The organism is Pseudarthrobacter oxydans (genome assembly GCF_034258515.1).
In the GTDB taxonomy this organism is placed as follows: Bacteria; Actinomycetota; Actinomycetes; order Actinomycetales; family Micrococcaceae; genus Arthrobacter.
Map to the genome: position 1 here is coordinate 3194165 of NZ_CP139438.1, position 228028 is coordinate 3422192.

At 66.6% G+C, this 228028-nt stretch carries 211 protein-coding genes, 4 tRNA genes and 2 pseudogenes (2 of these 217 cut by a window edge); 84 read left to right on the plus strand and 133 right to left on the minus strand.

The features are described from left to right. The 5 genes from fusA to rpoB all read right to left on the minus strand — a co-directional run. Positions 1–1386, minus strand: the 5' portion of a protein-coding gene (fusA, locus tag SMD14_RS14550; RefSeq protein ID WP_321214080.1) for an elongation factor G. Its footprint begins 729 nt before the window's first position; the window shows 1386 of its 2115 coding nt (coding positions 1–1386); its start codon is at positions 1384–1386; its stop codon lies off the left edge, out of view. A gap of 68 nt (positions 1387–1454) precedes the next feature. After that, positions 1455–1925 (minus strand): 30S ribosomal protein S7, encoded by a 471-nt coding sequence (rpsG, locus tag SMD14_RS14555; protein ID WP_026531948.1) that lies wholly within the window; start codon positions 1923–1925, stop codon positions 1455–1457. A gap of 1 nt (position 1926) precedes the next feature. Beyond that, positions 1927–2301: a 30S ribosomal protein S12 gene (rpsL, locus tag SMD14_RS14560; protein WP_009358312.1), complete on the minus strand. Its 375-nt coding sequence runs from the start codon at positions 2299–2301 to the stop codon at positions 1927–1929. 394 nt (positions 2302–2695) lie between these two features. Further along, positions 2696–6595, minus strand: a complete 3900-nt coding sequence (locus tag SMD14_RS14565) for a DNA-directed RNA polymerase subunit beta' (protein WP_157241603.1) — start codon at positions 6593–6595, stop codon at positions 2696–2698. Positions 6596–6713: 118 nt separating this feature from the next. After that, positions 6714–10223 (minus strand): DNA-directed RNA polymerase subunit beta, encoded by a 3510-nt coding sequence (gene rpoB, locus SMD14_RS14570; protein WP_157241602.1) that lies wholly within the window; start codon positions 10221–10223, stop codon positions 6714–6716. Positions 10224–10685: 462 nt separating this feature from the next. Between rpoB and SMD14_RS14575 the strand changes: the two genes are divergently transcribed. Further along, the gene (locus SMD14_RS14575; RefSeq protein ID WP_157243022.1) at positions 10686–11885 is read left to right on the plus strand and encodes an acetyl-CoA C-acetyltransferase; all 1200 of its coding nucleotides are present in this window, start codon (positions 10686–10688) and stop codon (positions 11883–11885) included. Then, entirely contained in the window at positions 11885–12382 is a 498-nt protein-coding gene (locus SMD14_RS14580; RefSeq protein ID WP_157241601.1) for an aminoacyl-tRNA deacylase, read from the plus strand. The genes SMD14_RS14575 and SMD14_RS14580 overlap by 1 nt, the downstream gene beginning before the upstream one ends. Positions 12383–12449: 67 nt before the next feature. Here SMD14_RS14580 and rplL read toward each other — a convergent pair whose 3' ends face one another. From rplL to SMD14_RS14625, 9 genes are all read right to left on the minus strand, one after another. After that, positions 12450–12827 carry a 50S ribosomal protein L7/L12 gene (gene rplL / locus SMD14_RS14585; protein ID WP_013601842.1) on the minus strand — a complete coding sequence of 126 codons (378 nt, stop codon included), beginning with the start codon at positions 12825–12827 and terminating at the stop codon, positions 12450–12452. A gap of 77 nt (positions 12828–12904) precedes the next feature. Next, positions 12905–13486 (minus strand): 50S ribosomal protein L10, encoded by a 582-nt coding sequence (gene rplJ / locus SMD14_RS14590; protein WP_104998642.1) that lies wholly within the window; start codon positions 13484–13486, stop codon positions 12905–12907. Positions 13487–13783: 297 nt separating this feature from the next. After that, positions 13784–14902, minus strand: coding sequence for a GNAT family N-acetyltransferase (locus SMD14_RS14595; protein WP_157241600.1), 1119 nt, complete (start codon positions 14900–14902; stop codon positions 13784–13786). An 8-nt stretch (positions 14903–14910) separates the two neighbouring features. After that, positions 14911–16050, minus strand: coding sequence for a GNAT family N-acetyltransferase (locus SMD14_RS14600; RefSeq protein ID WP_321214081.1), 1140 nt, complete (start codon positions 16048–16050; stop codon positions 14911–14913). Between the two features lie 122 nt (positions 16051–16172). Continuing rightward, complete coding sequence (rplA, locus tag SMD14_RS14605) at positions 16173–16880, minus strand: 50S ribosomal protein L1 (RefSeq protein ID WP_157241598.1); 708 nt, start codon at positions 16878–16880, stop codon at positions 16173–16175. A 186-nt stretch (positions 16881–17066) separates the two neighbouring features. Next, a complete protein-coding gene (gene rplK, locus SMD14_RS14610; protein ID WP_003803853.1) occupies positions 17067–17498 on the minus strand; it encodes a 50S ribosomal protein L11 in 432 nt (143 codons plus the stop codon). 129 nt (positions 17499–17627) lie between these two features. Continuing rightward, positions 17628–18440, minus strand: a complete 813-nt coding sequence (gene nusG / locus SMD14_RS14615; RefSeq protein WP_321214082.1) for a transcription termination/antitermination protein NusG — start codon at positions 18438–18440, stop codon at positions 17628–17630. A 114-nt stretch (positions 18441–18554) separates the two neighbouring features. After that, positions 18555–18839, minus strand: coding sequence for a preprotein translocase subunit SecE (secE, locus tag SMD14_RS14620; RefSeq protein WP_104998647.1), 285 nt, complete (start codon positions 18837–18839; stop codon positions 18555–18557). Between the two features lie 82 nt (positions 18840–18921). Further along, a tRNA-Trp gene (locus tag SMD14_RS14625) sits at positions 18922–18994 on the minus strand. A 274-nt stretch (positions 18995–19268) separates the two neighbouring features. On the opposite strand from SMD14_RS14625, the gene SMD14_RS14630 reads away from it, so the two are divergent. Then, positions 19269–20486: a pyridoxal phosphate-dependent aminotransferase gene (locus SMD14_RS14630; RefSeq protein ID WP_321214083.1), complete on the plus strand. Its 1218-nt coding sequence runs from the start codon at positions 19269–19271 to the stop codon at positions 20484–20486. A 140-nt stretch (positions 20487–20626) separates the two neighbouring features. Here SMD14_RS14630 and SMD14_RS14635 read toward each other — a convergent pair whose 3' ends face one another. Together SMD14_RS14635 and SMD14_RS14640 are read right to left on the minus strand one after the other, a co-directional pair. Continuing rightward, positions 20627–21316, minus strand: a complete 690-nt coding sequence (locus tag SMD14_RS14635) for a response regulator transcription factor (protein WP_157241594.1) — start codon at positions 21314–21316, stop codon at positions 20627–20629. Next, positions 21313–22662, minus strand: coding sequence for a PspC domain-containing protein (locus tag SMD14_RS14640; protein ID WP_321214084.1), 1350 nt, complete (start codon positions 22660–22662; stop codon positions 21313–21315). The genes SMD14_RS14635 and SMD14_RS14640 overlap by 4 nt, the downstream gene beginning before the upstream one ends. 124 nt (positions 22663–22786) lie before the next feature. Between SMD14_RS14640 and SMD14_RS14645 the strand changes: the two genes are divergently transcribed. The 5 genes from SMD14_RS14645 to SMD14_RS14665 all read left to right on the plus strand — a co-directional run bounded on the left by SMD14_RS14645 (position 22787) and on the right by SMD14_RS14665 (position 26840). Beyond that, positions 22787–24292, plus strand: a complete 1506-nt coding sequence (locus tag SMD14_RS14645; protein WP_321214085.1) for a PspC domain-containing protein — start codon at positions 22787–22789, stop codon at positions 24290–24292. A gap of 1 nt (position 24293) precedes the next feature. Next, complete coding sequence (locus SMD14_RS14650; RefSeq protein WP_157241591.1) at positions 24294–24593, plus strand: hypothetical protein; 300 nt, start codon at positions 24294–24296, stop codon at positions 24591–24593. Between the two features lie 3 nt (positions 24594–24596). Beyond that, positions 24597–24854, plus strand: coding sequence for a PspC domain-containing protein (locus SMD14_RS14655; protein WP_104998652.1), 258 nt, complete (start codon positions 24597–24599; stop codon positions 24852–24854). Between the two features lie 161 nt (positions 24855–25015). Then, positions 25016–26041 carry an ATP-dependent 6-phosphofructokinase gene (locus SMD14_RS14660; RefSeq protein ID WP_104998653.1) on the plus strand — a complete coding sequence of 342 codons (1026 nt, stop codon included), beginning with the start codon at positions 25016–25018 and terminating at the stop codon, positions 26039–26041. A gap of 82 nt (positions 26042–26123) precedes the next feature. Then, entirely contained in the window at positions 26124–26840 is a 717-nt protein-coding gene (locus SMD14_RS14665) for a GNAT family N-acetyltransferase (protein ID WP_321214086.1), read from the plus strand. On the opposite strand, the gene SMD14_RS14670 is transcribed toward SMD14_RS14665, so the two are convergent. The 5 genes from SMD14_RS14670 to SMD14_RS14690 all read right to left on the minus strand — a co-directional run bounded on the left by SMD14_RS14670 (position 26802) and on the right by SMD14_RS14690 (position 31540). Further along, positions 26802–28325: a DHA2 family efflux MFS transporter permease subunit gene (locus SMD14_RS14670; protein WP_321214087.1), complete on the minus strand. Its 1524-nt coding sequence runs from the start codon at positions 28323–28325 to the stop codon at positions 26802–26804. The genes SMD14_RS14665 and SMD14_RS14670 overlap by 39 nt on opposite strands. A gap of 49 nt (positions 28326–28374) precedes the next feature. Next, positions 28375–28809: an ankyrin repeat domain-containing protein gene (locus tag SMD14_RS14675; protein WP_321214088.1), complete on the minus strand. Its 435-nt coding sequence runs from the start codon at positions 28807–28809 to the stop codon at positions 28375–28377. Further along, positions 28806–29891, minus strand: coding sequence for a glycine cleavage T C-terminal barrel domain-containing protein (locus SMD14_RS14680; RefSeq protein WP_321214089.1), 1086 nt, complete (start codon positions 29889–29891; stop codon positions 28806–28808). Before SMD14_RS14680 ends, SMD14_RS14675 begins: the two co-directional genes overlap by 4 nt. A gap of 100 nt (positions 29892–29991) precedes the next feature. Beyond that, complete coding sequence (locus SMD14_RS14685) at positions 29992–30600, minus strand: FABP family protein (RefSeq protein WP_321214090.1); 609 nt, start codon at positions 30598–30600, stop codon at positions 29992–29994. Between the two features lie 172 nt (positions 30601–30772). After that, the gene (locus SMD14_RS14690; RefSeq protein WP_370460630.1) at positions 30773–31540 is read right to left on the minus strand and encodes a permease; all 768 of its coding nucleotides are present in this window, start codon (positions 31538–31540) and stop codon (positions 30773–30775) included. Positions 31541–31879: 339 nt separating this feature from the next. Here SMD14_RS14690 and SMD14_RS14695 point away from each other — a divergent pair, with 339 nt between their 5' ends. From SMD14_RS14695 to asd, 11 genes are all read left to right on the plus strand, one after another. Next, positions 31880–32578, plus strand: coding sequence for a response regulator transcription factor (locus tag SMD14_RS14695; protein WP_157241588.1), 699 nt, complete (start codon positions 31880–31882; stop codon positions 32576–32578). 33 nt (positions 32579–32611) lie between these two features. Further along, a complete protein-coding gene (gene mshD / locus SMD14_RS14700; protein ID WP_321214091.1) occupies positions 32612–33583 on the plus strand; it encodes a mycothiol synthase in 972 nt (323 codons plus the stop codon). Between the two features lie 128 nt (positions 33584–33711). Further along, entirely contained in the window at positions 33712–35961 is a 2250-nt protein-coding gene (locus SMD14_RS14705) for an RNA degradosome polyphosphate kinase (protein ID WP_321214092.1), read from the plus strand. An 11-nt stretch (positions 35962–35972) separates the two neighbouring features. Next, complete coding sequence (locus SMD14_RS14710; protein ID WP_321214093.1) at positions 35973–36941, plus strand: NUDIX hydrolase; 969 nt, start codon at positions 35973–35975, stop codon at positions 36939–36941. 44 nt (positions 36942–36985) lie between these two features. Continuing rightward, complete coding sequence (locus SMD14_RS14715) at positions 36986–37789, plus strand: thymidylate synthase (RefSeq protein ID WP_321214094.1); 804 nt, start codon at positions 36986–36988, stop codon at positions 37787–37789. Then, positions 37786–38370: a dihydrofolate reductase gene (locus SMD14_RS14720; RefSeq protein ID WP_157241584.1), complete on the plus strand. Its 585-nt coding sequence runs from the start codon at positions 37786–37788 to the stop codon at positions 38368–38370. Before SMD14_RS14715 ends, SMD14_RS14720 begins: the two co-directional genes overlap by 4 nt. 3 nt (positions 38371–38373) lie before the next feature. Continuing rightward, positions 38374–38592 (plus strand): NF038396 family protein, encoded by a 219-nt coding sequence (locus tag SMD14_RS14725; RefSeq protein WP_104998664.1) that lies wholly within the window; start codon positions 38374–38376, stop codon positions 38590–38592. Positions 38593–38705: 113 nt separating this feature from the next. After that, the gene (locus tag SMD14_RS14730; protein ID WP_321214095.1) at positions 38706–39677 is read left to right on the plus strand and encodes a hypothetical protein; all 972 of its coding nucleotides are present in this window, start codon (positions 38706–38708) and stop codon (positions 39675–39677) included. A 19-nt stretch (positions 39678–39696) separates the two neighbouring features. Further along, positions 39697–40359 carry a hypothetical protein gene (locus SMD14_RS14735; RefSeq protein ID WP_321214096.1) on the plus strand — a complete coding sequence of 221 codons (663 nt, stop codon included), beginning with the start codon at positions 39697–39699 and terminating at the stop codon, positions 40357–40359. A 1-nt stretch (position 40360) separates the two neighbouring features. Continuing rightward, positions 40361–40798 carry a hypothetical protein gene (locus tag SMD14_RS14740; RefSeq protein ID WP_321214097.1) on the plus strand — a complete coding sequence of 146 codons (438 nt, stop codon included), beginning with the start codon at positions 40361–40363 and terminating at the stop codon, positions 40796–40798. Between the two features lie 81 nt (positions 40799–40879). Further along, positions 40880–42022: an aspartate-semialdehyde dehydrogenase gene (asd, locus tag SMD14_RS14745; protein WP_104998668.1), complete on the plus strand. Its 1143-nt coding sequence runs from the start codon at positions 40880–40882 to the stop codon at positions 42020–42022. 84 nt (positions 42023–42106) lie between these two features. Here asd and SMD14_RS14750 read toward each other — a convergent pair whose 3' ends face one another. The 5 genes from SMD14_RS14750 to SMD14_RS14770 form a co-directional block, all read right to left on the minus strand. Then, complete coding sequence (locus tag SMD14_RS14750; protein ID WP_321214098.1) at positions 42107–43069, minus strand: hypothetical protein; 963 nt, start codon at positions 43067–43069, stop codon at positions 42107–42109. Positions 43070–43233: 164 nt separating this feature from the next. Then, positions 43234–44343, minus strand: a complete 1110-nt coding sequence (locus tag SMD14_RS14755) for a winged helix DNA-binding domain-containing protein (protein ID WP_321214099.1) — start codon at positions 44341–44343, stop codon at positions 43234–43236. A gap of 80 nt (positions 44344–44423) precedes the next feature. Next, positions 44424–45491, minus strand: coding sequence for a UDP-N-acetylmuramate dehydrogenase (locus SMD14_RS14760; RefSeq protein ID WP_321214100.1), 1068 nt, complete (start codon positions 45489–45491; stop codon positions 44424–44426). 39 nt (positions 45492–45530) lie between these two features. Continuing rightward, the gene (locus tag SMD14_RS14765) at positions 45531–45968 is read right to left on the minus strand and encodes a MaoC family dehydratase (protein WP_321214101.1); all 438 of its coding nucleotides are present in this window, start codon (positions 45966–45968) and stop codon (positions 45531–45533) included. Positions 45969–45970: 2 nt separating this feature from the next. Then, positions 45971–46432, minus strand: a complete 462-nt coding sequence (locus tag SMD14_RS14770; RefSeq protein ID WP_321214102.1) for a MaoC family dehydratase N-terminal domain-containing protein — start codon at positions 46430–46432, stop codon at positions 45971–45973. A gap of 120 nt (positions 46433–46552) precedes the next feature. On the opposite strand from SMD14_RS14770, the gene SMD14_RS14775 reads away from it, so the two are divergent. Both SMD14_RS14775 and SMD14_RS14780 read left to right on the plus strand, forming a co-directional pair. Beyond that, on the plus strand, positions 46553–46933 hold the full coding sequence (locus SMD14_RS14775) for a metalloregulator ArsR/SmtB family transcription factor (protein ID WP_321214103.1): 381 nt from the start codon (positions 46553–46555) through the stop codon (positions 46931–46933). Further along, a complete protein-coding gene (locus tag SMD14_RS14780; RefSeq protein ID WP_321214104.1) occupies positions 46930–48603 on the plus strand; it encodes a SulP family inorganic anion transporter in 1674 nt (557 codons plus the stop codon). The genes SMD14_RS14775 and SMD14_RS14780 overlap by 4 nt, the downstream gene beginning before the upstream one ends. Here SMD14_RS14780 and SMD14_RS14785 read toward each other — a convergent pair. The 5 genes from SMD14_RS14785 to SMD14_RS14805 form a co-directional block, all read right to left on the minus strand. Then, a complete protein-coding gene (locus SMD14_RS14785; protein ID WP_321214105.1) occupies positions 48591–48815 on the minus strand; it encodes a DUF3188 domain-containing protein in 225 nt (74 codons plus the stop codon). The two genes, SMD14_RS14780 and SMD14_RS14785, sit on opposite strands and share 13 nt — an antisense overlap. A gap of 22 nt (positions 48816–48837) precedes the next feature. Beyond that, complete coding sequence (locus SMD14_RS14790) at positions 48838–49770, minus strand: DUF2797 domain-containing protein (RefSeq protein WP_321214106.1); 933 nt, start codon at positions 49768–49770, stop codon at positions 48838–48840. Between the two features lie 29 nt (positions 49771–49799). Further along, a complete protein-coding gene (locus tag SMD14_RS14795; RefSeq protein ID WP_157241578.1) occupies positions 49800–50663 on the minus strand; it encodes a CoA ester lyase in 864 nt (287 codons plus the stop codon). A gap of 167 nt (positions 50664–50830) precedes the next feature. After that, positions 50831–51772 carry an aldo/keto reductase gene (locus tag SMD14_RS14800; protein WP_321214107.1) on the minus strand — a complete coding sequence of 314 codons (942 nt, stop codon included), beginning with the start codon at positions 51770–51772 and terminating at the stop codon, positions 50831–50833. Next, positions 51772–53484 carry a glycoside hydrolase family 13 protein gene (locus SMD14_RS14805; RefSeq protein ID WP_157241576.1) on the minus strand — a complete coding sequence of 571 codons (1713 nt, stop codon included), beginning with the start codon at positions 53482–53484 and terminating at the stop codon, positions 51772–51774. The genes SMD14_RS14800 and SMD14_RS14805 overlap by 1 nt, the downstream gene beginning before the upstream one ends. Before the next feature lie 96 nt (positions 53485–53580). Between SMD14_RS14805 and SMD14_RS14810 the strand changes: the two genes are divergently transcribed. Beyond that, complete coding sequence (locus SMD14_RS14810) at positions 53581–54786, plus strand: ROK family protein (RefSeq protein WP_321214108.1); 1206 nt, start codon at positions 53581–53583, stop codon at positions 54784–54786. Between the two features lie 6 nt (positions 54787–54792). Here the strand turns inward: SMD14_RS14810 and SMD14_RS14815 are convergent, their stop codons facing one another. The 7 genes from SMD14_RS14815 to SMD14_RS14845 form a co-directional block, all read right to left on the minus strand. After that, a complete protein-coding gene (locus tag SMD14_RS14815; protein ID WP_321214109.1) occupies positions 54793–55443 on the minus strand; it encodes an NAD(P)H-binding protein in 651 nt (216 codons plus the stop codon). A 16-nt stretch (positions 55444–55459) separates the two neighbouring features. Then, positions 55460–56017 carry a dihydrofolate reductase family protein gene (locus SMD14_RS14820; RefSeq protein WP_321214110.1) on the minus strand — a complete coding sequence of 186 codons (558 nt, stop codon included), beginning with the start codon at positions 56015–56017 and terminating at the stop codon, positions 55460–55462. Positions 56018–56087: 70 nt separating this feature from the next. Next, the gene (locus SMD14_RS14825) at positions 56088–57284 is read right to left on the minus strand and encodes an acyltransferase family protein (protein ID WP_321214111.1); all 1197 of its coding nucleotides are present in this window, start codon (positions 57282–57284) and stop codon (positions 56088–56090) included. A gap of 152 nt (positions 57285–57436) precedes the next feature. After that, positions 57437–57510 (minus strand) — tRNA-Met (locus SMD14_RS14830). A 61-nt stretch (positions 57511–57571) separates the two neighbouring features. Beyond that, positions 57572–57643: transfer RNA gene (locus SMD14_RS14835), tRNA-Thr, on the minus strand. 248 nt (positions 57644–57891) lie between these two features. After that, positions 57892–60036, minus strand: a complete 2145-nt coding sequence (locus SMD14_RS14840; protein WP_321214112.1) for a DEAD/DEAH box helicase — start codon at positions 60034–60036, stop codon at positions 57892–57894. A gap of 405 nt (positions 60037–60441) precedes the next feature. Next, on the minus strand, positions 60442–61098 hold the full coding sequence (locus SMD14_RS14845) for an MOSC domain-containing protein (RefSeq protein ID WP_157241570.1): 657 nt from the start codon (positions 61096–61098) through the stop codon (positions 60442–60444). A gap of 195 nt (positions 61099–61293) precedes the next feature. Between SMD14_RS14845 and SMD14_RS14850 the strand changes: the two genes are divergently transcribed. From SMD14_RS14850 to SMD14_RS14860, 3 genes are read left to right on the plus strand one after another with little or no spacing between them, the layout of a single operon-like run. Continuing rightward, a complete protein-coding gene (locus SMD14_RS14850) occupies positions 61294–61914 on the plus strand; it encodes a Tat pathway signal protein (RefSeq protein WP_321214113.1) in 621 nt (206 codons plus the stop codon). Positions 61915–61916: 2 nt separating this feature from the next. After that, positions 61917–63128: a glutathionylspermidine synthase family protein gene (locus SMD14_RS14855; protein ID WP_321214114.1), complete on the plus strand. Its 1212-nt coding sequence runs from the start codon at positions 61917–61919 to the stop codon at positions 63126–63128. Between the two features lie 13 nt (positions 63129–63141). Further along, positions 63142–64680 carry an APC family permease gene (locus tag SMD14_RS14860; protein ID WP_321214115.1) on the plus strand — a complete coding sequence of 513 codons (1539 nt, stop codon included), beginning with the start codon at positions 63142–63144 and terminating at the stop codon, positions 64678–64680. Between the two features lie 74 nt (positions 64681–64754). Here SMD14_RS14860 and SMD14_RS14865 read toward each other — a convergent pair. The 6 genes and pseudogenes from SMD14_RS14865 to SMD14_RS14890 form a co-directional block, all read right to left on the minus strand. After that, positions 64755–65524, minus strand: a pseudogene (locus SMD14_RS14865) (SDR family oxidoreductase). A gap of 34 nt (positions 65525–65558) precedes the next feature. Then, positions 65559–66866 (minus strand): MFS transporter, encoded by a 1308-nt coding sequence (locus SMD14_RS14870; RefSeq protein WP_321214116.1) that lies wholly within the window; start codon positions 66864–66866, stop codon positions 65559–65561. Beyond that, positions 66863–67354 (minus strand): helix-turn-helix domain-containing protein, encoded by a 492-nt coding sequence (locus tag SMD14_RS14875; RefSeq protein WP_157241566.1) that lies wholly within the window; start codon positions 67352–67354, stop codon positions 66863–66865. Before SMD14_RS14875 ends, SMD14_RS14870 begins: the two co-directional genes overlap by 4 nt. 49 nt (positions 67355–67403) lie before the next feature. Further along, positions 67404–68567: a cystathionine gamma-synthase gene (locus SMD14_RS14880; RefSeq protein ID WP_321214117.1), complete on the minus strand. Its 1164-nt coding sequence runs from the start codon at positions 68565–68567 to the stop codon at positions 67404–67406. A 39-nt stretch (positions 68568–68606) separates the two neighbouring features. Then, a complete protein-coding gene (locus SMD14_RS14885; RefSeq protein WP_321214118.1) occupies positions 68607–69992 on the minus strand; it encodes a cystathionine beta-synthase in 1386 nt (461 codons plus the stop codon). A 36-nt stretch (positions 69993–70028) separates the two neighbouring features. Beyond that, a complete protein-coding gene (locus tag SMD14_RS14890) occupies positions 70029–70436 on the minus strand; it encodes a VOC family protein (RefSeq protein ID WP_157243009.1) in 408 nt (135 codons plus the stop codon). Between the two features lie 163 nt (positions 70437–70599). Between SMD14_RS14890 and SMD14_RS14895 the strand changes: the two genes are divergently transcribed. Further along, a complete protein-coding gene (locus tag SMD14_RS14895) occupies positions 70600–71583 on the plus strand; it encodes a 3-methyladenine DNA glycosylase (RefSeq protein ID WP_321214119.1) in 984 nt (327 codons plus the stop codon). On the opposite strand, the gene SMD14_RS14900 is transcribed toward SMD14_RS14895, so the two are convergent. Further along, a complete protein-coding gene (locus SMD14_RS14900; protein ID WP_321214120.1) occupies positions 71580–72275 on the minus strand; it encodes a response regulator transcription factor in 696 nt (231 codons plus the stop codon). The genes SMD14_RS14895 and SMD14_RS14900 overlap by 4 nt on opposite strands. Further along, positions 72268–74319: a GAF domain-containing sensor histidine kinase gene (locus tag SMD14_RS14905; protein ID WP_321214121.1), complete on the minus strand. Its 2052-nt coding sequence runs from the start codon at positions 74317–74319 to the stop codon at positions 72268–72270. The genes SMD14_RS14900 and SMD14_RS14905 overlap by 8 nt, the downstream gene beginning before the upstream one ends. A 175-nt stretch (positions 74320–74494) precedes the next feature. Here SMD14_RS14905 and SMD14_RS14910 point away from each other — a divergent pair, with 175 nt between their 5' ends. Both SMD14_RS14910 and SMD14_RS14915 read left to right on the plus strand, forming a co-directional pair. Continuing rightward, complete coding sequence (locus SMD14_RS14910; RefSeq protein ID WP_321214122.1) at positions 74495–74965, plus strand: hypothetical protein; 471 nt, start codon at positions 74495–74497, stop codon at positions 74963–74965. After that, complete coding sequence (locus tag SMD14_RS14915; protein WP_321214123.1) at positions 74949–76466, plus strand: multicopper oxidase family protein; 1518 nt, start codon at positions 74949–74951, stop codon at positions 76464–76466. Before SMD14_RS14910 ends, SMD14_RS14915 begins: the two co-directional genes overlap by 17 nt. Before the next feature lie 65 nt (positions 76467–76531). Here the strand turns inward: SMD14_RS14915 and SMD14_RS14920 are convergent, their stop codons facing one another. Next, on the minus strand, positions 76532–78226 hold the full coding sequence (locus SMD14_RS14920; RefSeq protein ID WP_321214124.1) for a LuxR C-terminal-related transcriptional regulator: 1695 nt from the start codon (positions 78224–78226) through the stop codon (positions 76532–76534). A 192-nt stretch (positions 78227–78418) separates the two neighbouring features. On the opposite strand from SMD14_RS14920, the gene SMD14_RS14925 reads away from it, so the two are divergent. Beyond that, entirely contained in the window at positions 78419–78841 is a 423-nt protein-coding gene (locus SMD14_RS14925; RefSeq protein WP_321214125.1) for an ester cyclase, read from the plus strand. Between the two features lie 30 nt (positions 78842–78871). Here the strand turns inward: SMD14_RS14925 and SMD14_RS14930 are convergent, their stop codons facing one another. After that, positions 78872–80563 carry an AMP-binding protein gene (locus SMD14_RS14930; RefSeq protein ID WP_321214126.1) on the minus strand — a complete coding sequence of 564 codons (1692 nt, stop codon included), beginning with the start codon at positions 80561–80563 and terminating at the stop codon, positions 78872–78874. A gap of 113 nt (positions 80564–80676) precedes the next feature. Between SMD14_RS14930 and SMD14_RS14935 the strand changes: the two genes are divergently transcribed. Continuing rightward, positions 80677–80955 (plus strand): putative quinol monooxygenase, encoded by a 279-nt coding sequence (locus tag SMD14_RS14935; RefSeq protein ID WP_104999812.1) that lies wholly within the window; start codon positions 80677–80679, stop codon positions 80953–80955. A gap of 76 nt (positions 80956–81031) precedes the next feature. Here the strand turns inward: SMD14_RS14935 and SMD14_RS14940 are convergent, their stop codons facing one another. Then, positions 81032–81457, minus strand: a complete 426-nt coding sequence (locus SMD14_RS14940; RefSeq protein WP_157241560.1) for a co-chaperone YbbN — start codon at positions 81455–81457, stop codon at positions 81032–81034. 159 nt (positions 81458–81616) lie between these two features. Here SMD14_RS14940 and SMD14_RS14945 point away from each other — a divergent pair, with 159 nt between their 5' ends. After that, on the plus strand, positions 81617–82540 hold the full coding sequence (locus SMD14_RS14945) for an ABC transporter ATP-binding protein (RefSeq protein ID WP_321214127.1): 924 nt from the start codon (positions 81617–81619) through the stop codon (positions 82538–82540). Continuing rightward, entirely contained in the window at positions 82537–83334 is a 798-nt protein-coding gene (locus SMD14_RS14950) for an ABC transporter permease subunit (protein ID WP_321214128.1), read from the plus strand. The genes SMD14_RS14945 and SMD14_RS14950 overlap by 4 nt, the downstream gene beginning before the upstream one ends. A gap of 3 nt (positions 83335–83337) precedes the next feature. On the opposite strand, the gene SMD14_RS14955 is transcribed toward SMD14_RS14950, so the two are convergent. Continuing rightward, positions 83338–83886 (minus strand): thioesterase family protein, encoded by a 549-nt coding sequence (locus SMD14_RS14955; RefSeq protein WP_157241558.1) that lies wholly within the window; start codon positions 83884–83886, stop codon positions 83338–83340. 70 nt (positions 83887–83956) lie between these two features. Between SMD14_RS14955 and SMD14_RS14960 the strand changes: the two genes are divergently transcribed. Both SMD14_RS14960 and SMD14_RS14965 read left to right on the plus strand, forming a co-directional pair. Continuing rightward, positions 83957–84688, plus strand: coding sequence for a potassium channel family protein (locus SMD14_RS14960; RefSeq protein WP_321214129.1), 732 nt, complete (start codon positions 83957–83959; stop codon positions 84686–84688). A gap of 358 nt (positions 84689–85046) precedes the next feature. Then, positions 85047–86015, plus strand: coding sequence for a LysM domain-containing protein (locus tag SMD14_RS14965; protein WP_321214130.1), 969 nt, complete (start codon positions 85047–85049; stop codon positions 86013–86015). 96 nt (positions 86016–86111) lie between these two features. Here SMD14_RS14965 and SMD14_RS14970 read toward each other — a convergent pair whose 3' ends face one another. From SMD14_RS14970 to SMD14_RS14990, 5 genes are all read right to left on the minus strand, one after another. Continuing rightward, entirely contained in the window at positions 86112–86543 is a 432-nt protein-coding gene (locus SMD14_RS14970) for a CBS domain-containing protein (protein WP_157241555.1), read from the minus strand. Between the two features lie 139 nt (positions 86544–86682). Next, positions 86683–88041: a CoF synthetase gene (locus SMD14_RS14975; RefSeq protein WP_321214131.1), complete on the minus strand. Its 1359-nt coding sequence runs from the start codon at positions 88039–88041 to the stop codon at positions 86683–86685. 232 nt (positions 88042–88273) lie between these two features. Next, entirely contained in the window at positions 88274–89410 is a 1137-nt protein-coding gene (locus tag SMD14_RS14980) for a hypothetical protein (protein ID WP_321214132.1), read from the minus strand. Between the two features lie 151 nt (positions 89411–89561). Continuing rightward, a tRNA-Tyr gene (locus SMD14_RS14985) sits at positions 89562–89643 on the minus strand. Between the two features lie 168 nt (positions 89644–89811). Then, a complete protein-coding gene (locus tag SMD14_RS14990; protein WP_157241554.1) occupies positions 89812–90066 on the minus strand; it encodes a hypothetical protein in 255 nt (84 codons plus the stop codon). 185 nt (positions 90067–90251) lie between these two features. Between SMD14_RS14990 and SMD14_RS14995 the strand changes: the two genes are divergently transcribed. Next, entirely contained in the window at positions 90252–90743 is a 492-nt protein-coding gene (locus SMD14_RS14995; RefSeq protein WP_104998705.1) for a YajQ family cyclic di-GMP-binding protein, read from the plus strand. A gap of 112 nt (positions 90744–90855) precedes the next feature. On the opposite strand, the gene htpX is transcribed toward SMD14_RS14995, so the two are convergent. Both htpX and SMD14_RS15005 read right to left on the minus strand, forming a co-directional pair. Then, positions 90856–91725: a zinc metalloprotease HtpX gene (htpX, locus tag SMD14_RS15000; RefSeq protein ID WP_321214133.1), complete on the minus strand. Its 870-nt coding sequence runs from the start codon at positions 91723–91725 to the stop codon at positions 90856–90858. A gap of 32 nt (positions 91726–91757) precedes the next feature. Then, entirely contained in the window at positions 91758–93029 is a 1272-nt protein-coding gene (locus tag SMD14_RS15005; RefSeq protein WP_321214134.1) for an MFS transporter, read from the minus strand. 93 nt (positions 93030–93122) lie between these two features. Here SMD14_RS15005 and SMD14_RS15010 point away from each other — a divergent pair, with 93 nt between their 5' ends. From SMD14_RS15010 to SMD14_RS15020, 3 genes are all read left to right on the plus strand, one after another. Next, positions 93123–93608, plus strand: coding sequence for a Fur family transcriptional regulator (locus SMD14_RS15010; RefSeq protein WP_157241553.1), 486 nt, complete (start codon positions 93123–93125; stop codon positions 93606–93608). 7 nt (positions 93609–93615) lie between these two features. Further along, positions 93616–95112, plus strand: a complete 1497-nt coding sequence (locus SMD14_RS15015; RefSeq protein ID WP_157241552.1) for a catalase — start codon at positions 93616–93618, stop codon at positions 95110–95112. 125 nt (positions 95113–95237) lie between these two features. Continuing rightward, positions 95238–95873: a DUF2461 domain-containing protein gene (locus tag SMD14_RS15020; protein ID WP_321214135.1), complete on the plus strand. Its 636-nt coding sequence runs from the start codon at positions 95238–95240 to the stop codon at positions 95871–95873. On the opposite strand, the gene SMD14_RS15025 is transcribed toward SMD14_RS15020, so the two are convergent. From SMD14_RS15025 to SMD14_RS15090, 14 genes are all read right to left on the minus strand, one after another. Next, a complete protein-coding gene (locus SMD14_RS15025) occupies positions 95851–96714 on the minus strand; it encodes an ABC transporter ATP-binding protein (protein ID WP_321214136.1) in 864 nt (287 codons plus the stop codon). The genes SMD14_RS15020 and SMD14_RS15025 overlap by 23 nt on opposite strands. Further along, on the minus strand, positions 96704–97477 hold the full coding sequence (locus SMD14_RS15030) for an ABC transporter permease (RefSeq protein ID WP_321214137.1): 774 nt from the start codon (positions 97475–97477) through the stop codon (positions 96704–96706). Before SMD14_RS15030 ends, SMD14_RS15025 begins: the two co-directional genes overlap by 11 nt. Next, positions 97474–98316, minus strand: a complete 843-nt coding sequence (locus SMD14_RS15035) for an ABC transporter permease (protein ID WP_321214138.1) — start codon at positions 98314–98316, stop codon at positions 97474–97476. Before SMD14_RS15035 ends, SMD14_RS15030 begins: the two co-directional genes overlap by 4 nt. Next, positions 98313–99299 carry an ABC transporter substrate-binding protein gene (locus SMD14_RS15040; protein WP_321214139.1) on the minus strand — a complete coding sequence of 329 codons (987 nt, stop codon included), beginning with the start codon at positions 99297–99299 and terminating at the stop codon, positions 98313–98315. Before SMD14_RS15040 ends, SMD14_RS15035 begins: the two co-directional genes overlap by 4 nt. A gap of 228 nt (positions 99300–99527) precedes the next feature. Then, positions 99528–100133, minus strand: coding sequence for a TetR/AcrR family transcriptional regulator (locus SMD14_RS15045; protein ID WP_157241547.1), 606 nt, complete (start codon positions 100131–100133; stop codon positions 99528–99530). A 72-nt stretch (positions 100134–100205) separates the two neighbouring features. Then, a complete protein-coding gene (locus tag SMD14_RS15050; RefSeq protein WP_321214140.1) occupies positions 100206–101753 on the minus strand; it encodes an amino acid permease in 1548 nt (515 codons plus the stop codon). Between the two features lie 176 nt (positions 101754–101929). After that, the gene (locus SMD14_RS15055; protein ID WP_321214141.1) at positions 101930–102337 is read right to left on the minus strand and encodes a DUF779 domain-containing protein; all 408 of its coding nucleotides are present in this window, start codon (positions 102335–102337) and stop codon (positions 101930–101932) included. Next, positions 102337–103359, minus strand: coding sequence for an alcohol dehydrogenase AdhP (adhP, locus tag SMD14_RS15060; RefSeq protein WP_197432478.1), 1023 nt, complete (start codon positions 103357–103359; stop codon positions 102337–102339). Before adhP ends, SMD14_RS15055 begins: the two co-directional genes overlap by 1 nt. A gap of 56 nt (positions 103360–103415) precedes the next feature. Next, the gene (locus tag SMD14_RS15065; RefSeq protein ID WP_321214142.1) at positions 103416–104939 is read right to left on the minus strand and encodes an aldehyde dehydrogenase family protein; all 1524 of its coding nucleotides are present in this window, start codon (positions 104937–104939) and stop codon (positions 103416–103418) included. A 125-nt stretch (positions 104940–105064) separates the two neighbouring features. After that, positions 105065–106414 (minus strand): GAF domain-containing protein, encoded by a 1350-nt coding sequence (locus tag SMD14_RS15070; RefSeq protein ID WP_321214143.1) that lies wholly within the window; start codon positions 106412–106414, stop codon positions 105065–105067. Positions 106415–106591: 177 nt separating this feature from the next. Continuing rightward, complete coding sequence (locus SMD14_RS15075) at positions 106592–107869, minus strand: nucleotide disphospho-sugar-binding domain-containing protein (RefSeq protein WP_321214144.1); 1278 nt, start codon at positions 107867–107869, stop codon at positions 106592–106594. Continuing rightward, entirely contained in the window at positions 107869–108480 is a 612-nt protein-coding gene (locus SMD14_RS15080) for a TetR/AcrR family transcriptional regulator (RefSeq protein ID WP_321214145.1), read from the minus strand. Before SMD14_RS15080 ends, SMD14_RS15075 begins: the two co-directional genes overlap by 1 nt. 62 nt (positions 108481–108542) lie before the next feature. Further along, positions 108543–109973: an FAD-dependent oxidoreductase gene (locus SMD14_RS15085; RefSeq protein ID WP_321214146.1), complete on the minus strand. Its 1431-nt coding sequence runs from the start codon at positions 109971–109973 to the stop codon at positions 108543–108545. 74 nt (positions 109974–110047) lie between these two features. After that, on the minus strand, positions 110048–111046 hold the full coding sequence (locus SMD14_RS15090) for a DNA topoisomerase IB (protein WP_321214147.1): 999 nt from the start codon (positions 111044–111046) through the stop codon (positions 110048–110050). A gap of 105 nt (positions 111047–111151) precedes the next feature. On the opposite strand from SMD14_RS15090, the gene rarD reads away from it, so the two are divergent. Next, entirely contained in the window at positions 111152–112192 is a 1041-nt protein-coding gene (gene rarD / locus SMD14_RS15095) for an EamA family transporter RarD (RefSeq protein ID WP_157241538.1), read from the plus strand. 40 nt (positions 112193–112232) lie between these two features. Continuing rightward, a complete protein-coding gene (locus tag SMD14_RS15100; protein ID WP_321214148.1) occupies positions 112233–113486 on the plus strand; it encodes an NAD(P)/FAD-dependent oxidoreductase in 1254 nt (417 codons plus the stop codon). A gap of 92 nt (positions 113487–113578) precedes the next feature. On the opposite strand, the gene gabT is transcribed toward SMD14_RS15100, so the two are convergent. Together gabT and SMD14_RS15110 are read right to left on the minus strand one after the other, a co-directional pair. Then, positions 113579–114949 (minus strand): 4-aminobutyrate--2-oxoglutarate transaminase, encoded by a 1371-nt coding sequence (gene gabT, locus SMD14_RS15105; RefSeq protein ID WP_321214149.1) that lies wholly within the window; start codon positions 114947–114949, stop codon positions 113579–113581. 52 nt (positions 114950–115001) lie between these two features. Continuing rightward, positions 115002–116432, minus strand: coding sequence for a gamma-aminobutyraldehyde dehydrogenase (locus SMD14_RS15110; protein ID WP_321214150.1), 1431 nt, complete (start codon positions 116430–116432; stop codon positions 115002–115004). A 168-nt stretch (positions 116433–116600) separates the two neighbouring features. Between SMD14_RS15110 and SMD14_RS15115 the strand changes: the two genes are divergently transcribed. Beyond that, positions 116601–118037 (plus strand): PucR family transcriptional regulator, encoded by a 1437-nt coding sequence (locus tag SMD14_RS15115; protein WP_157241534.1) that lies wholly within the window; start codon positions 116601–116603, stop codon positions 118035–118037. 79 nt (positions 118038–118116) lie between these two features. Here SMD14_RS15115 and SMD14_RS15120 read toward each other — a convergent pair whose 3' ends face one another. Continuing rightward, the gene (locus SMD14_RS15120; RefSeq protein ID WP_321214151.1) at positions 118117–119703 is read right to left on the minus strand and encodes a CYTH and CHAD domain-containing protein; all 1587 of its coding nucleotides are present in this window, start codon (positions 119701–119703) and stop codon (positions 118117–118119) included. Between the two features lie 152 nt (positions 119704–119855). Here SMD14_RS15120 and SMD14_RS15125 point away from each other — a divergent pair, with 152 nt between their 5' ends. From SMD14_RS15125 to SMD14_RS15135, 3 genes are all read left to right on the plus strand, one after another. Next, entirely contained in the window at positions 119856–121133 is a 1278-nt protein-coding gene (locus SMD14_RS15125) for an MFS transporter (RefSeq protein WP_321214152.1), read from the plus strand. Positions 121134–121139: 6 nt separating this feature from the next. Next, positions 121140–121820, plus strand: coding sequence for a FadR/GntR family transcriptional regulator (locus tag SMD14_RS15130; RefSeq protein WP_321214153.1), 681 nt, complete (start codon positions 121140–121142; stop codon positions 121818–121820). Positions 121821–121933: 113 nt separating this feature from the next. Next, a complete protein-coding gene (locus tag SMD14_RS15135) occupies positions 121934–123190 on the plus strand; it encodes an AI-2E family transporter (RefSeq protein WP_321214154.1) in 1257 nt (418 codons plus the stop codon). Between the two features lie 117 nt (positions 123191–123307). Here SMD14_RS15135 and SMD14_RS15140 read toward each other — a convergent pair whose 3' ends face one another. Then, entirely contained in the window at positions 123308–123844 is a 537-nt protein-coding gene (locus tag SMD14_RS15140; protein WP_321214155.1) for a hypothetical protein, read from the minus strand. Between the two features lie 155 nt (positions 123845–123999). Here SMD14_RS15140 and SMD14_RS15145 point away from each other — a divergent pair, with 155 nt between their 5' ends. The 3 genes from SMD14_RS15145 to SMD14_RS15155 are packed head-to-tail and all read left to right on the plus strand — an operon-like array spanning position 124000 to position 126424. Then, positions 124000–124290, plus strand: coding sequence for a hypothetical protein (locus SMD14_RS15145; protein WP_157241530.1), 291 nt, complete (start codon positions 124000–124002; stop codon positions 124288–124290). Positions 124291–124293: 3 nt separating this feature from the next. Beyond that, on the plus strand, positions 124294–125121 hold the full coding sequence (locus tag SMD14_RS15150; protein ID WP_157241529.1) for a DUF1206 domain-containing protein: 828 nt from the start codon (positions 124294–124296) through the stop codon (positions 125119–125121). Positions 125122–125149: 28 nt separating this feature from the next. Beyond that, complete coding sequence (locus SMD14_RS15155) at positions 125150–126424, plus strand: SRPBCC family protein (protein WP_321214156.1); 1275 nt, start codon at positions 125150–125152, stop codon at positions 126422–126424. 89 nt (positions 126425–126513) lie between these two features. Here SMD14_RS15155 and SMD14_RS15160 read toward each other — a convergent pair whose 3' ends face one another. The 12 genes from SMD14_RS15160 to SMD14_RS15215 all read right to left on the minus strand — a co-directional run bounded on the left by SMD14_RS15160 (position 126514) and on the right by SMD14_RS15215 (position 140201). Then, positions 126514–127980, minus strand: a complete 1467-nt coding sequence (locus tag SMD14_RS15160) for an FAD-dependent oxidoreductase (protein ID WP_321214157.1) — start codon at positions 127978–127980, stop codon at positions 126514–126516. 101 nt (positions 127981–128081) lie between these two features. Further along, positions 128082–129347: a uroporphyrinogen-III C-methyltransferase gene (gene cobA / locus SMD14_RS15165; RefSeq protein WP_321214158.1), complete on the minus strand. Its 1266-nt coding sequence runs from the start codon at positions 129345–129347 to the stop codon at positions 128082–128084. Positions 129348–129527: 180 nt separating this feature from the next. Next, positions 129528–129977, minus strand: coding sequence for an SRPBCC family protein (locus SMD14_RS15170; protein WP_321214159.1), 450 nt, complete (start codon positions 129975–129977; stop codon positions 129528–129530). Between the two features lie 218 nt (positions 129978–130195). Continuing rightward, a complete protein-coding gene (locus SMD14_RS15175) occupies positions 130196–131143 on the minus strand; it encodes an ABC transporter permease (protein WP_157241526.1) in 948 nt (315 codons plus the stop codon). After that, a complete protein-coding gene (locus tag SMD14_RS15180) occupies positions 131133–131858 on the minus strand; it encodes an ABC transporter ATP-binding protein (RefSeq protein WP_157241525.1) in 726 nt (241 codons plus the stop codon). The genes SMD14_RS15175 and SMD14_RS15180 overlap by 11 nt, the downstream gene beginning before the upstream one ends. Positions 131859–131886: 28 nt before the next feature. Next, positions 131887–133035 carry an ABC transporter substrate-binding protein gene (locus tag SMD14_RS15185; RefSeq protein WP_321216281.1) on the minus strand — a complete coding sequence of 383 codons (1149 nt, stop codon included), beginning with the start codon at positions 133033–133035 and terminating at the stop codon, positions 131887–131889. 130 nt (positions 133036–133165) lie between these two features. Next, complete coding sequence (locus tag SMD14_RS15190) at positions 133166–134332, minus strand: RtcB family protein (RefSeq protein ID WP_321214160.1); 1167 nt, start codon at positions 134330–134332, stop codon at positions 133166–133168. A 111-nt stretch (positions 134333–134443) separates the two neighbouring features. Further along, positions 134444–135859: a sulfate adenylyltransferase subunit 1 gene (locus SMD14_RS15195; RefSeq protein WP_157241523.1), complete on the minus strand. Its 1416-nt coding sequence runs from the start codon at positions 135857–135859 to the stop codon at positions 134444–134446. Next, positions 135860–136807: a sulfate adenylyltransferase subunit CysD gene (cysD, locus tag SMD14_RS15200; protein ID WP_157241522.1), complete on the minus strand. Its 948-nt coding sequence runs from the start codon at positions 136805–136807 to the stop codon at positions 135860–135862. After that, the gene (locus tag SMD14_RS15205; RefSeq protein ID WP_321214161.1) at positions 136804–137532 is read right to left on the minus strand and encodes a phosphoadenylyl-sulfate reductase; all 729 of its coding nucleotides are present in this window, start codon (positions 137530–137532) and stop codon (positions 136804–136806) included. The genes cysD and SMD14_RS15205 overlap by 4 nt, the downstream gene beginning before the upstream one ends. After that, a complete protein-coding gene (locus SMD14_RS15210) occupies positions 137532–139277 on the minus strand; it encodes a nitrite/sulfite reductase (RefSeq protein WP_321214162.1) in 1746 nt (581 codons plus the stop codon). Before SMD14_RS15210 ends, SMD14_RS15205 begins: the two co-directional genes overlap by 1 nt. Positions 139278–139331: 54 nt before the next feature. Beyond that, positions 139332–140201 carry a CbiX/SirB N-terminal domain-containing protein gene (locus SMD14_RS15215; protein ID WP_321214163.1) on the minus strand — a complete coding sequence of 290 codons (870 nt, stop codon included), beginning with the start codon at positions 140199–140201 and terminating at the stop codon, positions 139332–139334. A 60-nt stretch (positions 140202–140261) separates the two neighbouring features. Between SMD14_RS15215 and SMD14_RS15220 the strand changes: the two genes are divergently transcribed. Further along, a complete protein-coding gene (locus SMD14_RS15220; RefSeq protein ID WP_321214164.1) occupies positions 140262–140930 on the plus strand; it encodes a TRIC cation channel family protein in 669 nt (222 codons plus the stop codon). 13 nt (positions 140931–140943) lie between these two features. Next, positions 140944–141369 carry an SMI1/KNR4 family protein gene (locus tag SMD14_RS15225; RefSeq protein ID WP_157241517.1) on the plus strand — a complete coding sequence of 142 codons (426 nt, stop codon included), beginning with the start codon at positions 140944–140946 and terminating at the stop codon, positions 141367–141369. 122 nt (positions 141370–141491) lie between these two features. Here the strand turns inward: SMD14_RS15225 and SMD14_RS15230 are convergent, their stop codons facing one another. From SMD14_RS15230 to SMD14_RS15255, 6 genes and pseudogenes are all read right to left on the minus strand, one after another. Continuing rightward, entirely contained in the window at positions 141492–141953 is a 462-nt protein-coding gene (locus tag SMD14_RS15230; protein ID WP_321216282.1) for a DUF559 domain-containing protein, read from the minus strand. Positions 141954–142268: 315 nt separating this feature from the next. Further along, a pseudogene (locus tag SMD14_RS15235) lies at positions 142269–142358 on the minus strand (hypothetical protein); the annotation flags it as partial. Between the two features lie 463 nt (positions 142359–142821). Next, positions 142822–143922, minus strand: a complete 1101-nt coding sequence (locus SMD14_RS15240; RefSeq protein WP_321214165.1) for a polyprenyl synthetase family protein — start codon at positions 143920–143922, stop codon at positions 142822–142824. Continuing rightward, positions 143919–145259 (minus strand): geranylgeranyl reductase family protein, encoded by a 1341-nt coding sequence (locus SMD14_RS15245; protein WP_321214166.1) that lies wholly within the window; start codon positions 145257–145259, stop codon positions 143919–143921. Before SMD14_RS15245 ends, SMD14_RS15240 begins: the two co-directional genes overlap by 4 nt. Before the next feature lie 3 nt (positions 145260–145262). Continuing rightward, on the minus strand, positions 145263–146039 hold the full coding sequence (locus SMD14_RS15250) for a demethylmenaquinone methyltransferase (protein ID WP_321216283.1): 777 nt from the start codon (positions 146037–146039) through the stop codon (positions 145263–145265). Between the two features lie 51 nt (positions 146040–146090). Continuing rightward, positions 146091–146882 (minus strand): alpha/beta fold hydrolase, encoded by a 792-nt coding sequence (locus tag SMD14_RS15255; RefSeq protein ID WP_321214167.1) that lies wholly within the window; start codon positions 146880–146882, stop codon positions 146091–146093. An 89-nt stretch (positions 146883–146971) separates the two neighbouring features. Between SMD14_RS15255 and SMD14_RS15260 the strand changes: the two genes are divergently transcribed. The 4 genes from SMD14_RS15260 to SMD14_RS15275 all read left to right on the plus strand — a co-directional run bounded on the left by SMD14_RS15260 (position 146972) and on the right by SMD14_RS15275 (position 151125). Next, positions 146972–148381, plus strand: coding sequence for an isochorismate synthase MenF (locus tag SMD14_RS15260; RefSeq protein ID WP_157241514.1), 1410 nt, complete (start codon positions 146972–146974; stop codon positions 148379–148381). A 180-nt stretch (positions 148382–148561) separates the two neighbouring features. Then, positions 148562–149365 carry an ABC transporter substrate-binding protein gene (locus SMD14_RS15265; protein WP_157241513.1) on the plus strand — a complete coding sequence of 268 codons (804 nt, stop codon included), beginning with the start codon at positions 148562–148564 and terminating at the stop codon, positions 149363–149365. Positions 149366–149517: 152 nt separating this feature from the next. After that, entirely contained in the window at positions 149518–150309 is a 792-nt protein-coding gene (locus SMD14_RS15270; RefSeq protein WP_157241512.1) for an amino acid ABC transporter permease, read from the plus strand. 12 nt (positions 150310–150321) lie between these two features. Continuing rightward, the gene (locus SMD14_RS15275; protein WP_157241511.1) at positions 150322–151125 is read left to right on the plus strand and encodes an amino acid ABC transporter ATP-binding protein; all 804 of its coding nucleotides are present in this window, start codon (positions 150322–150324) and stop codon (positions 151123–151125) included. 28 nt (positions 151126–151153) lie between these two features. On the opposite strand, the gene SMD14_RS15280 is transcribed toward SMD14_RS15275, so the two are convergent. Continuing rightward, the gene (locus SMD14_RS15280; RefSeq protein ID WP_321214168.1) at positions 151154–152149 is read right to left on the minus strand and encodes a hypothetical protein; all 996 of its coding nucleotides are present in this window, start codon (positions 152147–152149) and stop codon (positions 151154–151156) included. 146 nt (positions 152150–152295) lie between these two features. Further along, positions 152296–154050 carry a 2-succinyl-5-enolpyruvyl-6-hydroxy-3-cyclohexene-1-carboxylic-acid synthase gene (gene menD / locus SMD14_RS15285; protein WP_321214169.1) on the minus strand — a complete coding sequence of 585 codons (1755 nt, stop codon included), beginning with the start codon at positions 154048–154050 and terminating at the stop codon, positions 152296–152298. 93 nt (positions 154051–154143) lie between these two features. On the opposite strand from menD, the gene SMD14_RS15290 reads away from it, so the two are divergent. The 6 genes from SMD14_RS15290 to SMD14_RS15315 all read left to right on the plus strand — a co-directional run bounded on the left by SMD14_RS15290 (position 154144) and on the right by SMD14_RS15315 (position 162216). After that, the gene (locus SMD14_RS15290) at positions 154144–155235 is read left to right on the plus strand and encodes a LacI family DNA-binding transcriptional regulator (RefSeq protein ID WP_321214170.1); all 1092 of its coding nucleotides are present in this window, start codon (positions 154144–154146) and stop codon (positions 155233–155235) included. A 215-nt stretch (positions 155236–155450) separates the two neighbouring features. Beyond that, entirely contained in the window at positions 155451–156725 is a 1275-nt protein-coding gene (locus SMD14_RS15295) for a sugar ABC transporter substrate-binding protein (RefSeq protein ID WP_321216284.1), read from the plus strand. A gap of 2 nt (positions 156726–156727) precedes the next feature. Beyond that, positions 156728–157678 (plus strand): sugar ABC transporter permease, encoded by a 951-nt coding sequence (locus SMD14_RS15300; protein ID WP_321214171.1) that lies wholly within the window; start codon positions 156728–156730, stop codon positions 157676–157678. A gap of 44 nt (positions 157679–157722) precedes the next feature. After that, on the plus strand, positions 157723–158637 hold the full coding sequence (locus SMD14_RS15305; RefSeq protein WP_157242995.1) for a carbohydrate ABC transporter permease: 915 nt from the start codon (positions 157723–157725) through the stop codon (positions 158635–158637). Between the two features lie 34 nt (positions 158638–158671). Next, the gene (locus SMD14_RS15310; protein ID WP_321214172.1) at positions 158672–160579 is read left to right on the plus strand and encodes a glycoside hydrolase family 3 N-terminal domain-containing protein; all 1908 of its coding nucleotides are present in this window, start codon (positions 158672–158674) and stop codon (positions 160577–160579) included. Beyond that, a complete protein-coding gene (locus SMD14_RS15315; protein ID WP_321214173.1) occupies positions 160576–162216 on the plus strand; it encodes a glucoamylase family protein in 1641 nt (546 codons plus the stop codon). The genes SMD14_RS15310 and SMD14_RS15315 overlap by 4 nt, the downstream gene beginning before the upstream one ends. Before the next feature lie 131 nt (positions 162217–162347). Here the strand turns inward: SMD14_RS15315 and SMD14_RS15320 are convergent, their stop codons facing one another. The 5 genes from SMD14_RS15320 to SMD14_RS15340 form a co-directional block, all read right to left on the minus strand. Continuing rightward, complete coding sequence (locus SMD14_RS15320) at positions 162348–164420, minus strand: PhoX family phosphatase (protein WP_321214174.1); 2073 nt, start codon at positions 164418–164420, stop codon at positions 162348–162350. A 202-nt stretch (positions 164421–164622) separates the two neighbouring features. Continuing rightward, complete coding sequence (locus SMD14_RS15325; RefSeq protein ID WP_321214175.1) at positions 164623–165627, minus strand: o-succinylbenzoate synthase; 1005 nt, start codon at positions 165625–165627, stop codon at positions 164623–164625. 22 nt (positions 165628–165649) lie between these two features. After that, a complete protein-coding gene (locus SMD14_RS15330; RefSeq protein ID WP_321214176.1) occupies positions 165650–166666 on the minus strand; it encodes a magnesium and cobalt transport protein CorA in 1017 nt (338 codons plus the stop codon). Positions 166667–166738: 72 nt separating this feature from the next. Continuing rightward, entirely contained in the window at positions 166739–168370 is a 1632-nt protein-coding gene (locus tag SMD14_RS15335; RefSeq protein ID WP_321214177.1) for an ABC transporter permease subunit, read from the minus strand. Continuing rightward, positions 168363–169352 carry an ABC transporter ATP-binding protein gene (locus tag SMD14_RS15340; RefSeq protein WP_321214178.1) on the minus strand — a complete coding sequence of 330 codons (990 nt, stop codon included), beginning with the start codon at positions 169350–169352 and terminating at the stop codon, positions 168363–168365. The genes SMD14_RS15335 and SMD14_RS15340 overlap by 8 nt, the downstream gene beginning before the upstream one ends. 138 nt (positions 169353–169490) lie before the next feature. Between SMD14_RS15340 and SMD14_RS15345 the strand changes: the two genes are divergently transcribed. From SMD14_RS15345 to SMD14_RS15370, 6 genes are all read left to right on the plus strand, one after another. Beyond that, positions 169491–169832, plus strand: a complete 342-nt coding sequence (locus tag SMD14_RS15345) for a helix-turn-helix transcriptional regulator (RefSeq protein WP_157241502.1) — start codon at positions 169491–169493, stop codon at positions 169830–169832. Between the two features lie 12 nt (positions 169833–169844). After that, positions 169845–170345: an SRPBCC family protein gene (locus SMD14_RS15350; protein ID WP_321214179.1), complete on the plus strand. Its 501-nt coding sequence runs from the start codon at positions 169845–169847 to the stop codon at positions 170343–170345. Positions 170346–170474: 129 nt separating this feature from the next. Beyond that, complete coding sequence (locus SMD14_RS15355; protein ID WP_321214180.1) at positions 170475–171017, plus strand: Chromate resistance protein ChrB; 543 nt, start codon at positions 170475–170477, stop codon at positions 171015–171017. After that, positions 171014–172198, plus strand: coding sequence for an MFS transporter (locus tag SMD14_RS15360; RefSeq protein ID WP_321214181.1), 1185 nt, complete (start codon positions 171014–171016; stop codon positions 172196–172198). Before SMD14_RS15355 ends, SMD14_RS15360 begins: the two co-directional genes overlap by 4 nt. Positions 172199–172251: 53 nt before the next feature. Then, positions 172252–173157, plus strand: coding sequence for a phosphatase PAP2 family protein (locus SMD14_RS15365; protein WP_321214182.1), 906 nt, complete (start codon positions 172252–172254; stop codon positions 173155–173157). 306 nt (positions 173158–173463) lie between these two features. Continuing rightward, on the plus strand, positions 173464–174174 hold the full coding sequence (locus tag SMD14_RS15370; RefSeq protein WP_157241499.1) for a response regulator transcription factor: 711 nt from the start codon (positions 173464–173466) through the stop codon (positions 174172–174174). Here SMD14_RS15370 and SMD14_RS15375 read toward each other — a convergent pair. Next, positions 174122–175612: an ATP-binding protein gene (locus SMD14_RS15375; RefSeq protein WP_321214183.1), complete on the minus strand. Its 1491-nt coding sequence runs from the start codon at positions 175610–175612 to the stop codon at positions 174122–174124. The genes SMD14_RS15370 and SMD14_RS15375 overlap by 53 nt on opposite strands. A 203-nt stretch (positions 175613–175815) precedes the next feature. On the opposite strand from SMD14_RS15375, the gene SMD14_RS15380 reads away from it, so the two are divergent. Further along, positions 175816–176328 (plus strand): PepSY domain-containing protein, encoded by a 513-nt coding sequence (locus tag SMD14_RS15380; protein ID WP_157241497.1) that lies wholly within the window; start codon positions 175816–175818, stop codon positions 176326–176328. Positions 176329–176529: 201 nt separating this feature from the next. Here the strand turns inward: SMD14_RS15380 and SMD14_RS15385 are convergent, their stop codons facing one another. The 4 genes from SMD14_RS15385 to SMD14_RS15400 all read right to left on the minus strand — a co-directional run bounded on the left by SMD14_RS15385 (position 176530) and on the right by SMD14_RS15400 (position 180022). After that, a complete protein-coding gene (locus tag SMD14_RS15385) occupies positions 176530–177474 on the minus strand; it encodes an LssY C-terminal domain-containing protein (protein ID WP_321214184.1) in 945 nt (314 codons plus the stop codon). Continuing rightward, on the minus strand, positions 177471–178175 hold the full coding sequence (locus SMD14_RS15390; protein ID WP_321214185.1) for an alpha/beta hydrolase: 705 nt from the start codon (positions 178173–178175) through the stop codon (positions 177471–177473). The genes SMD14_RS15385 and SMD14_RS15390 overlap by 4 nt, the downstream gene beginning before the upstream one ends. 29 nt (positions 178176–178204) lie before the next feature. Further along, positions 178205–179422: an MFS transporter gene (locus tag SMD14_RS15395; protein WP_157241494.1), complete on the minus strand. Its 1218-nt coding sequence runs from the start codon at positions 179420–179422 to the stop codon at positions 178205–178207. A 165-nt stretch (positions 179423–179587) separates the two neighbouring features. Further along, the gene (locus SMD14_RS15400) at positions 179588–180022 is read right to left on the minus strand and encodes a hypothetical protein (RefSeq protein ID WP_321214186.1); all 435 of its coding nucleotides are present in this window, start codon (positions 180020–180022) and stop codon (positions 179588–179590) included. A 197-nt stretch (positions 180023–180219) separates the two neighbouring features. Between SMD14_RS15400 and SMD14_RS15405 the strand changes: the two genes are divergently transcribed. Beyond that, positions 180220–180564, plus strand: a complete 345-nt coding sequence (locus SMD14_RS15405) for a hypothetical protein (RefSeq protein ID WP_104998767.1) — start codon at positions 180220–180222, stop codon at positions 180562–180564. On the opposite strand, the gene SMD14_RS15410 is transcribed toward SMD14_RS15405, so the two are convergent. The 5 genes from SMD14_RS15410 to SMD14_RS15430 form a co-directional block, all read right to left on the minus strand. Beyond that, positions 180486–182432, minus strand: a complete 1947-nt coding sequence (locus SMD14_RS15410; protein ID WP_321214187.1) for a hypothetical protein — start codon at positions 182430–182432, stop codon at positions 180486–180488. The genes SMD14_RS15405 and SMD14_RS15410 overlap by 79 nt on opposite strands. Before the next feature lie 106 nt (positions 182433–182538). After that, the gene (locus SMD14_RS15415; protein ID WP_321214188.1) at positions 182539–183282 is read right to left on the minus strand and encodes a cation transporter; all 744 of its coding nucleotides are present in this window, start codon (positions 183280–183282) and stop codon (positions 182539–182541) included. Next, positions 183279–183605 (minus strand): metalloregulator ArsR/SmtB family transcription factor, encoded by a 327-nt coding sequence (locus SMD14_RS15420; protein ID WP_321214189.1) that lies wholly within the window; start codon positions 183603–183605, stop codon positions 183279–183281. The genes SMD14_RS15415 and SMD14_RS15420 overlap by 4 nt, the downstream gene beginning before the upstream one ends. A gap of 67 nt (positions 183606–183672) precedes the next feature. Beyond that, positions 183673–184110 carry a hypothetical protein gene (locus tag SMD14_RS15425; RefSeq protein ID WP_321214190.1) on the minus strand — a complete coding sequence of 146 codons (438 nt, stop codon included), beginning with the start codon at positions 184108–184110 and terminating at the stop codon, positions 183673–183675. Further along, positions 184107–185432 (minus strand): protein kinase domain-containing protein, encoded by a 1326-nt coding sequence (locus SMD14_RS15430; RefSeq protein WP_321214191.1) that lies wholly within the window; start codon positions 185430–185432, stop codon positions 184107–184109. Before SMD14_RS15430 ends, SMD14_RS15425 begins: the two co-directional genes overlap by 4 nt. Positions 185433–185520: 88 nt before the next feature. Between SMD14_RS15430 and SMD14_RS15435 the strand changes: the two genes are divergently transcribed. From SMD14_RS15435 to SMD14_RS15460, 6 genes are all read left to right on the plus strand, one after another. Continuing rightward, positions 185521–188070 (plus strand): DUF4118 domain-containing protein, encoded by a 2550-nt coding sequence (locus tag SMD14_RS15435; RefSeq protein WP_321214192.1) that lies wholly within the window; start codon positions 185521–185523, stop codon positions 188068–188070. Then, the gene (locus SMD14_RS15440) at positions 188048–188719 is read left to right on the plus strand and encodes a response regulator (protein WP_157241488.1); all 672 of its coding nucleotides are present in this window, start codon (positions 188048–188050) and stop codon (positions 188717–188719) included. The genes SMD14_RS15435 and SMD14_RS15440 overlap by 23 nt, the downstream gene beginning before the upstream one ends. 198 nt (positions 188720–188917) lie before the next feature. Continuing rightward, positions 188918–190900 (plus strand): amino acid transporter, encoded by a 1983-nt coding sequence (locus SMD14_RS15445; protein ID WP_157241487.1) that lies wholly within the window; start codon positions 188918–188920, stop codon positions 190898–190900. An 89-nt stretch (positions 190901–190989) separates the two neighbouring features. Then, entirely contained in the window at positions 190990–192369 is a 1380-nt protein-coding gene (locus tag SMD14_RS15450; RefSeq protein WP_157242990.1) for a TrkH family potassium uptake protein, read from the plus strand. 128 nt (positions 192370–192497) lie between these two features. Continuing rightward, on the plus strand, positions 192498–192905 hold the full coding sequence (locus tag SMD14_RS15455) for a response regulator (protein ID WP_321214193.1): 408 nt from the start codon (positions 192498–192500) through the stop codon (positions 192903–192905). A gap of 125 nt (positions 192906–193030) precedes the next feature. Beyond that, complete coding sequence (locus tag SMD14_RS15460; RefSeq protein WP_157241482.1) at positions 193031–193363, plus strand: hypothetical protein; 333 nt, start codon at positions 193031–193033, stop codon at positions 193361–193363. A 154-nt stretch (positions 193364–193517) separates the two neighbouring features. Here SMD14_RS15460 and SMD14_RS15465 read toward each other — a convergent pair whose 3' ends face one another. The 6 genes from SMD14_RS15465 to SMD14_RS15490 all read right to left on the minus strand — a co-directional run bounded on the left by SMD14_RS15465 (position 193518) and on the right by SMD14_RS15490 (position 198360). Then, positions 193518–195272, minus strand: coding sequence for an EAL domain-containing protein (locus SMD14_RS15465; RefSeq protein ID WP_321214194.1), 1755 nt, complete (start codon positions 195270–195272; stop codon positions 193518–193520). Next, complete coding sequence (locus tag SMD14_RS15470; protein WP_321214195.1) at positions 195269–196105, minus strand: alpha/beta hydrolase; 837 nt, start codon at positions 196103–196105, stop codon at positions 195269–195271. The genes SMD14_RS15465 and SMD14_RS15470 overlap by 4 nt, the downstream gene beginning before the upstream one ends. Positions 196106–196207: 102 nt before the next feature. Continuing rightward, positions 196208–196414 (minus strand): helix-turn-helix transcriptional regulator, encoded by a 207-nt coding sequence (locus SMD14_RS15475; RefSeq protein ID WP_104998778.1) that lies wholly within the window; start codon positions 196412–196414, stop codon positions 196208–196210. Then, positions 196414–196893 carry a DUF2975 domain-containing protein gene (locus tag SMD14_RS15480; protein ID WP_321214196.1) on the minus strand — a complete coding sequence of 160 codons (480 nt, stop codon included), beginning with the start codon at positions 196891–196893 and terminating at the stop codon, positions 196414–196416. The genes SMD14_RS15475 and SMD14_RS15480 overlap by 1 nt, the downstream gene beginning before the upstream one ends. 80 nt (positions 196894–196973) lie before the next feature. Next, entirely contained in the window at positions 196974–198164 is a 1191-nt protein-coding gene (locus SMD14_RS15485; protein ID WP_321214197.1) for a HipA domain-containing protein, read from the minus strand. Continuing rightward, positions 198157–198360 (minus strand): helix-turn-helix transcriptional regulator, encoded by a 204-nt coding sequence (locus SMD14_RS15490; protein ID WP_321214198.1) that lies wholly within the window; start codon positions 198358–198360, stop codon positions 198157–198159. Before SMD14_RS15490 ends, SMD14_RS15485 begins: the two co-directional genes overlap by 8 nt. A gap of 188 nt (positions 198361–198548) precedes the next feature. Here SMD14_RS15490 and SMD14_RS15495 point away from each other — a divergent pair, with 188 nt between their 5' ends. From SMD14_RS15495 to SMD14_RS15510, 4 genes are all read left to right on the plus strand, one after another. Beyond that, on the plus strand, positions 198549–199292 hold the full coding sequence (locus SMD14_RS15495) for an NAD(P)H-binding protein (protein ID WP_321214199.1): 744 nt from the start codon (positions 198549–198551) through the stop codon (positions 199290–199292). Between the two features lie 124 nt (positions 199293–199416). Continuing rightward, positions 199417–200160, plus strand: a complete 744-nt coding sequence (locus SMD14_RS15500) for an ANTAR domain-containing protein (protein WP_321214200.1) — start codon at positions 199417–199419, stop codon at positions 200158–200160. 283 nt (positions 200161–200443) lie between these two features. Next, a complete protein-coding gene (locus tag SMD14_RS15505; RefSeq protein WP_321214201.1) occupies positions 200444–200638 on the plus strand; it encodes a hypothetical protein in 195 nt (64 codons plus the stop codon). A gap of 184 nt (positions 200639–200822) precedes the next feature. Beyond that, positions 200823–201596, plus strand: coding sequence for a GAF domain-containing protein (locus SMD14_RS15510; RefSeq protein ID WP_157241471.1), 774 nt, complete (start codon positions 200823–200825; stop codon positions 201594–201596). Here the strand turns inward: SMD14_RS15510 and SMD14_RS15515 are convergent. Further along, positions 201593–202822, minus strand: coding sequence for an acyltransferase (locus SMD14_RS15515; protein WP_321214202.1), 1230 nt, complete (start codon positions 202820–202822; stop codon positions 201593–201595). The two genes, SMD14_RS15510 and SMD14_RS15515, sit on opposite strands and share 4 nt — an antisense overlap. A 165-nt stretch (positions 202823–202987) precedes the next feature. Further along, entirely contained in the window at positions 202988–203335 is a 348-nt protein-coding gene (locus SMD14_RS15520) for a hypothetical protein (protein ID WP_157241469.1), read from the minus strand. 141 nt (positions 203336–203476) lie between these two features. On the opposite strand from SMD14_RS15520, the gene SMD14_RS15525 reads away from it, so the two are divergent. Both SMD14_RS15525 and SMD14_RS15530 read left to right on the plus strand, forming a co-directional pair. Next, positions 203477–203860 (plus strand): hypothetical protein, encoded by a 384-nt coding sequence (locus SMD14_RS15525; protein WP_321214203.1) that lies wholly within the window; start codon positions 203477–203479, stop codon positions 203858–203860. Further along, positions 203853–205865, plus strand: a complete 2013-nt coding sequence (locus SMD14_RS15530) for a matrixin family metalloprotease (RefSeq protein ID WP_321214204.1) — start codon at positions 203853–203855, stop codon at positions 205863–205865. Before SMD14_RS15525 ends, SMD14_RS15530 begins: the two co-directional genes overlap by 8 nt. Before the next feature lie 76 nt (positions 205866–205941). Here the strand turns inward: SMD14_RS15530 and SMD14_RS15535 are convergent, their stop codons facing one another. Continuing rightward, positions 205942–206436 carry a hypothetical protein gene (locus SMD14_RS15535; protein WP_321214205.1) on the minus strand — a complete coding sequence of 165 codons (495 nt, stop codon included), beginning with the start codon at positions 206434–206436 and terminating at the stop codon, positions 205942–205944. A 92-nt stretch (positions 206437–206528) separates the two neighbouring features. On the opposite strand from SMD14_RS15535, the gene SMD14_RS15540 reads away from it, so the two are divergent. Beyond that, entirely contained in the window at positions 206529–207197 is a 669-nt protein-coding gene (locus SMD14_RS15540) for a metalloregulator ArsR/SmtB family transcription factor (RefSeq protein WP_321214206.1), read from the plus strand. 681 nt (positions 207198–207878) lie between these two features. On the opposite strand, the gene SMD14_RS15545 is transcribed toward SMD14_RS15540, so the two are convergent. Both SMD14_RS15545 and SMD14_RS15550 read right to left on the minus strand, forming a co-directional pair. After that, positions 207879–208577, minus strand: a complete 699-nt coding sequence (locus SMD14_RS15545) for a hypothetical protein (protein WP_157241464.1) — start codon at positions 208575–208577, stop codon at positions 207879–207881. 91 nt (positions 208578–208668) lie between these two features. Beyond that, entirely contained in the window at positions 208669–210006 is a 1338-nt protein-coding gene (locus SMD14_RS15550) for an EAL domain-containing protein (RefSeq protein WP_321214207.1), read from the minus strand. A gap of 496 nt (positions 210007–210502) precedes the next feature. On the opposite strand from SMD14_RS15550, the gene SMD14_RS15555 reads away from it, so the two are divergent. Next, entirely contained in the window at positions 210503–211351 is an 849-nt protein-coding gene (locus SMD14_RS15555) for an SGNH/GDSL hydrolase family protein (RefSeq protein ID WP_321214208.1), read from the plus strand. Positions 211352–211426: 75 nt separating this feature from the next. Here the strand turns inward: SMD14_RS15555 and SMD14_RS15560 are convergent, their stop codons facing one another. The 7 genes from SMD14_RS15560 to SMD14_RS15590 all read right to left on the minus strand — a co-directional run bounded on the left by SMD14_RS15560 (position 211427) and on the right by SMD14_RS15590 (position 219974). Continuing rightward, positions 211427–212077, minus strand: coding sequence for an SGNH/GDSL hydrolase family protein (locus SMD14_RS15560; protein WP_321214209.1), 651 nt, complete (start codon positions 212075–212077; stop codon positions 211427–211429). Positions 212078–212281: 204 nt separating this feature from the next. Then, complete coding sequence (locus tag SMD14_RS15565) at positions 212282–213214, minus strand: lipid kinase (protein ID WP_321214210.1); 933 nt, start codon at positions 213212–213214, stop codon at positions 212282–212284. A gap of 120 nt (positions 213215–213334) precedes the next feature. After that, complete coding sequence (locus SMD14_RS15570; protein ID WP_321214211.1) at positions 213335–214150, minus strand: MBL fold metallo-hydrolase; 816 nt, start codon at positions 214148–214150, stop codon at positions 213335–213337. Between the two features lie 132 nt (positions 214151–214282). After that, entirely contained in the window at positions 214283–215443 is a 1161-nt protein-coding gene (locus SMD14_RS15575) for a family 16 glycosylhydrolase (RefSeq protein WP_321214212.1), read from the minus strand. A gap of 696 nt (positions 215444–216139) precedes the next feature. After that, positions 216140–217642 carry a dihydrolipoamide acetyltransferase family protein gene (locus SMD14_RS15580; RefSeq protein WP_321214213.1) on the minus strand — a complete coding sequence of 501 codons (1503 nt, stop codon included), beginning with the start codon at positions 217640–217642 and terminating at the stop codon, positions 216140–216142. Positions 217643–217644: 2 nt separating this feature from the next. Continuing rightward, complete coding sequence (locus SMD14_RS15585) at positions 217645–218757, minus strand: alpha-ketoacid dehydrogenase subunit beta (protein WP_321214214.1); 1113 nt, start codon at positions 218755–218757, stop codon at positions 217645–217647. Beyond that, positions 218754–219974, minus strand: a complete 1221-nt coding sequence (locus SMD14_RS15590) for a thiamine pyrophosphate-dependent enzyme (protein WP_321214215.1) — start codon at positions 219972–219974, stop codon at positions 218754–218756. The genes SMD14_RS15585 and SMD14_RS15590 overlap by 4 nt, the downstream gene beginning before the upstream one ends. Before the next feature lie 368 nt (positions 219975–220342). Here SMD14_RS15590 and SMD14_RS15595 point away from each other — a divergent pair, with 368 nt between their 5' ends. Both SMD14_RS15595 and SMD14_RS15600 read left to right on the plus strand, forming a co-directional pair. Further along, a complete protein-coding gene (locus tag SMD14_RS15595; protein WP_321214216.1) occupies positions 220343–220588 on the plus strand; it encodes a hypothetical protein in 246 nt (81 codons plus the stop codon). Between the two features lie 125 nt (positions 220589–220713). Continuing rightward, a complete protein-coding gene (locus SMD14_RS15600; RefSeq protein WP_321214217.1) occupies positions 220714–221178 on the plus strand; it encodes an Lrp/AsnC family transcriptional regulator in 465 nt (154 codons plus the stop codon). A gap of 344 nt (positions 221179–221522) precedes the next feature. Here the strand turns inward: SMD14_RS15600 and SMD14_RS15605 are convergent, their stop codons facing one another. The 3 genes from SMD14_RS15605 to SMD14_RS15615 form a co-directional block, all read right to left on the minus strand. Continuing rightward, on the minus strand, positions 221523–223994 hold the full coding sequence (locus SMD14_RS15605; RefSeq protein WP_321214218.1) for an EAL domain-containing protein: 2472 nt from the start codon (positions 223992–223994) through the stop codon (positions 221523–221525). 32 nt (positions 223995–224026) lie between these two features. Further along, positions 224027–225115 carry an EAL domain-containing protein gene (locus SMD14_RS15610; protein ID WP_321214219.1) on the minus strand — a complete coding sequence of 363 codons (1089 nt, stop codon included), beginning with the start codon at positions 225113–225115 and terminating at the stop codon, positions 224027–224029. Between the two features lie 191 nt (positions 225116–225306). Further along, a complete protein-coding gene (locus SMD14_RS15615; RefSeq protein ID WP_321214220.1) occupies positions 225307–225576 on the minus strand; it encodes a hypothetical protein in 270 nt (89 codons plus the stop codon). Between the two features lie 401 nt (positions 225577–225977). Between SMD14_RS15615 and SMD14_RS15620 the strand changes: the two genes are divergently transcribed. Beyond that, entirely contained in the window at positions 225978–226133 is a 156-nt protein-coding gene (locus tag SMD14_RS15620; protein WP_321214221.1) for a hypothetical protein, read from the plus strand. A gap of 21 nt (positions 226134–226154) precedes the next feature. Here the strand turns inward: SMD14_RS15620 and SMD14_RS15625 are convergent, their stop codons facing one another. Beyond that, positions 226155–226544: a response regulator gene (locus SMD14_RS15625; RefSeq protein ID WP_321214222.1), complete on the minus strand. Its 390-nt coding sequence runs from the start codon at positions 226542–226544 to the stop codon at positions 226155–226157. Between the two features lie 36 nt (positions 226545–226580). After that, positions 226581–228028, minus strand: the 3' portion of a protein-coding gene (locus SMD14_RS15630; protein WP_321214223.1) for a PAS domain-containing sensor histidine kinase. Its footprint extends 214 nt past the window's final position; the window shows 1448 of its 1662 coding nt (coding positions 215–1662); its start codon lies off the right edge, out of view; its stop codon occupies positions 226581–226583.

Consider the following 228028-nt stretch of genomic DNA (forward strand, 5'->3'; position numbering starts at 1 on the left):
GCCCATGCCGGCGATGATGGTCTGGCCGGTGTCTTCGTTGAGGGACACCTGGAAGGTGGGGTCCTCAGCGGAGAGCTTCTGGATGGCCGTGGAGAGCTTCTCCTGGTCACCCTTGGTGTTCGGCTCGATGGCAACCGAGATCACGGGCTCCGGGAAGCTCATGGACTCGAGGACGATCTGGTTCGCGGAGTCACACAGGGTGTCGCCCGTGGTGGTGTCCTTCAGGCCAATGGCTGCGTAGATGTGGCCGGCGGTAGCGCCCTCAACGGGCATTTCCTTGTTGGCGTGCATCTGGAACAGCTTGCCGATGCGCTCTTTCTTGCCCTTGGTGGAGTTAACCACCTGCGCGCCTGCTTCCACGTGACCGGAGTACACGCGGATGAAGGTCAGCTGGCCGAAGAACGGGTGGGCCGCAATCTTGAACGCGAGAGCGGAGAACGGCTCTTCGGAGGAAGGCTTGCGGGTCAGTTCCTTCTCTTCGTCGCGAGGATCGTGGCCGATCATCGGGGGGACGTCGAGCGGGTTCGGCAGGTAGTCCACGACTGCATCGAGCATGGGCTGGACGCCACGGTTCTTGAATGCGGAACCGCAGAAGATCGGGTACAGCTCGGAGTTGATCGTCATCTTGCGGATGCCGGCCTTGAGCTCATCGATCGAGATCTCTTCGCCCTCAAGGTACTTCTCCATGAGTTCTTCGGAGGACTCGGCGACGGTCTCAACGAGGTTCGCGCGGTACTCGTCAGCCTTTGCCTGGAGGTCGGCCGGGATCTCGCGGATTTCGTACTTGGCACCCATGGTCACGTCGCCCTTGGCATCGCCGGGCCACACGAGGGCGCGCATGTAGAGCAGGTCCACAACGCCGATGAAGTCGTTCTCTGCACCGATCGGCAGCTGCATGACCAGCGGCTTGGCGCCGAGGCGGCTGATGATGGTGTCTACGGTGAAGTAGAAGTCGGCACCGAGCTTGTCCATCTTGTTGACGAAGCAGATGCGGGGAACGTTGTACTTGTCAGCCTGGCGCCAAACGGTCTCAGACTGGGGCTCAACGCCTTCCTTGCCATCGAAGACGGCAACGGCACCATCGAGGACGCGCAGGGAGCGCTCAACCTCTACGGTGAAGTCAACGTGGCCGGGGGTGTCGATGATGTTGATCTGGTTGTTTTCCCAGAAGCAGGTCACGGCGGCAGACGTGATGGTGATGCCGCGTTCCTTTTCCTGTTCCATCCAGTCAGTGGTCGAAGCGCCGTCGTGCGTTTCGCCGATCTTGTGGTTCACACCCGTGTAGAACAGGATGCGCTCGGTGGTGGTGGTCTTGCCGGCATCAATGTGGGCCATGATGCCGATGTTGCGGACCTTACTAAGGTCGGTAAGCACGTCCTGTGCCACGGGGTCTCCTTTTGGGATTGACTACGCGTTCGCCGCCGGCTCGGTTGAGCCGGCGGCGCCCGGGAGTATTACCAGCGGTAGTGTGCGAAGGCCTTGTTGGACTCGGCCATCTTGTGGGTGTCTTCGCGACGCTTCACAGCGGCACCGAGACCGTTGGATGCATCCAGGATTTCGTTCTGGAGGCGCTCGGTCATCGTCTTTTCGCGGCGGGCCTTGGAGTAGCCAACCAGCCAACGCAGGGCGAGGGCGGTGGAGCGGCCCGGCTTGACCTCGACCGGAACCTGGTAGGTTGCGCCACCAACACGGCGGGAGCGGACCTCGAGGGAAGGCTTGACGTTGTCCATGGCCTTCTTGAGGGCTGCTACGGGGTCGCCGCCGGACTTGGCACGGGCGCCTTCGAGGGCACCGTAGACGATGCGCTCTGCAGTGGACTTCTTGCCGTCAACGAGCACCTTGTTGATGAGCTGGGTGACCAGCGGGGAGCCGTAAACGGGATCTAGTACGAGCGGCCGCTTGGGGGCCGGACCCTTGCGAGGCATATTACTTCTTCTCCATCTTTGCGCCGTAGCGGCTGCGTGCCTGCTTACGGTTCTTGACACCCTGGGTATCGAGGGCACCACGGACGATCTTGTAGCGGACACCCGGAAGGTCCTTCACACGACCACCGCGAACGAGCACAATGGAGTGCTCCTGCAGGTTGTGGCCAACACCGGGGATGTAAGCGGTAACTTCCACGCCGCCGTTGAGGCGCACACGTGCCACCTTACGCAGAGCCGAGTTCGGCTTCTTCGGGGTGGTGGTGTAGACGCGGGTGCAGACACCGCGGCGCATGGGGCTGCCCTTAAGCGCGGGAGCCTTGGTCTTTGAGACCTTAGGCGTGCGGCCCTTGCGGACCAGCTGGTTAATCGTAGGCACTCTCGTGTTCTCCGTTTTATCCGGAGTGGCCGCTTCCGGCCACTCTCCTTTGCGTTGCCCCGCCGCCCGGGCCTTGAAGAAGTTCTCCATGGCGGCGAAGGCGAAGCCTTAATAGTCGGATCGCATCCATAGGAACTGACTTACGTCTTCAATGGCCCCTAGGCATGCAAAAATGTGGCATACGTTGCACAAGAACCCTGCAAACCGGAAACGTCGCTCTGGTTCAGCCTTTCAGCTGGTACCGGCGCACTCATCCACTGCCACAATAACAATTGGTAACAAGTCTAGCATGGACGGCCCGTACCCCTTAATCAGGGCCATGCCGCCCCAACGGGAAGGCCCCGTCCCCGCGGTGCGGGGACGGGGCCTTCCATCAATCAGCGGGACTGCCGCTTTAGCGGAAGTCGTTGCCCAGGTCGTAGTCATCCAGCGGGATGGCGTGGAACTCGGGAGCTCCATCCCCGCCCAGGGTGTCGTACGAGAAGTCACTGAAGGCGCTGGGGCCGGTGAACAGGTTGGCCTTTGCTTCCTCAGTGGGCTCCACGGTGACCTCGGTGTAGCGCGGGAGGCCCGTGCCGGCCGGGATCAGCTTACCGATGATGACGTTCTCCTTGAGGCCCAGCAGCGGATCGCTCTTTCCTTCCATGGCCGCCTGCGTCAGGACGCGGGTGGTCTCCTGGAAGGAAGCTGCGGACAGCCAGGACTCGGTGGCCAGCGACGCCTTGGTGATGCCCATGAGCTCAGGACGTCCGGATGCCGGAGTCTTGCCCTCGGACACAACGCGGCGGTTGGCATCTTCGAAGCGGCTGCGCTCGGCGAGCTCGCCGGGCAGCAGGTCCGACTCGCCGGACTCGATGACCGTGACGCGGCGCAGCATCTGGCGGACGATAACCTCGACGTGCTTGTCGTGGATACCGATGCCCTGGCTGCGGTACACGCCCTGGACCTCGTCCACCAGGAACTTCTGTGCCGCACGCGGACCCATGATGCGCAGGACCTGCTTGGGATCCACCGGTCCGTTGATTAGCTTCTGGCCGACGGTGACGTGGTCGCCATCCTCGATCAGCAGGCGTGAACGGCGCAGGACCGGGTAGGCGATCTCTTCGGTTCCGTCATCGGGGGTGATGACCAGGCGCATCTGGCGCTCGGACTCTTCGATGGTGATGCGGCCGGCTGCTTCGGCAATCGGTGCAACACCCTTCGGAGTACGGGCTTCGAAGAGCTCCTGGATACGGGGCAGACCCTGGGTGATGTCGTCGCCGCCGCTGGCGGAGACTGCACCACCGGTGTGGAACGTACGCATGGTCAGCTGGGTACCGGGCTCACCGATGGACTGTGCGGCGATGATGCCCACGGCCTCGCCGATGTCCACGGTCTTGCCGGTTGCCAGTGAACGGCCGTAGCACAGGGCACAGGTTCCGACGCTGGACTCACAGGTGAGTACGGAGCGGACCTTGACCTCGGTGATGCCTGCCTTGAACAGCTCGTCGATGACCACGTCGCCGCAGTCGGTGCCGGCCGCCGCAAGGACCTTGCCCTCGGAATCCACGACGTCGACGGCGAGGGTACGTGCGTAGGCACTGTTCTCGACGTTCTCGTCCAGGACCAGCTCGCCGTTGGAATCGGCGACGGCGATGGGCGTGACCAGGCCACGCTCGGTGCCGCAGTCTTCTTCGCGGACGATGACGTCCTGGGACACGTCCACAAGGCGACGGGTCAGGTAACCCGAGTTTGCGGTACGCAGAGCGGTGTCAGCCAGGCCCTTACGGGCACCGTGCGTGGCGATGAAGTACTCCAGCACCGACAGGCCCTCGCGGTAGGAGGACTTGATGGGGCGCGGGATGATTTCACCCTTAGGGTTGGCCACCAGGCCACGGATACCCGCGATCTGGCGGACCTGCATCCAGTTACCACGTGCACCGGAGGACACCATGCGGTTGATGGTGTTCATCGGTGACAGGCTGTCGCGCATTGCCTGGGCGATCTCGTTGGTTGCCTTGTTCCAGATTTCGATCAGTTCCTGGCGACGCTCGTCGTCGTCAATCAGGCCCTTGTCGTACTGGCCCTGGATCTTGGCGGCGCGTTCCTCGTAACCGGCGAGGATCGCAGGCTTTGCGGCCGGAACCTCGATGTCCGAGATGGCGACGGTAACGCCCGAGCGGGTGGCCCAGTAGAAACCGGCATCCTTGAGGTTGTCCAGCGTTGCCGCGGTGACGACCTTCGGGTAGCGCTCGGCGAGGTCGTTGACGATGCGGGACAGTTCGCCCTTGTCGGCAACAGCCTCGACCCACGGGTAGTCCTCGGGCAGCGTCTCGTTGAAGAGAACCTGGCCCAGGGAGGTCTGGACGAGTGCCGGCTGACCCGGCTCCCAGCCCTCCGGAGCTTCCCAGCCTGCGTACGGCACGAAGCCTTCGAGGCGGATCTTGACCTGCGAGTTAAGGTGCAGCTCGCGGGCGTCGAACGCCATGATGGCCTCTGCGACCGAGCCGAAGATGCGGCCTTCACCGGCCGAACCCTTCCGCTTGGTGGTCAGGTGGTAGAGGCCGATGATCATATCCTGCGACGGCAGGGTGACCGGGCGTCCGTCAGAGGGCTTCAGGATGTTGTTGGAGGACAGCATCAGGATGCGGGCTTCAGCCTGGGCTTCGGGGCTCAGCGGCAGGTGGACTGCCATCTGGTCGCCGTCGAAGTCGGCGTTGAAGGCGCCACAAACCAGCGGGTGGAGCTGGATTGCCTTGCCTTCAACAAGCTGCGGTTCGAAGGCCTGGATGCCGAGGCGGTGCAGGGTAGGTGCACGGTTGAGCAGCACCGGGTGTTCGGTGATGATCTCTTCCAGCACGTCCCAGACCTGCGGGCGGTAACGCTCAACCATTCGCTTGGCCGACTTGATGTTCTGGGCGTGGTTGAGGTCAACCAGGCGCTTCATCACGAACGGCTTGAAGAGCTCCAGCGCCATCTGCTTGGGCAGGCCGCACTGGTGCAGCTTCAGCTGCGGGCCGACGACGATGACCGAACGGCCCGAGTAGTCGACGCGCTTGCCCAGGAGGTTCTGGCGGAAACGGCCCTGCTTGCCCTTGAGCATGTCGCTCAGGGACTTCAGCGGACGGTTGCCCGGTCCGGTGACCGGACGGCCGCGGCGGCCGTTGTCGAAGAGGCTGTCAACAGCTTCCTGAAGCATGCGCTTCTCGTTGTTGACGATGATCTCCGGAGCACCCAGGTCAAGCAGGCGCTTGAGGCGGTTGTTGCGGTTGATCACGCGGCGGTACAGGTCGTTGAGGTCGGAGGTCGCGAAGCGGCCACCGTCCAGCTGGACCATGGGGCGCAGTTCCGGCGGGATCACCGGAACGGCGTCGAGGACCATGCCAAGCGGGCTGTTGTTGGTGGTCAGGAACGCGTTGACCACCTTCAGGCGCTTCAGGGCGCGGGTCTTGCGCTGGCCCTTGCCGTTGGCGATGATGTCGCGCAGCAGGTCAGATTCAGCCTGCATGTCGAAGCTCTCAAGACGCTTCTTGATGGCTTCGGCACCCATGGAGCCTTCGAAGTACATGCCGTAGCGGTCGCGCAGCTCGCGGTACAGGCCTTCGTCACCCTCAAGGTCAGCGACCTTCAGGTTCTTGAAGCGGTCCCAGACCTGCTCGAGGCGCTCGATGTCGGCGTCGGCACGCTTGCGCACGTTGGCCATCTGGCGGTCGGCGGAGTCGCGGGCCTTCTTCTTGTCGGCAGCCTTCGCGCCTTCGCCTTCGAGGCGGGCGATTTCGCCTTCGAGGTCGCGGGCGATCGCCGCGATGTCGGAGTCGCGGTTGTCGATGAGCTGCTTCTTCTCGATGTCGTGCTCAACCTGCAGGTTGGGCAGTTCCTCGTGGCGGGCGGCTTCATCAACGCTGGTGATCATGTAGGCAGCGAAGTAGATGACCTTTTCGAGGTCCTTCGGCGCCAGGTCAAGGAGGTAGCCCAGGCGTGAGGGAACACCCTTGAAGTACCAGATGTGCGTGACCGGGGCGGCCAGCTCGATGTGGCCCATGCGTTCGCGGCGGACCTTTGCGCGGGTGACTTCAACGCCACACCGCTCACAGATGATGCCCTTGAAGCGCACGCGCTTGTACTTACCGCAGTAGCATTCCCAGTCCCGGGAGGGGCCGAAGATCTTCTCGCAGAAGAGGCCGTCCTTCTCGGGCTTGAGCGTGCGGTAGTTGATGGTTTCCGGCTTCTTAACCTCGCCGTAAGACCAGCCGCGGATGTCTTCCGCGGTGGCGAGGCCGATCTGCATGAGGCCGAAGGAGGATTCGCTGGACATATGGTCCCTGTTCTCTCTTGTTCTCTAAATTCTGAAGTCTTGGGTTACGGAAAGAGGGAGGTGAGGTACCGGAAAAGGCAGCGCGGGTGGCGCGCTGCTTTCCCGGTACGCCCGCCTGCTAAACCTCTTCTACGGAACTGGGCTCTGCACGGGACAGATCGATACCCAGTTCCTCCGCAGCCGTGAAGACTGCGTCATCAGAGTCACGCATTTCAATTGTGGTTCCGTCCGTGGAGAGGACTTCCACGTTCAGGCACAGCGACTGCATTTCCTTGATCAAGACCTTGAAGGACTCGGGAACACCCGGCTCGGGGATGTTCTCGCCCTTGACGATGGCTTCGTAGACCTTCACGCGACCATGGATGTCGTCAGACTTGATCGTGAGAAGCTCCTGGAGCGTGTAGGCGGCGCCGTAAGCTTCGAGCGCCCACACTTCCATTTCACCGAAGCGCTGGCCACCGAACTGTGCCTTACCACCCAGCGGCTGCTGCGTGATCATGGAGTACGGGCCGGTGGAGCGCGCGTGGATCTTGTCGTCCACCAGGTGGTGGAGCTTCAGGATGTACATGTAGCCGACCGAGATCGGATCCGGGAACGGCTCGCCGGAGCGGCCGTCGAACAGGCGGGTCTTGCCGGAGGAGTTGATCAGGCGTTCGCCGTCACGCGTCACGTTGGTGGAGTCCAGCAGGCCCGTGATTTCCTCTTCGCGGGCGCCGTCGAACACCGGCGTTGCAACAGTGGTCTGGCCACTCTCGCGCGGCAGGTTCGGCAGCTGCTTGACCCACTCAGGCTCGCCTTCGATCTTCCAACCGGTCTTGGCAACCCAGCCGAGGTGCGTTTCGAGCACCTGGCCGACGTTCATACGGCCCGGAACACCCAGCGGGTTCAGGACGATATCAACGGGGGTGCCGTCGGCAAGGAAGGGCATGTCCTCAACGGGGAGGATCTTGGAGATGACACCCTTGTTGCCGTGGCGGCCGGCGAGCTTGTCGCCGTCGGTGATCTTGCGCTTGGCAGCGACATAGACGCGGACCAGCTGGTTCACGCCCGGGGGCAGCTCGTCGTCGTTGTCGCGGTCGAAGACGCGAACGCCGATGACGGTGCCGGACTCGCCGTGGGGAACCTTCAGGGAGGTGTCGCGGACTTCGCGCGACTTCTCACCAAAGATGGCGCGCAGCAGGCGCTCTTCCGGGGTCAGTTCGGTTTCACCCTTCGGGGTGACCTTTCCGACCAGGATGTCCCCTGCTTCAACCTCGGCACCGATGTGGATGATGCCGCGCTCGTCCAGGCCCGCCAGGACTTCCTCGGACACGTTGGGGATGTCACGGGTGATTTCCTCGGCACCAAGCTTGGTGTCGCGGGCATCGATCTCGTGCTCCTCGATGTGGATGGAGGAAAGGACGTCCTCGGCAACAATGCGCTGCGAGAGGATGATGGCGTCCTCGAAGTTATGGCCTTCCCATGACATGAATGCCACGAGCAGGTTCTTGCCGAGGGCGAGCTCGCCCTGGTCCGTTGCCGGGCCGTCGGCGATGATGCCGCCAACTTCCAGGCGCTGGCCTTCATTCACCAGGACACGGTGGTTGTAGCAGTTGCCCTGGTTGGAGCGGGCGAACTTGTTGATGCGGTAGTTGGTCTCGGTGCCGTCGTCGTTGAGCATGATGACGAGCTCGGCGGAAACCTCGGTGACCACGCCGGCCTTCTTCGCGATGACAACGTCACCGGCGTCGACGGCTGCGGCGCGTTCCATGCCGGTGCCCACGAAGGGGGCCTCGGAACGGACCAGCGGCACGGCCTGGCGCTGCATGTTGGCACCCATGAGTGCACGGTTGGCATCGTCATGCTCGAGGAACGGGATCAGGGCGGTAGCCACGGACACCATCTGGCGCGGGGAAACGTCCATGAACTCGACGTCGGCGGCGGGAACGAGGACAGGCTCGCCTCCACCACCGCGGGCACGGACCAGGACGGTGTCTTCGGCGAACTTCTTGTTCTCGTCCAGCGGCGCGTTGGCCTGGGCGATCAGCACCTCGGCCTCGTCGTCGGCGGTCAGGTACTGGACGTCGTCGGAAACGACGCCGTCCTTGACCAGGCGGTACGGGGTCTCGATGAAGCCGAACGGGTTGATGCGTCCGTAGGAAGCCAGCGAACCGATCAGGCCAATGTTCGGGCCTTCAGGAGTTTCGATGGGGCACATACGTCCGTAGTGGGACGGGTGCACGTCACGGACTTCCATGCCGGCACGGTCACGGGACAGACCGCCGGGGCCAAGCGCGGACAGGCGGCGCTTGTGGGTCAGGCCCGAGAGCGGGTTGTTCTGGTCCATGAACTGCGAGAGCTGGGAGGTTCCGAAGAACTCCTTGATCGCGGCGACCACGGGGCGGATGTTGATCAGGGTCTGCGGCGTGATGGCCTCGACGTCCTGGGTGGTCATACGCTCGCGGACCACGCGCTCCATGCGGGACAGGCCGGTGCGGACCTGGTTCTCGATGAGCTCGCCGACGGCGCGGATGCGGCGGTTGCCGAAGTGGTCGATGTCGTCGATTTCGACGCGCAGGTCCACTTCCTGGCCGTCACGGGTGCCCTTGATGGTCTTCTCGCCGGCGTGCAGCGCGACGAGGAACTTGATCATGGCAACGATGTCTTCAACGTGCAGGACCGAAGCTTCCTTGTCGCCAAGGGAGCGGTCGATGCCAAGCTTGCGGTTGATCTTGTAGCGGCCAACCTTGGCCAGATCGTAGCGCTTGGAGTTGAAGTACAGGTTGTCCAGCAGGGACTGGGCAGCCTCGACGGTGGGCGGCTCGCCCGGTCGCAGCTTCCGGTAGATGTCCAGCAACGCGTCTTCGCGGGTTTCGGTGGCGTCCTTCTCCAGGGTTGCCCGCATGGAGTCGTACTGGCCGAACTCTTCGAGGATCTGGCCTTCGGTCCAGCCGAGGGCCTTCAGCAGGACCGTGACGGACTGCTTGCGCTTGCGGTCGAGGCGGACGCCGACCTGGTCGCGCTTGTCGATTTCGAGCTCGAACCAGGCGCCGCGGGACGGGATGATCTTCGCGGTGAAGATGTCCTTGTCGCTGGTCTTGTCGGCGGCGCGCTCGAAGTAGGCGCCCGGGGAACGGACCAGCTGGGAGACGACGACACGCTCGGTGCCGTTGACGACGAAGGTGCCCTTCTCGGTCATCAGCGGGAAGTCACCCATGAACACGGTCTGCTGCTTGATTTCGCCCGTGTTGTTGTTCATGAACTCGGCCTTGACGTACAGCGGAGCCGAGTACGTAGCGTCCCGGTCCTTGCACTCGGCCATGGTGTACTTGGGGTCAGCGAACTCCGGATCGGAGAAGCTCAGGGACATGGTGCCCTGGAAGTCCTCGATCGGGGAGATCTCTTCGAAGATGTCCGACAGGCCGGACGTGGTGGCGACGCTGAGATCGTTTTCTTCGACAGCCTTTGCCACGCGTGCCTGCCAGCGCTCATTTCCGACCAGCCAGTCGAAGCTGTCCGTCTGGAGGGCAAGCAGATTCGGAACGTCAAGAGGTTCGTGAATCTTTGCGAATGAGAGCCGGCGAGTGGCACCATCAGTGCTGTCGGCGGTGTTAGCGGTTTCGTTATTAGAGGTGCTCGAGGCGACCAAGAGGGATCCTTCCACAGACCTTCAGGCGTTTTCAGATCTCCCCCGCTGTGCACCCTGCGGAATGCTCCGCAGTGCTACCATCCGGTTCCGCTATATGACCCGGGGCCGGTGCTGACCATGCTGTGACGTTGTTGACGGCACGTTGATTGTCAGCTGCCAGGCAAAGCCCACCGCTATATGAAGGCTGAAGGTAAACAGGGAAGACGCAAATATCTACGATACGGCAAAATAACCTACATGTCTACCCCACATCCGGCGGGATTGCAAGCACCGGATTTCCGCCCGACTCCCTGGCGACGTTGAAGAGGCTTCCTGAACAGGCTTCCCAAGGCGCCGCCCGCGTTCCGGAATGCAACTTGCTTTGCGGAATGCACCTGGCGGGACAGGCGTTTGAATAGTTAGGTGACCAGGGTCACGGTACCCTTGGTGGCCTACACCGAAAACGGACCGGAAGAGATAACCATGGGCAACTCTCCTGACAACACTGACGTTGTCATACTCGCAGCAGCGCGCACACCGCAGGGCCGGCTCAACGGGCAGCTTGCAAGCTTCACCGCGGTGGAGCTCGGCGCCCGCGCCATCAAGGCTGCCCTGGAAGCCAGTGGCGTGGACGCCGCTGACGTGGACGCCGTCATCATGGGACAGGTGCTGCAGGCGGGCGCCGGCCAGAACCCCGCCCGGCAAAGCTCCATCGGCGCCGGCATCGGCTGGGACGTCCCTGCCGTGACCGTCAACAAGGTGTGCCTGTCCGGGCTCACCGCGGTGATTGACGCCGCCCGCCTGATCCGGGCCGGGGAGGCGGACGTTGTGGTGGCCGGCGGCCAGGAATCCATGACCCGCGCCCCGCACCTGCTGCCCGGTTCCAGGCAGGGGTGGACGTACGGCTCGATCCAGGCATTGGACGCCGCCGCCCACGATGGCCTCACCGACGCCTTCGACGGCCAGTCCATGGGCCTCTCCACCGAGACCCGCAACCTGGCACTGGGGATCGACCGGACCTCCCAGGACAACGTCGCTGCGCAGTCCCACCAGCGTGCCGCGCTGGCTGCCAAGAATGGAACGTTCGACGACGAGATCGTCCCGGTCAGCGTGAAGCAGCGCAAGGGGGACCCCATCGTCGTGTCCACTGACGAGGGGGTTCGGCCCAACACGTCTGTGGATTCCCTTGCCGGCCTGCGCGCCGCCTTTGTCACGGACGGGACCATCACCGCCGGCAACTCATCTCCCCTGTCCGACGGGGCCGCCGCCCTGGTGCTGGCCTCCCGCGGCTATGCGGAGAAACACGGCCTTGAGTACCTCGCTGTCGTTGGGAAGCCCGGGCAGGTGGCAGGACCGGACAACTCACTGCACTCCCAGCCCTCCAACGCCATCCGGAACGCGCTGGCACGGGCGGGATGGACCACTGCTGACCTCGACTTCATCGAAATCAACGAAGCCTTCGGATCGGTGGCGGTGCAGTCGCTCAAGGACCTGGACTACCCGCTTGAGAAGTGCAATATCCACGGCGGGGCCATTGCGCTGGGCCACCCCATCGGGGCCTCCGGCGCGCGCCTGGCCGTGCATGCCGCACATGAACTCAAGCGCCGCGGAACAGGCAAGGCGGCGGTGTCCCTGTGCGGCGGCGGCGGGCAGGGCGAAGCGCTCCTGCTGTACCGCGACTGATGGCGGACGAAGTTGTGAAAGACGCGGACGGCGTCGGACATGGACGCTTCCTGGCCGACGCCGCCGCCCGCGGCCTGCAGGTGGACATCGTCGAAAGGCCCGCCGCCAAAAGCCTCGAGGAAGCGGCGGCGATCCTGGGAATCACGCCGGCGGACATCGTGAAGTCGCTGGTGGTCAAGCACAAGGACGGCTCGTTCCTGTTTGCGCTGATTCCCGGCGACCGGCAGATCTCGTGGCCGAAGCTGCGGACCCTGGTGGGCGTCAACAAGCTGTCGCTGCCGCCCGCGGACGCGGCCCTGGATGCAACCGGCTATGAACGCGGCACCATCACCCCGCTGGGCAGCACCAAGAGCTGGCCGGTCTATGCGGACTCCACCGTTACCGGACGCAGGATCTCGATGGGCGCAGGCGCCCACGGCTACAGCGCTTTCGTGGATGCGGACGCCCTGACCGCAGCACTGGGTGCCGTCGTCGCGGACATCAGCGACCCGGCCTGACCGCGGCTGGGAACGCAAAAGCCCCGCCCACATGACGTGGACGGGGCTTTTCGCGGAAAAGGCGTTGTTACTTGAGGGTAACGGTGGCGCCTGCAGCCTCGAGCTGCTCCTTGGCCTTCTCGGCAGCTTCCTTGGTAGCACCTTCGAGGACAGCCTTGGGAGCGCTGTCAACCAGGTCCTTTGCTTCCTTGAGGCCCAGGGAAGTGATGGCGCGAACTTCCTTGATCACTGCGATCTTCTTGTCGCCGGCTGCTTCGAGGACGACGTCGAAGTCGGTCTTCTCTTCAACCTCTTCAGCAGCTGCGCCACCGGCGGGGCCGGCAACTGCAACAGCAGCAGCGGTAACTTCGAAGGTCTCTTCGAAGAGCTTGACGAACTCGGAGAGCTCGATGATGGTCAGTTCCTTGAAAGCTTCAATGAGCTCTTCGTTGCTGAGCTTCGCCATGGTAGGCGTCCTTCCTGTTGTGGTGTTCAGCGGCGCGGGGCCGGGCATCACACCGGAGTCTGGTGGGGTGAAGAGACTTAGTTCTCTTCAGCTGCGGGAGCGTCAGCCGGGGCTTCAGCTTCTGCGGCAGGTGCTTCTTCAGCGGCAGGCGCCTCGGCAGCTGCCGGTGCACCGTTCTCTTCTTCAAGCTTGAGGCGCAGTGCGTCAATGATGCGTGCAGCGGCGGCGGCAGGGGCCTTGAGGACGCCTGCAACCTTGGCGAGCTGCAGCTCACGGGACTCGAGTGCTGCCAGTGCGGCAACCTCGCTGGCGTTCAGAGCCTTGCCCTCGAAGTAGCCGGTCTTGATGACAAGCTGCTTGTTGGTCTTGGCAAAATCCGTCAGGCTCTTGGCAGCGGCAACTGCGTCACCCTTGATGAACGCGATTGCAGTGGGGCCGGAGAGCTGGTCGTTGAATGCTTCAACGCCGGCTTCCTTGGCTGCAATGGCGGTCAGGGTGTTCTTGACGACCGCGAACTTGGTGTCCTGGCCGAGAGAAACACGCAGCTGCTTGAGCTGTGCAACGGTGAGCCCGCGGTATTCGGTCAGGACAGCGGCGTTCGATTCCTTGAAATCGTTAGTGATCTCAGCTACTGCTGAAACCTTGGTAGGCGTTGCCATAACCCTCCTTCCGGGGATAGTGCCGGTATTCGACGGTCCCCGCTCAAGGTGAGCTAAAACTAAAAACGCCCCGCGCAGATGCACGGGGCTAGGCTCAACACGGATATCCCATGGAGCTGCTGCTTCGTTCACCTGCGCCGGCCGCCCTACGTTGAGGGTCCTTCGTCCAGAAACCCACTGCGTCTCCCGCGCACAACTGCAGAGTTGAGCCATGTTCGAGAGAGTGGATTTCCAACAACCGACGGTCTTTGGTCCTTCAAGTCTACGGGAGAGCCATCACTGCGCCAAATCGCGCCCTCAGCTGGTGCTGGTGCCCAGCTGCGGGAGTTCTTTCTGCCAGATGCCCGTGACCCCGGCCGTCTGGAATCCCAGCTGCTTATTGACCGTCAGGAGGTACCGGTTTTCCGGCGCATTCCAGGTGTAGATGATCCGGGCATCCGGAAACTGTTCGGTGAGCCGTTCCATGTTTGCCACCTTGATCAGCAGGCCGAGTTTGTTTCCGCGGTGTTCCTGCAGCACCAGTGTGTCGTCCTGGAAGACAACGTCGGCGCGGTGCGCCAGGACGGTGATGGTGGTCAGGCCCACAAGGGCACCTGTGGCGAGGTGCTCGACGGCGGTGACCACCGTCCGCCGCCCCTGCGCGATGGCGACGTCTTCCGCTTCCCGGAGGATGCCGCCGTCGAACACCATGTCCTGCTCAACGGGCGCTTCCAAGGAGGGATCGACGTCGGCCCCCGCCTGGTTCTCAAGGACGGCGACAGCTTCGAGCCACTGGTCCGGGCACCGGTCCGTCCAGTGGTGCAGCCGGTAGCGGCCGTTGTTGGCCTCCTCCGCTTCGGCCTGCAGGTCCGCAACCAGCTTCGAATCCAGGGGCAGTGCGCAGGAACTGAACTGTTCAATGTGTTGGAGTGTGTACCCGGTCTTCTGCGCGAACTCTACTTCGCGGCTCTCCAGCGGCACGAAGCCCTGGCCGGAGCCGGGGACCAGCTGGGCCTTTTCGAACTCGTGAAGGGACGCACCCGGATGGTTGGTGTCCACCAGGATCATGGTGCGGCCTTCCGCCCGGGCCAGCTGTTCGGCGGCCTGGAGCAGCCGCCTGCCCACGCCCTGGCGCTGGAACTCCGGCAGGATGTCCAGCGTGAACTCCGCGAGGTCCAGGTTGTCGGTGAGGGGCAGGGCGATGTCCACGGTGCCCACGATTTCGCCGTCCACTTTGGCCACCAGGATGAGCTGCCGCTCATAGGGGTCTTCAAATTCCAGGAGCTTTTCCAGCGGCTCGTAGGCGAGGTCGTCGCTCCCCCAGGTCTGCATCCGGACCTTCCGGCCCACCTCGACCGCGGCAAGGAAGTCTGCGGCGTCCGGGGAGTCGAGTGAGTCCGGGATCCAGAGCTGTTCGATCTTCACGTCTTTTGCCATTGGCGTCTTCATCCCAGCCGTTTCTGCCACTCACCTTCATAGCCGGCGGGCCTGAATCCAAGGGCATTATTTATGGCCAGCATATGTCGGTTTTCAATGGCATTCCACGTCAACACTGACCGCACGGACGGCCACCGGCCCTGGGCGCGCCGAAGGTTCGCCAGTTTCACCAGGAGCCCGAGGCGGTGGCCGCGGTGGCCTCCGGCAACGAGCGTGTCCTGCTGGGCGATCGTGTCAGGAACCCCGGGCCGCCAGTTCAGGACGGTGTAGGCAACCAGTTCGCCCGTACTTAGGTGGAGGGCCGCCGTCACTGCCGACTGGACTCCGCCGCGGAACAGCGTCCGCTCTTCGTCGCGCACGCGGGCGGCATCCCAGTCTTCGCCTTCCCAGTCCATGCCGGCGATGGGAACGTCCTCGGTCATCGTGGCCTTAAGCCGGGCGTAGGCGTCCACCAGGGCCTCCGGGCAGTGATCGTCCCAGCCGGTAAGTCCGTAGCCTGCGGCCCGGGAAGAGGCCTCGGCCTCCAACTGGTCCAGCAGTTCCGGGGCCACCGGCAGCCCGAGGCGGCTGGAGCGCTCCACCTGCTCCAGCTCGTAGCCGGAGGCGAGGGCAAAGGCTACGGCGGGGGCGGTGAGCGGCAGGCCGCCCGCACCGGATTTGGCGGGCAGCAGCACAGCTCCGTCCGCATTCGCCAGCGGGACCTCGTGATAAGCGTCCAGGGACATCCTGCCCCGCTCCCGGGCTACGGTTTCAGCGTGTTGCCGGAGGATGCGTCCCAATCCCTGGCGCCGGTGGGCCGGGGAGATGAGGACGTCGATTCCGGCGGTGTACGTGTTCTCGCGGAGCGGGAGCGTCACAGAGCAGAAGCCCACCGGTTCCCGGCCCAGCCTGGCAAGGTAAAGCCGCCGCTCCTCGTACTCATTGCCCCGCCAGAACTCCACGGCTTCCGCCAGCGTGGGGCAGCGGTCCAGGTTGCCCCAAAGCTCCAGTTCGTGGGCCACGCGCATGTCATGGCACACCGTGAAGTCGGCAGTCGCGTCCCCGGCGCCTGCCACCGCTCCGCTGCCGGGTGCCAGGAGGACGTCCACGGCGGAAATCGTGAGGGCATCGGGCGTCCCCGCGACGCCATCCAACTCCGGTCCGGCCATTTCTACAGCTTAGGCAAACTGACACCCGTCCGGGACAGGATGCTTAAAACACAACCGCCCGGCAGGTGCCGGGCGGTTGTGTTTGCTGCGGACAGGTCCGCAGCGGAAGTTCAGGTGAGGATTTAGGCCTCGGTCAGAACCTTGGTGACGTTCGGGTCAACGGAGATGCCGGGACCGAACGTGGTGGCAACGGTGGCCTTCTGGATGTAGCGGCCCTTGGAAGCGGACGGCTTCAGGCGAAGCACCTCTTCCAGTGCTGCTGCGTAGTTCTCCGCCAGCTTGATGGCGTCGAAGGACACCTTGCCGATGATGAAGTGCAGGTTGGAGTGCTTGTCGACGCGGAAGTCGATCTTTCCACCCTTGATGTCGTTGACGGCCTTGGTGACGTCAGGGGTCACGGTGCCCGTCTTGGGGTTCGGCATCAGGTTACGCGGACCCAGGACCTTACCGAGGCGGCCAACCTTGCCCATGAGATCGGGGGTGGCGACGGCGGCGTCGAAGTCGGTCCAGCCGCCGGCGATCTTTTCGATCAGGTCATCGGAACCAACGAAGTCGGCGCCGGCAGCGATTGCTGCTTCAGCCTTGTCACCCGTGGCGAAAACCAGGACGCGGGCGGTCTTGCCGGTGCCGTGGGGCAGGTTGACCGTGCCGCGGACCATCTGGTCAGCCTTACGGGGGTCGACGCCGAGGCGGAATGCAACCTCAACGGTGGCGTCGAACTTGGACGGGTTGGTGTCCTTGGCGAGCGTTACTGCCTCGAACGGCGCGTAGAACTTCTCCGCGTCGATCTTGGCGGCTGCTGCCTCATATGCTTTGCTGCGCTTTGCCATGCTGCTTGTTTCTCCTTGTGCAGTTGTGGTCTGCGGACCGCGCTGGGCCCTGCCACAGTTGGTGAGCGGACTCGTTATCCGTGCCCGGTTCCCAACATTTCTATGTAGGTGGTGCCGGTTGTCCCGGCGGTGCCGCCCGTCGTCGTGATCGGTTTCCCGAGCCCGACGCCAAAGCGACGGAAGCGACTAGCCTTCGACGGTGATACCCATGGAGCGGGCGGTGCCGGCGATGATCTTCGCTGCGCCTTCGAGGCTGGTGGCGTTGAGGTCTTCCATCTTGGTGGAAGCAATCTCGTTGACCTGGGCCTGGGTCAGCTTGGCAACCTTGACGGTGTGCGGGGTAGCTGAACCCTTGGCGACGCCTGCAGCCTTCTTGATGAGCTCTGCAGCCGGCGGGGTCTTGGTGATGAACGTGAAGGAACGGTCCTCGTAGACCGTGATTTCCACGGGGATGACGTTTCCGCGCTGGGCTTCCGTCGCAGCGTTGTACGCCTTGCAGAATTCCATGATGTTGACACCGTGCTGGCCAAGCGCAGGACCGATCGGCGGAGCCGGGTTAGCGGCACCTGCCTGGATCTGCAGCTTGATGAGGCCGGTGACCTTCTTCTTGGGAGCCAATGTAGGGTCCTTCTCTCAATAACGTCCTGGGGCACAGGAGCGTGCCTCAGGTTTTTGGCCGCCATGGCGAGGCGGCCGGCCGTTCCGGTGCTGCTAAGCGGGCAGCGCCGGGACGAATTCTTTGGATAATCAGATCTTGGTGACCTGGTTGAACGCCAGGGTGACCGGCGTTTCGCGCTCGAAGATGGAAACCAGCACCACGAGGGTCTGGGATTCGACCTTGATCTCGGAGATCGTGGCGGGAAGGGTCTCGAAGGGGCCTTCCTTGACGATGACCGACTCGCCGACCTCGAAGTCGACGTCCACCGGAGCCTGGTTCTGCTTGTTGACCGGCTTGCCCTTCTCGGCCTGCTCTTCCTCGAAGACGGGGGCAAGCATGGAGAAGACCTCATCGAGGCGCAGCGGCACCGGGTTGTGGGCGTTGCCCACGAAGCCGGTCACGCCGGGGGTGTGCCGGACGGCGCCCCAGGAGGCGTCGGTCAGGTCCATGCGGACCAGCACATAGCCCGGGATGCGGACGCGGTTGATCACCTTGCGCTGAGCATTCTTGATCTCAACGACTTCTTCCATCGGCACCTGGATCTCGAAGATGTAATCTTCCATGTCCAGGGTCTGGATGCGGGTTTCCAGGTTGGCCTTCACGCGGTTTTCGTAACCTGCGTAGGAGTGGATGACGTACCAGTCACCTTCCTGGCGGCGCAGCTTGGCCTTGAACTCTTCTGCGGGGTCTACCTCGGCCTTGGCGGCGGCAGCGGCGAGGGCGTCGGTGGACTGTTCCTCGGAGCCGGCCTCGTCATCAGCCTTTGCGTCGAAGTCATCGGAATCGGCGTCGTCGGATTCGGGCGCGGAGGACTCAACCTCAGACTCGTCACCGGCTTCTGCCGTGATGTCCGCGGACTCTTCCAGCTCAGTCTCGGTTACCTCGAGCTCCTGCTCAGACACTTGGTCTCCTGCTTCCTCATTGCCTAACATGCCTATTTAAATGGCTCAATTCCGCACACCGGTGTTTCCCTCCGGATTCCCGGACGGAACACACAGCCTGCGGACGGTACAGCCTTAGCTGTCCGTGGGGCCTTTACCGCCGAAGAGCCAGCCGACGGCGGATCCGAAGCCAATGTCCAGCAGGCTGACGATGACCATCATGATGCCCACGAACACCAGCACCACGAGTGTGTAATTAATCAGTTCCTTGCGGGTTGGTGCAACAACCTTCTTCAGTTCGCCGATGATCTGGCGGACAAAAAGTGCAATGCGAGCGAAGAAGTTTGCCTTGGCGTCCTTCTTAGCTGGGCGGCCCTTGGAGCTGCTGGCAGCTGTTTCGGTCACCTGGTCCTCGCTCATCTTTGCAATGTTGGATTACCCGGTCCTGATCAGAACCATGGTTGCTGCGCTTGCCCCGGATTTTCGCCCGGGGCAGCTTGCGCAGGGCAGACAGGACTCGAACCTGCAACCTGCGGTTTTGGAGACCGCTGCGCTACCAATTGCGCCACTACCCTATGGAGTGAATTCCACTCTCCGATGACGAACCGCCAGCTGCACTGGGGCGCACGTCATCATCCGTGTTTCAACACCGGTGAACCAGTCTACGCAACAACTTCGCGTTCGTCGAACCGGCCCGTTTCCGGCCCCCAACTGCTGCCCTGGCTGACCTTGACCGGAACAGTCACAAATCAAAACGGGCAACCCGGAGGGTCCGCTGAACAGCATAGAGTAGAACTCGTCGAATCCCACATTCCAGCCGCCAGGCTGCAAGCGAAGAACGGACCTGCCATGTCTGCCGCCCGCGTTTCCCAGCGCATTTCCGCCATTGCCGAATCCGCAACCCTTGCCGTTGATGCCAAGGCGAAGGCGCTGAAGGCTGCAGGCCGGCCGGTCATTGGATTCGGTGCGGGTGAACCCGACTTTCCTACTCCGGACTACATCGTCCAGGCCGCCATCGAAGCGGCAAGCCAGCCGAAGTACCACCGCTACTCCCCCGCCGGCGGGCTGCCCGAACTGAAGAAGGCCATCGCCGAGAAGACCCTGCGCGACTCCGGCTACGCCGTGGACCCTTCCCAGGTTTTGGTGACCAACGGCGGCAAGCAGGCGGTCTACAACACTTTCGCCACCCTGGTGGATCCCGGCGACGAGGTCATTGTTCCCACTCCGTTCTGGACCACCTATCCGGAGGCCATCCGGCTCGCAGGCGGCGTGCCGGTGGAGGTCTTCGCCGGCCCGGAGCAGGACTACCTCGTCACCGTTGAACAGCTTGAGGCAGCTGTCACGGACAAAACGAAGATCCTGCTGTTCGTCTCGCCCTCCAACCCCACCGGCTCGGTGTACTCGCCGGAGCAGGTGGCCGAGATCGGCAAGTGGGCGGCGGCCAAGGGCCTCTGGGTGGTCACCGACGAGATCTACGAGCACCTGACGTACGACGGCGTTCCCTTCACCTCGATCGCGACCGCCGCCCCTGAACTGGGCGACAAGGTCGTCATCCTCAACGGCGTCGCGAAGACCTACGCCATGACCGGCTGGCGCGTGGGCTGGATGATCGGCCCGGCCGATGTCATCAAGGCAGCCACCAACCTCCAGTCGCACGCAACGTCCAATGTCTCCAACATCATGCAGATCGCTGCCCTGGCTGCCGTTTCCGGCCCGCTGACCGCCGTCGACGAGATGAAGGTGGCGTTCGACCGCCGCCGCAAGGCCATCGTTGCTGGCCTGAACGCCATCGACGGGGTGGAATGCCCGACGCCGAAAGGTGCCTTCTACGTCTACGCGGACGTCCGCGCGCTGCTGGGGAAGGAATTCCCGACGGCGTCCGGCACGGCCACGCCGCAGACGTCCGCTGAGCTGGCCGCGCTGATCCTGGACGAGGTCGAGGTGGCAGTGGTTCCGGGTGAGGCCTTCGGCCCCTCCGGCTACCTGCGCCTTTCGTACGCACTGGGCGACGAAGACCTCGCCACCGGCGTCCAGCGCCTGCAGGACTTCCTGGGCAAGGCCCAATAGGCACCCTCTCTCACTTAATGCGGGAAAAACCGGAACGCTCTATCACTCCCTTCAGGAGAGTGATAGAGCGTTCGGGTTTAAGGCGCATCAAGTGATAGAGCGTTCGGGTTTAAGGCGCATCAAGTGAGAGAGCGTCGGGGTTAGAGGAGGCGGCGTTCGGCGGCCCACTTGGTCAGCTCGTGCCGGCTGGACAGCTGGAGTTTGCGGAGCACTGCCGAGACGTGGGTTTCCACCGTCTTGATGCTGATGAAGAGCTCCTTGGCCACCTCCTTGTAGCTGTAGCCGCGGGCGATGAGGCGCATCACCTCGAGCTCCCGCGCGGAGAGCCTGTCCAGTTCGTCATCGGCGATGTCCGCCGGGGCCGTGCCGAAGGCGTCCAGGACAAAGCCGGCCAGCCGCGGCGAGAAGACGGCATCCCCTCCGGCCACCCGGTAGACGGCGTCGGTGATTTCGGCCCCGGAGATGGTCTTGGTGACGTAGCCCCGGGCTCCGGCCCGGATGACCGCGACAACGTCCTCCGCCGCGTCCGAGACGCTGAGCGCCAGGAACCTCGTAGTGGACAGCAGTGCCGCCGAGCCGGCGATCACTTCACGGCCGCCGCCGCCGAGGCCGCCCGGAAGGTGGACGTCGAGCAGCACCACGTCCGGCCGCTCCTTCGCGATCACGGCGATGGCCTGCTCCACGGTGGCGGCCTCGCCCACAACCTGGACGCTGGGATCGAGGTCGGCTTTCAGGCCGGAACGGAAGATCGCGTGATCGTCCACGAGCACCACCCGGACAGACTGTGTGGCGCGGTTGGTCCCGTTGCCGGCTCCCTGTGCTGGGTTCATGGTTTGCCTTCCGTGTTCTGCATCTGCTTCTCCGCCTGCGCGGCCGGGAATCCCAGCCGGACTTCCGTGCCTTCACTGGCGCTGATGATGTTGGCCGTGCCGCCGTGCCGGTTCATCCGGCCGATGATGGACTCCCGCACGCCGAGCCGGTCTTCGGGGACGTCCTGAAGTTCGAAGCCGGGACCCCGGTCCTTGATGAACACTTCGGCGCGCCCGCCGGTGACCTCAAGATAGACCGATACTGCACCGCCGCCGTGCCGCGAGGCGTTAAGCATGGCCTCGCGGCTGGCCTGGATCAGCGCCTCATGGCCTTCGGTGACCTCGGTGTCTCCCACGCTGACCACCTCCACCGCGTTCCCGAGCAGGTCCTCCACTTCCGCGGCCACTGCCTTGATGCGGTCCGAGAGCTGCCCGGCGTCCTTTCCTGGGTCCTCGAACAGCCAGCCCCGGAGTTCGCGCTCCTGCGCACGGGCGAGGCGGACAACGTCGTGCTCATTGGCGGCGCGCCGTTGGATGAGTGCCAGCGTCTGCAGGACCGAATCGTGAAGGTGTGCCGCGATTTCCGCTCGTTCAGTCTCACGGATCCTGCCGGCGCGTTCAGCTTCAAGGTCTCGCCAGAACTTCAGCGCCCACGGGAGCAGGACCAGCACCACGCCGCCGAGGACGGCCACGGATGCCAGCAGCGCCAGCCAGGTCTGCTCCCAGGAACCGGACCCGGACACCATCACCAGGACGCCCGCCACCACCAACGCCAGGCCGGCGGCAAGCCGTGCCCAGCCGCCTGCCTGGTTCGCTTTGGTTTTATCCACCAGCCCGGCCCGACGGGTCTCATCAAGCTGCATCCAGGCGATGGAGGCTCCGCCCAGGACCGCAGCCGCGGGGATGATGGTCCCCAACGGAACGTCCATCCCCAGCAGCTGGGCCCCGAGGATGCCCGCCACCAGGAGCAGCCCGACGCCGAGCAGGATCTCCTTGCCGTACCGCATCTCGCGGAACCGGAACCAAGGCACCTGCACCGCCTCCGCGGGCACTCCGGCGCCCGGCACCATGCCGGGGCCGGCGTTCGCCGACAGCGTGCCCGTTACGGTGCCGCCCATCACGGCAGGAGCAATGGGCGACGTCGGCCGCCGTTCCTGCCGCCGGGCGCTTTCGTAGGCGGTGGGCACCATGATCCAGAGCCAAGCGTAGAACACGACGCCGGCCCCTCCGGCGAATGAAGCCAGGACCATTCCCACACGCACCGTGTTCACCGGCAGCCCAAGATGCGCGGCGAGGCCCGAACAGACCCCGGCAATGAAGCGGTCGCTGCTTCGGACCAGCGGCGGGCGGGCGGGCGCGGATGTCATGGTCCAATCCAAGCACGGATCAGGGTCTCCCGGACCGGGTTGGCACGGGAACCGGGGGCCTCTCAGGGACGGCTCAGGGTGTCCCCCGGTAGAGCCGCCCGGCCGGGAGCGGGAGGATCGAAGTATGAACTCGCTAACCCCGAACCCCCATGACGGCACGCCGGAAGAACCCCCGGCCAGCCCGAAAAATGAGAACCCCACGGAGCCCCTCCCCGGGCGGGAAAACCCCACCCAGCCCCTGGCGCCGCCTCCTTCTGCCTCCGCGCCGCCGCGGGATTCCGCAACCCCGGGCCCGGCGCATGAAACCCCCGGCGCCGGCAGCAGTTACTCCTATGCCGGAGTCCCGGGCCAGCAGACCGATTTCTTCACCTGGGTCCGCAGCCAGGGAATCAGCCGCGGCCAGGACCGCTGGGTGGGCGGCGTTTCCAGCGGCATCGCGCAGCGTGTGGGAGTCGACCCCTTGATTGTCCGCGGCGTCTTTATCATCCTTGCCCTCTTCGCAGGGATCGGCGTGCTTCTTTACGGGCTTGCCTGGGCGTTCCTGCCCGAGCCCGACGGGCGCATCCACGTCCAGGAAGCCGGCGCGGGGCGCTGGACCACCGGCATGACGGGTTCACTGATCGCGGTGGTGGCAGGATTCAGCGGGCTCGGCAACGGCTTCTGGGGCTGGGGCAACCGGGGTGTGGGCCCCTTCCTGTGGTCCCTGCTGTGGGTCGGCGGCGCCATCTACCTGGTGTACTACCTGGTGCAGCGCAACAAGACAGCCGCCGGCACGCCGACCAGTGCAGCAGCGGCCGGCACGGCTGCCTACTCAGCCGGGACGTCCACCCCAACCACACCGCCGTACTCAGACGTCGCAGGCAGCGGTCCGTTTGCCGGCAACCCCTACGGCGGCAGTAGCGGGGGCACTGGCAGCGGTTCCGGCAGTGGCGGATGGGGCAGCGGTGGATACTCCGGAAGCCGGCCGTCGCCGGTTCCGCCGCCCGCTCCCAGGGTGCGCGCCGCAGGTCCCGGCACTCCCGCCGTCGCAATAGCTGCCGGCAGTGCCCTGCTGGTGGGCGCTGGCGTGAAAGCCCTGGACCTCACCAACGTCATTGACCTCGGTAACTCCGCCAACGCGGTTGCCTGGGCAAGCGCGGCAGCCGTCCTGGGCATTGGCATCCTCATTCTTGGCCTCCGCGGCCGGACCCCCGGCATCCTCTCGTTCTTCGCCGTGGCGGCCCTCATCATAGGAGGAATCTTCAACGTGGTGGGCAACAACGGAGACCGCGTCCGCTTCCAGCAGGTTGACTGGGCACCGACGAGCATCGAGCAGGCCAGCGGCGGATTCGACATCACGGCCGGCAGCGGAACCGTTGACCTTACGGCCATGTCCCTGGATGCCCCGCTCACCTCGGAGGTCCGCGTCCCCCTGGACATCACGGCCAGCAACGTCACAGTAGTCATCCCGGGCGACGTGCCCGTGGACATCAAGGCGGACATGACCCTCGGCAACCTGAACGAACGCGGCAACCAGCGGGGCGGCATCACCACCCGGCAGAGCAGCTACAACACCGACAAGCCCGGCAGCCACCTGGTCATCCAGATCAATGGCACCGTCAGCAACGTCACCATCCAGGAAGGCAACTGACATGAGCAGCCAAACTCCGGGCTCAAACCCGTACATTCCGGATCCCTATGCGCAGGGCGGCACGACGGCGGCAGGCGCGTCTTCTGCCCCGCCTTCCGGGGCACGCGTGGGAACCATAGTCTGGGGCCTGATCGTCGTGGCCCTCGCCGCGCTGATCATCATCGCCCAACTGGGCATCGTCACGCTCAACGGGACCTATGTCCTGATCGGACTGATGATTGGGGCAGGCGCGGCCCTGGTGCTCGGCGGCCTCCTCTCCGCCCGGAAACGTGACAACGGCCCTACAACACGGAAGTCTTGAACCATGGACAAGTTTTTCAGCATCGTCAGGGGCCTCGGCCTGAAACGCGGACCGGAACGGTGGCTTGGAGGCGTGCTTGGAGGAATCGCGGCCAAGCTCAATGTGGACGTTGCTTTCGTCCGCATCGCGTTCCTGGTCTTCTGCCTGCTCCCCGGCCCGGCCGTCATCTTCTATCTCCTGGCCTGGGTGATCCTGCCCGACCAGAAGGACGTCATCCCGCTCCAGGTGTTCCTCGAGCGGCGGTCCTTGAACCGTCCCTGAACCCGTCCTGACAAAGCACCGCAAGGCCCCCGCTCCAGCTGCACCGGAGCGGGGGCCTTGTGTAACCAGTTTGTGTCGTACCCCACACACGCCACTAGAATCTATGTGAGCTCAGCGTGGCGCTCTGCCTGTAAACCCTCTCCCCAGGATTTGAGCGAGACATGAAAATTGGAATTCTTACCAGCGGTGGCGACTGCCCCGGCCTGAATGCGGTCATCCGCGGCGCGGTCCTCAAAGGTATCGCCATCCACGGCCACGAGTTCGTTGGCTTCCTCGATGGCTGGCGCGGCGTCGTTGAGGGCGACATCATCGACATCCCCCGGACCATGGTCCGCGGCATCGCCAAGCAGGGCGGCACCATCCTGGGCACCTCACGCACCAATCCGTTCGAAAACGGCGGCGGTCCCGAGGTCATCAAAGCCCACATGGACCGGCTCGGAATTGATGCCATCATCGCCATCGGCGGTGAGGGTACCCTCGCTGCGGCAAAGCGACTCACGGACGCGGGCCTGAAGATCGTTGGCGTCCCCAAGACGGTGGACAACGATCTTGACGCCACGGACTACACGTTCGGCTTCGACACCGCTGTGCAGATCGCCACCGAAGCGATCGACCGGCTCCGCACCACCGGTGAGTCCCACCACCGCTGCATGATTGCCGAAGTCATGGGCAGGCATGTCGGCTGGATCGCCCTTCACGCCGGCATGGCCGCCGGCGCGCACGCCATCCTCATCCCGGAGCAGAAGGTCAGCATCGAGCAGATCACCGAATGGGTGAAGGAAGCCCATTCCCGTGGCCGTGCCCCGCTGGTGGTGGTGGCGGAAGGTTTCGTCCCGGAGCACATGGAAACCCCGCATTCCGAGCGCGGCCTGGACACCTTCGGCCGCCCCCGCCTGGGCGGCATCGCGGACCAGCTCGCCCCGGAACTGGAAGCCCGGACCGGCATCGAAACCCGCGCCACCATCCTGGGCCACATCCAGCGCGGCGGCGTTCCGTCCGCGTTCGACCGCGTCCTGGCCACCCGCCTGGGCATGGCGGCCATCGACTCCGTGGTGGAAGGCTACTGGGGCACCATGGTGGCGCTCAAGGGAACGGACATCGAGCACGTGGGCTTCCAGGATGCCCTCGGACAGCTCAAGACCGTCCCGCAGAAACGCTACGACGAGGCCGCCGTCCTGTTCGGCTGAGTTGTCGCCGGGAGGCCGTGTCCTCCCATGCTGCCGCGGCGTCCTGTTCTGCGGTGCGCGCTGCCCGCCCTAGGCTGGAGGCATGACACTTGACCCCGGTTCCGCAGCCATCATCCAGCTCGCGTGGGCCCGGCACCTGGGACTCGACGACGACGCCTTCGGATCCGCCTTGGCGTCCGGGGAACGGATCGTCCGCGCGGACGACAACGCCCGCACAGTGGAATTTGTCCGGCTCTTTGGCAGCTCTGCGCTGGTGGGCCCGCGGTGGGTCATCGACGCCGCGGAGGGCATCGCCGACGAGGAGATGGCCCAGCATGTAACGCTCATGACGCTGACGCGGTCCCACGGCGGCCATGGGCTGGGTGCCGCGGCCTTGTTCTTCGCGGACGACCTTCCCCTGAAGCAGCCCCCGGAAGAGATGACCGTTTCGCACGGCAACCCGGAGGCCATCGAACTGGAGGGCAACTGCCCGCCGGACGACGTCAACGAGGTGGGCCTGTCGGACCTCGAAAACCGCTACACGATCGTCCACGAAATGGAGGGCCGCCGGGTGCCGCTTGCCTGCGGAGCCTACTCTGAGTGGGAGGGCCTGCTGGCCCGTCTGGGTGTCCTGGTGGACCCGGCATGGCGGCGGCGGGGCCTGGGGACGCTGGCCGCCTCCATCGCGGCGCACGAGGCGCTGGCCGCAGGGCTTACGCTGCAATGGCGGACGGACGTCAGCAACACCGGAGCCGTTGCGCTGGCCCGGAAGCTCGGCCTGTCAGCCGGCGGAATCCAGACCAGCGTCCACCTTGGCTGACCCCGGAACGGCCCCGCGCCCGCCCCAGTCCTGAACCGGCTGCGGCTTCGCAAAGAACAGCGCCACGGCGGCCCCGACCAGGACCACCCCGGCGGGCAGCAGGATGGACTGGCCCATCGCCGTCGAAAACCCGCTGTGGAGGGCCTCCGGCAGGCTTCCGGAGAAGCCCATTCCTTCCCCGGCCGCCCCGCCGGGTCCGCCGGACGGAAGCTCGGCTGCGAGCCGGGCCTGGATCAGCACGGCAATGGCCGCGCTGCCCAGCACGGCACCGATCTGCCGCGTGGTGTTGTACACGCCGGACCCGGCCCCTGCCTGCCGCGGCGGGAGGTTGCGGGTGGCGGTGGTGCCCAGCGGAGCCCAGATGCCTGCGTTGGCGAACCCCAGGACGGCGCTGGGCAGCAGGAACAGGAGGATGGGGGTGTCCGGCTGCATAAGGACTGAGTTCCACACCAGGGCCACGGCCATCAGTACCAGGCCGGTGGCAGTGAGGAATTTGGGGTTGACCTTGTCGATGATCTTTCCCACCACTGGAGCAAGGCCGCCGGAGATCAGCGCCATGGGAACCATCATCAGCGCGGACTGGGTGGGCGTGAGGCCACGGACCAACTGGTAGTAGAAGATGAGCGGCAGGCTGAAGGCCGTCACCGTGAAGCCGACGGTGGTGATTCCGATGTTGGCCAGGGAAAAGTTCCGGTCGCGGAAGAGCCCCAGGGGCAGCAGCGGCTCACCCTTGTTGAATCGCTGCCAGACCACGAAGAGCGCCAGCACGGCAAGGCCGGCGACGATCAGGCCCCACACCGTGACGGGACCGGTGATGGTGCCCCAGTTGTAGGTTTCGCCCTCCTGGATGCCGAACACCAGGAGGAAGAGCCCGACGGCGCTGAGCACCACGCCGGGAATATCGAACCGGTGCGGGTGGGTACTGAGGGACGGAACGTTGCGCAGCGCGAGGACAAAGCCTGCAATGCCGATGGGCACGTTAATGAAGAAGATCCATTCCCAGCCGAGCCCGTCCACCAGGACGCCGCCCAGGATGGGTCCCACGAGCGTGGCCATGCCTGCGGTGGCACCCCAGATCGCCATGGCGGCACCGCGCCTGTCCGGCGGGAAGATCCGGGTGATCACTGCCATGGTCTGCGGCGTCATCATGGCCGCGCCGAGCCCCTGCAGCACGCGTGCCGCTATCAGCACCTCCACCTGGCCCGACAGTCCGCACCACAGCGAAGCCAGGGTAAAGACCACCAGGCCGGCAAGGTAGAGCTTCTTGGGCCCGAAGCGGTCCCCGAGCCTGCCGGTAATCAGCAGCGGGACCGCATAGGCCAGGAGGTAGGCGCTGGTGACCCAAATGACCGAGTTGATGTCCGCGTCCAGGCCCTCCATGATCCGGGGGTTGGCCACGGACACAATGGTGGTATCGATCAGGATCATGAAGAACCCGATCACCAGGGACCAGAGGGCCGCCCACGGCTTCGCCACGTTTTCCACTGGGCAATCCTTCCTCAGGTTGTGATGCGCCGGGCGGGACCCGGTGGTGCTAGCCCAGGAGGTCCAGGATCTCCTGGCGGGCGAACATTTGGGCGGCTGCGCGGGCGGACGGCGAACCTGCGTCCGGATCGGCGCCGGCGTCGAGCAGTGCCCGGGCAACGCCGGTGTAACCCTTGAATGCCGCTCCGGCGAGCGGGGTCTGGCCCCGGTCGTTCGACGAGTTGGCCTCGGCACCGTGCTTCAGGAGGAGCTGGACGGTCTCCGCGTGGCCGTGGTAGGCGGCCAGCATGAGAAGCGAATCACCCGCCGCGTTGGTCAAGGTGGCGGGAGCGCCGGCGTCGAGGTAGGCACGCAACAGTGCCGTCTCCCCCTCCCGTGCCGCCTGGAAGAGCGACTGCGCCAAGGCCAGCGTCTCGTCGTCGGGCGCTGGGCCGGGTGGTGCTGTGCCCGACAGTGCTGCGCTGGTTCCGGCGTCTTCGGTCATGAACGTGGCCCCCTGAGGAATCCGGTCTGGCGCCCCACGACCTGGCCGGCGTCCGGGGCAACGATGATTTCCTGGACAGCAGGGTACGGCTCGTCGCCATCCAGGACCGTCAGTATCTCATCGGGCGCAACCGAACGTTTTATGACTGCCAGGGCGACCGGGCCCATCTCATAATGCTGCGCCACTGACGTCACGGTCCCCACCTTCCGCTCCCCCGCCAGTACGGGGCTGCCGGCCTGGGGCAACGTGTGCTGCGAGCCGTCCAGCTGGAGGAAGACAAGGCGCCGGGGCGGGTGGCCCAGATTGTGCACCCGCGCGATGGTTTCCTGCCCTTTATAGCAGCCCTTGGCCAGGTGCACAGCGGTCCGGAGGAGGTCCAGTTCGTGCGGAATGGTCTTGTCGTCCGTCTCGGCCCCGATCCGGGGGCGCCAGGCGGCCACGCGCAGCGCCTCGGCGGCGAGGACGCCTGCAAGGGGGCGCTCTCCCACTGTCCGCTCCAGCTCGTCGGCCGGCACCAGGTACTCGAACCACGGCCGCTCCAGGCCGGGATGGCCCGACTCCGGGACAGTGGCGTAGGAGTAACCCCCCGCGCCCACGTGCGGCCACGGGTCCTGCCAGGCCAGCAGGCCGGACCATTCGGGAACTGCCTTCGTGCTGCCGATGACGGCCCAGTCGGCGGAGACGTCCGCGATGTCCACGCGGAGCATGAACTTCATCCTGTTGAGGAACTCTGCCAGCGGGGCGGCTTCGGCGGCCTCGACGATCAGCCAGGTGGTGCCGCCGTCGTCAATCACCCTGGCGTCGAAATCGATCCTGCCCTGCACGCTCAAAAGGAGCAGTTCGCTGGACTCGCCCGGCTGCAGGCCTGTGACCTGCTGCGAGGAGAGGGTGTTGAGCCAGCTGAGGCGGTCCGGACCCGTCACCGTCACGACGCCGCGGGAGGAGAGGTCGACGACGGCGGTTCCGGCCGCGAGGGCGCGCTGCTCGCGGAGGGGCTCACCGTAGTGGGCGGCAACACCGGCGTCGGCACCGGCCGCCTCGACGGCGCCGGGGCGCGACAGCAGGGGGCTGGGAGTAGTCATATGTAGTAGAAGTCCTTGGGGCTCGGCGGTATTCCGGATTCTTGCAAATCGACGCGGGATCCCGCCGCCTGCGCCCTCAGCGCCGAAGGACGGGGAGGGGTCAGGAGACCTTTTTCAGGAAGGCCGAGGCATGCGCTTCCAGGCCTTTTCCGTCCTTGCCGCCAACGGCGACGTCCCACCGCCACAGGAGGTTTCCGTCCACCAGGCCGAAGATGCGCGTGGCGGCGCTGTAGTCCTTGGAGTGGCTGCCGCGCATGACCATATCCGTGGTGAGCTGGATCTGCGGGCCCTTGATCTGCCCGTAGTAGAGCTCGGAAATGCCGCCGGGGTGCGAAATGGACACCGAGATGTCGAACCCGCCCTCGCTGTTGCGCAGGGCCTCCACTTCGTCGGCACTCTTCAGCGCCGGAACGATGTCCGCGGGGATCAGGCCCGGGCCGCCGTCGGCATCAAGCTGTTTGCGCTCCAGCGCCCAGAAACCGGTCTCGACGGTGAGCGGCCGCAGGCGCGTGCCGTCGTCGTCCGTCAGCCAGCTCTCCGCGCGGTACTGAAGGTACGGCAGCCCGTTGTGCGTGAAGGACACGTGCTGCAGGAAATGCTCCGAGTCCTCGTCCCCGCTGCCGAGGCGGCCGCGGCCTTCCCACTCACCAATGAGCCAGGAAAGCGGAACAAGTTCGGGAGTCAGGTCTGTAGGAATCTCAATGGGCACTGCGATTACCTCGGGAAACGGCTAGCTCCGGAAAAAGGGGACTACTTCTGGCCTTTGAACAGGCGGTAGACCACGAAGCCGGCGAACCAGGCCATGGCGAGGCTGGCGATGCCGAGCAGGACAAGGAAGAAGATTTCAAATGCAAGTACGGACATGGTGCCATCCTAACGCGTTAGTAGATGAGTAGTTTGTCTATGAAGTAGGCCAGGGAACCCACCGCCGAGACAGGCGCAAGGCCCATGCTAAGGGCAGCCTGGATGTTCAGGGGTGCACCGCGAAGCGTTACGAGCCGCCGGAAGCTTGCCAGCACCGCCCCGACGACGACGCCGAAGATGGCGGCCGGCAGGACCGCAATGTCCGAGAACACCAGTCCGGCAAGGGGCCCGGCCAGGCCGGCCATCACGATTCCTAGGGGTGCCACGACGCTGTCCGGCCAGCGGATCAGCCCGGCCAGCAGGGCAACCGCGGCACTGATGGCCGCCACCAAGAGCATCTCCCGGACCCCGTTGAACCGAGCGCCCGCTATCCAGCCGGAGCCCAGGCAGGCGAGCAGCACCCCTGCACAGCATCCCAGGGTGGATTCCAGCCGCTGCGCCTGCCCGGTTCCGCGGATCAGCTGCACCACGAAGACGGCGATCATGCCCAGCGCGATGAAGGCGGGGGTCCAGTCCAGGTACCCGGGAGCAGGAGCCAGGCCGGCGCCAACCGCGGCTCCGGCGCCCGGCACGGCAATCACCGCAGCCAGGGTCTTCTTGGCAGGAATACGGAGGAAGTGCGGCCAGCCGACGCCGATGGCGGCGGCGATCGCCACCGCAACGCCTACGAGCACCTCGCGGGAGGTATACACCCCGGCAATGATCGCGGCCAGGCCGGCCATTCCCGCCACGCCGATGGTCCACGAGCCCAAGGACCGCGCAGGCGCCTGCAGTTCCGCCGTCACGCGGAACCCGGCCTGGACTTAGTTTCTGCACTCACTGCGCTGCAATCCCATCCTGGCGTCGACCTGGAAAGGCGGGCCGCCCTTCGCGGAGGGCGTCGGGGCCCTTGGCTCAATCCTGCCTTATGTGAACGGCATATGTCGCAAAACGTCCCCTCATCCGCGCCGAATCCATGGCTGCGAAGGCCCCGCCGGGTATACTCAAAGCTCAGCTACGCTCCCTGCTGAGGTGGCCGGCCGGCGCCCTGAACAATGGCCCAAGACCCGAGCAGGAAGCCAGTACCGGCCGGTGGAAACCCGGTTCAGTCGCCCAATGATGCGCGGACGGCCCTTGGAGGAACAATGTCGCACATCCTGCTCTTGACGAACAGCCCTGGCTCTTCGGTAGACATCCTGCCTGCCCTGGAATTGCTGAACCACCGGGTCCACATCCTCCCCGCCGAGCCCACCGCGCTGCTGGAGACCGATCCCTGCGACATCGTGCTGCTGGATGCCCGCAAGGACCTGGTGGGCGCCCGCTCCCTCACCCAGCTGCTCAAGGCCACCGGCCTGAGCGCGCCGCTGGTGCTGATCCTGACCGAAGGCGGCATGGCGGCTGTTTCCTCGGCTTGGGCCGTGGACGACATCGTGCTGGACTCCGCCGGGCCCGCTGAAGTGGAAGCCCGCATCAGGCTGTCTGTGGCGCGCGCCGTCCCCGAGCAGGAGGACACGCCAACGGAGATCCGGGCCGCCGGCGTCGTCATCGACGAAGCGAGCTACACTGCCCGCGTGAACGGCGCACCGCTCAACCTGACTTTCAAGGAATTTGAGCTGCTCAAATACCTGGCACAGCACCCCGGCCGAGTTTTCACCCGCCAGCAGCTGCTCACCGAAGTGTGGGGCTATGACTACTACGGCGGCACCCGCACCGTGGATGTCCATGTCCGGCGGCTGCGGGCGAAGCTGGGCGCCGATCACGAGAACCTCATCAGCACCGTACGCAACGTGGGCTACCGTCTGACGTTGGTGCGGCAGCAGGAGGATGAGCTCACCGAGGCCTGAGCGCCCGAGCCGCTTCCCGTATAGCCTTGCCTCATGACTCCAGCGCACCCAGAGAAGTGGCCCGTCCATGCTGAACGGGGCGCGGTTGACCAGCAGCTGCTGAAGGACTGCCGGGACCTCCTGGCCGCGGCAGAGGAATCGGACGGCAATCCCTCCATTTCGGAGCAGACCCAGGTGACCATGCGGGCCGGCGATTCGGCGGAGCACTCAGTGCTGACCCTGGCGCTCTATGCCCCGGACGAGGACTCCGATCCCGCCAGCGGGCAGGACCTCGCCGGATTTGCCGTGGTGGTGGAATCCCCTGACGGCACCGGAGTGCTGGAGATCGCCGTCCACCCCAGCTACCGGAACCAGGGCGTGGCGGACCGCCTGGTGGGCGCGCTCAAGGACAGCCGCGGGCTGGACGGGCTGAAGGCATGGTCCCACGGCAACCACGAGGCCGCCGCGGAACTGGCCGCCCGCTATGGATTTGGGCCCGTCCGTGAGCTCTGGAAAATGAGGATGACGACGGCGGGGGCGGACCTTCCCGAGGCCGTCCTGCCGGAGGGGGTGTCCATCCGCGCCTTTGTCCCCGGCCAGGATGAGGAAGCCTGGCTGGCCGTGAACCGGGCTGCCTTCGCCCACCACCCCGAACAGGGCAGCCTGACCCGGGCCGACCTTGAGGCGCGCATGGCCGAGGACTGGTTCAACCCCGAAGGCTTCCTGCTGGCCGAGGACCGGCAGGGCAGGCTGCTTGGGTTCCACTGGACCAAGGTCCACCCCCAGCACGGCCCCCACCCCGCCATCGGTGAGGTTTACGCAGTAGGTGTTGCGCCTGTTGCCCAGGGCATGGGCCTCGGCAAAGCCCTCACCGTAGCCGGCATCAGGTACCTCCAGGACCTGGGACTGCACGCGGTCATGCTCTACACAGATGCCGACAACGCCCCTGCCGTTTCGCTGTACCGGCGGCTGGGGTTCACCCGCTGGGACATGGACGTCATGTACGGGCCGGTGGCAGCGGGCTAGTCCTGCAAGCGGAGTATCAGGTGCGGGCCGGAAATCAGCGGTCTTCGGCCTGCTGAATGCTTGTAAGGTTGAAGCAGGACCGCGCAGGCCGGAAGCGCCAGCATCAACCGCCAGGTAAAGGAGATGCCATGAACCCGGAACCTTCCGGATCAGCCACGTCACAGGATGTTGCAGTGCCGGTGCGTGCCCGCTTCGGTTCCTCGGAGGTTCCGGCGTCGCGCGCCACCCAGGACCGCATTGACATCCCGGAGTTCGCGCCGAACCTGCAGCCGGAGGGCGACATCCGGCCGGACCGCTTCCTGGACCGGGAGCTGAGCTGGCTCAGCTTCAATTCCCGCGTGCTGGAACTGGCCGAGGACGCCACGCTCCACCTGCTGGAGCGCGTCAGCTTCCTGTCGATCTTCGCCTCCAACCTGGACGAGTTCTTCATGGTGCGGGTTGCAGGCCTCAAGCGGCGCATCGCCACCGGCCTGGCTGTCCCCTCCCCCGCGGGCCTCAGCCCCGTGGAGGTGCTGGAACGGATCAGCGAAGAGGCCCACCGGCTGCAGCAGCGGCACGCGCGGGTCTATGCCGAGCAGCTCCGCCCCGCCCTGGCGTATGAACACATCCACCTCATGCACTGGGACGAACTGGATGAGACCGCCAAGCAGCAGCTCAGTGTCATGTTCGCCGAGAAGGTGTTCCCCATCCTTACGCCCCTGGCGGTGGACCCGGCCCACCCCTTCCCCTACATCTCGGGGCTCTCGCTCAACCTCGCCGTGGTGGTCCGCAACCCGGTCAGCGACAAGGAGCTCTTCGCGCGCGTCAAGGTGCCGGACCAGCTGCCGCGCCTGATCTCCATCGACGGTCCCCGTGCCGGCGCGGTGGCCGGGCGCGTGGCCCGTTTCATCGCCCTTGAGGAAGTCATTGCCGTCCACCTGGACAAGCTCTTCCCGGGGATGGAGGTCCTCGAGCACCACACCTTCCGCGTCACCAGGAATGAGGACGTTGAGGTGGAGGAGGACGACGCCGAGAACCTCCTGCAGGCCCTCGAAAAGGAACTCCTGCGCCGCCGCTTCGGCCCGCCTGTCCGGCTTGAAGTCACCAACGACATCAACCCGAACATCCGCGCGCTGCTGATCCGCGAGCTGGGCGTCGAGGAATCCGAGGTCTACTCCGTTCCGGCTCCCCTGGATCTGCGCGGGCTGTCCGTGATTGCCGGCATCGACCGTGCCGACCTCCACTACCCCAAGCACGTTCCGCACACCTCCCGGTACCTCAACGAGTCGGAGACGTCCAAGGCCGCGAACGTGTTTGCCGCCATGCGCCGGCGGGACATCCTGCTCCACCACCCTTACGACTCGTTCTCCACCTCCGTCCAGGCTTTCCTGGAGCAGGCGGCCGCGGACCCCAAGGTCCAGGCCATCAAGCAGACCCTGTACCGCACGTCCGGCGACTCCCCCATCGTGGACGCGCTGATCGATGCGGCCGAGGCCGGCAAGCAGGTCCTGGCCCTGGTGGAAATCAAGGCGCGATTTGACGAGCAGGCGAACATCTCCTGGGCGCGCAAGCTGGAACAGGCCGGCGTGCACGTGGTCTACGGCATCGTGGGACTCAAGACCCACTGCAAGCTCTCGCTTGTGGTCCGCCAGGAGGTTGACGGGCTGCGCCGCTACTGCCACATCGGCACCGGCAACTACCACCCCCGGACTGCCCGCTACTACGAGGACCTGGGCCTGCTGACCGCCAACGAGCAGGTGGGCGAAGACCTGTCCAAGCTGTTCAACCAGCTCTCCGGCTATGCACCCAAATCCACGTTCAAGAGGCTGCTGGTGGCACCCCGTTCCGTGCGTTCGGGGCTGATCGACCGCATTGAAACCGAAATCCGCAATGCCCGTGCCGGAATCCCCGGCCGCGTGCAGATCAAGGTCAATTCCATGGTGGATGAGGCCATCATCGATTCCCTGTACCGGGCCTCGCAGGCCGGCGTGAAAGTGGACGTGGTGGTCCGCGGAATCTGCTCCCTCCGCCCGGGAGTGCCGGGCCTCAGCGACAACATCACCGTCCGCTCCATCCTGGGCAGGTTCCTGGAACACTCCCGCGTGTTCGCCTTCGCCAACGGCGGGGATCCGGTGGTGTACATCGGTTCGGCGGACATGATGCACCGCAACCTGGACCGCCGGGTGGAGGCCCTGGTCCAGCTGGCCAGCGCCGACGACATCACCTACGTCCTTGACCTGCTGAAGCGCTACATGGATCCCGAAACCGCGAGCTGGCACCTCGACAACCAAGGGGTCTGGACCCGGCACCACCTGTCCGACGACGGCACGCCCCTTGAAGACGTCCAGTCCTGGCTGTTGGCCTCCCGCCCCCGGCAGCGCAGCCTGAGCCGGCGCTAAGGGCCACTGTTTTGTCGAGCGATGCACTTGTAGCAGACCAGACAGACCACCCGGGGGAACCAGTAGCCGTAACGGCTGCCGGCGCTTTGCCCTGGCGCGTGGTGAAGGACAAGCTTGAAGTCCTGCTGATCCACCGCCCGCGCTACGACGACTGGTCGTGGCCCAAGGGGAAGATCGACGACGACGAGACGGTGCCGGAGTGCGCGGTCCGGGAGGTGCAGGAGGAAATCGGGCTCATCGCCCAGCTGGGCATCCCGCTGCCGCCCATCCACTACCACGTGGCCTCCGGCCTCAAGGTGGTCCACTATTGGGCCGTCAAGGCAAACGGGGTCAGAATGCTTCCGGACGGGAAGGAGGTGGACAGCGTCATGTGGTGCACCCCCGAGAAGGCGGCTGCGCTGCTGTCCAATCCCTCCGACGTCGTGCCTCTTCAGTACCTGCACGACGCGCACAGGCGCGGGGAGCTGGACACGTGGCCGCTCGTGGTGCTCCGGCATGCCAAGGCCAAGCCGCGTTCATCCTGGAGCAAGGCAGAGGGCGAGCGGCCGCTTGCCGCCACGGGGACACGGCAGGCGCAGGCCGTCAGCAGGCTGCTGCACGCTTGGAAGCCGCTCCGCGTGGTGACCAGCCCCTGGCTGCGGTGCGTGGCAACAGTGGCGCCTTACGCGAAGGCGGCGGGGGCGAAGGTGAAGCTCGCGGAGCCGCTCACGGAGCACCGGCACCAGCGGAGCCCCAAGAAAACGGCCGCCGTCATCGAGGGCCTTTTCGACAAGCAGCGGCCGGTGGTCATCTGCACGCACCGCCCCGCGCTGCCCACCGTGTTCACCCAGCTCGGCCGGCACATGCCGGCGCACCTGCGCGCGCTCCTGCCGGCCAAGGAGCCGTACCTCTCCCCCGGCGAACTGGTGGTGTGCCACGTGGCTCCAGGCGGGCAGGGACGGGTCGTGGCCGTGGAGCAGTTCAAGCCGTTCGACGACTGAATGTCGCGCAGCGGCTCCCCGGACCGGCCAAGTAGACTTTAGCCGTGAGCATCCCAACGCCTTATGAAGACCTCCTCCGCGATGTCCTGGCTTCCGGCACGCACAAATCGGACCGCACCGGAACCGGAACCACCAGCGTTTTCGGCCGCCAAATACGCTTCGACCTGACGAAGGGTTTCCCGCTGATCACCACCAAGCGGGTGCACTTCAAGTCCGTGGCAGTAGAGCTCCTGTGGTTCCTGCGCGGTGAGACGAACATCAAATGGATGCAGGACCAGGGCGTCACCATCTGGAACGAATGGGCCGACGCCGATGGCGACCTCGGACCTGTCTACGGTGTGCAGTGGCGCAGCTGGCCCACTCCCGACGGCGGCCACATTGACCAGATCGCGGAGCTGATCGACAACCTGAAGGCCAACCCCGACTCACGCCGGCACATCGTGTCCGCCTGGAACGTCTCCGAGCTCCAGGACATGGCCCTGCCCCCGTGCCACGCCTTCTTCCAGTTCTATGTGGCTGACGGCAAGCTGTCCTGCCAGCTGTACCAGCGCTCCGCGGACATGTTCCTGGGCGTCCCCTTCAACATTGCCTCCTACTCGCTGCTCACCTGCATGGTGGCGCAGCAGGTGGGGCTGGAGCCCGGCGAGTTCATCTGGACCGGCGGAGACGTCCACATTTACGAGAACCACATGGACCAGGTCCTCAAGCAGCTGGAACGGGAGCCGTACGAGTACCCGCAGCTGAGGATCACCCGCAAGCCGGCGTCGATCTTCGACTACACGCTGGAAGACTTCGAAGTGGTGGGCTACAAACACCACCCGACCATTAAGGCCCCGATCGCCGTATGAGCACCGAGAACTTCACTGACCCGCAGTCCTTCACTGAGGAACTTGCCGCCTCCGTGACCGGCGTTGGCCTGGTTTGGGCGCAGACCCCGGACGGTGTCATCGGCAAGGACGGCGACATGCCGTGGCACCTGCCGGAGGACCTCAAGCACTTCACCCGGCTGACCATGGGCCACCCTGTGATCATGGGCCGCAAAACGTGGCTGTCCTTCCCTGACAAATACCGCCCCCTGCCCGGCCGCACCAACATCGTGGTCACCCGGCAGAAAAGCTGGGCCGAAACGCCCGAGGCGAAGGGCGCCGTCGTGGTTCCCTCCCTTGACGACGCACTGCTGGAGTCGCAGTTCGTGGACGGCGGGGACACGGTCTGGATCCTGGGTGGCGGCGAGATTTTCCGCCAGGCCACCGAGCTCGCCAACGTTGCGGTGGTCACCACCATCGATGTCGAGGCCGACGGCGACACGTTCGCCCCGGAGCTTGGCACCAGTTGGGAGGCGTCCGTCTCCGTCCCGCCCGACGGGTGGCTCACGGCCGCCAACGGCACGCGCTACAGGTTCACCAAATGGTCAAGGACCGAGGGCTAGGTCATGCTGAAGAAACCGGAAACCCTGTTTGTCCTGGGGTACATGCTTCTCCCCCTCCTGGCTCTCCTGTCCGCGATTGTTGGGCTCACCATGATTTTGGGCGGGAACAAGATCGCCGGAGCCATCGTGCTGGTGGTGGTGACTCAGGTTTTCGCGTTCGGTGCGTTCTTCGCCTTGCGTGCCCGAAAAGCCGCTGTGCGGGAGGAATCCGACACTCGCTAGTGGCATTGTCCGCCGATGGGGAGGACACCCCATCGCGCACGTCCCGGGTTGTTCACTAGGCTGGGGCCTGCAGCGTCAGGGAACGGCTGTTTCAAGAGATTGGGGGATGCCTGGTGGCAGGAAACTTGTGGGGCGCCGACGTTGAGCAGCTGCGGACGCTCGCGAAGCAGTTCGGCACAACGGCGGACCTGCTGCTGCAGCAGTCCACACAGCTGAGCAGCCAGATCAACAACACGCCCTCCTGGAAGGGCCGGGATGCTGAACATTTCCGTTCCGACTGGAACGGCAACCACCGGGCGCTCCTGCAGAAGACGGCGGCTCGCCTGAAGCAGGAATCAAAGCTCCTGCTCACAAACGCCGATGAACAGGACAGGGCGAGCAGCGCCGGCGGTTCCGGCGGGCCCGGGACAGGAGGCCCGGGTGCGGGCGTGCCTGGTGGCGGCGGTCCGGGCGGGACTGTCCCCGGACAAGGCAGCAACAACCCTTGGGGCCCCGGCTGGCTGGCAGATCCGGATTCCCCGTTCCGGGACGGGTGGGACATCTACGGCCTCATCAAGGCCTTCCCGAACCTGCGGGCGGGCCTGTTCGACATTGGCGCGATGCTCCATAAGTCACGTATCGGTGACTTCATGGACCCGGTGGCCTGGCGGGCCTTCCAGAACTCCAACGCCTTCAGCACGTTCTTCAACATGTCCAACAACCTGTTCGAGGGCAAGTTCCATGAGGTACTCAACCTTGCCAAGGAAGGCAACGCGTTCAAGTACCTTGATGGTTTCAGCAAGGGCCTGGGAGTCGTGGGCGTGGGATTGGACTCCCTCGACGCCTTCAATAACTTCCAGGAGGGGGACTATGGTTCTGCCGCGTACTCCACCACCAAGGCCCTGCTGGGCGCCGGTTCCTTCGCTCCGCCTCCCATCGGCACGGCCTGCATGGTGGCCAGCGGCGCGCTGGCCCTCTACGACAACGTGCCTGTCATCCACGACTCCGTCAACTACGTAGGCGATAAGATCGCTGACGGGGCAGAGGCCGTTGGCGACGCTGTCGGCGACGGCGTGGACGCCGTCGGCGATTTCTTTGGCTTCTGAAAACTGAGGAGAACATTCAGTGACTGAGACAACAACCACAGCCAGGTCCTCAACCGCCGGGGGCTTTCCGGATGCCATCGGCTTTGGCTTCGCAGAACTCCTGGTGCTCCTGAACCTCCGGCGCGGCCCGGGCGCCGAAGCATCCGCGAAAGCGCTCCGGCTGGAGGGCGAACTCGACGACACCCCGCTTCTCTCTGCCGGCGCTTCCTCCCTGGTGGCCCGCGGTGCGGCCACCGTTGAACCGGGCGGTGAGCTGTCCGTCGACGGCCCGGTCGCCGCGGTCACCAGCGCACTGGCGGAGGCAACCAAACGGGTGCAGATCAACCTGCTGACCGCAGACTCCGTGGACAACGTCCTGTCTGTGGAGTCGCCCGCTTACCGGATCCTGCTGCAGCCGCGCGCGTACCTTAGCTGGTTCGCCATGGCCCAGCGCCCCGATTCCACGCCGGCGGAAGTCAACTTCTTCATTGTGCGCAAGCACCTCGAAGAGAACCCCTCCGGCGGCGCCACCATCCGGCTGCTGGTGGACGGGGCCGGGCAGCAATTGCTGGTTAAACGCAGCGGCCAGGGCTGGGCCGTGGGATACGGCATTATCGATGGCCCTGCGGAGCCCATCCGGGAAATCGACGGCCTCACCGACAGCCAGGTGCTGGACCACATCCGATCAATCCGACAGGACTAGCGTGCAGAACGGCATTCCAGGCAGCAACAACCCGGGCAACGTTTCCGGCTCCGACGACCAGGTCCGCGCCTACCACGACCAGGCCTTGGCACAGGGTGAGAAGCGGATCCTGTTCCGCACTGCGGAGGGCAGGCTTCACAGCTATGCCAGGGAAGAGCTCGGCGTGGTCACGGCGAGCTCACACCCGCAGGTGCGGTCCGCCGGCGGCTTCCTGCTGATGGCCGCTTTCTTCGCGGCCGTGGCGGTTTTTTCCGTCATGCTGGTGGCCGGACCCACCAGCCGCGGCCAGGACCCGCTGTGGGGCGCCCTGATCCTGACCGTTGCCGGAATCGGCGGTGTCTTGTACGCCGGGCGGATGGCGAGCGTGGCTTCCCGGGCCAAGCGCCTGCGCGCGGAACGGGGAGTCCCCGAGCCCACTGCCCGCCAGTTCGACAGGTAGCACCCCGCCGGTTGTGACTGCCGGACCGGGCAGTGACGTAACCGACTGCGCCGTCCCGGTTCCGAAGTCTAAACTGGACGAATGACTACAGCAGCTACCCCTTCCGTCGGCCTGGTCGGATGGCGCGGCATGGTCGGTTCCGTCCTGATGCAGCGCATGCAGGACGAGGGCGACTTCGCCAACATCAACCCGGTGTTCTTCTCCACGTCCAACGCGGGAGGTGCCGCGCCGACGCTTGCTGGAACAGCAGCAGGCAGCGCCGGCAAGCTCGAAAACGCGTTCGACGTCGACACGCTGGCTAAGCTGCCCATTATTGTCACCGCCCAGGGCGGCGACTACACCAAGCAGGTCCACGGCGAGCTGCGCAGCCGCGGCTGGGACGGCCTCTGGATCGACGCCGCCTCCACCCTGCGCATGAACGACGATTCAATCATCGTGCTGGACCCGATCAACCGGGACGTCATCGACAAGGGCCTGGTGAACGGCACCAAGGACTTCATCGGCGGCAACTGCACGGTCTCGTGCATGCTTATGGGCCTCGGCGGCCTGTTCAAGAACGGCCTGGTGGAGTGGGGCACCTCCATGACCTACCAGGCTGCCTCTGGCGGCGGCGCACGGCACATGCGTGAGCTCCTCAGCCAGTTCGGCACGCTCAACGCCGAGGTCAGCACGGAACTGGACGATCCGGCGTCGGCCATCCTGGACATTGACCGCAAGGTCCTGGCCCACCAGCGGACTGACATTGACGCCACCCAGTTCGGCGTGCCGCTGGCCGGCTCCCTGATCCCCTGGATCGACGCGGACCTGGGCAACGGCCAGTCCAAGGAAGAGTGGAAGGCCGGGGTGGAGACCAACAAGATCCTGGGCACCTCCGAGGAAAACCGCGTGATCATGGACGGCCTTTGTGTCCGGATCGGTGCCATGCGCTCCCACTCCCAGGCCCTGACGCTGAAGCTCCGCGAGGACCTGTCCGTCGCCGAGATCGAGAAGCTGCTCGACGAGGACAACCAGTGGGCCAAGGTGGTTCCGAACACCAAGGAAGCCTCCATGGCCGACCTGACCCCCGTCGCCGCCTCCGGCACCCTGGACATCCCGGTGGGCCGCATCCGCAAGATGGAAATGGGCCCGCAGTACATCAGCGCCTTCACCGTGGGCGACCAGCTCCTCTGGGGCGCCGCCGAGCCGCTGCGCCGCATGCTCAACATCGCCACCGGGAACCTGTAACGCTTCCGCTGCCCTCGAGCGGCCCTTCCCCGCACAAACGGTGTTGACCGGCACCGTTCCTGCGGGGCAGGGCCGTCCACGTTGTCAGGCGGACCTTCTCCGGGAGCGTTCTGCCATGGCCTGGATGCGGCGGTTGAGCTCGGCAGGGCGATCAAGGTGCGCCCACACCAGCCGAAGAACCAACCACCCCTCCTCGATCAGCGCGGTCTCCCGCCGGCGCTCGGCCAGCAACACCTCGCCCGTGGACCGGTAGTCCGTGTACTTGCCGGCGCCGTCAAACTCGATGATGATCTTCGATCCAGGGTCGGCAAAATCAGCGCGGAAGAGCCCGACGGACGTTAGTATCTCGACCTGGGGTGTGAAGTTTCGTCTGCCAAGGGAATGCAGCAGTAGCCTGGTTCGCGTTTCGCCTGCCGATTCTGAGCGTCCGTCAAGCGAGTCGAGGAGAAGACGCGCGCGCCGGCTCCCCCGCTTTTCCGGCCCTTCGTCGAGGAGCCGGCGCAACGTAGGCAGGTCGGCTCCTTTCCGGAGAGCGTGGTCGCCTATGACGGCGGCCTGCTCAAGTGGCAGGGTCCGGGCACAGTCCAGGACGGTCCTCGCAAGGCTGGTTGCGAGAATTTCCCTTCCGTCACTGGTCAGGAACGATGTGAGATCCGTGCTGCCGAGGCGTGCCCGATGCGTCCTGACGTCTTCGCCGGCATTCTTTCGCGAGTTGGCGTAGCCCGTGGTGACATGCACCCGTGGCCCCGCGCCCCAGACCTGGCATTCATGCAACCTTGCTGCGCTCACGTGGCTGTACCGTGACGCCCCGCCCGTGGACAAGTGGTGGGCGTGCACCAGCAGGCCATCCCGAACCCATGGCTTCAAACCGTGCCAGTAGGTGCTTCGGACGTACGCACCCCGACGCAGCCGGATGACCAGTCCCGTGCGCACTGCCGCCGTCAGTATCCTGTCTTCGAGGCCCGCGCGCGACAACTGTTGAGTTGCTGCCACAGGGAACTCGGGCCAGCGCTCGTCCAGCAGTTCCCGGATCTTGTCAGGTTTCATGGTCCAAGAGTGGTCCGCCATGGCGCACTGGCGGAAGCAGGCCGCAGCAGGATGTGGACAGTCGCCACGACCTGATACCCGACAGCGGCTCTGCCCCGCACGAGCGGTCTTGCACAGCACCGCTTGTGCGGGGCAGCACCGCTTGTGCGAGCAGGGCCGCAGAGTCAGTTGTCCAGGAACATGAGGTAGCGTTGGGCGGCTTTGGCGAACGCTGCCCTGGCGGCCGGCCCCAGCGGCTTGGTGGCGTCGAAGAGTTCGGGCACGACGGCGGCGCGCGGGCCGGCGCCGTCGCGGGACCATGTGCCGATCACCTCTCCCCCGGCCACCAGTGTCTTCTTGAAGACGCCATTGCCGCCGGGCACGATCCTGTCGGAATGCTCGGGCGGCAGGACCGCGCGCCGGTCAGCATAGCCCAGCAGGAACTCGTCGAAGCCGGGCAGCAGGAGGACGGACCGTTGTCCGGGCAGGCCGCCGTCAAGGAGAGATGCTGTCTCAGCCGACAGCCAATAGGTTGTGCCCCGGAATTCCAGTTCAACCAACTCATGCTTGGCGTCCTCAAAGGCGGCGCGAACCTCGGTGAGGGGAAGCTGGGTCCACCAGGCGAAGTCACGAAGGGTGGCAGGGCCGTGGCTTCGGAGGTACCGCAGCAGTAACTCCGCGACGGCTTCCTGCCGCTCCAGGCTGCGCGAAACGGGTATCCATTCCTCGAAGGGCACCAGCAACTGCTGGTTCTTGGCCAGCGGCCCCTGAACCAGCCACGCGTGCCGGCACAGGGCCCCCAGGATGTGGATGCCCCGTTGGCCCCGGGTCGGCTGCCCCGCTGCGTCGAAGGCGGCGAACAGTTCGGTGCGGCTGGCGGGACCGGCCCCGGCAATATGCTCCAGCGCGATGTCCCGGCACTTCTCGATGTCCGCCCACGTGATCTCCAGTTCCCGGTGCCGCGCGGCAATACTCCTGGTGAGCCGGTCCGCTGTGAGGTCAAGCATCCACCGCAGGTCCTCCGGAGCTACCAGGTGCAAGGTTCCGCGCATCGGCCAGGACCGCACCACGGCACCTGAATCAATGGCGGATCGGACATCGGTGAGGCCGCATCCGGACACCCTGGCGCCCACAGCCCACATGGCTGCCTGGAGGTCCTGGGCCTGCATGGCGGTCATCCAACGCACCGCTTCGGCGACCGGGCCGAACGCGTGGGTTCCCCCTGCGAGGCCCTGCGAAACCATCCTCAGGCGGCCCAGGATTTTGGGGTTGCGCCGGTGCAGGTCGACAGCCATGTGCCCATCTTAGGCCCGGTTCCGGGCCGCCCGCCCGCGCGCCTGGCCCGGGGTGGTGGATGACCCTGACACCGCCCGGGCTAAAGCTCCAAGCCGATAAGCAGTGGTTCCGGGTGCAGCCGGATGCCAAAGCGCCTTTCGACGCCGGCACGCACCTCCCGCGCCACCGCCAGCACGTCCTGAGCGCTGGCAGAGCCGCGGTTGGTAATAGCGAGGGTGTGCTTGGTGGACAGGGACGCCCGGCCCCCGCTCACACTGCCCGGCTCCAGCCCAAAGCCCTTGCCGAAGCCCGCCTGGTCGATGAGCCACGCCGCGGACAACTTCACCATCCCGTCATGGCCCGCCGGGTAGCGGGGTGCCTTTTCCGGAAGGGCTGCGGCGATTTCAGCGGGGACGATCGGATTGGTGAAAAACGACCCCGTGGAATAGGTGTCCCTGTCCGCCGGGTCCAGCACCATTCCCTTTGATGCCCGCAGCCGCAGCACTTCCCGGCGCACGTCCGTGGAGTAGGCCCGCTTGCCCTGCTCCACGCCCAGCGAGCGGGCCAGCTCCGCATACCGGATGGGAGCGCTCATCCGGCCGATGGGCAGCTGGAACTCCACGGTCAGCACCACGTAACGCGGCGAGCCATTGGTGGTGGTCTGTTTGAGGATGGAGTCCCGGTAGCCGAACTTCAGCTCCGAGTTCGTGAAAGTCTTGACGGCGTTCCGCTCGCGGTCCCAGGTCCGGACGGCGGCGATGGTCTGGGACACGTCGGAGCCGTAGGCGCCGACGTTTTGCACCGGGGTGGCCCCCGTGGAGCCCGGGATGCCGGCGAGGGCCTCAATCCCGGACCACGCGTGCAGAACAGCGTATTCCACCAGCCTGTCCCAGTTGTGGCCGGCCTGCACCACCACGGCCACGCCGCCGCAGGAATCCTCCGCGTTGACCGTGAAGCCTTCCGAGGCGATCTTCACCACCGTACCCGGGAACCCGTCGTCGGAAACCAGCAAGTTGGAGCCTCCGCTGATGATCAGCAGGGGCTCCCCGGCGGCGTCGGCTGACCGGACGGCCTCGATGATCTCAGCCTCGGTGCGGGCCTCGATGTAGGTGCCGGCGGGGCCCCCGACGGCGGCCGTTGTGAGCTGGGAAAGCAGGGTGGAAGTCACCAGACAACCCTATCGGCAAAGTGGGACACGCTTCCCGGCTCAGCTGAGCCGGACGACGGCCTGGGCCTTCATCAGGACCTTTTGTCCCGCGGAAACAACGGTGAGGTCAACTCGTGCGGTGTTCGCCTCGGCGTCGAGCTTGCCAACGATGCCGCTGACTTCGATGGTGGCGCCAGGCTGCTCGGTGCCCGTGGTGTCCGTGACCAGGACGGGCTTGGTGAAGCGGGTCTGGAAGTCGACGACGGCGGCCGGGTCGCCTGCCCAGTCAGTGACCAGCTGCACGGCCGAGCCCATGGTGAACATGCCGTGGGCGATGACGCCGGGCAGTTCCACGCTGGTGGCGAAGGCTTCGTTCCAGTGGATGGGGTTGAAGTCGCCGGATGCGCCGGCGTACTTGACCAGGTCGGTGCGGCTGACCTCGATGGTGCGGCTGCCGATCTCCTGGCCGGCGCTGAGGTCGTGAATGCTGTGGCTCATGGTTACTGTCCCTCTCCTCGGACCAGGATGGACGACGTGGTGGTGGTGACGGGGTCACGGGAATCATCCGTGCCGAGGGCAAAGATCTCCGAGCGCGTGGTGATCATTGCCCCGCCGCCCATGGCCCGGACGCCGTCGACGTGGAGTTCCGCCACGAGGCGGTCTCCGGCGAAAATCGGCCGGTGGTGGGTGAAGCGCTGGTCTGCATGGACCACGCGGGAGAAGTCGATGCCCGCTTCCGGATCCTCGATGAGCTGGGCGTCGGCGCGCTGGGCAATGATGATGGCAAACGTCGGAGGGGCAACAAGATCCGCGTGGCCCAGGGCCTTGGCGGCGTCGACGTCGAAGTGCGCGGGATGGGTGGCCTTCACGGCGCGGGCGAACTCGCGGATTTTCTCACGGCCAACGTCGTACACCTCTGCGGCAGGGTAGCTTCGGCCCTGCAGGTCCGGATTGATAGTCATGGGTTCCAGCCTATCGTTGCCCCGCCCGGCAGGGGACTTGCACCACCTTGATATGATGAATTTATCAATCCATCAATTCGCTGGCGCATTGGCCGTCAGTGTCACGTCGAGGAGCTTCCCGTGCTGCCTTCCGCCCAGGCTCCGCTGTACGAAATCAAGGCCAACCTCTTCAAGGGGCTGGCGCACCCTGCAAGGATCCGCATCCTTGAGCTGCTGGCAGCGTCGCCGCAGGAGACCGCAGCAGTGAGCTACCTCCTGGCGGAGACCGGGCTTGAAGCCTCGCACCTCTCCCAGCACCTGGCCACATTGCGCAAGCACAAGGTGGTCACCTCTGTGCGCACCGCCAATGCCGTGACCTACCGGCTGGCGCACCCCGGGATTTCCCAACTGCTTGCCATCGCGCGGACATTCCTCCTGGACAACCTTGCCGATTCAAACGAACAGCTCCGGCTGGCGCAGCAGTTGCCTGCGGGGCACCTCGCTGCCGGGCCCGCCTCGTGAAGCCGGGCGTAAGCACTGACAGGCGGCACCCCGGCCGGTTCCTGCCCTCGAAGCTGGATTACGCGGGACTTGGAGCATCGTGGCGGACTGACCTGCTGGCCGGCATCACGGTGGGCATTGTTGCTTTGCCGCTGGCCCTGGCGTTCGGCGTCAGCTCGGGAGTGGGTGCGGAGGCCGGGCTCATCACGGCGATCGTGGCCGGCCTGGTGGCAGCCGTGATGGGCGGATCGCCCGTCCAGGTGTCCGGCCCGACCGGTGCCATGGTTGTGGTGCTGGCCCCTGTGGTGGCAGTCCACGGCGCCGGCAGCGTGGCCCCGTTGTCACTCATGGCGGGGCTCCTGGTCTGTGTCCTGGGATTCAGCGGCCTGGGCCGGGCGGTCGCTTTCATCCCCTGGCCCGTGGTGGAAGGCTTCACCCTGGGGATCGCCGCCATTATCTTCCTCCAGCAGGTTCCGCCCGCCACCGGAACATCCGGCGTCCCGGGCCACAACACCCTCATCGCTGCAGTGGAAGCCGCATCCGCCGCAACGGTTCCGGCTGCCCTGCTGACCCTCGCGGTCGTGGCGGGAATCGCCGTCGTGATGGTCCTGGTGCAGAAGCTGCTCAAGGCCCTGCCCGCCAGCCTGATCGCGGTGCTCCTCGCCACGGCGGCCGCCGAGCTGTTCCGGCTGGACATCCCCAGGATCGGCCCCCTGCCGCATTCCCTGCCCGCCCCCGCGGTTCCCGTCTTTGACCTGGATCTGCTGGGCAGCCTGGCCATGCCCGCGGTGGCCATCGCCTGCCTTGCGGCCATCGAGTCGTTGCTGTCCGCCCGGGTTGCGGCAGGAATGACCGGGCCGGACGGCAGACCGAGTGGACCGTACAGCCCGGACCGGGAACTGACAGGCCAGGGCCTGGCGTCAATCGCTGCGGGCCTCTTCGGCGGCATGCCCGCCACCGGGGCCATCGCACGGACGGCTGTGAACGTCCGCTCAGGTGCAAAAACCCGCCTGGCTGCCGCTGTCCACGCCGTGGTGCTGCTCGCGATTGTCTACCTCGCCTCAGGCATGGTCAGCCGGATTCCGCTGGCAGCCCTCGGCGGAGTCCTGATGGTCACTGCGGTGCGGATGGTGTCCCGGCGGACCGTTGCGGCGATCCTCCGCTCCACCAGGTCCGACGCCGCCGTCTTCATCCTGACGGCGATCATCACGGTGGCGTTCGACCTGATCGTTGCCATCCAGATAGGGCTCGCGGCGGCAGCCCTCTTTGCCCTGCGCACGTTCGCCTCGCTGAGCAGCGTGCAGCGGGAGGAGATCCCCGGTCCGCGCGCCGAGGGTGACGAGCACATCGCCGTCCTCCGGCTGGACGGGGCCATGTTCTTCGGGGCCGCCGAACGGATCCTGCAGGAGATCAGCCAGGTCAAGGACGTCCAGGTGGCCATCATCAGACTTTCCCAGCTGAGGATGCTGGACGCCACGGGCGCGCATGCACTGGTGGAGGTGGTCTCCGCGCTTGAGCTCCGGGGAATCACCGTTCTACTCAAGGGCGTCCGGCCGGACCACCTGCGGCTGGTGACGAACGTGGGAGTGATCCGGTCCCTGCGGCACCACAAGCACCTGTTCGGGCACCTCGGGGAGGCAGTGGAACACGCCCGCAGCCACGTCCGCCGTAACGCCGGCTACCGCTTGTAGCCCTTCCGGATCGCCTGGCCGCGGACCACAATCCCGGCGATGTGCAGGACCAGGCCCAGCCCGATCAGCGGGAGGGAGGCCGTGGCCAGGCCGGAGTTGCCGCTGGTGTTGCCTACCAGGTTGAGGATAATTCCGACGGCGATCAGTCCCATCGCACTGAAAACCAGGACTTTGTAGCGGGTGGGCGCGGTGGCCCAGAATTCGTTCAGCACCCTGAAAGTCTACCGGCCGACCTCAGAACAGGGCCTCCTGCACGGCCGGAACCTCCGAGGAATAGTCTCCAAGCACTATGGTTCTGCCTTTGAGCCGGCCGAGGTCCACGACGAATTCGAGGTCCGTTTCACCGAGGGTGGCCAGCACGAAACTGCCGCAGACAGACTGGATGGTGAAGCCGTGCGGCCCGGAAGCCAGGCTGTGGGGGTACGCGTGCCTGAGGCTTGCCGAACAGAGCCGCCCAGCCAGTCCGGGCCGGCGCCAGGCCTCGTCCACCACCTCGAAACCTTCCAGGCCCGAGCCGGAAATGACCTGGCGCGCGGTGGCCGCCAGCTTCAGATGGTGCGCCGTGAGCAGGCTTGCCGGAGCGGGGTCGGCCAAGGCGCCGGCCTTGGCGGCTGACCGCACTTGTTGCGGCAGCCCGCCGTCGCGCGATACAAGGTCCTCAAGGATCCGCACTATCCGCCCGTCCGCGGCGCGCGCCACGTAGCTCGCCACGACCGCACCCTGTTCGGCGAGGCGCTGCCATTTCCTCAGGTTGGCGGCCGTTCCCACCTTGCTGGCCCCGTTGGCGAAGGTGGCGACGTAGAGCCAGTGAGGCTGCATCAGGTAGCTGCGGAAGCCGGGCGGGACACGTCCGTCCCGGTGGAAGTCGTGCATCAGCCGGAAGTCGTCTGCCACAAAGCACCGTTCGCACTGGTGTCCACGGGCGGAGGGCAGGTGGCCGGCACAGAGGATGTGGTCCCGGCGGACGGGGCCATGGACGCGGTGGTGGCCGAGGCAGGACTTCCCTTCGGCGGCGAGCCGGATGCCCAGTCGCGTGCCGTCGTCGAGCGCTGTTTCCTGGAAGGTGCCGTCCGGAGCCTGCAGCCGCAAGACAGGAGGCGCGCCGTTGCCGGAATCGTCCGCGGCAGGCCAAAAGACCCCGTGGACCAGATAGCGCGCACCGGTCACGGGGTCTCCTGGAGTGAAAAGCGGGGGTCCTACAGGGCGGGCTGCACCCCGAAGGCTACCGCGAGCTTCATGATCTTTTCGGCGCGGCCCAGGCGGGGCAGGTCGGAACCGTCACGGATCACGCGGCCGTTGGCTTCGAAGTCGGCCATGAAGTCGGTGGCCCAGGCGACGTCCGACGGTGTGGGGCTGATGACCTCGTTGATGACGGGGGTCTGGTCGATGGCCAGGCAGAGCTTGCCGGTCATGCCCATCATCACGGTGATGCCGGTCTGCTCCCGCAGGATGGGGTGGTTGGTGCCGACGGTGGGGCCGTCGATGGGCCCGGGCAGGTTGCCGACGCGGCTGGCGACAACGAGCTTGGCGCGCGGGTAGGCCATGGCTTCCGGGGTGGCGGCCATGCCGGTGTCGCGGCGGAAGTCGCCGGAACCGAAGGCCAGCCGGAAGGCGCCCTGCGCCTTGGCGATGTTGTTGGCTTCCTCGATGCCGACGGCGGATTCCACCAGCGGGATCACGGGCGTATTGCCGTCCATGCGGTGGAAGCTCTCAGTGACCTGGTCCGCGGATTCGGTCTTCGCCAGCATGATGCCGAGCAGGCCCGGCGTGCCGCGGAGTCCGGCCAGGTCCGCTGCCCAGAACGGGCTGGTGGCGTCATTGATGCGGACCCAGGCCTTGCCGCCGGCGGTCAGCCAGTCAATGACGTTGTTCCGGGCATGGTCCTTCTGGGAGGGGTCCACGGCATCTTCAATATCCAGGATGATCGAATCGGCGCGGGACATTGCCGACTGGTCGAAGAGCTCCGTCTTCATGGCATTCACGAGGAGCCATGAGCGGGCGATCTCTGCTGGGATATTGCGTTCCGGCCTTACGGTCTCGGTGGCGATGGTAGACGTCATGTATCTACCGTATCCGCCCGGGCAGGGGCACGGGGCACAAAAACGGCCAGCACGGGAGGTTCAATACGAACTAAACGGGATATGACGGCCGGGCAGCGAAAACAGATAGCAGCAGGTGCCGTTTCGGGGCGCCAAAACGACACCTGCTGCCAGTCAGTTGGGGTGGGTCAGGGGACGTTGCTGCCGCGCGCAGTCACCCAGAGTCGGTACCAGTCCGTCCGGCTCATCGCCTGGGCCACGCGGGCGGCGTCGGCACAGGCCCGGATCCGGCCCGGGTTGACGGTCCCGATCACCGGCGCGATGCCGGCCGGGTGCTTCATCAGCCACCCGAGAAGGACCGATTCCCCGGAGCTGCCGTACTCCCCCGCCAGCTGCGCCACGAGCTCGACGGTGGCTGCCTCCGCCGACGTCGGGCTCTCCGGTTCCGCGCCCGTGTACAGGCCCCTGGCGAGCGAGCCGTAGGCCTGGAGCGTGATGGAGTTCCGGACGCAGTGCTCCAGGGTGCCGTGCGGGAAACTGTAGTCCAGGTGCTCGGCGTGGTTGACCAGCACCTGGCTCTCCAGCCACGCCCGCTTGAGCAGGCTCATTTCCAGCTGGTTCGCCACCACCGGGGTTTCCAGCCGGTCCTGCAGCGCCTCGATCTGCGCCCCGGACATGTTGGAAACACCCAGCTGCCGCACCTTGCCTTCGGCCATCAGCTGCCCGACGGCGGCGGCCACCTCCGCCGGGTCCGCCAAAGGATCCGGGCGGTGCAGCAGGAGGATGTCCACGTAGTCCGTCCGCAGCCGCTTCAGGCTTTCGTTGACGCGCTCCAGGATGGCCTCGCGGCTGAGGTCGTAGTGCCCGGGCAGCCCGGGTTCGCCGAGCCTGATGCCGCACTTGGTCTGCAGCCGGATGCGGTCACGCAGCCCGGGAGTGGACGCCAGCACCTCGCCGAAGACCGCCTCGGACTTGCCCCTGCGGTAGATGTCCGCGTGGTCGAACAGGGTGATTCCCGCGCCCAGGGCGGCCTCGACGGCGGCAGCGGCCTCGTCAACATGCTCGGTGGCATGCGGCTCGTCGGACCAGCTGCCGCCCAGGCCCATGCAGCCATAAATCAGTTCCTGCATCAGCGCAGCCATGCCGTGGTGTTGGCGGGCAGCTTGCCGTCCTCCAGGACGTCGCTGCTGACCAGGACGGTGCCTGCCGGGAGGTCGACGGCGGTGTCCCCGAAGTTGGTCACGGACTGCCAGCCGTTGGGGCGGCGGAAGTGGAGGACCTCCGGGTTGCCGGTTTCCACCCATTCCAGCGCTTCGTCCGTCTGCAGCTCGCGGCGGAGCTTCAGGGCCTTGCGGTAGAGCTCCAGCGTGGAACCCTCGGTCCCGTCCTGCGCCTCGACGGCGTACTTGCTGAACCAGTCAGGCTGCGGCAGGTGCGCGCCGCCGTCGCCGAAGCCGAACGAGGTTCCCTCGACCTTCCAGGGCAGGGGCACCCGGCAGCCGTCGCGGCCGATTTCGACACCCTTGTTGCGGAAGAACGAGGGGTCCTGGCGTTCGGACTCCGGGATCTCCGCCACTTCCTGGAGTCCCAGCTCCTCACCCTGGTACAGGTAGGCGGAGCCCGGGACGGCGAGCATCAGCAGGGTGGCGGCGCGGGCACGGCGTTCGCCGAGCTCCACGTCCAGCTCCTCCTTGGGGCCGCCGGCCAGCAGCCAGTCCTTGCCGTCCTGGCCCTTGGTGCGCTCCTTGCCCTTGGAGACCTGCGGCAGGCCGTACCGGGTGGCGTGGCGGACAACGTCATGGTTTGAGAAGACCCACGTGGAGGAGGCGCCGGTGGCAGCTGCCTCGGCAAGGTTGCGCGTGATGATTTCGCGGAACTCCGCCGCATCGAAGTCGGCCTGCAGGAGGTCGAAGTTGAAGGCCTGGCCGAGGCCCTCGGGGCTGGCATAGCGGGCCCGGCGGGTCGCGTGGACCCACGCCTCGGCGACGGCGGTGCGCGGCGGGTTGTACTCGTTGAACACCTCGCGCCACTCGGCGTAGATCTCATGCACTTCGTCGCGGTCCCAGAAGGGGTGCGTGCCGTCGTCGAAACCGTCCACGCCGGTGTTGGCCGCGCTCAGTTCAAGCTTGGACAGCAGCGGTTCGGTGAGGTCCTTGGTGAGCGCATGCGCCACGTCCACCCGGAAGCCGTCCACGCCGCGGTCGGACCAGAAGCGCAGGGTCTTCAGGAAGTCCTCGCGGATTTCCCGGTTGGACCAGTTCAGGTCCGGCTGCTCCTTGGCGAAGATGTGCATGTACCACTGGCCGGGGGTGCCGTCCGGCTCGGTGATGCGCTCCCAGGCGGGCCCACCGAAGACGGAGTCCCAGTCCGACGGCGGAAACTCGCCGTTGGGGCCCTTGCCGTCACGGAAAATGTACCGGTCCCGCGCGGGGGATCCCTTGGGCGAGGCGAGCGCTTCCTTGAACCATTCGTGCCGGTTGGAGGAGTGGTTGGGGACGATGTCGGCGATGAGCTTGATGCCGGCCTGGTGCAGCGCCTTGGCCATCTCGTCAAAATCGGCCAGCGTGCCCAGCTTGGGGTCAACGTCGCGGTAGTCGTCCACGTCGTAGCCGCCGTCGGCAAGCGCCGAGGGGTAGAACGGGCTCAGCCAGACGGCGTCGATCCCGAGCGACTTAAGGTACGGGACCTTGGCGGTGATGCCCTTGAGATCGCCGATGCCGTCGCCGTTGGAGTCCGCGAAGCTGCGCGGATAGATCTGGTACACAGAGGCTTGGCGCCACCAGTTCGGATCGGCCAGGCGGTCGGAATCGGAAAGGGTTGCCAGAGTGGCGGTGGTGGACAAGGGGTGATCCTTTGCTGCTTGTCGACTATATTTATTTTGGTTCTAAATTTAGCTGCCCGATCATTATCTGGCGCGTTGCACGGAAAGGTCAACAGCATGGCTGAAACCACCGCCGCCACCCCCCAACTGCTGCGCCGTGTCAGCGCCGGCGCCGTACTGGACTTCATGCGCTCCTCCGGCGTCGTCACCGTCACCGAAGTCATGGAAGCCACCGGCCTCACCCGCGCCACCGCCATCTCCGTCTGCGAGGACCTCAAGGAGCGGGGCTGGCTCCGCGAACTGGAGAACCAGCGTGCATCCGGCGGGTACCGGAAGGGCCGGCCCGCCCGCCGCTTCGAACTCAACGAGTGTGCCGGCTACGTACTGGGCATGGACGTGGGGGTTTCCAAGGCCACGGTGGTGGTGTCGGACCTTCGCGGGCAGGTGCTGGGGCGGTCCACGCTGCCCTTCGCGGAAGCCGAAATTTCGGCCGGGGAACGCATCTCCGTCATCGACCGGGCTGCGATGACGGCACTTCGCAGCGTGGGCGCCGCCCCGGAGTCGGTCCTCGCCGTCTGCGCCGGCATCGCCGCCCCGGTGGACCGCAACGGTGACGTTCTGGTGGCCCAGCATTTCTGGGGATTGTTCGACGTCGGCCTGAAGGCAGCCATGCGGGACCGGCACGGCTGGACGGTCCTGCTGGAAAACGACGCCAACCTTGCCGCCCTCGGCGACCGCTGGCGGGGTGCGGCGGCGGGAGTGGACGACGTCGTGGTGATCCTTGCCAGTGAGCGTTTCGGTTCAGGGGTGATCGACGGCGGGCGGCTGCTGCACGGGAGCCGCGGCGGCGCCGGTGAACTCGCCTTCCTGGACCAGGTCGAGGGTGTGGGGGACACCTTCGGCATTGCAAGCCTCGCCAGGATGTGGGCGGCCGAGGCGCTGGCCGGCAAAACCCGGACATCCCTCCGGGATTATGCAGCCCAAGGCGGGGCGGAGGCTGAGCACGTCTTCGCGGCCGCTGCTGAAGGCGACGCCGTGGCCCTGCGCATTCTTGAACGCCTGGCGGACCGGCTGGCCCGGGTCATTGGCGCGGTGGCGACGGTGTTCAACCCGGAGCTTGTGGTGATCGGCGGTGCAGTGGCCAACTCCGCAGGCGTCCTGCTCGAACCGATCAAACGGCGGCTGAATGATTTCACCGCCACTCCCCCGCGGATTGCGGTCTCGCCGCTGGGCGACTCGATCGTGACCGTTGGGGCCGTCCGGGGCGCGCTGGACTACGTGGAGAAGCATTCCCTCGACTTGCAGCTGGTCCCCCGCGCTTAGTCCGCGCTAGGGCTGCAGGGCAGCGGCGATGGGCAGCGTGCCGTCACAGAATTCGATGGTCCTGCCCGCGGTTTCCGGCAGGTCCAGCACGGCGGCCGCGACGCTTGCCGTGTTGCTCCGCGAGGTTTCCCGGCTGCCCCCGGGAGCGGGATCGACGTCGATCAGCCCGGTTCCCGGCTTGTCCGTCAACGCCCCCGGGCCCAGGATGGTCCAGGCAAGGCCGGTGCCGCGCAGGTACTCGTCGGCGGCGGCCTTCGCCTCGGCGTACGCAAAGAAGGAGTGGTCCTCCGGCACGCCGTGGTCCTTGCTGGCGCCCAGGTAGGACACCATCACGTAGCGGCCCACATTGGCTTCGGCGGCCGCATCCATCGAACGGATGGCCGCGTCCCGGTCCACCGCATAGGTGCGTGCCGGGTTGCCGCCGCCCGCACCGGCGGACCAGACCACCGCGTCATGGCCCTTCAACGCTTCGGCGAGTGCCGCCGTCGTCGCATTCTCAACGTCCAGGACCGACGGCACCGCCCCCGTAGCGGCGACGTCGGCTGCATGGTCCGGGTTGCGGATGAACGAGGTAACGCTGTGGCCTTCTTCCGTGAGCAGGGCGGACAGGTGAAGGGCCACTTTGCCGTGGCCGCCGATGATTGCGATTCGCGTCATGCCCCCATTCTGCCCTTCACCGCAGGACGCGGTAGCGCAGGTAGGCCACGCCGTTGCCGAAACGGCGCAGGTCGAGGAGCTCAAGCTTTGATTCCAGGCCGTCCGGCAGGGCCCGCAGGCCTCCCCCGACCACCACCGGATTGATCAGGAATCCGCACTCGTCCACCAGTCCTGCCGCGAATGCCAGTCCTGCCAGGTTGGCACCGCCGATGCTCATCGTCCCGTCCGTTGCGTCCTTCATCGCCCGGACGGCAGCCGGGTCGAAGGTGCGCTCGATCCGGGTCCGGGGCGTCTCAGCGACAGCAAGAGAAGAGGAGTAGACAACCTTGTCTGCCCCCTGCCAGATCCGGGCATAATCCTGGATCACCGGCGGGTCCCCGGGGCCGCCCATGGTTTCCCAGACCGCCATCACGTCGTACATCCTGCGGCCGAGCAGGAACGTCCCGACGTCCCGTTCGAGGTCGTTGACGAAGGCGTGGACTTCCTCGTCGGGGGCGCTCCAGTCGAAATTGCCGTTGCGGTCCGCCACGTATCCGTCCAGGGAGGTGATGCAGGTGTAAGTGAGCTGGCCCATGGTCCCTATTGTGGCCGCGAAGGCAGGCAGTTGGAAGCCGCCAGGGGCCACGCGCAGTTCCCCGGCGCGGTCAGGCTGTCCGCCGGTGGTCCGGGCCCGTGCCGAGGAGCACCCGCGGTCCCGGCACCGTGCGGGAAACGTGGCCAAGGCCAAAGGAAAGGAGGAGCCCGAGCACGGCGACCAGGAGGAATTTGGCCCCGGCGGGCCAGGCAACCTGCAGGATCGCCACCTGGAGGCCCACGACGACGAAGATGTGCAGGATGTAGGCGGCATAGCTGGCCGTGGCCATCGCTGACACCAGCCGCACCGGACGACGGAAGAGCTCGCGCAACGTGACCAGCAGGCCCACTCCCAGGCCGGCGCAGACCAACGTCTCCAGGGCGACCCGCACCAGCGAACGCCAGTCCACTCCGCCCGTCGCCGTTGCAGCGCCCCAGAGTCCCAGTGCCTGCAGGGAGAAGATGGCCGCGGACGCCACAAGGCCCACAGCCAGCCAGGTGAAGCCGACGCGGCGCTGAATCCGCCGGAACCAGTCGTTCCGGTAGGCGAGGATGCCCAAGGCAAACAGGCTCACATACTGGGTGAGGTTTGCGGGTTCTGCCGGCATGACAAAAAAGAGTGGTACCCAGTCATCGACGGGAAACCACCACCGGACAACCCACGTAACCACGATCAGGGCAGCTGCGTAAGACAGGATGGCGCCGTGGCCGGGCGGCGGCAGCATCTGCCGCGGGGTCCCTGGTGAGGCCGGGCGCAACCAGCGGACCCGCTCCGCCAGCAGGACATAGGCGGCCGTATAAAGGAGGAGGTGTGCCAGGAACCAGAGGTGGAAGTAGGCGCCCTGCCAGGCGTCGTCATACAGCGACCTGACGAACTCCCCCGGCTCGGGACTTCCGGATGCCAGATAGGCGAGTGGAACGTTGACCGCCGCGACGAAGACCACGAGCGGCACCCCGATGCGGGCCCACCGTTCCTTGAGGAACCGGCGCGGACCTTTGCGCTCATAGGATCCGGGCAGGAAATAGCCGGCCACCAGGAACAACAGGCCCAGGCCCACGGCCGCGTTCACCGTGTAGAACGGCACGAACCAGTCGCTGGTGGCCTGGTCTTCCACCGGCCAGAAGCCGCCGGTGGGTCCGTACGCCTGGGCTGCATGGTGGATGATCACCATGGAGATAATCAGCACCCTCAGGACATCCACGAAGGCCAGCCGCCCTGTCCCGGCGGACACAGCGGCGGGGCCGCCGGACCCTGCTGCTCGGGACATCCTGAACCCTCCCTGCCGCCACCGTTGCTGCTTCTGACTCCATCGTGGCCCGTCCGTCCCACGGCACCAGAGCCAAAGGACCTTCCGTGGGTGCCACGCAAAAGGGCACAGAAAAGCCCCCGGAATCTTGGGAATTCCAGGGGCTTAGCCTGTAGCGGTGGGGAGGCTCGATCTCCCGACCTCACGATTATGAGTCGTGCGCTCTAACCAACTGAGCTACACCGCCACGAATGAGAAAAACCTGCGCCAAGCCGGTCAAAACCGCCTTGACACAGGCCCTCATCCAGAGCCCCCCACCGGAATCGATCCGGTGACCTCGTTCTTACCAAGAACGCGCTCTACCACTGAGCTAGGGGGGCAACGAGTAAATACTCTACCGGAAGATTTTCCCACCAACAAATCGGCGCTCCAGCGCAGCCCTGGCCCCTTAAAGCCGCAGAAAACCGGGCCTAAATGAGCCTTCGGTGCGCCGATGCAGGGCCGGCAGGGCCCGCAGTGAAACAGGTGTGACGAAGCGAACACGCCGGTCCCGCCGTCGTGCGTTAAACGCCGGTGGGCCGGCTCGAAAGCCGGCCCACCGGGGGAACTGCGTCAGGCTAGCTGACGGTTACCACTTGCCCTTGCGGTTGAAGTCGCGCTGGCCGCCCTCGTTGCCGTGGCGGGGCTTGCGGGATCCGTCACCGTGGCCGCCGAAGCGGGAGTCGCTGGCCTGGCCGCGGTTGGCACCGCTGTCAGCGCTGAAGGAACGCTCGCTGTAGGAGCGGCCGCCGCGGTCAGCGGAGGATCGCTCGCCGTCGTTCTTGCGGAATTCCTTCTTGAAGCCGCCGTTGCCCTTGAAGTTGCCTCCCCGGTCACCGCCGCGGTTGCCTTGGTAGGAGCCGCGGTCGCCGGCAGGCTTGCGGCCGTTGTCCAATTCGAGGTGGATCAGCTCGCCGCCGATCCGGGTGCGGGACAGCGCACGCAGCTGCTCGGGGCTCAGGTCCGCCGGGAGTTCCACCAGGGAGTGGTCCGAGCGGATGTCGATGCCGCCGATCTGTGCCGAGGAGATGCCGCCCTCGTTGGCAATGGCGCCCACGATGGAACCGGGCATGACGCGCTGGCGGCGTCCCACGGCGATCCGGTAGGTGGCATTGCCCTCGGTGAGCGTGCGGGTCGGTCCGCGGGAGCCGAAGCCGTCCTTGGACCGCTCGCGCTTCTGGAACTCCGGCGCTGCGGGCAGTTCCTTCACCAGCAGCGGCTGTCCGCCCTGGGCCATCACGGCAAGGGCTGCAGCGATCTCCGACGCCGGAACATTGTGCTCTTCCTCGTAGGAAGCGATGAGGTCGCGGAACGGGGCCACGTCCTCGGAGGCGAGGGTCTCCGTGATCCGCTCGGCAAACTTGCCCAGGCGGAGGGTGTTCACGGTCTCCGCGGTGGGCAGGTGCATCTGCTCCACCGGCTGGCGCGTGGCCTTCTCGATGGAACGCAGCAGGTACTTCTCCCGCGGCGTCATGAACAGGATGGCATCGCCGGAACGGCCTGCGCGGCCGGTGCGGCCGATGCGGTGCACGTAGGACTCGGTGTCGTGCGGGATGTCGTAGTTGATGACGTGGCTGATGCGCTCCACGTCAAGGCCACGGGCGGCGACGTCGGTGGCCACGAGGATGTCGATGCGGCCTTCCTTCAGGGCGTCAACGGTGCGCTCGCGCTGCTGCTGCGGGATGTCACCGTTGATCGCGGCGGCCTGGAAACCGCGGGACTTCAGCTTGTCAGCCAGGTCCTCGGTAGCCATCTTGGTGCGCACGAAGGCGATGACGCCGTCGAACTCTTCAACCTCGAGGATGCGGGTCATGGCATCAAGCTTGTGCGGGCCCATGACCTGCAGGTACCGCTGGCGGGTGTTGGCGCCGGTGGTGGTCTTGGACTTGACGGAGATCTCGGCAGGGTTGTTCAGGTACTGCTTGGACATGCGGCGGATCTGGCTCGGCATGGTGGCGGAGAACAGTGCCACCTGGCGGTCCGACGGGGTCTGCTGGAAGATCTGCTCCACGTCTTCGGCGAAGCCCATGCGCAGCATTTCGTCGGCCTCGTCCAGCACCAGGTACTGGAGTTCGGACAGGTCCAGGGAACCCTTGGAGATGTGGTCGATCACGCGGCCGGGGGTACCGACAACAACCTGGGCGCCGCGGCGCAGGCCGGCGAGCTGCGGGCCGTAGGCGGAACCGCCGTAGACGGGGAGGACGGTGAAATCGTCAATGTGCTTGGCGTACGAGGTGAAGGCCTCGGCAACCTGGAGCGCCAGTTCGCGGGTGGGAGCCAGGACCAGTGCCTGGGTCTTCCGGGACGGGCCGTTGAGGTCGTGGAGCTCGGCCAGGCGGGACAGTGCCGGTACTGCGAATGCTGCAGTCTTACCGGTGCCGGTCTGGGCGAGGCCCACGACGTCGCGGCCTTCGAGCAGCAGCGGGATGGTTGCTGCCTGGATGGGGGACGGCTTCTCGTAGCCGACGTCCTGGAGGGCGGCGAGGACGCGGCCGTCGATGCCGAGGTCGGCGAACTTGACGCCTTCTTCTTCGTCTTCCTCAGCCTTGGCAGCGGGAGCATCTTCAGCTTTGGGGGCGGGAGCTTCGTCAGCCCGGGCGGCGGGAGCGGCCGGCGCTTCAGCAGGGGCTTCGGCGGGAACCGTTGCGGCCTCAGCTGCGGGAGCAGCGGGCTCGGTGAATTCGATGCTGGCTGTTGCTGCGTCAGCGGCGGCGTCGTTGTGATTTTCGGGCATAGGGGAATATTCCTCATCCATAGGGGGCCAGGCGGCACTACCCGAGGTGAGCGGAGCCGCAGTACGTGTGACCAAAGGTGCCGGGCAAACGTTGACCGGCCGGTCACAGAAGTCCGGCGCTTTCGCAATCCCGTGGCAGGACTTCCCGCTGCATCTCTTGGCTGCTATCCCAGCAGTCTGTACAGCGTTTTCTTTAGCCGGCTCTCCCTATGAAAATGCCCGCATCGCTTGCGCGGGCCCCAACACTTGCCAGTCCTGCCTCAAAAATTGGGCAGGAATAAGGGATTTCCGGAGTGGGGGATATCTCTAGTGTAGGGCACGCGCCCGCTCCAGCGGAAATTGAGGGCACGACGGCGGCGGTGAGCTTGCGCACACCGCTTCCCTGCCGGCCGCTTCAGCCTGCGGCTACCGGCCCAGCTGCCGTTCCAGCGCCTCGAACTTCTGCTCGAACTCCGGCTGCTGCAGGCGGATCTCCCCGTCTGCGTCGGCGTCGCGCAGTGCTTCCATTGCCTCCAGGTCCGGCTCGCTGAACCACTTGCCCACGGTGATGCCATGCTTCGGGACATACAGCCGGTGGATATGGTCTCCCGCCTGGATGCTCCCGGTCCTGATGACGCGGAGATAGGCTCCCACCCGGCCCTCCTCCGTGAACCTCTTGACGAAGTGGGGCTCCCGCATCCGGCGCTGGAAGGTGGCGCAGGGGGTACGGGGCGAGGTCACCTCCACTTCGACGTCCAGGCCGATCCGCCAGCGCTCACCAATCACGGCGCCGGTGACATCGATCCCGGCCACCCGCAGGTTTTCGCCAAAGCTCCCCGGGGGCAGGTCCCGCCCGAGTTCACGGGACCAGTAGTCCGCATCCTGCTGGGAGTAGGCGTACAGGGCCTGGTCCGGTCCCCCGTGGTGGACGCGGTTCGCCTGGATGTCGCCCTGGAGGCCCAGCCGGTGCACCTTGACCGGGCCCTCGACGGGGCGCTTGTCGATGGCGGTGACGCCCACGTTCGAGGCATCCGGCAGGAGCTGGTGGACGCGGCACACGGCGAGGACGGAGGCGGTTTCCATGGCTCCAGTGTATGGCTCCCCTTCCCAGCTCCCGCACCCAACCGGCTCGCATTTAATGGCGCCACACGGCGGTTTCGCGACGTTTAATGCGAGCTGCTTGGGCCAGCGGGCACCGGCAGGGACTACGCTGATTTAAGGATTGCAATGGGGGTGCAGCGCTGTGCCCAATTCACGTGGACAACGGAGGGGGACACCATGGACCCGAACAAGGACCCGGACCCCGGGCGGCCCGGCAGCGACCGGGCTGCGGGCGAGGGCGTCCCGCCGGCCGGAGACGGGCACAGCGGCGCCAAGCCTCCTCCCTGGCAGGTACCCAAGCCGGAGCTCCGCCCCGAACTGCTCAACGAGCCGGTTACCCCCGTGGACCCGTTCGCCCGGGACCGCGAACGGCAGCTCAACGAGGAAGCCTCCCGGAAGAAGCGCTCCCAGCGGCGCACCGTCGTCGTGGGTTTGGGTGTGACGGCGCTGCTCGCCGGCACCATCACCGCCGTGGTGGCCAGCAACCAGGATGATCCCGAGTACGCGCAGGTGTGTTTCAACGACGAAACTGGCGAGCGCGTGGAAGACACGAACTGCAACAGCTCCGCCGGCAGGGGCGGCGGCCTCTATGCCTGGTACTTCTTTTCCCGAGGCGCGTACGTCCCCGCCATCGGCCAGAACCGCTCCACAGCCCCCAACTACACCAAAACTGTTCCCAGCGGCGCGAAAGCGTCCACGGGGTACAGCACCAAGGGCGGAACGGTCAGCCGCGGCGGCTTCGGCACCAGCGCCAAAAGCGGCACCAGCGGTGGCGGCAGCAAGGTCTCGGGGGGCTGAGCGTGAAGCGGTTGACGTCTGAGCCCCGGCCCGGCTGGAAGCAGAAGATCGAAGAGCAGGGCCTGGTGTTCTCCACCACCACCATGGAGGACGGGCGCCGGATCGAGTACTGGAACGAGTCTGCGTACTACGAATTCACCATGGAGGAGGTGGAAACCCTCGAAGCGACGGCCGAAAACATGCACAAGATGTGCCTGGAAGCGGCCAAGTTCCTGGCCACCGGCGCCATGGGCCACATCGGCATCGGCCCGCAGGCCCTCGAACTGGCCGCGGAATCCCTCCAGGCCGGGGACGTGGACGTCTACGGCCGGTTCGACTTCATCTATGACGGGCAGGGCGGCCCGGCCAGGATGCTCGAATACAACGCGGACACCCCCACGGGCCTGATCGAAGCGGCGGTGGCGCAGTGGTTCTGGCTGCAGGACGTCTTTCCGGAAAAGGACCAGTGGAACGGCATCCACGAAGCCCTGATCCGGCAGTGGAAGAAGGTGCAGTACCGCACCGGGATGAGCACCCTGCACGTTGCCCACTCGGAGGTCGAGGAGTCCGGCGAGGACTGGATGACTGCGGCCTACATGCGGGACGTGGCCAGCCAGGCGGGCTGGACCACCATCGGCATCAACATGTCCGATATCGGCTGGGACCCCAACCTCAACCGCTTCGTGGACCTGGACAACTTCATGATCAGCACGATCTTCAAGCTCTACCCGTGGGAGCTGATGATGAAGGAACCGTTCGGGCACCGGCTGCTGGAACGCGCCCACAACCCCCGCTGGATCGAGCCGGCCTGGAAGATGCTGCTCTCCAACAAGGCCCTGCTGGCCGCGCTGTGGCACCTCTACCCCGAGCACCCCAACCTGCTGCCCGCGTACCTCAACGAGCCGGGGCCGCTGAAGGAATGGGTGGCCAAGCCCCTGCACGGCCGCGAAGGCGACAACATCAAGATCCATGCGCAGGGCATCAGCCTGGAGCAGCCCGGCGGCTACGGCCGTGAAGGCTGGTGCTACCAGCAGTACCAGGAACTGCCCGACTTCGACGGCAACCATCCCGTCCTCGGCCTGTGGGTGGTGGACGGGGAGTCCGTGGGCTGCGGCATCCGGGAATCTGACGGGCCGGTCACGGATTATTTTTGCCGCTTCGTGCCCAACACCATCGACGCGCCGGCGCCGCTTTCGGCCGGGGCATCCTCCAGCAAGGCAGGTATCGCACTATGAACCCGGTGACAGCATGAGCACGGAGATTACGACGACGGGAGGCCCGGGCGGCGCGCACGGGACCACAGTTCCGGCCAAGGGACTCCGGGCCGGCATCCTGGATCTCGGCGACTCCGTGATGATTGGCCTTGCCTCCACGGCGCCGGTGTACTCACTGGCGGCAACACTAGGCCTGATCGTGGCCGTCAACGGGAACTACACTCCCCTGATCCTGCTGCTGGGCTTCATCCCCGTCCTGTTCATCGCCTATGCGTTCCGCGAGCTGAACAGTGCCATCCCGGACTGCGGAACCACCTTTACGTGGTCACGCCGCACCTTCGGCCCCTGGGCGGGCTGGCTGGGCGGCTGGGGCGTGGCGCTCGCGGGCATTGTGGTCCTGGCAAACCTTGCACAGGTGGCCGGACAGTATCTATGGCTCCTGGTGGGCGACGGTTCCCTGGCAGAGAACAAGGCAGTGGTCACGGCCACGGGCGTGCTGTTCATCGCCGTCATGACCCTGGTCAACTACCGCGGCATCCGGCTGGGCGAGCACGTCCAGCGGGTCCTGACGTATGTGCAGTACATTGCGCTGGGCATCTTCGCCCTGGCCATCGTCGTCGGGATTGTCCGGGGCTCGGCGGGCGGCGAGACCACCATCCAGCCCTTCGATTTCGAGTGGTTCAACCCCGCAGGTGCGTTCGCGGATCCGGGAGCAGTGGTCCACGGCGTGCTCCTTGCCCTGTTCATCTATTGGGGCTGGGACACCTGCCTTGCAGTGAATGAGGAAACCGAGAACCCCTCCACCACCCCCGGCCGCGGTGCCGTGATTTCCGCGTTCATCCTGGTGGCCATCTATGTGTCCGTCGCGCTGCTGGTGATGATGTACGCCACCGTGGGCACCGAAGGCATCGGTTTGGGCAACGAGGCCAACCAGGACGACGTCTTCCTGGCCATGCGGGACGTGGTGCTGGGCCCGTGGGGCTGGCTGATCGTCGTCGCGGTCCTGGCCTCCGTTCTGTCCTCCACCCAGACCACCATCCTGCCCACCGCCCGCGGCACCCTCTCCATGGGGGTCCACGGCGCACTGCCGGCCAAGTTCGGCGAGGTGCATCCGAAGAACCAGACGCCCGGCTTTTCCACCCAGGTCATGGGGGCGGCGGCCATCGCGTACTACGTGGCCATGAGCTTCCTCAGCGAAAACCTGCTCTCCGACTCCATCAGCGCCATCAGCCTGTTCATCGCGTTCTATTACGCCCTGACCGGTTTTGCCTGCTTCTGGTACTTCCGCAGCACCCTTCGGGAGTCGGGGCGGAATCTGTGGTTCCGGGGCATCCTTCCGCTCGTTGGCGCCCTGCTGCTGACCGCCGCCTTCTTCGTCTCGGCCGTCCAGATGTGGGACCCCGCGTACGGCGACACCCAGATCTTCGGCGTCGGCGGCGCGTTCGTCAGCGGGGTGCTGCTGCTGGCCCTGGGCGTGGTGCTCGCCGTCGTCTGCCGTTTCCTGCCGTCCACCCGCGGCTACTTCACCGGGACCAACGTCCCAGGCCAAACCGCCGCCCCCTCCCCCAAGTAAGTAGCGCCAAGTGTCGTTTTGAGGGGTCAAAACGACACTTAGCGCTACCTAGTTGGGCCAAGGGCGCAGAGGGGTCATGCCGAGAAGCCGCCGTCGGATTTGATGAGCTGGCCGGAGACCCAGCGGCCGGCGGGTGAGAGCAGGAACGCCACAGTGCCGGCGACGTCGGCCGGTGTGCCGAGGCGGCCGGTGGGCTGCCGGGACAGGACGGCCGAGCGGACCGCGTCGTCCATCCAGCCGGTGTCCACCGGCCCCGGGTTCAGCACGTTCGCCGAAATGCCCAGCGGCCCAAGCTCCCGGGCGGCGGCAATCACGATCCTGTCCAGCGCACCCTTCGAGGCGCCGTACGGCAGGTTGAACGCTGTATGGTCACTGGTCAGCGCAACGATCGCGCCGCCGTCGTCCGTTGCCTGCCGCGCGAAGGCGGCAATCAGCTGCCAGCTGGCACGGGTGTTGACGGCGAAGTGCCGCTCGAACGATTCAAGGCTGGTATCCAGGTTCCTGAATCGACCGACTCGGCGTGGCTCAGCACCATGCCGTGCAGCGGGCCCGCGAGCTGAACGGCGTCAGCCACCAGCTTCTCCGCCGTGGCAGGGTCCTCCAGGTTCGCCGGCAGGGTATGGACCCGGGCTCCGATGGCTTCCAGTTCGGCTGTCAGGCGGACGACGTCGTCCGGTTCAGTTCCCCACGGCATGCGGGCGTCGTAGTCCTGCCAGTAGGCCAGCACCAGGTCCCAGCCTTCCGCCGCCAGCTGCCGGGCAATACCCGCGCCGATGGAGGCAAGGCGGCCCGCGCCCGTCACGAGGGCTACGTTTCGGACGGGAACTTCGGGTGGGGTCTCCATGGGACCAGCCTAGCGGCGGCGTCCCGGGGCGGTGTCAGGAGGGCGCTCCGGCCGGGGCGGGCTCGCGGGCGACCGCGTGCCTGCGGATGGTGGCGCTGATGACCGCCGCGACGGTGCACATCGCGGCGGCGCCGAACCAGGCGTAGGTGTACTGGCCGGTGGCGTCCCGGATGGCACCGGCGCCCAGGGCGGCGGCGGCCGCGCCGAGCTGGTGTGCGGCGAACACCCAGCCGAAGACCACGCTGCCGTCCGCGCCGAACGTTTCCCGGCAGATGGCTGCTGTTGGCGGCACGGTGGCCACCCAGTCAAGCCCGTAGATCACGACGAAGACGATCATGCTCGGCTGGACTTCGGCACTCAGCAAGAGGGGCAGCACCAGCAGGCCGATCCCCCGGAACTGGTAGTACACGGCCAGCAGGATGCGGGGGTTGAACCGGTCGGTCAGCCAGCCGGAGGCGATGGTGCCCACAATGTCGAAAATTCCGACGACGGCAAGCAGGCCGGCGGCGGTGGCTTCGGCCATGCCGTGGTCGTGGGCGGAGGGGATGAAGTGGGTGCCGATCAGCCCGTTGGTGGTGGCGCCGCAGATCGCGAAACCGGCCACGAGGGCCCAGAAGGTCCGGACGCGGCTGGCCCGCCGGAGGACCTGGAGGGCACGCACGGCGGCATTGCTGCGAGGGCCGCTGTGCGAGGGAGGCTCCGGCGCGGGGACTCCCCCTGCCAGCGCGGGTTCGCCGTACGGAAGGACCCCGACGTCGGCCGGCGAGTTTTTGAGGAACTTCAGCACCAGCGGGACCACAGCCAGGGCTCCGGCAGCGATCAGCAATGATGCTTCGCGCCAGCCCGGATCCTGCGCCAGCAAGGCGATGAACGGGAGGAAGACCAGCTGGCCGGCCGCACTGCCGGCGGTAAGGATGCCGATCACCAGCCCGCGGCTCCTGACGAACCAGGTGTTGGCAATCGTGGCAGCGAACACCAGCGCCATGGATCCGGTGCCAAGCCCGATGAGCAGGCCCCAGGTCAGCAGGATCTGCCAGGACTGGTTCACCAGCACCGTCAGGGCGCTGCCGGTGCCGATCAACACCAGCGCGGTGGCTGTTACTGCCCGGACGCCGAACCGCTCCATCAGCGCGGCCGCGAACGGTGCCGTCAGCCCGAACAGGACGAGGTTGATGCTCACGGCCGCGGACAACACCGTGGTGGACCAGCCGAACTCCTGCTGCAGCGGAACCATCAGGACACCGGGGGCGGCGCGGAATCCGGCGGCTCCCACCAGCGCAAGGAAGGCGACGGCGGCCACGATCCACGCGGGGTGCAGGCGGCGGCTGTTGGTTTCCCTCATGCGGCGGCCGTGGCGAGCCGGACCGGTTCCGCTGAACGGGCCCTGCTGTGCCAGCTGGTGTTGGCCGCCGTCAGCCGTTCGCCGCATTCGGTGCAGGTGTCCGCCGAGGTGGTGGGTTTCCCGCAGCCGGTGTGGATCACGTAAAGATGCGCCTGGTCCGAGGGCGCCGGCAGGTGCTTTTCTGCCCAGATGGTGACGGCGTTCAAGACCGGGAGGGCGTCCTCACCCTTGGGGGTGAGCACGTACTCCTGGCGTGTGCGGCCGCCGTCGTCGTAGGCCTTCCTGGCCAGCAGCCCGGACTCAACCAGGCCCGCCAGGCGCTTGGTGAGCACGGAGTCCGCCACTTCCAGCCGGCTTTTCATGGCGTCGAAGCGGCCGTTCCCGAAGAAGACTTCGCGCAGCACCAGGATGCTCCAGGGGTCGCCCAGGACGTCAAGGCCGCGGGCCATGCTGCAGCTGCGTTGGGACCAGTCGGATCGAAGAGGCATAGGGAAAACTTAGCTGGCTTTCTTCAAGAAAGCCAGCCACCTTCGTGGTTTACGGGATGGCCGAGAACGCCTGCTCCAGGTCCGCCACCAGGTCCTCGACATCCTCGATTCCGCAGGACAGCCGGAGCAGGTTCACCGGAACGGCGAGCTCGGTGCCCTTGACCGAAGCGTGGGTCATCTCGGAAGGGTAGTTCATGAGCGACTCGATCCCGCCCAGGGATTCCGCGAGGGTGAACACGGACGTGGACTCCGCCACCTTCCGGGCCGCTGCTTCACCGCCATTGAACTGCACCGAGACCATGCCGCCGAAGCTCCGCATCTGCTTCCTGGCGAGCTCGTGGCCCGGGTGGGACGGCAGGCCCGGGTAGAGGACGGCCTCCACCTCGGGACGTTCCAGCAGCCACTCGGCCACGGCCTGGCCGTTAAGGCTGTGGCGGTCCATCCGCACGCCGAGCGTCTTCAGGCCCCGGGTGGTGAGGAAAGCGTCCATGGGGCCGGAGACGGCGCCCACGGCGAACTGCACAAAGCCGATCTTCTCCGCCAGTTCCGCGTCCTTGACCACCACGGCGCCACCCACGACGTCGGAGTGGCCGCCGATGTACTTGGTGGTGGAGTGGACCACGACGTCGGCACCCAGGGCGAGCGGGGTCTGCAGGTAGGGCGACGCGAAGGTGTTGTCCACCACCAGGAGGGCACCGGCGTCGTGCGCTATCTCTGCGAGCGCCGCGATGTCGGTAATCTTCATCAGCGGATTGGAGGGGGTTTCCACCCAGAGGATCCGGGCTTTGTTCGCAGTAACCGCCCCGCGCACGGTGTCCAGGTTGGCCATGTCCACCGGCGTATTGCCGATTCCCCAGCCGCCCAGGACCCGGCTGATCAGCCGGTAGGTGCCTCCGTAGGCGTCGTTGCCGAGCACGATGTGGTCCCCGGGCCGGGCCAGGGCACGGATCAGCGAGTCCTCCGCTGCCAGCCCGGAACTGAAGCTGTAGGCGTGCGTGCCCCCCTCCAGCGCCGCCAGCTGTTCCTGCAGGGCGTCGCGGGTGGGGTTGCCGCCGCGGCCGTACTCATAGCCCCCGCGCAGCCCGCCAATGCCGTCCTGGGCGTAGGTGGAACTGAAGTGCAGCGGCGGCACCACCGCGCCGGTGCGGGGCTCGAAAGCCTGGCCGGCGTGCACGGCGCGGGTGTTGAAACCTTGGTTTTGCGGGGTGGACATGGTGCTCCTTTACGGGTGGCGCAGGTCAGGTGAAGCAGTTCAGTTGCTGAGGTAGGCCAGGAGGTCGTGCCGGGTGAGGATGCCCACGGGTGCACCCACGAACGTGACCATGACGGTGTCCACGTCCGAGAGCAGTTCCCTCGCCGCGGAGATGGTTTCCAGGGAGCCGATGACGGGCAGCTTGGGGCCCATGTGCTCGGAGATCTTGTCCGTGAGCTTGGCTTCGCCGCGGAACAGCTTGGCCGTGAGGGTGCGCTCATCCACAGCACCCAGCACCTCGCCCATGACCACCGGGGGCTCCTGGGACAGGACCGGGATATGGCTGACGCCGAACTCGTTCATGATGTTGATGACATCGCGGACGGACTCGTTCGGGTGGATGTGGACCAGGTCCGGCAGCTCGCCGTTCTTGGAGCTGATGACTTCACCCACGGAGGTCTCCTCGCCGCCGGACAGGAAGCCGTAGGAGCGCATCCACTGGTCGTTGAAGATCTTGGCGAGGTAGCCGCGGCCGGAGTCGGGAAGGATGACGACGACGACGGCGGACTCGGGCAGGTCCCGGGCCACCTGCAGGGCGGCCACGACGGCCATGCCCGAGGACCCGCCCACCAGCAGGCCCTCCTCGCGGGCCAGCCGCCGGGTCATGGCGAAGGAGTCGGCGTCGCTGACGGCGATCACCTGGTCGGGCACGGACTTGTCGTAGTTCGCGGGCCACATGTCCTCCCCCACGCCCTCCACGAAGTACGGACGCCCGGTGCCGCCGGAGTAGACCGAACCTTCCGGGTCCGCGCCGATGATCCGGACCACGCCGCCGTCGGACGCCGGCCTGTCAGCCGAGACCTCCTTGAGGTAGCGGCCCGTGCCGGTGATGGTGCCGCCGGTGCCGGCGCCGATCACGCAGTGGGTGACCTTGCCGTCCGTATCCCGCCAGATCTCCGGCCCGGTGGTCTGGTAGTGGCTGCCGGGAGCGGCGGGGTTGGAGAACTGGTCCGGCTTGTATGCACCGGGGGTCTCCCGGACGATCCGGTCCGAAACACCGTAGTAGCTCTGCGGGCTGTCGGGCGGGACGGCAGTTGGCGTCACCACAACCTCGGCGCCGTAGGCCTGCAGGACGGCACGCTTGTCCTCGCCCACCTTGTCCGGGACCACAAAGATGCACTTGTAGCCCTTCTGCTGGGCCACGAGGGCCAGGCCTACTCCGGTATTTCCGGAAGTTGGCTCCACGATGGTGCCGCCGGGCTGCAGCTTGCCTTCCCGCTCGGCGTCCTCGATCATCTTCGCCGCGATGCGGTCCTTGATGGAACCGCCAGGGTTCAGGTACTCGAGTTTGACCAGGACAGTGGCCTTGATGCTTTCTGTCACGTGGTTGAGCTTGATGAGCGGGGTATTGCCGATGAGGTCCAGGATGGACTGGGCGTACTTCATGTGTACAAAGCTACCGCTTCCCCCGCATGCATGCCGTTACCCGGCAGCCTCGGCCTGCTGGTCCGGTGGCAGGTTCTCCCAGAGGCCCATGATGTTGTTCTCGGAGTCCTTGAAGTAGGCGAAGTAGCCCATTCCGGGGATCTCGTTCTTGGGCATCACGACCGATCCGCCCAGCCGCTCCACGGTCTTGAGGGTGGCGTCAATGTCCGGAACGTCCACCGTGATGACGGGACTGGTGATTTCACCCTCCCGGGCCATCATGCCGCCGTTGATGGCGCCCGCTTCCGTGGGCTGGCCGGTCGCCTCGTCCATCGGCGTGGTGATGACCATGTTGTAGTCCATTCCCGGGACGGCGTCGATTCGCCAACCAAGGGCCTCCCGGTAGAACTTTCTGGCCCGCTCCTGATCGTCAGCGGGGATCTCGAAATGCACCACTCCACCCATTGCGCTCACCTGGAATCTCGAAGGTAAGGCGCGGATGCCCCGCGCCACACCTGGGATTCTAGACCCGGAATGCCGGCTGGATAAGGGGCCTTTGGCAGGTGCGTCCGGTTGCCAAAGATGGTGGCGGCCGCCTGTTGTCGCTGGGCCGTGGGACGATGGCTGTATGACGATTGCAGAGGTTCCCGCCCGGCTGGCAGCCGCGGCGGACGCCTCTGTCCGGTGGTATCCGGGCGGCCCTTACCACCTTGCCCGGACCCTCAGTCCGCTCCTGCGCGGCAACAGCGATCCGTCCTTCAGTGTCCAGGGAAACGTCATCTGGAATGCGTTTACGACGACGGACGGCCCGGCCGCCGTGAGGTTCAGCTCCGCCGGCGGCCCGGGCCTGGAGCACTGCGTGGACGTCCAGGCCTGGGGCACGGGCGCCGCGGCGGCCGTGCGGGCAGTGCCGCGGCTCCTGGGCGGGGATGACGACTGGTCGGCGTTTGACGAGCCCTCCTTCCATGCCACCCTCCCCGGCATGGTCCGTGAGGCGCGGCGGCGAAGCCGCGACGTCCGGCTTCCCGCCAGCGGCCGCATGGTGGACCAGCTCGTCCCGATCATCCTTGAACAGAAAGTGACGGTGATCGAGGCCCGCCGGGCCTACCGCTACCTTCTGCATCGCTACGGCTCCCCCGCTCCCCAGGCCGGCGCGCTGGCTCCGGCCGGCCTGGTGCTGGCTCCCACCGCCGGCCAATGGCTGCAGGTCCCCAGCTGGGAGTGGCATCGGGCGGGCGTGGGGCCGCAACGTTCGGCCACCGTCATGCGGGCGCTGCGTTCCGCCGTCGCAATTGAACGGCTGGCCGCGCTGCCGGCGCTGGAGGCCGCCGAAAAGCTGCAGGTAATCCCGGGGATCGGCGTGTGGACAGCGGCCGAGGTGGTGCAGCGCACCCACGGCTGCCCGGACTCGGTCTCGGTGGGTGACTACCACCTGGCTGCCTACGTGGGCGCGGCGTTGACCGGCAGCCGGACGGACGACGCCGGCATGCTCCGGCTGCTGGAACCATGGCGGGGGCACCGCCAGCGCGTGGTGCGGATGATCCAGGCCAGCGGCTTCCGCAAACCGACGTTCGGCCCCCGGATGACCATCCAGGACCACCGCCGGCACTAAGGTTCCATGCTGCCGGGCCGCCCGTCGCTCTGCAGGAAGGCCAGCACTGCGGCCACCCGGCGGTGCACGCCCGTCGCGGGAAGACGGAGCTTCGTGAAGATCGAATTGACGTGCTTCTCCACGGTGGATGAGGAGAGGTAGAGCGACTGCTCAATGCCGGCGTTGGTCCGCCCCTGCGCCATCTCCCGCAGCACATCCAGCTCCCGGGGCGACAGCTCGGCGAGCGGGTTCGCCGCTCCGGCGCTGCGGCGGCGCACCAGCGTGTCCACGATCTGCGGATCAATGACCGAACCGCCCTCCCGCACTTCCCGGAGGGCGTGCACCAGGTCTTCCAGGTCGCCGATGCGGTCCTTCAGCAGGTAGCCCAGGCCTGCCGAGCCGTCGGCAAAAAGCGCGAGCGCGTAGCTCTGGTCTGCGTGCTGTGACAGCACCACCACGCCGGTGTCCGGGTGCGCGGCGCGGATCGCACGGGCAGCTTCGATGCCCTCCATATGATGGCTGGGCGGCATCCTGATATCAGTGAGCACCGCATCCGGGGAGAAACGGCGCACGGCGTCGAGCAGCTCCGTTGCGTTGCCCGTGCAGGCCACCACGTCGATTTCGCCGGAGTCCTCCAGCAGGCGGCGGATCCCCTCGCGGACGAGGTAGTTATCCTCGGCGATGACCACCCGCAGCACACCCCGCTCATCCACCGCGGTGCTCCCCCCGCTCCACAGGGAGGTCAACCAGCACGGTGGTGCCGGACGGGTCGTGGCCCGAAACGTCCACCGTCCCCCGCAGCGCCGCCACGCGGTCCCGGATATTGGCCAGTCCGCCGCGGGATGCGGGCGTGAGGGCGCCCATGCCGCACCCGTCGTCGGTGATCGCAATCCGCAGATGCCCGTCCTTCCTTGCCAGCCCTACCGAAGCGAGGGTGGCATGCGCGTGCTTCGCGGTGTTCGCGAGCGCTTCCCGCACAACGTAGTAGGCAGTCGTCTCCACGTCCTCGGGGAAACGCTCGGCGCGGACGCCGTCGTCGGCTTCGACAGTCAGCGGAATTGGAAACCTCGCCGCGCTGGACTCGATGGCAGCCACCAGGCCGTTATCGCTCAACACGGGCGGGTGGATACCATGCGCGAGTTCCCGGAGGTCGGTGAGCGTTTCCCTGGCCTGGTCCTGAAGTTCAGCCAGTTGGTCGGCGGTAAGCTCGCCCCGCTGCAGCCGGTTGCGGGCCAGCCGAAGCCCGGCGATCTGGGCAACCACGTTCTGCTGGATCCCGTCATGCAGGTCCCGCTCCAGGCGCTTGCGTTCGTCGTCCTGCGCCGCGACGAGCCGCTCCCGCGACGCCGTCAGGTCCTTGAGCTGCTGGGCGAGTTGGGTGCTGAGCCGCACGTTGGCCACGGACGCGGCGGCCTGCCCGGCCACCGTGCGGAGCAGGGCCCGTTCGGCGTCGCTGTAGTCCCCGCGCCTGCGCGGGCCAATTTCGATCAGCCCCAGGACCTCATCGGATCGCGCCAGGACGGAGGAGGCCACTGGCTCCCCCGCCACGTCCCCGGCCACGCCGGCAGGGGAATCGGCCAGCCCGCCGTCGGGCCCTGCCAACCTTATCCGCACCCAGGTGGCGTCAAGGCCGTAGCGCACCGCTTCAGTCAGCCTGGTAAGCAGCTCGCTGGGGTCAACGGCCTGGTCCAACTGGCGGCCCAGCTGGCTCAGAAGGGCCAACTGGCGGTCCCGGTCGCCAAAGACGGCGCGGTGGATCCAGTTCCGCAGCCACCCCCGCAACGGAAGCAGGCAGATGGCGAAGCCGGTGGTCAGCAGGACAGCCCCAATCACGGTCAGGCGGTCCGCGAGCAACACTGCCGGCGTCGCGGTGCCTATCGCGTAGAGAACCGTGATGAGGAGGTTGGATGACCGTGCCACGAGGTGCCCGCGGTCATCCGGTGCGATGTCGAAAGCTCCGTAGCGGAAGATGCCGTGGATGGCTGCCAGGGGAATGGCGATCAGCGAAACGAGGACCGCAACGGCGACGGCGGCGTCCCAGGGCGGCGGGACGGTGGACCACAGCATGAAGCTCGCCAGGGACCCGGTAACCACCCACGTCACTACCCGCATCCGTGCACGGGCCTCGGCGTCGCCGAAGAGCACTCGTGAGTAGAACAGCCCCAGCCCGAGCAGCACGCTCAGCGTGGGTTGGACCAGGAAGTAGTTCACCGCGGGTGCGGCCCACTCCAGCCACGGCACAACATACGGGTTCGGGAAGGATTCTCCCCTTATGCCGATGTATGGCTGCAGGACCAGGTGCGGGGTGGTCAGCAGGGTCAGCGGTCCCACCATCACCGGTACCCAGAGGAACGCCACGGCGATGCGTTGCCACGTCCGCTCCAGGGTTCCGGTGGGGTAGGTGGCGAACATGGTCAGGAAACCAGCTGTGGCGACGGCGTCCGCAGTCACTCCGAGCATGTTGAAGAACGGGAACCATGGCTCCTGGATCCACCCCGCGTTCCGGAGCACGAGGGTCTCAGTCGCCGAGCCAACTGCCATGGCGGTGGACGCCGCGGCAATGAAGACTGCGGACCGGGATGACGACACCGTGAGCAGCCAGATGCCGAAAACAAACGTTGGGAGCACGCCGAGCAACGGCCATGCCAGGGCATGGCTCGCCGTCGAATCAATGAATCCGCGAACGAGGACGACGTACAGCAGCGCCGCCGACCCAATCGGCGCCAGCGTGGCAAGCAATCCCCATCGTCGGAGCACAGTTCCATGATCCGCCTCCTGCCCCGTTCCCGGGAGGGGGCTCCGCCCCGTCCTCCCCCGGGGCTGGCCTCCCTACCCCCTGCGGTCTCCCCCGTTCCACCCCTCCCGTGCGCACGCCTAACGTCAGATCCAAGGCGGATGCCCCGAACGGCATCTGCATCATAAGGAGGACATTATGCGCAGGACCTACTCGATCATCGCCTTGGTCGTGGCCTTCGGCGTCGCAGTCCAGGCCGCTTCCATCGCGTTCGCCCTGGGCGGGGTGGCGCACTACATCCAGGGCGGCGGCGTCCTCGACAAAGCACTCGTGGAAAGCCGCCAGGCGACTTTTACCGGTGACCTCGGTTTCCCCATCCACGGAATCGTGGGCGGGATGGTAATACCTGTGGCCGCCCTGGCGCTTCTCGTGGTCGCATTCTTTGTCAAGGTCCGCGGTGCACGCCTGTGGGCGGCAATCGTGCTCGGCGTTGTGGCATTGCAGATCACCCTCGGGTACTCGATCACGGACATGCCCTATCTCGGCCTGATCCATGGGGCGAACGCGCTGGCTGTGCTGCTCACTGCCGTGTATGCGGCGCTGCGGGTCGGCCGGCCCGCCTTGGGCCGCTCCAATGAACGTGCTTCTTCCGATGCCGTCGCCACATGACCTGGTCCGTCGCGTTGCCGCGGGCGTTGCGGCCGCTGCGGCATTGAGCCTCGGCGCGCTCGCGTGGAGCTCCACACTGCTCGGTGAGTACTCCGTCATGGATATGGGCGGCGGGCACAGCGGCCATATCCAGGCCGCGGTCGGTGCGGCGGGGACGGGCACCGGCGCCGTAACTGCCGGTGCCGCCGTCATGGTCACGGACCTGGTGGCGGACCCGCTCCGGCGTCCGGATGTGCGCGTTGAGCTCGTCGCCCGTTCGCAGACGATCAACGTCCCGGGCGGACGTGCGGTGGAGGGGTACACAGTGAACGGCACCTCGCCCGGACCGACGGTCCGCGCCCGGCAGGGCGACCTGGTCGAGGCGGTGTTGGTCAACGAGTCCGTGGCGGCGGGTGCCACCCTGCACTGGCATGGCATCAACGTACCGAACGCGGCGGACGGCGTGGCCGGCATCACCCAGGACGCGGTCCCCGTCGGAGGCCGCCACACTTACCGCTTCATCGCGGACGACGCCGGCACGTACTGGTACCACTCCCATCAGGTATCCCATGAGCAGGTGGAGCGGGGGCTGCTCGGGGCGGTTGTCATCGACCCTGCGTTGCCGGCGGCAAGTCCGGCGGCCGGGGGCGGCGACGCCGGCCCCGGCGCAGACGCCGTCGCCCTGCTGCATGTCTACGGCGGCCAACATACCCTCAACGGGCGGGCGCAGGACCAACACGTTCCGGCCGGCCCCCGCTCAACCGTGCGCATCCGCGTCATCAACACGGACCAGGGCACTGCCGCCGTCTGGTCCGCTGCTCCCTTCCGGGTCGCGGCGATCGACGGGCACGAGGTGAACGCCCCGGGACCCGTCGAGGGCCGGACAGTCCTGGTGCCCGCGGGCGGGCGCGTGGATGTCCTGGTGCAGGCGCCAGCGCGGGGTTCGGCGCGGCTGCATGCCGGCGGGGCCCGCAGCGTCTCCGTGGGTGACCCGGCAGCCATCGTGCCGCCGGCCCGGCAACCCGGAGAGACGCTGGACCTCCTGGCGTACGGTGCCGCGGCCGCACCCACTTTCGACCCGGAGTCTCCGGACCGGACCTTCGATTACGTAATTGGACGGCGCTATGGGGTCATCGACGGGCGCCCCGGCAACTTCTGGACAATCAACGGGCAGCAGTTCCCCAACGTCCCGATGTTCCACGTACGCGAGGGCGACGTCGTCGCGATGCGCATTGTCAACGAAACCGGAGAGGTGCATCCGATGCACCTGCACGGCCATCACGTGGTCGTTCTCACGCGGAATGGGGTCCCCGCGTCAGGCAGCCCATGGTGGGTCGATTCCCTCGACGTCCACCCCGGAGAGTCCTACGAGATCGCGTTTGTGGCAAACAATCCCGGCATCTGGAGCGACCACTGCCACACGCTCAGCCATGCCACGGACGGCCTCGTTGCCCATCTCATGTACGAAGGAGTTGCCACGCCGTTCACCATCAACGGCCCCGCGGGCAACGCGCCGGAGTAAAGGAAGGTCATCGGGAAGCTTTCGCGGACGTCAAAGCAGCGGAGAACCTTGCACGGGGAACACGCTCAGCGCGTGTATCCGGAGGGCGCCAGCCGGGCGGCATAGGCCGCGGCCTCAGCGCGGTTGCGAAGGCCCAGCTTCTCCAGCACGCTGCTTACGTGGTGGGCCACCGTCTTGCGGCTGATGAAGAGCTGGCCGGCAATTTCCTGATTTGAATACCCCATAACCAGCAGGCCGAGGATTTCCTGCTCGCGCCGGGTGAGGACGCCGGCTTCGCGGGGAACGGACCTGCCCCCGGCGCCCCAGGACCGCAGCAGTGCCGCAGCCATATCGGCGTCATGGGATGCTCCCAGCCTGTCCAGTGTGGAGAGCGCGGCACGCGCTTCGGAAATGGCGAGCGAAGACTGGCCATGGGCCAGGACACGGGCGAGTTCAAGCCGCGTCCGCGCGGTTTCCAGCGGAAGCTCCAGTTGCCCGAACCAGTCAAGGGCAGCTTCAAAACAGTCCGTGGCCGGGCCCGGCCGGCCCTCCGCCGCCGCAACCTTCCCCCTGGCCAGGGCGGCATGGGCGGAAACCAGCCGCACTTCCCCGGCACCGGCATCCAACCCGGCGAGCTGCTCGGCAACAGCCGCTGCGGCGGCGGGCCTGCCTGCCGCCAGCTGCGCTTCCACGAGCAGGCCGAGTGCAGCGGCCGCTTCCAGGGAGGACCGCTGCGCGCCGGCGGGCAGCTGCGGGCCAACGCCGTCGATGCTGCCGTGGTCCGAACGCAGCCAACGTTCCGCCAAGGTAACGGCGGCGGCCGGTTCGTTCCTCGCGAGCGCCAGGCCGGCCGCAACCAGGCTGGTCTGCGCCGGGGCGCCGATGCCCTCAATCAAGGCTTCCGCTTCCTCGAAACGTCCCTGGCGCAGGCGAAGCTCGGCGAGGCTCGCGATGGCCCGGTGGTACATGCCGGGGAAAACTTCCCTGCTGGTCGCCGCCGCGCGCCGCAGTTCTTCCTCCGCCTCGGCCCAATGGCCCGTCAGCAGGAGAACGCGCCCGTGAACCACGCGGCACTGGACATAAAGGAAGGGGCAGCCGTGGGTCTGCATGCAGTCGTCTGCGGCCTGCGACCACTGGGTAGCCCGCCTGAGGTCGCTGAGCAGGTCGCAGACCGTCAGCATCGAACAGCTCGCCATGACTACCGTGTGGAACGTGGTCCCGTCGCCGCCCAGGGCGCTCGCCATCGCCTCGTCCACGCAGCGAAGCCCGGCCTGGATCTCCCCTTCCTTGACCAGGGCGACTCCGCGCTCCGCGAGTGCACACACCGCCAGGTCCGGGTCACCCAACTCATTCGACGTGGCCAATGCGCGCTCGAGCAGATCGCGGCACCGGCGGGTGTCAGTGGACAGCAGCGCCGCACAGTAATCCACCCAGGCGAGCGATAGCCCGTCGTCGGGCCCGGCCATGCTCTCTGCCCGCGCCAGCCATCCCCTTGCCGCCGCGTCGTTGCCAAGGGACATCGCATAGACAAGACACAGCCATACGGCGGAGTCGATCGCTTCAGCCGCATTTCCCGCGCGGCGGCTGGCGGCGTAAGCGCGCTCACGGCAGCGGACGCTTTCACCGAGTTCGCCGAGAAAAAAGAGGGCATCACCCAAGCCTGCCAGCGCGGCTGCCGATCCCGTTCCGGAGAGAAGCTCCTCGAACGCTGCCCGCGCATCGGCCCACCGCCCGGCTTCCAGTGCCGCGTAGCCTCTCGCTGTTACATCCTTCAGCGCCACGCTTCAATTACAGCACTTGCCCCGTCTGTTCCCTAGGCCCGGAGCATGGGGTGGGCAGGCATCAACCCCGCAGGAACGGGGCCGCCCGTGTGAGCCAAAAATGGGCCAGTTGACCGATCCGCCGGCCCCCTGATCCGGGCAAGCTGAAATTGTCCCGACCCACGGACAACAGATCGGAGTAAGGAGCAAACGATGAGCGCAGACGCATTCGCCAGGGCAATGGAGGCCGTCAACGCCCATGATGCGAAGGCCTTTGCCGGGACCTATGCAGCGGACGCGGTAGTCCATGACCCGCTTTACCCAGAGCCGCTCAAAGGACGGGACGCCATCGAGCAGGACATGGTGGAACTCCTTCGGGCGTTCCCCGACGCCCGCCTGACCATGGGGCCCGTGCTCCAGGGCGGTGAAACCTTCGCAGCCGAATACACCCTGCGGGGCACGCACCAGGGGCCGCTGGCATCGCCGGGCGGTGAGATTCCGGCCACCGGCAAGTCCATCGAAAACGGCGTCGCCGTCTTCTCGAAGTCCAACGCCGACGGGGAAGTGTCCGAAGAACGCCGCTACTACGATATTGCCGGCCTGTTGGCACAGCTGGGACTGGGACCTGCAACCTGAGCTCGAAACCAAGGCCCGCCGAAGGCCGCGTCAGGCCTGCAGCCGGGCCACTGCTTCCTCGCGCATCTCCACTTTGCGGACTTTCCCGGAGACCGTCATGGGGAAGCTGGCCCGGATGTCCACGTAGCGCGGGATCTTGTAGTGGGCCAAACGGCCGCGGCAGAAGTCGGCGAGGGCAGAAGCATCCAGTGGTTCCGCCCCCGGTTCCAGGATGATGCAGGCCATCAGTTCCTCGCCGTACTGCGCATCCGGGACACCGATGACCTGCACGTCCCGGATGGACGGGTGGGTGTAGAGGAACTCTTCGATTTCCCGGGGATAGATGTTCTCTCCGCCCCTGATCACCATGTCCTTGATCCGGCCCTCGATCACCACGTAGCCGTCCCCGTCCATGCGGGCGAGGTCGCCGGTGTGCATCCATCCCTCGGCGTCGATGGCCTCGGCCGTCTTGTCCGGCTGGTTCCAGTACCCTTCCATCACCGCGTAGCCCCGGGTGCACAACTCGCCGATTTGCCCGCGCTCCAGGACATCTCCGGAGCCCGGGTCCACGATCTTGCTCTCCAGGTGCGGCATGGTCCGTCCCACGGTTTCGGTGCGGTGCTGCAGGGTATCGCCCTGCCGGGTCATGGTGGACACCGGGGATGTCTCCGTCATCCCGTAGCAGATGGCAACATCATGCATGTTCATCTCCGAGATCACCCGGTTCATCACCTCGATGGGGCACAGGGAGCCGGCCATGACGCCGGTGCGCAGGGTTGAGAGGTCGTAGGACGCAAAGTCGGGCAGCGCGAGTTCGGCGATGAACATGGTGGGCACGCCGTACAGCGACGTGCCGCCGAAATCCTGGACAGCTTCCAGGGCGGCAGCCGCGCTGAAACCGCGGCCGGGGATGATGGTGGCCGCACCGTGGCTCAGCGCGTTCAGGTTGCCGATCACCATGCCGAAGCAATGGTAGAAGGGCACGGGTATCACTACCCTGTCGTGTTCGGTGTAGCCGAGCAGCTCGCCAATGGAAAACCCGTTGTTCAGGATGTTGTGGTGCGTCAGGGTGGCTCCTTTGGGGAATCCCGTGGTCCCGGACGTGTACTGCAGGTTGATGGGATCGTGCGGTCCGAGTTCTGCCATGCGGGCCTTCAGGCCGGAATGTCCGACGTCGTCCGCCCGCCGAAGCACCTCGGCGTAGGTCAGTTCCGCGTCACTGAGGGGGACGCCGGCGTCGAGCCCTTCCCCGCCAGGCCCTTCCCCGCCAGGCGAGGGAAGGAAGACCAGCTGGCGCAGGTCGGGGCACCCTGCGAGCGCCCGGCGGGCCATCCCCACGTAGTCGCTGTTCCGGTCCGACGGCGCCGTGACCAGCATCCGCATGCCGTTCTGCTTCACCACGAATTCCAGCTCGTGGCTGCGGTAGGCCGGGTTGACGTTCACCAGGATGGCGCCGGCCTTGGCCGTGGCGTACTGCAGCAGCGTCCACTCGGCGCAGTTCGGGCTCCAGATCCCCACCCGGTCCCCTTTGGCGACGCCCATAGCGAGGAGCGCACGCGCCAGCCTGTCGACGTCGTCATTCATTTTTGTGTAGCTCCAGCGGCGCGCATCCGCCCCCGGAAGAGGCGCCGCCTCAATCAGCGCGTCGTGGAAGGGGAACCGCTCCACCACCCGCTCAAAGTTCTGGCCAATGGTCTCCTCAAGCAGCGGGACGTCAGTGTCCCCGGCTGTGTAAGCGCGCATGGTGGCACGCTACCAAGTGGCCCCCGGCAATAAAAGCACCGCGGAACCACAACACCCGGGTGTCCGGCGCAACAGAGGCAAAGCCCTCCCCTGCTGCCGGTATTGTGAAATCCATGAGTTCACCCATTGACCTGCAGGCAACGTTCATCCCCAACGACGGCGAGTTCCACCGTGTAAAGCTGGCGCTCGAAATAGCCATCGACGAGGTGGTGAACGAACCGGGCTGCATCCGTTACGAGCTGACCGAAGCCACCGAAGAGAAGCTGGTCCTGACCGAGCAGTGGGCGTCGGAGGAGGATCTGGCCAAGCATTCCAAGGGCATCGCGGTGCAGGACCTCAACGAATCGCTGAGCGCGCTGCTGGCGGAACCGGTCAAGGTGGAACGGATCTAGCCTGTCCGAATCAGCTGCTTTAAAGCGAATGCGGGACCTCCCAGTGGGAGGTCCCGCATTCGAAGTTAAGGGGGGATCAGGCGTCCGGGATCTGGGTTCCGTCCTGGGGGCCGGCCTGCCTGCCGGCCGTTGCAGCGGCTTCTTCCCGCTGGCGTGCCACATGGGCATGGACTTCCTCCATGTCCAGCGCCTTCACGGCATCCACCACCTGTTCGAGCTGCTGGGCGTTCAGCGCACCGGGCTGCGAGAACACCAGCACCTTTTCGCGGAAGGCCATCAGGGTGGGGATGGACGAGATGCCTGCCTCGGCGGCCAGCTGCTGCTCCGCCTCCGTGTCCACCTTGGTGAAGAGGACATCCGGGTGCTTCTCCGAGACCGCTGAGTACGTAGGCCCGAACTGCTTGCAGGGGCCGCACCATTCCGCCCAGAAATCCACCAGGACAATGTCGTTGCCTTCGATGGTGGATGCGAACTGTTCACCTGTGATGTCAAGGGTAGCCATGTGTCAACGGTACGCGTGATGCCCGGGCCTGTCCTGTTCAGGGAGCCCTTGTTCGCTCCGCGCGTGATCGGGAATAACCGGGCGCCCTCCATGTACACGGCCGCCCGCGGAGCCTAGTCTGGGGGTCACCAGCCGCTGTGTTCGCGTCCAGGAGGGCTCATGGCCACCGCTGTTTCCGCCCGGTCCCTGACCAAGAGGTTCGGCCGCAGGGAAGTGCTGCACGGCATTGATTTCGAGGTGGAGACCGGAACGGTGTTCGGCGTGATCGGACCCAACGGCGCCGGCAAGACCACCACCATGCGCTGCCTGCTGGACATCATCCGGCCCAGCGGGGGCGAGATCCGCGTCCTCGGCATTGATCCGCGGCGGGGCGGACCCGGGCTTCGCCGCCGCATCGGCTACCTGCCCGGAGAGTTGTTCCTCGAAGGCCGGGTGACGGGCCGCAAGCTGCTGGCGCACTACCAGGCCATCAGCGGGCCCGTTCCGCCGGGGCGCATTGACTGGCTCGCCGAGCGGCTGGGGCTGGACCTCGACCGCCACACGCGCCAGCTGTCGAAGGGCAACAAACAGAAGCTCGGGCTGGTCCAGGCGTTTATGCACCAGCCGGAACTGCTGGTCCTCGATGAACCCACGAGCGGCCTGGATCCGCTGGTCCAGCAGGAGTTCCACGCGATGGTGCGGGAGGCGAAACACCGCGGACAGACCATCTTCCTCAGCTCCCACGTCCTGAGCGAGGTGCAGCAGACGGCGGACACGGTGGCCATCCTCCGCGATGGCCGGATCATCACCGTCGAGTCGGTCGAAGGGCTGCGCGAAGGGGCCGTGCGCCACGTCCGCTTCACCACGCACGGCATCCCGGCGTCCGACGCCGTGGCGCTGCTGTCGGGGGTGCCCGGCATCGGACAAGTGGAGGTGCTTGAGGCGGACGGCAGCGTGACGCTGTCCGCTGTACTGGAGGGCGCCATCCAGCCGCTGGTCAGGATGCTGGGTTCCCTTGAGCTGACGGACCTGGTGCTCGATGAGCCTGACCTGGAGGAAGCCGTGCTCAAGATGTACTCAGGCCAGCCGGAGGACGCGCGGTGACAACACTTCCCTTGTTCCGCCGCGCCTTCCTCGACACGTGGCGCTCCACCCTGGGCTGGGCGGCCGGACTGGCCGCAGCCTGTTTCCTCTACCTCCCGCTGTACCCGTCCCTCGGCGGCAGCGCGGAAATGCAGGACATGGTCAACGCTCTCCCCCCGGAGATGACAAAGGCGCTGAACTATGACCAGATCGCCACTGGACCCGGCTACGCACAGGCCACCCTGTACGGACTCCTTGGCTTCATGCTGATGACCATAGCCTCTGTCGCCTGGGGCGCCGCGGCCGTGGGCGGGGACGAGGAATCGGGTCAGCTGGAACTGACCCTGGCCCACGGTGTGACCCGCGGCCAGGTGGTACTGGAGCGGGCGCTGGCACTGTTCCTGCGCGTGGTCCTGCTTGCTGCCCTGGTCTGTGCGCTCGTCTGGCTGCTGAACGGGCCCGCGCAGCTGGATATCAAGCTGGACAATCTGCTGGGTGCCACCGTCCTGTTTGCCGGGCTGGCGCTCCTCAGCGGAACGGCTGCCCTGTGCGTCGGCACTGTCACGGGCCGGCGGACCTATGGACTGGCCGCGGGCGCCACCGTGGCCGTGCTCGGTTACGTGTTCAACGCCGTGGGGCGCCAGAGCAAGGAGGTGGAGTGGCTGCTGGAGCTGAGCCCCTACCACTGGGCGTACGGCAATTCGCCGGTGGCCAACGGGGCGGACTGGGCGGCGGCAGCGTGGCTGTGGGGCATTTCGGCGGCACTCGTTGCGGTGGCCGCCGTCGCACTGGAACGGCGGGACGTGGGCGCTTAGGCGCTACGCTTCCCAGTCATGCGGCGCCGGCGTCCTGCTGCCAGGCAGCGCACTGGACGCCCGCCACTCGTGGATCCAGTCGGGGAGGACCAGGTCCGCAGGCGGCTCGCCGAACTCGCGCAGGATCTCCTCCTGGCTGACCGGCCGGCCCTTGGCCACCAGCCGGGTGGCGATGTACGCGCGGGCGTAGACCTCGCCGTCGGCCACCATGCGCTGCTCGAAGAAGATCGCCTTGGCATCCAGCCCGATGATACGGGTCTCGATGGTGTAGTGCTGCCACAGCTGGAGGGACTTCCGGAAGGCGATGGTCTCCGCGGCCACCACGGGGCCCCATCCGCGCCGGCGCATCCGCTTCCAGACTCCGCTGCGCACCATGAGGTCGAACCGGCCCAGGTCCATGAGGGACAGGTACATGCCGTTGTTGACATGCAGGGCGATATCGATGTCCGTGGGCAGCACCCGCAGCGGGAGTGAGGCACTGTCCCAGACCGTCACCGGCGGGCGGCGCGAGGATCGGAAGAGCATCAGGAGGGTTCTCAGGAGCAGGTGCATCCCCTTATGCTACCCGCCAGTAACATGCATGGCCGCAGCCGGCGGTGGAGCTGTTAGTAGGATTTCCTGCATGACCCAACAACGCTACCGGGACCTGGCGGACTGGCCGCTGACGGTGACTGCGCTCGTCTTCCTGGGAGCGTACGCATGGCAGGTGATTGGCAGGCTGGAGGGCAGTGCGGCCATCTGGCTCGAGGCAGTCATGTGGGCGACATGGGGCATCTTCGTGGTGGACTACCTGGCAAACCTGTGGCTCGCGGGCGACCGCAGCACCTGGTTCATCCGGAACCTGCATGAACTGGTGATTGTGGCCCTGCCGTTCTTCCGGCCGCTGCGCCTCCTCCGCCTGGTGACGCTCCTGTCCGTGCTGCACCGGACGCTGGGCGACACGCTCAGGGGACGCGTGGTCACCTACGTGGTGGGCTCGGCCACGATGCTGGTGTTCGTTGGAGCCCTCGCAGTCCTGGATGCGGAGCAGTCCGCACCGGACGCGAAGATCATTACCTTCGGCGATGCCCTTTGGTGGGCCATGACCACCATCACCACCGTGGGTTACGGCGACATGTACCCGGTGACGCCGATCGGCCGCATGGTGGCGGCTGCGTTGATGATGAGCGGCATTGCCGTCCTGGGTGTGGTGACGGCGTCCATTGCGTCGTGGCTGGTCCAGCGGGTGGAGGATACCGCCGAGGCTGTGTCCGAGGCGGAGGAGCCGGTCCGTGCCGAAATGGCGGGGCTCGTGGCGGAAATTGCCGCGCTCCGGGCCGAGATCGCCGAGATGCAGGAGCGGCGCACGCCGTAGTCCGCCCGGCTGCGGGCAAGTATCGGGTTGCCGGCGGTTGAGTAGTCGGTGCCGCGTTATCGGGTATCCCGCGCAAATATTCGGGTATTTCCTACTGGTGCCGCCCGCCGTGCTCCCTTCCTAGACTCGGGATTCCTAGGACCTGACACGTGCGGGCGGGTCCCCCGGGCTGGCTTCCCGGGGGTCCTGCCTCCTCACGGGGCCTCCGTATTTTCTGGGTATGCGGACGCTCCATCACGCGCCTTTTTGTGCAGCCCGGCAACAGCTGGGGGCGGCCGGGCGCATATTTCCTAAATCCGTCCTGCCTGCTGAAGCGCACAGCGCCAGCCTGCCTGGACCGAACCCGGATGGGCTACCCATGAACCAGCCATACCTCTCCACTCCCGAAGGCCCCAGCAGGAGCTTTGCCACCGATGAACCCCGCACCGACCTCACCGGCGTGCGGCCGGCCATCAGCAACAAGCTGTGGGCCGGCATGGCCACTGCCGCTGTGGTGGCCGCCGTCGGCGTCGGTGCCCTGGCGGCGCCTCCCGCGTCGCTGACCCAAAGCACGACGGCGATCGGCCAGGTTGCCGGAGCCGCGGCACCTGAAGTGCCGGCCGCCGCAGCGGAAGCTGTTTCGGCGGCAGAAGCGCCAGCCCCGGAAGCGGAAGCTCCGGCGCCCGCGGTTCCCGAAACTGCGCCACCGGCTGAACCGGCACCTGCCCCTGCTCCGGCGCCCGCCCCTGAACCCGCGCCTGCGGGTGATCCGAACGTCTACACCGTGGTGCCCGGAGATACTGTCGGGGCCATCGCGGCCAGTCACGGCGTGGACATGAACGCGATGCTCGCCGCCAACGGCCTCGGCCCGTTCAGCATCATTTACCCGGGCCAGACGCTGGTCCTGACCGGCCCGCCTGTTGCGGCGCCGGCGGCCCCCGCTTCCGCCCCCGTTGCGGCGTCCGTTCCCGCCCCGGCACCCGCAGCCGCCGCTCCGGCACCTGTCTTTGCCGCACCCGCGGTCCGCACCATTTATGTGGCGGGCGCCGGCGGCCAGGCCATGGTGGACGCCTGCATCGGTCCCATCCACTACACCCCCAATGACGGCTATTCGCTCTTCATCACGGAGCACGATTTCTGCGGCGGCTGGGCACGTTTCTCCGGCATTGGGGTGGGCGAGACGGTCAGCGTCCCGGGCTATGGAACGTACACGGTTTCGGCACGGGGACAGGTGCCCAACCCGGGAACCACCAACGACGTGATTGCGGTCTTCGGCGGCTTCCCCCGGGCCATCCTGCAGACCTGCATCCCCGGCACCAGCCAGATGCTCCTGATCGCGCTGAACTGACTGCCAAGGTTGCCCTGGCATAGCTTGTCCGCGGTCCCTGGCCTTCAAGGCAGGGAGCCGCGGACAAGGGCATGAACTGCGCCAGGAAGACCCCGGCTATGCGTTCATCCGCTTGCGCTCCGAGATATGCTCCACCAGTTCGCCCACGCGCTGTTCCGAGTAGTTGCGGGCGATGTCCCCCTGGCTGATGATGCCAACCAGCTTGTGGTCGGCAATCACGGGGAGCCGGCGGACCTGGTGTGTTTCCATCATTTCAATGGCGGCGTCAACGTTCGCGTCGGCATCGATCCAGTACGGCTTGCCCGAGGCGAGTTCGCTGGCCATCATTTCGCGCGGATCACGTCCGGCGGCCACGCACCTGATCACGATGTCACGGTCGGTGATCATGCCATGCAGCTTGCCGTCGTCGCCGCAGATGGGCAACGATCCGCAGTCCAGGTCCTTCATCATCCGGGCGGCATCTGCCAGGGACTGGTTTTCCTTAATACACTGTGCGTCCGTAGTCATGAATTCACGTACGGCACTCATTGGTCCTCCTTCATCGATTGGTATCGACGCAGGGCATCGGGCACATGCGCCGATGCTGCCAGACTACGCCCGGGCCTTGCCGATGTCGACGGCGGTTTGGCACCGTTCCGGGGCAGCTTCGGCCCCTGGACGGCCCACGTCAGTCAGCCGATGCCCGGCTCTTTTGGGCCCGGAACGTGAGGTCCAGCTCCCAGTCCTGGGGAGCCGTGGGGCCAAGTTGCCAGACGTACTCGTTCTTTAGCTTTGAACCGTCCGATGTGAAGGGGCCGGTGCGCAGCGGATAAAAAGCAATCGTCGGGAGGCTTGCCTCAGGTGAAGTAAGGATTGCGTTGTTGAAGTCACCGTTCATGCTTCTTAGTCGTTCAAGGATGTATGTCCGGTAGGAAGCTGCCTCGAAGGTGCCCTCGGTGGTGGCTTTCGAGGTGAGCTGAAGCGCGATGTGAAGCTGCCGGTTTCCCGACGCATCCTCAAAACTGACAAGCCGATGGTTTTCGACTGCTGACAGAAGGCTCTGGTCACTGCTAAGGACGTCGCGCAATGCATCCGGCGCCACAACTGCTCCGTTGAAGTCGACGGACAGGTCGCTCCTGCCGTAATGGAAGAGCACGGGCAGATCGAGGAACTGCTGGCGGATGACGTGTTCGAGCCCAAATTCCCGAAGCACAGCGTTGAGCTCACGCACGCGCAGCACGTGTCCGCGGTCATGAATGTTGTAACGGATCCGCGGGTTGACGTTCTCCTTGCGCACGATCGTGACGACGAGTTCGCCGTCCCCGTTCGTTTCGATGAGGTAGTCGTACGGGTTGAACTGGAAGATCATCGGGAGCACGCCGTATTCGTCCTGCCGGGTGAGCCGTGACGACAGTTCCGGGTTGGCCGCGATCGCCTGGCGAAGCTCCACGGTGTAGTCCGTTTCGATGGCTATGTTGATCTCAAGGTCGGACGCACCGTACGAGCCGAAGGCACTGTGGGCGTACTTCGTGATGTGGGCCCGCATGTTCTCGCTGATGCCCTCGCCGCCGAATGCCGCCACGATATCGTAGTCCTCCCAGATGATCCGCTCGTCGTCGAACAGGGCTTTCAGGAAGGGCGGATAGCTAAGGATGATGTAGGTGTAATCCGGGCCGAACTCCAGCATCGTGGCGATTACTTTGTCGCGGTCCGGGCCGATTGATTTGATCATTGTCACGTCTGTCAGGGAAGTCGTGACGTTCATCCCTGTTGCCCATGCTCCGAGTGAGAAGCAGTTGAGCACGAACGGCTGCTTCCTCAGTGTCTCGGCGGTACGCGAAAAGCCAACTTGGAGCAGCTGCCTTGTGGCAAGACGTTCGTCGCGGCCACGCACCCAGCTGGTTGGAACACCCGAGCTTCCGGAAGATTCATCGACAACCACTCCGTGGCGGGGAAGCACGCCGTCCACGCTGCGGGCAGGAATGGTCCAGCGTTTGATGTAGCTGTCCTTGTCCATCTCCGGCAGCGCGGCGAAGGCCTCCGCCACCGTCCTGCGTTTAAGGGAAAGCCTTCCACTGACGCCATGCTCGGAGAGGAACTCACGATAAGCAGGGACCCGTTTAGCCGCCATCTCAAAGGTCCGCCAGGCCCTCCAGCGTCCGGCAGTCCAACGGAAAGGTTCGATGCCCGGCATCAGCAGTATCCGGTGAGTTGAAACCCTTGGCGTAAAGACCCCGACGAATCTGTCCATAAGAAAGACGAACGCAAATATGAGCTTCTTATTCAAGGTGTGGCTCCTGTAAGGACATGTCATCGGTGAGCAGCATCGAGGCCGCCGGGCGGCGGTGAGACTTTGGCGGGGTGTCGCTGTAACCGAACCTGAACAGCATCCACGCCATCCTGTTCGCTGTCTCGTTGATTCCAGCCTTCTCGACGAATTCTGCGTGAGAAGACGGGTTGGTGATCACAGTGCCAAAGGGGTGGAGGGATACGCCCTTTTCCGAAAAAAAGAGCCATACCTGCATGAACGTGCGCCCGGCTTCCAGGAAATGGCCCGGCTCCGCGAACGGGCCCTCCAACCATCCAAGCTGCCGCACGCCACGCATTGTGCGTAGATAGACGGCCTTTATGAAACCGCCGATGGCTGGGAAGGACCAAAGATTACGGTGCTTCATCGCGAATCGAAGCACCCGGCCGGGAATGATCATGGTCTCCGCGCTGAGACCGTCTGCCCGGGCTGCAGCCTCGTCCTTCGAAAACCGCAGCCACTCCATGATCTCGGCGTAGACCGCATTATTGCGCAAGTCGGAAAAGAGAGTTTTTTGATTGATCCGCACGAGCGATGAAACGGTGCGGCTGTCAGCGGTTGAATGAAATGCGTATCCTTGGCGGGCGGCAATGGAAGAAGCTGCCGTTAAAATCGCCTCATCGACCACCCGCTTGTCGTACGGCCGGCGCGACGTCCGCCTGGCCCGGAATGCGGCCAAAGCACTTTCGGCCAAGGGCTGGGAATGGGAGTCAGCTGCAGCAGGTTCCAATCGGACTGTGCCAATAAGATGCAGCCGGTCCTCGGCAGCGAAATCCATTTCGGAAAGCTCAAGGATTTCCACGGTGCGGTAGCCCCGGGCCGCGGCCACCACGGACAGTGACTCCAGGAAGACCCCCGCGCACACGTGGCCGAAAGGGATTCCGAAAGATTCGGCAGGCAGCCCAAGGTCAAGGTCATAATAGACGACTGCCACGGTCTCGCTGATCGGCCTCAGCTTTATCGGCTGGGAATTATGCGGCGAGGGATACCAGCGGACCTCCTCGGCGATATCGAGCCAGGGTCCCTCAACATCGTCAGACATGCCGGCCACCGACAATTTCCCCCCATAAAAATTGCGAATATGTGAGAACACTATCTGCGGCATCATCAAGATCCGCCCAGATTTGTCACAGGATTGGAAAAAGATCGGGCAGCCTGCCCACCTGGCGTGATCCGAAGCCGATCCAGGGCGACGGCCCGCAGCGGCCGGGCATGACAAAGGCCCGTAGTTTCCAGGAAACTACGGGCCTTTGCTTGGGTGGCAGATGAGGGATTCGAACCCCCGTAGGCGTTGCCAGCTGATTTACAGTCAGCCCCCTTTGGCCGCTCGGGTAATCTGCCGAACTTCAAAAGAAGTACCCGCCGATGCAGTCTGCAGAACGTCCGTTTCCGGGCCGTTCCGCTTCCAGTAACCGCGGGCAAGACAACTTTACAGAACTTCCGCCGAAGAATCGAATCGGGCCGCGCAGGCCCGGAAATCCCTTGAAACAACGGGGAAAGGGAACGGAATCAGGCCTCTCCCAGAATCCTGCCGGCAAGCCGGGCCTCGAACTTCACGGCCTGCTCCTCAGTGATCTGGTTCAGCTGGACTGCACGCAGCAGGTCCTCGCTGACTCCCTCCATCCGGGATGAAGCATCGGCCACCGGAGCGAGGATGATGGAGGCAGCCACCGCTGCTGCGGCCACCGACGACGCCGCTGCTGCCACCGCCCCCGCTGCTGCCGAGGTGGTGCGGGTGGCGTAACGGACGGCCTTGCGGTGCATGGTGTTCCCTTCGAACAACTTCCCAACACGTTCAACTGTTCTCCGCCCTCCTTCGTTCCTGCAGAGCGTCCGCTGGGAGGGAACTGTGAATCCCTGAGCCCCTCAACGCGGCCATCCGTATTAGGCTGGAATGCAGTGATCACCCCCTGTCCGCGCACAGGGCTTCCACCGGCAAAAGGAGAGTCATGGCAGGCGAGTCAACGTTCGACGTCGTAAGCAAGGTAGACAAGCAGGAAGTGGCCAACGCGCTGAACCAGGCGCAGAAGGAGCTGGCGCAGCGCTACGACTTCAAGGGCGTCGGCGCCGAGGTGGATTTCAGCGGCGAAAAGATCCTGATGAAGGCGAACTCCGAGGAACGGGTCCTGGCAGTCCTGGACGTGCTCCAGTCCAAGCTGATCCGCCGCGGCATCTCGCTGAAGTCGCTGGACGCCGGCGAGCCCTATGCGTCCGGCAAGGAGTACCGGCTGGAGGCCTCCATCAAGGAGGGCATCGCGCAGGACCTTGCCAAGAAGATCAACAAGCTCATCCGGGACGAAGCCCCCAAGTCGGTCAAGTCCCAGATCCAGGGCGACGAGCTCCGCGTGACGTCCAAGTCCCGCGACGACCTGCAGGCCACCATGGCCCTGCTGAAGGACTTCGAGGAAGCCGACCTGCAGTTCGTGAACTTCCGCAGCTAGCCGTCCGCCGCCGTCGTTCTCGACGCGCATAATTTCGGCCGACACGCAAGAGGCCGGCGCACCCGGAATAGGGCTGCGCCGGCCTCTTTGCGCGTCCCGGAGACGCCGGACGTCAGCCCAGCGGCCGGCCTGCCATCCGCTCCAGCCGGGAAATCCGGTCCCGCATGGGCGGATGCGTGGCAAACAGCTTGGTCATCGCACCGCCGCGGAAGGGGTTGGCGATCATCAGGTGCGAGGCATTCACCAGCCGCTGGTCCTGCGGCAGCGGTGCGATGGTGACGCCCCGCTCGATCTTGGCCAGCGCTGAGGCGAGCGCCAGCGGATCGCCGGTCAGCTGCGAACCGTCCTCGTCGGCGTCGTACTCCCGGGTCCGGGAAATGGCCATCTGGATCAGCGACGCCGCGAAGGGGGCGAGGAGCGCCATGGCCAGCATCGCCAGCGGATTGGAATTGCGCCGGTCACCGCCGCCGAAGAACAGGAGCATCTGGCCCACCGACGTGATCACGCCTGCGACGGCGGCGGCCACGGACGAGGTGAGGATGTCCCGGTTGTAGACGTGCATGAGCTCGTGGCCCAGGACTCCGCGGAGCTCCCGGGCGTCCAGCAACTGCAGCATTCCCTCGGTCACGCACACGGCGGCGTTCCGGGGATTGCGGCCGGTGGCGAAGGCGTTCGGGTTCATGGTGGGCGAGAGGTAGATGCGCGGCATGGGCTGGTTGGCGCGGACGGACAGTTCCCGGACCATCTGGTACAGCTGCGGCGCCTGCGGTTCCGTGACGGGGTAGGCCGCCATGGCGCGGATGGCGATCTTGTCGCTGTTCCAGTAGCCGTATGCCGTCGTGGCCACGCCCACGAGGGCCATGATCCAGATCGGCGCGGAGCTGCGGGTACTGGTGCCGATCAGCGCCCCGAGGCCCAGCAGCACCGCCCACAGCACCCCGAAGAGCGCCGCGGTCTTGAGCCCGTTGTAGTGTTTGTGCACGTCTCCTCCTTACTCACTATGGAAACGGCTGTCTAGGGGGCAGGGTTCCGCGCGTCGTACCTGCGGAAGCCCGGCTGGAGGCTGGCCGCCGCCCAGGCCCCGGCGATGCACAGCCCGCCGCCGAGCAGCAGGACCCAGCCCTCGGCCGCGAGCCTGGTGGCGCCGCCGGCCAGCAGGTCGCCGATCCTGGGACCGCCGGCCACCACCACGATGAAGACGCCCTGGAGCCGCCCGCGGAGGTGGTCCGGTGTGGCCGCCTGGAGGATGGTGTGGCGGAAGACGCCGCTGATGGAATCGGCAATGCCCGCGAGCGCGCAGCAGACTGCCGCCGGGAGAAGCCAGGGCGTGACCGCCCCGTCCGGTGCACGCCCGGCGAGCAGCACCACCAGGCCGAAGGCCGCCATGGACGCACCCCACCCCATTACCGAGATGACCACGGCGCTCCCTTGCCAGCGGACGCCGCCGAGGGGTCCGGAAAACAGGCCCGCCAGGAAAGCGCCGACGGCGCTGGACGCCAGCAGGACGCCTACGGTCGCTTCGCCGCCGCCGATCATGACGGCACCGATGGCCGGCATCAGCGCCCGCGGCTGGGCAAGGACCATGGCCACCAGGTCGATCACGAAGGTCATCCGGAGGTTGGGCCGCGTGCCGAGGAAACGGAAGCCTTCGACGACGGAGCGGAGTCCGGGCCTGCCCGGGCTCCCTGACGGCGGCAGGGGCGGCAGCCGGTAGACCGCCCACAGCACGAACGCGAAACTTGCGAAATCAAGGGTGTACGTCCAGCCGAACCCCACCCAGGCCACCAGCACGCCGGCCAGCAGCGGACCGGCCGTCATGGCGAGGCCGAAGGACATCATGCTCAGTGCGTTGGCCGCAGGCAGGAGTTCGGTTCGGATCAGCATGGGGAGGATGGCGCTGCGGGCCGGCTGGTTGATGGCCTGCGCGCCGCTCTGCAGCGCCACCAGGAGGTACAGGACCCATACGTTGCCCAGCTGCAGCCAGGACTGCAGCGCGATCAGTCCGGTGGCCAGCCACATGACGGTGGAGGCCAGCAGCGCCACCTGGCGCCTGTCATGGGAGTCGGCGATGGATCCGCCCAGCAGCCCGCCGATCACCAGCGGCACCAGGGCGAAGACCGCCAGCAGGCCGACGTAGAGGCTCTCCCCCGTTATCCGGTAAACCTCAAGGCTCACTGCCACCAGGGTGAGCTGGCTGCCGACGGCGGATACGGCCGAGCCCACCCAGAGCCGGCGGAACGCAGGGCTCTCCCGGAGCGGCGTGATGTCAGCGAGCAGTTTCCCCACCCCGCAACCCTAGCGGCGGCGGTTTCTTCCCGTTCACAACGTGTTAGCCGAGCCTTATTGTGAGATGCTCATAATAAGTGCTTGAATGGTGGCATGACGGAACACTTTGACGGCCACGAGGCATGGGCTGCCGCCCTGCGTGCCCACGGCCGCAGGGTGACCAAACAGCGGCTGGCGGTCCTGGCCGCCGTCGAACGCCACCCCCACTCCCCCGCGGAGAGCATCCTGGCCGCCGCCCGCGCCGAACTGCCTGAGCTGACGGCACAGTCCGTATATGTGGTGCTCGGCGACCTGACGGACCTGCACATGCTCCGCAGGTTCGAACCCCCGCACTCCCCCGCCCTGTACGAGACGCGGGTGGGCGACAACCACCACCACGCCATCTGCATCAGCTGCGGCCGGGTGGAGGACGTCGACTGCGCAGTGGGCCACGCACCCTGCCTCACCCCCCACTGGGATGAAAACGCCAAGCCGATGACCATCCAGATCGCCGATGTCATGTACCAGGGCATCTGCCAGGACTGCCAGCAGTCCCAACAACTTCCTTCCAATCGTCCCCCGCAAGAAATAGAGAAATAGGAGAACAATGACTGCCATTTCAACAACCCAGTCAGGTGCCCCCGTTACGTCGGACGCGCACTCGAAGTCAGTCGGTGCCGACGGTGCCATCATCCTGACTGACCACTACCTGGTGGAAAAGCTCGCCCAGTTCAACCGCGAGCGGGTGCCGGAGCGCGTAGTGCACGCCAAGGGCGGCGGCGCATTCGGTACGTTCAAGGCCACCGAGGACGTGTCCAGGTACACCAAGGCAGCCTTCCTCCAGCCCGGCGTCGAAACCGAAATGCTGATCCGCTTCTCCTCCGTGGCCGGCGAAAGCGGCTCCCCGGACACCTGGCGCGATCCCCGCGGCTTCGCCGTGAAGTTCTACACCACCGAGGGCAACTACGACCTCGTGGGCAACAACACCCCGGTGTTCTTCATCCGTGACGGCATCAAGTTCCCGGACTTCATCCACTCCCAGAAGCGCCTGCCGGGCACGCACCTGCGCGACGCCGACATGCAGTGGGACTTCTGGACCCTGTCCCCCGAGTCCGCACACCAGGTCACCTGGCTCATGGGCGACCGCGGCCTGCCCGCCTCCTGGCGCGAAATGCAGGGCTACGGCTCGCACACCTACCAGTGGATCAACGCCGAGGGCGAGCGGTTCTGGGTCAAGTACCACTTCAAGTCCAACCAGGGCGTGAACTCCATGGGTAGCGAGCAGGCCGAGCAGCTGGCAGGCTCCGACGCCGACTTCTACATCCGCGACCTCTCCGAGAACATCGAGGCCGGCAACTTCCCGTCCTGGGACCTGCACGTCCAGGTCATGCCGTACGAGGACGCCAAGACCTACCGCTTCAACCCGTTCGACCTGACCAAGGTGTGGCCGCACGGCGACTACCCGCTGATCAAGGTGGGCACCATGGAGCTGAACCGGAACCCGGAGAACTACTTCGCGCAGATCGAGCAGGCCACCTTCGCGCCGTCGAACTTCGTGCCGGGCATCGCCGCTTCCCCGGACAAGATGCTGCAGGCCCGCATCTTCTCCTACGCGGACGCCCACCGCTACCGCGTAGGCACCAACCACGCCCAGATCCCGGTGAACCAGCCCAAGAACCAGGTCAACAACTACAGCCAGGACGGTGCCGGGCGCTACCACTTCAACGCCCCGTCCGTGCCGGTCTACGCCCCCAACTCCGTTGGCGGCCCGGCCGCAGTCGAGCCGCAGAACCCGGCCGGCGGCTGGGAGAACGACGGCGAGCTGACCCTCGCCGCGCACTCCCTCCACGCAGAGGACGGCGACTTCGTCCAGGCGGGCACGCTCTACCGCGAGGTCTACGACGAAGCTGCGAAGGCCCGCTTCCTCGAGACCATCACCGGTGCAGTGGGCGGCGTCAAGAGCCCCGGCATCAAGGAACGCGCCATCCAGTACTGGACCAACGTTGACGCCGAACTCGGCGCCAAGCTGCGCGCCAACCTCGGTACCGCGGCTGCTCCGTCAGCTCCGTCCTCCGACGCTGAGGCTGCCAACAAGATCGGCTGATCCAGCTCCGTCTTGACTTGCTGAAGACCACCCCGCCGCTGTTCGTGTGGCGGGGTGGTCTTCTTTTTTCCACATACCCGGCTCCGCGCATGGCCGCCGCCGCCTGCCGTCCCTAGGATCGCTGCATGACAACTTTCCAGGGCATACCTGCCGGCGCCTTCGGGTTCTATGAGGAGCTTCAGGACAACAACAACCGGGAGTGGTGGCAGGAACTCAAGGACAGTTACCTGTCCCTGGTCAGGGAACCGCTTTCGTTACTGCTTGCGGAGCTGGAACCCAGGTTTGGGCCGGCGAAGCTCTTCCGGCCCAACAGGGACATCCGGTTTTCCGAGGACAAGTCCCCCTACAAGACGGCCCAGGGTGCGGTGGCATCCGTCCAGGAAGGGGTTGGCTACTACCTGCAGATAAGCGCTGACGGCCTGCTGGTGGGCGGCGGCTACCACTCGCATACGCCTGCGCAGCTGGCCCGGTACCGCAATTCCGTGGACGCGTCCGGCACCGGCGAGTCGCTCCGGCGGATCCTGGAGGCTGTTGCCGCGGCCGGCTTTGCCGTTGAGGGAGAGAAGCTGAAGACGGTGCCGCGCGGGTATGCGCGGGAGCACCCGCGGGCCGAACTCCTGAAGCACAAATCCCTCTCCGCCAGCGTCAACCTTGGCCGGCCGGACTGGCTGGCAACCCCTGCCGCGGTCCAGGACATCGCCGGGCTGTGGGAGGACCTGCGGCCATTAGTTGACTGGGTCAGCCGGCATGCTGCCCCTTGACCGGGGTCTCCTTCCCGGATGAGGCCGCGGCCGGGCGGTGCCCCTTCTTCGCCAGCTGGATCTGTTCGTACACGTGGTGGCGCAGCTCCGTGAAGCGCGGCAGGGAACGGGTATTCAGTTGGTCGCGCTCGTCCGGAAGGTCGATCGTAATATCCTCCTGGATCACGGTCGGCGAGCTGGAAAGGATGATTACCCGCTCGCCGAGGTAGACGGATTCGTCAATGTCGTGGGTCACGAAGAGCACCGTGACGCCCAGCTTTCTCCAGACCACCCGGATCAGGTCCTCAAGATCGGCCCGGGTCTGCGCATCCACGGCCGCGAACGGTTCGTCCATCAGCAGGACCTCGGGCTGGTACGCGATGGCCCGGGCAATAGCCACGCGCTGCTGCATGCCGCCGGAAAGCTGCCAGGGGTAGGACCGTGGCACATGCGAGAGCCCCACGGCCTCGAGGGCGTCATCCACCAGCCGGTCGCGTTCGGACTTGGGCACCCGCTGGTTTTTCAGCGGCAGTTCCACATTGTCCCGGACCCGCATCCACGGGAACAGCGAACGCCCGTATTCCTGGAACACCACGGCCATCTTCTTGGGTGGACCGGTCACCCGCTTGCCGTCCAGGAGCACTTCGCCTTCGGTCGGCGCCATGAGCCCGGAGATGCACTTGAGCAGCGTGGTCTTGCCGGAGCCTGAGGGCCCCACCAGGCAGGCCAACTCCCCCGCGCGCAGGTCAAAGGTGAGGTTCCGGACCGCCTCCACGTCACCGCCGTCGGTCTGGTAGACCTTCTTCAGCCCGCGGACGGAGAGGGTGGCCTCCGTGGTCGCTTGGGTGGGTTCAGGCCGCATTTTCTACCTCTTTCTGGCCGTGGTACCAGCGCAGGATGTTCCGCTCCGCCCACTGGAAGATGAAAGACATGGCCACGCCCAGCAGGCCCAGGACCACAATGCCGGACCACATTTCCGGGATGGCGAAGGACCGCTGGAACTGGACAATGGTGAAGCCCAGCCCGGAGGACGAGGCAAACATTTCGGAAATCACCATGAGGATCAGCCCGAGGGACAGCGACTGGCGCACCCCGGCCATGATCTGCGGGCTGGCGGAAGGAAGCACCAGGTGCCGCACGCGCGCCCAGCCGCTGATGCCGTACGTGTGTGCCGAGTCGGAGAGCACCGGGTCCACAGCCCGCACACCCTCGATTGTGTTGAGCAGCACGGGCCAGACGCAACCGGAAATGATCACCATGACCTTCATGGAGTCGGTGATGCCCATCAGCAGCATCAGCACCGGCACCAGGACCGGCGGCGGGATGGCACGGAAGAATTCCAGCGTCGGTTCCAGCAGTGCCCGCAGCCACCGGATGGACCCGATCAGGACCCCGCCCACAACTCCGATGGCAATGGCCACCGCCACGCCCACCACCAGCCTGTCCAGGCTGGGCAGGACATCGGAAAAGAACCTGTCACCGAACCATACTTTGCCGAAGGTCCCCACAAGGTCGGCGGGCCGGGGGACAAAAAAGTTGACCGCTCCCAGGGTGGAGGACCACCAGACCAGGACCAGCAGGACCGGCAGGCCCACGATATAGCCGAGGTTTTTCAACGACCTCATACGATCACCTCCGAGCGCACAGACGAGTGCCATGCCAGGATCCGCTTCTCGATCTTGCGCATCACCATGTTGATCAGGACACCGATCAGGCCGGTGGCCAGCACCAGGGCGTACATGCCGGAGATGGCGCCGCCGGACTGGGCGAGGGCAATCTCCCGGCCCAGGCCCGGGGAACCGATCACCAGTTCCGCCGTGATGGCCAGGACCAGCGCCACCGCAGCGGCAAGCCGAACACCCGTCATCAGGTAGGGCAGGGCCGTCGGAAACACGACGTACCGGATGCGGGCCATCCGGCCCAGTCCGTAGGTCTTGGCAGTGTTGTTGGCGACCATGTCGACGTCGGCCACGCCGTAGAGCACCTGAATGAGGACCTGCCAGAAGGAGGCGTACACGATGAGCAGCAGGGACGACTCGATCTTTACCCCGAAGAGCAGCACGGCCAAGGGGATAAGGGCCACAGACGGGATGGGGCGCAGGAACTCGATGGTGGAGTTGGTGGCCTTCCGGAGGAAGCCGCTGGAGCCGATGATGAAACCGAGCAGGACGGCTGCGGCCACGGCGATCAGGAGGCCGAGGAACCACGCTTTCATGGTCTCTCCCACCGCAACCCAGAAGGCCGTGAGGCCGAAGTCAACAACCAGGGCGGCAACCACTTCACTGGCGGGCGGGAGGAACCGTTCATTAATCAGGCCGAGGCGGGGAATGAGCTCCCAGGTGGCCAGGAATCCGATGATCCCCGCGACTCCGAGCAGTTGTTTCGCCGCTCCCTTGCCGCCCTTCCTTCGGGGCCGCTCCGCCCGTGGAGCGGCCCCGCCGGTGGCCAGGGTTCCTGAACTCACGGGAGGAGGTCGTCCGCACTCGGCGCTTTGCTCAGGGTGCCGTACTTGGCCGCGGCATCGCCGAGCGTCCTGAAGGCATCCTTGTCGAAGTCAGTGCGGTAGCGCGGCAGGATCATCTTGGCCCGGGTGGCCTCATCGATCTTCGTGTAGGTGCCCACGATGTCGCGGACTTCCTGCGGATGCTCCTGGGCGTACTCAAGGGACTTGTTCATGGCCCGGGTGAACTTCCCGGTCAGCTCCGCTTTGCCTTTGATGGTGTCGCCCTTGGTGAAGTAGCCGGCGATATCCAGTTCCGGGCTCATTTCCACAAAGTTGGACGACACCACGGTTCCGCCTTCAGCAACGGCCTTCGACAGGAAGGGCTCCAGGATCCACGCGGCGTCCACCTGCTTGTTGGCCAGGGCCGCCGGGGCGTCCGGGAAGGCTACCTCCACGAACTTCACCCCACTTGGATCACCGCCGTCCTTCTCGATCACCGACTTGATGGTGGTGTCGCCGATATTGGAGAGGTTGTTCACGGACACCGTTTTGCCGGCCAGGTCCTTCGCGGACTTGATGTCCGAGCCGGCCGGGGCCACGACGCCGCCGATGTCCTTTCCCTTCTCGCCGGTGGTGGAGGCGCCGTTGGCCACGAACTTCAGGTCCAGCCCTTTGTCCTTGGCGACCATCACCGAAATCAGGTTGGAGAACGCGAAGTCGAAGCTGCCGCTGACCACGCCGGGGACAATCGCCGCGCCGCCCGTGGCCGTCTGGATGTCCAGCTGAAGGCCTTCGTCCTTGAAGAATCCCTGCTTGTCGCCAAGGTAGATGGGGGCACAGTCCACAATGGGGATGACGCCGACGCTGACCTTGGTCAAGCCCGCGCCGCCGCCCCCGGTGGCCGGTGCGCTTCCGCCGCCGGTGGAACTGGGCGAGCCGCTTCCGCAGGCCGCCAGCCCCAGGACAGAGGCAACTGCCAGGATGGAAATAAGACGACGTTTCATGATCACTCCTTCGTGCCCATGACCGGGGGCTGACCCGCCCCCAAGCCCAGTGTTCGACATTCGAACAGAAGTTCGACTATCCGATTCAATCATGGTACGACTGCCAGCACATCCGTGTACGGCTCATTGTTACAGCTCTGAGACGGCACCGTAAGGGACAGTTTCCAGTGGCCAGGCCTGGATTTCCGCAGTTCCTGCCAACGCCCGGCCTGCGGCGCCGGGGACGGCTCAGCCCTGCCCGCCACCGGGCGCCAGGCGCGTTTCCAGGTTGTTGAAGAAGACCGCCAGCATCAGCTCGAAGGCCTTGGTGGCCGCTTCCGGCTCATTCATGACCACGAAGTCGAACTGCAGCCCGTAGAAGGTGGACGTGAAGAGCCGCGCGTCGGTGTCGGCAAACTCCTCCGGAATTCCCTGCACCATGAGCCAGTCGCGGGTTTTATGGTGGAGCATCCGGAAGTGCTCCTGCGACGTTCCCCTCGGTTCGGCGGCCACGATGTCCTGCGCCGTCGCTTCGAATTCCAGGCGCGTCAGGTGCCGGTTCCGCTGGGCCATGGTCCACTGCCAGGAGTCGAGCAGGAAGTCCCGCCAGGCGGCACGGTCGATGTCGTGCACATCGGTATTGCGCATCCGGTCCAGCCGGGACTCGATGGAAACCACAATGTCGTTGATCAGTTGGTCCCGGCTTCCAAAGTGGTACACCAGCACATACGCGCTCATCCCCAGGCCCTCAGCGAGGCTCCGGAAGGTGAGCTCGGCAAGCGTTTTGTCCATCAGGTAATCCAGGATCGCGGCCAGGAGTTCTGCCTTGCGTTCGGATCGTGTGGGACGGGCCATGTGATCCATCCTAGAAGCCGGACATGCGAATGCCCGCCCTGGCCAGGCCAGGGCGGGCATTCGCACGGGGTGTCAGGCGCGGGTGAGCTCGTCCTCGCCGTCGCGCACTTTGTCAGCAGCCCGTCCGTTGACCGCCGCGCTCGCGTCGCCGAAGCGCTCGTTGAGGCGGGAGTGGCGCTGGCCGTAGGAGAAGTAGATCGCCATGCCGATGACCAGCCAGACCGCAAAGAAGATCCAGGTCTCCACCGCGAGGTTGGTCATCAGGTAGAAGCACAGCACGGCGGACACGACGGGCAGGACCTTGCCGAACGGTACGCGGAAGGCCGGCTTCAGGTCCGGGCGCTTCTTGCGGAGCACCAGGATGCCCAGGCTTACCACCACGAAGGCGGACAGCGTCCCGATGTTGATCATTTCTTCCAGCAGGTCCACGTTGGTCAGCCCGGCGACCAGGGCGACGGCGGCCCCGCAGATGATCTGGAGGCGCACCGGCGTCGAACGCTTCTGGCTGGTCTTGGACAGTGCACGGGGAAGTAGCCCGTCGCGGCTCATGGCCAGCACCACGCGGGACAGGCCCATGAGTAGCACCATGATCACGGTGGTCAGGCCCACCAGGGAGCCGAAGGCAATGATCTTGGCCGCCGAGGTGTCCCCCACTGCTTCGAAGGCCGTGGTGAGGGTGGGGTTCTCGGCCTCGGCCAGCTGCGTGTAGGACACCATGCCCGTGAGTGCCAGGGACACCAGGATGTAGAGCAGGGTTACCAGGGCCAGGCCGCCGAAGATGCCGCGCGGCAGCGTCTTCTGCGGGTTCTTTACTTCTTCCGCCGACGTGGCCACCACGTCAAAGCCGATGAAGGCAAAGAAGACCAGAGCGGCGCCGGCGAAGATGCCAAGGGTGCCGTACTGGGCGGGGGCGGCTCCGGTGAGGAAGCCGAAGAACGACTGCTTCAGGACGTCGGCGCCACCGGCGCCGCCGGTCGGCTGGGCGGCCGGGATGAACGGGGCGTAGTTTTCGATCTTCACGTAAGTGAAGCCCACCACGATGACAAAGAGGACGACGCCGATCTTGATCAGGGTGAAGATGTTGCCTACGCGGGCGGAGAGCTTGGTGCCCAGGACCAGCAGCACGGTGAAGACGGCCACGATCAGGAAGGCACCCCAGTAGAGGTCAATCCCGCCCAGGGAGATCGCCGGCGGAATATCGGCGCCCATGAGGGCGAATACCTTGCTGAGGTAGATGCCCCAGTACTTGGCGATCACGGCCGCGGCGGTGAAAAGCTCCAGGATCAGGTTCCAGCCGATGATCCAGGCCAGGAGTTCGCCCATGGTGGCGTAAGTGAAGACGTACGCGGAACCTGCCACGGGGATGGCGGTGGCGAACTCGGCGTAGCACATGATGGCCAGCGCGCACGTTACGGCGGCGATGGCGAAGGACAGGGTCACGGCGGGACCGGAGAAGTTGGCCGCAGCCTTGGCGCCAACGGAGAAGATGCCGGCGCCGACAGCAACCGCGACGCCCATGATCATCAGGTCCCAGGTACTGAGGGAGCGCTTCAGCTTGCGCCCGGGCTCATCGGCGTCGGCGATCGACTGCTCGATGGATTTGGTCCGGAGAAGGTTCATTGGGGGATCACAATCCTGGTTTCGGATGGAAACAGACCTATTAACGGTAGTGTCCATCCACTGGACGGGCCCAATTGTCCCGAATGGTGAGACGGTTACTCTGCCGAACTTTATTCCGGCAAAGCACTTGGGACCCTTCAGATGAAGGGTCCCAAGTGGTAGTTGGTCGAACCGGCCTAGGCGGGCCAGTCCATCAGGGCGGACCGGATCAGGAACCTTTTTCCCTCCGGCGCCTCGACCGAAAAGCCGCTCCCCCTGCCCGGCACCACGTCCACCGTCAGGTGCGTGTGGCTCCAGTAGCTGAACTGCTCCCGCGACATCCAGAATTCCAGCGGCTGCGGTTCCAGTCCCTGGGAGAGGTCGAAGAGGCCAAGCAGGACGTCTGCTTCCGCGGTGATGAAGTCGCCCGCCGGATAGCACATGGGCGAGGACCCGTCGCAGCAGCCGCCGGACTGGTGGAACATGAGCGGACCGTGCTGGAGCCACAGTTTCCGCAGCAGCTGCACGGCCGCCGGGGTGAGCGCCACCCGGGAGAAGTCCTCCCCGGGCAGCGTCACCCCGGCCTCAAGCCTGTCCAGCGGCATCAGAACCTCAGGACTACGCGGCCGTCGATCTTGGCGTGCTTCATTTCATCCAGGACGGCGTTGACCTCCGAGAGTTCCCGGACGGACACCGTGGGGTGGATCTTGCCCTGGGCGTAGAAGTCCAGCGCCTCCTCCAGGTCCTGTCGGGTGCCCACGATTGAACCGCGGACTGTCAGGCCCTTGAGCACAATCTCGAAGATCGGTGCGGGAAAGTCGCCGGGCGGCAGGCCGTTGAACACGATCGTCCCGCCACGGCGTGCCATGCCGATCGCCTGCCCGAAGGCCGAGGGATGCACCGCGGTGACCAGTACTCCATGGCATCCTCCGGTTTCGCGCTGGATGACTTCCACCGGGTCCTCATGCAGGGCGTTGACCGTCAGTTCGGCGCCGTGCGCCTTCGCCAGGGCGAGTTTGTCGTCGGCAATATCCACGGCAGCCACCCGGAGGCCCATGGCGACGGCATACTGGACGGCGATGTGACCAAGGCCGCCGATGCCGGAAATGGTGACCCACTGCCCCGGCCTTGCTTCGGTCATTTTCAGGCCCTTGTAGACGGTGACGCCGGCGCAGAGCACCGGCGCCACCTCGACGGGGTCGGATCCCGCCGGTATGCGGGCGGCGAAGCGCGAGTCCACCAGCATGTACTCGCCGAACGAGCCGTCAACACTGTAGCCGGCGTTCTTCTGCACTTCGCAGAGTGTTTCCCAGCCGGTGCGGCAGTACTGGCAGTCGCCGCAGGCGGACCAGAGCCAGGCATTGCCCACCAGGTCACCGACGGCCAGGTCGGTGACTCCCTCGCCGAGGGCCACCACTTCCCCCACGCCCTCGTGGCCGGGGATGAAGGGCGGTGAGGGCTTGACGGGCCAGTCACCTTCCGCCGCGTGGAGGTCGGTGTGGCAGACGCCGGTGGTCAGGACCTTGACCAGTGCCTGTCCCGGCCCGGGGGCGGGAATCTCGAGGTCCTGGACCTGGAGGTCCTTGCCGAATTCGGTTACTACTGCTGCTTGCATTCTCGTCGTCATTGGCGAAATCCTTGCGTCGTTGTAGCGGGGTTGGAACTGGGGTGCAGCGGCTACTTCTAGAAGAAGCCGAGCTTGTTTTCGTTGTAGCTGACCAGCAGGTTCTTGGTCTGCTGGTAGTGGTCCAGCATCATGGCGTGGTTCTCGCGCCCGATGCCTGAGGACTTGTAGCCGCCGAACGCGGCGCCCGCCGGGTAGGCGTGGTAGTTGTTCACCCAGACACGGCCGGCCTGGATTTCCCGGCCTGCCCGGTATGCCACGTTGCCGTTGCGGGACCAGACGCCGGCGCCGAGGCCGTACAGGGTGTCGTTGGCGATGCCCATGGCGTCGTTGTAGTCGCTGAACTTCGTTACGGCGACCACCGGGCCGAAGATCTCCTCCTGGAAGATCCGCATCTTGTTGTGGCCCTCGAAGACCGTGGGCTGGACGTAGAAACCGCCGGCAAGGTCGCCGGGCAGCTCGGCGCGGGCGCCGCCGGTCAGGACCGTGGCGCCTTCCTGCTTGCCGATGTCGATGTAGGAAAGGATCTTCTCGAGCTGGTCGTTGGAGGCCTGGGCCCCGACCTGGGTTGCGGTGTCCAGCGGGTTGCCCTGGACCATCTTTTCCACCCGGGCAACGGCGTCGGCCATGAAGGACTCGTAGATGTCTTCCTGGACCAGCGCGCGGGACGGGCAGGTGCACACCTCGCCCTGGTTGAAGGCAAACAGCGCGAAGCCCTCCTGCGCCTTGTCGTAGAACGCGTCGTTCTCCTGGGCGACGTCGTTGAAGAAGATGTTCGGGCTCTTGCCGCCGAGCTCCAGGGTGACCGGAATCAGGTTCTGGCTGGCGTACTGGCTGATCAGCCGCCCGGTGGTGGTCTCGCCCGTGAAGGCGATCTTCCGGATCCGGGGGCTGGAGGCGAGCGGCTTGCCTGCCTCGACGCCGAAGCCGTTGACCACGTTCAGGACGCCGGCGGGGAGCAGGTCGCCGATGAGCTCCATCAGGACCAGGATGGACGCCGGCGTCTGCTCGGCGGGCTTGAGCACCACGGCGTTGCCGGCGGCGAGGGCGGGCGCGAGCTTCCAGACGGCCATCAGGATGGGGAAGTTCCACGGGATGATCTGGCCGACGACGCCGAGCGGCTCGTGGTAGTGATAGGCGGTGGTGTCCTCGTCGAGCTGCGAGAGCCGGCCCTCCTGGGCGCGGACGGCGGAAGCGAAGTAGCGGAAGTGGTCCGCGGCCAGGGGCATGTCGGCGTTGAGGGTTTCACGGACGGGCTTGCCGTTGTCCCAGGACTCGGCGACGGCCAGCATTTCCAGGTTCTCGTCGATCCGGTCAGCGATCTTGTTCAGGATCGCGGCGCGCTCGGCCACGGAGGTCTTGCCCCAGGACGGCGCAACCTTGTGCGCGGCGTCGAGCGCCAGTTCAATGTCCTCCGCCGTGCCGCGGGCCACCTCGCAGAAGACCTTGCCCGTGACCGGGGTGACGTTTTCGAAGTACTGGCCCTTCACCGGGGCCACCCATTCGCCGCCGATCCAGTTCTCGTAGCGGTCCTTGAACGTGACCTTCGAACCCTCGGTACCGGGCTGGGCGTAAACAGTCATTGCTAGCTCCTTTGCTGTGCATGGGGCGGAGGCCGGCTCATGGCCTCCGCCGTTGCACTCAGCGTAGGAGGGCAAAGGTTGCAGTCAGGTTGCAACCCTGTGGCCCACATCACAGGGGCTCATTGTCAGGCGCGCAGTTCGGCTTCCAGCCGCTCGAGGTCGGCGACGACGGCGGCACGCTTGGGCGAGCGGGCAGGCAGCAGTTTCAGGGCGGCACGCCGGACCCCGACGTCGTCCCTCGCCTCGGGCAGCTCAGCGTACTTGAGCAGCGTTTCGGCGCTGCCGTCCGTGAGGACGGCTTCCCGCATCAGGGACGAGACCCTGTCCCGGAGGTCGGTGATGCCGGGGGCCTCGGACTTGGGCAGCACGGCCCCGCGGTAGATCTCCAGCGCGATCCGGTGGGCGCCGCGCTGCAGGCAGTTAAGGACCTGGCCGCTGTCCGGCACCAGGTCCAGGGGCAGCCGGTACGGCCGCGAGCCGGGAACGGCGGCCGGGTTGAGCTGCTGCAGGACCTTGCGCAGCCGGACCATTTCGGCGCGCAGGGTCATGGTGGAGCCGTCGCCCGGGTACAGGAGGACGCTGAGTTCCTCGGCGCTCAGTCCGTCCGGGTGCGAGCTCAGCAGGGCGAGGATTTCGCTGTGCCGGGCGGACAGCACCACGGTTTTGCCCTCGATGCTGAGCAGGGCCTGGTCGCGGCCCAGCAGCTGGAGGCTGTTGCGGTACAGGCTGCCCTCCTTCGCCCCCGGCACCGGTGACCGGGAAGCGCTGCCCTGGCTCCGCCGTCGTGCGGGCCTGCTGGCCAGCGACGCCGCCAGCTGCAGCCGTTCAACCCGCAGCTGCGCCTGCGCGGCGGCCACGGTAGCCTCGACGAGCGACAACGTGTGGGGTGCCACCGCCGTGGCCGTACCGGTGATGTCCACCACGCCCAGGACGGCGCCGGAATCCGGATCGTGGAAAGGAACAGCGGTGCAGCTCCAGGGGTGGACGGTGCGCTGGTAGTGCTCGGCCCCGGCGATCTGGATTCCCCGGCCCAGGGCAAGGGCGGTTCCGGGGGCACTTGTTCCCACCGTTGCCTCGGACCAGTCGGCACCCGGGACGAACATCATGCCCTCGGCGCGGCGCTGCAGCACGGGGTCCCCGTCCACCCACAGGAGCCGGCCCACCTCGTCACCCACTGCCACCAGCAGGCCGCTGTCGTGGCTGGGCTGGACCAGGAGCTTGTTTATGACAGGCATGATGGCGGCCAGGGGGTGCTGGCTGCGGTAGTCCTCCAGCACGTCCCGGTCCATGGCGAGCGGGGCTGCCGGGCTGTCCGGGTTTGCCTTGAAACTGGCCGAACGCTGCCAGGACTCTTTGATGAGCTTGCGCAGGCCTGGTATCTCGGGGGTGCCGGCAGCGGCACCGTCCAGGAACTCATGCCCGGCGAGGGCGGCTCGCTGGTGCGGCTCGGCGGCCGGCTGGATCAGGTTCGTCATCGAACTCCCATGATGGTGCGCGGCATTCGTTCTGCCAGCCCGGCAATTGTACCCCTCAGCCGGGCTGGACGGCGGCCGCAAATGCGTTGCTTTTGGCCCCTGTGGCAGGCGGCAGTCCCCGGAACGGCGCGGTTGCGGGGACCAGCTGCCTGCAAAAGTTACGCAAACAGGGACGCGTCAGCCGTATTGGATGCGGACCAATTGCTCCAGGGCGTCCGCTCCGGCGGCTGCACCGCCGGCCGCCCTGAACCCCTCGGCCACACGGCGGGCCCCTTCCCTCTTGCCAAGGGCCTCGTGAACCGCCGCTCGAAGCGTCCCGGGAGTGAGCTTCCTGCGGCTGAGGCGCACACCCGCGCCTGCCGCCACAACCCGCGCCGCCACCTCATGCTGGTCCCGGCCGAACGGGACCACAACCACCGGAACCCCCTTGGCCAGCGCCTTCTGGGTGGCACCCATTCCGCCATGGGTGATGGCAACTGCCGCGTGCTCCAAAACCGGCACGTGCGGCAGGAAATGTTCCAGCCGGGCATTCGGGGGAAGCTGTCCAAAGCCATCAACACTGGAAGCCCGGTGCGCTCCTGCGACGCCGCCCTCCGCAGCCGGCAGCGTGGCGACGACGGTGAACGGCTCCCCCGTGAGGCCCTGCAGTGCCGCGTGAACGATGGCTTCGTCGGCCTGGTATTCGGACGAAGTCGTTACCAGAATTACCGGTTCCTTGAGGGAACCAAGCCAGGCGGGCGGCGGTGCCGGCGGTTCCCATGACAGCGCCCCGATCATCCTGACGTCCGGCGCCCAGTCAGGGTGCGGGTACTCAAATGGTTCGGAGGTGGTCACCAGCGTGAGCGGGGCGGTGCGGAAGAAAGCGTCCACGCTCCGGACCGGGGGAAGTTTCCCGGCGGAGATGTCAGCGCGCACCCTGTTGATGCCGGGCAGCATCAACTTCTCCACGGCTCCGGTCACGAGGGGGCGTACCAGTGCGTCCCGGATCCTTCCCAGCGGCCCCGGCATCGGGTCCAGCCCGGGCCCGAAAGGCGGCGTCCCCTTGGACTGGAGCGGCGGTGTGTAGGGACTGAACGCTCCCCACGGGAGCCCGCTGGCCTCCGCCACCATGCGGGCACCCCACGCGTTGATGTCCACTAGCAGCAGGTCGGGATTGACGTCGCCAATGGCGCTGCGAAGGTCCGGGGCGTCAATCCGGGCACGCGCTGTGAAGGTCTCAGTGCTTGAGGCGAGGTTCGCCTTGACCGACTTCGCCAGGTAGTCCCGGTGCACCAACTCCAGCAGCCGTTGGTCGACAGGTTCGGCATGCAGGCCCGCGCTCCGCAGCATGGGGACCTGGCCGGGAAGGGCACGTACATGGACATCGTGGCCCCGGGCATTCAGTTCCAGGAGCAGGGGAACCATCGGAAAAAGATGGCCTATGGCGGGCGAGGTATAGCCAAGAACGGTGGACATCACGGCCTCCGGGTGAAGGGCTCCAGCATTTCGAGTAAGGAAAGTGCCACCTGGTCGCGGCTGAGGCCCGCATCCAGGCGGAGCAGCTTCCAGGTGTAGACGTCGCAGAGGGCGACGAACTGGGCCAGGCGCCGGTTCCGGTCCTGCCCGTCCGGGAGGAACCCGCCCTCAAGGAAGGGGGCGAAAACCCGCTCACACCACTGCCGGTGGAGGCGCCTGGCACCTTCGGTGATTTCCGCCAGGAGGGGTGAGGTGTCCTCCTCAGCCAACAGTTTCAGTGCCAGCGCACCGGTAGTTTCGTAGTGCTCCAGGAGGTTGTCGACGGCGGCCGGGACGTCGCCGGGGGCAACGGCGCCGCGCTGGCCGGCAACCTCTGCGGACGCGAATTCAGCGGCGGCGTGGATGAGGCCCATGCGGTCACCGAAGCGGCGGATGACAGTTTGGACGGTAACACCTGCCCGATCCGCCACTGCGTTCAGGGTGACGTCACCGAGCGGCCCTTCCTTGAACAGGTCCAAAGTTGCCTGCAGTATCCGGCGCCCCGTTTCGGCGGCGGAGGCGGCGCGCTTGGGCGAGTCGTAGGGCCGGGTCTTCATCCCGTCCGCATTCATGTTAATCAGCTTAACTCGAAATATCCCCCAAGGTAAGGGGTATGGGGATGGTCACGGAATCCTCAGCCGCGGGAGATGCGGATCATCTCCTCGCGCGGCACCACCTTGATGCGTTCGCGGACCACGTGGTCCAGGCCTTCGGGCCCGGTCCAGGCAGCACCGAGGCCTGCTTCGTGGGCGTCGAGCCTGTTCCAGCCCTCCCATGTGGTGTATTCGATGCCGCGCTCTTCCAGCAGGTCGATAATCGCCTGGGGGTCAGGGTTCTTGGCCGGGGGCAGGGTCAGCCGGTCCTCAAGGAGGAAACCGATGGTTTCCAGGGCGTCGCCCTTGGTGTGGCCGATCAGGCCTACCGGCCCGCGCTTGATCCAGCCGGTGGCGTAGATGCCGGGGACGGGGTTGCCTTCAGCGTCCAGGACCCGGCCGCCTTCGTTGGGGATGACGCCCCGCTTGGCGTCGTACTCAAGTTCGTCCAGGGCGGAGCCGTGGTAGCCGATGGCCCGGTAAACGGCCTGGACCGGGTACTCGATGTACTCCCCCGTGCCCTTGGCATTCCCGGTCCCGTCGAGCTGCATGCGCTCGAACTTGATCCCGCCCACCTTGCCCGTGCCGTCGTCGAGCACCTCTACGGGGCTGTGCAGGAAGTGCAGGTGGAGCCGCCTGGAGGACGGATTCTCGGACTCGGTGTGCTCCTCCACCAGCCAGTTGGTGAGCGTGTTCACCATGGTCTTGATCTGGTTGTTGCTGCGGATGGCGTCATCGGAGGCTTCGTCGAACTCGAAGTCCTCGGGGTAGAGCACAATGTCCACGTCGTTCATGTGGCTCAGTTCCCTCAGTTCCAGCGGCGTGAACTTCACCTGGGCCGGGCCCCGGCGGCCGAAGACGTGCACGTCCGTGACCGGCGAAGCCTTCAGCCCCTGGTAAACGTTGTCCGGAATCTCGGTGCTCAGCAGCTCCTCAGGATGCTTGACCAGCATGCGGGCCACATCCAGTGCCACGTTGCCGTTGCCGATCACCGCGATTTCCTTCGCCTCCAGGGGCCACTCGCGGGGGACGTCCGGGTGGCCGTCGTACCAGGACACAAAGTCAGCGCCGCCGAAGGAGCCCTGCAGCTCGATGCCGGGGATGTCCAGGTCAGCGTCCTTGACCGCGCCGGTGGAAAAGATCACGGCATCATAGAAGGCCCGGAAGTCGTGCAGGGTGAGGTCCCGGCCGTACGTTACATTTCCCAGGAACCGGATGTCGCCGCGGTCCAGGACCTTGTGCAGCGCATTGACAATGCCCTTGATCCGGGGATGGTCCGGCGCCACGCCGTACCGGATCAGGCCGTACGGCGCCGGGTAGGCCTCGAACAGGTCGATGCTGACCGCGAAGTCGCCGTCCTTGACCCCGCTGGACTTCGTGAGGATGTCCGCAGCGTAGACACCGGCCGGCCCCGCGCCCACAATGGCGACGCGGAGGGGACGGGAGGAGGCGGATTCGCTGTGGTTGGACACCGGAAGCCCTTCTGAACTGGCTGTCTTGACGAGAATGCGCCGGACAGGTAGCGCACAGTCCCCTATTCTAGGGCTCAGCCGCTCTTCGCCAGCGGAACCACGTCACCTTCGCGGTACAGCAGGGCCCTGAGCTCGGCTTCGGCGGAGTCGGGCCGTTTGGGATCGATGGTTTCGCCCTCGTGGTAGTGATCCACTATGCGGGGATCGACGTAGCTCTTGCGGGCGATCGACGGCGTGTTGCCCAGCACCTCGGACGCTTCCATCATGGCCCGGGCGATGGCCCTCTTGCGTTTGGCCGCCGTCCGCCGGGCGCCTGTGCGGGCCAGGCTGCCCGCAGCCGCAACCGAGCCCCGCAGGGTCCGGAAGTCCTTGGCCGTGAAGTCGGATCCGGTCCGCTCCTTCACGTAGGCGTTGATGTCGGCACTGGTGACCGGCTTCCACTGCCGTCCCTCCTTGTACGCCAGGAGCCGGGCATTGGGGCCGCGCCGCTTGAGCAGCCGCAGCAGGACGGCGAGGTCTGCGTCGCGGAATTCCGACTCCCAGTCCTTGCCGCTCTTGGCGGGAAACTTCAGCAGGATACGGTCCTTGCGCACCGTCACGTGGGCGCAGAGCAGGGTGGCGAGCCCGTGGCTGCCGTTCTCGTTCGTGTACCGCTCAGACCCCACCCGCAGCGATCCGCTGTCCAGCATCCGGAAGGCCCCGGCGAGGACCCGGTCACGCGAAAAGCCCTCACTGCGCAGGTCCATGGTGACCCTGCGGCGGGCCGACGGCAGCGACTCCGCCAGTTGCAGGGAACGGTCGAATTTCACCCGGTCCTTCCGTTCCCGCCATTCCGGGTGGTAGATGTACTGGCGCCGGCCCACCGCATCCACACCGGTTGCCTGGATGTGCCCGTTCTCGAACGGGGCAATCCATACATCTGTCCACGCCGGCGGAATGCCGATACTTTCCAGCCGGTCCCGAACCGGACCGGGCGGCAAGGTGGAGCCGTCCAGGTCCCGGTAGCTGAAGCCTTTACCGGCAGCAACACGGCGGTAGCCTCGGCCCGAAGCGTTGCTGCGCCGGAGCCTCATGGGGCCGTGTCCGGCCGCTTGGCGAAGATCATAAAAGCAAGCCTACTGATTATTTGCCGGTTTGCGTGCCCTACCTGTTGGAATACCTGCCCCCGGGGTGGTGTTATGGGTTCCGTGCCCACTCCCGATGGATCCTCCCCCGCCAGCGCCCCGGCTCCCGCCGCTGCGCCCCGTCCTTCCCGGGCAGCCGGCCCCAAAGCCGCCGGTCCCAGGGCCGTAGATAAGGAGACGACGGCGGGAATCCTCTTTGGCATCGGGGCGTACGGGCTGTGGGGGCTGCTCCCGCTGTACTTCTTCGTCCTCATGCCGGCGGGCGCCGTCGAAATCGTGGCCAACCGGGTGGTGTGGTCCCTGCTGTTCTGCGCCCTCCTCATCATGGCCACCCGTTCCTGGTCCGCGCTGGCGCAGGCCCTGCGGGACCGGGCCGTGTTTGGTTCGCTGGCCCTGGCCGCCCTCCTGATCGCCGTCAACTGGCTGACGTACACCTACGGGGTGACCACCGGGCAGGCCGTTGAGGCCTCCCTTGGCTACTTCATCAACCCGCTGGTGTCTGTCCTGCTGGGCGTGTTCGTCCTGAAGGAGAGGCTGCGTCCGCTGCAGTGGACCGCCGTCGGCATCGGTTTTGTGGCGGTGGGCGTCCTCACCTACTCCTACGGCAAGCTGCCGTGGATCGCACTGACCCTGGCCTTCAGCTTCGGCCTCTACGGTTTCGTCAAGAAGCGGGTGGGGTCCAGGGTGGACGCCGTCACCAGCCTCAGCGTGGAGAGCATGGTGCTGGCCCCGTTCGCGGCGGCCACGATGGTCTACCTGGCAGCCGCCGGAACAGCCACGCTCACCACCCAGGGACCGGGCCATTTCTGGCTCCTGCTGGCCTCCGGCGTGATCACGGCGGTACCGCTGCTGTTCTTTGGAGCCTCGGCCCGCCGGCTCCCCCTGACAACCATCGGGCTGCTGCAGTACTTCGCGCCAGTGCTGCAGTTCATCCTGGCGCTGGTGGTGTTCAGGGAAGCGATGACCCTGGACCGCTGGATCGGCTTCGGCGTGGTGTGGGTGGCGCTGCTGGTCCTGACCGTGGACATGCTGCGCACGGCCCGCAAGGCGTCCGTGGCCCGGAGACGGAACCGGGCGGCCCTCAAATCCCCCTAGCCCCCTGTTGCCGGGAACCCCGGTGGAGTAGGTTGCTCGGATGGAGGACTCATATCAGGTCATCGTGATCGGGGCCGGATTCGCCGGCACCGCTGCAGCCAGGGAACTTGGCCGCAAGGGCGTCCGCGTCCTGCTTATCGATTCGAACAACTACCACCAGTTCCAGCCGCTGCTGTACCAGGTGGCCACCTCGCAGATCGGCGTGTCCGCCATTGCCCGCCCCATCCGGTCCATGTTCCGGCGGATTCGCAACGTGCGGGTCCTGACCGCGGAAGTGGCCTCGGTTGATGTTGGAAACCGCACCGTCACCACCGACGAGGGTGACACGTTCCGCGCCCAGGTTTTGGTGATCGCCGTGGGCGCCGTGCCCAACTTCTTCAATACGCCCGGGGCGGAGGAGCATGCCTTCCCGCTGTACTCCGTGACCGACGCCACCAGGCTTGGAACCAGCGTGACCCGGCTGCTGGACCGGGCCGACCGCGAGCCTGGAACCGAAGTGGACATGGTGGTGGTGGGCGGCGGTCCCACGGGGGTGGAGACTGCCGGCGCCCTGGCGGAAAACATCAAGTTCGTTGTGGCAAAGTTCTTCTCCCCGGAACTGGCGGCCCGGTGCCGCGTGCACCTGGTGGACATGGTGCCGAGCGTGCTCGCCATGTTTTCTTCCAAGTCCCAGGAATACACCCGGCAACGCCTGGCGAAGATAGGTGTCCAGATGCATATGGGGGTGGGCGTCACCGAAGTCAGGGCCGACGGCGTGACGCTGGCTGACGGGACGGTCATCCCGGGCGGGATCGTTGTCTGGGCCGGCGGGCTGAAGGGCGGTGACCTCATCGCCGGCTCGGGGCTGCCGCAGGGAAAGGGCGGCCGGATCGACGTCCAGGCAGACCTGACGGCCCCTGGTGCGGAAGGCGTGTATGTCATCGGCGACGCCGCCAACATCACCGATTCGACCGGAGCGAAACTGCCGCAGCTCGGTTCGGTGGCCCAGCAGGCCGGGAAGTGGGCCGCGCGCAACATCCTTGCCGACCTCAACGGCGGAACCCGGCAGCCTTTCCGCTACGTGGACAAGGGATACATGGCGATGATCGGGCGGGGCGCGGCGGTGGCTGAACTTGGGCGCCGGCGCGTCCAGCTCCAGGGTCCGCTGGCTTTTCTGTCCTGGCTCCTGGTGCACCTTGCCCTGCTGTCCGGATTCCAGCAGAAAGTCCGCGCCCTCTTTTCCTGGCTCAACGGCTACGTGCTGCACAGTCCCGCGCAGGTGGTCATCGGCGAACCGGACAAAGCCCAGAGGTAGCGGCGCCTTAATCCCCCGAGGCCCCGGAACAGTAGTTCCGGGGCCTCGGGTTGTGTTCGCGCCGTTGCGAGGGACGCTAACTCTGTGGACTGCTACGCGTTGGCTTTGATGGCGGCGGCCAGGACGTCCAGGCCGTCGGTCAGCAGTTCGTCGGTGATGACCAGCGGCGGCAGCAGGCGGATCACGTTTCCGTAGGTGCCGCAGGTGAGGATGATGACACCTTCCTTCAGGCACGCGGCCGCCACGGCCTTGGTCAGCTCCGGGTTCGGTTCCTTGGAGCCAGCCTGGACCAGTTCGACGGCGAGCATGGCGCCGCGCCCGCGGACATCGCCGATAACGGCTGTTCCGGCACCGGCAAGCTCGGCCTGCAGCGCGCGGAGGCGGGTAGTGGCCAGGGCTTCAATGTGGCGGGCCCGGCCGTTCAGGTCGTACTCCTCCATGGAGCCGATGGATGCCAGCGCGGCTGCGCATGCCACCGGGTTGCCGCCGTAGGTGCCGCCCAGGCCCCCGGGATGCACGGCGTCGAGCAGGTCTGCCCGGCCGGTGATGGCGGAGAGCGGCATGCCGCCGGCGATGCCCTTGGCCAGGGTCAGGATGTCCGGGACAACACCCTCGTGGTTGACGGCGAACCATTCACCGGTGCGGCAGAAGCCGGACTGGACCTCGTCCGCGATGAAGACGATGCCCTTCTCCTTGGCCCACGCGGCCAGTGCCGGGAGGAAGCCCTCGGCCGGGACAATGAACCCGCCTTCGCCCTGGATGGGTTCGATGATGATCGCGGCAACCTGGTCCCCGCCGATCTGCTTCTCGATCATGGTGATGGCGCGCTTGGCGGCCTCGGCACCGGTGATCTCCGGGTTTTCCTCGCGGTACGGGTAGCTCATGGGCATGCGGTACACCTCGGGCGCGAAGGGGCCGAAGTTGGTCTTGTACGGCATGGCCTTGGCGGTGAGCGCCATGGTGAGGTTGGTCCGGCCGTGGTAGGCGTGGTCGAAGGCCACGACGGCGTCGCGTCCGGTGGCGAGGCGGGCCACCTTGACGGCGTTCTCCACCGCCTCAGCGCCGGAGTTGAAGAGGACCGTGCGCTTCTCGTGGTCGCCGGGCGTGAGGCGGTTGAGCTGCTCCGCGAGGGCCACGTACCCCTCGTACGGGGTGACCATGAAGCAGGTGTGCGTGAAGTGCTCCACGGCTTCCTTGACGGCCCCGACGACGGCGGGATCGGACGCGCCCACGCTGGTCACCGCGATGCCTGAGCCGAGGTCGATGAAGGAGTTGCCGTCGACGTCGTGGATGATCCCGCCGTCGGCGTCTGCAACGTAGACGGGAACGGCGGAGGCGACGCCGGCGGCAACTACCGCCTTGCGGCGCTCGGCCAGTGCCACCGACTTGGGCCCGGGGAAGTCGGCCTGGACCCGGCGCTTCTGCTCCAGGCGGAAGGTGATGTCTGATGCGGTGGTGGTCATGGGGAGCCTTTCTGGAAAGCCTGGGGTTTGATGCGGAGGTTTGGCGGCAGGGTTATGCGTCGAGTGCACTCATGACGTGCTTGATGCGCGTGTAGTCCTCAACGCCGTACATGGAGAGGTCCTTGCCGTAGCCGGACTGCTTGAAGCCGCCGTGGGGCATTTCGGCGGTGAGGAGGATGTGGGTGTTGATCCAGACGGCGCCGAAGTCCAGGTCGCGGCTCAGGCGCATGGCCGTACCGTGGTCGGTGGTCCACACGCTGGAGGCGAGGGCATAGTCCACGTCATTCGCCAGTTCCACAGCTTCTTCCTCGGTGCTGAACTTCTGCACGGTGATGACGGGCCCAAAGGTTTCCTTCTGGACGATGTCATCGCTTTGCCTGGCGCCGGTGACGATGGTGGGTTCGAAGAAGTAGCCCTTCTCCCCCGCCCGGTGGCCGCCAATTTCGATCCGGCAGTTGGCAGGCAGGTTCTCCACCACCGAGCTGACGGCGTTGAAGTGGTTGATGTTGTTCAGCGGGCCGAAGTAGTTGTCCTCATCGTTCTGCGAGCCGGTGCGGAGGGTTTTGGTGTGCTCCACCATGGCGGCGACGACGTCGTCGTGCACCGAGTCCTCCACCAGCACGCGCGTGATCGCGGTGCAGTCCTGGCCTGCGTTGAAGAATGCGAACTCGGCGATGGCCGCGGCACTCTTCTTGATATCGGCGTCCTTGAAGACGATGGCCGGCGCCTTGCCGCCAAGCTCCAGGTGGGCACGCTTGAGGCCCTTGGCGGCACCGGACGCCACAGCGATACCGGCACGGACGGAGCCGGTGATGGACACCAGGCCGGGAACCTTGTGGTCCACCATCAGGGCACCGGTCTCGCCCGTGCCCAGCACCACGTTCAGGACGCCGGCGGGCAGGATGTCCCCTGCGAGGCGGGCCAGGACCAGCGTGGATTCGGGGGTGGTGTCCGAGGGCTTGAGGACCACGGTGTTGCCGGCGGCGAGCGCCGGGCCGATCTTCCAGATGGCCATCAGGAAGGGATAGTTCCAGGGTGCAACCTGGGCCACGACGCCGATGGGTTCGCGGCGGACGTAGGAGGTGTGCCCCTCGAAGTATTCGCCGGCGGACTTGCCTTCAAGGATGCGGGCTGCGCCGGCAAAGAAACGGAGCTGGTCGGCGCCGGCCGCCACTTCCTCGGAGGCGATCAGGGAGCGGACCTGGCCCGTGTTGCGGTGCTGGGCCTCCACGAGTTCGTCACTGTTGGCCTCGACGGCGTCGGCGAGCTTGAGGAGCATCAGCTGGCGCTGCCCCGGGGTGACGTGCTTCCAGGTCCTGAAGGCGTCCTTGGCTGCGGTCATGGCGGCGTCCACATCGGCCTGCACCGAGACGGGCGAGTGCGCCACGACCTCCCCGTTGGTCGGGTTCACGATGTCCAGCAGGGTGGTGCCGGCAGGGGTGACGAACTTCCCGTTGATGAAGTTCTGCAAGGTTTGGACCACGGTGTGCAACCTCTTTCGTAGGGGCCACCCGCGCCCGGGCGGAGTTCGGGGCGGATGGATGGAACTGCCTTGAGCCTATGCCAGCGCCCCTGTGCAGTGAATAGCCACCTGCACACCCTTCCGGGAGCTGTTTAGTGCGGTTGCCCAGCGCCCGTTTATCCTTGATCCATGGCCATCTCCCTTGCCGCCCTGCTGGGTGTTAACTCCCTGAAGCTGTCCAAGGCCGGGGTCGCCGAGACCACCTGGCACCAGGACATCAACTGGGTGGCAGTCACGGAACTGGAGGATCCGCACCGGTTCCTCAACGGCGGGGAACTGATCCTCACCACCGGCCTGCGCCTGCGATCCGCGCCGGAGCAGCGGCGCTTTGTCCGGCAGGTGCAGCGGGCCGGTGCCGTGGGCATTGGCTTCGGCGTGGGGCTCTCGCACGAGACGGTCCCTCCTGCCCTGCTGGCGGAGGCGAACCGGTGGGGCCTGCCGGTGGTGGAGGTTCCCTACGAGACGCCGTTCATTGCCATCGGCAAGCTGGTGGCCGACGCCCAGTCCGCGGACCACTACGCCAAACTCGAGCGGCTGATCGCCGGGCACCAGATTCTGGCCCGGGCACTGCTCACCGGTGGCGGGCTCGCCGAGCTCCTCAAGCACCTGGGCAACATGCTGCGCACCGACGTGGCCCTCACCCAGTTCACGGCCCAGCTCTACAACAGCAGCAGCGATTCCCCGTCCGCGGACTCCTGGTCCTCCTATCCCGTCCCCACCGGCCGGCGGGATGCCTGCACCCTCTGGGTCCGGCAGCCCTTCGAGGACTCGGGCATCATCGGGTACGCCCAAAGCCTGATCAGCGTGGAGCTGAACAACATGGTCAAGCAGCGCCAGGCCCAGCGTGCCCTCTGCGGCCAGGTCCTGGAAGACGTGATCCACGGGGCGCTGGAGACCAGCGAGGCCCAGCGGCGCCTGGCCGGCGTGGGCGTCAACAGCACCCGGAAGAACGTGGTGCTGCTGGCCGTTTCGGCCGCCCACAACAAGGCACTGGTGAGTACCTCGGTGCCGCGCGAACTGGAAAAGGCGGTGGCCGCCGTCGTGGGCAAGGACCTGGTGCTGGTCATTAATGACGACGGCGGCGGCGCACCTGCCCTTGCCCGGAAGCTGAGCGACCACCTGGCAGAAGCCGGCATCCACGCCACGATCGGGATCGGCGGCGCGTACACCAAGCCGAACGGCCTGCGGTGGAGCTACTTTGAGGCCCGTGACGCGGCAAGCCACGGCCTGCCCGTCAATGAGCCGGAGCGCCTCAGCCTGACATCGCTGCTCCTGGCCAGCGAGGACGTACCGCTGGCGGACATGGCCAACGAGTCCCTGGACCCGCTGCGGACCTTTGACGCCGCCCACGGCTCGGAACTGATGGCCACGCTGGAGAGCTACCTCAACAACAACGGCTCGGTGGCCGCCGTCGCCGAGGAGCTCACCCTGCATCGGAACACCGTCCGGTACCGGCTGGCGCAGATTACCGAGCTGACCGGTTACGACCCCGCCGTCACCGCGGACCGCGTGCAGCTCTGGCTGGCGCTGGCCGTGGCCCGGCTGTCCGCGCGGCAGGGGAAATAACGCCAACGCGGGGTCACTTCCTGCCCGATATCAGCGATTTATCGGGCGTTATCTGACCCCGAGTTGCCCTGACATGCCGCTACCCCAGCCCGCGACGCAGCAGTTTCCGGGACTTCCTGCGGGCTTTCCGGTACTGGGCCTCGGAGCTGCTGATCAGCCCGTCCTCCCGCGTCTCCAATGCTGCATAGGCTGCCGCAGCCGGCGTCGGTTCCTGGCGTGAGCCCACCGTGGCCAGCAGGTCCCGGGCGATCACGGCGTCGTGGAAATTGCCCAGGATCTTTTGCTGCCGGTGCGCGGCCTTGGCCACCTTGTCCCCACGTTTGCCGTAGACCTGGGCGGCAGATTCCGCCACGTGCCGCAGCTTCTTGGCATCCTTGCGCACCTGGTGGAGGGCGGTTTCGTGGGCCGTTCCGCGCTTCGACCGCACCGCGGCCTTGTGCGAGCGCCGCAGCCGCCTGGCAGCCTTGGCCACGGCTTTCGCAGCCACGCGGCGCCCCGGCGCCACCGGGTCCGGACGGACCGGCGGTTTGTCCCGGAACGCCTCCAGGTCATCCAGGAGCCGGAAGTAGCGTTCCGAGCGCAGCGCCTCCTGGAGCTGCCGGTAACCGTCGTCATAGGCGCCGCCCACTTTGTGCTCCACCTTGGCCCTGACGTCGTCCACGCCCTCCCCCGGCGGAAGGTCGTCGAGGTGCCCGCGGAGCCTGGCCAGCAGGACCTCGGCATCCCGTGGCGCGCCGAGCAGCTGGCCCAGCCATTTCAGTTCGTCGCGCAGCCGGCGCACCGGAGCGGCTGCATAAAGTTTTGAGTAGGCAGAAAGCACGGAGCGGACCCGGCGGAGCGCGGACCGCATGTCGTGCACCGACTCGGGCTCCTCCAGCCGGACTCCCGGGTCCTGGGCCAGGATCTCCCCGATCTGTCCACTGAGGTAGGCAGTGACGACGGCGGCTGCGGGGGCCTTCCTGCCGGCAGCCAGGGCAGGGGTACTTCCGTTCCGGGACGGGCCGGCGTCCGGGAGGGAGCCGGCGGCGCCGCCCAGCGCACGGGCAAGCTTCGAGGCGTGCCCGGCGGGACGGGCTCCGGCCTTGGCCAGCAGCTCCTCGGCGGGGCCGAAGAACCCGGGATCGCCATGGACGAGTTCCAGTTCCCACTCACGCCAATGCTGCTTCTCCCCGCCGCCCCCGGCTCCGCCTTTTTGTCCGCGGTGCAGGAGCTCGGCCGTCACCCGGTCATCGGCGAGGTCCGCCAAGTGAACGCCGTCCTCGCCGTACAGGGCGTGGGTGGTGCGGCTGGTTTCCAGCCGCACCACCGGAGCCACCTCAGCCCCCCGGAGGTATGCCTGGAGGTAGGCCAAGAGGCTGTCAGGCACCACATCGGGCTGCCCCAGCGGGGCGTGCAGTTCCCGCCGCTGCAGCGGTTCCGTTGCGGAAGCACCGTCATCCAGCGGCGGCAGCTTCAGGTGCCAGCCGGCGTCGGTTCCGCCGGTGCGGCGGCGGAGGGTGATCCGGTGGGACGCCAGTGTATGGCGCTTCGTGTCGAAGTAAACGGCCTGAAGCACAGCAGTATGGGGAAGACCCGCCCTGGTGACTCCGGGGAGGCCCTCCAGCGGAGGCACAGCGGCGTCCTCGTCGACGTCGTACTTCTTCTCAATCTCCGTTTGTTGGCTCACCGAAACAGGCCGTCCTTCCGCGTCGTTGCGGCGGGTCCGGACCTGGCTGGCCCGGTGCCGTAACCGGATTCTATTGCCCGAAGATGAACGGCCGGGAGAGAGTTCCGCCACAAAACTGCAGACGTCAAACGTCTAACCTTTAGACTCGAGAGATGCCCGAGTCGTATCCTCCCGCCGCCAACGCGCCCGCTGCTGCCGCTCCGGCAACCCCGGCCGTCCCGGCCGCCGCTTTGCCCGGGACGGGCACCAAGCCCCGGTCCGCCGTCGTTTTCGGTGTGATTGCGCTGGTGCTGATCGGACTGAACCTGCGCGCGGGCATTACCGGAGCGTCCGCCCTGCTGCATGACCTCCAGGCAGTCCTCGGGTATGGGGCGCTGGTGGCCGCCGTCATCCCGTCCATCCCCACGCTGTGCTTTGCGCTGGCGGGCGCTGGCACCTCCTGGCTGACCGGGCGCCTTGGCGTGGAAAAGGCGATCCTGGTGGCCCTGGCCATGCTGGCCGGCGGGCTCCTCCTGCGCGGCATTCCGGCCACCGGCATGCTGGTGGCCGGCAGCGTCCTTGGCATGTCCGGCCTGGCCGTCTGCAATGTGGCCATGCCCTCCTTCATCCGGGAACACTTCGCGCACCGCACGTCGCTCATGACCGCCGTCTACACGGTGACCATGACCACGGGTGCCACCGTGACCGCCGTCGCCGTGGTTCCGCTGGCCCACGCCCTCGGTTCGCCGTCGGCGGCCGTCGGTGCCATTGGCATCACCGCCGTCGCGGCCCTCCTTGGCTTCCTGCCCGTGGCACTGCACGCCCACCGCAACAGTCCCCGGAGGCCGGCGGTCCGCGTCTCGCCGTGGCCGCTGCTGCGGACCCGCAAAGGGCTGCTCCTTACAGTGATCTTCACGCTACAGGCCCTGCTCGCCTATGCCCTGCTGAGCTGGTTCCCCTACATGCTGACCACCATGGGCATGAGCGCCTCGGACAGCGGACTGATGTTCGGGCTGATGCAGCTGGTCTCCGTGCCGGCAGGCATGGTGCTGATCGCGATCGGCTCCCGGCCCCGGATGCTGCGGCCTGCGTTCTACCTGGTCAGCGTCACCATGGTGGCGGGCCTGGTGCTGCTGCTGGTGCTCCCGGTGGGCCTGGCCGCCGTCCCTGCCGCCCTGCTGGGCTTCGGCCTGGGCATCTTCCCGCTGGTGATGGTGATGATCAGCCGCAGCGGCGCGAGCACCGCTGAAACCACCGCATTGTCCACGCTTGCCCAGTCCACGGGCTACCTCCTGGCCACGGCCGGGCCGTTCGGGATGGGACTGCTGCACAGCGCCACCGGCGGCTGGACCCTGCCCCTCCTGCTCCTGCTTGGCCTGGCGCTGGCCCAGATCGTGGTGGCCCACCTGATCACCGGCAGGGCCATGACCAACGCCGTTGGAAGGAAGTAGCACGCCATGGCCCTAAGCCCATCCTCCCGCCCGCCACTCGCGGACGAGGTCACCGCCAAGCTGCGCAGCATGGTCCACTCCGGCGAATGGCCCCTGCACCGGCGCATCCCGTCCGAAACCGAGCTGATAGCCCGCCTCGGCGTCTCCCGCGGCACCCTCCGCGAGGCCGTCAAGGCCCTTGCCCACAGCGGAATGCTGGAGGTCCGGCGCGGTGACGGCACCTACGTCCGGGCCACCAGTGAAATTTCCGGCGCGGCCCGCCGGCTGTACCAGGACCACACCGAGGAGCACATCCTGGAAGTCAGGCTGGGCCTGGACACCCAGGCGGCCCGGCTGGCGGCGAGGAATGCCACGGACGACGACGTCACGGCCCTGCGTGCCCTGCTCGCCGCCCGGGACGAAGCCTGGGGCGCCGGCGACTACGAGGCCTGGGCGCGCGCTGACTGGGGTTTCCATGAACGGGTAGCCCAGGCCTCCGGCAACCCCCTGCTGCACGAGCTGTACGCCAGCTTTGGCGCCGCCTTCCACCAGGACCTCCTGAAGCAGCAGGGCCGGCCGGGTTTCGACGGGCGCCCGCATGAGGGGCACGGCCTGCTGGTTGATGCCATTGAACTCCGTGACGCGGAGGCCGCCGTGGCCACCGTGAACCGGAACCTGAACTCCTGCGCCGAATGGCTCGCCGGATAGTCCTGCGGGGTTTCACCCTTGCCCAATCCGTCAGTAGGCTTACTACCTGAGAAGGTAGTAAGCCTGTCCGGCATCCCGGCGCGGCAGGCACCCGCCGACGATGAGGAGTTCCCATGGCGCGATCATCACGCCTCACCGAGCACGACGTGAGCCACGAACCCCCGCAGGAGGCCACGGCACAATCACCGGCTGTTGCGGCTGCCGCTGCCGCCGCGCACGGGGAGCCGGGCGGCGAAGGCCACCGCCCGGCGGCTGCCCGGAAGCCCAAGGAACCCAGGTCCCCCTCCGAGCTCTGGGGTGACGGCCTGGGCAGGGTGGGCATCCGCGCCGCCCAGGTCCTGCTGATCCTTATCGTGGCGGTTGTATCCGTCTACGCGCTGATGCAGATCAAGCTCTTGGTCATTCCAATCCTGATAGCGCTGATCCTGGCCGCGGCCATCGGCCCGTTCGTGAACATGCTCCGGCGCCGGGGGCTGCCCGGGGGACTGGCAACAGGGATCGCGTTCATCGGCCTTTTGCTGGTGCTGGGCGGCGTGTCCACCGTCATCTACTTCTCGGTGCGCAACCAGTGGAGCGAGCTCGCCCAGCAAGCCTCCTCCGGACTGGATGAGCTGGAGAAGTTCCTGCTGACCGGGACCGTCCCCATCGAGCAGGAACAGCTGGACCAGGCCCGGCAGGGCATCATCGACTTCGCCACCAGCAGCCAGGTCCGCTCCGGCGCGATCACCGGATTGTCCGTGGTCACCGAGTTCATCGCCGGGGCCGGCCTGATGATCGTCATCCTCTTTTTCTTCCTGAAGGACGGCGCCAAGATCTGGAACTTCTTACTCCGCCCGTTCACCGGAGCCCGTGAAGCCAAGCTGCGCCGCGTGGGCCGCCGCACCCTTGAGGTGCTCGGCGGCTACGTCCGCGGCACCGCGATCGTTGCGCTGGTGGACACGGTGGCCATCGGCGCCGCGCTGCTGATCATGCAGGTGCCCCTGGCCATCCCGCTGGCCATCGTCGTCTTCATCACCGCCTTCATCCCCCTGGTTGGCGCCACCGTGGCCGGGATCATTGCAGCCCTGGTGGCGCTGGTGGCGAACGGGCCGGTGGTCGCCCTGATCGTGGTGGCCGTGGTCATCGCCGTCAACCAGCTCGAGGGCGACCTGCTGCAGCCCATCGTCATGGGCAAGTCCCTGCAGCTCCACGCCCTGGTGATCCTGATGGCGTTGACGGCCGGAACCATCCTCGCCGGCATCGTGGGTGCGGTGCTGTCCGTGCCGCTGGCCGCCGTTGCCTGGGCCATCATCCAGGTATGGACTGCCGAGGACCCGAACCTCGAGGACATGAACCCGAACCTGCCGCCGGCGGGCACCAAACCGATCTAGGCCGGCCGGCAAGGACACCTTCCCGGCCCCGTGCACGACGACGGTCCGGCACCCAGGTGCCGGACCGTCGTCGTGCGTTGCCGCCTTACCCCGGGGCAGGCACCCGTATGCGTATGGCTAGGAGCGCAGGCCCGCGAGGACGTTCTTGGGACGCTGCATCTCGCCGTGCTTCGCACCCAGGACAACCACCAGGCCGGCGAACGCCGGGATGACCCACTGCAGCACCTTCAGCTGCTGCTGGGCCGCCTTCAGTTCGTCGGATGCCTCCGGCCGGGGCTCCGTGGCACCCGCGGCGCCCTGGTCCGCAAGCTTCTCCACCTTCTTGCCAAGGATGCCGGAGTACAGCGTTACCGCCGCGCCTACCACCGTCACCGCCGTCTTGATCACGGCGTCCCGGGCCACGCCCTCCTGCTTGGCAATGCGTCCCTTGTTCTCCCAGGCGATGGCCAGGTCCGCCACGAGGTGGGAGGCGAAGGCCGCCGTCTGGAACGGCGCCCACTTCATCCAGCCGGCACTGGAGAGCCGGGTGCGTTCGGACGGATCCTTGGCTGCCGCCGCTGCACCGTTGAGGCCGATGGCCCCCATGAGGGATCCGCCGAACCACGCCGCTGCCGTCAAATCGTGAACTGACCGGGCAATGAGGTTTCCTGCCATGTTGTGCATTCCTAACGTCGAAGTGGTTGCGGGATGCCGCTCGTGCGGTCTTCGCTTGCCGTGTCCCGTCAGGGTCTTGGCCCGCCCATGGTAAGCACACTTACTAATGTTACGAAAGCCCGTCTTCCCAGAGCAGAACGCGTAACATCGTCGCCATGGGAAACACAGGGACTTTGTTTGGCTGGGCTTTTGGGGACCCGGCCCGTGAAGACGAGAACGCATACATAGAAGGCCTGCAGAACGAGGCACTGGGCAACGCCCGGGAGACGGCCAAAGCCAAGGGGGTGGCCGTGGTGCCGGACTCCCAGGTGTTCACGGTCCTGAGTGCGGACGACTCCCTGGTGGAACTGGACAACGCCCCCGGAAGGCTCGTGGTCCGCTGCACCGTGCACGTCGAGGGGCCCGGCGCCGAGAAGCTGCGGGCCGAAGGACCAATGAACGGCTGAGCCATGTCTGACGGGGAATCCACCATCCGCCAGGCCGCGGACGCTGTCGAGGAGGCCTCCAACCACAAGGCCCTGGACGTCCTGGCGCGCACCGGATTCGCCGTCATGGCCCTGCTGCACGTGATCATCGGCGCCATTGCCATCGCCGTGGCGTTCGGCCAGCCCGGCGAGGCCGAGCCCACCGGGGCGATCGAGCAGCTCGCCGCCAACGCCTGGGGCCCGGCCGTGATGTGGGCCTGCGTACTGGCTTGCCTCGGCCTGGGGCTGTGGCAGGCAAGCGAGGCCACCCTGCGGGCACGCCGGCTCCCCCGCAGGGAGCGCGTGTCCAAGCTCATTTCCTCCGGTTTCCTGGCCATCGCCTACAGCAGCGTGGGGTTCAGCTTCGCCGGTTTCGCCGTCGGGCTGCGTGGGGATTCCAGTGACAGCACCCGGGATTTCAGCGCCTCGCTGATGGCTACGCCGCCAGGGCTGTGGACGCTGGTGGCCCTCGGCCTGACGATCATTGGGATTGGAATCTACTTCATGGTCAAGGGGGTCCGCCGGGGGTTCAAGGAGGAGCTGTACTACTTCGACGGCAGGCGGCGCGGCAGGCTGATCGACGTCCTGGGCGTCGGCGGCCACATCGCCAAAGGCGTAGCCCTGGTCCTCACCGGACTGCTCTTCGTCATCGCCGCCGCCAAGCACAGCCCGGACGAATCCACCGGGCTGGACGGCAGCCTCAAGGCCCTCCAGGACCATCCCTTCGGGCCGTACCTCCTGGTCGCCATCGGTGCCGGATTCATCGCCTATGGGATTTTCGCCCTTGTCCGGTCGCGGTTCGGACGCATGTAGTTCCGCCTTTTCGGGGTAGGAAGGAGGCATGACGGACCACCTTGTGAGTGACCAACCAGCGGCCGGCCGCGCCGGACCCATAGGTACGACGGCGGGCGGGACCTTAAGTGCGACGGCGGGCGGCGCCTTCGCGGGCATGTTCCGCCTCCTCAAGCTGGCCCGGCCTGACCGGCCCATCCATCCGGACGGGGTGGGACTGGCCGGGGACCTGGCGAGGACCGGCAGCCCCGGTGAGCCGAGCGGGCTGGACTGGCTGGACCGGCCCGGCACGGACATCGTCGAGGCGAGGTTTTCCCGTTCGGCCGGCCTGCCGCAGAACCTTCCGGACATCCTGGGGCTTGCGCTTCGGGTCACCCCGCCCGGCGGCCCTGCTCCCGGCGGCCCTGCTGCCGGCTTTGCCGGCCCCGGCCCGGCCGACGTCCTCTTCGCGTCCACCGGCTGGCGGCTGCCCGGCCGGTTCCTGCTCCAGCCCAAACTCGACGTCGCAAGCGCCACCCTGACCACCCTCATGCCGTACCGCGGCCGGAAAGGGCCGGTGCTGCTGGGCCTGCGGACGGAGCACCTTCCGGACGCGTCGCTGGCCTCCGGGGAATGGATTCTTGGACTGTACTGGGCCAGGCCAACCGGGCAGTGGCATGAGTGCGGCGAGCTGCGCCTGCGCGCCGCCCCCGAGCCGCGGGACACTCCCCTGCGCTTCGACCCGCTCGCCAACCAGCCGCCCGGAACACAAACGTATGCCTGGGCGCGCCGCCTCCGGGAGCGCTCCTACCTGGCGGCACAGCAGCCGGCTCCTGCCGCCGTCGTACGCTCCCCCGCTGCGGCGGGGAATCCTGCCCGCTCCACCGCCACAGGAAGGAACACCATGTCCACCGTGTCCCAGCTGTTCAACTCCCCCGCCGCCGATATCTGGAAAGTCATCGCCGACGGCTGGCTGTACTCCGGCTGGGTGGTGGGCGCTTCCCGGATCAGGGCCGTGGATGACACGTGGCCGCAGGCCGGCTCACGCCTGCACCACTCCGTGGGCGCGTGGCCGCTGGTGATCAACGACAGCACGCAGGTGACCGGCGTCGAACCCGGTAAATCCCTGGAACTGGTGGCCCGCGGCTGGCCCATGGGCGAAGCGAAGGTGGCCATCACCCTTGAGGACCGGGGCGATCAGTGCCTGGTGACCATCGCCGAGGACGCCATCCGCGGACCCGGCAAGCGGGTGCCCAAGGTACTGCGTGACCCCGCAATCTCAGTGCGCAACCGCGAGACCCTCAAGCGGCTCGAACTCATGGCAGCAGGCGGGGCAGGGAGATAGCACGCACGGGTTAAAGCAACGCGGGGTCACATCCCGCCCAATAACTTCGGATTATCGGGCGGAAAGTGACCCCGCGTTGTTCCTGCGAACTAGACCTGCGCGGCCACGCCGTCGCGGGAGATGTCCACCATGTCCTCGCGCGGCACCACCTTGATGCGCTCACGCTTGACCTCGACACCGTGGGAGCCGCCGGCCTCCGTGGCGGCCGCGCCAAGGGCGAGCTCGTGCGCGTCCAGCGCCAGCCAGCCTTCCCAGCTGGTGAACTTCACGCCCCGGGCGTCAAGGAGTTCCACGACGGCGTCCTCTGCGGGAACACTGGCCACCGGGAGGTTTTCGCGGTCCTCCAGCAGGTAGGTGACGGTCTCGAGGGCGTCGCCCTTGGTGTGGCCGATCAGGCCCACCGGTCCGCGCTTGATCCAGCCGGTGGCGTAGATGCCCGGCACGTGGGTGCCCGAGGCGTCCAGGACGCGGCCGCCGTCGTTCGGGATGACGCCCTTGGTGTGGTCGAACTCGATCTCCGGCAGGGCGGAGCCGAAGTAGCCGATGGCGCGGTACACGGCCTGGACCGGGTACTCCACGAACTCGCCGGTGCCGCGTGCGTTGCCCGTGCCGTCCAGCTCGGTGCGCTCGAACCGCATGCCGGCCACCTTTCCCGGGGTCTCGGCGTCGTCATAGATCTCCACCGGGCTGTGCAGGAAGTGCAGGTGCAGGCGGCGGGAGGCCTTGAGCTCGGAGAGGTCCTCGGGCTGCTCGGCGATCCAGTTGGTGAGCGTGCCCACCATGGTCTTGGTCTGATTGTTCGTCTGGATCTGGCGGTCCGATTCCTCGTCGAACTCGAAGTCCTCCGGGTACAGGATGATGTCCACGTCCTTGGAGTGGGACAGCTCGCGCAGCTCCAGCGGGGTGAACTTCACCTGGGCGGGGCCGCGGCGGCCGAAGACGTGCACGTCCGTGACCGGGGAAGCCTTCAGGCCGGCGTAGACGTTGTCCGGGATTTCAGAGACCAGCAGGTCGTCGGCGTGCTTGGACAGGACGCGGGCCACGTCCAGTGCCACGTTGCCGTTGCCGATCACGGCGATTTCCTTGGCCTCGAGCGGCCATTCGCGCGGCACGTCCGGGTGGCCGTCGTACCAGGAGACGAAGTCTGCGCCGCCGAAGGAGCCTTCGAGCTCGATGCCGGGGATGTTCAGGTCCGCGTCCTTGATGGCGCCGGTGGCGAAGATGACGGCGTCGTAGTGGGTGCGGAGGTCCTCGATGGTGAGGTCGGTGCCGTAGTCCACGTTGCCGAAGAAGCGGATGTCGCCGCGGTCCAGGACCTTGTGCAGGGCGTTGACGATGCCCTTGATGCGGGGGTGGTCCGGGGCAACGCCGTAGCGGATCAAGCCGTAGGGTGCCGGGTAGCGGTCAAAGAGGTCGATGCTCACGGTCAGCTCGCCGCTCTTGACGGCCTCGCTCTTTGTGAGGATGTCCGCGGCGTAGACGCCGGCCGGGCCGGAGCCCACGACGGCGACGCGCAGCGGACGTTCGGCAGAACCTACGGTGGTGCTTGATGACACGGCTGTGTTCCTTTTCTTCGGTCCGTCCCAACTAGGTAGCGGTAAGTGTCGTTATGAGGGTTGAAAACGACACTTGGCGCTACTTAGTTGGGTGGGGGCTACTAGGTTGTGAGGACTCGGGGCTTGCGGGGGCTGTTCGGGGTGGTGGTGCTGTAGTCAGCGGTTTTGAAGTGCGACGGCGCGAAAGGGCTCACGCGCACCACGTCACCGATGACAATAACGGCGGGATTTGCGACGCCGGCGGCTTCCGCCTGGTCCGCAATGGAACCAAGGGTGCCGATCGTCACGCGCTGGTCCGGCAAATAGCCGTTTTCCACGATACCAACTGGCGTCCCGTCAGGCAGTCCGGCTTTGCCGAGGGCGGACGCGGATTCGCGCAGCTGGCCCACACCCATCAGCAGGACGATGGTGTGGTCGGGGCGGGCGGGGATTTCAGAGAGTTCCTCGTGGCCGGTCACCACGCTGAAGCCCTTCGCCAGTCCGCGGTGCGTCACCGGGATTCCGGCTGCGGCGGGAACGGAGATCGCCGACGTGACGCCGGAAACCACTTCAACCTCGACGCCGTGCTGCCGGCAGTATTCGGCCTCTTCCCCGCCGCGGCCCAGGACGTACGGATCGCCGCCCTTGAGCCGGACCACCCGGTGGCCTTTGAGGGCTTCCTCGACGAGGATCCGGTTGATCTCCGCCTGCGGCACGGGGTGGTGGCCGGGCGTCTTGCCAACCTCGATCACGCGGACATCGGGTGCAAGTTCGTTCAGGAGTTCGCGGGGGCCCAGGCGGTCGGCCACCACGACGTCGGCCTGGCCCAGGAGGCGGCGGCCGCGGACGGTGATGAGCCCGGTATCGCCGGGGCCGCCACCCACCAGCGCAACGGAACCGCGGTGGGCCCGGCGGCGGCGCAACGGAAGGTCACCCGTTTCGAGGGCGGTAGCAACGGCGTCGCGCACTGCCATGGCACGGCGAGGGTCTCCCCCGGCGTTCACTGCGATCTTGACGTCGTCCACCTCGGCGACTGCCGGGGTCCAGGCGGCGGAGGCCTCATGGTCGGAGGCGTTGACGCACCAGACGCGCTGCGCCTCGGCGTCGTTCGAGACCTGGGCGTCCACGGCGGTATCGCCGGTGGCGGTCTGGACGAACCAGGCGCCGTCGACGTCGGACGGAAGGTAGGTGCGTTGCTCCCAGGTGAGGAGGCCGGCGTCGGCCATGTCCTGGAGCGCGGCGGAGGCAACGGGAGCCACGACGGTGACCACTGCACCGGCGTCAAGCAACCCCTTGGCGCGGCGGGCAGCAACGGGGCCCCCGCCCACCACCAGCACCGGGCGGCCGAGGAGGCGCAGCGCGGTGGGGTAAATATCCTGAATTGCCATGAATCAACGGTAGGGCCGCGTCACAATCGCCCACAAAGGCCGAGCAACACCAGTTCACGCAAGGTAACGCTTCGTCACAAAGCTGCCAGGCCGTCGTCGGTCGCCTTCATGGGGCACATCGGCGGGGCCCAGGGCCGTCTGCGCCCTTGTCCCCGGCGCGTCCGCGCCAATGTGCCCGGTTCAGTTGCTGATGCCGGCGAGGAACCGGCCGCGGTCCCGGATGAGCCGGTGCAGGTAGGGCCGCAGGACCAGCTTTTCGGCTGCACGGCCAAGGAGCCCGAACGGCGCCGTGAACTCCACCCGGTCTGTCATGATGCAGCCGCCGGGGGTGGCCTCGAATTCATGGACGTGGCGGAAGGACCGGAACGGGCCGCGGATTTGCTCGTCCGTGAAGCTCCGCGGGTAGTCCATCTGGGTGACGCGGCTGGTCATCGTGAGCGAAAGCCCGAAATGCCGTGCCCGCCAGGAGACTTCCTGGCCCTCACCGATCAGCCCGGACGTCACGCCGGCCACCGCCCGCTCCCCCGAGCCTTTCTGGGATTCCACGTGGGCGTCGACGCTGCGGGCCAGGTCGAACAGCCTCTCCGGTGGAAGGGAACTCTCGGTGTGGCACGCAAAATTGGCGGTCATGGGGCCAGTCTGCCATCCAGGTCCTTTGGCGTCGGCACCTCCCGGGTCCGGCCGAAAATGCGTAACTTTTGGGCCTGATGCAGGACGGTGCCCGCGATACCGCGCGGCGGGAGCAGCCCCGGGCGGTCAGAAGTTACGCATTTGGGTCGGCGGACACGGCAAAGCCCGACGGCGGGAGGTCGCCGTCGGGCTTTGCGGGGTGCGGAAGGCGGGGGTGCTTAGCGGGTGCTGCCGGCCAGGAGGCCGCGGCTGCGGAGGAGCCGCTTCTCGATGGGCCCGAAGACCAACAGCTCTATCAGGATGCCGACGGCGAGGATCAGCAGGATCGCCGACATCACCACGGCCATGTCGGACAGCTGCCTTCCCTGATCCAGCAGGGAGCCCAGGCCGAAGCCGATGGTGCCGCCCACGGCGATGATTTCCGCCGCCATGAGAGACCGCCAGGAGAAGGCCCAGCCCTGCTTCAGGCCGCCCAGGTAGCCGGGCAGCGCGGCGGGGAGGATGATCTGCAGCGCCATCTCCAGCCGGGACGCGCCCAGGACGGTGCCCACGCGCCGGTACTGCGGCGGGATCTGGTCCACACCGGAAATCAGGCCGTTGATGATGGACGGGATGGCGCCCATGAACACCACGAAATACACGGTGGCGTCGGTGAGGCCGAACCAGATGATGGCCGCCGGGACCCAGGCAACCGACGGCAGCACCTGGAGGCCGGAAATCAGCGGACCAAAGGCCCGGCGCAGCGGCGCGACCTGGGCCAGCAGCAGTCCCACCGGTGTGGCGATGGCGACCGAAATGACGAAGCCCACCAGCCCTCGCTGCAGTGACGTCCATACGGATTCCTGCACTTTGCCCTCGCTCCAGAGGACTCCCATCTGGCCCAGCACGTCCATCGGGCCTGGGACCTGATCGCGGCGCTTGAACCCAAGCGAGACGTAAAACTGCCAGATCAGCACCAGCACCACCAGGGCGGCGATGGGCAGCAGGATGCGGCTCCAGTCCACCCGGCGCTTCCGGTCGGCGTCGGACTGCAGGGAGTCCAGCCCGGACTCGAGTTCGCGCAGGTCCTCGCGCCCGGTGGAGGACCGGGTCAGCGCGGCGTGGATGTGGCGGGGCTCGGCCGGTTCGGCGGAAGCTTCGGCCAGGGGCGTTGGGTTACTTGGCATGGCGGCGGATCTCCTCCCGGAGCCGGGCAGTGATGACCCCGGTCAGCTGGCCGGCGAGCCCGGCGTCGGTTCGGTGTTCCTCGGTGACGTCCCACTCCTGGACCACCCGGCCCGGCCGCGAGGACAGCAGCAGCACGCGCTGGCCCAGCCGGACGGCCTCGCGGACGTTGTGGGTCACGAAGACGATGGTCCGCCCGGTTTCCTTCCAGATCCGCTCCAGTTCATCGTGCAGCAGGTCGCGGGTGATGGCGTCGAGGGCGGCGAAGGGCTCGTCCATCAGGAGCAGCTGCCGGTCCTGGGCGAGCGAGCGCGCCAGTGACACGCGCTGGCGCATGCCGCCGGAGAGCTCGTGCGGGCGCTTGTCCCCGGCCGAACCCAGGTGCACCAGCTCAAGGAGTTCCTGGGCCTTGGCCTTGCGCTCCGCCTTGCCAACGCCGCGGAGTTTCAGGGCCAGCTCGATGTTTTCCCGGGCGGTCAGCCACGGGAACAGCGCGGCGTCCTGGAACATGAAGGCGGCACCGTCGCTGGGCACCTCCAGGGCGCCCGACGACGGCGGCTCCAGTCCCGCGATGATGTTCAGCAGGGTGGATTTGCCGCAGCCGGAGGCACCGAGGAGGGCAACGAACTCGCCCTTCCCGATGGTGGCGTTGACGTCGTCCAGTACCGGGGCGCCGTCGCCGAAGCGCTTGCCCAGGTGTTCCAGTACGACTGGCATGGTGCCGTCCTTAAGTTGGTGGGTTGGATCAGTCCTGGCCGAGGCCGGCTGCTGAAATCTTGCTGCTGCGTTGGCCGGCGGGGCCTTCGCCGGCCACGTCATTCAGAGGGCGGAGGTCGAAGAGCCCGTTGATCTCGGCCTGCTTGGTGGTGCCGGCCGCGACGCCGTCGCGCAGCAGCCGCGGGTAGCTTCCGGCCAGCGGGTCCAGCGTGTAGGTGATGTTGGCCAGGGACCGGGCCAGGACGTCGTCGGCAAGGGCCGCGCCCGCGGATTCCTGCAGTGCCGAGTTGATGACGGAAGCTTTTTCCGCGGCGGGGGCCTCGTTCAGCCAGGCCACCGACTTCGCATGGCCGGCCAGCAGTGCCTTGACGGTGTCCGGATGGTCCGCGGCGAACTTCTGGTTCACGATCAGCACCGTTGTGGGAAACTCGCCCGGCTTCCCGGTGCCGCTGCCGTCCCAGAGGTCCTTTTCGTCCACCAGCACCTTGGCTCCGGCCTGGAGCACCAGGCGTGACGCCCACGGCTCAGGCAACCACGCGCCGTCGAGCTTTCCGTCCTGGAACAGCTTCAGCGTTTGCGCGTTTTCCGTGGGGTTGATGGCGACGTCGCCGCTGCCGTCCACGTTGGTCTTGTAGCCCTGGCCGGCAAGCCAGGCGCGGAGGGCAACGTCCTGCGTGCCGCCCAACTGCGGGGAGGCGAGGGTCTTGCCCCTGAGGTCGGCGGCCGAGTTGATCTCCGGCTTGACCACGAGTTGGGCGCCGCCCGCGGCAGCACCGGCAATGATCCTGACGGACTCGCCCCGGCTCTTGACGTACGAGTTGATGGCCGGGTTCGGGCCGATGTAGGCGGCATCAATAGCGCCGGCGTTCAGGGCCTCGATGGCTGCCGGCCCGGCGTTGAAGGTTTCGGTGCTGAGCGACGTGCTGCCCAGGGCTTCGGCGAGGAACCCCTCCTTGATGCCAACCAGTGCCGGGGCATGGGTGACATTGCCGAAGTACCCGAGCTTCAGCTCGGCGGCGGGCGTGGGCTCAGCGGCCTGCGCCTCCGTGTTCCGCGAAACGGTGGACGCCACCACGGCCCCGACGGCGATCAGCAGGACCAGTCCGATGGCAAGGGCGGCCTCGACGGCACGCTTGCGCTTGGGTGCTGCGCTTTCGCCTGCCACGATGCGGATCATCCCGGGCTTGGAACTAGTCATTGTTTCACCATAGGGAGAGTCATATTCCCGTTCAATGAAGCCTAAACGGGGGGTCACGCACGTTCATCTAGCGTCACATTCGGCCGCCCTGCCGCCGGACTTCCGCGATTCAGTTTCCCTTCACATTGACCAGCTGCCGCAGCTTGTGCCGCACCGACACCAGGTCCGCGGCGTCGTGCATCACCTTGTCAATGGGCTTGTAGGCTGCGGGAATCTCGTCGATGAAAGCCTCCGACGCCCGGAACTCAATCCCCCGCATGGCCTTCTTCAGCTCCTCCAGGGAGAACGCCTTGCGGGCGGCGTTGCGGGAGTACTCACGGCCGGCCCCGTGGGGCGAGGAGTTCAGCGACGCGGGGTTGCCGCGGCCTTCCACTACGTACGACGCCGTCCCCATGGACCCGGGAATGAGTCCAGGATCGCCGGGCCCGGCTTTGATGGCGCCCTTGCGGGACACCCACACCGACTTGCCGTAGTGCGTCTCCTGCTGGGTGAAGTTGTGGTGGCAGTTGATCCGTTCCAGCTCGCGCACCCGGCCGCGCACCCAGTGGCCGAACCGGGTGGTAACGCGGTCCATCATCTCCTCGCGGTTCAGCAGCGCGAAATGCTGGGCCCAGCGCAGCTCCGCAATGTACCTCTCGAACTCGGGCGTGCCCTCCTCGAGGTAGGCGAGGTCCGGGTGTGGCAGGTAGATCTGGTTTTTGCGGCTGACGCGCTGCGCGACGCCGATGTGGTGCTGGGCGATCTTGTTGCCGACGCCGCGCGAGCCGGAGTGCAGGAAGAGCCAGACCGCGTCGGATTCGTCTGCGCAGACCTCGATGAAGTGGTTGCCCGAGCCCAGGGAGCCCAACTGCAGTTCCCATTTTTCGACATACTGGTCCGGATTGAAGCCGGCTTTCGCGGCCAGCCTCTTCAGCTCCGCGATCCGGGGTTCCGCCGTGGGGAGCACTGTCCGGTTGTTGTGACCGGCCGAAAGCGGGATGGCGCGTTCAATGTCCTCGCGCAGCGTCTTGCGGTTCTTGGGAAGGTCCTTAAGCGCGTGCTGGGTCCGGACCGCGATCATGCCGCAGCCGATGTCCACCCCCACCGCCGCCGGGATGATGGCGCCGAGCGTGGGGATGACGGAGCCGACGGTGGCGCCCAGGCCCAGGTGCGCGTCCGGCATCAGTGCCAGGTGGGGATAGATGAAGGGCAGCTGTGAGGTCATCACGGCCTGCTCGCGGGTCTTGTCATCCAGGATCGAAGCCCAGTTCAGAAGCTTCGGGTTGATGGTCTCCATGCTCCGCCTCCTCCTAACAACCATACGAGACGACAAAACCGCGGCTTGTTCGCGAATCAGGACCTTGAAGGTCCGGATCTGCGAACAAGCCGCGGCTTCGAAAGGGAGTCCCTAGATGCTGTAGCGCTCGTCCTCGTGGTCGCCCGGGTGGTCCTTGACCAGGCCGGCGGCGAGGGTGTTGCCGTCCAGCGGGTCGATCACCAGGAATGCGCCGGTGCGGCGGTGGTGCAGGTAGTTCTCCAGCGGCAGCGGCGCGGCGAGCCGGAGCTGCGCGTTGCCGATATCGTTCAGTTCCAGGGTGGATGCCGGTTCCAGCTTGAAGGAGGCCAGGTCCAGCTTGCCTCCAACGTTGCGGACCAGCGCCTGGACAGTGCGGGTGCCGTGCTTGACCAGCACCTTCTGGCCCTCGCGCAAGGGCTTCGGGGACAGCCAGCACAGTGACGCGTACAGGTCTGCGGAGGCCTCGCGGACGGTGCCGGCTGCAGCGATGGTGTCGCCGCGTGCGACGTCGAATTCCTCGGCCAGGCGGATGGCCACGGACTGCGGGGCGGCGGCTTCCTCCAGCGAGGCGCCGGCGAAGTCGATGCCCACCACCGTTGTGGTGCGCGGGTCCTGGCCGGGGGTCAGGACCGAGACCTTGTCCCCCACCTTGACCGAGCCTTCGGTGATCTGGCCGGCGTACGCGCGGTAGTCGCGGTAGTCCTCCACGTCCAGCCCGGCGGCAACGGCGTCCGGTGCCAGGGCGCCCTGCGGCCGGATGACCAGCTGCACCGGGAAGCGGAAGCTTTCCAGGTGGCTTTCCAGTTCGTCGGCGGCCGGCAGGGTCTCAAGGACCTCAAGCAGGGCGGGGCCGGTGTACCAGGGGGTCCGCTCGGAGCGGTCCACCACGTTGTCGCCGTCGAGGGCGGACACGGGGATGACCAGCAGGTCGGTGATTCCATCGGAACCCAGGCCCAGTTCGCGGCCCACCTGCTGCACGTCGGCTTCGATCCCGCGGAACACGGATTCGCTGAAGTCCACCAGGTCGATCTTGTTCACGGCCACGATCACGTGCGCCACGCGCAGCAGCTGCAGCACGGACAGGTGCCGGCGGGTCTGCTCCAGCACGCCCTTGCGGGCGTCGATGAGGACGACGACGGCATCCGCAGTGGACGCGCCGGTCACCGTGTTCTTGGTGTACTGGACGTGCCCGGGGCAGTCGGCCAGGATGAAGCTGCGGCGGTCGGTGGCGAAGTAGCGGTAGGCCACGTCGATGGTGATGCCCTGCTCGCGCTCGGCACGCAGGCCGTCCGTCAGCAGCGCCAGGTCGATCCCGCCGGCAGCCCCGCCGAAGCCGCGGTCCGCGGAGGTGCGGGCAACGGCGTCGAGGGTGTCAGCCAGGATGGCCTTGGAATCGTGAAGGAGGCGGCCCACCAAAGTGGACTTGCCGTCGTCGACCGATCCCGCGGTGGCGAAGCGGAAGAGCGTTGTGGGCAGGGCAGCTTCGAGGTCGCCGGCCGCGCCGGACAAAACTGTGTCGGTGCTCATTTAGAAATACCCGTCCTTCTTGCGGTCTTCCATGGCGGCCTCGGAGATGCGGTCATCTGCACGGGTGGCGCCACGTTCGGTCAGGGTGGAGGCAGCGACTTCAACCACAACGTCGGCCACCGTGTACGCGTCGGACTCGACAGCCCCGGTGCAGGACATGTCCCCCACGGTGCGGTAGCGGACGGTCTTGGTGATGACTTCCTCGTGCGGCAGCGGCTGGGACACCTCGCCCACCGCGCGCCACATGCCGTCGCGGGCAAAGACCTCGCGCTCGTGGGCGTAGTACAGGCCGGGCAGCTCGATGTTCTCACGCTCGATGTAGCGCCAGATGTCCAGCTCGGTCCAGTTGCTGATGGGGAACGCTCGGACATGCTGGCCCACGGTGTGGCGGCCGTTGTAGAGGTTCCACAGCTCGGGCCGCTGGTTGCGCGGGTCCCACTGGCCGAACTCGTCGCGGAGGCTCAGGATGCGCTCCTTGGCGCGGGCCTTGTCCTCATCGCGGCGGCCGCCGCCGAACACGGCGTCGAACTTGTTCTGCTGGATGGCGTCCAGCAGGGGGACGGTCTGCAGCGGGTTGCGGGTGCCGTCGGCACGCTCGGCGAGCTCGCCGCGGTCAATGAACTCCTGCACCGAGCCCACTACGAGCTTCAGGCCGAGGCGCTCAACGGTGCGGTCCCGGAAGTCGATGACCTCCGGGAAGTTGTGGCCGGTGTCCACGTGCAGCACGGGGAAGGGGACCTTGCCCGGCCAGAAGGCCTTGGTGGCCAGGTGCAGCATCACCACGGAGTCCTTGCCGCCGGAGAACAGCAGCGCGGGCTTCTCGAACTCGGCGACAACCTCGCGGATGATGTGGATGGCCTCGGATTCGAGGGTGTCCAGGCTGCTCAGTCGGGTTGAGACGGCGGAGTCGGTCACCTGGGTAGTCTCCTCGGTTAGGAAAGTGCTCATACGTGTAGTCCGCATTCTGTCTTGTCGGTACCTGCCCAGCGGCCGGCGCGGGGGTCGTCGCCGGGCGCCACCTTGCGGGTGCAGGGCTGGCAGCCAATGGAGGGGTAACCCTGGGATAGCAGCGGGTTGACGGGCAGGAGGTTGTCGTCCGAGTACTGGACCAGCTGGTCGAATGTCCATGCGGCCACCGGGTTGACCTTGACCAGGCCGTTCTTGTCATCCCAGCCGACCAGCGGAGTGTTGGTGCGGGTGGGCGCCTCGTCGCGGCGGACACCGGTGAACCAGAGTTCGTAGCCGGCCAGGGTGCGCTGCAGCGGGGCCACCTTGCGGAGGGCGCAGCACTGGGCGGCGTCGCGGGCGAAGAGGTCCTTGCCCAGGAGACGGTCCTGCTGTTCCACGGTGTTCTCCGGAAGCACGTCCACCACGTTGACGCGGAGGTTAGCGGCCACCTCGTCGCGCGTGGCATAGGTTTCCGGGAAGTGGTAGCCGGTCTCCAGGAACAGGACGTCGACGCCGGGCATCTGGTCAGCGACGAGGGCCGGCAGGACGGCGTCGGCCATGGAGCAGGCGACGGCGACGGCGGGCAGGTCGAAGTTGCGTTCCACCCAGGCGATAACATCGCGGGCGGGGGCGTCCCAGCCGAGCTCGGCCGCGCCGGCCTCGGCCAGGGCCTTGAGCTCTTCCACAGGACGCCTGGCAGGTGCGGGTGCGAGATGCTTTGCCATTACTGCAGTGCCTCCTCGTCTGCTGCGTGGGCCCATTCGGCGAAGGTCTGGCCTTCGGCGCGCTGGGCTACGAAGGTGCGGACTACGCGCTCCACGTAGTCGGGGAGATCGTCCACGTAGACCTTGAGGCCGCGGACGGTGCGGCCCAGGCCTGCTTCCTCGCGGTCGCTGGAAGCCAGCCCGCCGCCCAGGTGGACCTGGAAACCCGGGGAGGGGTCGCCGTCGGGCGTGGGAAGCATCATGCCCTTGAGGCCGATGTCCGCCGTCTGGATGCGGGCGCAGGAGTTGGGGCAGCCGTTGATGTGCAGGGACAGTGCGTGCGGCAGCTCGCCGGATTCTGCGAGGTCGGCCAGGCGGCGTTCCAGCTCGGCAACTGCGGTTGCTGCCGTGTGCTTGGTTTCCACGATGGCCAGCTTGCAGTACTCGATGCCGGTGCAGGCGATGGTGCCGCGGCGGAACACGGACGGGCGGGCGGAGAGGCCCAGCGCATCCAGTTCAGCCACCAGGGGCTCAACCTGTTCCTTCTCGACGTCCAGGACCACGAGCTTCTGGTGCGGGGTGGTGCGCAGCCGGTAGGAGCCGCGGGCCTCGAGGGTGTCCGCCAGCTTGACCAGCGCGGCGCCGGACAGGCGGCCGGCCAGCGGGGTGGCACCAATGAAGAACTTGCCGTCCTTCTGCTCATGCACGCCGACGTGGTCACCGGGCGTGGTGGGCTTGGGCGCGGCGGGGCCGTCGGCCAGCTTGTAGCCGAGGTATTCGTCCTCGAGGATCTGGCGGAATTTCTCCGGACCCCAGTCGGCCATCAGGAACTTCAGGCGGGCCTTGGTGCGCATGCGCCGGTAGCCGTAGTCGCGGAAGATGCTGGTAACGCCGAGCCACACGTCGGCAGCCTGCTCCGGCGTCACGAAGGCACCGAGTCGCTTGCCGAGCATCGGGTTGGTGGACAGCGCGCCGCCGGCCCAGAGGTCGTAGCCGATGCCAAGTTCCGGGTGGCGGACACCCACCAGGGCGAAGTCGTTGATCTCGTGGACCACGTCCTGGCTGGGGTGGCCGGTGATGGCCGTCTTGTACTTGCGCGGCAGGTTGGACAGCAGCGGGTTGCCGATGAACCGCTCCCCCAGCTCCGCGATCAGCGGCGTGGGGTCGATGATCTCGTCCTTGGCGATGCCGGCCACGGGCGAACCCAGGATCACGCGGGGAACGTCGCCGCAGGCCTCGGTGGTGGACAGGCCAACACCTTCCAGCCGGGTCCAGATCTCGGGGATGTCCTCCACGCGGATCCAGTGCAGCTGGATGTTCTGGCGGTCCGTGAGGTCAGCAGAGTCGCGGGCGAAGTCCACGGAAATCTGGCCGATGACGCGCAGCTGCTCGGTGGTGAGCGCCCCGCCGTCGATCCGAACCCGGAGCATGAAGTACTTGTCCTCGAGCTCGTGCGGCTCAAGGGTTGCGGTCTTGCCGCCGTCGATCCCGGGCTTGCGCTGGGTGTACAGGCCCCACCAGCGGAACCGGCCGTGCAGGTCCTGGCCGGGGATGGCGTCGAAGCCCTCTTTGGAATAGATGGTCTCGATACGCTCGCGCACGTTGAGGCCGTCGTCTTCCTGTTTCCAGGTTTCGTTGGCGTTCAGGGGCGTTTTGCCGTCCACTTTCCACTGCCCGTGCGGCTTCGCGGCGGGGCGGTTGGTGCGCGCGGGGCGCTTGGCGGCAGCGGAGTCCGCGGACGCTCCGGCTAGAGCTGTATCAGTCATGCATCGACTGTAGGTCCCGCCCGAAGTGCGTCACAAAGGCCCGGAAACGCTAAGTCACCTAGGGAAATATTTCGTCACGAAACGCCGGACAGCCTTGAAGAAGCCACCCTCCTGTGTTTCGGGTTCCGGTTCTGCGGGGGCTTCCTGGGGCTCGGGGGCCGGGGCGGCGGCCGGCGCCTGGGCCGCGGTTTCGCGGGCCTTTGCGACGGCGGCGTCGTACCGTTCCAGCGCGATCTCGGCCAGCACGGGGGACGGCAGCAGGGGTTCGGTCACAAGGTCGGCCCCGGCCTTGGCGAGCTGGTCGTGGAAGAAGCCCGGCGCCAGGAGGTAGGAGGCAATCACCACGCGCCCGCCGACGTCGACAGCCCCCGCGGACTCACCCGCCCCGGCACCGCCTTCCAGTTCCTCGCGAAGCATCGCGACGGCGTCGGGCACGGACGGCTTGGCCGAGGCACCATAGGCCGCCACCATCCGGTTGGACCGCAGCTCCCGGAGCTGGCCAAGCAGGTCTTCGACACTGACCGCGGCGTTGGGGTTGGAGGAGCCCGCGGCGGCGAGCACGATAACGTCGTTGTCCGTGACGCCGGCCTCCCGCAGCCGCTGGTCCAGCAGCGCGGCCAGGCGCGGATCCGGCCCCAGCGGCGCGGCAGCAGCACTGCCCGGCCGGCTCTTCACGGCCCGCGCGATGTCCACCTTGACGTGGTAGCCGACGCTGAGCAGCAGCGGAACCACGACGGCGGGCTCCCCCTCGGGCAGGCCGGCCACCACATCCACCAGGTCCGGCTGCTGGACGTCCACATAGGCTTCCCGGACATCGAGGCCCGGGCGGAGGGCGGCGATGGCGGCGCGCAGGGCGTTGACCTCCGCGGCTCCCTGTGTGTTGGACGTCCCATGGGCGCAGGCGATCATGATGGGGCTGTTCATAGGGGCTAGCGTAACGTTGGAGCCGCCCTGTCCGCCCTCTTTAAACCGCCGGGACGCTCCATGACATTCCCTTTTGACATCGCCCTGGTATGGCTGGACCTGGCCGGCATCTTCTTCTTCGCCGTGTCCGGATCGCTGCTGGCGGCCCGGAAGCAGTTCGACATCGTGGGCTCGCTCCTGCTGGCCTCGCTGGTGTCCCTCGGCGGGGGCGTGATCAGGGACATCATCCTCGCCGTCATCCCGGCCGCGTTCACCAACCCCGCATATCTGGTCCCGCCGGTGCTGGCCACGGTCCTGGTGTACTTCCTGTTCCCCGCGTTCCAGCGCTTCACGTCGCTGCTGGTGCTGTTCGACGCCGGCGGGCTGGCCCTCTTCTGCATCACCGGCACACTGAAGGCGCTGTCCTTTGGCGTGAACCCTCCGGCAGCGGTCCTGCTGGGGGTCACAACGGCGGTGGGCGGCGGGCTGCTCCGGGACATCACGGCCAACGAGGTGCCACAGCTGTTCAACCCCGCGGACCTGTACGCGGTGCCCGCGTTTTGCGGGGCCGCGCTGACCGGAGTGCTCTGGGTGACCGGAACCTTCAATGCGCTCACCGCATGCGCCGTGGCCGCCGTCGTATTTGCCTTCCGGGTGGCAAGCTGGCGGCGGTCCTGGCGCATCCCCTTGGCCGTCCACGGCTGGCACCGGGCCGAGGCCGACAGCGGCGAATCGCGGGGCCGCGATTAGCTAGGATTGAACCATGACTGACATGTTCCTCGAGAAATTCCGTGCGCTGGTTCCAAAGTATCTCGAGGACGAATGGCAGGCAGAGGACGGGCTGACTCCGGAGGAGCTGGACAAGGCCCTGGCCGACCACCAATTCCAGATTCCCCTGGTGCTCCGCGAGTTCTACCTGGCCGTTGGCGGCTGCGAGGACCTGATGGAGGCGTACCACTACTTCTGGGATCCGGACGAACTGGAAGTCGACGACGAAGGCTTCCTGATGTTCCTCGAGGACGAGGAAGAGGAATACACCTGGGGGTTCCGCATGGGAGACCTCAGCGTCCCGGACCCCATCGTGTACCGCCGCAACAACGCCCGCGGCCAGTGGAAGTCCGAGGAAGGCACCTTCTCGGAGTTCGTGTTCGACATGTTCGAGTGGGCCTTCGAGGACGACGAAGACTAGGTTCCGGCCAAAGCGGGGCACCTTGACACGGACGCGCCCGGCGGAAATGCGTGACTTATAGAGCCGGCACCCTGGCAGATCCCTGAGTTTCCGGGACCGGGCAGCCGTGGCAGGGCCAAAAGTTACGCATTTTCGTCGCCGCCATCGGCAGGACGCGCCGGAAAGACACCTCTGCGCCTCAACTCGAGGACAGACAGGACCTCTGCGACCATCGCCTCCGGCGCATGGACCACGTCCTCGTAGTAATAGCGGAGCACCAGATAACCGCCCAGGATGCTCCGGTTGTTCCGCCGCTGGTCCTTCTTGACCGAACGTGGTTCAAAGTGGGTTGAGCCGTCGGTCTCCACAACAAGGCACTCCTCGATAAGGAAGTCCACCTCCCCCACCCCTGGAATATTCACGTGCCTCCGCACTCTGAGCCCAGCTCTGGCAAAGTGCGTATTGGCAAGCACTTCAAGCACTGAGTCCGCCCTGGGAATCACCAGGTCCAGAAGCTTCCTGGCCTTGCCATTGCGCTTGCCACTACAGCTGGCATAGAGGAACTCGAGAGAGATGTCGCCGCGTCCGGCAGCAGACTGGATCATTATCAGAGCCTCCAGCTCGGGTAGGCAACGCATGCTATGCAGCAGGACGTCTGCCAGGCCCACCACAGGAAGCCAGCCGTGCCTCGGATGTCTGGGCCGCCCATGCTCCACCACTCCCGGGGTGCGCCCCGGATGACTGCGGCAGATGTGCAAGGCCGGGTCACTCTTCAAGGTCCACAACCCGTATACGGGTGCAGCAGACACACACGTCAGAAGCCCTCCCCGATTCATGGCCTGCTGCAGGGGATTTGCTGCCGGAATGGCGTAAACGCCGCGGCTGGACTTCACGATCCGGCCACTGGCCACGGCACCCCTGACGGCTGCCCGTCCAAATCCGGCCTTTTCCAGATGCGATGTCCGGGCCACGCCACCGCGGCGCTGAAGATAGTCGCTGATGTCCACCACGACAGCGTCACCCGAGGCGGCCCGATCCGCGAGGCAGGGCAGGAGCTATGTGGACGAAGACTGAGCGTCACTCAAGGAAAGTGGTCCCGGACGCGTATCTTTTGGCCAGTGGCAGGGGCAGGACCCTCGCGCTTCCGGGGATCACCAGATCGGCCTCCGCTAGCGTCATAAACGCCTGTGACAAAAGAGGTAACAACCTACTTGCGCAATGTGACAAAGCTGTCATAGACTATTCACGGATCCGCTAAACGCCTCCGGCGGGTCTGATGCGAACGGAGAGATAGCCTCGGTTTAAAGCAACGTATGACTCGTATCGTTGCGGAGAACCGGGGCTATCCCGTTTAACCCATCGATTGCTCCATACCTGCCGTTATGTGGCGCCAAAACGCCATCTGCACAGCAATCGATGACACGGAAAAGCCCGGCACCGTCTGCGGCAACCGGGCTTCCACGCAGGCACGGGCTAGCTGGCGCGGTCCACCACAGCAAGCGCGAAGTTGGACAGCGAGTCCTTGACCACGCCTTCGGGCAGCGGCGCGAGGGCGGCGATGGCTTCATCGGCCCACCGGCGGGCAACAACCCAGGACTCCGCAGTCACGGGGTGCTCGCGCAGCCCGGCGACGGCCTCCGCAAGCGCCTCATCCGAGGACAGGTCCCCGTCAATGAGCCGGAGAAGCCCGACGGCGGACTGGTCACCGTCCGCGGCAGCCTTGCGCAGGAGCAGCACCGGCAGGGTGGGAACACCTTCGCGCAGGTCGGTGCCCGGGGACTTGCCGGACTTGACCTTGATCCCGGTGACATCGATGACGTCGTCCGCGAGCTGGAAGGCCACACCCACCTTCTCGCCATATTCCACCAGGACGGGCTCGAACGCGGGATCGGCGTTGGCGAAGATGGCGCCGAGCTGGCCGGACGCCGCCACCAGCGAACCGGTCTTGTCAGCAATCACGGAAAGGTAGTGCTCGATCGGATCTTCATCCGGACGCGGCCCCACGGTCTCGTGCAGCTGGCCCAGGCACAGCCGCTCGAATGTGCGGGCCTGGATGCCGAGGGCCCGCGAACCGAGTTCGGACACCAGGATTGAGGCCCGGGCGAAGATCAGGTCGCCGGTGAGCACCGCCACCGAGTTGCCCCAGACCTCATGGGCCGTGGGCGCGCCGCGGCGGAACGGGGCAGAGTCCATGACGTCGTCGTGGTACAGGGTGGCCAGGTGCGTCAGTTCCACCACGACGGCGGCCTGCACCACGGCGGGAAGGGAAGCGTCGCCGAGGTGAGCGCACAGCAGTGTCAGCAGGGGCCTGATGCGCTTGCCGCCGGCTTCCACCAGGTGCCGCGACGTGGCATCAGCCAGGGGATCAGAGTTGGCGATCGCTTCACGGAGTTTTTTCTCCACGCGTGCCAGGTTGTTGGTGATGGCCGGGCCCAGCTCGGCGTCTCCGGCAATGGCGGCGAAGCCCGCAGGCAGCTGCAAACCCGTAGCGATGGCGGTGGTGTTGAGGCTGGGTTCGGAGTCCGGCAGGCCGTGCCCGGCGTGCGTCCAGCTGTGGTCTGCGGCGTTGGTCACGGGTTAACCCTAACTTTTTGTAGCGGATACCGCTGATTGGAGTCTGCCGGGGCGGGCTTCGTATTGGATGTGGCCGGAACCAGAGACTCCAGGACGCGGATCACCCGGTCCTCAAAGCCCCTCGCGGATGGGTCCGTGAGGTTGGCCAGGAGCCTGACCACAAAGCGCATCAGAACCGGGATGGGCATGCCGGTGCGCAGCGCGAGCTTCATGACGGCCGGCTTGCCGATCAGCGCGGCGAAGGCCCGGCCCAAGGTGAAGTGGGAGCCCCACTGGTCCCGCACGTAGTCCGCGTACCGCGCAAGGTGCGCGTCGGCGTCGTACGTTCCTCCCGCTGCCAGCGAGCGGGAGGAGGCGTCGACCAGGAACTCGGCGGCGAAGCGGGCGGATTCCATGGCGTAGGAGATGCCCTCGCCGTTGAACGGGGACACCATGCCGCCGGCGTCGCCCAGCAGGAGCAGCCCCGGCGAGTAGTGCGGGGTGCGGTTGAAGCCCATGGGCAGCGCTGCGCCGCGGATCTCGCCCACCTGGTTTTCCGGCGTGAAGCCCCATTCGGCGGGCATGCCGGCGGTCCATTCGCGCAGGACCTGCTTGTAGTCGAGCTTGCCGAATTCCTTCGAGGAGTTCAGGATGCCCAGGCCCACGTTGGAAGTGCCGTCGCCCACGCCGAACACCCAGCCGTAGCCGGGCAGCAGTTTGCCGTCGCGGCCGGGCAGCTCCAGCCAGCCTTCCATCCAGTCGTCGTCCGTGCGCGGCGAGGTGAAGTAGGTGCGCACGGCGACGCCGAGCGGGCGGTCGTCCCGCTTCTGGATGCCGAGCGAGACGGCGGTGCGGGTGGAGTTGCCGTCGGCGGCGAGGACGACGTCGGCACTGAAGTCGCGCGTCTCCCCCGCCTTGCGTCCGGACTCGTCCAGGAGCGCTGCGCGGACGCCGGTGACCCGGCCGCCGCCGTTGCGCAGTGCTTCGGTGACGCTGTGCCGCTCAAGGATGGTGGCACCGGCGGCCTGGGCATGGCGGGCCAGTTCCTCGTCGAATCCCAGCCGGGTGCGGATCAGGCCGTACTGCGGGAAGTCGGACACCTCGGGCCAGGGCAGTTCGATGGTGCGCCCGCCGGCGATCAGGCGCAGGCCTTTGTTCCGGCGCCAGCCTTCTCCCTCGGGGTGGGGCAGGCCCAGCTTCTGGATTTCACGGACGGCGCGGGGGGTGAGGCCGTCGCCGCAGACCTTCTCGCGCGGGAAGCTCGTTTTCTCCAGAACGGTGACGTCGATGCCCGCCTTGGCAAGGTAGTACGCGGCGGTGGAGCCGGCCGGCCCCGCGCCGACAATCAGTACCTTCACAGGTCAGCGGACGATGTTGCGGCGCAGCTTGGCCACCGGGCCCTTGTGCGCGGCGATGGCGGCAGCCGCATTGTCCGGGGCCGGCCCCGCAGGCTTGAACGCGCGGTGGACGGCCACGATCCCGCCGGAAAGGTTGCGGTAGGTGACCTGTTCCCACCCGGATTCCTGCAGCCAGGCGGCCAGGTGGTCCTGGTCCGGCCAGGCGCGGATGGACTCAGCGAGGTAGACGTACGCGTCCGGGTTGGAGGCTACCTTCGTGGCGATGGCCGGCAGGGCGCGCATCAGGTATTCGGTATACATGGTGCGCCAGAGCGGGATCACCGGCTGGGAGAACTCCGCGATGACCAGCTTGCCGCCCGGTTTGGTGACGCGGAGCATCTCCTGCAGCGCCTTCTTCGGCTCGTTGACGTTGCGGAGGCCGAAGGAGATCGTGGCGGCGTCGAACGAGTTGTCGGCGAAAGGCAGGTTGGTGGCATCACCGGCAACAAAATTGATGTCCGGCCGGCGGCGCTTTCCAACCTTGAGCATTCCCAGGGAGAAGTCGCAGGCCACAACGTCTATTCCAGCATCGGCATACGGCTCGCTGGAGGTGCCGGTACCGGCTGCCAGGTCAAGGACGCGCTGGCCTTTGCTGACGTCCATGGCTTCCACCACAACCTTGCGCCAGCGCCGGGTCTGCCCCAGGGACAGGACATCGTTGACGACGTCGTATTTCGGTGCGACGTCGTCAAACATCGTGGCTACTTCGTCCGGACGCTTATCCAAGGATGCTCGGTTCACCATGCCATTGTCTCAAATGTTCGGGAAGGTCCGGACCAAGGCGGCATGGAGTCAAAGCTTCGCGAGGAATGCCCTGGTATCCGCTGCCACCTGCTCCGGGCATTCCCAGAGGACCACGTGGCCGGTTCCGGCGTACGTTTTCAGGACGGAGCCGGGTATGCGGGCTGCCAGGAGTTCCTGCTGGCTGCGGGGCAGAAACCCGTCCTGCTCTCCCCACAGGATCAGCGTGGGCGCGTGGATGGTTCCGGTTTCGGTGGGCGGTACCGCCAGGCAGAGCCCCGCAAGCACGGACTTCCACACGTGCGCGGGCATCTTAAGCCCATCTGCCACCCGGTCATCGAGGTACCAGCCGGGCACGGCCTGGCCCAGGGGAAACCACAGCAGCGACTGACGCACCCAGTCCTCGTCGAGCGGGTCGGCCAGGGCGTCCACTTCGTCGGCGAACGCGGGCCGGCCTTGAAGGGTCAGCGGCGAACCCACCAGGAGCAGGGCATCAACACGTTCAGGCTGCATCACGGCCAGCTGCTGGGCCACGTAGCCCCCGCTTGAGGAGCCCAGGACGGCGGCCGATTCAAGAGCCAGTGCATCGAGGATGGCCGCCACGTCCCGGGCCTGGTCCTCCAGTGAGTAGCCGTCGGCAGGCTTGTCCGCGTCTCCGTGGCCGCGCAGGTCAGGCGCGAGGATCCGGAATCCCTCCAGAAGCGGGGCCAGCCGGTCAAAGCTCCGGCGCGATTCCCCCCAGGCATGGAGCAGCAGCAGGGGCCGCGCCGACGCGTCCCCCTGGATCAGGCACGGCACGTGGATCCCGGTGCTGAGGAACAGCTGGCGGACTTCGGAGTCCATGACTGAAGGGTACGCCCGCCCCCGCCGCCGCGGGTACCTCCAGCAGGCCTCCCGGGCCACCGCACGCTCGGGAGTAGTGTTGTCTCATCATGACGAGCACGTTCCGCACCTTGACAGTCCCCCTGGATGGAAAAGAATTCCCCGGGGGGCTTCCTGCGTTTCTGGTCCGGGACGATGTCCTCTGCTGGACCCGCCGCGAGGCCGGACTGGCAGGATTCGGCGAGATCGCGCGCTTCACGGCAACGGGCCCTGAGCGGTTCCTTGAGGCAGACATCTGGTGGCGCCACCTGGTCCTCGAGGCCGAAGTCATTGATACCGTGGAGCTTCCCGGCACCGGACCGGTGGCTTTCGGATCCTTTGCCTTTTCCAAGACCTCGGCGCACGAATCGCGGCTGATCGTGCCCGAAATCGTGGTGGGCGTGCGCGACGGGCAGGTGTGGCTCACCCAGCTGACGTTCGACGACGGTCTCCTCACGGAGGACGGTGCCCTCGCCGCACTGGACCGCTGGCTTGCCGGCGGTCCCGCAGCAGCTGCGGCCGCACCCGTTGCAGCAGGCACGACGGCGGCAGCGGACCCGGCCGGGGACGGCACCATGGGTGGTGCCCGCGCCAAGGCGGGCGGCGCCGTCGTACGTCCCCTCCCGCTCGCCGCGGCGGCAACCCTGCACACCGGCTCCCTGAGCGAGGAATCCTGGATGGCCGCGGTCGAAGCGGGCGTGGCCGAAATCCGGACGGGCGCACTGGAGAAGCTGGTGCTTGCGCGCGACGTGGTGGCCACTATTCCGTCGGGCGTACATGCGTCGGCGGTGCTGAGGGAGCTCGCCGCGCGGTACCGCGAGTGCTGGACATACGGGGTGGACGGGCTGGTGGGGGCGACTCCGGAGATGCTGATCCAGGTTGAGGGCCGCACTGCCCAGGCCCGCGTGCTGGCCGGAACACTGGACCGACGGGATGCGCACGGCGAGGACGGCCTTCCGATGGATTACGCCACCAGGGTGTTGGCAGGATCCGAAAAGCAGCGGCATGAACACGAGATCGCCATCCAATCGCTGACCTCGCAGCTGGCACCGTTCTCGGAAGCCATGAACGCGCACGACGAACCGTTCATCCTGGAACTGCCCAACGTGTGGCACCTGGCGTCCGATGTAAAGGCCGAGCTCGCCGAGATCGAAGGCCATGTGCCTACCTGCCTTGCCCTGATCAACGCCCTGCACCCCACCGCCGCCGTCTGCGGGACCCCCACGGAGGTGGCCGGTGCGCTCATCCGCAAGCTGGAGCACCTGGACCGCGGACCGTACGCCGGGCCGGTGGGCTGGCTTGACGCCGCCGGAAACGGCGAATGGGGCATTGCCCTGCGCGGCGCCGTCATCGAGTCCCCCACTTCGGTGCGGTTGTATGCCGGCTGCGGCATAGTCGACGGCTCGCAGCCGGAGGCCGAGCTTGCCGAAACGTGGGCCAAATTCCGGCCGATGCTGGAATCGCTCGGCATCAGCAGCTGACCCCTCAGTCCCAGGAAGTCCGGGATCGGAGACAAGCTCTTCTCCGACGCGCTTGATTTTCACTGTGCTTTAGTTATCCAATAGTGAAACTAAGTTTCCTGTGATGCACATCTCATAATCGGCGCTACACTATGTACCGATTTAGCACCACATACTCCCCGCAACAAAAGGTAAGAAAACATGCAGCTCAAGTCCCTGGCCACGGCCAAAATGACCGCCAAGGCAGCAGCACTCTTCGCCGTCGGCGCCCTCACCCTCACGGCCTGCGGTGGCGGAAGCTCCACCCCGGCTGCCTCCGCAGGCGGCATCCAGCTCATCAACGCCGGCAAGCTCACGGTCTGCTCGGACATCCCCTACGAGCCGTTCGAGTTCGAGAAGGACGGCCAGACCGTCGGCTTCGACATCGACATCGCCAAGGAGGTCGCCAAGGACCTCGGTGCAGAACTGAGCATCGTGGACAGCTCCTTCGAGGCCATCGAGACCGGTACCGCACTGACCCAGTGCGACCTGGGGATCTCCTCGATCTCCATCACGGACACCCGCAAGTCCGTGATGGACTTCTCCACCCCGTACCTGGATGACGACCTGGCCCTGGTTGCCAGCGATGACTCCGGCATCAAGGGCCTGGACGACGCCAAGGGCAAGAAGGTGGGCGTCCAGCAGGCCACCACCGGCGCCGACTACGCCCAGGAAAAGGGCATCGACGCCCAGCAGTTCGAGGACACCGGCCTCCTGGTGCAGGCCCTCGAGGCCGGCACCATCGACGCCGCCCTGGGCAACCAGTCCGTCCTGGGCTACGCGATCAAGGACCAGCCCAAGTTCAAGAGCGTTGAGGACTTTGCCACCGGCGAGCAGCTGGGCATCTCCATCAAGAAGGGCAACACCGCCATGGCGGAGAAGGTCAACGGCACGCTCAAGCGCCTGACCGACGACGGCTCCCTGGCAAAGTTCAAGACCACCTGGTTCGGCGAAACCGCCAAGTAACCACGGCACTGTAGTCGCCGCGAAGGCCCCGCCCCGGGTCCTGCACGGCACTGAGGACTACGCCGCCTTGAGAACTCCGCAGTTGGGGCCCCGGACGAGCTGTACCCAGTCCGTCCGGGGCCTCTGCCACGCACTACGAATGTGAGCACCCCATGGCAATGACCGCACGTCAACGAGCCAGAGTAAGCCTGTACGTCCAAGCCGGAATCTTTGTTGTGGCCATCGCCGCGCTGATCCTGGCCACCGACTGGAAGACCATCGGCAACAGCGTCTTCAACTTCGCCAAGATCGGGCCGATGTTCCCGGGCATCTTTGTCACCGGCCTGGTCAACACCCTGATCTATACCGTCCTCGGCTTCATCGTGGGCCTCTCCGGCGGTCTGCTGCTGGCCCTGATGAAGCTCTCCAGTTTCCCCCTCTACCGCTGGATCGCCACCGGCTACATCGAGTTCTTCCGCGGCATCCCCGCGCTGCTGGTCTTCATTGCCTTCGGCTACGGCGTGCCGCTGGCGTTCGGCGTCTCGTGGAACATCACCGTGATCGTGATGGTTTCACTCGGCATGGTGGCCTCGGCGTACATCGCCGAAACCCTCCGCGCCGGCCTGCAGGCGGTGCCGAAGGGCCAGCTGGAAGCCGCCCGGTCGCTGGGCATGCCCCAGTGGCGGGCCATGGTGACCATCGTCATCCCGCAGGCCTTCAAGATTGTCCTGCCGCCGCTGACCAACGAGGTCATCCTGCTCACCAAGGACTCGTCCCTGATCTATGTCCTGGGCCTCACCGCCTCCCAGTACGAACTCACCAAGTTTGGCCGCGACGGCATCTCAAGCCTCGGTGCCGGCCTGACGCCGCTCCTCGTGGCCGGCGCCTTCTACCTGGTGATCACCATCCCCCTGAGCTTCCTGGCCCGGAAGTTCGAAAGCCGCACCGCGCGGAACAATCGATAGGCAGGGAAGACCATGAACGACGTCGTAATTCACTCCCGCAATCACACGGGTCCCGTCCACGCGGCCGGCGTGTCCATCAAGGACCTGCGCAAGTCCTACGGCAGCAACGAAGTCCTCAAGGGCATCAGCCTGGACGTGGCGCCGGGTGAAGTGGTGTGCCTGATCGGCCCGTCCGGCTCCGGCAAGTCCACCCTGCTGCGCTGCGTGAACCTGCTGGAGCAGCCCAATGAGGGCGCCATCCACGTGGGCGGATTCGAAGCCACCGACCCCGACGTGGACATCGACAAAATGCGCCGCAAGGTAGGCATGGTGTTCCAGCAGTTCAACCTGTTCCCGCACCTGGACGCCAAGCGCAACTGCTCCATCGCCCAAACGAAGGTCCTCAAGCGCTCCCAGGCCGAGGCGGACAAGGTGTCCATGCACAACCTTGAGCGCGTGGGCCTGGGACACCTCGCGGACCGTTTCCCGGACCAGCTCTCCGGTGGCCAGCAGCAGCGTGTGGCCATTGCCCGGGCGCTCAGCATGGACCCGGAGCTGATGCTCTTCGACGAGCCCACCTCCGCGCTGGATCCCGAGACCGTGGGCGATGTCCTCTCCGTCATGCGGAACCTCGCCAAGGAGGGCATGACCATGCTGGTGGTGACCCACGAGATGGGCTTCGCCCGCGAGGTGGCGGACCGCGTGGTGTTCATGGACGGCGGCGTTGTGGTGGAGGAAGGCGCGGCCGAGCAGGTCATTGCCGCCCCCACCCAGCCCCGCACCAAGGAGTTCCTGCGCCGCGTCCTCGATCCGACGCACATCGGCCTCGAGGAGTAGCGCGTTTCGCGCCCGAAAAGGACAGCCGCTATCCGGCCCCGGATGGCGGCTGTCCTTTTCGGGCGCGAACACCCGGAATGGTGGCGCGAAGCGGTAGCTTGGGCACCCCCTCCGCGATAAGGAAGGCCGCAAAAGTCTCCGCATCCCGCAGCTCAGCCCAGGTCCACCGGACAACCCTCCGTCCAGTTGCACGGACCCGGTCCTCCCTCCTTTTTTCGGCAATCACCACCTCGGAGACAGTGCGGCCCCGCAGAAACTCCGGTTTCTGGTACTTGATGAGACCATCAAACTCGCCTGCTATTCTTTCCACGCCCCATTCGAAGTCGAGGTAGGCCACAAAGCCTTTCCTGTCCGCCACCCTGCACTGAAGCAAGGGGATGGGAAACCCTCCAAGGAACATGTAGGCGCGACTCAAGGATTCACCCGGTGATCCGGAATTCGGGTCGGCGAAGTCCAGTGCCGTACTGATGCGCCTGGCCGCGGCGGCACTGTATCTTTCGGTTGCCATCGCCTTCAAAGACTCCCTGTCCAGGGGTGGCAGCCCCGTAACGGCGTCCGGTTTGAGGACGTGGTCGAAGGCAATGACGGCCTGCTCAAACGGCCGCAGAGCGCCTAGGTCCAGGACAGTACGCTCCCTTGAGGTCACCAGGAGCCCTGTACGCTCGCAAATCTCCGAACCACTCACGCTGATGCGGTGGCGGCTGATTCCTGCCTTTGACCGGCCACCGGCCGCATCGTCGGTGCAGGCATGGACCACCTTCTGGGCCCCCAGGAGCGGAATGCGCCAAAGGGCTGCCGCCGATTCCAGGCAAAACACGTTCCGCGTCCTCAATGTGGTGGCTGTGGCCAGGATCAGCAGCGGATACCGGTCCCATGGCTTGAGGGCTTTCCAGACGGGCTCGGCAACGTATACGCCCTGCCTGATCCGGCGCAACTCCCCCGCTGCGCACTTCCGTGCAAGTTCCCGGGAGTCTTTGCCAAGGCGGGCATAATCGCTGCTGAGTATGAGTGCGTTGGTGTCCATCCAGCCATAATTGCGGGGCGTGTACGCCGCCGTAATGCCCGATCACGTGTATGTGGATTAAGGTGGCGCGCCCGATTCGGATGTCCGCTACCCGGTTCCCGGGGGCCGATGTCCGAACGGGTAGCGCAGACCCGATCCGGCCGCCGTCACCGGGCCAGCACTCCCCCGACGGCCGCGGCTACGGCTTCCGTGATCCGCGCGTGCAGGGCGCGCAGGCCGTGCCGGTCCGTGCGGACCTCCACGATGGTGCGGCCTTCGACCGGCCGGGCAAGCGCCTCGGCGAGTCCCGCCGTCGTACCCACCACTGAATGCCCGACGCCGTACGCTGCGGCGAGTGCCGAGAGGTCCACTGTGTGCGGGGTACCGAAGAGGCGCTCGACGGCGTCCCCGTAGGTTCCGGCCTCGCGCACCGCACCATGTTCCAGCAGGTCGAAGATGGCACCGCCGGAGTCGTTCAGGACCACGATCCGGAGCTGCGGCTGTTCCTCCCCGGAACCGAGGAACAGCCCGCCGGCGTCGTGCAGGAAAGTGACATCCCCCAGCAGGACGGTGGTTTCCTGCCGGCCCCCGAGCGCTATGCCGGTAGCCGTGGAGATGGTGCCGTCAATGCCTGACAGCCCGCGGTTGGCATAGACCGTGGCGGCTGGTTCCGGGGCGGGCACCCCGGCCAGGTCCACGTCCCGGATTCCATTGGAAGATCCCAGCAGCAGTTGGCCTCCGCTGTGCTTCCACACCAGCGACCCCACTGACGGGCCGGTGGCGGCGGTGTCGGCGGAAAGTATTCCATCGAGGGCATGTTGGGCTGCGGAGCCGGCCAGAAGCCAGGTATCCAGCCATTCCGGCGTCCCGCGGCCCGCGAATTCCGCCAGGTCTGCAAGGTTTTCCAGCGGCAGTTCGGTGCGGCGGCCGGGCTCGAACCAGGCTACGGGAACCGGCTGGTACAGGGCGGACGGAACCTCTGCACGGGCCAGCAGGGCTGCCACCGGGCGGGACAGGGTGGGGCGGCCGAACAACACCACGCGTTCGACCGGCATCACGGACCCTGGCCCGAAGTGCTCCAGCAGAAGCCGGTACGGCCCCACGGCGTTCGGGCCGAAGCGTGCGTTGGATGACGGCTCCGCCAGCAGCGGCAGGCCGTGGGCGCGGGCGAACGCTTCGGCGACGGGCCCGGCGTCGTGCCCTGCCAGGACCACCGTCCGCCGCTCCGGCAGCCCTGCTGAAGCCGGCGGCAGGTTCATGATGAGGGGCTCGGTGCCGACCCGGTAGCGCTGCCGCCCGGCCGCCGGCGGGAGCGCCTCCCCCGGGGAGGGGACCAGTGGATCGCGGAACGCGAGATTGAGCTGGACGGGGCCCGGCGGGAGTTCCGGGAAGGCGCCGGTGGCGGCTGACAGGCCTGTCCGGATAGCGCGCGCGGGGTCCGATCCCGCGGGCACATCGGCGGCGAAGCGCACCTGGTCGCCGAAGAGGTCCGGCTGGATGGTGGTCTGGTTGGCGCCCGTGCCGCGGAGCTCGTCGGGACGGTCGGCGGACAGCACAACCAGGGGAACCGCAGCGTGGTTGGCCTCCATGACGGCGGGCAGCAGGTTTCCGACGGCGGTCCCGGACGTTGTCAGCACGGCCGCCGGAGAGCCGGTAGACAGCGCCAGGCCCAGCGCAGTGAACCCGGCGGAGCGCTCGTCGATCCGCACCAGCAGTTCCACGCGGCCTTCAGCTGACGCTTCGGCCAGCGCGTACGCCATGGGGGCCGAGCGGGAACCGGGTGAAACCACCACGTGCTGCACGCCGCCGTCGATCAAAACCCCGACGGCGATCCTCGCCGCCGCGATGGCGCTGAGCGAAGGGGCGGCGTCCGGTGAGCCTGTCGGGGAAGTGCCGGGAGCGGAATCGTTGTGCGAAGTCACCAAACCAGTCTGCCACCCGGCCGGTGCGTTCCGGGTCCGGCGCTCCCCCGGTTCTGTACTAAGCGCATAGACTCTGACCAGAAGGAGAATCACATGGCAAAGCGCCCCACTGTTTACGACGTCGCGGAGCGGGCAGGCGTGTCGATAGCCACCGTCTCGTTCACCTTTAGGCAGCCGGAAAAGGTCAAGGCCTCGACCCGCGAACTGGTGCTGGCGGCGGCGCAGGAACTGGGCTATGTCCCCAGCGCGAGCGCCCGCGGCCTGGCGCGCGGCAGGACCGGCGCCCTGGGCCTGTTCGCCTACGATTACCTGCTGGACCCTTCAGCACGTCCCGGTGGGCAGGGCGAACTCCCGCAGGATCCGGCGTCGGAGGGCGACCGCGAGGACGGGGACCTCCGCCTGTTCCCCTTGTATGTGGATGAGGTCCAGCGCGGTGTTGAACTGGAGTGCTGGCGCCGGGGGCAGGCGCTGCTGGTGGGCGGCGGCAATCCGGCCAACAACGAGGCCGTGCTCTCCGACATTGCGGGCCGGGTTGACGGACTTGCTGTCTTTCCGCGGTCGGTACCCGTCGATGCACTGACCCGGATAGCCCGCCGCATTCCCGTGGTGGAGGTTTCGGAGAGCCTGCGCAACCGCGGCGTGGACCATGTGACCGTGGACAACGCCGCCGGCATGCGGGCCATGACGGAGCACCTGGTCGACGTGCACGGGCTGACCGAACTGATGTTCATTGGCGCCATGCCGTCCTCCGACAACGACGAACGGCTCGAAGCCTTCCAAGCGGCACTGGCAGAGGCCGGCGTGGGGATGCGCCACGATCCCTGCTACCCGGCCGGCAGCGAAACCGCCGTCGCGGAAACCGTCCGGACCCTCTGCAGGCTCGGTACCCTGCCGCAGGCCTTCGTGTGCGCCACCGACCAGGATGCGCTGGTGGTAATGGACATGCTGGCGGAGGCCGGAGTTGACGTGCCCCGGCACGTGGCCGTCACTGGCTTCGACGGCATCGCCGCCGGGCGCGTCATCCGGCCGCCGCTGACCACAGTGCGCCAGCCCATGGAGCGGATGGGGCGGACCATGGTGGACCTGCTGCTGGACAGGCTTGACCACCCCGAAAAGCCCCCGGTGGAGCTTCGCCTGCCGGTCCGCATGGTCCTTCGCGAAAGCTGCGGCTGCCGCCCGGGCTGAGCACGCCTGCCCGCGCCGGGGCGCAACTTCGTGGGAGCCCGGCCATTTTGAGAAAGTTGGCGGCAGCTGTTGCCAAACTCACATTCAATGCGCTTAGATTGGTTTACACCGTAAATCAAAGCGCTTAGATAATTTTCGGCGGGATGACTCCCCTGCTCCTGCCTCCTCCGCTCAGTTCGGCCTGCCGGCTCGCGGAACCCCCGAAAGGAACAATGATGATCCATGCCAATGCCAAGAAGGCAGCAGCCGTCGGCATCGCCGCAGCGTTGCTTCTGACTGCTTGCGGACGGGACTCCGCCGGTCCGGCAGCAACCTCTCCGGCCAAAGCCGTCGCATCTGGTCCAGCGACCGGCACCCTCACAGTGTGGGCACAGGGCGCTGAAGGCGAGGCCCTGCCGGCGCTGCTGAAGGACTTCGAATCCGAGAACCCCGGCGTCAAAGTCAATGTCACGGCCATCCCCTGGGATGCCGCGCTGAGCAAGTACCAGACCGCCATCGCCGGCGGCACCACACCTGACGTGGCCCAGATGGGAACCACCTGGATGGGTGACTTCAGCACCGCCTTCGACCCGACCCCGGCCGAAATCGACACCAGCTCCTTCTTCCCGGGCTCCTTGAAGTCCACCGAGGTCGAAGGAACCAAGTACGGCGTGCCCTGGTATGTGGACACCCGCGTGGTCTACTACCGGAGCGACCTGGCGGAAAAGGCCGGCATCACCAAGGCACCCGCGACCTGGGAGGACTTCAGGGCCCTGGCTGAGGCGCTCCAGACCAAGGCCGGCGCCAAATTCGGCGTCCAGCTGCCTACCGGCGGCGCCGACTCGTACCAGGCCACCCTGCCGTTCCAGTGGTCCAACGGCGCCAAGCTTATGAACGACGACGGCACCAAGTGGACGCTCGACACCCCGGAGTCAGCCGAGGCCCTCAAGTACTACGCGGGGTTCTTCAAGGACGGCATCGCCTCCAAGGCGGTCTCCACCGGGACCACGGCCGAGGCCTCGTTCGTGGACGGTTCCGCGCCGATGATGATCAGCGGCCCGTGGCACGTCGGTCTGCTGAACAAGACCGGCGGCGAGGGATTCGCCGACAAGTACAAGGTGGCTCCGATGCCGAAGGCAAAGACCGCCACATCCTTCGTGGGCGGCTCCAACATGGTGGTCTTCAAGAAGTCCGAAAACCGCGATTCGGCCTGGAAGCTCCTCCAGTGGCTGTCCAAGCCGGAGGTGCAGCTCAAGTGGTACAAGGCAACCGGTGACCTGCCGTCCCAGCAGACTGCCTGGAAAGACCCGACCCTGGCCGACGACAGCAAGCTCTCCGTTTTCGGTGAGCAGCTGAAGACCACCGACAACCCGCCCGCAGTCCAGACCTGGACCCAGGTTTCGGCAGCCGCAGACTCCGAGATTGAACAGATCGTCAAGGCAGGAAAAGACCCCGCCGACGCCCTGAAATCCCTGCAGCAGACCGCAGACTCGATCGGCACCGGGAAGTAACAGTGGCTGCAACCACCACCACGACGTCTGCCGGCACCTCACGGGGTGCCGGCAGGGGTCCGGCCAGGCCTGGCGGTTCGCGCCGGCGTCGCAACGCCGTGACGGCATGGCTGTTCGCTTTGCCTTTCGTCCTCATTTTCGGCGTGTTCATGCTGGGTCCGCTGGTGTCATCGTTTGTGATGTCCTTCACGGATTTCACCAGCCGCGACATCGAAAACCCGCTGTCCGTGGGATTCGTGGGGCTTGACCAGTACACCGCACTGTTCCGGAACCCCCAGTTCCTGCACTCGGTCCTGAACACGGCTTACTTCGTGCTGGCCGGCATTCCCCTCACCACCGTCCTGGCCCTCGCCCTCGCAGTTGCCCTGAACAGCGGCATCACGCGCTTCCGCACCGCCTTCCGCGTGGGCTTCTACACCCCGGTGGTCACCAGCATCGTGGCCGTGGCCGTGGTGTGGCGGTTCATCCTCCAGCCTGACGGCCTGCTGAACGTGATCCTCGGATGGGTGGGCATCGCCGGTCCGGACTGGCTCAACAGCACCACCTGGTCCATGCCCGCCCTGATCATGCTTGCTGTCTGGCGCAACCTGGGCACACTGATGATCATTTTCCTGGCCGGGCTCCAGTCCGTTCCGGGCGACATCCTCGAGGCGGCCCAGGTTGACGGAGCCAACGCCTGGCAGCGGTTCATGAAGATCACGCTGCCCATGCTGCGCCCCACCCTCCTCCTGGGCACAGTCCTTCTCTCGGTCGGATTCCTGCAGTTTTTCGAGGAGCCGTTCGTGATGACCAAGGGCGGGCCCCTGGACTCCACCCTCTCGGTCAGCTACTTCACCTTCAACCAGTTCGGGTTCGGTAAGTACGGGCTCGCCTCGGCCGCGAGCTATGTGCTCTTTATAGCCATTGCCCTGTTGAGCCTCATCCAATTCCGAGCCCTGCGATCCAAGGACTGAGCTCCATGACAATCCCGGAAACCGCACCCACCCCCACGGAAAAAATGCTGACAGAACGCAAAAAAGCCGAACGGACGACGGCGGGAGGCCCCCGGGTGCCGGCCGCCCCGCCCGGCCCGGCCCGCCGCCGTCGTACCGGCCGGCCGCCGGCACACCGGGCACTGACGTACGCAGTCCTCCTGGTCGCCGTCACTGCCACACTGCTGCCCTTCGCGTGGATGTTCCTTGGCGCCTTCAAGACCCAGGGAGAGCTGCTCCGCCGTCCCATCACCTGGTGGCCGGAACAGCCCACGCTGGAGAACTTCGTGGTCTGGTTCACCGAGCTGCAGATCGGCACTTTCTTCCTGAACAGCGTTGTGGTGGCCGTGTTCACCGTGCTCGGCAACTTGCTGTTTTGCTCCATGGTTGGCTACGCCTTGGCCAAGATGGACTTCCCGGGCAAGCGCTTCCTGTTCCTGCTGGTAATGGTCATGCTGATGGTCCCGGGCGTGGTGACGTTCGTCCCGCTGTTCGTCCTGATCAGCAAACTGGGGATGGTCAGCACCTATCCGGCCCTGATCCTGCCGTTCCTCGCGGCACCGATGGGTGTGTTCCTGATGCGGCAGTTCATCGCCGGGATCCCGGATTCCCTTATCGAGGCCGCACGGATCGACGGCGCCGGCGAACTGCGCACCTTCCTGCGGATCGTGATGCCGCTGTGCGGGCCGCCGCTGGCCACGCTCGGCATCCTGACCTTCCTCGGTTCGTGGAACAACTTCCTTTGGCCGCTGGTGGTGGCGCAGAGCGAGGAAATGTACACCCTGCCGGTGGCACTTTCCCTCTACTCCACGGGCCAGAACGCCACCGACTACGGGCTGCTCCTCGCCGGCTCGGTGCTGGTGATCACGCCCATCATCCTGCTTTTCGTCGCCCTCCAGCGGTACTTCATCCAGGGCGTTGCGGCCACCGGCATCAAATAGCCGCCCCTGCCCCCCACCTCCCCAGAAAGTCCCCATGACTGAAACCCAGAATCACCCGCGCCCCGGGACGCCCGTCGCCGACGGAAAAACGTTCCGGGACCTCAACGGCAACGGGATCATGGATCCCTTCGAAAATCCCGACCTCAGCCCGCAGGAGCGCGCCGCAGACCTGGTGGGCCGCCTCAGCCTCGAGGAAAAGGCCGGGCTGATGTTCCACACCGTCATCGAGACCGGTCCGGAAGGCACCCTGCTCGAGACCCCGGGCAATATCAGCAAATCGCCCACCAGCACGGTGATCCTGGGCAAGTTCATGAACCACTTCAATGTCCATGCGCTCGGCAGCGCCCGCGAGGCCGCCCGCTGGAGCAACGCCCTGCAGGAGCTGGCCGCGCAAACCCCGCACGGGATTCCCGTGACGATCTCCACAGACCCGCGCCACGCGTTCATCGAAAACTCCGGCGTTTCGTTCACCGCCGCCCATTTCTCGCAGTGGCCCGAGCCGATCGGCCTCGCGGCCGTGGGCAGCACAGACCTCATCCGCCGCTTCGCCGAGATCGCGCGCAAGGAATACACCGCCGTCGGGATCCGCGCGGCGCTGCACCCAACCGTTGACCTTGCCACCGAACCCCGGTGGTGCCGGCAGGCCGGGACGTTCGGCCAGGACTCCGCGATCAGCGCAGCCTACGTGGTGGAGTACCTCCAGGGGTTCCAGGGCGAGGAGCTGGGACCGGACAGCGTCGCGTGCACCACCAAGCACTTCCCCGGCGGCGGTCCACAGGCCGACGGCGAGGACGCGCACTTCCCCTATGGCCGCGAGCAGGTCTACCCCGGCGGCCGCTTCGACGAGCACCTGGCTCCGTTCCGGGCGGCAATTGCCGAAAAGACCAGCGCCATCATGCCCTACTACGGAATGCCTGTCGGGGTTGAACTCGACGGCGAGCCGGTTGAGGAAGTCGGTTTCGGTTACAACAAGCAGATCATCACCAACCTCCTGCGGGAAAAACTCGGCTATGACGGCGTGGTCCTCAGCGACTGGGAACTGGTCAATGACAACATCGTGGGCGACCAGGTGCTCCCGGCGCGGGCCTGGGGCGTTGAGGAGCTCACCGCGCCCGAACGTATGCTGAAGATCCTCAACGCCGGCGTGGACCAGTTCGGCGGCGAGGAGTGCACCGACCTGCTCATCGGGCTGGTCCGCGACGGCCTGGTCAGCGAGGAGCGCCTCGACGAGTCCGCGCGCCGGCTGCTGCTGGTCAAGTTCCAGCTGGGCCTGTTCGACAACCCGTTCGTGGATGAGGACGCAGCAGACGCCATTGTGGGGAACGCCGAGTTCCGGCGTGAGGGCCACCGGGCGCAGTCCCGGTCCGTCACCGTGCTGACCAACGGGACGTCCGACGCCGGGCCGGCCCTGCCGCTGTCCGGCTCACCGGCGGTGTACGTGGAAGGAATGGATCCCGCAAGCCTCGACGGCTTCGGGACCGCGGTGCAGGATCCCGCCGAGGCGGACGTTGCCCTGATCCGGCTGCACTCGCCCTGGGACCACCGCGACGACCTGTTCCTGGAGCAGCATTTCCACGCCGGAAGCCTGGATTTCCCGCCGGGCCTCATCTCCCGGCTCCGCACCCTGGCCGAAAAGGTTCCGCTGGTCATCGACGTGCGGCTGGACCGGCCTGCCATCCTCACACCCCTGGCCGGCTTTGCCACAGCATTGGTGGGCACCTTCGGGGTCTCGGACGGGGCTCTCCTGGACGCCCTGTTCGGACGCATCGGGCCCAGAGGCCGCCTGCCGTTCGAAATCCCCCGGTCCATGGACGCCGTGCGTGCTTCCCGTCCGGACGTACCGGGCGACACCGCAGATCCACTCTTCCCGTTCGGGCATGGCCTGGCCCTGCCCGAACCGGCCGCCGCAACAACCATGGAAACGCCAGGAGACACACTATGAGCCGCAACCTTGGACCAAACCCAAGCATCTCCACCGCCACGCGTCGCCAGCTTCTTGCGGGAGCGGCCGCGTTCGCTGTGACGGGCCTCGCTGCGGCATCCGCGACTCCGGGCCATGCCGCCCGGTCCGCCTCACCCGCTGCATCCGGGCTGGGAGCGCCGCTGTCCCGGGCGCGGAACAAAGAGGGCATCGACCGGAAAACCATCAACCGCTGGGCACACGACACGTGGCAGTCCCTGGTTGCCATGACGGATCCTGAAACAGGCCTGCCGGCAGACTACATTGGCGAGTCCACCACCGCTCCGAAGCGCAGCCGCTTCACGTCGCCCACCAATATCGGCGGCTACATGTGGAGCACGGTGGTGGCCCGCGAGCTGAACATCATCAGCGCGAGCGAGTGCCGGGAACGGCTGACGCGCACCCTCACCACGCTGGCCGGACTCAAGCACCATGAGCCCAGCGGCATGCTCTACAACTGGTACGACGAGGCCACCGGCGAGGTCATCACCATCTGGCCGGAGAACGGGAACCCCGTGGCGCCATTCATGTCCAGCGTCGACAATGGCTGGTTCGCTGCCGCCCTCATGGTGGTCCGCAACGCCGAGCCGAAGGTGGCCGGCTTGGCGAACACCATCCTTGGCAGGATGGACTTCGGGATCTTCGACAACAAGGACGCCCGGGCGGGTGTGGCGGCTGGCCTGCTGCGGGGCGGGTTCTACGACGTCAAACCGACGGTGGAAACTATCCAGGGCAACTACCTCGGCAAGGGCCCCGACGTCTTCTACACCATGAACCACTACGACATCACCAACTCCGAGCCGCGCATCGCCACGTACATCGGGATAGCCTTGGGCCAGATTCCGCCATCCCACTACTTCGCCACCATGCGCGTCTTCCCCGACACCTGCGACTGGTCCTGGCAGGAACAGAAGCCCGTCGGCGAACACCGGACCTACATGGGCATCGACGTCTTCGAAGGCGCCTACACGTACCGCGGAATGCGGATCGTCCCGAGCTGGGGAGGCGACATGTTTGAGGCTCTGATGCCCGACCTGTTCGTCCCCGAAGCCACCTGGGCACCGAAGGCCTGGGGCATCAACCACCCCCTGACCGTACGGGCGCAGCGCGAATTCGGCTTGGACGAGGCCCAGTACGGATACTGGGGCTTCTCCCCGGCCAGCCACCCCAACGGGGGGTACTCCGAATGGGGCGTGGACATCCTGGGCATGAGCAGCGACGGCTACCCGTCCGACGTCGAACGCACCAGCGTTGACGTGGGCTTTGAGGGCTGCCGGCCGGCCACCAACCCGACGCCGGCCTGGGGCGACGGCGTGGTCACTCCGCACGCGGCGTTCCTCGCCATGGAGTACGAGCCCCAAGAGGCATACGACAACCTCGTGAAGATCGAGAACGACCTCGGCGCCTACGGCCAGGGCGGATTCTTCGATGCCGTGGCCGTGAAGTCCGGAACCATCGCCCGGCGGTACCTCTCGCTGGACCAGGCCATGGTGTTGGGTGCGATCGGCAACGTATTCGGTAACGACGTGATCCGCCGCAACTTCGTCCAGGGCGAGGTGGAGGCGGTCATCAAGCCGCTCATCGCCGACGAGGAGTTCGGCGCGGGCCTGATCGGCTAAAAGCGCTCTCTCACTGAATGTCGCTTAAACCCAAGCGCTCTCTCACTTAATGTCGCTTAAACCCAAGCGCTCTCTCACCTTTCGGCCCGGACGGGGCGAAAGGTGAGAGAGCGCCTCACATCGGGCGGGGATCAGGCGTCGGTGCGGAACACCTGGACCACGGACGGGCGGGGTGCGCGCACCTGGCCGGGAGCCGGCGTCGTGCCTTCCGCCACGTAGTCAGGGAAGAAGGAAACCTGCGTCTCGAACGTGCCGTCCTCGCCCGGGTGCTGCACGGCGACGAACACGCTGCGCTCCTCATCGTGGATGACGGGGCCACAGGTCTCGGCGTCGCGCGGAACAGCCAGGAACTGCTCTACCTTGCCGCGCTCCGCGCCTTCCAGAGTGACCTTGAAGAGCCCGTCCGCGCGGCCGATGCCGGAGGGGGCGCCGTCAGTGGAGATCCAGAGGTTGCCCACGGAGTCGAACGCGAGGTTATCCGGGCAGGAGATGGGCGAGACCTGGTCCACCGGGAAGCCGGAGAAGTAGGTGACGTCGCCCTGCTTGGGATCGCCGCAGACCATGAGCAGGTTCCAGGTGAAGGTGGTGGAGGTCTGGTCGCCGGTCTCGGTGATTTCCACGATGTGGCCGTCGCGGTTCTGGTTGCGCGGGTTGACCTCGGTGGCGCCTTCGTTCGTTCCGGTGCCGCGGTTGGAGTTGTTGGTGCACGCCACGTAAACCTTGCCGGTGTGGAGGCTGGGCTGCACGTCTTCGCAGCGGTCCATCTTGGTGGGGCCAACCTTGTCGGCCGCGAGGCGGGTGTAGACCAGGACCTCTTCGACGGTCATGCCCGCAACAGCGGACTTGCCGTCCACCACCAGCGGCAGCCACTGGCCGATGCCGTCGAACGCACCGTCGGCGGGGACTGCCCCGGGGCCGGTGATTTCAGCGGCCGGTGAGTTGCCGGTGAACTTGGCGACGTACAGGTTGCCGGCGGAGAGCAGCGTCATGTTGTGCTTGCGGTCGCCCTCAATGTACTTGTCCTTGGAAACGAACTTGTACAGGTAGTCGAAGCGCTCGTCGTCGCCGGAGTAGGCCACCACGTGGCCGGACTCGGCGATGATGACGTTGGCGCCCTCGTGCTTGAAGCGGCCCAGGGCGGAGTGCTTCTTCGGGGTGGAGGTGGGGTCGAACGGGTCGACTTCCACGATCCAGCCGAAGCGGTTGGCCTCGTTCTCGTAGCCGGGCTTGCGGGTGTCCCAGCGGTCCTCGTCCAGTTCCCACTTGCGGGCGGTTGGCTTGCTGGTGATGCCGTAGCGCTTGTCTCCGGCGGAAGTGCCGTTGCCGACGAAGTAGCCCTGGAAGTTTTCCTCACCGGAGAGGATGGTGCCCCAAGGGGTGGTTCCGCCGGAGCAGTTGCCCAGGGTGCCCTTGATGAAGCGGCCGTCCTTGTCCTCAACGGTCTTGACCAGTGCCGATCCGGCAACGGGGCCGGTCAGTTCGTAGACCGTGCTGTTCAGGTAGCGGCGGTTCAGTGCCGCGCCCTTGACGTAGGTCCACGGCTGGTTCTTGTTGTGGCGCTCCAGCTCCACCACGGTCAGCCCGTGCGCGGCTGCTCCCACTTTGCGCTGCTGCTCGGCCGGCATGGCGGGAGGGAACATGATGGCGTCGTTGGTGTACTCGTGGTTGGAGAACAGAACGGCGCGGCGGCCCTTGCTGCCCGGAATCTCAAGGATGTCCGTGTAGTCGTTGTTGTACCCGAACTGCTTTTCCTGGGCTGCAACCGTCTGGTTGTTCAGGTCCAGCTCCGGCGCGTCGTTGAAGATGGGGTCTCCCCAGCGGATGACCGGCTTCCAGGTGAAGCCTTCCGGCACGGTGACAGCGTCCACCATCGCATCAATCGAGGGAATGGCGGTGAACTGCAGCTTGGACGCGCCGAAGCCTTCCTTCGCGGCCTTGGAGAGGCCGGCGGCCTGTGCGGAGTCCGGCGAGGTGACGGCGCTGCCGAGGACGACGGCGAGGGCACCGGCGGCGCCAAAGCCCAGGGCGGCGCGGCGGGACATGGTGGCGGAGGCGATGTCGCGGAAGTAGCTGTTGGAGCTGGTGTTGCAGACGTCGCCTGCGCAGGCGTTGTCGCACTTCAGGGCGCAGGTGACGGCGCTGCGCTTGCCCTTGGTGTGGCCGAGCATCGGCAGCAGGGTGAACTTGCGGGCAGTTTCAGACATGGTTGCCTTCCAAAAAATCGATGCGGTGCCCTCACCCTGCCAGCCGGTTCCTACGGGGAGCCGTCAGCGAGGTGAACCGGAGGTAAACCCGCCGGTAACCCCTGATGACCTGCGCATATGCGAGAGGGTCGGCTCAAAAGGCACGTTAAGTGAGAGAGCGTCGGCCCAAAAGGCACGTTAAGTGAGAGAGCGTCGCCGTGGGCTAGTGGGCGGCCAGGAGCGCGTGGACGCGGCGGAGCCGGTCCAGCCACCAGTCCCGCCGTTCCGCGGAAGCCGCGTACCGCTCCAGCAGCCCGGCGTCGGCGGCGACGTCACGCAGGCGGATGGCGCCGTCGTCGGCCACTAACGGATCCCGGGTGATGTCCGATTCGAACAGGGACACCGTCCCCAGACCGCACGCATACGGCAGGTCCGGCAGCGCGGCCGCCAGGGCCAGTCCCGCACGGATTCCCACCGAGGTGTCCAAGGCGGAACTGACGACGGCGGGCAGCCCGGCCTGTGCCACGATGTCCAGGGCGCGCCGCACTCCCCCGAGCGGTGCCACCTTGACCACGATCAGGTCCGCCGCGCCGGCGCGGGCAACCCGCAGGGGGTCGGATTCCTTGCGGACGCTTTCGTCGGCCGCGATCAGCACCGGCGTTCCTGCCTCGCGCAGGGCGCGCCGCACCTGCGCCAGGCCCTCAACCGTGGGCACCGGCTGCTCGGCGTATTCAAGCCCGACGGCGGCCAACCGGGTGAGTGCCTCGACGGCGGCCGGAACGTCCCAGCCGCCATTGGCGTCGACGCGGACGGCGGCGTCCGGGAGGGCGGAGCGGACGGCGGCGAGGCGGGCGGCGTCGTCGTCCAGCGTTTGTCCCTGCTCGGCCACCTTGACCTTGACCGCGTCCACCCGGCCGAAGCGTGCCAGGACGTCCGGCACGCGGTCCGCGGGTACGGCGGGAACCGTGGCGTTGACGGGGATCACGGAACGCAGCGGTGCGGGGAAGCCATGCCAGCCGGCTTCGACGGCGGCGGCGAGCCAGCGGGAGGCCTCGGCGTCGCCGTACTCGGGGAACGGGCAGAACTCGCCCCAGCCGGCGGGGCCGTGCAGCAGCAGGGACTCGCGCTCCATGATGCCGCGGAACTTGACCCGCATGGGCAGGCTCACGACGTGCGCGCCGGCCAGGAGTTCCTCGAACGGGGGCACGGTGGGCAGCGGCGTGGGCATGGACCCACTGTACAAGCGGGGGCTAGATCCACCTGTTGTGGCGGAAGGTCCCGTAGAGCGCCAGCCCCATGGCAATCATCAGGCCAAGGGCGAACGGGTAGCCGAACACCCAGTCGAGCTCCGGCATGGAGCGGAAGTTCATGCCGTAGATGGTTCCCACCAGCGTGGGCGCAAACAGGATGGCCGCCCAGGAGGAAATCCGCTTGACCTGCTCGCTCTGGGCGATGCTGGATTCCGTGAGGCGGCGCATCTCGTCGTTCTGCCGCTGGGCCACGAGCGCGGCGTTCACGGCCAGTGCGTTCTGCAGCAGCACACGGAAGGATGCCACGCGTTCATTGAGCCGGAGCACGTGGTCCAGCACGTCGCGGAAGTGGTCCTGGAGTTCCGGATCGGGCTCCCGCTCCGGCGTCCCGGCCATGAGCACCTGCAGGATCCCTGCCAGCGGGCTGGTGGCGCGCTGGAACATGATGACCTGGCGGGAAAGCTCGTAGATGCGCCGGGAAACCTCCGGGTCCGCCCCGAAGAGGTCGTCCTCGATCTCGTCAATGTCGTTTTCAAGCCCCGCCGCCACGGGTTCGTACTCGTCCACCACCTGGTCCAGGATGCCGTAAAGGACCGCATCCGGGCCCAGGGCCAGGAACTCCGGCATGGCCTCCATCCGCCGGCGCACCTTGGCCAGGTCCGGGGATTCGGCATGCCGCACGGTAACTACGTAGTCGGCGCCGACAAAGACGTGGATCTCGCCGAAGTCCACCTTCTCCACATCATCCAGGTAGCGGGCCGGCCGCAGCACCAGGAAGACGCACTCGCCGTAATGCTCCAGTTTGGCGCGTTGGTGGCCGGCCAGGGCGTCCTCGACGGCGAGCGCGCTGAGGTCGAATTCCTCGGCCACCGACTGCAGTTCCGCGGGGTCCGGCCGGTAGAGGCCGATCCACGCCATCCCCTCGCGCTGGCGGAGCACGAAGTAGGTTTCGTCCAGGCTGCCCGGATCCTCCGTCCGCAGCCCGTCGACGTATACGGCGTTGTCGATGATGGTCACGGCTGGCCTCCTTTGTGTCTGCGTCCTCCTCCGGCAGGTGCACGGCGGTGGTGTCAGGAACCGTCCCCGCCGTCAGGCTGTCCCGGTTTCGCGGCGCCGCATCGCTGCCGCGGCCACGGCGGCAGTAGCCACGGCAATGGCCAGCATCCACCACGCTCCGCTCCAGTCCGTCGTCGAACCACTCGGAACAGGGGTGTGGGTGAACGGCGAGAGGTCGCGGATGGCCTGGTCCAGCCCCAGCATCCCGCCAAAGATGCCCAGCACCACGCCCGCGCCCAGGAATGCCCAGCTGGCAGCGATGGTTGCCGATGGCCACAGGACGAACACCAGCGCCGGGACGGCAAGGTAGATGAACGCCGCGGGAAGCTGGGCTGCGGCGGTCTCCCAGATGGCGCCGGCGTCCATCGAGTCCTCGCCGGCTGCCGCCAGCGAGGCCCAGGCCCCGAACGCCGTCAGGAACATCACCAGGACCACCGAGGCCGCGCCCAGCAGGAGGTAGCTGGCCAGCCAGCGCATCCGGCTGACGGGGGTGGCGAGGAGGAGTTCGGCCGTGCCGGCAGCCTCCTCCTGCCGCATCCTGATGATGGCCTGCAGCGCGCAGGCGGCTGCCAGGATCCCGGCGACCGAAAACATGGCCGACACCATGAGCTGGGTCAGGGACACACCCTGCGCCTGGATCATGGCCCGCAGGGCGGATGTGACACTGCTGTTGACAGTGTCCGCGGCGGCGATGGCGCTGCCGATGGACCCGGCCAGCAGCCCCATCGCCAGCCCGCCGATGCTCCAGCCTATGATCGACCCCGCCTGCAGCCGCAGCGCCAGGGCCGCAGGGCTGTTCAACCCGGGGCGGGCAGCAGCACGGCCGGGAAGCGCGCCCCACACGCTCGCGCCGCTGTCGCGCCGGTTCAGGATGAGCCAGACCGCACCCCCGCAGGCGAGGGCGAGCGCCAGCGGCAGGAGCAGCGGCCACCACCGGTCGCCGGTGTACGCGAACGTCTGCTGGCCCCAGCCGATCGGGGAAAACCAACTGGCGGGCCCCGCTGTGACCACCGTCCCGCCCGGGTCCGGCGTTCCGGTGGCGTCCCCGATGCCCCTCAGGATGTACGCCAGCACGACGAGCGCCGCGGAGAACCCGTTGGCGCCGCGGGATGTGGCCATCAGCTGGGCCACCAGCAGGCCTATACCGAGGAATGCCAGCCCGACGGCGCCCGTGGCGGCTCCCGCAACCAGGGCACCTGTGGGATCAAGCCCCGCCGCCGTGAAGCCTGCGAACACCGCGAGCGCCACGAGGACGTTGGCAGCGGTCCCGTGCAGGATCGTCGCAGCCGCGGGAGTCAGGCGCCCGGCGGGGGTGGATGCCACCAGTTCCGCGGCGCCGGTTTCCTCGTCGGCCCGGGCATGCCGCACAGCGAGGAAGGTGCTCATCAGGCCTGCCAGCAGTGCGAGGAAGGAGTAGATCTGGAAGAAGGTGAAGGCGCCGACGCCCGCCCCGCGCGCCAGGCCGCGGAGCATCAGGATCGCGGGTGTGGCAACCGCTATCTGCAGGAGCTCCGCCCGGCTGGATTCGTCGCCGTAGGTCTGTTGGATCGCCGTTGCCGAGAACAGGGCGAGGGCGCCGATGCCCGGCACCCAGATGGCCAGCTGCCAGCGGTCACGCCGCAGCCGCTGGCTCCACAGGATCCGGAGCTCGCGCACCTCAGCCACGGCCCCTCGCGCCGAGCAGGTGCCGCCGCCGGGCGTGCTGGGCAGGCCCGTTCTCCGCAGTCTCCGCGTTGGCCTGCACCGAGGTGTCACCATAGTGGCGCAGGAACAGCTCCTCCAGGGACGGCGGCGTGATGGTCAGCCCCTGGACGCCCAGGGCTCCCAGGGCCGGAAGCACCTCCGCAATACGGTCCGAGTCGGCACCAAACCTGACCCTGCCGCCGTCGGCCGTCAGGTCATGCACAGCGCCCAGCTGAGCCAGGGAACCGGTGTCCAGCCCGTCCGCTGCGAAGGAAACCTCCGTGCGCGTGAGGTGGCGCAGCGAGTCCAGCGTGCCGCCGTCCACGATCCTGCCGGCGCGGATGATGCTGACGCGGTGGCAGAGCACTTCCACCTCGGAGAGGATGTGGCTGGACAGGAGCACCGTTGCACCGCGTCCGACGGCGGCCAGCGCCTCCCGCCGGAACACCGCCTCCATGAGCGGGTCAAGGCCGCTCGTGGGCTCGTCAAAGAGGTAGAGCTCGGCGTCCGTCACCAGGGCCGCGATCAGCGCCACCTTCTGGCGGTTGCCCTTGGAGTAGGCGCGGCCCTTCTTTCCAGGGTCGAAGTCGAACGCTTCACAGAGACGGTCCTTGCGCTCCCGGTAGCTGCGGGAGTCGGAGGTGCCGCCGCGGAGGCGGGAGAGGAGGTCGATGGTCTCGCCGCCGGACAGGTTGGGCCAGAGCCGGACGTCGCCGGGGACATAGGCGAGGCGGCGGTGCAGCTCTACCGACTGTGTCCACGGGTCGAGGCCCAGGACGGTGGCCGTGCCGGAGGTGGCCTTGGCCAGGCCCAGCAGGACGCGGAGGGTGGTTGACTTGCCCGCACCGTTGGGGCCAAGGAACCCGTGGATCTCGCCGCGCTGGACCTCCAGGTTGAGTCCGTCGAGGGCCCGCACCCGGCCAAAATGCTTGTGCAATTCAACAGTGTGGATGATGGCTTCCATAGTCCGGACACTACTCAGATTCATCCGTTTGTGAAGGGCCGAAAGTCGGCCCTTGGAGGGTGCCGCGCAGCCCTTCCAGTGGCCCTTTCAGCTGCGCAGCCCTTCCAATCCATATCCATATGGATATACAATCGCGGCATGGCACGGGCGGCAACAACAGCGGACGCGTTCAACGCGGTGGCGGAACCCCGCCGGCGCGAAATCCTGGACGCCCTGGCCGCCGGCGAACGGCCGGTCAGCGAGATCGTTGACCTGCTCGGCCTGGCCCAGCCGCACGTGTCCCGGCACCTGCGGGTCCTTCGCGAGGTGGGCGCCGTCGTGGTCCGCGACGAAGGGCGGCAGCGGGTGTACCGGCTGAACCCGCAGGCGCTGAAGCCTATCCACGACTGGGTTTCGGGCTACCAGCATCTCTGGAACGAGCGCTTCGAGCTGCTCGATGACGTTCTCGAGGATCTTCAACAGGAAGACACGCAAGAATAAGGGAGCAGGGCAATGGCACCAACAAACACCTTGGACATCAGCTTCCCCACCGACGAGGAAATCCTCATCACACGCACGGTCAACGCACCCCGGCATCTCGTCTACAAGGCCTGGACCACGCCGGAACTGGTCAGGAGGTGGTGGCCCGGCCGGCGCGGCGGGATGACCGTGGCGGACATGGACTTCCGTGTGGGCGGGGCCTGGCGGTACGTCATGGTGGCGCACGGCGAATTCGAGGTGGCCTTCCACGGGACGTACCGGGAGATCGTCCCGAACGAGCGGATTGTCCACACCGAGGTGATGGAGACGCCGGGAACGCGGCCGGACAGCGAGGAGGGTGCCGTGGTCACCACGGTCACCTTTGAGGAGGCCGACGGCGGCGCGACCGTGGTGCGCATCCGCACCAACGCGGGCAGCAAGGAAGTCCGGGACATGATCGCGCAGTCCGGCATGGAGGGCGGCGTGCGGGAACAGTTCGAGATCATCGAGGAGCTGGCGGCTGCGCTCGGCTGACCCCCGCCCCTTCCCAACTAGGTAGCGCTAAGTGTCGTTCTGGAGCGTCAAAACGACACTTAGCGCTACCTACTTGGGAGGGAGGCAACCCGCACTCCTGATCCTGTAACAGTTGTTACACTTCATGGTGTGACTTCCCTTGAACAAGCGCCCTGGCTGGTGATGCTCGTGCAGGTACCCTCGGAGCCTTCGCGGCACCGGGTGGCGGTCTGGCGTGAACTCCGGCGCTTCGGCGCGGTCCCCGTCGGGCAGGGCGCCTGGACGGCGCCCGACGTGCCCGCCTGCCGCGAAGGCGCGAAGAAGGCCAAGGAGCTGGCCGCCGCCGGAAACGGCGAGGTGCTCCTGCTCACCACCGCGCCGGCCGACGACGACGCCGCCAGGCTGCGTGAACTCTTCACCGCTGCACGCGCGGAGGAGTGGGCGGAATTCGTTGCCGACTGCGGCAAGTTCACCGACGAAATCGCGAAGGAAATCGCCAAGCGGAAGTTCACGCTGGCCGAGCTTGAGGAGGAGGAGCAGAGTCTGGACCGGCTGCGCCGCTGGTTCCGCGCCCTCCGGACCAAGGACGTCTTCGGCAGCCCGGCTTCGGCGGGTGCCGAGCGGAAGCTCGGTGACTGCGCCGCAGCCCTGGACGGTTTTGCCGCCCTCGTCTACGGCGAGGTGCACTCGTGACTGCCGCCCGCACCGCTGCAGCCAAGGCCGCCAGCGTCTCCGCGCCCCTTTATGCCGCCGGGTTCGTGACGGCATTCGGCGCCCACAGCATCGCGGCGGGCCTGGGCGCGCACAGCGGGAACATCGGCCTGACGCTGCTCAACCTGGGCATCCTCCTCGCCCTGTACGACGTTTCCGAGGTCTTCCTCAAGCCGGTCTTCGGCGCCCTGAGCGACAGGATCGGCGCCAAACCCGTCATCGTCGGCGGGCTGCTCGCCTTTGCCGCACTGTCCCTGATCGGGCTCTGGGCGGCGGACCCGCTGATGCTGGCCCTGGCGCGGCTCGGCCAGGGCGCGGCGGCATCCGCGTTCTCGCCGGCGTCGTCCGCCATGGTGGCCCGGCTGGCACGGGGCGGGAAAGCGGGCACGTACTTCGGCAGGTACGGGTCGTGGAAAAGCCTGGGCTACATCATCGGGCCGCTGCTGGGCGCGGGCCTGATCTGGGCCGGCGGCTTCGCCCTGCTTTTCGGCACCCTGTCCGTGCTCGCGGCAGCCACGGCAGTCTGGGTCCTGCTGGCCGTGCCGCACCTTGAACCCCTGCCCCGCCAGCGGTACACCGTGCTGGACCTCGCACGGCAGGTGGGCGAACGGCGCTTCCTCGTTCCCACGCTGGTCCTGGCGGCATCGACGGCGGCGCTCGGAGCCGCCGTCGGATTCCTCCCGGCGCTGGCCACGAGGCACGGCCTGGACGCCGTCGCCGGCACCGCCGCGGTCAGCCTCCTGGCGCTCGGCTCCGTCCTGACCCAGCCGCGGATCGGCCGGCTGCGGGACCGGAACCGCATCACCGACAACAAGGGCACGACGGCGGGGCTCCTCCTCATCGCGGCGGGCGTCGGCGTGCTCGCGGCCGCCCCGGGCCCGGTCACCATCTTCCTTGCCGCTGCGGCAATCGGGGTCGGCGTTGGGGCGGCCACGCCGCTGGGTTTCGCGCACCTGGCGGACACCACCCCGCCCGAGCGCATGGGCCGCACCATGGGCTCCGCCGAACTCGGGCGCGAACTCGGCGACGCCGGCGGGCCGCTGCTGGTAGGGGGCGTGGCCACGCTGACCGCCCTGCCCTTCGGACTCGGCGCCCTCGCGCTGTTGATAGCAGCGGCCAGCCTCCCCCGCCTCGCCCCGGCCGGCCCGCCCCCGCCCAACTAGGTAGCGCAGTTGGGTGACGCCGGCTCCCAGCTTTCTGTGACACCCTTAAACCGATGACTTTCCAACGGCAGGCACCCTGCAGGACACCGGCCCGACCCGCGCCGGGGTCGGGCTTCCTGTTCGTGCTTGCCACCCTGGCCTGCGTGGCCGGACTGATCGCCACCTACTACTACTTCGTGCAGACCACCACCGGCCAGTTCATCGATGAGTCGGCGCTGGTGGAGGCCGTGGGCATCCACGGCCCGGCGGGCAAGGCGAGCACACGGTTCCTGGACCTGCTGCCCACCATCTCACTGGTGATGGCCGCCGTCGTGGTTTTGTTTGTCACGGTGATCCGTAAGCACTGGACGGAGGCCGGGATCGCCGTGGCCGCGTGCGTCGGGGCGAACATCGCCACCCAGGTGCTGAAGGACCTGCTCCCGGCCCGTCCGGACAAGGGTGTGGTGACGCTGGAGCTGAACTCGCTGCCGTCCGGGCACACCACGCTGGCGGCGTCGGCTGCGGCCGCGGTCTTCCTCATGGCCTCCCCCCGGTGGCGTCCGATGGCCGGTTTTGTGGGCGGCACCTTCGCCATAGCCTCCGGGGTCTCCACGCTGATCAACCAGTGGCACCGGCCGGCGGACGTGGTGGCCGCGTTCCTGCTGGTGGGCGCGTTCATGATTCCGGCGGGGTGGCTCATCATGCGGCGCGGGTCCTGGAATGAGTGGGACGGGTTCGGCAGGCACATCGGCTCGGCACGGCTCTGGCTGACGCTGCCGGTTGCGATCGGGCTGGTGTCCGCGGCGGTGGCGGTGTACTCGCTGGCCCGCATCGCGCCCGGCCCCTGGCAGGAGGCCAGCACCACGAACTATTTCTGGGCCGGGATTGCGCTGATCGTGATCGCCGGGTACCTGGCCACCGTCGCCACCACCTCACTGTTCGCGTATGCCGCACGACGGCGGGACCCGCCAGGGCGCTGACGGTCGCTTCTGACCCCGGCTGGGTGAATGTTGACCGTTTCTTGAGGAATTTCCGGCCCCTTTTTTGATACAGCCCGTGGATACTTGCTGGTGCTTGGCCGGGGATTTCGACCACATTGGTGCTCTTTGACCCCGCCCATCGGTCTCCTGGCGTCGTTTTGAAGTGGGCGCCGCCAGGTATCCCGCGTCCCGGCGCCGTATGCCCCCCAAGGCGGCGCCGGGACTTCCGGCCGCCTACCCCGTGCCGAGTGTGGTGCAGCCCGACGGGGTCAGGGATACTGTCGGTATGAACCGGGAGGCGCGGTCATGAGGGTCCTGATCGTCGACGACGAAGTGGTGCTGGCCGAAACGGTTCGGCGCGGGCTGCGCAATGAGGGGTTCGTCGTGGACCTGGCACACGACGGCGTCAGCGGCCTGCGGGCTGCGGTGGAGAACCCCTATGACGTGATCTTGCTGGACCTGATGCTGCCCCTGAAGAACGGCTACGACGTACTCAGGGGAATCCGGGAACACCGGATCTGGACGCCGGTCCTGATGCTGACGGCAAAAGACGGTGAGTACGACCAGACCGACGCCTTCGATCTTGGCGCGGACGACTACCTTACAAAGCCCTTCAGCTTCCTGGTGCTGGTGGCCCGCATCCGGGCCCTGGCGCGCCGCGGCGCCCCCGAGCGGCCTGTGGTCCTCGCCCTCGGGAGCCTGAACCTGGATTCCGTGAGCCGCAGTGTCCGCCGCGGAGACACCCCCATCGGGCTCACCGCCAAGGAATACGCGCTGCTGTATTACCTGATGCGCCGGCACGGCCAGGTGGTGTCCAAGTCCGAAATCCTGGACAACGTCTGGGGTTCCGACTTCGAGGGAGGGGGCAACGTCGTCGAGGTGTATATGGGCTACCTGAGGCGGAAAATCGATACGCCTTTCGGGCTGCACACCCTGACCACCATCCGGGGAATGGGGTACATGCTCACCCCCGACCGCCCTGCCGCAGCGGTTTCCCCGGCCCTTTCAGCGGAGTGAGCGGCTGGGCCAAGGCCTTCTCGGCGGACTCAGCCCTGGTGGCCTGGGCGGGAAATGCCAGCTCGAACCGGCAGCCGCCGTCGGGAGCTTCCGTGCACAGGATCCGGCCGCCGTGGGCGCTGACGATCGCGGACGTGATGGCCAAACCCAGTCCGCTGCCGCCGCTTTCGCGTGACCGGCTTTCGTCAAGCCGGACAAAGCGTTCAAAGATCCGCTCTCGTTCGGCAACGGGCACCGGCGGGCCGTCGTCGTCGATGGTGAGCAGCACGCCGTCCGGCGAGTTGCGCACCTGGATGCCGATCCGGGCCCGCGCGTACCGCTCCGCGTTGTCCAGGACATTCCTGATGGCCCGGCCGAGGCTCCGGACATCACCGGTGATCCGGGCCGGTTCAAGCCTGGCCTCGATCTCGTGCCTGCTGGTGCAGCGCAGGCGGCGGACTTCGTCGTTGAGGACGTCGTCCAGGTCCACGTCCGCCGCCTCCAGGCGCAGGCCCTGGTCATCGGCCTTGGCCAGGGTCAGCAGGTCCTGGACCAGGTAGCGCATCCGGGCCGTTTCCCCGGCCACAACCTCCTTGGTCTCCTCCCACATGGCCCCGGACGGATCGGCAGCTGCGATCTCCACCGCGGCGCTGAGGGTTGCCAGCGGGCTGCGCAGTTCGTGGCTCGCATCGGAAACGAAGCGCCGCTGTTCCCGGTCCGAGGCCTCCAGCCGGTCCAGCATCATGTTCATCGTCTGCGCCAAGGCCTGGATCTCGTCGGACGTCCGGGGCACCCCCACCCGGCCGTCCAGGCTCCGGGCGTTAATGCCCGCAACCTGGTCGCGGATCTGCTCAACCTGCCGCAGTGACCGTCCCACGAGGATCCAGACCCCGAAGCCCACACCTGCCAGGAGGAGTGGCGCGGCGCCAAGGATGAACCATGCCACGGTGGCCACGGTCTCCGCCTGCACTGTTACCGTGGCGGCAACGGCTACGGTGTACACCTTCCCGTCCTCGCCGACGCCCGTGGCCGCAACGAGCAGGTCATCATCGAACAGGCTCTGCTGCACGGAGACATTCTCGAACAGCGTTTGTTTGGCTTCCGGCCGCAGCGCCGTAATGGGCCTGGTAGCCGCGGCGGGGACCGACGCCGCCAGGACAGCTCCGTTGGGGTCCAGGATCTGGATGTACTGGCCCGGACGCGCCGCAGACCTGACGTAGTTGGCCGCTTCCTCGAGGTCCTGTTCCGCGATGTGGGCCACCACATCCTCGGCTTGGAGCCGGGTGAGCCTTTCGGTGGACGCCAGCAGGGCCCTCTGCAGCAGCAGCAGGAGAATCAGTCCGCCGACGAGCATCGCGGCCGCCACAAAGGCGACCGCCGTAGCCGTTGCCCGCTTGCGCACCCCCCAGCGTCGGGTGCGCGTTTTCCCGAAGCGGGGGCGCCGCTTTTCGGCATCCATGAACCAAGGATGCGTCCCGCTGCCGCCTGTGACAAACCCTCCCGGCAACTGTTTTTGATTCCCTTGTCCAGGCTGTGCCCCTGCTGAGGCAAACTGAGCCCTGGCTGAGATTTGCCCGGCGGAATTTGTGGGCGCAGAAGCCTTGGCAGCACACTGGTTTTATCGATCAGGATCTGCTGGGGGCCACACAACAGGAGACCGTCATGGGCCGGAAAATTCTATTGATCACAGGCGTTGCTGCCGCGGCAGCCGCCATCACCGGAGCGTCCGTCGCCACTGCCGGCACCGCCCCGGGCGACGACCAGCCGTTGACCGGAAGCGCCCTGCAGCAGGCCAGCGATGCGGCCATTGCCCGCACGGGTCCCGGCACCGTTATCAGCGCCGAGACTGACAACGACCCCAATACTTCCTACGAAGTGAACGTTCAGTTGAACAACGGCAACCGGGTGGAAGTGGAACTCGACAGCTCGTTCCGGGTGGTCTCGGAGGGCCGGGACGACGATTCAGGGCAGCCGCTGAGCGCTGCAGACCGCGACAGGGCAGGACAAGCCGCACTGGCGAACGTGGGCAAGGGCCGGATCGGGGACGTCGAAAGGGAGAATGAAGGCGGCGCCGCCTACGAGGCGGAAATCATTCTTGACGACGGCTCCGAAGTTGACGTTGAACTGGGAGCAGACTTCCAGGTCCTGCGCACGGGCGCGCCTGAACGCGACTGATCCGCGGGCCAGGCAAAGCGTGCCGGGCGGGGAGGCGTCAGATGAGGATACCGCCGAGGATTCACTTCCTCGCCCTGGCAATGGACAGCGGGTTCCTGGCCGCGGGCTTGCTGGCCGGGCCCGAGGCCACAGGTACTGCCCTCATCCTGGTTTCGATTGGACTCGGAGCGTATGCGAGGTTCGGGCGCCCCGCACCTGCAGTCAGACGGAAACACCCGGCCGGCCCGGCTCGTACAGGTCAATGATCGGCAGATGCCCGTCGGTGCGGATGGCATCGCCGCCGCCGTTGCGGTGGTGGTAGCCGCTGGAGTAGTTGAGGATGACGTGCACGGACTGCACGGCCTCGGCTGCCTGCAGCGTGGCGATGATGAAGTCGCGTTCCTCGTCCGTACGGTCGGCAATTTTGTGCGTGATCTGGAACGTGAACAGGGACAGTCCCACGCTCCTGTCGTACGTGCCGGCCCCCACCCAGTCCACGGACAGGCCTCCGGGCAGCATCCAACCGGGCGGGCACTTCCAGAACCGGACATGGTGCCGCTTGCGCGGGTTCCCGTCGATCTCGCGCTGGAACGCCAGGTCCTGCCTGTTGCCGAAGACGTACAGGGAACTTACCGGGGCGGCGGGATAGCTGCGGCCCAGGACGGTGGACACCAGGGTGTGCCAGGCGGTCGCCGGGGTGATGGGATCCGCCTCCACCCAGCCGGCGGAAAGCATGGCCCGCCGCAGCTCTTCCTCCGTCCCCACTACGGCGAGATTGACGGGATCGCCCAGCACGCCGTCGCCCGTCCTTGCCCGGCCGATGAAGTAGTCCGGGATGTACAGGCTGCTCAGGATCTTGTGGACGCGCGGCAGCAGCGCATAGGCCAGGATCAGCCAGACGGGCAGGAACACCCACGCCTGCTCAGGGCCGCGGGAAAGCCTGGCGAGCAGGAAAAAGTACACCGCCCAGCCGACGGCGACGGTGACCGCCAGGTACAGCAGCCGCTGCAGCACCGCCAGGACTGTGGCCCACCTGCTCTGCCGGCGCTCCACGGCGCTGCTGGAACGGGAGTGGTCAGGTTCGTCCGGAACCGCCCGCGCGGACCCCGCGTCGGAGGACCCCGCATGCGGGTCCCCGACATCCGGATTTTCCAGCCCGGGGGTCACGGCTCGTCGGGGTTCAGCTGCTCAACGATGATCCGCGCCGTCTGGGGATCACCCAAAATCCGGAAGTGCCCTGCGGTGGGCAGCTCGATGTTGGTGGCGCCCGGAAGGACGCTGCCCTCCGGAATGTGCGGATCGAACGGGCCGTAGATGGACGTGATCCGGCTGTTGATCGCCTCCTCGCGGGCCAGTTCGAGGGTCAGGGGGTGCCGGGGCGAAAAGATGCGCAGGCTCGGCAGCAGCATGTACCTGGCATAGCGCGAACCGGAGAACGGCGTGCAGACCGTGACCATCCTGTCGATCCGCTGCTCAGGGTCCAGCATCAGCATGGCGTACTTTCCGATTAGGCCGCCCTTGCTGTGCGCCACGATCGCGGCGTCCCGCAGCCCCGCTTCCTCCAGGTGCTGCGCCACCATCCGGGCCGCCGCGGGGACGTCCAGCTGGTTCCGCTGCAGCACCGTGACCACGTGGACGGGATGGCCGGCGTCGTGGATGGACTGGATGAGCGGCATCATGAACTGCCAGTTTTCGTATACACCGGGGATGATCAGCACCGGCCGCCGGTGGCCCTGGTGGAAGGACCCGGGCTGGACGCGCGACAACATGCCGCGGACCTGCCATCCCGCGGCATATAGGTAGTCCTGCAGCCACCAGACACCTTTTTGCAGCGCACTGATCCTCATGGGCGTGCCCGGTTCACTCATCTGTCGAGGATATCCCGCGCTCCCGCCGGTCAGTAGTTGCGGCGGTGCTTCAGGCGCGGAATCACGACGGCGAACACGGCCGCCGCCGCGAACCCCAGTATGCCGGTGGCTGAGATCCCCGCGCCAAGGGTGGCAAGGGCAGTCACCCCGGAGAGCAGCACGGGCCCGGCGGTGGAACCGGCGTCGGCCATGAACCGCCACAGCCCAAGGAACTGCCCGCGGCCCCGGTCCGGCGAGAAGTCGGCGCCCAGAGTCATCACCAGGCCCGAACTGATGCCGTTGCCGAACCCGATCAGCAGCGCCGCCAGCAGCAGCCCCGCAAAGGAGCCGGTCAGCGGAATCACCAGCAGGGCCGCGCCCATCAGCAGCGTGGACGGGACGGCGACGAACTGCCGGCCCTTCCGGTCCATGAGCTTGCCGGCGGGATAGAACACCAGCATGTCGATCGCGCCGGAGAGCCCGTAGATCAGTGAAGCTGAGGTGGCATCCAGGCCCAGGTTGTCCGCCCACAGCGGGATGACCACCTGCCGGGAGGAGCGGAGGGCGCTGAGCAGCAGGATCCCCACCCCCAGCGAAAGGAACACGCCTGCGTGGGACGCCGCAACGCTCCGGAGGGTGGGCTCCGGACCCTTGTGGCCGCCGTCGGGCCCTGGCGCAACGGCCAGGTCCGGGATGGTGAGGGACAGCAGCGCGGCTCCCGCCATGGCCACCACGCCCACCCAGTAGGCACCGCTGATCCCGGCGAACTGCATCACCGCCGCGCCCAGGAACGGGCCGATGAACACGCCGATGCGGTTCACCCCGCCCAGCGTGGACAGCGCCCGGGCCCGGAATTCCACGGGCACGGCCTCGGTGAGGTACTTCTGCCGGGCCAGGCCGAACACGGCCCCGGACATCCCGACGACGGCCATCGCCACTGCGAGCAGCCACAGCCCGTTGGGGACCACGGAAGTCAGCCCGGCCGCCGCGAGCGCGAGCCCGGCGGCGACGGCGGCAGCCACGATGGACCAGCGCTCACCGAACTTGAGGGTCACCAGGGAGGCGGGCAGGTTGAAGAACCAGGACCCCACGCCGATCAGCGTGACGACCAGGGCCGCGACGGCCACCGAAGCGCCGAGGTCGCGGGCGGAGAGGGCCACCACGGGCAGGATGGCTCCCGTGCCGATCCCGTAGAGCAGCGTGGGCCCGAAAGCAGCCACCGCCATGCCGCGCAGGCTGAAGGGCTGGGGGTCGTCCGGGGAAGTCATCAGATTTATCCTATGACCGCGCCCGGCACGCCCTTCCCCGGCACGCCGCCGGCCTGCGCCCCGAGGCCCGGGCTCAGTGCGCAGGGACTGTCCGTGCGCACCGAACCCGGGCCTCGGGGCGCAGCGCGGTACAACGCCAAGTCGACTATCCCCAGCGCCGGGAGACTACTGGCGGGCCCGCTCTCCGAAGCCTGCCAGCGACCTGAACATGGCCACGATTTCCACCACCATGCCGATGATGGAGCCCACGATGCCCAGCACCAGCAGGACCCGCACCACCACGGGCCAGCCGGACCAGCTGTCCCCAAAGTCGAAGGGAAAGACCTCCAGCATCCGGAGGGTGGCCGCAAGTCCGATGCCCAGGACCGCCAGGTTCCCCAGGGCCATGACGCCCCGGTTGCGGATCACCACGAAGATGAGGTTGGCGATGATGCCCGCGGTCAGGGACGCGTTGATCATTCCGAGCACACGTTCAATGTCCGCCGTCAGGAAGGGCACAACCTTCCAGCCCGGCCAGATGTTGATCCCCCACAGCAGCACGGCGTTAACCAGCACGGAGCCAATGTTGCCGCCGCGGGTGGTCACGGTCTTGTCCGCCATAGTGACTCCCAAAGCGAGTGGACGGCCGGAATGATTGGGCGCGCCGCCTGCCAACATCGTTCCCACGGGAAACCCCGGCCGGAAGTGCCAAAAGGCCCGTAAATGTAGCAATTCGGGGGTCACAAATGCCCCGCGGAGGAGTAGCGTTCGCTTTATGGGGCGCTGTTCCGCGCCCATGCCAACGGGGAGGTCATTCGATGGGTGAAGTGTGGATCCGCACGCTCGGCAACGGGCTGGTCCGGGCAGACAGAGTCACCGAAATTTCATCCACCAGGGGGTCCTTGCACGAGGACCAGGGGTATTCACTGAAAGTCATTGTGGACGGCAAGGGCCATGTGCTGATTGACGACGCCGACCTGCAGGGCACGCTGGCGGAGCGGCTGGAGTACGCCCGGCACGTGGAGGACGCCCTGCTGCTCGCCATGGACGAGGCACGGGACAGCGACGCCGCTGTCGTCATTTCCTATGAGCCCGAGCGCGAGCGCTGGTCCGCCGCACCGGTCACGGTGTTAGCCGGAAGGCTTGCCGAACCGGTGGGCTGAGCCTGGTGCCTTTCGCCGCGGACGACGCCGGGCGGCGGCTGGGGTGCCGCCCGCTGCGGTGTGGCGGCCGCTTGCGCCTGCACGGGTTCACCGGTCCGCGCCGGCAGGCCCGTTATGCTCGTGCGCGTGAAGCAAAGCGCCCAGAGCGCAAGCACCAGCACCACCACGGCCACCCAGGGCAGGTCCGGCCACGCCAGCATGAACGGCACGGCCACGGCCACCGCCGTCACGATCAGCAGATACCACGTGACGTACCACCAGGGGTTGGCCGGCAGGTTCCGGGTGGGATCGCTGGACTGCCGGAAGGACGGCTTGCGCAGCCGCTGCAGCCGGTCGTGCAGCACTCCCCACACCGGCCCGTTCAGGAGTCCCACCAGCACGCCGGCGAACACGGCGGTTGTCACAGCTAGCACGCCCAGGTCCTGCCAGTGCGCCCAGTGGTAGGTCGGGCCGGAGCACAGCCAGGCGGACCACCAGGGATCCCCGGCGGCGCCGGGCGGGCCGCACTGGACCAGGTTCCGCGTCCAGTCCAGGGAACCGAGCCACGCCAGCGCAGCAGGAGCGCTCAAAGCTGAGGTGATGACGGCGAGAAGCCGCGTCACGCCCAGGCTCTTCACCATGACGCGGTGCGGGCGGAGCCGCCGGTCGCCGTCGAGCATCCTGAACGCCAGCCCGGCAGTGTCCGGTGGCGGCGGGTCCAGGACCAGCCGCGCCAGCGGGTCCAGCACCTCAACGCGGTTCTTGGAGTAGACAATGTGGTCGTAGATCAGGGCGGACCTGTTGTACACGGGATGTTCCTCGGGGCCCGGACCGCCGTCGCCCCCGGTGTCCCGGGCGTAGATCTTGCCGAAGACCGGCAGCGGGCCGTTGGCGTGCGTGGAGATGGGCCCGGCGGGCACAAAGTCGAACTTCCCCCACACGTTGATCCACCGGGGGCGCCGGGGGTTGGCCAGCCAGTCCGTCACCGGGTCCTCCCCCGTCCCGCCGCCCCACTGCGCGTAGCCCAGCAGGTCCAGCCCGCTGCCCACGCTGACAAAGTTGGTGGCGCGGGCCTGGTTCTGGAACAGGACCTGCCCGGTGATCGCCGCGCCCTGGCTGTGCGCCACCACGGTCACCTCCGTGCCCGGGCTGTGGTCCCAGCGCTGGAGCGTGTCCACTACCCGCTGCCGCATGGCCGCGGCCTGCAGGGGCTTGCGCTTCCACACCTGGGGATCGCCCAGGAAGTCCGCGAACAGGGAGACGAGCTTCCCCACCCAACGGCCCGGCCCCGGAATCCAAGCCAGGATGATGATCAGCAGCAGCACCACCAGTACCGCAAGCAGGATGAAGAACCCGGCGAACGCGGCCAGCGACGTGAGGACCAGCTGCCGCAGCCAGGCGCCGAGCCACCGGATGTCCTTCCGCCGGCCGGGATGGAGGTTCCACTTGATCAGCTGCACGGACCGCATGTACACGCGCAGGGCCGTGCGCAGCGCCCACGAGTAGGTTGAAGCGGCCGACGCCGGCTCGAAGTCCCTGCCCCAGGACGCCTCGGTCATGAGCACAGTCAGGTAGTCCGGTTCGTGGCCGTCAACGCCGCGGAGGACCTTGACCAGCACCTCCGGCGCGTCGCCCACCGCGTTGGCCTTGGTGATCACCAGGTGCGGATGCGCGGTGTGCGGCACCATGTCCAGGGAGAGATCGTGCAGGCTCAGCATCAGCGGCTGGGCCCACTCCTGCAGGGTGCCGCCCTTGAGGGCCCGGCCCATGCCGTGGACGAACACCACCACGTGGTCCGGCAGGGCCGGTTGCCCGGGGCGCCCGGGCCCGTTCGCGGCCTCCACGCCCTCGGCGGCGCCATGGCCGCCACGGCTTGCGCGCTTGTCCATGGCTAAATGATCCACCCGCGCCAACTGACGGGGGAAGGGAAAGCGCGGAAACCGGATCCTGGTTCCGCACTGCGGTCCGGACGTTCCCCGGGGTGGAGGCGGGCGCTCAGCGGCCGGACGGCGGCGGCCCGGATGCCGGGGTTTCCGGCGCCGGCTGGGCGTCTGCCTGGCAGCCGGTGCAGCAGGCAGCGTCTTCTTCCACAGGGCCGTTACCGTCATTGGCGTGCAGGACAGGGCAGCACGCCTCACCCCGCCAGGCGTCGATGCCTTCACGGACGGCGATGCCGGCGATGACCAGGGCGGCCCCGGCATCGGCCCACCACCAGCCCAATGCACTGTTCAGGACCAGGCCAACCAGCAGCACGGCCGAGAGGTACGTGCAGAGCAGCGTCTGCTTGGAATCGGCCACGGCGGTCCTGGAGCCCAGTTCCCGCCCGGCGCGGCGCTGCGCCCAGGACAGGACAGGCATGACCGCCAGGCTCAAGGCTGCGATTGCGATTCCCGGCGCCGAGTGCCGGGCTTCTCCCCCGCCCGTGAGTGACCGGACCGCGTCCATGCTCACGAACGCGGCCAGGGCAAAGAAGGAAATGGCAATGATCCGCAGGGTCAGGTGCTCGCGCCGCTCCGGATCCTTGGCGGTGAACTGCCAGGACAGCGCGAGGGCGGATGCCACCTCTATGACCGAGTCCAGGCCGAAGCCCACCAGCGCCGAGGAGTCCGCGGTCCCGCCGGCCCAGAGCGCCACCACGGCTTCGATGACGTTATAGCTGATGGTGGTGGCCGCGAACAGCCGGATCCTCCGGCTCAACACCGCGCGGCGTTCCGGGGTTGGTGTGCGGAGCAGCGTCATGCCACGCACTCCCCGTCCGGGGCGCAGCAGGCCGGGTCCACGGCAAGGACAACGCCGATCAGGTCCTTGATGGCGTGGCCAAGCCTGGCGTCCGCGAGTTCGTAGCGGCTCCGCCGCCCGTCCTGGACAGCAACCACCAGTCCACAGCCGCGCAGGCAGGCCAGGTGGTTGGATATGCTCTGCCGCGAGACGCCCAGGGCGTCCGCCAAATCCGAGGGATAAGCAGGCGCTTCCGAGAGGGCCAGGAGAATCCGCGCTCGGGTGGCATCCGACACCGCATAACCGAACCTGGACAGCACGGAGGCCTGGGTGAGCAATTCCATGAACTCAAAGTACATCCACAGATGTATTCAGGCAAGCGTGTACTAACGGCCGGAGGTTACTCCGCCTTTACCCGTTACCTTTGCCCTTGCCCTTCTCGGCGTCCTTCTTGGCATCCTCGAGCTGCTTTTCAGCCTCCTTTTGGGCGTCCTCGTGGTCCTCAGCGGCCGTTGGTTCCGCGGAGGGGGCGGGCTGCGGCTCCGCCGCCTGCTGCGCCGCCTCGAGTTCAGCCCTGATCTTGCTGATCGCAGCCTCCGCGCGCGCCTTCCGTTCGGCCGACATCAGGCCCTTTTCCGCTGCGGTTGCCACGTCCTGGTCCAGCTGTTGAAGCTCGGCGAGCGCCGCCGGAAAGTCCTGCTGCGCGGCGAGCTGCTTAGCCGAGGCCACCCGGGCCTGCAGGCCTTCCGCCGTTCCTGCATCCAGCTCCGACGCACCGGCGCAGGACGTCAACAGCACAAGCCCCAGGCAGGCGGCCAGGATCCGGACTGCGTGTTTTGTCCGGCTCATGGCGTGACGCTCTCTTCCAGTTCCTTGAAGTGCTCGCCCAGCGGTCCGGTGATGACCGGTTGGGGTGTTTCCACTGGGGCCGGGGAGGGGCGTTGGATGGCGGCCAGCAGGACTGCCGCGAGGACCAGCACAAGAACGGCGACGGCGGCAAGGACCCAGGGCCGGCGGCCTCCCATTGTGCCGGGTTTCTTCCACGGACGCCGTGCGATTGATGGCCCGCGGGCCGGCGCTTCAGGAATTCCTGCCCCGGCTTCAGCGATGCCTGGCCGGGGAGCCCGCTGCCATGACGTCGCGTTGGTTGCTTCGCTGCCGGAAAGGGAAGGAATCCTGGGACCCCGGGTACCTGCCGGCCCTGCGGGCCCGGAGTTCCCCGACGGTTCGGGCGCACTTCCTCTCCGTTGGGGAGCAAGGACGCGGGTGGGCTGCGGAAGGGCTGCGGTGGCGGCCGTTGCCCCGCCGCCTGCATCGGCCAGCCCGCCCCAGTCTCCGGCCGTACCGAATTCTGCGGCCACGGCCGAGGCCTCCGGCCGTGCCCGGGGGTCCCGTGCAGTCATGGCGGCGAGAAGCGGCACCCAGCGCGGGCCCAGGGAAGCGGGAATATCCGGGTCCCGCGAGAGCCTGGCCACTGCGGCCTCAAGCGGCGGCCCGGGGAATGCCACCTTCCCGGTCAGCGCCTCAAGCAGCACAAGCCCCAGCGCATAGATGTCCGCCGGCGGTCCAACCTGCTCCCCGCTGGCCTGCTCCGGACTCAAGTAGGCCGCCGTCCCCGGAACCATGTTGGTGGCGGTGACCCGGGCGCCGTCGAGCATCCGTGCGATGCCGAAGTCCGCCAGCTTGGGGCGCAGGGGGGAATCCGCCGTGTAACGGGTCAAGAGGATGTTGGCGGGTTTGATGTCGCGATGGACCACGCCCCGGTGGTGGATGTACTGCAGCGCCCCCGCGAGCTCGGCGCCCAGCCGGGCCACCTCAGCGCCGGGCAGCGGGCCCGAAGCCAGGTGCCCGCGCAGGTCCACGCCGCTGACCAGTTCCATCACCAGGAACGGCACCTCCCGCCCGCCGCTCAGCAGGGTTCCGGTGTCGAAGAGCGTGACCAGGCCAGGGTGGTTCAGCCCGGCCAGCATCCGGGCTTCTGCCTGCTGCCTGCGCAGTTCGTCCGGATCGGTGACGTCGGCACGGAAGACCTTAAGCGCCACTTCCCTGCCTAGCACCACGTCGGTTCCCCGGTAGACGCTCCCCATGCCGCCGTCGCCAATTACCTGGCCAACCCTGTAGCGTTCGCCCAGGATCGTCCCGGCCATACCCGTCTGCGTTTCTTCCACCATGCGGCCCCTTGCCTTCAGTCCACCCATCACTCTAGCCAAGCCACCATGTGCGCAGGGGGAACGATCGCGCAGGGGGAACAATAGAGCCATGGCACGAGGTAATCTGCGCATCTTTCTTGGGGCTGCGCCCGGGGCAGGCAAGACGTTTGCGTTGCTGGAAGAAGGCCGCAGGCTGGCCGGGGAGGGCTTCGACGTCGTCGTCGGCGCGGTCGCTGCCAAAGGCCGTGCCGACAATGAGGAGATGCTGGAGGGCCTGGAGCTGTGCCCGAAACCGGCGACCGAGGGCCTGGAAGGCGGGCTGGACGTCCAGGCCGTCAAGGACCGGGCGCCGGACATTGTCCTGGTGGACGACTACGCCGCCGCCTCGGGCGGTGTGCACCGGTGGGAGCAGGTGGACGCCCTGCTCGACGCCGGGATCAACGTCATCTCCACCCTGGACATCAGGAACCTGGAATCCCTCTCCGACGCGGTCCGGGAGGTCACGGGAGAGCAGGAATCACTCACTGTCCCGGACACCGTGGTGCGGGGCGCCGGCCAGATCGAACTGGTGGACGCCTCGCCTGAGCTGCTGCGCCAGCGGCTTGCCGACGGAAAGATCTACGGCACCCGGGAAGAAGCCGACGCCGCGCTTGCCGGCGTTTTCCGCATCGGCACGCTTGCCGCCCTGCGGGAGCTCGCCCTGTTGTGGCTGGCTGAGCGCGTGGACGCAGACCTGTCCGACTACAAGGAATTGAAGAGGGTCCGGGAGAGCTGGCCGGCCCGGGAAAAGATCGCCGTCGGGGTGGGCGGGAAGAGCCGCGACCAGGTCCTGGTCCGCCGTGCCGCAAGGATGCTCGCCGCGGCCACCGGCGGGGAGCTCCACGTAATCCACGTCCGTACCGGCACGGAGGGACCCGGAGAGGCCGGCAAGGACCTGGAGATGCTGCGCAGGCTCACGGCGGAATTCGGCGGCGTATTCCACGCCATCGGCGGGCGGGACGTCGGGCAGGCCCTGGTGGACTTCGCCCGGAGCATCAACGCCACCCAGATCATGGTGGGGGCCCCCTCGCGCCGGTCCGCTTTCCGGGGCCGGAGCGGGGTGGCAGCCGGTGTGCTGAGGGATGCGGGCGCCATGGATGTCCACCTCATCAACCACCTTCCCGGCCCCTCCGGCGGCCAGAGGCGGACGCCTCCCCGGCTGGGCCGGCGCCGGGAGATCCCCGCGTTTGCCCTGGCGGTGGGGCTTCCCCCTGCCCTGCAGTTCATCCTGGACCTCCTCCCCCACAACCAGCTGTCAACGGACATGCTGGTCCACCTGACCGGCATTGTGGGCGTCGCCCTGCTCGGGGGGCTTTGGCCGGCCGTGGCGGCGGCCGTCCTCGCAGGGCTCATCGTCAACTACTTCAGTGTCCGGCCGGTCGGGTCCCTGTCAGTCCTCGATCCGGAAAACGTCCTGGCGCTGCTCATCTTTGTCCTGGTGGCGGTGGCCGTCTCGCTGGTGGTGGACCGCTCGGCCAAGCTCAGCAAGGAAGCACACATAGCCGGCGCGGAGGCCGCCGTCCTGGGCGAACTGAGCCGCCGGGCCGTCGCCGAGGGCAACAGCATCCCCGCCTTCCTGGACCAGGTCAGGGAACATTTCCAGGTGAAGGGTGCCGGGCTGTGGGCCAGGCGCGGGACAGGCAGGTCCGCGGTCTGGGAGCTCCAGAAATTCTCCGGTGAACCCCGCCCCGCTGAAGTATCGGAGGCGGACACGGTGGAGCAGCTGGACGGGGACAGGATGCTCACCCTGACGGGAAGGGAACTCTCGCAGGACGAAAGGCGGCTGCTGGCCGCCTTTGGCGCGCACCTGCTGGCCATGGTGCAGCGCGAGGAACTCTCCGCCAGCCAGCGGGAAAACCTGCGCCTGGCCGAGGGCAACACCATGCGGACCTCCATCCTGCGGGCGGTGTCCCATGACCTGCGCACCCCCCTGGCCGGCATCAAGCTGGCCTCCAGCAGCCTGCGGGACAAGAGCATCACCTTCGGGCCCGAGGAACAGGAAGAACTCCTGGCCACCATCGAGTACGGCGCGGACAGGCTGGACCGGCTGGTCAGCAACCTCCTGGACATGTCCAGGATCACGGCCGATTCGGTGGCGCCCCTCATCCGCCCGGTCTACTGGGTGGATGTGGTGGGCGAGGCACTGCGGGGAACGGACTCGGAGCGCCTCCGGGTGCTGCTGCCGGACAACATGCCCCCCGTAGATGCGGACCCGGGGATGCTGGAGCGCGTCATCGCCAACCTCGTGGAGAACGCACTCAAGTACGCCCCGGATTCCGATGTGGTGATAGCCGGAGCGGTGGGAGGTGCGGGCAGTGCGAGAATTGGGGATGTTCCTGCCAGTGAGCTCACCGTGGTTGATCACGGCTCGGGCATCCCCGCCGATGAGGTCCTGGCCATGTTCCGGCCCTTCCAGCGCGCGGATGACACCACTCCGGGGACGGGGATCGGCCTTGGCCTGGCTGTCGCTAAGGGGTTCACCGAGGCCATGGGCGGGGTCCTTCTGGCTGAACCCACTCCTGGCGGGGGCCTGACCATGGTGGTCCGGCTGCCGCTCTCCACCGGCGCCGCGCCGGAACCCGGCATAAGGGGGCATCATGGCAACAGTCCTGATTGTTGACGACGAGGTCCAGATCCTCCGTGCGCTCCAGATCAACCTGAACGCCAGGGGCTATTCCACCGTGACCGCGTTCACCGGCCAGAGCGCGCTGGAGCAGGCTGCGCAGCACCCGGTGGACATCATCATCCTGGACCTGGGGCTTCCCGACCTGGACGGCGTCGAAGTCATCCGCCGCCTCAGGCGTTGGAACAAAGTGCCCATCCTGGTCCTCTCGGCACGGCACGGCTCCGAGGACAAGATCCTGGCCCTGGACGCCGGCGCGGATGACTACGTAACCAAGCCGTTCGGGATGGATGAACTCCTTGCCCGGCTCCGCGCCGCCCTGCGCCGCGGGGCCCCGGGGGACGCCCCGGTTGTGAAGACGGATGTGTTCACTGTTAATCTGCCCGCCAAACAGGTGACCCGCCGCGGAGTGCCTGTGCGGCTGACGCCCACCGAGTGGAACATCCTGGAACTGCTGGTCAGGAACAGCGGCGCCCTGGTCACCCACGAGGACATCCTTACCCGGGTGTGGGGCCCGGGTTACGCGGACGAGACCGCCTACCTGCGGGTCTACCTGGCACAGCTGCGGCGAAAGCTTGAACTGGACCCGGCCAACCCCCGGCACCTGCTCACTGAAACCGGCCTGGGGTACCGCTTCCAGGAGTGACCCTCCGGACCCGGTGAATCCCTGCGCCGCTACACCCTGCGCTGCTGCGGCAGAGGCGTTAAGAAAGCATTAAGATCCCCGGAAACGCCCGTTGGACAGGAACCGCCCGGTGCTAGGCTCCGGTGGTTACAGCACAGTGCCGCGCCTGGAAACGGGGGCCGGTGTGCCCTCATCCGGCAGAAAAGAAAGACACGTCCCTTGACGGCTCCCGCCCAGTTCTCCCTTCCCGCCACCGTTCCCAACCCTGAACGTGAAATAGTGCCCGGCAGCGCCTTCACCCGGTGGCTGCTTGAACACCGGGTGCACCAGCCCGTCGGCCCGGAAGCCGCCGAAGCCCATGCCCCGCAGCAGAGCTGGTGGAAGGTCATGTGCCTCACCGGGGTGGACTACTTTTCAACCCTGTCCTACCTTCCGGGCATCGCGGCCCTGGCCGCCGGTGCGCTGTCCCCGCTCGCCACCCTGCTGATCGTGGCCCTTACGCTGCTCGGAATGCTGCCCATGTACCGGCGGGTGGCCAAGGAAAGCCCCCACGGGCAGGGGTCCGTGGCCATGCTCGAACGGCTCCTGCCGTTCTGGCGAGGCAAGGTCTTCGTGCTGATCCTGCTCGGCTTCGTGGCCACGTCCTGGATCGTCACCATCACCCTGTCAGCCGCCGATGCCTCCGTGCACCTGCTCGAGAACCCGTTCCTGCCCCACTTCCTGGAAGGCCAGGCCGTCACGATCACCGTGGTCCTGCTCCTGATCCTGGGCGGGGTGTTCCTGATGGGCTTCTCCGAAGCCGTGGCCGTGGCCATCCCGCTGGTAGCGGTCTTCCTGCTGATGAATGCGGTGATCATCGGGGCAGGAGTCATGGAGATCTTCACTACCCCCGGCGCCCTGAACGGCTGGACCTCCGCCCTCACGTCCTCCGGCGGAGGCTTGGGCGGGGTCGTCGGCCCCGCCCTGATGGCTTTCCCCCTGCTGGTGCTGGGGCTGTCAGGCTTCGAGACCGGCGTCAGCATGATGCCCCTGGTGGCCTCCGAAGGCGCCACTGCCGAGGAGAAGCTCGCCGCCAAGATCAAGAACACCCGCAAACTCCTGACCGCAGCCGCGGTCATCATGAGCGTCTACCTGATCGGCAGCAGCTTCGTCACCACGGTCCTGATCCCTGCTGAACAGTTCCAGGACGGCGGCGAAGCGAACGGCCGCGCCCTGGCATACCTTGCCCACGAAAAGCTCGGCAACGGCTTCGGCTCCGTCTATGACATCAGCAGCATCCTCATCCTCTGGTTCGCCGGCGCCTCGGCGATGGCCGGCCTGATCAACATCGTGCCGCGCTACCTGCCCTCCTACGGCATGGCCCCGGACTGGTCCCGCGCCGTCCGCCCGGTGGTGCTGGTCTACACGGCCATCAGCGTCCTGATCACCATCGGCTTCAACGCCGACGTCAACGCCCAGGCCGGTGCCTACGCCACAGGCGTCCTGGCCATGATGGTTTCCGGCGCCATCGCCGTCACCATTTCCGCCATCCGCCGGAAGCAGCGCGCGGCGTCCATCGGTTTCACCGTGCTCACGCTGGTGATGCTCTACGCGCTGGCCGCCAACGTGATCGAAAAACCGGACGGCATCACCATCTCCGCGTTCTTCATCCTTGGCATCATTGCCATCTCCCTCGTCTCCCGCGTCAGCCGCACCACTGAGCTGCGCGTGGACAAAATAGAGTTCGACGACGGCGCACGCCGCTTCATCAGGGACACGCTGGAGTACGACGGCCGGATCAACCTGATCGCCAACCGTCCGCAGGACCGGGACGGCGCCGAGTACAGGGACAAGGAAGCGGTGCAGCGGGAAAACAACCCCGTGCCCGGCACCGCGGATGTCATCTTCCTGGAAATCGACATCACCGACCCCTCCGAGTTCAGCGAGACCCTGGAAGTCCGGGGCGTGGAAGTGGACGGCCACAGGATCCTGCGGGCAAACAGCCCGGCGGCACCCAATGCCATCGCCGCGATCCTCCTTGCGCTGCGGGACGGCACGGGTGTCAAACCGCATGCCTACTTCGAGTGGTCCGAAGGTAATCCGCTGGCCCACCTGATGCGCTACCTTCTCCTGGGCCGCGGCGACACTGCCCCGGTGGTCCGGGAAATCATCCGCGAAAACGAACCCGACCCGGACCGCCGCCCGGGCATCCACGTGGGATGAGCCTGCGAAGGAGCGGCCCGCCGCCGTCGGATTCGCCGAATGCCGGGAACCCCGGCACGGAACCGGCCAATGTCGCCGCAATCCAGAAGATGCTCCGGGACGCCAAAAGCGGGAAGGAAAGCAAAAAGGACAACTTTGTCCGCCGCCTGCTGACCCACCCCGTCAGGGCCGTCCCGGTGGCCTTCCTGCTGGTCATCATCACCGGCGGCGCCCTGCTGATGATCCCGGCAGCCCGGCAGGACGGGGGCTCCGCGGAGTTCATCGATGCGCTGTTCACCTCCGTCTCCGCCGTCTGCGTCACGGGCCTGATCACGGTAGACACCGCCACCTACTGGACACCGTTCGGGCAGGGAATCATCCTGGGCCTCATCCAGGTGGGCGGGTTCGGCATCATGACCCTGGCAACGCTGCTGGCGCTGCTGGTCCGCAAGAGCATCGGCCTTCGCGGCCAGCTTGTGGCCCAGTCCGAGACCCACACCCTGAACCTGGGGGACGTCCGGGCCGTGCTGCTCCGGGTGGCCAAGATCATGCTCGGCTTCGAGGCAGCAACAGCCTTGATCCTGACCGCCCGGTTCTGGATCGCTTACGACCAGAACCCTGCCACCGCCCTGTGGCACGGGCTGTTCCATGCCATCTCAGCGTTCAACAACGCGGGCTTTTCCCTCTTCAGCGACAACCTGATCGGCTTCGCCGAAGACCCGTGGATCATCGTTCCGATCTGCCTCGCCGTGATTGCCGGCGGGCTCGGTTTCCCGGTGCTCATCCAGCTCACCCGCGCTGAGGTGGCGCCGAAGAACTGGACTGTCCACCTGCGCCTGACCGTCTACGGAACGCTGCTGCTCCTGGTGGCCGGCTTCGCACTGTTCGCGGCCTTCGAGTGGAACAGGCACCAAACCCTGGGCCCGCTTTCCCTGACGGGCAAAATCCTGGGCTCCTTCGCCGGCAGCGTCTTTCCCCGCACCGCCGGCTTCAACAGCATTGACTACGGTGCCGCTGCCCCCGAAACGCTGATGGTCACCAACATCCTGATGTTCATCGGCGGCGGCAGCGCCGGCACCGCCGGTGGTATCAAGATCACGACGTTCCTGGTGCTGGGCTTCGCCATCTGGAATGAGGTCCGCGGCCGCGACCAGGTGACCATCGCCCACCGCTCCATCAGCTCGTCCTCCCAGCGGCAGGCCCTGTCCGTCGCACTGCTGGGGATCGCCGCCGTCGTCATTGGAACCATGCTCCTGCTGATGTTCACGGACTACAGCCTGGAAAAGGTCCTTTTCGAATCCATCTCCGCATTCGCCACGGTGGGCATGAGCACCGGCATCACGTACGACCTCCCCCCGGCAGCGAAATGGGTGCTTATGGCGCTCATGTTCACCGGCCGCATCGGAACGGTGGCGGTGGCGTCAGCACTCGCCCTGGCGGCCCGCCCGCGCCTCTTCCGGCTGCCGGAGGAACGGCCCATCATCGGCTGACATCCGGAACCGGGCAGGGCCGACCGGCACCGGCCAAGGCGGTGGCCGGAAAGAAATATCCCTTCTTTTTGGCCGTGATCTGCGTGCCAGCCTTAGACTTTTGGCAGTTGCAAGAGCCGGGGGGCCAAGTGGAAGAACAGGGCGTTTGCCTGGTCATAGAAGATGACCCGGACATCCGTGGATTGATTACTGCCGTGCTGGGCCGTGCAGGATTCAAGGTGCTGACCGCAGAATCCGGGGCCGAGGGAATTGCCGCGTGTACAGCCGCCGGCTCGTCCCTGTCCCTCATCACCCTTGACCTCGGCCTGCCGGACATGGACGGTCATGAGGTTGCCCGGGCCCTGCGGGAAGTGACCCAGACTCCGCTGCTGTTCCTCACCGCCAGGTCTGAGGAAGAGGACGTCCTTTCCGGAATGGCGTCAGGAGCCGCCGCCTACATCACCAAGCCTTTCCTTCCACGGGCCTTGAAGGAAGCAGCCCTGGGCCTGGCGGGGCTCCAGGGCCGCACGAAGCTTCCGGCAACGGGGAAACCCTAACCGATGTAATAATTGGCTCGATGTTGCGTCCATCACATTCAGCCCCTACTCTGATTGAGGCTTAAGAAACAGGCCATAGCAAGAAGCTGCAGCGTCGCAGCCAATGCCGGGGAAGGCTTTACAACTTGAATTCCAAGCTGAACATTGTTGTCCGTGTAGATCTCGACCACGCCAGGGCCCTCGTGATTGCCAAGGGGCACGTCACCGTCCACAGCGTCAACGCCCTTTATGTAGTAGTTAAACGCGCCAATTCCCTGCGGAATGGCCTCGACCTCGAACTGGACATTTCCCACGCCCGGGTAGACCCGGAAGCGCTGGAAATGCTCCATACGTCCTCTGCAACACACCATCTGCCGGCCAGGATCGATCCGGAGCAGGCACCCTGCACCATCAGCGTCCTGGCACCGCGCGCAGACGCCGGGCGCCGCGCTTATTCGCCGGCCCTCATCGCCGCCTAGGCACCCAAAGGCAACGGCACCCGAAGCGCCCAATCGTCGGGCCAGGGAGCCAGCCGCAACCTTTTCTTTCGTGGTTTCCACGGCCCGTGAGCGCAGTTGTATCCGAATGGACGGGTAGCTGCACTCCGGGTTTCACTGAAGGTCCATGCCGCCCTCAGGAGTGCGCCTCCAGCCATTCCTTGAGGAGGGGGGCCGGAAGCGGACGGGTGAAGTGGTAACCCTGGGCAAGATCGCAGCCCATCTCCTTGAGGGTTCGCAGCTGGCCGGACGTTTCCACGCCTTCGGCAACGGCCCGCAGGCCCACCGCGTGTGCCAGCTCGATGCAGCTGCCCACGATTGCGGCGTCCCCCTTGTCCGAGTCCAGTCCGCCGATGAAGGAACGGTCGATCTTCAACTCGTCAATCGGGAATTTCTTCAGGTAAGTCAGGCTGGAGTATCCCGTGCCGAAGTCGTCGACGGCAAGGCCCACGCCCAGGTTCTTGAGGGCCGTCAGGGACTCGAGGGCAGCGCCGGGATCCGCCATCAAGGCTGTTTCGGTGATCTCCAGGAGCAGCACCGCGGGGTCGATCCGCCGAAGCCGGAGGGCCTCTTCCACCATCGGCACCAGCCCGGGGTCATTCAGCTGCCGGGTTGACAGGTTGACCGCAACCTCGAGCTCCGCGGCACGGCGGCCCTCGCGTCGCCAACTGGCTGCCTGCCTGAGGGTTTCATCCAGGACCCACGCGCCCAGGGGCCGCACCAGGCCTGATTCCTCGGCCATGGTGATGAATTCCGACGGCGGCAGCAGCCCGCGGGTCGGGTGCTGCCACCTGACCAGGGCTTCCACCCCGCTGGCGAGGCCGGTGCGCAGGTCCACACGGGGCTGGTAATGCACCCGCAGGTCGCCGTCGCTGATCCCCCGGCGCAGCTCGCCGAGGGACCGGAGCCGGTCCACGGTGGGGTCGGATTCAGCGTGCCGGTGAATCTCCCAGCGGTTGCGGCCGAGCGCCTTTGCCCGGAACATCGCGATGTCTGCGCGGCGGACAAGGTCGTCCAGGGTTTCCGGCTCGTCCCCGGATACGGCCACTCCGATGCTGGCGGAGGTCACGATCTCCAGGCCCTCGAGCAGGATCGGGGCGCTGAGGACGTCCAGGAGCCTGGCCGCGAGCGCTGTTGCTTCCTCGGCGGACCCAAACACGTCCACCACGAGAAATTCGTCCCCGGAAAGCCGGGCCACGGTGCGGGCCTCCCCGGCCGCCGGCACCAGCCGCTGCGCCACGGACTTCAGGAGTTCGTCCCCTGCGGCATGGCCCAGGCTGTCATTGACCGCCTTGAAATGGTCAAGGTCAATGAAGAGGGCGGCCAGGATGCCGGTGCCGTTGGGGCGATCCGCCAGGATCGGACTGAGCCGGGTTTTCAGCCCCGCCCTGTTGGGGAGGCCGGTCAAGGCGTCGTGGGCCGCAAGGTGCTGCAGTTCGGTTTCGGCCTGCACCCGCCGGGCTTCGGATTCCTCGGCCTCCCGCAGGGCGGACACCAGTTCCTTTTCGTACATCCGGCGTTCGTGGGCGCTGAAGATGATGACGCGGACACTCGCGGCCTGCTGCGGGGAGCCGGGAGATCTCGAGGCCGAAAGCAGCGCGGCGCGGCGCCGTCCGTCAGCGGCAACAATCTCTATGGCTATTTCCGAAACAGCCCCGGTGATGCCGAGCTGAGGAATGCAGTGGGTGGAGTACAGCATTTGGTCGCCGACGGGCATCAGGGACTGCAGCCGGGTTCCCAGGAGTTCCGCCCGGGCATAACCCGACCAGTGCGCAAAGGTGTCGTTGACCGCGGTGATTTTCCCGCCGTCGTCCGTTACCAGGTAGCCGCACGGCGCCTTGTGGAACAGTGACTCGAAGTCCGCCGGCCCGCCGGCCTGGGCGCCTGTCACGGGCCGGCGGTAAGGTACTGCCGGATGGCCGCCGCTGTTGCCTCCGGTGCGCTGACGTGCGGGCAATGGCCGGCGGCCTTGAGGTGCACCAGCGAACTGCGTTCCAGCTGCCGGTTCAGGTACGTGCCCACTTCGGGCGGCGCGAGCAGATCGTCGGAGCACTGCAGGATCAGGCTGCTGGTGCGTACTTTGCCGAGTTCGTTCCGGGTGTCGGAGAGGAAGGTGACCCTGGCGAAGTGCCGCGCGATGGAGGGGTTGGTCCGGCAGAAGCTGCCGCGGAGATCCTCGGCCAGTTCGGGTTCGTCCGGGTTGCCCATCACCATCGGCGCGAGGGCTGCGGCCCAGGCAAAGTAGTTGCTGTCCAGGGAGTCCAGCAGGCTCTCGATGTCCTCCCGCGAGAACCCGCCCACGTAGCCGCTGGACGGGTCGTTGGTGTAGCGGGGCGACGGCGCCACCAGGATCAGATGCGCAAAGCGGCCGGGCTCCTTGACTGCCGCCAGCACGGAAATCATGGCGCTGACGCTGTGGCCGACGACGGTGACGTCCCTCAGGTCAAGGGCCGCGCAGATTTCCAGCAGGTCGGCCGCATAGCCGTCCAGGGATCCGTATTTGGTGCGGTCGTAGGCAGAGGCATCCGAGCGTCCGGCGCCCACGTGGTCGAAGAGGACCAGCCGGTGGTCCTCGGCGAAATGCGGCAGGAGCCTGCGCCACATGTCCTGGTCGCAGCCGAAACCATGCGCAAAGAGCATCACCGGCCCATCAGGGCGGCCGGAGAGGGTGACGTTGTTCCGGCGGATAACCGGCGAAACCGTTGCGGGTGCCGCTTCGACCATGTGCTTCACCAAACGTAAGTAGCCTGACCTGTTCCTGACTCAGATACTATCGGCGGGACGTCCACGAATCCTAGGATCGCTGGACGGCATCGCGGTGCGGCGCTAGTCCTCCACGAACTCCAGGAGGTCGCCGGGCTGGCATTCGAGGACCCGGCACATCGCTTCCAGCGTGCTGAAGCGGACCGCCTTGGCACGGCCGTTTTTCAGGACCGCCACATTGGCGGGTGTGAGGCCCACACGTTCGGCAAACTCCCCCACGCTCATCTTCCGTTTGGCCAGTTCGACGTCGATGCGCACCACGATGGGCATCAGATGACGGCTTCCATGTCCGCGCGGAGGTCCGCAGCCTGCCGGAGCAGGGCGCGGAGCACCACCACCACAAGGCCCACTGCGGCGCCGGCCACCAGGACCAGCAGCAGCAGGAGCGGCAGTCCGGGATCGTCGGCGTTGAGGACCACCACGGCGGCGAGCGCGGCGAGCATGGCCCAGCCGGCCGTGATGGCCCACACGATCGCGTTCACCCACACCAGGGCGCCGCGGCTGAAGATCCTGTCCTGCCTGACAAGCGTCAGCAGCTTCCAGGTGCTCACGATCACCACTTGGACGCAGGCCACCTCCAGGATGAAGAACATGGTCAGCGGCCACTGCAGGTACGCCCGCTCAGGGTTCTCCTGCGCCATATGGGCGAACTGGCCGGGAATGGACATGACCTGGAACAGGACCAGGAGGAGGAACGCGGCAACGAGCACCACCCTAAGAGCAGTGACGGCCAGGCGGGTGATTTTCATGTATCGAGTTTCGACCACTACCTATCGAAAGTCAATCGATCGGGAGCAGGGTCTCGCGGAGGGTGGGTTCCCGGGCCGGATCAGGGAACCAGTTGGGCCCTGCGGAACCGGAGCTCCCTGCGTGCGCCGTTGAGGGGTGATCCCGTAAAGGGCAGGGCGTCCAGGTCGATGCCCTCGGCCGCTTTGAGGGCAAGGGCATTGGCGGCAGCCGCTGCCCGCGGGGGCAGCGCGATGGCGGCTGCGAACTCCTGCCAGTGCCTGGCTTTGAGTCCCTTGACCTTGCCGGCGATGGGCAGCGCCATGGTGTCGTCGCCGTAGAGCAGTGTGCACGGGATGTCGTACATCGGGGAAACGGCCCAGCCGCCGTTCCGGCCCGCAAGGATGGCGGCGTTCTTGGCGTGGAGGTCCCCGTTGCCGGTCAGCCAGGCGAAGGCGAACTGCAGGTAGAGGTTCCTGGCGGCCACGGCCTTGGCCTTGCACAGTCCGGCCAGCGCCAGGACCAGGCGCTCGGAGCTGACCGCGTATTTCGACGCCGGCGGAAGGTTCAGCACCTGCGCCCCGTCCTCGAGCGCCAGCCGGACCGGCCCGTCAGCGTGGACGCGGTCGAACCGCTCCACAAGGAGCCCCGGCCTGCCTTTCCTGTCAGTGACCACGCTGTGTTTGGCCACCGGTATCTTGAGGGCTTTGGCCCCGGCGAGGTGGGCAGCCTCGTTCACCACAAGGTGCGGGTACTGGGGAGGGTCCAGTTTGAGGAGGTAGCGCCGGTTGGCGAGGGCCAGCGGCGTGGTCATCATGGAGGCGCTGGCTTTGTGCTGCACGCCGGGGAGTCCGTGCGGATCCACCGCGTCCGCCAGGTACGCGAAATCCAGGTCCTCCGGCCGGGATGTATCCGCCAGCGGCTGCTGCTCCACCAGGGGTTCGCCTGCCGGGACAACCTGCACATCGCCGGGCACATCCGCGCCGACGGCGAGGAGCAGGCTCAGCTCATCGCCCAGGCTCGTCTTAACGGCGTCCTTGAGCACGGTGAGCCGGTGGCCTTCCGGCAGGAGGCCGGAGAAGAAGGCGGGCAGTGCGCCGCTGGGCGATTCCACGGGTTCGGCAGTGACGGGCAGGGTGGTTGCCACGGGCCGCGCACCGGCACGGAGGTAGTGCTCAGCATAGGAGAAGGTCACGCTGCCGAGTTCCGTGCGGGTCAGGTGCCCTGCCAGGATGCCTGCCTTGTACACATCCGCCCCGCGGACAAATTTGAGGCGCCGCAGGTCCTCAGTCATCGGTAGCCCGGAGGTGGAGCCCCACCGCATTGGCGGCGGCGGCCACCGTAACCAGGGACGGGTTGCCCGTGCCTGTTTCAATGGCATGGATGGTGCGGGCGGAGGTACCCGCAAGGTCCGCCAGCGTGGCCTGGGTAATTCCGGACTCCTTCCGCGCGCGCCGGATCATTTCCCCAATGGCCGCCACGTCTTCCATCGTTCCCTTTCCGCAGGATATTGCCGATCAACACGCTTGCTCCTGCCACAATCCACCAGAACAAGGAAAACCGCAAGATATTGCAGAAAAGAAGACAATCCGAAGTTAAGGCGCCTCCTCCAGCAGGAACCGGAAATATCCTTCCGGTCAGCAGACCATCGGCGCGGTAATTTACGTAGGATTTCCCCATGAGGATCGCCGTTGCAGGGGGAACCGGTACCGTCGGACGCCACGTGGTAGCCGTAGCGAAGGAGCGCGGCCACCACGTTGTCAGCCTTAGCCGTGCCGAGGGTGTGGACCTGGTGAACGGGCGCGGCCTGGCCCAGGCCCTCGCCGGCCTGGATACCGTGATAGATGTCTCCGGGATCCAGACCATCTCCACCAAGCAGGCCGTGGACTTCTACACCAACGCCACCCAGAACCTGCTGGCCGCGGAACAGGAAGCGGGCGTGCGGCACCACGTGGCACTCTCCATCGTGGGGATCGACGGCGCCACGTCCGGCCTGTATGCGGGAAAGCTGGTGCAGGAGGACGAGGTCCGCCACGGCGGCGTCCCGTGGACCCTGCTGCGCTCCACCCAGTTCCACGAGTTCGTCCCGCTGACCGTGAAGATCGGGACGGTGGGCCCGCTGGTGGCCGTTCCAAAAATGGTCACCCAGCCCGTCGCTGCCCGCGAGGTGGCCGAGGCCCTGGTGGATGCGGCGGAGGCGGGACCGCAGGGACGGATCAATGACCTCGGCGGGCCGCGGACCGAGGAGCTCGCAGACCTGGTCCGCACCTATCTCGCGAAGACCGGTGAGCGCAAGAAGGTCCTGGAGGCAGTGCTGCCGGGCCGCATGGGCAAAGCCATGCGCAGCGGCGCGCTGATCCCGGCGCCGGGCGCCGCCGTCGGACGCCAAACGTTCCAGCAGTGGCTGGAAGCAGGCAAGTAGTCCCCGCGCCGGGCAGGAAAAGTAGAGTACCTGCTACTCGTGCCCTTTCCGCGCCGCTCCATTAAGTTCAGGGAAAGCCCGCGCACCGGCAAGGCGCGGGACGTACGTGGACGGGGGCAAAAGCGTGGCAGCACATCCGGCGACTGACGGCAGGCGCCAGGACCGGCCCGGGTTCCTGCTGGACCTGATCACCGGGACCGAAACAGAACTGGACTCCCTCCAGCGGCTGACCGAGGCCGCTGCGAAGGCGGTCATCGGCCCGGAGGGGCCAGGGCCGGACTGCGCCGCGGTCCTGGCGCGCGGAGGCTCTGCCCCGCTCACTGCCGGCAGCAGCCTCACGGCATCCGAACTGGCGGCATCGGAGGACCGGTACGGGGACGGGCCCCTGATGCAGGCACTGAGCACTGCCGGTGCGGTGACGGTCGACGGCGACACGTCAGTGCGGTGGCGGACGTACCAGCGGCGGCTGGCAGCTGCCGGGTATGGCGGCGCGGTGGCCGTTCCGCTGGGGTTGAACGGCGGCACGTCCTGCGCCCTGGTGTTCCTGGCGCGCACCGGCCCCGGGTTCGAGGGCCTGCTCGCCGAGGCCAAATGGTTTGCCGGGGTGGCGACGCACAGCATGCGGCTGGCCCTTGAGGTGCGCAGCGTCCGGTCCGCCGGGGACAACCTCAAGGCTGTGCTGGAAAGCCGCACCTCCATCGACGTGGCGTGCGGGGTGATCATGGCGCAGAACCGCTGTACGTACCCCGAAGCCTTCATCAAGCTGGCCAGCGCGTCCCGCCAGCGGAACCTCAAGGTCCGCAGTGTGGCCGAGAACATCCTCAAGGCGCTGCCCAGCGGCGCTCCGGCGGCCAGGTTCGAATCCTGAGGCAGGAGACGGAGCGGCCGGGCCGGCCGGGCAAGGGGAAAGCCCCTCCTAGGAGGGGCTTTCAACGTAGTGGTCAATTGTCTTCGAGTTACGGTCAGTGGTGATGCGCTACCCCCTCCCAGACGCCCCCCGGCGCCCATCTGGACTATGACAAGACCTGACTTTAATAACCTGTGCCCAGGAAGTAAACACCAAATTAAAAGTCCGCGCGCTCCCGCTGCGGATTTCCGCACGTTTCGGAACTTTTACTTGCGCGAAACAGGCCCGACCGTATTATTCATGCATGTGGACTAAACAGCACCAGGCCCTTTGCGTCACGTGCGGCAGGAGCACCAAGCACGTGACGCACTATAAGAAGGACGACGTCGGCGGCTCGCTGGTTGCCGAGGTCCAGTGTGCTGAGCACCACGAAGCGGCGGTCTGCAGCGAGCAGTACCAGCCCGTGCGGCTGACGCAGGCGGCTGAGCCCGCGGCCTGACCTCCCAGGTGCCGCTGCCAGGTCCCGGCTTGGCGCGAACCGCTCTCTGCTGCGCCCACAAACGTAATAACCCTCCGCCGGGTTAGGGGCAGGCGAAATTAGTAAGTAGACTGATTAGCATGGCCGGTAAATCAGCACATGCGTATGGGCTGGATGCACCTTATGCCTTGCCCGGGCGGACATCATGAGCGACGAGTCAGAGCGGCGGCTTGAGCTTGCAGCCATGGTTGTTGCCGGGCTGGACCCGGCGGACATCTGGCCGACCTACTTTGGCGGGCCGCGCTTTTCCGATTTTGAGCTGCATGCCTACCTTCACGGCGCACTGGCCTTGCCCGAATTTGAACGCGGTTACAGTGCCGGCACGGAGCCCATGCCTGCGCAGCCGCAGGGCGAGGGACGCCAGCACCGGAGGGGACGTGCCGGCGAGGATGCGCTGGCCGGCCTGGGAGCCGCGGGCAGGTTCCTCCTGACGCCTGAACGGGCGGAGGAGGAACGGCTGCAGTCGCTTCGGGAGACCGACCTGCTCCACACAGGCACAGTGGACATCTTTGACCAGGTGGTGGAAACCGCCAGGGACTATTTTGGCGTCGGTGCTGCATCACTGTCCCTGATCGCCGAAAATTCCCAGTTCCTCAAGTCCGTGGTCGGCCCCCTTCGCCAGGAGACGCCCCGGGAGATCGCGCTCTGCACGCATACGGTGCGGCTGAACACGATGCTCATCATCAACGACACCCTCACCGATGACCGGTTCGCCACCAATCCGCTAGTCGTCGGGGAACCCTTCATCCGCTTCTACGCCGGTTACCCCCTGCACGGGCCACGCGGCTGGAACATCGGAACGCTGTGCGTCATTGACCACCGCCCCCGGGCGTTCAGCGCCTCGGACCAGCAGGTGCTCCGCACCCTGGCCACCATCGTCCAGAACAACATCAACGCCCGCACTGACGCCGCCCGCTAGGATTCCCGGCCTGCGGACACCAGTTCGGGCCCGCGGCCATGTGCCGCTGCAGACTTTCGCGCAGCTTCCGGAGTTGACGCCGCTTCCGGAGTGGAGCGGACGACGGCGGGCTCCAGCCTTCTGTTTGCCCAGCGGCGGACGGGCGTCTCCACCAGGCGGTGGGACGCATAGGCCAGCAGGACGGTCAGTGCTGCGGCCAGCGGCACACGGAGCCACAGCGAAGGGATCAGCGGCATCAGCAACAGGTAGACGGGCAGGTGCCAGAGGTAGAAGGCGTAGGACAGATCTCGGCCCGGCCCGGCAAGCCAGGGGTGGCTGAGGACTCGGGCGGCGAAGCCGGCGGGCTGCAGGACCAGTGATCCGATCAGGGCGGCCGCCAGCAGGGAAAGCACGGCGGGCCCAACGGTCCAGAAGACGCTGAACCAGGGGCCGGGGGTGTCCGGCTCCTTCAGCAGGAACACGGCGGCCAGGAGGATGAGCCCGGCGGCCGGTCCGGCCCGGCGCGCCGCCGTCCGGAGGGCTGCGTGGAACCGGGAGCCGGGGGTCACTTTCGTGAACACGAGCGCCAGGGTGCATCCGATCAGCAGCTCGTCGGCCCGGGTGTCCGGCCCGTTGTAGAGGCGGTTCAGCGGCGCCCCGAGCAGCACCAGGACGAACCGTTCCAGCAGGAACGCCGCGGCCAGGCCTGCGGTGATCCAGGTGACCGTGCGGACCTTCCAGAACCGCAGCAGCACCAGCAGCAGGAGCGGCCACACCAGGTAGAACTGCTCCTCGACGGCCAGGGTCCAGGTGGGGCCAAGGGTTTCCCCCGCCACGGAATCGCCGAACATCCCGAAGCGGGCCAGGTTCATCACGTACGCGGCGGCCGGGAGGACAAACCCTTCCTGGCCGGCCCACTTCGACGCCGGGAAGGCCAGGCCCACGGCGACGATCACCCCGCACAGCGCCAGCAGCGCCGGCCACAGCCTGGCCAGCCGCTTGGCGTAGAAGATGCCCAGCCGCAGCCGGCCGGTGGCCAGGTGCTCCTTCATGATCAGGAGGGTGATCACAAAGCCGCTGAGCGTGAAAAAGACGTCCACGCCAATGGAGCCGCCCGGCACCAGGGCGGTTGCCGCGTGGAAGAAAAACACCCCCGCCACGGCAACAGTCCGGAGCCCGTCCAGGGCATGCTTCCGCCCGGCGATGAGGCTTGTTCCTGGTACTGCGTTACGTTCGGGGGCTGACAAATTTCCGCTGCTTGACCTAAAAACCACTCACCCAGCATATATAACGTTTCCATAACTGCGCTGGGTGCAGGCTGGACGCAGGCTGCACGCAGCCACGCAGAAGGCGTACGACGGCGGTGCGCGCCGCCGTCGTACGCCTTCAGTTTTTGGACCGCTGTCAGTCAGTTACCGGTTGACGTAGACCCCGCCGCAGGCTGCCTTCTCGGCGTCGCTTCCGAGGACGTAGAGCGTGTTGTTTTCTCCGGGAACGCCCTGGTGCACCAGCACGTGGAGGGGGTGGGTCCGGCCGTCCGTTTGTGGCAGGTCGGCGGCGTGGACGTTGTGCTCGAAGACGGCAGCGGGAAGGTCCACCGCTTCCTCCCCCGCACCCTCAGCCATCACCACGCAGCCTCCGCTGCCGACGACTTTGACGTGGGTGTGGTCAGCTGCTGCCGGCCCGGCGGCAGCAAGCAGCAGCAGTGCTGATGCAGCCGCAGCGGCTCCGGCCGCGCCCAGTGCTTTCGTGGATTTCATGACAGGCCCTCTCAATGTCAACGGGAACTTCATCGTTGCCAGAACGGCGCCGGCAGTCAATAGCCGGCCCGGCAGTAACGGTGCAGTAACGCGGAGAATGGTCCACTGTTCCCGTGTTCCCTCGCATGTGAGGACGGTCTTATGGGGCAGCCGTGGAATTCCTTCCGAGTGGCAGGCCTGGTGCTGGACGTGCCGGACCAGCTTGCACCCTCACATGAGCACGGCATCGAGGGCGGCGCTGCCGTCCTGGAGGGTGGCGGCATGCGCCTGACCGTCGACGCAAGCCCGTTCGCCGACCCGCTCACCCGCTATGCAAACAAACCTGGCTACGAGCGTTGGCGGGAAGCCCTGGGCAACCACATCGCGGACTTCGTCCTGTTTGAGGAAGAGGGCATCCGCACCGTTGCCGTGACTATTCCAGGGCGCGCCACCGCCGTCGTCCATCTGCCTGCGGACGCCGAACGGGACGTCGCGCTGCAGATCCTGCGAAGCATCAGAACCGATCAAGGAGAGCCAAATGACTGACGAACTGTACCCTGCGGCACCGTACCTTGCCGCAGTCGAAAACACCGCCCCGGGTGGACGAACGCCGGGCTTCAGCAAGGTGCAAACGTATCTCGAGCGCTTCGGCTACCTGGGGGAATCCACCCCCAGGGAAATCGGCGTCCTGGACGATCCCACCGAAGGGGCGCTTCGGAATTTCCAGGAGTTTTTCCACCTGCCGGTCACCGGCGTCTTCGACGATGCCACGCGCGAAGCAATGATGCGGCCGCGCTGCGGGCTTCCCGACATGCGGGCCGGCGAAATCGCCTTCGCCACCGCGTGCGCATGGGCGGACCGGACCCTGACCTACGCCTTCGACACCGGGACCGATGACGTCGCGGGCACCGCAGAATTCGACGCCATCCGGCGCGCCATCCAGACCTGGCAGACCGTGGGCGGACTGACCTTCACCGAGGTGGCCCTCGGCTCCAGTCCGGACATCCGCATCGGATGGCGCCCGGCGGCGGACCCGGACCATTCGATGGTGGGCGGCGTCCTGGCCCACGCCGACTTCCCTCCCGGCTGCAGCGTGGTCACCAACACGCTGCCCAAGCCGGTCCACTTTGACGACAGCGAACACGTGTGGAGCGTTGGCGCCGCGGCCAACGCCTTCGATATCGAAACAGTGGCGCTGCACGAGTTTGGCCATATCGTGGGGCTGGCCCACTCCAGCGTCGCGAACGCCGTGATGGCCCCCACCGTGGCGTCCAACTTCACCAAACGGGCCCTCACCCAGGACGACCTCGACGGATTCCGGGCTCTGTATCCGGCCGCGCCGCAGGCATGGTCCGGGTGGGATTCCCTGGGCGGGATCATCACAACGGACGCCTCCGTGGCCAACAACAAGGACGGCCGGCTGGAAGCCTTTGCCCGGGGCACCGATGGCGCCGTGTGGCACAGATGGCAGAACACCCCCAACGGCAGCTGGTCCGGCTGGAACTCCCTGGGCGGCGTCATCACCACCGACATCGCGGCGGCAAGCAACCTGGACGGCCGGCTGGAAATCTTCGCCCGGGGCACGGACAACGCCCTGTGGCACAAATGGCAGACCGCGCCCAACAGCGGCTGGTCCGGCTGGAACTCCCTGGGCGGGGTGATCACGGGGCCGCCGGCCACAGGCCGCAACGCCGATGGCCGCCTGGAGGTGTTCGCCCGCGGAACCGACGGCGCCGTGTGGCACCGCTGGCAGACGGCTCCGAACGGCAACTGGTCCGGCTGGCATTCCCTGGGCGGCGTGATCACCTCGGAGATCGGGGTGGGCAAGAACAAGGACGGCCGCCTGGAGGTGTTCGCCCGGGGCACGGACAACGCCCTCTGGCACTTGTGGCAGACAGCCCCCAACGGCAACTGGTCCGGCTGGCACTCTCTGGGCGGCGTCCTCACCTCCAACATCACGGTGGGCAGCAACGCCGACGGCCGCCTGGAAGCGTTCGTCCGGGGCACGGACAACGCCCTCTGGCACATGTGGCAGACGGCCCCCAACGGCAACTGGTCCGGCTGGCAGTCCCTGGGCGGCCTGCTCACCTCCGAGATTGCCGCAGGCAAGAATGCGAGCGGCCGGCTGGAGGTGTTTGTCCGCGGCACGGACAACGCCCTGTGGCACATGTGGCAGACAGCCCCCAACAGCGGCTGGTCCGGCTGGCACTCCCTGGGCGGCGTCCTCACCTCCAACATCACAGTGGGCAGCAACGCCGACGGCCGGCTTGAGGTCTTCGTCCGCGGCACGGACAACGCCCTGTGGCACAAGTGGCAAAACATGCCGTTCCTGACCGAGGAGTCCACGGGTTCGTCCGGTGCCGCGGCCATGACCGAGGCAACGGGCGCGGACATGCCCTCCGCCGGCGTCGTCCCCCAACCCGTCGAGATGCCAACCGGCACCATGGACGGGAGCGTGACGACGAACGGCCAGGAGCGGCGCCCGGCCCCGGCCGCCGAAGAATCCGGTTCGGACAAGATGCCGGCCGGGGAAATGCACGCCACCGCGTGAGCCGCCGCGTGGAAAGGGACTGAAACGTACGACGGCGGCCCGCGGCCGCCGTCGTACGTTCACTTTTGGGCCAGCGTCAGTGGTGTGTAGCCGCGGCGCTCCGCATTCCGGTGTAGGCCGCCACGACCCCCACGAGGAAAATGAGGACGGCGAGGTAGATCAGGCCGAGGTGCCCCAGCGTGGCCAGGCCCCACGGGTAGTGTGCGGGGAGGGCCACTGCGAGTCCAACGACAGGGACGATGACTGCGGTGGCGAAGGCCCACCGTTCTCCGCGGCGCACCCCGAACCAGGACAGGCCTGCGACTGCCAGACCGGTTGCCGCGATGAAGCCGCTGACCGCGATGTGCAGATGGCTGATGTAGTGGTACAGCTGCGGGCTGAACGCCTCGATCTCTGCCTTCCCCTTGTCCACTTGCTCGGGTCCGATGCCCAGTTCAAGGAAGGCGTCCGTGAAGTTCATTATCAAAAAGATCACGGCGTACCCCACGAAGGCCAGCCCGGCCAGCGTCATGAGGCCCGCTCCTGTCCGAAGGCGGGACTCCTGCTGGTGTGGCGTTTGGATGGTGGACACGGCCACCGCCCCCTCTCTTATTCAAGTAGATACTTGAATAAGAAACCCGCGGAGGTAGGCTTGTCAAGAGATATCTTGAATAGGAGGCACATATGGGCGACCAGCAGGACAAGGATGCGCTCTACGACGTCCTCGTGGAAGCGGCCAAGGCGATAGGGAACGGCCGGAGGGCCCAGCTCATCGATGTCCTTGCCCAGGGCGAGCGGCCGGTTGAAGAGCTCGCCGCAGAGATCCACCAGAGCATGGCCAACACATCCCAGCACCTGCAGCGCCTGCTGCGGGCCGGCCTCGCCTCCTCACGGCGCTCGGGGACGCGGATCTACTACTCGCTCGCCAGCCCGGCCGTGGAACGGCTATGGCGGGCACTTCGGGAGACAGCCGAAACCCACGCCGGGGAACTGGGCGAACTGGTCCGCGCCTACGTCGGCGACCGCGCCGACCTGAGCACAATCACGCGCGACGATCTGCTGCTGCGGCTGCGGCAGGGCGACGTGGTAGTGCTGGACGTGCGGCCACAGCCGGAATACGACGCCGGACATATCCCCGGTGCGATCTCCGTGCCCCTCTCGGACGTCAAGTCCCGGTTGCGGGAGGTTCCCCGAGGGGGCGAAGTCGTGGCCTACTGCCGCGGACCGTACTGCCTGTTTGCGGACGAGGCCGTACGGCTTCTCACGGACGAAGGACGCACGGCCGCACGGCTTGAGGAGGGCTTCCCTGAGTGGAAGGCGGCAGGGCTCCCCGTAGAGCAGTCGGTCACCTGACGCCGGCCTCAGCAGGACGATGGGCCCGAATTTGAGGAAGTCTTGGGAAGTTCTTGACGCTATCTGCCGCTTCCCTTGAGGATGGCAGTCCACAGTAGTCAGTGAAAGGCAGCGGCGCACGAAGGTGCGGCTGGAACTGGGTCCAGGAGTACCGCAGCCTTGAGTCGGGCAACCGATGAGTCTCAGCGCTTGGCGGTGCCAGGGGGGCACCGCCAAGCGCGAGCCCCCGCGCATGGGCCGTCACAGCAGGCAAATGCCGCACGTTATGCGCGCCTCCCCCGGCATCCGGAATTGAGGACGCATGCCGTGCGCTCAGCCCATTCCCGCGGGCCCCGCCCAGGCGCCGGGAGCGCCGGTCCCGCCTCCGCCACGGTCGTCATCCTTTCCGCAGCAAAGGCATCGTTTGTACAAGCCGCCGTCCTCGGTGTGTTCGACGTGCCACTCGTGGCGGAGGTTCAATCTGCACATCAGGGCCTGCAACATGGCTTCTCCTCACTGAGAAATCCTGCCGTCCCCCCATCTCAAGTATGTTCCCCAGACCCATGCCTGGAGTAGGTCTAGTGGATTGAGGGGTTGGCACCACGGCGGCGGCCCGGGGAATGCACGCAAGGAACGGGGGTTTTGGATCTGGCCGCCCCCAGCAGCGGCCAGTCCGGTCAGGGGATCTGTCCGGTCAGGGGATCAGCGCAGGACGCCGCACACCGCCGGATCGGTGGCTTCGGCAGGCAAGGCACCGTTCAGCTCGCTTGCGCCTTCGGGGTCGCTGAAGTTGTAGGTTCCGTTGCCGTCGTAGTCCAGCCCGTGGATGACCAGGACGCCTTCGCCTTCCCGGATGGAATCCGCGATCTGCTTGGCCGTGCCGAGCCCGCCGGCACCGGGGTAGCCCGTTCCGGCGACATCGGTGAATTCGATATTGTCCCGGCTGTAGCTGAAGATCCCGTCGCTGGAGACAGGGAAGCGGGCCACATCGAGGAAGCTGGCCGGGGTGGTGTCCCCCGTGGTGTTCAGCGATACCACCACCGGGCCGTAGGCCGGTATCCCTTCAACAGTGTTGATGCGCCCGTCCCGGTTCGAGTCCTGGGCAAGGGTGGGGCACTCGTTCAGTGCGTCATTGCCGTAATGGATGTGCTGGGCGTGGGGTGCGTCCGGTGTCAGGCCCTCGGCGTGGACCTCGATGTGTTCGATTTTCTGGTTCTTCACCACGGCCGTCGCGGTGCCGGATGCGCCGGAGCCGTTCAGTTCGCTGAGCACAGCCGTGAGCGTGACGGACTTGTCCGGTGACTTTCCGTTATTGGCCAGAACCGGGCCTGCACCAAGGGATACCACTGTGAGTACAGCTGCTGCCGCGCCGCCAATAGCCAGCTTGGAATTTCTGTTCATTTTCTGCTCCCTACCAGGGACCACCGAGGAGGTTCGGTGGTCTTCCTGTGATTCGCACCACCATGGCTCAGGGATGGGTGGTCCCCGAAGGTTACGGACGTTCGTGCCGTCCCGCCGGGCGGGTGGAGGGGTTGCGGTTTGAGCCCGCCCTGGACCACTGTTTCCATTCCTCCGTGGCCACAGTGGGCCTGCCCAGCAGGTAACCTTGGCCTGCACCCATGCCCAGCTTCCGCACGGCCGCAAGTTCAGCCTCGGTTTCAATCCCTTCGGCAACGAGGGAAGCACCGATCTCCCGGGCGAAGCCGACCATGGCGGCGCCCAAAGCCTGCAGGCCCGCGTCGGCGTTGATGCCGGTGATGACCTTCCGGTCGAGCTTAATCAGATCCGGCCTGAGTTCAACGATGTGGCGCATGGAAGCGAACCCTGCACCGGCGTCATCTACAGCAATCCTCAAACCCGCGCTCCGCAGGGGAGCCAGCACTCCTCCAAGCTGGCCGTAGTCGGCCACTTCGTGGTGCTCCGTCAGTTCCAGCACAATGCGCCCCAGTGGAATGCCGCAGCCCAGCAGGACACCGGCCACCCGATTATCAAGGCACGCCCCAGGGGAAAGATTGACGGCCACGTAGAGGTCTTCCGGCAGGGACTCCGCGGCAATCAGCGCCGACTGAAGCGCAATTATTTCCAGGTCAACACCCAGCCCCACAGAGGCGGCCTCAGCAAACCAGGCCTCCGGGGACATCCCGGGATCGTCAGCGCTCAGGAACCTCGTCAGCGCCTCCGCCCCGATCACAGCGCCGGAGTCCGAAGCGCGGATGGGCTGGAAGGCCGTCAACAACGTACGGGAGGAAAGCATGGCTTCTACCCCGGCGAAGGCTGCTTCGGCCGCAGCGCCAAGGGCCGGGGGCGTGTCCAGGGCACGCGTGGTCCCCTCAAAGCCGCACACTTGCCCCTGCCCGTCAGAGATCGGCCTGCCGGAAACCTCAACAAGGATCCGTCGGCCGTCCCGGTGCCGGCAGGTGGTCACCAGACCGGACCATGAAGCGTCAGGACCCTCCAGTCCCACCCTGTCCTGCAGCGCCCGGGCCAGGTCATCGGGTTCGATGACCTGGCTGTAGTGCTGGCCGAGGAGTTCGGAAGGGTCATACCCGAGGAGCTCCCGGGACATTGGCCCGGAAAAGGTGAACCTGCCGTCCGGGCCGATGGTCCACAGCCATTCCCTGCTGGTGGCCAGCACAGCTTCCAGGAGATGGGACGTTGTGGACGCGGCAATCGATTTCCGGCCCCGGATGCGCGGCAGGCCCCACAGCAAGTAGCCGGCAGCCACTACAACCACAACTGCGAGCACAACCGCTCCCCAAGGTTCGTCCAGCAGGACCGCCGGAACGGTGAGTGCGAGGATCAGGCCGGCCAGGAAGCAGGAGTACAACATCCAAGGCCGCAACTGGGAGGGCAGAAACTGTGCCTGCCCGCCGGAGACCGGGGAGCGGGAAGAATCATTCTTCGCCGGGCGGGGACTGCCGGCCGGCGGGCGCTTCCGCATCAGGGCACCTCAGGGTTTCCCCGTGCCTGCCTCAGGATTGGCCGGTCCCGCTTTGGCACCGTAGACGTACCGGAATGGCTGAAAGGTCGAGATGCGGACACTGCTGACTGGAGCCACGGTTCCCCCCGGAGACCAATTACTAAATTGCTTAGTAATTCAATATAGCCTGACGGCATGCCTGTGCCCGTAACGCTGTAGTAACGCCATGGAAGGTAGGGCAGGGCGGACCGCTCGACACACAAGCCAGAAGCCAGGAGCCACGGCACCTGGCAATACGCCAGGGAGAAGAACCGTGAAGAACACATCGCCTAGGGAAATCCGGATCACGCATTCTGAGTCAGGGGCAAGCCCACGCGCCCGCACCCGAAGGGGCCGTGCGGGGCGCATGGGTTTGCTGGCCGCCGTCATCGCCGGACTGCTGGCCGGCTCCGTCGCTGCGCCGGCAGCCGCCCAGGACGCGGCGCCGCTGGACTACGTCGCCCTGGGGGATTCCTATACCTCCGGCATCGGCGCTTCCCCGTCTGTCACCGTCTCTCCCCTCTACCCCGCCGAGCTGCAGCCGTGCTACCAGTCATCGCCGGGCTACGCCGATGTGCTGGACACCCAGGACCACGTGCAGCTCACGGCCAACGCAGCCTGCGCGGGCTGGACCGCCGCCATGGTGCCCCTGCAGGTCCAGGTGGCATCCGCCGCCGGCGTCCTGAACGCGGAAACGGACCTGGTGACCATCACAGCCGGCGGCAACGACGTCGGGTTCGGGAACCTGCTCGGGGCCTGCATGCTGCGCCCCCTGGAGGTTTGCGCGGCGGAGGTGAAGGCCGCGGAAGCCGTTGCCCAGACCGTTGTCCTCCCGGCGCTGACCACTGCCTACGCAGCTATCCGCGCCCAGGCACCGAATGCCAAAATCGTGGCACTGGGCTACCCGCACCTGTTCTCCCCGGAAGTCGGGGCCAACGGCTACATCACCAACGAAGCGGCGAAGGTCTTCAACAAAGGCACGGACACCCTGAACAAGGCCATCAAGGACGCGGCCAAGAAGTCCCCCGGAACCGTCTACGTCAGCGTCACCGACGAGTTCGAGGGGCACGGCGTCGGCCTGCCCGGCTCCTGGTTCTTTTTCGACCCGGCCGACCCCTTCAGCGGCATGAGCTTCCACCCGAATGCCACCGGCTACGCCCTGGGCTACGCTGACGCCATCATCCGCGAAGCGAAAATCCCCGCCCTCAGCAACTGACGCGAAGGTGAGCGTACGACGGCGGCACGCGCCGCCGTCGTACATCCTGCCTTCAGCGCGGGGCACCCGCCCGGCTTACCGCGTCAGGCCCGCCCAGTACTCCAGGAACTTCCCGGCGATGTAGGCGTGGCCGGCGGTGTTGGGGTGGGCGCCGTCGGCGTCGAAGCCCGGACTGTTGGCGCCCGTGAACCAGTTGCCCTCGACGGCGTCGATAAAGGGTGCGTTGGCTGCCGCGGCACCGGCCCGGACGGCGCTGTTCACGCCGCGCAGTCCCTCCGCCAGGGGCTGCGGAGCCGACGGCCCGAGCACCACCACCTGGACACCCGGCCAGAACCTCCGGGCCGCCTCGATGGTCTGGGCAGTGGCGGCTTCCACTTCATCCGGATTGGCCACGGCGGAGTCGTTCTGTCCGCCCTGCAGCACCAGGACGTTGGGCACGAAGGCGGCGTTGCCGGCGATCTTCCGCAGCCGGACTTCGTACTCTTCACCCCCGTCGTCCTGCGCCCCGCCGCCCCAGGCGAACCCGGTTCCGCCCGCGCCGTCCACGGTGGCGGGGTAGCCGAGCTCCGCGGCAACCAGGTACGCCCACCCCTGGTCCGGCTGGTCCGCCCCCACCCCGGCCGTGTACGAATCGCCAAGAATCAGCAGGACGGGCTCGGCGGGCAGCTCAATTCCCGGCGTTCCGGGCGTTGCGGGCGTGGCAGTGCCCGTGGGTGTCGGCGCCACGGAAGCTGTAACTGTCGGCGCGGCGGCCGAACGTGTTGCGGCCGCCGGGCTTGCGGCGGCGGGGCCTGCTTCATCCGGGTTCGGGGGCCCATCAGGGCAATGGCAGCCACCCCGAACGCCAGCACGGCGAGCACGAAAAGTCCGCCGTACTTGAGCCATTCCCGCCTGGACCCGAAGGCAGCGCCGGCCGGCCGGCGCGGCCCGCTAGCCATCGAACCGCGCACTGGTGCTGGTTTCCGGCACCACAACGTGCACGGCATTGCGCTCGATGGTGAAGTCGGCGGGCGTGGCCGTGGCGATCTCGCCGTCGAGGTTCACGGGCATGGGCGGCTCGGTGACCAGCCGGACCCGCCGGGTGGTCAGGTGGTGCACCCCGTGGCGCTCCACAAAGCTGCCGTCCTTCAGCAGCCGCGCGATCCGGACGTGCTCGCGGAGCGGCGCCCCGGGGATGGCGTAGATATCCAGGAGGTGGTCGTCAATCCCGGCCGTCGGCGAGACCGTGTTGCCGCCGCCGTAGTGCCGGCCGTTGCCCACCGCCACCTGCAGCATGTCCTCGAGCTCCAGCGTGTCATGGTCCCCCTCCGGGAACTCGAGCCGGGCCCGGAACGGCCGGTGGCGGGCGTAGGCGCGCACGGCTGCCACGGCGTAGGCGGCCGGACCGAGGTACCGCTTCAGGCGGGGGCTGAGGGTCTCGGTGACCCCGACCGACAGGCCAACGGACGCGACGTTCAGGAAGGGCTGGCCGTTCGCCCGCCCCAGGTCGATGTCCACCACCTTGCCGCCGGCGAGCGCGGCGCAGGCGCCGGCAAGATCGCCCGGGATCTCCAGCGTGCGGGCAAGGTCGTTGGCGGTGCCCAGCGGCAGGACGCCGAGCACGATTCCGGTCCCGGCGAGCCGGCCGGCGGCGCAGGACACCGTCCCGTCACCGCCGCCAACCACCACCAGGTCGCGCCCGTCGGCAACCACCCGGTCAAGGATTCCGGGCAGGTCCGCGCCGGACAGCACGTGGTGCACGGAGGAAACGGGCAGGCCGGCCCTCTGCAGGGTGTCCACCGCCAGCTCGGGCGCCGCCGCTCCCAGGCGCGCCCCGGCGTTTATCACCACGGCAGCGGAGTTCGCCTCTCGGGCAACCTTCATGGGGAACATCCTAGGCGGGGCGGGCTGGGAAATCGCCGGGCTGCCAGGCGGAAGGTCCGCCCTGCGAAGCACAAGGCGAACGACGGCGGCACGCGGCCGCCGTCGTACGTTCTACTTCGGCTAGTGCTCGCGGCGGGTCTCCTGCAGCCGCTTGATGAACCAGCGCGACTGTTCCGGCCCGTAGGGCAGGACCGGGATGGCCTTGGTGGCGTCGTCCGGGGTGTCGCGGATGGACTGGCGTGCCTGGCGGACCGCGGTGGTCAGCGTGTGGGCCATGGTCTTGACGAATTGGTCGCTGCACGGCTTCCCGTGCCCGGGGATCAGGAACTCGTAGCGGTGGCGGAGCGCCGAGATGTGGCGGAGCACGTCCGCCCACTCCTCCGGGTAGGAGTCCTCGAAGGACGGGTGCGCGCCCTGCTCCACCAGGTCCCCCACATACAGCGTGGTGGGGGTGCCCACCAGCAGGTCGCCGTCCGTGTGGCCGCGGCCCAGATAGAACAGGGTGGCGGTCAGGCCGCCCAGGTCAACCAGCACCGGCCGGTCCTTGACGATGGCGTTGGGGACCACGAGCTCCACGTTTTCGCCCTCCCCGGTGGACATCTCCGGTTCCAGCGTCCCCACGAAGCGGCGCTGGAGGTCTCCGCGCTCTTCGATTTCGGTGGCGCAGTTCTGGTGCGCCCAGAACTCGGTGGCGCCGGCCTCCGCAAACACCGCGTTGCCGAAGAAATGGTCGTAATGCGCGTGGGTGTTGACCACGACGAGCGGCAGCTGGGTCTTGTCCCGCACCGCGTCCAGGATTTCCTGGCCCTGCCGGGGGCCGCAGCCGGTATCGATCACCATGGCCCGCTCGGATCCCACCACCAGTCCGGTGTTCAGCAGCGATCCTTCGGTGACCAGCACATAGTTGTTCGCGCCGACTTCGAGCCATTCCGACATTGTTTCTCCGTACCTCCGGCAAAGCAGTGTGCGTTCCTCTAGGCGTTGATTGTACCTACCGGCCCTTGAAGTTCCCGGGACGCGCACGCATGCCGGTGGCCGGGCCTGCCGGAAAACCCGGGCGGGCCGTGCCTAGTTCCTGGCCCAGATGGCCACCCAGTCGACGTACACATGGCCGCTGGCCTCGGGTGCCGGGCAGCCTGTCAGGCAGGACTCGGTCTGCAGGATGTAGCGCATCGGCGTGTTCGGGACCATTGACGTGGCAACGCCGATGGACTTGCCGTCAAGGAAGAATTCGATGCGCCCGGGGCTCCACTCGGTGGTTGCCACATGCCAGTCCGTAAACGGAACGTTGGGACGGAAGACGTCGAAGGTGTGCCCGTCCGGGCCGATGCCGTGCAAGGCAGCATAGATGACTTTGGACAGGTCCCCTTCCGGGAAATCGACCTCCCCGTCCTGCGGCCACTGCTTACTGACGGGCCAGAGCAGCCAGGCCACCTTGAAACCCGGCACGGAATCTGCCTTGAAACGCACCGAGTAGCGTCCGTAGAGCTGGCTGTTGTACGGCGGCTGGGTAGCGCCGTCGAATTTCGGGGAGGGCGCCGCGCCCATGGAGACGGCGTTTTCCGAGTGCAGGTACATGTCCAGGAGGCCGTCATGGACGCTCAAAACCCTGGATGGAAAATAGCCGGACGTTCTGGCGGCCTTTTCTTGCGTCTTGGCATGGGTGTCTGGCGTGCCGTCCTTGTAGGTCTCGCTCCATCTCGACCCGTAGATGCCGGGAAAACCGCCAAGGGGCACGTCCCCGTCCGTGAAATCCTCTACAAAGATCTGCCTCCAGCCGGGCAGGTCGCCCACCGGCAGGGCCTCAAGGGAGGGCGAGGACTCGGTATTGGCAGCCGGCCCGGACCCGCCGTCCTGGGTTGGCTCCGGGGATGCGGTTTCCGCCGTGGGTTCCGGGGAGCCGGCCTCGGCAATTGGCTGCGGCGGCCCAGTATCAGAAGTAGTTGGCTCCGGGGAAGCAGTACCCGTAGCGGGCTGCGCCGAGCCGGTCGCCTGGATCACCGGCTCTGCGTCTTTCCCTTCTGGAGGCTGGGGCCCAGGGGTATTCGCGGCAACGCTCAGCGAGCCGATTGTGAGCGCCAGGGACACTATCATCAGGACGGCGCCGCCGGTCCGCGCGGGCTGCTTGATCGACTCCGCCGGTGACGTTCCGTCCTCAGGGACAGGATGCCGCGGCGTCCGTGGCGCACCCATCCAGGCGAAAAGGCCGTTGCGGGGCCTGTTTGCCATGTGTCCTCCCAGCGTGGTCCGCAGGGGACTGCGGGCAAGAACGCAGCGCCCCGGTCTCATCCCCTTCCGTCCAGCCTAGGTGCGACGCCGCGGCCGGTCACGAGTATTGAGTACTCATATTTGGGATTCAACTCCGCCCGGGTACCTGTTTAGGTAACTGCCAGCGGAATGCCGCCCGCACATCATCCCCCCTCAGGACCGCAGGGACCGCTGCAGTCTTGAGAAATTCTTGACGCAATGCCTGCCTGTTCTTGAGCTGCCGGGTCCAGAGTGTTGAAAAACAGACCGGGGCCGATGGCGGAGGCGGCGGATCAGCGTCGATTCGCAAAGAAGCCGTCGGCCCCCGCGCCGCCCGAGCCCTGCTTTCCCTGTGGGCCTCCTGAGCCGCTTGATGGACTGGCGTGCCTGGCAAACTCCAAGGCAATTTGGCCGCCCGCCGGCACTCCGTCCGAAAAGGCGAAATAGGGGGCTTGAACAAGACGTTGGGGGACCTTCACGCGTCGGCTGCCGAACTGGCGGTCCTTGGCCCTTTGCACGGAACACGAACGACGGCGGCACGCGGCCGCCGTCGTTCGCTTTGCCTTTTCGAGGCTGGTCCCCGCATCGAGTGAGAGAAGGTTCGGGTTAAACCCACATCAAGTGAGAGATGGTTGGAATTAAACCGACGTCAAGTGAGAGAGCGTCGGGTGGGGGGGGTTAGAGGTCGGCGAGGAGGGTGGTTGGGTTTTCAATTGCGTCGGCCACGAAGCGGAGGAAGCCGGCTGCCGTGCCGCCGTCGCAGACGCGGTGGTCGAAGGTCAGTGTCAGCTCGGTGACCTTGCGGACGGCCAGCTCGCCGTTCACCACCCACGGCTTGTCGATGATCCGGCCCACGCCCAGGATGGCCACCTCGGGGTGGTTGATGATCGCCGCGGAGCCGTCCACCCCGAACACGCCGTAGTTGTTGAGCGTGAAGGTGCCGCTGCCCAGCTCGGTGGGGGTCGCCTTGCCCTGGCGTGCGACGTCGGTGAGCCGGCGGATCTCGGCGTCCAGATCGCGGGCAGTCAGCTTCTCGGCGGCGCGGACGGACGGGACCACCAGGCCCCGGTCGGTCTGGGCGGCGATGCCGAGGTTGACGCCGTCGAACGAGACAATCTCCTGGGACCCATCGGACGCAGTCTCGATCCGGGTGTTCAGCTCCGGGTACTTTTTTAGCCCAGCCGTGACAAAACGCGCGATGAACGCGAGCAGGCCCGGCACCTGGGAGCCGCCGGCCTTGAGCCCTTCGCGAAGCTCCAACAGACCAGTGGCGTCCACGTCCACCCAGACTGTCGCCTCGGGGATTTCGGAACGGCTGCGCGCCATGTTGGCGGCAACGGCCTTGCGCACTCCCCTGACCGGTGTCCGGGCAGCGATGGGCAGCCCGGTCCGGGCGTCCACGCCCTCCGGTGCCGCTGTGGTTTTGGCTGGTTCAGCCGGGGCCTTGGGGGTTTCGACGGGCTTGGTTTCGGCAGGTTCGACCACCGGGGCGTGGATGGCCTTCTCCACGTCACGCCGCATGATCAGCCCGCCCTCGCCCGAGCCGGGGAGCTCGCCGAGGTCCACGCCGTGTTCCCGGGCCATGCGCCGGACCAGCGGGGAGATCACGGCACCGAGCCTGCCGGGAACGCGAGTGCGCAGCAGGGTGAGGTCGTCCTCGGCGGGCTTGATTTCCTGCGACTCGAGCACGGAGACAGAGGCTTTGGGCGCGCGGGTGCGCCGGGCAACACCGTGCCCGCCCGGAGTGCCATAACCGATCAAGACGTTTCCCGAACCGGCCCGCTCCTCCTCACGATAAGGTTCAGCAGCAGACGACGCGGATGATGCCGCCCCGGGAGTGGCATCGGGCCTGTCGGAGCCGGACGACATGCTGCTTGCAGCAATGTCGTCCGGCGAAGGGGCGGGGGCGGCATCATCCGCGGCGCCACGGGTTGCACCAACAGGCGTCACCGAGATCAGCGGCTTCCCCACGTCCAGCGTCTCGCCCGGCTGTCCGTGCAGCTCGGCCACGATCCCGGCATACGGGGAGGGCACCTCAACCGTGGACTTCGCGGTTTCCACCTCGGCGATGGGCTGGTCCACGGAGATCTCGTCCCCCACGGCAACGTGCCAGGACACCAGCTCGGCTTCGGTGAGGCCCTCGCCCAGGTCCGGCAACAAAAACACACGCGTTTCACTCATGGTCAGTTCTCCCACTGAAGGTCGTCGACGGCGTCGAGGATGCGGTCCACGCCGGGCAGGTAGTACTTCTCAAGCTTGGGCGCCGGGTACGGGATGTCGAACCCGGTCACGCGGCGGATGGGGGCGGCCAGGTGGTGGAAGCAGCGCTCCTGAACCCGGGCCACTATCTCGGAGGACACGGACGCGAAGCCGTGGGCCTCGGCGATCACCACGGCCCGGCCGGTCTTCCGCACGGACGCGCTGACGGTCTCGTCGTCGAACGGGACAATGGTGCGCACGTCGATGACCTCCAGCGAGCGCCCTTCCAGCGCGGCGGCCTCGGCGGCGGCGAGCGCGGTGGGGACGGACGGGCCGTAGGCGATCAGCGTGGCGTCCGTGCCGGGACGGGCGACGGCGGCGCGGCCTTCGGTGGTGCGTCCCGCCGTCGTGCCTTCCGCGTGAAGGCGGCGGAGCTCGTCCAGGTCCACCAGGTCCTTGGACCAGTAGAGCTTCTTGGGCTCCATGAACATCACGGGATCGTCGGAGTCGATGGCCTCGCGGAGCATCCGGTATCCGTCCGCCACGGTGGCCGGGGTGAACACCTTCAGGCCGGCGGTGTGGGCGTAGTAGGACTCGGAGGAGTCGCAGTGGTGCTCCACTCCCCCGATGCCGCCGCCGTAGGGAACCCGGATCACCATGGGCAGCTTCACGGCGCCCTTGGTGCGGTTGTGCATCTTGGCCACGTGGCTGACGATCTGCTCGAAGGCCGGGTAGGCGAACGCGTCGAACTGCATCTCGATGACCGGGCGCATCCCGTTGATGGCCATGCCCACGGCCATGCCCACGATGCCGGACTCGGCCAGCGGGGTGTCGAAGCAGCGCTGCTCCCCGAAGGTGGCGGTGAGCCCGTCGGTAATGCGGAACACCCCGCCCAGCATGCCCACGTCCTCGCCGAACACCAGCACGGACGGATCGGCGTGCATGGCGTCGGCCAGGGCGGTGTTGAGGGCCTTGGCCATGGTGACCGGCTGCGGGCCGGCGGCTTCCGCGGTGGCGGCGGCGGAGGCTGCTGCCCGGGCGGTGGCGGCGCTGACGTTGCCGTTGGCCTCGGACGAGGTGGTGATGGTGGGGCTCACTTGCCGGCCTCCTGTGATGATGCTGCGTCGCGGGCGAGTTCGTCGGCGAGCAGGGCGGACTGTTCCTTCAGCTGGGGCGTGGTCTTTTCGAAGACGTGGCGGAAGAGTTCCTGCGGGTCCACGGGGACGTCCTCGCTGAGGCCGTCGCGCAGCTGCGTGGCCACGGCTTCGGCGTGCCCGGCGATGCGCGCTTCCACGGAGGGGTCCAGCAGGCCGCGGTCCGTCAGGTAGGTCCGCATCCGGTTCACCGGGTCCTTGGCCCGCCACTCCGCAACCTCGCTGCTTTCGCGGTAGCGGGTGTCGTCGTCGGCGTTGGTGTGGGCCTGCATGCGGTAGGTGTTGGCTTCCACCAGCAGGGGGCCGGAGCCTTCGCGGGCCAGTTTCACGGCCCGGTCCAGGACGGCGAGGAGGGCCACGACGTCGTTGCCGTCCACGCGTTCGCCGGCCATGCCGTAGCCCACGGCCTTGTGCGCGAGCGACGGCGCCACGGACTGGTGCGCCAGCGGTACCGAGATGGCGTACTTGTTGTTCTGGACGAAGAAGATGACGGGCAGGTGGAAGACGGCGGCGAAGTTCAGGGCCTCGTGGAAGTCGCCTTCGCTGGTGGCGCCGTCGCCGCACATGGCCAGCACCACGGTGTCCTCGCCGCGGAGCTTGGCGGCGTGGGCCACGCCCACGGCGTGCAGCAGCTGGGTGGTGAGCGGGGTGCACTGGATGCCCACCTTGTGCTGGAGGGGGTTGAACCCGCTGTGCCAGTCGCCGCGGAAGATGGTCATCACCTGCACGGGGTCCACGCCGCGGGTCATGACGGCGACGGCGTCGCGGTAGGTGGGGAACATCCAGTCGCCGTCGGAGAGGCAGAGGGCGGCGGCCACCTGGCAGGCTTCCTGGCCGTGGCTGGACGGGTAGACGGCCATGCGGCCCTGCCGGACCAGCGCGGAGTTCTGGTCATTGACGCGGCGGCCGACGACGAGCTGCTCGTACGCGGCCAGCAGTTCGCCGTCGCCGGGCAGGGGGTATTCGTGGCCGGGTTCGGTGCCCTGCTCACTGTCCGGCAGGAGCCGGCCGGCCGGGTCCACCATCTGGATCTGGTGCCGGGCCGGGAGCATGTAGTCCTCGGCGCTGATGCCAAACTTCTTGGCCGTTTCCGAGAGATTATTCCCGGCGGGCGCCGTGCCGGTGTGTTCCGGCGCGGTGTGGTCTGCGGAGATCGTCATTGTTCCGTCCTTCTGTTGCCACTATTCCTTCCCAGTATCCGCCCGGGGCAGGTTTCGTATCCAGCTCCCTGAAGAATCGTGGAGAAGCTGCGCGATTATGCCTGCTGCGAGAGACAAATTGTAAGTGTGAGCCAGATTACTGACAGGGTGCGTGGACAAAATGGCTGCCAGGGACGCCGGGGCCCGGTGACCACAGCCCGTGCTGGACCAGGTCCGGTGCGGATAGCCCGTGCCAGAAGTCCCTTGACCTCTCCTTCGTGCGGGACCACACTCAGAAGATACGCAGGGTGCGGAGGGACAGTGCAGTCCTTTCTGCCCCGGAACCGCTGTGGGCAAGGCGCATCTCTTACACCGAGGAATTACAAAGAGTGGGGGCAGCTGTAATGGACATCGAGAAGTTGTGGGACCGGCTCGAGCCGGAAACGCGGCAGTGGCTGGTGGAAAATCCCGGATGCAGGATCCTTCCCCGGACCGTCGTGGCAGCGATCACCAAGGCCACCGGAGTGCAGGTTGAACAGGACAGGCACGGTGAAAGTTCCCTCTCCCCCAGTGACTGCGACTTCCTCCGCACCGCGTCGCAGCTGCAGGATGCCAATAGCCGCAAGTCTCTGTAGCCGGGCCTTTGGCCGGGCTTTCGCATCCGGCATCCCGCGAACTGAAACGATCGTGCCCGATTCTGCCTACACTGGAAGACGAATTGTAAGTGTGGGCCGGATTACCGACGGGGGCCGTGGAGCAAGTGGCAGCCAGGGATGCCGGGACGGAACCCGTCCCGCTGGACGAGATCGACCGCAGGATCATTGCCGAGCTGACCCGTGACGGCCGGATGTCAGTCACGCAGGTGGCGGAGAACGTCCACATCTCCCGGGCGCACGCGTATACAAGGATTGGCCGGCTCACTTCTGAAGGGGTGCTGTCCAAGTTCACGGCGCTGGTGGACCCCATCAAGGCGGGGCTCCGCTCGTCCGCCTACGTGACGCTGAAGCTGAAGCAGGACGCCTGGCGCGAGCTGCGGGACCAGCTCGCCGTGATCCCCGAGGTGCACCACGTGGCCCTGGTGGGCGGCGACTTCGACGTGATCCTCCTGGTCCGCGCCGTGGACAACATCGACCTGCGGCGGGTCATCTTCGACCAGCTGCAGTCCATGCCCGGCGTGCTGGACACCCAGACGTTCCTAGTGTTTGAGGATCTGGATACGCGGTAGGCGCCTGTTCCGGCCCATCGATGCGGTCGAAGGAAACCGCGCCTCCAGGAACACTCGCCCGTTCTTGCGGAGACCTTGATTAAGTCTTGAGTGGCGCAGGCGAAGATTTCCGGTAGTGCCGCCAAGCTATCGCGGCACTGCAGTAGTTGCACTGTGAAACACCGTTCCACTTGCCGTATCCCCCGGAAATTGATTGTCCTGACGAGATCAAGATTCAGCGGCTTGGGGCGCTACGGGGAGGCCCGCCACATTTCCCCCCAATCGGCGGGCTTCCCCACGTGGCTGTCCGGCAGAGTACGCCTTGGCTTCCGGGGGCCTGCAATGCCAGAGGCATCGCGCGCCCGTCAGCCCGGCGTCAGCGCTGCCGGCGTACGGGTTTTCCTCAGCCGGCCGTTTAACCACCCTGGGACGCGTTCCGGGGGGATCGGCTTGCTCCAGAGGTATCCCTGGGCGCGGGTGACGCCCATCCGCCGAAGTTCGTTGAGCTGGGCGTGGGTTTCGACGCCTTCAGCGATAACGTCGAGTTTGAGGCTTTTAGCCATGCCCAGGACAAGCTCTATGACGGTACCCCCCTGCGGGCGGTCTCCCAGTTCCTGAATGAAAGTGCGATCGATCTTCAGAGTCTTAGCAGTAAGCCACCTCAAATAGCCCAGGGAGGAGTAGCCGGTGCCGAAATCATCAATGGAAAGGCCGACGTCCAGGCGGGAAAGACGTTGCAGGGTTTCCTTGGGCAGGTCCGGTTCGTCCATGAGAACGGTTTCAGTGATCTCCAAATGAACGGCTCCGGCATCAATGCCGGACACCTGGATTGCTGCCTCCACGATGTCCGGAAAGTCCTTCGCCACGAACTGGCGTCCGGAGATGTTCACTGCTGCCGTGAGGTCTCCGGCTCCCTCCACCTCCTGACGCCACTGCTGCACCTGGCGCAGGGTTTCTTGCAGCACCCAGGTTCCAATCGGAACGATCAGGCCCGTCTCTTCAGCGACCGGGATGAATGATTCCGGTGGAATGAGGCCATGGTCGGGGTGCTCCCACCGCAGGAGAGCCTCGAAACCGAGTGGCGTTTCAGTGGCGAGCTCCATGATCGGCTGATAATTCAGCCGCAGTTCTCCCCGATCCAGGGCTAACCATAGGTCAGACTCCATATCCAACCGTCCACTGGCCCTTTGAGTCATTCTGGAGTGGTAAACCACCGATGCGTCCCCGCCGGCCGATTTGGCCCTATACATTGCAGTATCCGCGCCGCCCAGCATGGACTGTGCTGTGTCATCAGGTCCGGCCAGGGCGATACCAACACTGACGTTGAGGAAAATCTGCCGGTCCTCCACCTCGAACGGAGCCCTGATGCATTCACGGATTCGCCCGGCCATCACCTTGGCGGCACGCATGCCCATGTTCTCGCAGACAATGATGAATTCATCGCCCCCGAAACGCCCTACCGTGTCACCGGCCCTCACTGTCTTCGTCAAACGGTCGCTCAGGAGCATCAGGATTCTGTCACCGCCGCCATGGCCGATACCGTCATTGACGAGTTTGAAGCGGTCGATATCGACGAACATGACCACTGGCCGGGAACCATTGTCAAGGAAACCCTGCAGCACCTCGGTTATCAGGTACCGGTTGGGCAGGCCTGTCAGGGCATCGTGACGGGCTTGCCATTCCAGGACCTGCTCGGCTTTCTTGCGCTCAGTGATGTCCAGTACCGTGTCAAGGAATTGAGCTGGTTGCCCGTGAGTGCCGTCGACGTTCAGTATTCGTGAATGAAGCCATCGCTGCCCGCCATCCGGCCGGAGGAGCCGGTACTCTACATCAGCGAATCGCACCCCCGAATGCAGGTCCCGCCACACCTGCCGGACCCGGTCACGGTCCTCCGGGTGTGTCCGCTCCAGCAGCCATGCCCTTGATAGGGACTCCCCTGGCGCCAAGCCCACGATGCGCGCGAATTCCTGTGAGTGCCAGGTCTCCCCCGTGGCGCCCGAGTACTCAAGACTTCCCACATGCGCCATTTCCTGAGATGCAATCAACCGGCGCCGCTCGGCATCGGCTTCGGACCGCAACCGCTTAATCTCCGTGATGTCCCTGGCAATGGCAGAAGCGCCGGCAAGCTTTCCGTCCTGCCCATACACCGGTGACAGCGTCAGGTCCACGTCAATGACCGAGCCGTCTTTGCGCCGCCACCGGGCCTCTACCCCTGAGACGGAAGCCCCGGCGCGGATCCGCTCAGCGACGCGGACATCCAAGTCCTCCGCGTTCCGGGTGGTGAACAGCGCGTGCGTTTGGCCGACGGCTTCCGCCATGCTCCAGCCGAACATCCGTACGGCACCTGCGTTCCAGCTGGTGATCTTCCCGTCCATGTCAGCGCCGATGATCGCATCCCCCGAAGACTCCACCATCGCGGAGAGCCGGCCCAAGGCCGCCTCCCGAAGTTTCCGGTCAGTGATGTCCTTTGAGATGGCCACGATATCCACTGCCACCGTGTGGCGGCCCCTGATCGGGCTGATCGTCGCATGGACTGGAAACTGCCTGCCGGACCGATCCTGCATCCCCAATTCCCCGGACCAGTCCTGGCCAAGGGCTAACCGCTCCGCGATCTCCTCATTCGCAGGCCCTGGCCCGGGGATCGGGAAACTATTGACGATGCCCAGATCAAGAGGCGTCAATCCGATCACCTCCGAGACAGCGAAACCATACAATCGTTCGGAGGCACGGTTCCAGTACGTGACCCGCCAGCTGCTGTCCATCCCGATCACAGACTGGCCGATCTCGTCGAGCAGCAAGGCCTGTGTTAGCAGATCATCCTGTTGTTCCCCCGCCATTGATCCCCCGCGTTATCCTCAATCCATTCCAACTAGGACTCCGTGGCTACGCCAACAGTCGTTTGGATGACCCACGACGACCAGTCCAGCGGATGCACCGACGGCCGGCCCAGCAGATACCCTTGGCCGGCAGTGAGGCCGGCATCAATGACTGCGGCAAGCTCCGCATCCGTTTCAATGCCTTCGGCTGCCAGGACGGCCCCGACCTCCTGGGCAAGGCTAATCACTGCCGGCTCGTCCAGGCCTGGCTCCTCAAGAATCCCGGCGATAAAAGTACGGTCGAGTTTGATGATGTCAGGCCGAAGGCTAAGAATCCTGTCGGCAGGGGTAAAGCCTGCTCCGGAGCCATCCACCGCCACCCGCAATCCGCGGTGACGTAGCAGGTTCACGGACTTTATGACCCTGCTCCACTGCATATCGTTTGCCCCGCCACGAAGTTCAACGACGATCTTGTCCAGCGCCAGCCCGGAGTTCTGCAGCAGGTCCTGGACACGGATCTCCGTAAACGCTGCCGGAGTCAGGTTGAACGCCACGAAGAGATGCGAGGGGACCATCCGCGCCGCGGACACTGCACACTGCAGCGCAGCGATCTCCAGCTCGGTTCCGAGGCCCACGGCCTCGGCTTCCCGGAACCACGTGTCGGCGTCTGATCCGTCGCTGCTGACAAAACGTGTAAGGGCTTCAACCCCGGCGACGCGCCGCTCCGGCAATTCGTGGATTGGCTGAAACGCCGTCAGCAACAGCCTGCTGCCCAAAACCGATTCAATTCTCTTCGTAAGCCCGGTATCAGGGGCGCTGCGCTCATCAAGGCGACCGGCAGTGGTACCGTCCACACCCTCAGGACGTGGTTGCTGCCGCGCGCCCTGTTTCCGTGTCCCGGCAAGATGCTCAAGAAACGCACGTTCGGGGTTGTCCGGGTGGGACGCAAGGTGCTTCCGCAGCTGCGCCCTGGCCCACTCCGCTTTGGGATCAGGATCAGTGAGGACATCATTGATCAGCTCCATCACCTGATCGCGCAGGGAACCATCTTTCGCCGCCTGCTGCGGCAGTGCAGGTCCCCCCGGACCTGCCGTTTCCCCTGCGCCGGTGACTGAGAGGAGAGTGAACTCGTCCCGTGACATCGGCTATTCCTTTATCGGCTGTAGGCGCCGGCTGAGCCCGGCACCAAGCCTCGGCCGCAACACTGATTGACTGCAGCGCGCAACCCCGGCCTGAACAAAGGGTACAGCCGGACAGAACCTAAATCCCTAATGTCGAGAAACAAATTCCGGCATTCACTGCGGCCGGGCCCGGAATTGGCGGCGACTGGAAACTAGGGCGCCGATTTCGGGGTCCCGTCCACAGCTATTTCCATGAGTTTGATCCACATCGACCTCATGAAACCTTCGCAGTCCCTACGAACGACTGCAGACCGTACACCGCTTCCGTCCCAGCGCTCCACCAGCACGTCGCCGCGGCCGTCGCGGGTGACGAACACATCGTCCGCTACCCACGCCGCACCGTCCCGAAACCCGAACATGGCGGCCGGCACAGGCGCCCACGGAAGGGGAACGGCCTGCCGGTCTTCCTCGTATCCACCCATGGGCCGAAATTAGCCCAGCATCCTGGCTGGGGAACCAGTAGGCGGTACCTGAGTTTCCCCCGCCGGGTACCTGTGGCACCGGCAAAGTCGGCCGGGCGCAGCGGAAAGCGGGAGGTTCAGCCGGAGCGGCCGACGGCGCGTCCACGGCTTCCGCCGCGGGCGCACCAGGGACGGGGGTAATGGTGTCCGGCCCTGCCGGCTGGGCGGAAGCCGGCAGCCGCATCCCTAAGCCGTGACAGGCCGCATCCCGGCTCCCCTGCCCGCGACCTGCGCTCCTGTGCGAACTTTGTCCCAGTCCTGTGAGAACTGTGCAGGTAACCATCGGGAACCTTGATCGAAGCCACCCATCATTTAGCCAGAAGGCAACGAATATCTCTACAACGAGAATGAAGGTAATCAAAGTGGCAACCAGGGCAGAAAAATCAAACTACCGCTACAGCGACTTCTATTGCTTCATGTCGCTGGCGGACTTTACGGATTACATCTCCAGAGATGACGACGCCGACGGCTGCATCTCGATCAGCTACGCTTCCCGGGGAGCCGGGCAAGGCGCCTGACGGCCAAGGTCCGGGGCACGGTCAGTCCGGTTGTGCGCTGGTGACGGTGGTTTGTTCGTCGCTGAAGAGCAGTTTTTCCACCCGCAAACGCAGTTCCCGAGGGCTGAATGGTTTGGCCATCAGGTCATGGACGCCGGCACCGAATGGGGTGTCGGCGAGATCCTCGTGACCGGTGAGCATCAGGATCGGTGCGCTGCTGAAGCCCCGGATGCGCCGGGCGGCTTCCAACCCGTTGAAGTCCGGCAGGCCGAAGTCGAGGACGATGATGTCCGGCCCATGCCGCCGGACGGCCTCCACACCTGTGGCACCCGAATCGGCTGCATGCACTTCCAGGCCGGCGCTAATGAGGATCCCTTGGATGAGACCCCGGACGTCCAGATCGTCATCAATGATCACAGCCGCTTTCCGCATGGACGCCCCCTTTTCTTATAAAGGTAGCGCGTGGAATCAGCGAATGGCAGGGATGGTCACGGTGAACGTTGATCCATGACCCGGTGTGCTGGTGCATCTGATGCTGCCGCCGTGGTTTTCCACGATGGTCTTCGTGATTGCCAGCCCCAGGCCGATTCCCGGGATCCCGGATTTCCGTGCGGTCTCGGACCGGAAGAACTTGGTGAAGAGTTCCTTCAGCTCCTCCTGCCTCATCCCAATCCCGGTGTCCGTCACCGAACAGAACACACCTTCCGCGGTAGCGCCGGCACGCACCGTCACTTTCCCGCCGTCGGGCGAGTATTTGATGGCGTTGGAGAGCAGGTTGTCCAGAACCTGGCCCATTCGTGTCGTATCTATCAGGGCCGGCACCTCAGGGTCTGATTCGTTGACCAGGTTCACGCCCGCAGCGCCAGCCAGCGGCACCGCCGTGGCCAGGCTGAACCCGATGACTTCGGCCAGGTCCGCCGGCTCCGGACGCACATCCACCGAGCCCGATGCCGCTGTGAGCAAATCCGCAACCAGCCTCTGGAGCCGTTGACCGTTCCGCTGGATGACCTGCAGCATGACGCCGGCGTCCCCCGGAAGGTCATCACGGGACGTCAGCACCTCGGTGTAGCCAAGGATCGAGGTCAAGGGGGCGCGCAGTTCGTGGGTGACGTTGGAAAGGAACGCATCCTTGGCCGTCATGGCCTCGACCAGTGCCGTGACGTCGGTGAAGGTGACCACCGATCCGTCGAATCTGCCATCGTCCCGGATTGCCCTGGCGGACGTCGAAAATACCCGCTGCTTGCCGTTTTCGCCGATCCACACAAGGTAGTCGGAAAAGTCCTCGCCGTTGGCTGCCCGCCTCTCCGGGCGCATCTCGGGAACGAGCAGTTCCTTTCCCCCACGGCCATAGACGTGCACCTCGGGGTCCTTGCCGGATGCCGGCGCGGGATAAGCGAGTGCAAAGTTGCGCTTCTGCTGCTGGTTCCTCAAGGTGCTGTTTCCTGCGGCATCGAGGGCGAGGACACCGACTCCCACCGCGTCAACCACGGTGTTGACCAGCCGTTCCTTGCGCGCCGAACTTTCCAGCGCCGCCTGCAGCTGGCGCCTCGCCTCCTCCACGGTGTGCTGCTGGTGGTCCCTGCTGGAGCTCAGGGTGTGGACGGCGAAGCCCGTGGCGAACATCAGCACCGGCAACAGCACAACCACGCTGTACGCTTCGCCGGAGACTGAACCCTTGAGCACCAGTGGGACCCAGACCATCAGCAGCGGACCGACGAAACTCATCAACAGGCCGAACCGCGGATACAGCTGCGAGCTTGTCAGCCAGACCACCGGAAGCACGGCCATGGCCCCGAGGGCGGGAATGGTTTCCACGCCTGACTCCCGGATCAGGCCGGCCGGAATGAAGTCCAGGATCGGGACGGCAAGCGAGGCTGCCGGAGGGAACCGCTGCCACGGGATGACCCAAGCCAGGA

Bases quoted from the DNA above. Each gene is read 5' to 3' on its own strand.
- SMD14_RS15540 (WP_321214206.1), top strand. From the start codon at position 206,529: ATGGGCGACCAGCAGGACAAGGATGCGCTCTACGACGTCCTCGTGGAA.
- SMD14_RS15340 (WP_321214178.1), bottom strand. From the start codon at position 169,352: ATGGAAGCCATCATCCACACTGTTGAATTGCACAAGCATTTTGGCCGG.
- SMD14_RS14640 (WP_321214084.1), bottom strand. From the start codon at position 22,662: ATGACATCCGCGCCCGCCCGCCCGCCGCTGGTCCGAAGCAGCGACCGC.
- SMD14_RS14750 (WP_321214098.1), bottom strand. From the start codon at position 43,069: ATGAAACCTGACAAGATCCGGGAACTGCTGGACGAGCGCTGGCCCGAG.
- SMD14_RS15350 (WP_321214179.1), top strand. From the start codon at position 169,845: ATGGCACCAACAAACACCTTGGACATCAGCTTCCCCACCGACGAGGAA.
- SMD14_RS14885 (WP_321214118.1), bottom strand. From the start codon at position 69,992: ATGAAGTACGCCCAGTCCATCCTGGACCTCATCGGCAATACCCCGCTC.
- SMD14_RS14875 (WP_157241566.1), bottom strand. From the start codon at position 67,354: ATGCCTCTTCGATCCGACTGGTCCCAACGCAGCTGCAGCATGGCCCGC.
- SMD14_RS14870 (WP_321214116.1), bottom strand. From the start codon at position 66,866: ATGAGGGAAACCAACAGCCGCCGCCTGCACCCCGCGTGGATCGTGGCC.
- SMD14_RS15570 (WP_321214211.1), bottom strand. From the start codon at position 214,150: ATGTCGGAATGGCTCGAAGTCGGCGCGAACAACTATGTGCTGGTCACC.
- SMD14_RS14630 (WP_321214083.1), top strand. From the start codon at position 19,269: ATGTCTGCCGCCCGCGTTTCCCAGCGCATTTCCGCCATTGCCGAATCC.
- SMD14_RS14810 (WP_321214108.1), top strand. From the start codon at position 53,581: ATGGCTGAAACCACCGCCGCCACCCCCCAACTGCTGCGCCGTGTCAGC.
- SMD14_RS15530 (WP_321214204.1), top strand. From the start codon at position 203,853: ATGACTGACGAACTGTACCCTGCGGCACCGTACCTTGCCGCAGTCGAA.
- SMD14_RS15315 (WP_321214173.1), top strand. From the start codon at position 160,576: ATGAGCCGCAACCTTGGACCAAACCCAAGCATCTCCACCGCCACGCGT.
- SMD14_RS15225 (WP_157241517.1), top strand. From the start codon at position 140,944: ATGACTGACATGTTCCTCGAGAAATTCCGTGCGCTGGTTCCAAAGTAT.
- SMD14_RS15065 (WP_321214142.1), bottom strand. From the start codon at position 104,939: ATGACTGTTTACGCCCAGCCCGGTACCGAGGGTTCGAAGGTCACGTTC.
- SMD14_RS14880 (WP_321214117.1), bottom strand. From the start codon at position 68,567: ATGTCCACCCCGCAAAACCAAGGTTTCAACACCCGCGCCGTGCACGCC.
- SMD14_RS15320 (WP_321214174.1), bottom strand. From the start codon at position 164,420: ATGTCTGAAACTGCCCGCAAGTTCACCCTGCTGCCGATGCTCGGCCAC.
- SMD14_RS14910 (WP_321214122.1), top strand. From the start codon at position 74,495: ATGCGCAGGACCTACTCGATCATCGCCTTGGTCGTGGCCTTCGGCGTC.
- SMD14_RS14705 (WP_321214092.1), top strand. From the start codon at position 33,712: ATGAACCCGGAACCTTCCGGATCAGCCACGTCACAGGATGTTGCAGTG.
- SMD14_RS15505 (WP_321214201.1), top strand. From the start codon at position 200,444: ATGTGGACTAAACAGCACCAGGCCCTTTGCGTCACGTGCGGCAGGAGC.
- SMD14_RS15425 (WP_321214190.1), bottom strand. From the start codon at position 184,110: ATGAGCCGGACAAAACACGCAGTCCGGATCCTGGCCGCCTGCCTGGGG.
- SMD14_RS15265 (WP_157241513.1), top strand. From the start codon at position 148,562: ATGCAGCTCAAGTCCCTGGCCACGGCCAAAATGACCGCCAAGGCAGCA.
- SMD14_RS15170 (WP_321214159.1), bottom strand. From the start codon at position 129,977: ATGACCGCCAATTTTGCGTGCCACACCGAGAGTTCCCTTCCACCGGAG.
- cobA (WP_321214158.1), bottom strand. From the start codon at position 129,347: ATGGCAATTCAGGATATTTACCCCACCGCGCTGCGCCTCCTCGGCCGC.
- SMD14_RS14820 (WP_321214110.1), bottom strand. From the start codon at position 56,017: ATGGGCCAGCTCACTTACACCTGCATCACCTCCCTGGACGGATACGTG.
- SMD14_RS15615 (WP_321214220.1), bottom strand. From the start codon at position 225,576: ATGGGTGGATACGAGGAAGACCGGCAGGCCGTTCCCCTTCCGTGGGCG.
- SMD14_RS14915 (WP_321214123.1), top strand. From the start codon at position 74,949: ATGCCGTCGCCACATGACCTGGTCCGTCGCGTTGCCGCGGGCGTTGCG.
- adhP (WP_197432478.1), bottom strand. From the start codon at position 103,359: ATGACGACGAGAATGCAAGCAGCAGTAGTAACCGAATTCGGCAAGGAC.
- SMD14_RS14890 (WP_157243009.1), bottom strand. From the start codon at position 70,436: ATGGGTGGAGTGGTGCATTTCGAGATCCCCGCTGACGATCAGGAGCGG.
- SMD14_RS15520 (WP_157241469.1), bottom strand. From the start codon at position 203,335: ATGAAATCCACGAAAGCACTGGGCGCGGCCGGAGCCGCTGCGGCTGCA.
- SMD14_RS14795 (WP_157241578.1), bottom strand. From the start codon at position 50,663: ATGACGTCTACCATCGCCACCGAGACCGTAAGGCCGGAACGCAATATC.
- SMD14_RS15550 (WP_321214207.1), bottom strand. From the start codon at position 210,006: ATGTTGTACTCCTGCTTCCTGGCCGGCCTGATCCTCGCACTCACCGTT.
- SMD14_RS15490 (WP_321214198.1), bottom strand. From the start codon at position 198,360: ATGGAAGACGTGGCGGCCATTGGGGAAATGATCCGGCGCGCGCGGAAG.
- SMD14_RS14980 (WP_321214132.1), bottom strand. From the start codon at position 89,410: ATGATGCCGCAGATAGTGTTCTCACATATTCGCAATTTTTATGGGGGG.
- SMD14_RS15150 (WP_157241529.1), top strand. From the start codon at position 124,294: ATGTCTGACGGGGAATCCACCATCCGCCAGGCCGCGGACGCTGTCGAG.
- SMD14_RS15185 (WP_321216281.1), bottom strand. From the start codon at position 133,035: ATGATCCGCATCGTGGCAGGCGAAAGCGCAGCACCCAAGCGCAAGCGT.
- SMD14_RS15010 (WP_157241553.1), top strand. From the start codon at position 93,123: ATGACGGAACACTTTGACGGCCACGAGGCATGGGCTGCCGCCCTGCGT.
- SMD14_RS15215 (WP_321214163.1), bottom strand. From the start codon at position 140,201: ATGAACAGCCCCATCATGATCGCCTGCGCCCATGGGACGTCCAACACA.
- SMD14_RS15140 (WP_321214155.1), bottom strand. From the start codon at position 123,844: ATGGCAGGAAACCTCATTGCCCGGTCAGTTCACGATTTGACGGCAGCG.
- SMD14_RS15345 (WP_157241502.1), top strand. From the start codon at position 169,491: ATGGCACGGGCGGCAACAACAGCGGACGCGTTCAACGCGGTGGCGGAA.
- SMD14_RS14800 (WP_321214107.1), bottom strand. From the start codon at position 51,772: ATGCAGGAACTGATTTATGGCTGCATGGGCCTGGGCGGCAGCTGGTCC.
- SMD14_RS14945 (WP_321214127.1), top strand. From the start codon at position 81,617: ATGGCCACCGCTGTTTCCGCCCGGTCCCTGACCAAGAGGTTCGGCCGC.
- SMD14_RS15610 (WP_321214219.1), bottom strand. From the start codon at position 225,115: ATGTCACGGGACGAGTTCACTCTCCTCTCAGTCACCGGCGCAGGGGAA.
- SMD14_RS14840 (WP_321214112.1), bottom strand. From the start codon at position 60,036: ATGCCCGAAAATCACAACGACGCCGCCGCTGACGCAGCAACAGCCAGC.
- SMD14_RS14765 (WP_321214101.1), bottom strand. From the start codon at position 45,968: ATGAGCCACAGCATTCACGACCTCAGCGCCGGCCAGGAGATCGGCAGC.
- secE (WP_104998647.1), bottom strand. From the start codon at position 18,839: ATGAGCGAGGACCAGGTGACCGAAACAGCTGCCAGCAGCTCCAAGGGC.
- SMD14_RS14845 (WP_157241570.1), bottom strand. From the start codon at position 61,098: ATGGAAACCGCCTCCGTCCTCGCCGTGTGCCGCGTCCACCAGCTCCTG.
- SMD14_RS15625 (WP_321214222.1), bottom strand. From the start codon at position 226,544: ATGCGGAAAGCGGCTGTGATCATTGATGACGATCTGGACGTCCGGGGT.
- SMD14_RS15230 (WP_321216282.1), bottom strand. From the start codon at position 141,953: ATGATCCAGTCTGCTGCCGGACGCGGCGACATCTCTCTCGAGTTCCTC.
- SMD14_RS14665 (WP_321214086.1), top strand. From the start codon at position 26,124: ATGACACTTGACCCCGGTTCCGCAGCCATCATCCAGCTCGCGTGGGCC.
- SMD14_RS15400 (WP_321214186.1), bottom strand. From the start codon at position 180,022: ATGGCGGACAAGACCGTGACCACCCGCGGCGGCAACATTGGCTCCGTG.
- SMD14_RS15325 (WP_321214175.1), bottom strand. From the start codon at position 165,627: ATGCCCACGCCGCTGCCCACCGTGCCCCCGTTCGAGGAACTCCTGGCC.
- SMD14_RS15525 (WP_321214203.1), top strand. From the start codon at position 203,477: ATGGGGCAGCCGTGGAATTCCTTCCGAGTGGCAGGCCTGGTGCTGGAC.
- gabT (WP_321214149.1), bottom strand. From the start codon at position 114,949: ATGACCACCACCGCATCAGACATCACCTTCCGCCTGGAGCAGAAGCGC.
- SMD14_RS15470 (WP_321214195.1), bottom strand. From the start codon at position 196,105: ATGGTCGAAGCGGCACCCGCAACGGTTTCGCCGGTTATCCGCCGGAAC.
- SMD14_RS14645 (WP_321214085.1), top strand. From the start codon at position 22,787: ATGAACTCGCTAACCCCGAACCCCCATGACGGCACGCCGGAAGAACCC.
- SMD14_RS14850 (WP_321214113.1), top strand. From the start codon at position 61,294: ATGGACCCGAACAAGGACCCGGACCCCGGGCGGCCCGGCAGCGACCGG.
- SMD14_RS15430 (WP_321214191.1), bottom strand. From the start codon at position 185,432: ATGGTGGAAGAAACGCAGACGGGTATGGCCGGGACGATCCTGGGCGAA.
- SMD14_RS14720 (WP_157241584.1), top strand. From the start codon at position 37,786: ATGAGCACCGAGAACTTCACTGACCCGCAGTCCTTCACTGAGGAACTT.
- SMD14_RS15440 (WP_157241488.1), top strand. From the start codon at position 188,048: ATGGCAACAGTCCTGATTGTTGACGACGAGGTCCAGATCCTCCGTGCG.
- SMD14_RS14940 (WP_157241560.1), bottom strand. From the start codon at position 81,457: ATGGCTACCCTTGACATCACAGGTGAACAGTTCGCATCCACCATCGAA.
- SMD14_RS14925 (WP_321214125.1), top strand. From the start codon at position 78,419: ATGAGCGCAGACGCATTCGCCAGGGCAATGGAGGCCGTCAACGCCCAT.
- SMD14_RS15090 (WP_321214147.1), bottom strand. From the start codon at position 111,046: ATGAGGCTCCGGCGCAGCAACGCTTCGGGCCGAGGCTACCGCCGTGTT.
- cysD (WP_157241522.1), bottom strand. From the start codon at position 136,807: ATGAGCACTTTCCTAACCGAGGAGACTACCCAGGTGACCGACTCCGCC.
- SMD14_RS15310 (WP_321214172.1), top strand. From the start codon at position 158,672: ATGACTGAAACCCAGAATCACCCGCGCCCCGGGACGCCCGTCGCCGAC.
- SMD14_RS15290 (WP_321214170.1), top strand. From the start codon at position 154,144: ATGGCAAAGCGCCCCACTGTTTACGACGTCGCGGAGCGGGCAGGCGTG.
- rplJ (WP_104998642.1), bottom strand. From the start codon at position 13,486: ATGGCAACGCCTACCAAGGTTTCAGCAGTAGCTGAGATCACTAACGAT.
- SMD14_RS15450 (WP_157242990.1), top strand. From the start codon at position 190,990: ATGCTCCGGGACGCCAAAAGCGGGAAGGAAAGCAAAAAGGACAACTTT.
- SMD14_RS15365 (WP_321214182.1), top strand. From the start codon at position 172,252: ATGACTTTCCAACGGCAGGCACCCTGCAGGACACCGGCCCGACCCGCG.
- SMD14_RS14725 (WP_104998664.1), top strand. From the start codon at position 38,374: ATGCTGAAGAAACCGGAAACCCTGTTTGTCCTGGGGTACATGCTTCTC.
- rpsG (WP_026531948.1), bottom strand. From the start codon at position 1,925: ATGCCTCGCAAGGGTCCGGCCCCCAAGCGGCCGCTCGTACTAGATCCC.
- SMD14_RS15130 (WP_321214153.1), top strand. From the start codon at position 121,140: ATGGCCCTAAGCCCATCCTCCCGCCCGCCACTCGCGGACGAGGTCACC.
- SMD14_RS15590 (WP_321214215.1), bottom strand. From the start codon at position 219,974: ATGACGATCTCCGCAGACCACACCGCGCCGGAACACACCGGCACGGCG.
- SMD14_RS15125 (WP_321214152.1), top strand. From the start codon at position 119,856: ATGCCCGAGTCGTATCCTCCCGCCGCCAACGCGCCCGCTGCTGCCGCT.
- SMD14_RS15220 (WP_321214164.1), top strand. From the start codon at position 140,262: ATGACATTCCCTTTTGACATCGCCCTGGTATGGCTGGACCTGGCCGGC.
- SMD14_RS15155 (WP_321214156.1), top strand. From the start codon at position 125,150: ATGACGGACCACCTTGTGAGTGACCAACCAGCGGCCGGCCGCGCCGGA.
- SMD14_RS15485 (WP_321214197.1), bottom strand. From the start codon at position 198,164: ATGACTGAGGACCTGCGGCGCCTCAAATTTGTCCGCGGGGCGGATGTG.
- mshD (WP_321214091.1), top strand. From the start codon at position 32,612: ATGACTCCAGCGCACCCAGAGAAGTGGCCCGTCCATGCTGAACGGGGC.
- SMD14_RS15565 (WP_321214210.1), bottom strand. From the start codon at position 213,214: ATGAAGGTTGCCCGAGAGGCGAACTCCGCTGCCGTGGTGATAAACGCC.
- SMD14_RS15555 (WP_321214208.1), top strand. From the start codon at position 210,503: ATGGGTTTGCTGGCCGCCGTCATCGCCGGACTGCTGGCCGGCTCCGTC.
- SMD14_RS14955 (WP_157241558.1), bottom strand. From the start codon at position 83,886: ATGCACCTGCTCCTGAGAACCCTCCTGATGCTCTTCCGATCCTCGCGC.
- SMD14_RS14895 (WP_321214119.1), top strand. From the start codon at position 70,600: ATGACGATTGCAGAGGTTCCCGCCCGGCTGGCAGCCGCGGCGGACGCC.
- SMD14_RS14970 (WP_157241555.1), bottom strand. From the start codon at position 86,543: ATGAGTGCCGTACGTGAATTCATGACTACGGACGCACAGTGTATTAAG.
- SMD14_RS14995 (WP_104998705.1), top strand. From the start codon at position 90,252: ATGGCAGGCGAGTCAACGTTCGACGTCGTAAGCAAGGTAGACAAGCAG.
- SMD14_RS15380 (WP_157241497.1), top strand. From the start codon at position 175,816: ATGGGCCGGAAAATTCTATTGATCACAGGCGTTGCTGCCGCGGCAGCC.
- SMD14_RS15015 (WP_157241552.1), top strand. From the start codon at position 93,616: ATGACTGCCATTTCAACAACCCAGTCAGGTGCCCCCGTTACGTCGGAC.
- SMD14_RS15030 (WP_321214137.1), bottom strand. From the start codon at position 97,477: ATGAGGTCGTTGAAAAACCTCGGCTATATCGTGGGCCTGCCGGTCCTG.
- SMD14_RS15305 (WP_157242995.1), top strand. From the start codon at position 157,723: ATGCTGACAGAACGCAAAAAAGCCGAACGGACGACGGCGGGAGGCCCC.
- SMD14_RS14935 (WP_104999812.1), top strand. From the start codon at position 80,677: ATGAGTTCACCCATTGACCTGCAGGCAACGTTCATCCCCAACGACGGC.
- SMD14_RS15370 (WP_157241499.1), top strand. From the start codon at position 173,464: ATGAGGGTCCTGATCGTCGACGACGAAGTGGTGCTGGCCGAAACGGTT.
- SMD14_RS15055 (WP_321214141.1), bottom strand. From the start codon at position 102,337: ATGCCGCTGGACAGGCTTGAGGCCGGGGTGACGCTGCCCGGGGAGGAC.
- SMD14_RS15255 (WP_321214167.1), bottom strand. From the start codon at position 146,882: ATGGACTCCGAAGTCCGCCAGCTGTTCCTCAGCACCGGGATCCACGTG.
- SMD14_RS15175 (WP_157241526.1), bottom strand. From the start codon at position 131,143: ATGCCAAGTAACCCAACGCCCCTGGCCGAAGCTTCCGCCGAACCGGCC.
- SMD14_RS15295 (WP_321216284.1), top strand. From the start codon at position 155,451: ATGATCCATGCCAATGCCAAGAAGGCAGCAGCCGTCGGCATCGCCGCA.
- SMD14_RS15390 (WP_321214185.1), bottom strand. From the start codon at position 178,175: ATGAGTGAACCGGGCACGCCCATGAGGATCAGTGCGCTGCAAAAAGGT.
- SMD14_RS15025 (WP_321214136.1), bottom strand. From the start codon at position 96,714: ATGCGGCCTGAACCCACCCAAGCGACCACGGAGGCCACCCTCTCCGTC.
- SMD14_RS14815 (WP_321214109.1), bottom strand. From the start codon at position 55,443: ATGACGCGAATCGCAATCATCGGCGGCCACGGCAAAGTGGCCCTTCAC.
- SMD14_RS15575 (WP_321214212.1), bottom strand. From the start codon at position 215,443: ATGGCAAACAGGCCCCGCAACGGCCTTTTCGCCTGGATGGGTGCGCCA.
- SMD14_RS15080 (WP_321214145.1), bottom strand. From the start codon at position 108,480: ATGAATGCGGACGGGATGAAGACCCGGCCCTACGACTCGCCCAAGCGC.
- SMD14_RS15280 (WP_321214168.1), bottom strand. From the start codon at position 152,149: ATGGACACCAACGCACTCATACTCAGCAGCGATTATGCCCGCCTTGGC.
- asd (WP_104998668.1), top strand. From the start codon at position 40,880: ATGACTACAGCAGCTACCCCTTCCGTCGGCCTGGTCGGATGGCGCGGC.
- SMD14_RS15375 (WP_321214183.1), bottom strand. From the start codon at position 175,612: ATGGATGCCGAAAAGCGGCGCCCCCGCTTCGGGAAAACGCGCACCCGA.
- rplA (WP_157241598.1), bottom strand. From the start codon at position 16,880: ATGGCAAAGCGCAGCAAAGCATATGAGGCAGCAGCCGCCAAGATCGAC.
- rarD (WP_157241538.1), top strand. From the start codon at position 111,152: ATGGGTTCCGTGCCCACTCCCGATGGATCCTCCCCCGCCAGCGCCCCG.
- SMD14_RS15205 (WP_321214161.1), bottom strand. From the start codon at position 137,532: ATGGCAAAGCATCTCGCACCCGCACCTGCCAGGCGTCCTGTGGAAGAG.
- SMD14_RS15480 (WP_321214196.1), bottom strand. From the start codon at position 196,893: ATGAAAATCACCCGCCTGGCCGTCACTGCTCTTAGGGTGGTGCTCGTT.
- SMD14_RS15405 (WP_104998767.1), top strand. From the start codon at position 180,220: ATGGGTGAAGTGTGGATCCGCACGCTCGGCAACGGGCTGGTCCGGGCA.
- SMD14_RS15415 (WP_321214188.1), bottom strand. From the start codon at position 183,282: ATGACGCTGCTCCGCACACCAACCCCGGAACGCCGCGCGGTGTTGAGC.
- SMD14_RS14860 (WP_321214115.1), top strand. From the start codon at position 63,142: ATGAGCACGGAGATTACGACGACGGGAGGCCCGGGCGGCGCGCACGGG.
- SMD14_RS15420 (WP_321214189.1), bottom strand. From the start codon at position 183,605: ATGGAATTGCTCACCCAGGCCTCCGTGCTGTCCAGGTTCGGTTATGCG.
- SMD14_RS15195 (WP_157241523.1), bottom strand. From the start codon at position 135,859: ATGAGCACCGACACAGTTTTGTCCGGCGCGGCCGGCGACCTCGAAGCT.
- SMD14_RS15145 (WP_157241530.1), top strand. From the start codon at position 124,000: ATGGGAAACACAGGGACTTTGTTTGGCTGGGCTTTTGGGGACCCGGCC.
- rplL (WP_013601842.1), bottom strand. From the start codon at position 12,827: ATGGCGAAGCTCAGCAACGAAGAGCTCATTGAAGCTTTCAAGGAACTG.
- SMD14_RS14655 (WP_104998652.1), top strand. From the start codon at position 24,597: ATGGACAAGTTTTTCAGCATCGTCAGGGGCCTCGGCCTGAAACGCGGA.
- SMD14_RS14770 (WP_321214102.1), bottom strand. From the start codon at position 46,432: ATGACTATCAATCCGGACCTGCAGGGCCGAAGCTACCCTGCCGCAGAG.
- SMD14_RS15435 (WP_321214192.1), top strand. From the start codon at position 185,521: ATGGCACGAGGTAATCTGCGCATCTTTCTTGGGGCTGCGCCCGGGGCA.
- SMD14_RS15190 (WP_321214160.1), bottom strand. From the start codon at position 134,332: ATGGAGACCATCAACCCGAAGCTTCTGAACTGGGCTTCGATCCTGGAT.
- SMD14_RS15115 (WP_157241534.1), top strand. From the start codon at position 116,601: ATGGCCATCTCCCTTGCCGCCCTGCTGGGTGTTAACTCCCTGAAGCTG.
- SMD14_RS14660 (WP_104998653.1), top strand. From the start codon at position 25,016: ATGAAAATTGGAATTCTTACCAGCGGTGGCGACTGCCCCGGCCTGAAT.
- SMD14_RS14680 (WP_321214089.1), bottom strand. From the start codon at position 29,891: ATGACTACTCCCAGCCCCCTGCTGTCGCGCCCCGGCGCCGTCGAGGCG.
- SMD14_RS15070 (WP_321214143.1), bottom strand. From the start codon at position 106,414: ATGACGAACCTGATCCAGCCGGCCGCCGAGCCGCACCAGCGAGCCGCC.
- SMD14_RS14695 (WP_157241588.1), top strand. From the start codon at position 31,880: ATGTCGCACATCCTGCTCTTGACGAACAGCCCTGGCTCTTCGGTAGAC.
- SMD14_RS15020 (WP_321214135.1), top strand. From the start codon at position 95,238: ATGACAACTTTCCAGGGCATACCTGCCGGCGCCTTCGGGTTCTATGAG.
- SMD14_RS14960 (WP_321214129.1), top strand. From the start codon at position 83,957: ATGACCCAACAACGCTACCGGGACCTGGCGGACTGGCCGCTGACGGTG.
- SMD14_RS15395 (WP_157241494.1), bottom strand. From the start codon at position 179,422: ATGACTTCCCCGGACGACCCCCAGCCCTTCAGCCTGCGCGGCATGGCG.
- SMD14_RS15210 (WP_321214162.1), bottom strand. From the start codon at position 139,277: ATGACTGATACAGCTCTAGCCGGAGCGTCCGCGGACTCCGCTGCCGCC.
- SMD14_RS15510 (WP_157241471.1), top strand. From the start codon at position 200,823: ATGAGCGACGAGTCAGAGCGGCGGCTTGAGCTTGCAGCCATGGTTGTT.
- SMD14_RS15270 (WP_157241512.1), top strand. From the start codon at position 149,518: ATGGCAATGACCGCACGTCAACGAGCCAGAGTAAGCCTGTACGTCCAA.
- SMD14_RS14990 (WP_157241554.1), bottom strand. From the start codon at position 90,066: ATGCACCGCAAGGCCGTCCGTTACGCCACCCGCACCACCTCGGCAGCA.
- SMD14_RS14575 (WP_157243022.1), top strand. From the start codon at position 10,686: ATGGGCAACTCTCCTGACAACACTGACGTTGTCATACTCGCAGCAGCG.
- SMD14_RS14600 (WP_321214081.1), bottom strand. From the start codon at position 16,050: ATGGCCGGACCGGAGTTGGATGGCGTCGCGGGGACGCCCGATGCCCTC.
- SMD14_RS15410 (WP_321214187.1), bottom strand. From the start codon at position 182,432: ATGGACAAGCGCGCAAGCCGTGGCGGCCATGGCGCCGCCGAGGGCGTG.
- SMD14_RS15040 (WP_321214139.1), bottom strand. From the start codon at position 99,299: ATGAAACGTCGTCTTATTTCCATCCTGGCAGTTGCCTCTGTCCTGGGG.
- SMD14_RS15495 (WP_321214199.1), top strand. From the start codon at position 198,549: ATGAGGATCGCCGTTGCAGGGGGAACCGGTACCGTCGGACGCCACGTG.
- SMD14_RS14595 (WP_157241600.1), bottom strand. From the start codon at position 14,902: ATGGCAAAAGACGTGAAGATCGAACAGCTCTGGATCCCGGACTCACTC.
- SMD14_RS14565 (WP_157241603.1), bottom strand. From the start codon at position 6,595: ATGTCCAGCGAATCCTCCTTCGGCCTCATGCAGATCGGCCTCGCCACC.
- SMD14_RS15580 (WP_321214213.1), bottom strand. From the start codon at position 217,642: ATGAGTGAAACGCGTGTGTTTTTGTTGCCGGACCTGGGCGAGGGCCTC.
- SMD14_RS15275 (WP_157241511.1), top strand. From the start codon at position 150,322: ATGAACGACGTCGTAATTCACTCCCGCAATCACACGGGTCCCGTCCAC.
- SMD14_RS15045 (WP_157241547.1), bottom strand. From the start codon at position 100,133: ATGGCCCGTCCCACACGATCCGAACGCAAGGCAGAACTCCTGGCCGCG.
- SMD14_RS15260 (WP_157241514.1), top strand. From the start codon at position 146,972: ATGACGAGCACGTTCCGCACCTTGACAGTCCCCCTGGATGGAAAAGAA.
- SMD14_RS15545 (WP_157241464.1), bottom strand. From the start codon at position 208,577: ATGAACAGAAATTCCAAGCTGGCTATTGGCGGCGCGGCAGCAGCTGTA.
- SMD14_RS14825 (WP_321214111.1), bottom strand. From the start codon at position 57,284: ATGTCCCGAGCAGCAGGGTCCGGCGGCCCCGCCGCTGTGTCCGCCGGG.
- SMD14_RS14635 (WP_157241594.1), bottom strand. From the start codon at position 21,316: ATGAACCCAGCACAGGGAGCCGGCAACGGGACCAACCGCGCCACACAG.
- SMD14_RS15050 (WP_321214140.1), bottom strand. From the start codon at position 101,753: ATGAACCTTCTCCGGACCAAATCCATCGAGCAGTCGATCGCCGACGCC.
- SMD14_RS15475 (WP_104998778.1), bottom strand. From the start codon at position 196,414: ATGCCCATCGTGGTGCGCATCGACGTCGAACTGGCCAAACGGAAGATG.
- SMD14_RS14930 (WP_321214126.1), bottom strand. From the start codon at position 80,563: ATGCGCGCTTACACAGCCGGGGACACTGACGTCCCGCTGCTTGAGGAG.
- SMD14_RS14965 (WP_321214130.1), top strand. From the start codon at position 85,047: ATGAACCAGCCATACCTCTCCACTCCCGAAGGCCCCAGCAGGAGCTTT.
- SMD14_RS14650 (WP_157241591.1), top strand. From the start codon at position 24,294: ATGAGCAGCCAAACTCCGGGCTCAAACCCGTACATTCCGGATCCCTAT.
- SMD14_RS15605 (WP_321214218.1), bottom strand. From the start codon at position 223,994: ATGGCGGGGGAACAACAGGATGATCTGCTAACACAGGCCTTGCTGCTC.
- SMD14_RS15075 (WP_321214144.1), bottom strand. From the start codon at position 107,869: ATGTCCACCGTTCTTGGCTATACCTCGCCCGCCATAGGCCATCTTTTT.
- SMD14_RS14675 (WP_321214088.1), bottom strand. From the start codon at position 28,809: ATGACCGAAGACGCCGGAACCAGCGCAGCACTGTCGGGCACAGCACCA.
- SMD14_RS14755 (WP_321214099.1), bottom strand. From the start codon at position 44,343: ATGGCTGTCGACCTGCACCGGCGCAACCCCAAAATCCTGGGCCGCCTG.
- SMD14_RS14580 (WP_157241601.1), top strand. From the start codon at position 11,885: ATGGCGGACGAAGTTGTGAAAGACGCGGACGGCGTCGGACATGGACGC.
- SMD14_RS15100 (WP_321214148.1), top strand. From the start codon at position 112,233: ATGGAGGACTCATATCAGGTCATCGTGATCGGGGCCGGATTCGCCGGC.
- SMD14_RS15135 (WP_321214154.1), top strand. From the start codon at position 121,934: ATGGCGCGATCATCACGCCTCACCGAGCACGACGTGAGCCACGAACCC.
- SMD14_RS15180 (WP_157241525.1), bottom strand. From the start codon at position 131,858: ATGCCAGTCGTACTGGAACACCTGGGCAAGCGCTTCGGCGACGGCGCC.